The organism is Pseudomonas sp. GGS8, assembly GCF_024168645.1.
GTDB lineage: Bacteria > Pseudomonadota > Gammaproteobacteria > Pseudomonadales > Pseudomonadaceae > Aquipseudomonas.
In genome coordinates, this window is sequence record NZ_JALJWF010000001.1 from 2,451,793 (window position 1) to 2,681,824 (window position 230,032).

The 230,032-nt window shown below is 57.9% G+C and carries 207 protein-coding genes, 5 tRNA genes, 3 rRNA genes and 3 pseudogenes (2 of these 218 running past the window's edge); 132 read left to right on the forward strand and 86 right to left on the reverse strand.

Annotated features, from left to right (window positions below):
• A protein-coding gene (locus J3D54_RS10900) for a ComF family protein (protein ID WP_253417986.1) crosses the window boundary here: on the reverse strand, positions 1-37 show its beginning. Its footprint begins 704 nt before the window's first position; 37 of the gene's 741 nt are visible here — the first part of the coding sequence; the start codon lies at positions 35-37; the stop codon falls past the left edge of the window.
• A gap of 90 nt (positions 38-127) precedes the next feature.
• Here J3D54_RS10900 and bioB point away from each other — a divergent pair, with 90 nt between their 5' ends.
• From bioB to J3D54_RS10930, 6 genes are all read left to right on the forward strand, one after another.
• On the forward strand, positions 128-1,183 hold the full coding sequence (gene bioB / locus J3D54_RS10905; RefSeq protein ID WP_253417988.1) for a biotin synthase BioB: 1,056 nt from the start codon (positions 128-130) through the stop codon (positions 1,181-1,183).
• 175 nt (positions 1,184-1,358) lie between these two features.
• Positions 1,359-2,537 carry an 8-amino-7-oxononanoate synthase gene (gene bioF, locus J3D54_RS10910; RefSeq protein WP_253417990.1) on the forward strand — a complete coding sequence of 393 codons (1,179 nt, stop codon included), beginning with the start codon at positions 1,359-1,361 and terminating at the stop codon, positions 2,535-2,537.
• On the forward strand, positions 2,530-3,261 hold the full coding sequence (locus J3D54_RS10915; RefSeq protein ID WP_253417992.1) for an alpha/beta fold hydrolase: 732 nt from the start codon (positions 2,530-2,532) through the stop codon (positions 3,259-3,261). The genes bioF and J3D54_RS10915 overlap by 8 nt, the downstream gene beginning before the upstream one ends.
• Entirely contained in the window at positions 3,254-4,066 is an 813-nt protein-coding gene (bioC, locus tag J3D54_RS10920) for a malonyl-ACP O-methyltransferase BioC (RefSeq protein ID WP_253417994.1), read from the forward strand. The genes J3D54_RS10915 and bioC overlap by 8 nt, the downstream gene beginning before the upstream one ends.
• A complete protein-coding gene (gene bioD / locus J3D54_RS10925; RefSeq protein WP_253417996.1) occupies positions 4,063-4,743 on the forward strand; it encodes a dethiobiotin synthase in 681 nt (226 codons plus the stop codon). The genes bioC and bioD overlap by 4 nt, the downstream gene beginning before the upstream one ends.
• A 120-nt stretch (positions 4,744-4,863) precedes the next feature.
• Complete coding sequence (locus J3D54_RS10930; protein ID WP_253417998.1) at positions 4,864-5,160, forward strand: pyrroloquinoline quinone biosynthesis protein PqqE; 297 nt, start codon at positions 4,864-4,866, stop codon at positions 5,158-5,160.
• 88 nt (positions 5,161-5,248) lie between these two features.
• Here J3D54_RS10930 and J3D54_RS10935 read toward each other — a convergent pair whose 3' ends face one another.
• Complete coding sequence (locus tag J3D54_RS10935; RefSeq protein WP_253418001.1) at positions 5,249-6,505, reverse strand: hypothetical protein; 1,257 nt, start codon at positions 6,503-6,505, stop codon at positions 5,249-5,251.
• 315 nt (positions 6,506-6,820) lie between these two features.
• Between J3D54_RS10935 and J3D54_RS10940 the strand changes: the two genes are divergently transcribed.
• From J3D54_RS10940 to J3D54_RS10955, 4 genes are all read left to right on the forward strand, one after another.
• A complete protein-coding gene (locus J3D54_RS10940) occupies positions 6,821-8,626 on the forward strand; it encodes a phenylacyl-CoA dehydrogenase (protein WP_105340934.1) in 1,806 nt (601 codons plus the stop codon).
• A 226-nt stretch (positions 8,627-8,852) separates the two neighbouring features.
• Positions 8,853-10,142 (forward strand): GGDEF domain-containing protein, encoded by a 1,290-nt coding sequence (locus J3D54_RS10945; protein WP_253418003.1) that lies wholly within the window; start codon positions 8,853-8,855, stop codon positions 10,140-10,142.
• 90 nt (positions 10,143-10,232) lie between these two features.
• Positions 10,233-12,029, forward strand: a complete 1,797-nt coding sequence (locus J3D54_RS10950; RefSeq protein ID WP_253418005.1) for an acyl-CoA dehydrogenase C-terminal domain-containing protein — start codon at positions 10,233-10,235, stop codon at positions 12,027-12,029.
• Positions 12,030-12,215: 186 nt separating this feature from the next.
• Positions 12,216-13,994: an acyl-CoA dehydrogenase C-terminal domain-containing protein gene (locus J3D54_RS10955; RefSeq protein WP_253418007.1), complete on the forward strand. Its 1,779-nt coding sequence runs from the start codon at positions 12,216-12,218 to the stop codon at positions 13,992-13,994.
• A 227-nt stretch (positions 13,995-14,221) separates the two neighbouring features.
• Here J3D54_RS10955 and J3D54_RS10960 read toward each other — a convergent pair whose 3' ends face one another.
• Positions 14,222-15,151, reverse strand: coding sequence for a LysR family transcriptional regulator (locus J3D54_RS10960; RefSeq protein ID WP_253418009.1), 930 nt, complete (start codon positions 15,149-15,151; stop codon positions 14,222-14,224).
• Between the two features lie 169 nt (positions 15,152-15,320).
• Here J3D54_RS10960 and J3D54_RS10965 point away from each other — a divergent pair, with 169 nt between their 5' ends.
• Together J3D54_RS10965 and J3D54_RS10970 are read left to right on the forward strand one after the other, a co-directional pair.
• Positions 15,321-16,604: an aspartate aminotransferase family protein gene (locus J3D54_RS10965; RefSeq protein ID WP_253418011.1), complete on the forward strand. Its 1,284-nt coding sequence runs from the start codon at positions 15,321-15,323 to the stop codon at positions 16,602-16,604.
• A gap of 191 nt (positions 16,605-16,795) precedes the next feature.
• The gene (locus J3D54_RS10970; RefSeq protein WP_007904205.1) at positions 16,796-16,954 is read left to right on the forward strand and encodes a YqaE/Pmp3 family membrane protein; all 159 of its coding nucleotides are present in this window, start codon (positions 16,796-16,798) and stop codon (positions 16,952-16,954) included.
• Between the two features lie 125 nt (positions 16,955-17,079).
• On the opposite strand, the gene J3D54_RS10975 is transcribed toward J3D54_RS10970, so the two are convergent.
• The 10 genes from J3D54_RS10975 to J3D54_RS11020 form a co-directional block, all read right to left on the reverse strand.
• Positions 17,080-18,912 carry a S9 family peptidase gene (locus J3D54_RS10975; protein WP_253418013.1) on the reverse strand — a complete coding sequence of 611 codons (1,833 nt, stop codon included), beginning with the start codon at positions 18,910-18,912 and terminating at the stop codon, positions 17,080-17,082.
• A complete protein-coding gene (gene pqqE, locus J3D54_RS10980; RefSeq protein ID WP_253426583.1) occupies positions 18,878-20,020 on the reverse strand; it encodes a pyrroloquinoline quinone biosynthesis protein PqqE in 1,143 nt (380 codons plus the stop codon). Before pqqE ends, J3D54_RS10975 begins: the two co-directional genes overlap by 35 nt.
• Before the next feature lie 4 nt (positions 20,021-20,024).
• Positions 20,025-20,300, reverse strand: coding sequence for a pyrroloquinoline quinone biosynthesis peptide chaperone PqqD (gene pqqD / locus J3D54_RS10985; protein ID WP_019580716.1), 276 nt, complete (start codon positions 20,298-20,300; stop codon positions 20,025-20,027).
• Positions 20,297-21,049 carry a pyrroloquinoline-quinone synthase PqqC gene (gene pqqC, locus J3D54_RS10990; protein WP_253418015.1) on the reverse strand — a complete coding sequence of 251 codons (753 nt, stop codon included), beginning with the start codon at positions 21,047-21,049 and terminating at the stop codon, positions 20,297-20,299. Before pqqC ends, pqqD begins: the two co-directional genes overlap by 4 nt.
• A gap of 130 nt (positions 21,050-21,179) precedes the next feature.
• Entirely contained in the window at positions 21,180-22,091 is a 912-nt protein-coding gene (gene pqqB / locus J3D54_RS10995; RefSeq protein ID WP_253418016.1) for a pyrroloquinoline quinone biosynthesis protein PqqB, read from the reverse strand.
• Between the two features lie 84 nt (positions 22,092-22,175).
• Positions 22,176-22,250 (reverse strand): pyrroloquinoline quinone precursor peptide PqqA, encoded by a 75-nt coding sequence (pqqA, locus tag J3D54_RS11000; RefSeq protein ID WP_009045898.1) that lies wholly within the window; start codon positions 22,248-22,250, stop codon positions 22,176-22,178.
• A 156-nt stretch (positions 22,251-22,406) separates the two neighbouring features.
• Positions 22,407-24,845 carry a pyrroloquinoline quinone biosynthesis protein PqqF gene (gene pqqF, locus J3D54_RS11005; RefSeq protein ID WP_253418018.1) on the reverse strand — a complete coding sequence of 813 codons (2,439 nt, stop codon included), beginning with the start codon at positions 24,843-24,845 and terminating at the stop codon, positions 22,407-22,409.
• A gap of 108 nt (positions 24,846-24,953) precedes the next feature.
• The gene (locus tag J3D54_RS11010; RefSeq protein WP_253418020.1) at positions 24,954-25,748 is read right to left on the reverse strand and encodes a carbon-nitrogen hydrolase family protein; all 795 of its coding nucleotides are present in this window, start codon (positions 25,746-25,748) and stop codon (positions 24,954-24,956) included.
• Between the two features lie 12 nt (positions 25,749-25,760).
• Positions 25,761-27,443, reverse strand: a complete 1,683-nt coding sequence (locus J3D54_RS11015; RefSeq protein WP_253418022.1) for an NAD(P)/FAD-dependent oxidoreductase — start codon at positions 27,441-27,443, stop codon at positions 25,761-25,763.
• 236 nt (positions 27,444-27,679) lie between these two features.
• Positions 27,680-28,141 (reverse strand): Lrp/AsnC family transcriptional regulator, encoded by a 462-nt coding sequence (locus J3D54_RS11020; protein ID WP_007936532.1) that lies wholly within the window; start codon positions 28,139-28,141, stop codon positions 27,680-27,682.
• 137 nt (positions 28,142-28,278) lie between these two features.
• Here J3D54_RS11020 and J3D54_RS11025 point away from each other — a divergent pair, with 137 nt between their 5' ends.
• Entirely contained in the window at positions 28,279-28,923 is a 645-nt protein-coding gene (locus J3D54_RS11025) for a peptidase M41 (RefSeq protein ID WP_253418024.1), read from the forward strand.
• A gap of 70 nt (positions 28,924-28,993) precedes the next feature.
• Here the strand turns inward: J3D54_RS11025 and J3D54_RS11030 are convergent, their stop codons facing one another.
• Positions 28,994-29,290, reverse strand: a complete 297-nt coding sequence (locus J3D54_RS11030) for a DUF3077 domain-containing protein (protein ID WP_253418026.1) — start codon at positions 29,288-29,290, stop codon at positions 28,994-28,996.
• A gap of 556 nt (positions 29,291-29,846) precedes the next feature.
• Between J3D54_RS11030 and J3D54_RS11035 the strand changes: the two genes are divergently transcribed.
• On the forward strand, positions 29,847-30,161 hold the full coding sequence (locus tag J3D54_RS11035) for a DUF6516 family protein (protein ID WP_253418028.1): 315 nt from the start codon (positions 29,847-29,849) through the stop codon (positions 30,159-30,161).
• Positions 30,158-30,544, forward strand: coding sequence for a hypothetical protein (locus J3D54_RS11040; RefSeq protein ID WP_253418030.1), 387 nt, complete (start codon positions 30,158-30,160; stop codon positions 30,542-30,544). The genes J3D54_RS11035 and J3D54_RS11040 overlap by 4 nt, the downstream gene beginning before the upstream one ends.
• Before the next feature lie 118 nt (positions 30,545-30,662).
• Here J3D54_RS11040 and J3D54_RS11045 read toward each other — a convergent pair.
• From J3D54_RS11045 to rpsU, 5 genes are all read right to left on the reverse strand, one after another.
• Positions 30,663-30,739: transfer RNA gene (locus J3D54_RS11045), tRNA-Ile, on the reverse strand.
• A gap of 15 nt (positions 30,740-30,754) precedes the next feature.
• Positions 30,755-34,501, reverse strand: a complete 3,747-nt coding sequence (locus J3D54_RS11050; RefSeq protein ID WP_253418032.1) for a bifunctional diguanylate cyclase/phosphodiesterase — start codon at positions 34,499-34,501, stop codon at positions 30,755-30,757.
• A gap of 122 nt (positions 34,502-34,623) precedes the next feature.
• Positions 34,624-36,471: an RNA polymerase sigma factor RpoD gene (gene rpoD / locus J3D54_RS11055; protein WP_253418034.1), complete on the reverse strand. Its 1,848-nt coding sequence runs from the start codon at positions 36,469-36,471 to the stop codon at positions 34,624-34,626.
• 67 nt (positions 36,472-36,538) lie between these two features.
• Positions 36,539-38,506 (reverse strand): DNA primase, encoded by a 1,968-nt coding sequence (gene dnaG, locus J3D54_RS11060; RefSeq protein ID WP_253418036.1) that lies wholly within the window; start codon positions 38,504-38,506, stop codon positions 36,539-36,541.
• 482 nt (positions 38,507-38,988) lie between these two features.
• Positions 38,989-39,204, reverse strand: coding sequence for a 30S ribosomal protein S21 (gene rpsU / locus J3D54_RS11065; protein WP_002551877.1), 216 nt, complete (start codon positions 39,202-39,204; stop codon positions 38,989-38,991).
• 199 nt (positions 39,205-39,403) lie between these two features.
• Between rpsU and tsaD the strand changes: the two genes are divergently transcribed.
• A complete protein-coding gene (gene tsaD / locus J3D54_RS11070) occupies positions 39,404-40,429 on the forward strand; it encodes a tRNA (adenosine(37)-N6)-threonylcarbamoyltransferase complex transferase subunit TsaD (RefSeq protein ID WP_253418038.1) in 1,026 nt (341 codons plus the stop codon).
• Positions 40,430-40,452: 23 nt separating this feature from the next.
• Here tsaD and plsY read toward each other — a convergent pair whose 3' ends face one another.
• Positions 40,453-41,022 (reverse strand): glycerol-3-phosphate 1-O-acyltransferase PlsY, encoded by a 570-nt coding sequence (gene plsY / locus J3D54_RS11075; RefSeq protein WP_253418040.1) that lies wholly within the window; start codon positions 41,020-41,022, stop codon positions 40,453-40,455.
• A 74-nt stretch (positions 41,023-41,096) separates the two neighbouring features.
• On the opposite strand from plsY, the gene folB reads away from it, so the two are divergent.
• Positions 41,097-41,450, forward strand: coding sequence for a dihydroneopterin aldolase (gene folB / locus J3D54_RS11080; RefSeq protein WP_253418042.1), 354 nt, complete (start codon positions 41,097-41,099; stop codon positions 41,448-41,450).
• Positions 41,441-41,959, forward strand: a complete 519-nt coding sequence (gene folK / locus J3D54_RS11085) for a 2-amino-4-hydroxy-6-hydroxymethyldihydropteridine diphosphokinase (protein ID WP_253418044.1) — start codon at positions 41,441-41,443, stop codon at positions 41,957-41,959. The genes folB and folK overlap by 10 nt, the downstream gene beginning before the upstream one ends.
• Before the next feature lie 82 nt (positions 41,960-42,041).
• Here folK and J3D54_RS11090 read toward each other — a convergent pair whose 3' ends face one another.
• The 11 genes from J3D54_RS11090 to J3D54_RS11140 all read right to left on the reverse strand — a co-directional run bounded on the left by J3D54_RS11090 (position 42,042) and on the right by J3D54_RS11140 (position 56,239).
• Positions 42,042-43,271 (reverse strand): multifunctional CCA addition/repair protein, encoded by a 1,230-nt coding sequence (locus tag J3D54_RS11090; protein ID WP_253418046.1) that lies wholly within the window; start codon positions 43,269-43,271, stop codon positions 42,042-42,044.
• A gap of 63 nt (positions 43,272-43,334) precedes the next feature.
• Positions 43,335-44,897: a SpoVR family protein gene (locus J3D54_RS11095; RefSeq protein ID WP_253418047.1), complete on the reverse strand. Its 1,563-nt coding sequence runs from the start codon at positions 44,895-44,897 to the stop codon at positions 43,335-43,337.
• Positions 44,894-46,165 (reverse strand): YeaH/YhbH family protein, encoded by a 1,272-nt coding sequence (locus tag J3D54_RS11100; protein ID WP_253418048.1) that lies wholly within the window; start codon positions 46,163-46,165, stop codon positions 44,894-44,896. Before J3D54_RS11100 ends, J3D54_RS11095 begins: the two co-directional genes overlap by 4 nt.
• Before the next feature lie 204 nt (positions 46,166-46,369).
• On the reverse strand, positions 46,370-48,292 hold the full coding sequence (locus J3D54_RS11105) for a PrkA family serine protein kinase (protein WP_253418049.1): 1,923 nt from the start codon (positions 48,290-48,292) through the stop codon (positions 46,370-46,372).
• A gap of 296 nt (positions 48,293-48,588) precedes the next feature.
• A complete protein-coding gene (glpE, locus tag J3D54_RS11110; RefSeq protein ID WP_253418050.1) occupies positions 48,589-48,918 on the reverse strand; it encodes a thiosulfate sulfurtransferase GlpE in 330 nt (109 codons plus the stop codon).
• 33 nt (positions 48,919-48,951) lie between these two features.
• On the reverse strand, positions 48,952-49,833 hold the full coding sequence (locus J3D54_RS11115; RefSeq protein WP_253418051.1) for a symmetrical bis(5'-nucleosyl)-tetraphosphatase: 882 nt from the start codon (positions 49,831-49,833) through the stop codon (positions 48,952-48,954).
• Complete coding sequence (gene apaG, locus J3D54_RS11120) at positions 49,833-50,213, reverse strand: Co2+/Mg2+ efflux protein ApaG (RefSeq protein WP_253418052.1); 381 nt, start codon at positions 50,211-50,213, stop codon at positions 49,833-49,835. The genes J3D54_RS11115 and apaG overlap by 1 nt, the downstream gene beginning before the upstream one ends.
• 114 nt (positions 50,214-50,327) lie before the next feature.
• Positions 50,328-51,146, reverse strand: coding sequence for a 16S rRNA (adenine(1518)-N(6)/adenine(1519)-N(6))-dimethyltransferase RsmA (rsmA, locus tag J3D54_RS11125; protein WP_019650336.1), 819 nt, complete (start codon positions 51,144-51,146; stop codon positions 50,328-50,330).
• Positions 51,143-52,132: a 4-hydroxythreonine-4-phosphate dehydrogenase PdxA gene (gene pdxA / locus J3D54_RS11130; RefSeq protein WP_253418053.1), complete on the reverse strand. Its 990-nt coding sequence runs from the start codon at positions 52,130-52,132 to the stop codon at positions 51,143-51,145. Before pdxA ends, rsmA begins: the two co-directional genes overlap by 4 nt.
• The gene (surA, locus tag J3D54_RS11135) at positions 52,129-53,445 is read right to left on the reverse strand and encodes a peptidylprolyl isomerase SurA (protein ID WP_253418055.1); all 1,317 of its coding nucleotides are present in this window, start codon (positions 53,443-53,445) and stop codon (positions 52,129-52,131) included. The genes pdxA and surA overlap by 4 nt, the downstream gene beginning before the upstream one ends.
• Entirely contained in the window at positions 53,426-56,239 is a 2,814-nt protein-coding gene (locus J3D54_RS11140; protein ID WP_253418058.1) for an LPS-assembly protein LptD, read from the reverse strand. Before J3D54_RS11140 ends, surA begins: the two co-directional genes overlap by 20 nt.
• Positions 56,240-56,369: 130 nt before the next feature.
• Between J3D54_RS11140 and J3D54_RS11145 the strand changes: the two genes are divergently transcribed.
• From J3D54_RS11145 to J3D54_RS11155, 3 genes are read left to right on the forward strand one after another with little or no spacing between them, the layout of a single operon-like run.
• A complete protein-coding gene (locus tag J3D54_RS11145) occupies positions 56,370-57,389 on the forward strand; it encodes an aminoglycoside phosphotransferase family protein (RefSeq protein WP_253418060.1) in 1,020 nt (339 codons plus the stop codon).
• Positions 57,386-58,057 carry an N-acetylmuramate alpha-1-phosphate uridylyltransferase MurU gene (murU, locus tag J3D54_RS11150; RefSeq protein WP_253418062.1) on the forward strand — a complete coding sequence of 224 codons (672 nt, stop codon included), beginning with the start codon at positions 57,386-57,388 and terminating at the stop codon, positions 58,055-58,057. The genes J3D54_RS11145 and murU overlap by 4 nt, the downstream gene beginning before the upstream one ends.
• A 1-nt stretch (position 58,058) precedes the next feature.
• Positions 58,059-58,823 carry a TerB family tellurite resistance protein gene (locus tag J3D54_RS11155; RefSeq protein WP_253418064.1) on the forward strand — a complete coding sequence of 255 codons (765 nt, stop codon included), beginning with the start codon at positions 58,059-58,061 and terminating at the stop codon, positions 58,821-58,823.
• Between the two features lie 52 nt (positions 58,824-58,875).
• On the opposite strand, the gene J3D54_RS11160 is transcribed toward J3D54_RS11155, so the two are convergent.
• The gene (locus tag J3D54_RS11160; protein ID WP_253418065.1) at positions 58,876-59,868 is read right to left on the reverse strand and encodes an alpha/beta hydrolase family protein; all 993 of its coding nucleotides are present in this window, start codon (positions 59,866-59,868) and stop codon (positions 58,876-58,878) included.
• Between the two features lie 73 nt (positions 59,869-59,941).
• Between J3D54_RS11160 and J3D54_RS11165 the strand changes: the two genes are divergently transcribed.
• The 10 genes from J3D54_RS11165 (at position 59,942) to trpE (ending at position 72,461) form a co-directional block, all read left to right on the forward strand.
• Positions 59,942-62,338, forward strand: a complete 2,397-nt coding sequence (locus J3D54_RS11165) for a transporter substrate-binding domain-containing protein (RefSeq protein WP_253418067.1) — start codon at positions 59,942-59,944, stop codon at positions 62,336-62,338.
• 158 nt (positions 62,339-62,496) lie between these two features.
• Positions 62,497-63,138 (forward strand): response regulator transcription factor, encoded by a 642-nt coding sequence (locus J3D54_RS11170; protein ID WP_177324957.1) that lies wholly within the window; start codon positions 62,497-62,499, stop codon positions 63,136-63,138.
• 305 nt (positions 63,139-63,443) lie between these two features.
• Entirely contained in the window at positions 63,444-64,568 is a 1,125-nt protein-coding gene (locus J3D54_RS11175; protein ID WP_253418069.1) for an ABC transporter ATP-binding protein, read from the forward strand.
• A 49-nt stretch (positions 64,569-64,617) separates the two neighbouring features.
• A complete protein-coding gene (locus tag J3D54_RS11180; protein ID WP_253418071.1) occupies positions 64,618-65,661 on the forward strand; it encodes an ABC transporter substrate-binding protein in 1,044 nt (347 codons plus the stop codon).
• Between the two features lie 213 nt (positions 65,662-65,874).
• Entirely contained in the window at positions 65,875-67,122 is a 1,248-nt protein-coding gene (locus tag J3D54_RS11185; RefSeq protein WP_018928863.1) for an ABC transporter permease, read from the forward strand.
• Between the two features lie 12 nt (positions 67,123-67,134).
• Positions 67,135-67,959, forward strand: coding sequence for an ABC transporter permease (locus J3D54_RS11190; protein ID WP_253418073.1), 825 nt, complete (start codon positions 67,135-67,137; stop codon positions 67,957-67,959).
• Positions 67,960-68,179: 220 nt separating this feature from the next.
• On the forward strand, positions 68,180-69,328 hold the full coding sequence (locus J3D54_RS11195; protein ID WP_253418075.1) for an iron-containing alcohol dehydrogenase: 1,149 nt from the start codon (positions 68,180-68,182) through the stop codon (positions 69,326-69,328).
• 91 nt (positions 69,329-69,419) lie between these two features.
• Positions 69,420-70,094: a ribulose-phosphate 3-epimerase gene (gene rpe / locus J3D54_RS11200; protein ID WP_007941649.1), complete on the forward strand. Its 675-nt coding sequence runs from the start codon at positions 69,420-69,422 to the stop codon at positions 70,092-70,094.
• Positions 70,091-70,909, forward strand: coding sequence for a phosphoglycolate phosphatase (locus J3D54_RS11205; RefSeq protein WP_253418077.1), 819 nt, complete (start codon positions 70,091-70,093; stop codon positions 70,907-70,909). Before rpe ends, J3D54_RS11205 begins: the two co-directional genes overlap by 4 nt.
• A 70-nt stretch (positions 70,910-70,979) precedes the next feature.
• Positions 70,980-72,461: an anthranilate synthase component I gene (gene trpE / locus J3D54_RS11210; protein ID WP_253418079.1), complete on the forward strand. Its 1,482-nt coding sequence runs from the start codon at positions 70,980-70,982 to the stop codon at positions 72,459-72,461.
• Positions 72,462-72,640: 179 nt separating this feature from the next.
• Here trpE and J3D54_RS11215 read toward each other — a convergent pair.
• Positions 72,641-72,923, reverse strand: a pseudogene (locus J3D54_RS11215) (autotransporter domain-containing protein); the annotation flags it as partial.
• A 449-nt stretch (positions 72,924-73,372) separates the two neighbouring features.
• Here J3D54_RS11215 and J3D54_RS11220 point away from each other — a divergent pair.
• The 4 genes from J3D54_RS11220 (at position 73,373) to J3D54_RS11235 (ending at position 76,658) form a co-directional block, all read left to right on the forward strand.
• Complete coding sequence (locus J3D54_RS11220) at positions 73,373-73,966, forward strand: aminodeoxychorismate/anthranilate synthase component II (RefSeq protein ID WP_038981279.1); 594 nt, start codon at positions 73,373-73,375, stop codon at positions 73,964-73,966.
• Positions 73,967-73,975: 9 nt separating this feature from the next.
• Positions 73,976-75,025 (forward strand): anthranilate phosphoribosyltransferase, encoded by a 1,050-nt coding sequence (gene trpD, locus J3D54_RS11225; protein WP_253418081.1) that lies wholly within the window; start codon positions 73,976-73,978, stop codon positions 75,023-75,025.
• Positions 75,022-75,858 carry an indole-3-glycerol phosphate synthase TrpC gene (gene trpC / locus J3D54_RS11230; protein WP_253418083.1) on the forward strand — a complete coding sequence of 279 codons (837 nt, stop codon included), beginning with the start codon at positions 75,022-75,024 and terminating at the stop codon, positions 75,856-75,858. Before trpD ends, trpC begins: the two co-directional genes overlap by 4 nt.
• 98 nt (positions 75,859-75,956) lie before the next feature.
• Positions 75,957-76,658 (forward strand): lipoate--protein ligase family protein, encoded by a 702-nt coding sequence (locus tag J3D54_RS11235; RefSeq protein WP_253418085.1) that lies wholly within the window; start codon positions 75,957-75,959, stop codon positions 76,656-76,658.
• A 41-nt stretch (positions 76,659-76,699) separates the two neighbouring features.
• Here the strand turns inward: J3D54_RS11235 and crp are convergent, their stop codons facing one another.
• Entirely contained in the window at positions 76,700-77,344 is a 645-nt protein-coding gene (gene crp, locus J3D54_RS11240; RefSeq protein WP_007941656.1) for a cAMP-activated global transcriptional regulator CRP, read from the reverse strand.
• Between the two features lie 246 nt (positions 77,345-77,590).
• Here crp and J3D54_RS11245 point away from each other — a divergent pair, with 246 nt between their 5' ends.
• A complete protein-coding gene (locus tag J3D54_RS11245; protein WP_007941657.1) occupies positions 77,591-78,013 on the forward strand; it encodes an OsmC family protein in 423 nt (140 codons plus the stop codon).
• 238 nt (positions 78,014-78,251) lie between these two features.
• On the forward strand, positions 78,252-79,046 hold the full coding sequence (gene speD, locus J3D54_RS11250) for an adenosylmethionine decarboxylase (RefSeq protein ID WP_018928874.1): 795 nt from the start codon (positions 78,252-78,254) through the stop codon (positions 79,044-79,046).
• 124 nt (positions 79,047-79,170) lie between these two features.
• On the opposite strand, the gene coq7 is transcribed toward speD, so the two are convergent.
• The 6 genes from coq7 to hemJ form a co-directional block, all read right to left on the reverse strand.
• Positions 79,171-79,818 (reverse strand): 2-polyprenyl-3-methyl-6-methoxy-1,4-benzoquinone monooxygenase, encoded by a 648-nt coding sequence (coq7, locus tag J3D54_RS11255; RefSeq protein WP_253418087.1) that lies wholly within the window; start codon positions 79,816-79,818, stop codon positions 79,171-79,173.
• A gap of 120 nt (positions 79,819-79,938) precedes the next feature.
• Positions 79,939-80,277, reverse strand: a complete 339-nt coding sequence (locus J3D54_RS11260) for a histidine triad nucleotide-binding protein (protein WP_007906873.1) — start codon at positions 80,275-80,277, stop codon at positions 79,939-79,941.
• An 80-nt stretch (positions 80,278-80,357) separates the two neighbouring features.
• Positions 80,358-81,146 carry an SDR family oxidoreductase gene (locus tag J3D54_RS11265; RefSeq protein WP_086944462.1) on the reverse strand — a complete coding sequence of 263 codons (789 nt, stop codon included), beginning with the start codon at positions 81,144-81,146 and terminating at the stop codon, positions 80,358-80,360.
• A gap of 62 nt (positions 81,147-81,208) precedes the next feature.
• Entirely contained in the window at positions 81,209-82,168 is a 960-nt protein-coding gene (locus J3D54_RS11270; RefSeq protein ID WP_253418089.1) for a DUF805 domain-containing protein, read from the reverse strand.
• 90 nt (positions 82,169-82,258) lie between these two features.
• Entirely contained in the window at positions 82,259-83,227 is a 969-nt protein-coding gene (locus tag J3D54_RS11275; RefSeq protein WP_253418091.1) for a nitronate monooxygenase family protein, read from the reverse strand.
• A 33-nt stretch (positions 83,228-83,260) separates the two neighbouring features.
• Positions 83,261-83,692 (reverse strand): protoporphyrinogen oxidase HemJ, encoded by a 432-nt coding sequence (gene hemJ, locus J3D54_RS11280; protein ID WP_018928879.1) that lies wholly within the window; start codon positions 83,690-83,692, stop codon positions 83,261-83,263.
• 135 nt (positions 83,693-83,827) lie between these two features.
• Here hemJ and argC point away from each other — a divergent pair, with 135 nt between their 5' ends.
• Both argC and erpA read left to right on the forward strand, forming a co-directional pair.
• Complete coding sequence (argC, locus tag J3D54_RS11285) at positions 83,828-84,862, forward strand: N-acetyl-gamma-glutamyl-phosphate reductase (RefSeq protein WP_007941665.1); 1,035 nt, start codon at positions 83,828-83,830, stop codon at positions 84,860-84,862.
• A 168-nt stretch (positions 84,863-85,030) separates the two neighbouring features.
• Positions 85,031-85,381 (forward strand): iron-sulfur cluster insertion protein ErpA, encoded by a 351-nt coding sequence (gene erpA, locus J3D54_RS11290; protein WP_007906865.1) that lies wholly within the window; start codon positions 85,031-85,033, stop codon positions 85,379-85,381.
• Positions 85,382-85,454: 73 nt separating this feature from the next.
• On the opposite strand, the gene J3D54_RS11295 is transcribed toward erpA, so the two are convergent.
• Both J3D54_RS11295 and J3D54_RS11300 read right to left on the reverse strand, forming a co-directional pair.
• Positions 85,455-86,546 (reverse strand): anhydro-N-acetylmuramic acid kinase, encoded by a 1,092-nt coding sequence (locus J3D54_RS11295; RefSeq protein ID WP_253418093.1) that lies wholly within the window; start codon positions 86,544-86,546, stop codon positions 85,455-85,457.
• A gap of 3 nt (positions 86,547-86,549) precedes the next feature.
• A complete protein-coding gene (locus tag J3D54_RS11300; protein WP_253418095.1) occupies positions 86,550-87,968 on the reverse strand; it encodes a peptidoglycan DD-metalloendopeptidase family protein in 1,419 nt (472 codons plus the stop codon).
• Between the two features lie 209 nt (positions 87,969-88,177).
• Here J3D54_RS11300 and tyrS point away from each other — a divergent pair, with 209 nt between their 5' ends.
• From tyrS to bfr, 53 genes are all read left to right on the forward strand, one after another.
• The gene (gene tyrS, locus J3D54_RS11305; RefSeq protein ID WP_253426586.1) at positions 88,178-89,377 is read left to right on the forward strand and encodes a tyrosine--tRNA ligase; all 1,200 of its coding nucleotides are present in this window, start codon (positions 88,178-88,180) and stop codon (positions 89,375-89,377) included.
• A gap of 563 nt (positions 89,378-89,940) precedes the next feature.
• Positions 89,941-91,479: ribosomal RNA gene (locus J3D54_RS11310) — 16S ribosomal RNA — on the forward strand.
• Positions 91,480-91,783: 304 nt separating this feature from the next.
• A 23S ribosomal RNA gene (locus tag J3D54_RS11315) occupies positions 91,784-94,675 on the forward strand.
• A gap of 137 nt (positions 94,676-94,812) precedes the next feature.
• Positions 94,813-94,928, forward strand: a 5S ribosomal RNA gene (rrf, locus tag J3D54_RS11320).
• Together the 16S, 23S and 5S rRNA genes form the textbook arrangement of a ribosomal RNA operon.
• A 136-nt stretch (positions 94,929-95,064) precedes the next feature.
• Positions 95,065-96,024: a bifunctional biotin--[acetyl-CoA-carboxylase] ligase/biotin operon repressor BirA gene (birA, locus tag J3D54_RS11325; RefSeq protein ID WP_253418097.1), complete on the forward strand. Its 960-nt coding sequence runs from the start codon at positions 95,065-95,067 to the stop codon at positions 96,022-96,024.
• Positions 96,014-96,763, forward strand: coding sequence for a pantothenate kinase (locus J3D54_RS11330; protein WP_253418099.1), 750 nt, complete (start codon positions 96,014-96,016; stop codon positions 96,761-96,763). The genes birA and J3D54_RS11330 overlap by 11 nt, the downstream gene beginning before the upstream one ends.
• A gap of 7 nt (positions 96,764-96,770) precedes the next feature.
• Positions 96,771-97,211: a hypothetical protein gene (locus J3D54_RS11335; RefSeq protein WP_253418101.1), complete on the forward strand. Its 441-nt coding sequence runs from the start codon at positions 96,771-96,773 to the stop codon at positions 97,209-97,211.
• A 143-nt stretch (positions 97,212-97,354) separates the two neighbouring features.
• Positions 97,355-97,439, forward strand: a tRNA-Tyr gene (locus tag J3D54_RS11340).
• Positions 97,440-97,463: 24 nt separating this feature from the next.
• Positions 97,464-97,537: transfer RNA gene (locus tag J3D54_RS11345), tRNA-Gly, on the forward strand.
• A gap of 26 nt (positions 97,538-97,563) precedes the next feature.
• Positions 97,564-97,639, forward strand: a tRNA-Thr gene (locus J3D54_RS11350).
• Between the two features lie 174 nt (positions 97,640-97,813).
• A tRNA-Trp gene (locus J3D54_RS11355) sits at positions 97,814-97,889 on the forward strand.
• 45 nt (positions 97,890-97,934) lie between these two features.
• Positions 97,935-98,303 (forward strand): preprotein translocase subunit SecE, encoded by a 369-nt coding sequence (gene secE, locus J3D54_RS11360; RefSeq protein WP_007933728.1) that lies wholly within the window; start codon positions 97,935-97,937, stop codon positions 98,301-98,303.
• 9 nt (positions 98,304-98,312) lie between these two features.
• Entirely contained in the window at positions 98,313-98,846 is a 534-nt protein-coding gene (nusG, locus tag J3D54_RS11365; RefSeq protein WP_007933727.1) for a transcription termination/antitermination protein NusG, read from the forward strand.
• A 117-nt stretch (positions 98,847-98,963) separates the two neighbouring features.
• The gene (gene rplK / locus J3D54_RS11370; RefSeq protein WP_007933726.1) at positions 98,964-99,395 is read left to right on the forward strand and encodes a 50S ribosomal protein L11; all 432 of its coding nucleotides are present in this window, start codon (positions 98,964-98,966) and stop codon (positions 99,393-99,395) included.
• Complete coding sequence (rplA, locus tag J3D54_RS11375) at positions 99,395-100,090, forward strand: 50S ribosomal protein L1 (protein ID WP_007933725.1); 696 nt, start codon at positions 99,395-99,397, stop codon at positions 100,088-100,090. The genes rplK and rplA overlap by 1 nt, the downstream gene beginning before the upstream one ends.
• Positions 100,091-100,288: 198 nt before the next feature.
• A complete protein-coding gene (rplJ, locus tag J3D54_RS11380) occupies positions 100,289-100,789 on the forward strand; it encodes a 50S ribosomal protein L10 (RefSeq protein ID WP_140672288.1) in 501 nt (166 codons plus the stop codon).
• 75 nt (positions 100,790-100,864) lie between these two features.
• Positions 100,865-101,230, forward strand: a complete 366-nt coding sequence (gene rplL / locus J3D54_RS11385) for a 50S ribosomal protein L7/L12 (RefSeq protein ID WP_095147407.1) — start codon at positions 100,865-100,867, stop codon at positions 101,228-101,230.
• Positions 101,231-101,450: 220 nt separating this feature from the next.
• Positions 101,451-105,524: a DNA-directed RNA polymerase subunit beta gene (rpoB, locus tag J3D54_RS11390; protein ID WP_018925655.1), complete on the forward strand. Its 4,074-nt coding sequence runs from the start codon at positions 101,451-101,453 to the stop codon at positions 105,522-105,524.
• A 64-nt stretch (positions 105,525-105,588) separates the two neighbouring features.
• On the forward strand, positions 105,589-109,788 hold the full coding sequence (gene rpoC, locus J3D54_RS11395; protein ID WP_253418103.1) for a DNA-directed RNA polymerase subunit beta': 4,200 nt from the start codon (positions 105,589-105,591) through the stop codon (positions 109,786-109,788).
• Between the two features lie 218 nt (positions 109,789-110,006).
• A complete protein-coding gene (rpsL, locus tag J3D54_RS11400; RefSeq protein WP_003186084.1) occupies positions 110,007-110,378 on the forward strand; it encodes a 30S ribosomal protein S12 in 372 nt (123 codons plus the stop codon).
• Between the two features lie 119 nt (positions 110,379-110,497).
• A complete protein-coding gene (gene rpsG, locus J3D54_RS11405) occupies positions 110,498-110,968 on the forward strand; it encodes a 30S ribosomal protein S7 (protein ID WP_002555493.1) in 471 nt (156 codons plus the stop codon).
• A gap of 30 nt (positions 110,969-110,998) precedes the next feature.
• Positions 110,999-113,104, forward strand: a complete 2,106-nt coding sequence (gene fusA / locus J3D54_RS11410; RefSeq protein ID WP_007933703.1) for an elongation factor G — start codon at positions 110,999-111,001, stop codon at positions 113,102-113,104.
• Positions 113,105-113,134: 30 nt separating this feature from the next.
• Positions 113,135-114,328, forward strand: a complete 1,194-nt coding sequence (tuf, locus tag J3D54_RS11415; RefSeq protein ID WP_007933700.1) for an elongation factor Tu — start codon at positions 113,135-113,137, stop codon at positions 114,326-114,328.
• Positions 114,329-114,486: 158 nt separating this feature from the next.
• On the forward strand, positions 114,487-114,798 hold the full coding sequence (gene rpsJ, locus J3D54_RS11420) for a 30S ribosomal protein S10 (protein ID WP_003186070.1): 312 nt from the start codon (positions 114,487-114,489) through the stop codon (positions 114,796-114,798).
• Between the two features lie 80 nt (positions 114,799-114,878).
• Positions 114,879-115,514: a 50S ribosomal protein L3 gene (rplC, locus tag J3D54_RS11425; protein ID WP_003186059.1), complete on the forward strand. Its 636-nt coding sequence runs from the start codon at positions 114,879-114,881 to the stop codon at positions 115,512-115,514.
• 12 nt (positions 115,515-115,526) lie between these two features.
• Positions 115,527-116,129: a 50S ribosomal protein L4 gene (rplD, locus tag J3D54_RS11430; protein WP_003228735.1), complete on the forward strand. Its 603-nt coding sequence runs from the start codon at positions 115,527-115,529 to the stop codon at positions 116,127-116,129.
• Positions 116,126-116,425 (forward strand): 50S ribosomal protein L23, encoded by a 300-nt coding sequence (gene rplW / locus J3D54_RS11435; RefSeq protein WP_002555488.1) that lies wholly within the window; start codon positions 116,126-116,128, stop codon positions 116,423-116,425. Before rplD ends, rplW begins: the two co-directional genes overlap by 4 nt.
• A 14-nt stretch (positions 116,426-116,439) precedes the next feature.
• Positions 116,440-117,264, forward strand: a complete 825-nt coding sequence (gene rplB / locus J3D54_RS11440; RefSeq protein ID WP_003210080.1) for a 50S ribosomal protein L2 — start codon at positions 116,440-116,442, stop codon at positions 117,262-117,264.
• Between the two features lie 16 nt (positions 117,265-117,280).
• On the forward strand, positions 117,281-117,556 hold the full coding sequence (rpsS, locus tag J3D54_RS11445) for a 30S ribosomal protein S19 (RefSeq protein WP_002555486.1): 276 nt from the start codon (positions 117,281-117,283) through the stop codon (positions 117,554-117,556).
• Positions 117,557-117,567: 11 nt separating this feature from the next.
• A complete protein-coding gene (rplV, locus tag J3D54_RS11450; protein WP_003103908.1) occupies positions 117,568-117,900 on the forward strand; it encodes a 50S ribosomal protein L22 in 333 nt (110 codons plus the stop codon).
• Positions 117,901-117,913: 13 nt separating this feature from the next.
• Positions 117,914-118,600: a 30S ribosomal protein S3 gene (rpsC, locus tag J3D54_RS11455; RefSeq protein ID WP_003176422.1), complete on the forward strand. Its 687-nt coding sequence runs from the start codon at positions 117,914-117,916 to the stop codon at positions 118,598-118,600.
• A gap of 12 nt (positions 118,601-118,612) precedes the next feature.
• On the forward strand, positions 118,613-119,026 hold the full coding sequence (gene rplP, locus J3D54_RS11460; RefSeq protein WP_003228729.1) for a 50S ribosomal protein L16: 414 nt from the start codon (positions 118,613-118,615) through the stop codon (positions 119,024-119,026).
• The gene (rpmC, locus tag J3D54_RS11465) at positions 119,026-119,217 is read left to right on the forward strand and encodes a 50S ribosomal protein L29 (RefSeq protein ID WP_002555481.1); all 192 of its coding nucleotides are present in this window, start codon (positions 119,026-119,028) and stop codon (positions 119,215-119,217) included. The genes rplP and rpmC overlap by 1 nt, the downstream gene beginning before the upstream one ends.
• A 2-nt stretch (positions 119,218-119,219) precedes the next feature.
• Positions 119,220-119,486: a 30S ribosomal protein S17 gene (gene rpsQ / locus J3D54_RS11470; protein WP_003176419.1), complete on the forward strand. Its 267-nt coding sequence runs from the start codon at positions 119,220-119,222 to the stop codon at positions 119,484-119,486.
• A gap of 23 nt (positions 119,487-119,509) precedes the next feature.
• Positions 119,510-119,878, forward strand: coding sequence for a 50S ribosomal protein L14 (gene rplN, locus J3D54_RS11475; RefSeq protein ID WP_002555479.1), 369 nt, complete (start codon positions 119,510-119,512; stop codon positions 119,876-119,878).
• 11 nt (positions 119,879-119,889) lie between these two features.
• The gene (gene rplX / locus J3D54_RS11480) at positions 119,890-120,204 is read left to right on the forward strand and encodes a 50S ribosomal protein L24 (RefSeq protein WP_007896770.1); all 315 of its coding nucleotides are present in this window, start codon (positions 119,890-119,892) and stop codon (positions 120,202-120,204) included.
• 20 nt (positions 120,205-120,224) lie between these two features.
• Positions 120,225-120,764 carry a 50S ribosomal protein L5 gene (rplE, locus tag J3D54_RS11485; protein WP_003210069.1) on the forward strand — a complete coding sequence of 180 codons (540 nt, stop codon included), beginning with the start codon at positions 120,225-120,227 and terminating at the stop codon, positions 120,762-120,764.
• A 13-nt stretch (positions 120,765-120,777) separates the two neighbouring features.
• Positions 120,778-121,083: a 30S ribosomal protein S14 gene (rpsN, locus tag J3D54_RS11490; protein ID WP_003176414.1), complete on the forward strand. Its 306-nt coding sequence runs from the start codon at positions 120,778-120,780 to the stop codon at positions 121,081-121,083.
• Between the two features lie 210 nt (positions 121,084-121,293).
• Entirely contained in the window at positions 121,294-121,686 is a 393-nt protein-coding gene (rpsH, locus tag J3D54_RS11495) for a 30S ribosomal protein S8 (protein ID WP_003186040.1), read from the forward strand.
• 12 nt (positions 121,687-121,698) lie between these two features.
• Positions 121,699-122,232, forward strand: coding sequence for a 50S ribosomal protein L6 (gene rplF / locus J3D54_RS11500; protein WP_003176412.1), 534 nt, complete (start codon positions 121,699-121,701; stop codon positions 122,230-122,232).
• 10 nt (positions 122,233-122,242) lie between these two features.
• On the forward strand, positions 122,243-122,593 hold the full coding sequence (gene rplR, locus J3D54_RS11505) for a 50S ribosomal protein L18 (RefSeq protein ID WP_003186037.1): 351 nt from the start codon (positions 122,243-122,245) through the stop codon (positions 122,591-122,593).
• Between the two features lie 3 nt (positions 122,594-122,596).
• Positions 122,597-123,097, forward strand: a complete 501-nt coding sequence (gene rpsE / locus J3D54_RS11510) for a 30S ribosomal protein S5 (protein ID WP_003186035.1) — start codon at positions 122,597-122,599, stop codon at positions 123,095-123,097.
• A 2-nt stretch (positions 123,098-123,099) separates the two neighbouring features.
• Positions 123,100-123,276, forward strand: a complete 177-nt coding sequence (rpmD, locus tag J3D54_RS11515) for a 50S ribosomal protein L30 (protein ID WP_003176408.1) — start codon at positions 123,100-123,102, stop codon at positions 123,274-123,276.
• A 3-nt stretch (positions 123,277-123,279) separates the two neighbouring features.
• On the forward strand, positions 123,280-123,717 hold the full coding sequence (gene rplO, locus J3D54_RS11520) for a 50S ribosomal protein L15 (RefSeq protein ID WP_003228720.1): 438 nt from the start codon (positions 123,280-123,282) through the stop codon (positions 123,715-123,717).
• On the forward strand, positions 123,718-125,046 hold the full coding sequence (gene secY, locus J3D54_RS11525; RefSeq protein WP_003228718.1) for a preprotein translocase subunit SecY: 1,329 nt from the start codon (positions 123,718-123,720) through the stop codon (positions 125,044-125,046). It begins immediately after the preceding gene.
• A 27-nt stretch (positions 125,047-125,073) separates the two neighbouring features.
• Complete coding sequence (rpmJ, locus tag J3D54_RS11530) at positions 125,074-125,190, forward strand: 50S ribosomal protein L36 (protein WP_002555468.1); 117 nt, start codon at positions 125,074-125,076, stop codon at positions 125,188-125,190.
• A gap of 130 nt (positions 125,191-125,320) precedes the next feature.
• Entirely contained in the window at positions 125,321-125,677 is a 357-nt protein-coding gene (gene rpsM, locus J3D54_RS11535; protein ID WP_003186020.1) for a 30S ribosomal protein S13, read from the forward strand.
• Positions 125,678-125,707: 30 nt separating this feature from the next.
• A complete protein-coding gene (gene rpsK / locus J3D54_RS11540; RefSeq protein WP_002555466.1) occupies positions 125,708-126,097 on the forward strand; it encodes a 30S ribosomal protein S11 in 390 nt (129 codons plus the stop codon).
• A gap of 18 nt (positions 126,098-126,115) precedes the next feature.
• Complete coding sequence (gene rpsD / locus J3D54_RS11545) at positions 126,116-126,736, forward strand: 30S ribosomal protein S4 (RefSeq protein WP_003176404.1); 621 nt, start codon at positions 126,116-126,118, stop codon at positions 126,734-126,736.
• 22 nt (positions 126,737-126,758) lie between these two features.
• Positions 126,759-127,760 carry a DNA-directed RNA polymerase subunit alpha gene (gene rpoA / locus J3D54_RS11550; protein ID WP_003186012.1) on the forward strand — a complete coding sequence of 334 codons (1,002 nt, stop codon included), beginning with the start codon at positions 126,759-126,761 and terminating at the stop codon, positions 127,758-127,760.
• A 42-nt stretch (positions 127,761-127,802) separates the two neighbouring features.
• The gene (gene rplQ / locus J3D54_RS11555; RefSeq protein ID WP_238963869.1) at positions 127,803-128,189 is read left to right on the forward strand and encodes a 50S ribosomal protein L17; all 387 of its coding nucleotides are present in this window, start codon (positions 127,803-127,805) and stop codon (positions 128,187-128,189) included.
• 238 nt (positions 128,190-128,427) lie between these two features.
• The gene (locus J3D54_RS11560) at positions 128,428-129,882 is read left to right on the forward strand and encodes a catalase (protein ID WP_253418105.1); all 1,455 of its coding nucleotides are present in this window, start codon (positions 128,428-128,430) and stop codon (positions 129,880-129,882) included.
• Positions 129,883-130,031: 149 nt separating this feature from the next.
• Complete coding sequence (bfr, locus tag J3D54_RS11565) at positions 130,032-130,496, forward strand: bacterioferritin (protein ID WP_253418107.1); 465 nt, start codon at positions 130,032-130,034, stop codon at positions 130,494-130,496.
• A gap of 73 nt (positions 130,497-130,569) precedes the next feature.
• Here bfr and uvrA read toward each other — a convergent pair whose 3' ends face one another.
• Positions 130,570-133,404, reverse strand: a complete 2,835-nt coding sequence (gene uvrA, locus J3D54_RS11570; RefSeq protein WP_253418109.1) for an excinuclease ABC subunit UvrA — start codon at positions 133,402-133,404, stop codon at positions 130,570-130,572.
• A gap of 191 nt (positions 133,405-133,595) precedes the next feature.
• On the opposite strand from uvrA, the gene J3D54_RS11575 reads away from it, so the two are divergent.
• The 6 genes from J3D54_RS11575 (at position 133,596) to J3D54_RS11600 (ending at position 141,016) form a co-directional block, all read left to right on the forward strand.
• Positions 133,596-134,993: an MFS transporter gene (locus J3D54_RS11575; RefSeq protein ID WP_018925659.1), complete on the forward strand. Its 1,398-nt coding sequence runs from the start codon at positions 133,596-133,598 to the stop codon at positions 134,991-134,993.
• 9 nt (positions 134,994-135,002) lie between these two features.
• The gene (locus J3D54_RS11580) at positions 135,003-135,524 is read left to right on the forward strand and encodes a single-stranded DNA-binding protein (RefSeq protein WP_007933689.1); all 522 of its coding nucleotides are present in this window, start codon (positions 135,003-135,005) and stop codon (positions 135,522-135,524) included.
• A gap of 201 nt (positions 135,525-135,725) precedes the next feature.
• A complete protein-coding gene (locus J3D54_RS11585; RefSeq protein WP_253418111.1) occupies positions 135,726-136,964 on the forward strand; it encodes a site-specific integrase in 1,239 nt (412 codons plus the stop codon).
• Positions 136,948-138,537: a site-specific integrase gene (locus J3D54_RS11590; protein WP_253418113.1), complete on the forward strand. Its 1,590-nt coding sequence runs from the start codon at positions 136,948-136,950 to the stop codon at positions 138,535-138,537. The genes J3D54_RS11585 and J3D54_RS11590 overlap by 17 nt, the downstream gene beginning before the upstream one ends.
• Positions 138,537-140,525, forward strand: a complete 1,989-nt coding sequence (locus J3D54_RS11595) for an integrase (protein ID WP_253418115.1) — start codon at positions 138,537-138,539, stop codon at positions 140,523-140,525. The genes J3D54_RS11590 and J3D54_RS11595 overlap by 1 nt, the downstream gene beginning before the upstream one ends.
• Entirely contained in the window at positions 140,522-141,016 is a 495-nt protein-coding gene (locus J3D54_RS11600; protein WP_253418117.1) for a protein kinase, read from the forward strand. Before J3D54_RS11595 ends, J3D54_RS11600 begins: the two co-directional genes overlap by 4 nt.
• 474 nt (positions 141,017-141,490) lie before the next feature.
• Here the strand turns inward: J3D54_RS11600 and J3D54_RS11605 are convergent, their stop codons facing one another.
• Entirely contained in the window at positions 141,491-141,937 is a 447-nt protein-coding gene (locus J3D54_RS11605) for a hypothetical protein (RefSeq protein WP_253418119.1), read from the reverse strand.
• A gap of 77 nt (positions 141,938-142,014) precedes the next feature.
• Here J3D54_RS11605 and J3D54_RS11610 point away from each other — a divergent pair, with 77 nt between their 5' ends.
• Positions 142,015-142,317 (forward strand): helix-turn-helix domain-containing protein, encoded by a 303-nt coding sequence (locus J3D54_RS11610; RefSeq protein WP_253418121.1) that lies wholly within the window; start codon positions 142,015-142,017, stop codon positions 142,315-142,317.
• A 43-nt stretch (positions 142,318-142,360) separates the two neighbouring features.
• On the opposite strand, the gene J3D54_RS11615 is transcribed toward J3D54_RS11610, so the two are convergent.
• From J3D54_RS11615 to J3D54_RS11640, 6 genes are all read right to left on the reverse strand, one after another.
• On the reverse strand, positions 142,361-142,726 hold the full coding sequence (locus J3D54_RS11615) for an NIPSNAP family protein (RefSeq protein WP_212626431.1): 366 nt from the start codon (positions 142,724-142,726) through the stop codon (positions 142,361-142,363).
• 840 nt (positions 142,727-143,566) lie between these two features.
• Positions 143,567-144,997: a UvrD-helicase domain-containing protein gene (locus J3D54_RS11620; RefSeq protein WP_253418122.1), complete on the reverse strand. Its 1,431-nt coding sequence runs from the start codon at positions 144,995-144,997 to the stop codon at positions 143,567-143,569.
• Entirely contained in the window at positions 144,990-146,693 is a 1,704-nt protein-coding gene (locus J3D54_RS11625) for an ATP-binding protein (RefSeq protein ID WP_253418123.1), read from the reverse strand. The genes J3D54_RS11620 and J3D54_RS11625 overlap by 8 nt, the downstream gene beginning before the upstream one ends.
• 630 nt (positions 146,694-147,323) lie before the next feature.
• The gene (locus J3D54_RS11630; protein ID WP_253418124.1) at positions 147,324-149,381 is read right to left on the reverse strand and encodes a CHAT domain-containing protein; all 2,058 of its coding nucleotides are present in this window, start codon (positions 149,379-149,381) and stop codon (positions 147,324-147,326) included.
• Positions 149,382-149,555: 174 nt separating this feature from the next.
• A complete protein-coding gene (locus tag J3D54_RS11635; protein WP_253418125.1) occupies positions 149,556-151,223 on the reverse strand; it encodes a hypothetical protein in 1,668 nt (555 codons plus the stop codon).
• A gap of 424 nt (positions 151,224-151,647) precedes the next feature.
• On the reverse strand, positions 151,648-152,484 hold the full coding sequence (locus tag J3D54_RS11640; protein ID WP_253418126.1) for a hypothetical protein: 837 nt from the start codon (positions 152,482-152,484) through the stop codon (positions 151,648-151,650).
• 455 nt (positions 152,485-152,939) lie between these two features.
• Here J3D54_RS11640 and J3D54_RS11645 point away from each other — a divergent pair.
• A pseudogene (locus J3D54_RS11645) lies at positions 152,940-153,092 on the forward strand (transposase domain-containing protein); the annotation flags it as partial.
• A 64-nt stretch (positions 153,093-153,156) separates the two neighbouring features.
• On the opposite strand, the gene J3D54_RS11650 reads toward J3D54_RS11645, so the two are convergent.
• The 11 genes from J3D54_RS11650 to J3D54_RS11700 form a co-directional block, all read right to left on the reverse strand.
• Positions 153,157-153,468, reverse strand: coding sequence for a hypothetical protein (locus J3D54_RS11650; protein ID WP_253418127.1), 312 nt, complete (start codon positions 153,466-153,468; stop codon positions 153,157-153,159).
• Between the two features lie 596 nt (positions 153,469-154,064).
• Entirely contained in the window at positions 154,065-156,269 is a 2,205-nt protein-coding gene (locus J3D54_RS11655; RefSeq protein ID WP_253418129.1) for an OsmC domain/YcaO domain-containing protein, read from the reverse strand.
• Between the two features lie 120 nt (positions 156,270-156,389).
• Positions 156,390-157,547 carry a glutathionylspermidine synthase family protein gene (locus tag J3D54_RS11660; protein ID WP_253418131.1) on the reverse strand — a complete coding sequence of 386 codons (1,158 nt, stop codon included), beginning with the start codon at positions 157,545-157,547 and terminating at the stop codon, positions 156,390-156,392.
• 12 nt (positions 157,548-157,559) lie between these two features.
• The gene (locus J3D54_RS11665) at positions 157,560-158,288 is read right to left on the reverse strand and encodes a DUF1190 domain-containing protein (RefSeq protein ID WP_253418133.1); all 729 of its coding nucleotides are present in this window, start codon (positions 158,286-158,288) and stop codon (positions 157,560-157,562) included.
• A 19-nt stretch (positions 158,289-158,307) separates the two neighbouring features.
• Complete coding sequence (locus J3D54_RS11670) at positions 158,308-158,736, reverse strand: DUF350 domain-containing protein (RefSeq protein ID WP_007933682.1); 429 nt, start codon at positions 158,734-158,736, stop codon at positions 158,308-158,310.
• 14 nt (positions 158,737-158,750) lie between these two features.
• Positions 158,751-159,431, reverse strand: coding sequence for a DUF2491 family protein (locus J3D54_RS11675; RefSeq protein ID WP_253418135.1), 681 nt, complete (start codon positions 159,429-159,431; stop codon positions 158,751-158,753).
• A complete protein-coding gene (locus J3D54_RS11680) occupies positions 159,418-160,452 on the reverse strand; it encodes an ion channel (protein WP_253418137.1) in 1,035 nt (344 codons plus the stop codon). Before J3D54_RS11680 ends, J3D54_RS11675 begins: the two co-directional genes overlap by 14 nt.
• Positions 160,453-160,523: 71 nt before the next feature.
• On the reverse strand, positions 160,524-161,087 hold the full coding sequence (locus tag J3D54_RS11685; protein WP_253418139.1) for a rhomboid family intramembrane serine protease: 564 nt from the start codon (positions 161,085-161,087) through the stop codon (positions 160,524-160,526).
• Positions 161,088-161,256: 169 nt separating this feature from the next.
• Positions 161,257-161,955 carry a PspA/IM30 family protein gene (locus J3D54_RS11690; protein WP_253418141.1) on the reverse strand — a complete coding sequence of 233 codons (699 nt, stop codon included), beginning with the start codon at positions 161,953-161,955 and terminating at the stop codon, positions 161,257-161,259.
• Between the two features lie 24 nt (positions 161,956-161,979).
• The gene (locus J3D54_RS11695) at positions 161,980-162,561 is read right to left on the reverse strand and encodes a YjfI family protein (RefSeq protein WP_253418143.1); all 582 of its coding nucleotides are present in this window, start codon (positions 162,559-162,561) and stop codon (positions 161,980-161,982) included.
• 357 nt (positions 162,562-162,918) lie between these two features.
• A complete protein-coding gene (locus J3D54_RS11700; RefSeq protein ID WP_253418145.1) occupies positions 162,919-163,467 on the reverse strand; it encodes a cysteine hydrolase family protein in 549 nt (182 codons plus the stop codon).
• Positions 163,468-163,568: 101 nt separating this feature from the next.
• Between J3D54_RS11700 and J3D54_RS11705 the strand changes: the two genes are divergently transcribed.
• The 3 genes from J3D54_RS11705 to J3D54_RS11715 all read left to right on the forward strand — a co-directional run bounded on the left by J3D54_RS11705 (position 163,569) and on the right by J3D54_RS11715 (position 166,639).
• Positions 163,569-164,564, forward strand: coding sequence for a GlxA family transcriptional regulator (locus J3D54_RS11705; protein WP_253418147.1), 996 nt, complete (start codon positions 163,569-163,571; stop codon positions 164,562-164,564).
• A gap of 217 nt (positions 164,565-164,781) precedes the next feature.
• Positions 164,782-165,891: a DUF3182 family protein gene (locus tag J3D54_RS11710; RefSeq protein ID WP_253418149.1), complete on the forward strand. Its 1,110-nt coding sequence runs from the start codon at positions 164,782-164,784 to the stop codon at positions 165,889-165,891.
• Positions 165,881-166,639, forward strand: a complete 759-nt coding sequence (locus J3D54_RS11715) for a S9 family peptidase (protein WP_253418151.1) — start codon at positions 165,881-165,883, stop codon at positions 166,637-166,639. The genes J3D54_RS11710 and J3D54_RS11715 overlap by 11 nt, the downstream gene beginning before the upstream one ends.
• A gap of 35 nt (positions 166,640-166,674) precedes the next feature.
• On the opposite strand, the gene J3D54_RS11720 is transcribed toward J3D54_RS11715, so the two are convergent.
• The 5 genes from J3D54_RS11720 to J3D54_RS11740 form a co-directional block, all read right to left on the reverse strand.
• Entirely contained in the window at positions 166,675-167,661 is a 987-nt protein-coding gene (locus tag J3D54_RS11720) for a lysylphosphatidylglycerol synthase domain-containing protein (RefSeq protein ID WP_253418153.1), read from the reverse strand.
• Positions 167,658-168,944 carry a cardiolipin synthase ClsB gene (clsB, locus tag J3D54_RS11725; RefSeq protein WP_253418155.1) on the reverse strand — a complete coding sequence of 429 codons (1,287 nt, stop codon included), beginning with the start codon at positions 168,942-168,944 and terminating at the stop codon, positions 167,658-167,660. The genes J3D54_RS11720 and clsB overlap by 4 nt, the downstream gene beginning before the upstream one ends.
• Positions 168,941-169,738: an endonuclease/exonuclease/phosphatase family protein gene (locus J3D54_RS11730; RefSeq protein ID WP_253418157.1), complete on the reverse strand. Its 798-nt coding sequence runs from the start codon at positions 169,736-169,738 to the stop codon at positions 168,941-168,943. Before J3D54_RS11730 ends, clsB begins: the two co-directional genes overlap by 4 nt.
• Entirely contained in the window at positions 169,735-170,661 is a 927-nt protein-coding gene (locus J3D54_RS11735; RefSeq protein WP_253418159.1) for a DUF72 domain-containing protein, read from the reverse strand. The genes J3D54_RS11730 and J3D54_RS11735 overlap by 4 nt, the downstream gene beginning before the upstream one ends.
• 121 nt (positions 170,662-170,782) lie before the next feature.
• Positions 170,783-171,994 (reverse strand): MFS transporter, encoded by a 1,212-nt coding sequence (locus J3D54_RS11740; RefSeq protein WP_253418162.1) that lies wholly within the window; start codon positions 171,992-171,994, stop codon positions 170,783-170,785.
• Between the two features lie 357 nt (positions 171,995-172,351).
• On the opposite strand from J3D54_RS11740, the gene J3D54_RS11745 reads away from it, so the two are divergent.
• Entirely contained in the window at positions 172,352-174,472 is a 2,121-nt protein-coding gene (locus tag J3D54_RS11745; RefSeq protein ID WP_253418164.1) for a mechanosensitive ion channel family protein, read from the forward strand.
• A 133-nt stretch (positions 174,473-174,605) separates the two neighbouring features.
• Here the strand turns inward: J3D54_RS11745 and J3D54_RS11750 are convergent, their stop codons facing one another.
• Positions 174,606-178,937, reverse strand: coding sequence for a DEAD/DEAH box helicase (locus tag J3D54_RS11750; protein WP_253418166.1), 4,332 nt, complete (start codon positions 178,935-178,937; stop codon positions 174,606-174,608).
• A 325-nt stretch (positions 178,938-179,262) separates the two neighbouring features.
• Here J3D54_RS11750 and J3D54_RS11755 point away from each other — a divergent pair, with 325 nt between their 5' ends.
• A complete protein-coding gene (locus tag J3D54_RS11755) occupies positions 179,263-180,147 on the forward strand; it encodes a sugar nucleotide-binding protein (protein ID WP_253418168.1) in 885 nt (294 codons plus the stop codon).
• Positions 180,140-181,069 carry an NAD-dependent epimerase/dehydratase family protein gene (locus J3D54_RS11760; RefSeq protein WP_253418170.1) on the forward strand — a complete coding sequence of 310 codons (930 nt, stop codon included), beginning with the start codon at positions 180,140-180,142 and terminating at the stop codon, positions 181,067-181,069. The genes J3D54_RS11755 and J3D54_RS11760 overlap by 8 nt, the downstream gene beginning before the upstream one ends.
• A 200-nt stretch (positions 181,070-181,269) precedes the next feature.
• Here J3D54_RS11760 and J3D54_RS11765 read toward each other — a convergent pair whose 3' ends face one another.
• The 5 genes from J3D54_RS11765 to J3D54_RS11785 form a co-directional block, all read right to left on the reverse strand.
• The gene (locus tag J3D54_RS11765; RefSeq protein WP_253418172.1) at positions 181,270-181,968 is read right to left on the reverse strand and encodes an OmpW family protein; all 699 of its coding nucleotides are present in this window, start codon (positions 181,966-181,968) and stop codon (positions 181,270-181,272) included.
• A 220-nt stretch (positions 181,969-182,188) separates the two neighbouring features.
• A complete protein-coding gene (locus tag J3D54_RS11770; RefSeq protein WP_018925681.1) occupies positions 182,189-182,707 on the reverse strand; it encodes a DUF3299 domain-containing protein in 519 nt (172 codons plus the stop codon).
• An 11-nt stretch (positions 182,708-182,718) separates the two neighbouring features.
• Positions 182,719-183,984: an ABC transporter permease gene (locus J3D54_RS11775; protein WP_253418174.1), complete on the reverse strand. Its 1,266-nt coding sequence runs from the start codon at positions 183,982-183,984 to the stop codon at positions 182,719-182,721.
• Between the two features lies 1 nt (position 183,985).
• Positions 183,986-184,696 (reverse strand): ABC transporter ATP-binding protein, encoded by a 711-nt coding sequence (locus tag J3D54_RS11780; RefSeq protein WP_253418176.1) that lies wholly within the window; start codon positions 184,694-184,696, stop codon positions 183,986-183,988.
• 136 nt (positions 184,697-184,832) lie between these two features.
• Positions 184,833-185,408 (reverse strand): DUF2796 domain-containing protein, encoded by a 576-nt coding sequence (locus J3D54_RS11785; RefSeq protein WP_253418178.1) that lies wholly within the window; start codon positions 185,406-185,408, stop codon positions 184,833-184,835.
• 135 nt (positions 185,409-185,543) lie between these two features.
• On the opposite strand from J3D54_RS11785, the gene J3D54_RS11790 reads away from it, so the two are divergent.
• A complete protein-coding gene (locus J3D54_RS11790; protein WP_253418180.1) occupies positions 185,544-185,885 on the forward strand; it encodes a hypothetical protein in 342 nt (113 codons plus the stop codon).
• Positions 185,886-185,898: 13 nt separating this feature from the next.
• On the opposite strand, the gene trxA is transcribed toward J3D54_RS11790, so the two are convergent.
• From trxA to J3D54_RS11805, 3 genes are all read right to left on the reverse strand, one after another.
• The gene (gene trxA, locus J3D54_RS11795) at positions 185,899-186,771 is read right to left on the reverse strand and encodes a thioredoxin (RefSeq protein WP_253418182.1); all 873 of its coding nucleotides are present in this window, start codon (positions 186,769-186,771) and stop codon (positions 185,899-185,901) included.
• Positions 186,772-186,868: 97 nt separating this feature from the next.
• On the reverse strand, positions 186,869-187,525 hold the full coding sequence (locus J3D54_RS11800; protein WP_253418184.1) for a methyltransferase: 657 nt from the start codon (positions 187,523-187,525) through the stop codon (positions 186,869-186,871).
• Positions 187,522-187,986, reverse strand: coding sequence for a YbaY family lipoprotein (locus J3D54_RS11805; RefSeq protein WP_253418186.1), 465 nt, complete (start codon positions 187,984-187,986; stop codon positions 187,522-187,524). Before J3D54_RS11805 ends, J3D54_RS11800 begins: the two co-directional genes overlap by 4 nt.
• 116 nt (positions 187,987-188,102) lie before the next feature.
• Between J3D54_RS11805 and nrdR the strand changes: the two genes are divergently transcribed.
• From nrdR to J3D54_RS11865, 12 genes and pseudogenes are all read left to right on the forward strand, one after another.
• The gene (gene nrdR / locus J3D54_RS11810; RefSeq protein WP_007906838.1) at positions 188,103-188,567 is read left to right on the forward strand and encodes a transcriptional regulator NrdR; all 465 of its coding nucleotides are present in this window, start codon (positions 188,103-188,105) and stop codon (positions 188,565-188,567) included.
• Positions 188,564-189,697 carry a bifunctional diaminohydroxyphosphoribosylaminopyrimidine deaminase/5-amino-6-(5-phosphoribosylamino)uracil reductase RibD gene (ribD, locus tag J3D54_RS11815; protein WP_253418189.1) on the forward strand — a complete coding sequence of 378 codons (1,134 nt, stop codon included), beginning with the start codon at positions 188,564-188,566 and terminating at the stop codon, positions 189,695-189,697. The genes nrdR and ribD overlap by 4 nt, the downstream gene beginning before the upstream one ends.
• A gap of 44 nt (positions 189,698-189,741) precedes the next feature.
• On the forward strand, positions 189,742-190,407 hold the full coding sequence (locus tag J3D54_RS11820) for a riboflavin synthase (RefSeq protein ID WP_253418191.1): 666 nt from the start codon (positions 189,742-189,744) through the stop codon (positions 190,405-190,407).
• A 16-nt stretch (positions 190,408-190,423) separates the two neighbouring features.
• Positions 190,424-191,515 (forward strand): bifunctional 3,4-dihydroxy-2-butanone-4-phosphate synthase/GTP cyclohydrolase II, encoded by a 1,092-nt coding sequence (gene ribBA, locus J3D54_RS11825; protein ID WP_253418193.1) that lies wholly within the window; start codon positions 190,424-190,426, stop codon positions 191,513-191,515.
• Between the two features lie 91 nt (positions 191,516-191,606).
• On the forward strand, positions 191,607-192,083 hold the full coding sequence (ribE, locus tag J3D54_RS11830) for a 6,7-dimethyl-8-ribityllumazine synthase (protein WP_003228649.1): 477 nt from the start codon (positions 191,607-191,609) through the stop codon (positions 192,081-192,083).
• A complete protein-coding gene (gene nusB / locus J3D54_RS11835) occupies positions 192,080-192,580 on the forward strand; it encodes a transcription antitermination factor NusB (RefSeq protein ID WP_007970164.1) in 501 nt (166 codons plus the stop codon). The genes ribE and nusB overlap by 4 nt, the downstream gene beginning before the upstream one ends.
• An 18-nt stretch (positions 192,581-192,598) precedes the next feature.
• Complete coding sequence (thiL, locus tag J3D54_RS11840) at positions 192,599-193,564, forward strand: thiamine-phosphate kinase (RefSeq protein WP_253418195.1); 966 nt, start codon at positions 192,599-192,601, stop codon at positions 193,562-193,564.
• Positions 193,561-194,064 carry a phosphatidylglycerophosphatase A gene (locus J3D54_RS11845; RefSeq protein WP_253418197.1) on the forward strand — a complete coding sequence of 168 codons (504 nt, stop codon included), beginning with the start codon at positions 193,561-193,563 and terminating at the stop codon, positions 194,062-194,064. Before thiL ends, J3D54_RS11845 begins: the two co-directional genes overlap by 4 nt.
• Before the next feature lie 22 nt (positions 194,065-194,086).
• Positions 194,087-194,821, forward strand: coding sequence for an ABC transporter substrate-binding protein (locus J3D54_RS11850; RefSeq protein ID WP_253418199.1), 735 nt, complete (start codon positions 194,087-194,089; stop codon positions 194,819-194,821).
• A 149-nt stretch (positions 194,822-194,970) separates the two neighbouring features.
• On the forward strand, positions 194,971-195,588 hold the full coding sequence (ribA, locus tag J3D54_RS11855; RefSeq protein ID WP_018925694.1) for a GTP cyclohydrolase II: 618 nt from the start codon (positions 194,971-194,973) through the stop codon (positions 195,586-195,588).
• On the forward strand, positions 195,585-196,004 hold the full coding sequence (locus J3D54_RS11860) for an MFS transporter (protein WP_253418200.1): 420 nt from the start codon (positions 195,585-195,587) through the stop codon (positions 196,002-196,004). Before ribA ends, J3D54_RS11860 begins: the two co-directional genes overlap by 4 nt.
• Positions 196,004-196,799: pseudogene (locus tag J3D54_RS11865) on the forward strand (cobalamin-binding protein). The gene J3D54_RS11860 and the pseudogene J3D54_RS11865 overlap by 1 nt, the downstream one beginning before the upstream one ends.
• A 178-nt stretch (positions 196,800-196,977) precedes the next feature.
• Here the strand turns inward: J3D54_RS11865 and dxs are convergent.
• The 4 genes from dxs to J3D54_RS11885 form a co-directional block, all read right to left on the reverse strand.
• Positions 196,978-198,876 carry a 1-deoxy-D-xylulose-5-phosphate synthase gene (dxs, locus tag J3D54_RS11870; RefSeq protein ID WP_253418203.1) on the reverse strand — a complete coding sequence of 633 codons (1,899 nt, stop codon included), beginning with the start codon at positions 198,874-198,876 and terminating at the stop codon, positions 196,978-196,980.
• A gap of 91 nt (positions 198,877-198,967) precedes the next feature.
• Positions 198,968-199,855 (reverse strand): (2E,6E)-farnesyl diphosphate synthase, encoded by an 888-nt coding sequence (gene ispA, locus J3D54_RS11875; RefSeq protein ID WP_253418206.1) that lies wholly within the window; start codon positions 199,853-199,855, stop codon positions 198,968-198,970.
• A complete protein-coding gene (locus J3D54_RS11880; protein ID WP_007894317.1) occupies positions 199,852-200,094 on the reverse strand; it encodes an exodeoxyribonuclease VII small subunit in 243 nt (80 codons plus the stop codon). The genes ispA and J3D54_RS11880 overlap by 4 nt, the downstream gene beginning before the upstream one ends.
• A 109-nt stretch (positions 200,095-200,203) precedes the next feature.
• Entirely contained in the window at positions 200,204-201,349 is a 1,146-nt protein-coding gene (locus tag J3D54_RS11885; protein WP_253418209.1) for a Fic family protein, read from the reverse strand.
• A 277-nt stretch (positions 201,350-201,626) separates the two neighbouring features.
• Here J3D54_RS11885 and J3D54_RS11890 point away from each other — a divergent pair, with 277 nt between their 5' ends.
• The 7 genes from J3D54_RS11890 (at position 201,627) to J3D54_RS11920 (ending at position 213,738) form a co-directional block, all read left to right on the forward strand.
• A complete protein-coding gene (locus J3D54_RS11890) occupies positions 201,627-202,418 on the forward strand; it encodes a YfaP family protein (protein ID WP_253418212.1) in 792 nt (263 codons plus the stop codon).
• A gap of 35 nt (positions 202,419-202,453) precedes the next feature.
• Entirely contained in the window at positions 202,454-204,175 is a 1,722-nt protein-coding gene (locus J3D54_RS11895) for a DUF2138 domain-containing protein (RefSeq protein ID WP_253418215.1), read from the forward strand.
• Positions 204,160-204,810: a DUF1175 domain-containing protein gene (locus J3D54_RS11900; RefSeq protein ID WP_253418218.1), complete on the forward strand. Its 651-nt coding sequence runs from the start codon at positions 204,160-204,162 to the stop codon at positions 204,808-204,810. The genes J3D54_RS11895 and J3D54_RS11900 overlap by 16 nt, the downstream gene beginning before the upstream one ends.
• On the forward strand, positions 204,807-209,381 hold the full coding sequence (locus tag J3D54_RS11905) for an alpha-2-macroglobulin (RefSeq protein ID WP_301293590.1): 4,575 nt from the start codon (positions 204,807-204,809) through the stop codon (positions 209,379-209,381). Before J3D54_RS11900 ends, J3D54_RS11905 begins: the two co-directional genes overlap by 4 nt.
• Before the next feature lies 1 nt (position 209,382).
• On the forward strand, positions 209,383-211,002 hold the full coding sequence (locus J3D54_RS11910) for a DUF2300 domain-containing protein (RefSeq protein ID WP_253418222.1): 1,620 nt from the start codon (positions 209,383-209,385) through the stop codon (positions 211,000-211,002).
• 3 nt (positions 211,003-211,005) lie between these two features.
• Positions 211,006-211,812: a YfaP family protein gene (locus tag J3D54_RS11915; protein ID WP_253418225.1), complete on the forward strand. Its 807-nt coding sequence runs from the start codon at positions 211,006-211,008 to the stop codon at positions 211,810-211,812.
• Between the two features lie 495 nt (positions 211,813-212,307).
• A complete protein-coding gene (locus tag J3D54_RS11920; RefSeq protein ID WP_105343546.1) occupies positions 212,308-213,738 on the forward strand; it encodes a PLP-dependent aminotransferase family protein in 1,431 nt (476 codons plus the stop codon).
• 14 nt (positions 213,739-213,752) lie between these two features.
• Here J3D54_RS11920 and J3D54_RS11925 read toward each other — a convergent pair whose 3' ends face one another.
• The 7 genes from J3D54_RS11925 to J3D54_RS11955 all read right to left on the reverse strand — a co-directional run bounded on the left by J3D54_RS11925 (position 213,753) and on the right by J3D54_RS11955 (position 219,784).
• The gene (locus J3D54_RS11925) at positions 213,753-214,061 is read right to left on the reverse strand and encodes a hypothetical protein (RefSeq protein WP_253418228.1); all 309 of its coding nucleotides are present in this window, start codon (positions 214,059-214,061) and stop codon (positions 213,753-213,755) included.
• A gap of 73 nt (positions 214,062-214,134) precedes the next feature.
• Complete coding sequence (locus J3D54_RS11930; RefSeq protein WP_253418232.1) at positions 214,135-214,917, reverse strand: class I SAM-dependent methyltransferase; 783 nt, start codon at positions 214,915-214,917, stop codon at positions 214,135-214,137.
• A gap of 93 nt (positions 214,918-215,010) precedes the next feature.
• A complete protein-coding gene (locus J3D54_RS11935) occupies positions 215,011-215,910 on the reverse strand; it encodes a DMT family transporter (protein WP_105343552.1) in 900 nt (299 codons plus the stop codon).
• Between the two features lie 64 nt (positions 215,911-215,974).
• The gene (locus J3D54_RS11940) at positions 215,975-216,598 is read right to left on the reverse strand and encodes a 2OG-Fe(II) oxygenase (RefSeq protein WP_105343554.1); all 624 of its coding nucleotides are present in this window, start codon (positions 216,596-216,598) and stop codon (positions 215,975-215,977) included.
• Positions 216,599-216,601: 3 nt separating this feature from the next.
• Positions 216,602-217,840 carry a hypothetical protein gene (locus J3D54_RS11945; protein WP_253418235.1) on the reverse strand — a complete coding sequence of 413 codons (1,239 nt, stop codon included), beginning with the start codon at positions 217,838-217,840 and terminating at the stop codon, positions 216,602-216,604.
• Positions 217,840-218,829 carry a hypothetical protein gene (locus J3D54_RS11950; protein ID WP_253418238.1) on the reverse strand — a complete coding sequence of 330 codons (990 nt, stop codon included), beginning with the start codon at positions 218,827-218,829 and terminating at the stop codon, positions 217,840-217,842. Before J3D54_RS11950 ends, J3D54_RS11945 begins: the two co-directional genes overlap by 1 nt.
• A 214-nt stretch (positions 218,830-219,043) precedes the next feature.
• Positions 219,044-219,784 (reverse strand): SDR family NAD(P)-dependent oxidoreductase, encoded by a 741-nt coding sequence (locus J3D54_RS11955; protein ID WP_253418242.1) that lies wholly within the window; start codon positions 219,782-219,784, stop codon positions 219,044-219,046.
• A gap of 295 nt (positions 219,785-220,079) precedes the next feature.
• Between J3D54_RS11955 and J3D54_RS11960 the strand changes: the two genes are divergently transcribed.
• From J3D54_RS11960 to J3D54_RS11975, 6 genes are all read left to right on the forward strand, one after another.
• The gene (locus J3D54_RS11960) at positions 220,080-220,322 is read left to right on the forward strand and encodes a hypothetical protein (protein ID WP_253418245.1); all 243 of its coding nucleotides are present in this window, start codon (positions 220,080-220,082) and stop codon (positions 220,320-220,322) included.
• 355 nt (positions 220,323-220,677) lie between these two features.
• On the forward strand, positions 220,678-220,875 hold the full coding sequence (locus J3D54_RS30405) for a DNA methyltransferase (RefSeq protein WP_367399648.1): 198 nt from the start codon (positions 220,678-220,680) through the stop codon (positions 220,873-220,875).
• 33 nt (positions 220,876-220,908) lie between these two features.
• On the forward strand, positions 220,909-221,124 hold the full coding sequence (locus J3D54_RS30410; protein WP_367399649.1) for a type IIL restriction-modification enzyme MmeI: 216 nt from the start codon (positions 220,909-220,911) through the stop codon (positions 221,122-221,124).
• Positions 221,125-221,249: 125 nt separating this feature from the next.
• Positions 221,250-223,010 carry a ShlB/FhaC/HecB family hemolysin secretion/activation protein gene (locus J3D54_RS11965; protein WP_253418248.1) on the forward strand — a complete coding sequence of 587 codons (1,761 nt, stop codon included), beginning with the start codon at positions 221,250-221,252 and terminating at the stop codon, positions 223,008-223,010.
• Between the two features lie 11 nt (positions 223,011-223,021).
• Complete coding sequence (locus tag J3D54_RS11970) at positions 223,022-223,534, forward strand: toxin-activating lysine-acyltransferase (protein WP_253418251.1); 513 nt, start codon at positions 223,022-223,024, stop codon at positions 223,532-223,534.
• A 60-nt stretch (positions 223,535-223,594) separates the two neighbouring features.
• Positions 223,595-230,032, forward strand: partial view of a hemagglutinin repeat-containing protein gene (locus tag J3D54_RS11975; RefSeq protein ID WP_253418254.1) — the 5' portion only. The gene runs 1,935 nt beyond the window's last position; the window shows 6,438 of its 8,373 coding nt (coding positions 1-6,438); it begins with the start codon at positions 223,595-223,597; its stop codon lies off the right edge, out of view.

The window sequence follows — 230,032 nt, forward strand, 5'->3', positions numbered from 1 at the left end:
TGTAAACCGGTCCTTCGTATCGTGGTTGACAGTGCATGAGTCTTCCTTAAATATGCCGAACATCCGTGTCGCGTCTGTGGGTATTCCATTCCCCAGGCGCTTGCCAAGCATAACCAAGGAATCGCCCATGAGCGCCAGCACCACTGCCACCCTGCGTCACGACTGGTCTTTGGCTGAAGTCAAAGCACTCTTCGTTCAGCCATTCAATGACCTGTTGTTCCAGGCGCAGACGGTGCACCGCGCGCATTTCGACGCCAACCGCGTCCAGGTTTCCACCCTGCTGTCGATCAAAACCGGCGCGTGCCCTGAAGATTGCAAATATTGTCCGCAGTCCGGCCACTACAACACTGGCCTGGAAAAAGAAAAACTGATGGAAGTGCAGAAGGTCCTCGAAGAGGCTGCTCGCGCCAAGGCCATCGGTTCGACCCGTTTCTGCATGGGCGCGGCGTGGAAACACCCGTCGGCCAAAGACATGCCTTACGTGCTGGAGATGGTCAAGGGCGTGAAAGCCATGGGCCTGGAAACCTGCATGACCCTCGGTCGTCTCGATCAGGACCAGACCGTCGCCCTGGCCGAAGCCGGCCTGGACTATTACAACCACAACCTCGATACCTCGCCTGAGTTCTACGGCAGCATCATCACCACCCGCACTTACAGCGAGCGCCTGCAAACCCTGGCCTACGTGCGTGATTCGGGGATGAAGATCTGCTCCGGCGGTATTCTCGGCATGGGCGAGTCCCTCGACGACCGCGCCAACCTGCTGATCCAGTTGGCCAACCTGCCGGAGCATCCAGAGTCGGTGCCGATCAACATGCTGGTGAAAGTCGCCGGTACGCCGCTGGAAAATGCCGACGACGTCGATCCGTTCGACTTCATTCGCATGCTCGCGGTCGCCCGCATCCTGATGCCCAAATCCCACGTGCGCCTGTCGGCCGGCCGCGAAGCGATGAACGAGCAGATGCAGGCCCTGGCATTCTTGGCTGGCGCCAACTCGATTTTCTACGGCGAAAAACTGCTGACCACCGCCAACCCGCAGGCGGACAAGGACATGCAACTGTTCTCGCGTCTGGGCATCCAGCCGGAAGCCCGCGAAGAGCACGCCGACGAAGTGCATCAGGCCGCCATCGAACAGGCACTGGTGGAGCAGAAGAGCAGCGAGCAGTTCTATAACGCTGCTGTCTGAAGCCTTCACCGATTCCTTCAGAAAGAACACAAGACCCTGTGGGAGCGGGCTTGCCCGCGATAGCGATCTGTCTGTCAACATCTATGTTGGAGGTGGTGCCGCCATCGCGGGCAAGCCCGCTCCCACAGGGGATGTGCCTATTTTGAATTATGTGATCTGACCGCCTGAGGCCTGCATGTCTTTCGATCTCGCCGCACGCCTTGCTGCCCGTCGTGCCGAAAACCTTTATCGCCAGCGCCCGCTGCTCGAAAGCCCTCAAGGCCCGGAAGTGGTGGTCGATGGTCAGCCGTTGCTGGCGTTCTGTAATAACGATTACCTGGGCCTGGCCAATCACCCGCAAGTGATCGAAGCCTGGCGCGCCGGCGCGTCGCGTTGGGGCGTGGGCGGTGGCGCTTCGCATCTGGTGATTGGCCACAGCGGCCCGCATCACGCGCTGGAAGAAGCCCTTGCCGAATTCACCGGCCGCCCGCGCGTACTGCTGTTCACCACCGGCTACATGGCCAACCTCGGCGCGGTCACCGCATTGGTCGGGCAGGGCGATACGGTGCTGGAAGACCGGCTCAATCACGCGTCGTTGCTGGATGCCGGGCTGCTGTCCGGTGCGCGTTTCAATCGCTACCTGCATAACGACGCGGCCAGCTTGGCCAAGCGCCTTGAGAAGGCCACCGGCAATACGCTGGTGGTCACCGATGGCGTGTTCAGCATGGACGGCGACATCGCCGATCTGCCGGCGCTGGCGCGGGAAGCCAAGGCCAAAGGTGCCTGGTTGATGGTTGATGACGCGCACGGTTTTGGTCCGCTGGGCGCCAATGGCGGTGGGGTCGTCGAGCATTTCGGCCTGAGTCAGGACGATGTGCCGGTACTGGTCGGCACCCTCGGCAAGGCGTTCGGTACGGCCGGTGCTTTTGTGGCTGGCAGTGAAGAGTTGATCGAGAGCCTGATCCAGTTCGCTCGCCCCTACATCTACACCACCAGCCAGCCGCCGGCGCTGGCCTGCGCGACGCTGAAAAGCCTCGAGCTGTTGCGTAGCGAACACTGGCGACGCGAGCATCTGAATACCCTGATTCGGCAGTTCCGCCAGGGGGCCGAGCAGATTGGCCTGGAGTTGATGGACAGCTTCACGCCGATCCAGCCGATCATGATTGGCGATGCCGGCCGCGCGGTTCGGTTGTCTCAGATGCTGCGTGAGCGTGGCTTGATGGTGACCGCGATCCGTCCACCGACCGTGCCCGCCGGCAGCGCCCGCTTGCGTGTGACCTTGACCGCCGCCCACAGCGAGGCGCAGGTACAGCTATTGTTAAATGGACTGGCCGATTGCTTTCAACAACTGGGACCGGAGCCAAGCCATGCGTGATCGTCTGATTCTGCTGCCGGGCTGGGGTCTCGGGATTTCGCCGCTGGAACCCTTGGCGGCTGCCTTGCAAGGCCTGGATGAGCATCTGCGCGTCGAAATCGAGCCACTGCCGGAGCTGGAGTCGAGTGACCTTGAAGAATGGCTCGATGAGCTGGACTCGACTTTGCCTCAGGATGCCTGGCTCGGCGGCTGGTCGCTGGGCGGCATGCTGGCATCCGAATTGGCGTCGAGGCGTGGTGACCGCTGCTGCGGTCTGGTGACCCTGGCGAGTAACCCTTCTTTTGTCGCCCATGAGCAGTGGTCGAGCGCGATGCCCGGCGAGACCTTCGACGCGTTTCTGGCCGGTTGCAAAGCCGACCCAGGGATGACGTTGAAACGTTTCTCGCTACTGTGCACCCAAGGGGCCGCAGACCCGCGCGGGCTATCGCGGCTGTTGCTCGCTGGCGCACCGCTTTCGTCTCCGTCGGTGCTGATGAGCGGCCTGGAGTTGCTTGCACAGCTGGATACCCGGCAAGCATTACAGGCGTTTCGCGGCCCGCAATTGCACTTGTTCGCCGGCCTCGACGGATTGGTCCCGGCCGAAGCAGCGGGGGATTTGCTGGCGCTGCTGCCGGATGTTGAAATCGGTCTGATTGAACAGGCCAGCCACGCATTTCTTCTGGAAGACCCCCACGGTGTGGCGGGGGCGATTCAGGCCTTTTTGCATGAGTCCGGTGATGACTGATTTGTCCCTTCCCAACCTGCCCGGCGGCTTGCCCGATAAACGCCAGGTAGCGGCGTCCTTTTCCCGAGCGGCGGCGAGCTACGACAGCGTGGCCGAATTGCAGCGCGACGTTGGCAATGAGTTGTTGCGTCGCTTGCCGGAGGATTTTGTCCCGGGTCGATGGCTGGACATGGGCTGTGGCACCGGGTATTTCAGCCGTGCGCTCGGTGAGCGTTTTCCTGACGGTAACGGGCTGGCCCTTGATATTGCAGAGGGGATGCTCAATCACGCCCGTCCCTTGGGCGGCGCCAACCATTTCATCGCTGGTGATGCCGAACGCTTGCCGTTGCAGGATTCGACCTGCGACCTGGTCTTCTCCAGCCTGGCGGTGCAATGGTGCGCGGATTTCGCCTCGGTGCTCAACGAAGCGAATCGAGTGCTGAAACCGGGCGGTATTTTTGCGTTTGCTAGTCTGTGTGCAGGCACGCTGTACGAATTGCGCGACAGCTGGCGTCAGGTGGATGGCATGGTGCACGTCAACCGCTTCCGCGAGTTCGGTGTTTACCAGCAGCTTTGCGCGGGCAGTGGCTTGAAGGTTATCAGCCTTGAAACACATCCACATGTGTTGCATTACCCCGATGTCCGTAGCCTGACCCATGAGCTCAAGGCACTGGGGGCGCATAACCTGAACCCCGGTCGGCCGGGTGGTTTGACCGGCAGGGCGCGAATCCTCGGCTTGATCGAGGCTTACGAGCAGTTTCGTCAGGCACAGGGACTGCCGGCGACTTATCAAGTGGTTTACGCCGTGCTGGAGAAACCCTTATGAGCGCAGCCTATTTCATCACCGGTACTGACACCGATGTCGGCAAGACCACCATCGCCGCAGGTTTACTGCATGCCGCGCGATTGGCGGGCTTAAGCACGGCGGCGGGTAAGCCGGTGGCCTCCGGGTGTGAGCTGACGCCCCAGGGATTACGCAACGCCGACGCACTGGCTCTGCTGGCCGAATGCTCGATACCGTTGACCTATGATCAGGTCAATCCGGTCGCGTTCGAGCCAGCGATCGCACCGCATCTGGCGGCGCGGGAGGCGGGCGTGGCGCTGACCGTGCAATCGTTGCTGGCACCAATGCGGCAGGTTCTCGATCTGCAGGCGGACTTCACCTTGATCGAAGGCGCTGGCGGCTGGCGAGTGCCGTTGGCGGATCAGGATAATTTGTCAGACCTGGCCATGGCGCTGGATCTGCCGGTGATCCTGGTGGTCGGCGTGCGCCTGGGCTGCATCAACCATGCGCTGCTGACGGCTGAGGCAATTGCTCGGGACGGTTTGCAGTTGGCGGGGTGGGTGGCGAACATCATCGATCCGAAGACCTCGCGTCTTGAAGAGAACCTGGCGACGCTGGCCGAGCGGATTCCCGCGCCGTGCCTGGGGCGGGTGCCGAAACTCAAGTCGGTGACAGCCGAAGCGGTGGCCGAGCATCTACAGCTGGATCTCCTGGACTGAGGTTTCTGGTGTGGGTTTTACCTATGATAAGGCACTGTGCCATTAGTGTTTTTGTCGGGCCTTTTGGCGGCGTGTCTGGTTCAATGGCCGCTGTTGATCCTTTGTAGGACGAGTTCTCCCATGGAAATCTCAGGAAACACCGCTTTCTACGCCGGTCTGAGCACTATTCAGACAGGGCAGAACCGTGTGGATCAGGCTTCGGGGCAGATCGCCAACAACACCATCGAGCGTTCGGTCACCAGTCAGTCCTCCGAGGTTCAGGTCGATCGTCTGCGCTCGGTAGACCGCAGCCAGCAATCGGATCTGGCCAGCGATGTGGTCGAGATGGCCCAAGGCAAGTTCCTGGTTGAACTTGGCGTCAAAGTCGCCAAGGCCTCCGATGAAATGCTCGGTACGCTGATCGATACCTACGCTTGATCCTTAGCTGAGCGACAAGCCAATATCCTTTTAAGACCTGCGCTCAGTGGCCTGTGGCCATTGAGCGCACTTGTGTCAAAAAATAGAATCAGGCCCCCAGGCGCCCCCATACCCTTGGATAACGAGGACCGACGTTAGAAGTGCCGTAACTGCCCGAAATAACCACTCGCCCTTTCGGTTGAATCGTCACATCGGTACAGTCACCGACGCTGTGGCCTCCCCAAAAACTCTCTATTTCTCCGGTTTCGCTAACCCGTTCGTAAAGCTCCATGGTCGTGTTTGCCATGATGCCTCGGCCCACAACCACAATTTTGCCGTCCGGTTGGATCGCTAGGGAATGGAGTGACAGATCGTTCGATGGGCGCGAGATCAGCAGAGTATTTCCTTTGTTGAAATCGCCATCAATGTTGCCTTCTCGTGTAAGCCTGGCAAGAAGCCCGATGCTGAGGCCGTCAGGGCCTTTTGCAGATCCGGCGATGATGATTTTGTCGTCTTTCTGGACAGCAATCCGGCCGACAACATTGTTGAGGAAAAGCCCCTCAATCTGAGATGTTTCCCTTTGCTCGCCAGGCACCACAATATCGGCATAACCCGATCGACCAAAGGTAACGTCCAGAATGCCCTGGACGGTGTAACGAGCCACCGTCCGTGTTCTCTGTTGTTCACCGTCATCTCTCCAGCTGCCCGCCACGATAATGCTGCCATCACTTTGGGTCTGGACGTTGCAGGCATAACTGTTGCGGTCATGGAACTCGATATCGATGAACCCGCGGCCGTTGCCAAAACTCCTGTCAGGCTCACCATCAGTTTGCAGGCAAAACAGTCTGCTCAACGGGCGTCCTGAGTGAAGTGTGTAGGACACTGCAATGAGTATTTTTTGGCCTTTCTGCACGCAGCCATCTACGAATTTGTAAGGGAGTTGTGCAGGTGTCGCATCTTCCGGTCCTTCAGTAATGACCCTGCGGCCAAACACCAGGTCCTCACTGCCATGAGGATGAAAGCGCGTGATGGCGGGTCTCAATACTCCGGCTTTTAGCGAGTCACCGATGATCAGGATTTTTCCATCTTCTTGCAGCAGCACGCGCGTTGGCACGGATCGGTCGCCATCTTCGAAGTTCCCGGTCTTTTCCTCGAACGTTTCATCTTTAGTTCCGTCGACAAGGTAACGGGACAGCCGAAAACGGTCGTCGATCTGTGAGATGAGACACAGGTTGCCATCCTTGTCGGAGACGATTGAGTTTGCGGTGCCTCTTTCGCTGATCTCGATGCGGCCATTGATAGCGAAAGTACGGTCAAGATAACCGGGGCTGCGAGGCTGACCATTGTCACTAGACTTCACTTCCATATCGTTTCTCCTGCGGTATTCCTCTCTGACCACCATGGTCTGAAGGTGCGACAGCTATAGTCATTACACAGTATTCGCAGCGAGTCCGAACCTGTGAAAACTGATAGTTCGTCATTCTTTGGAAGCCAATAAATCTGCTTAAAGGGCCAGTGGCGGACAGTTCCTGTAGGTCGAATGCCTTGGGTATGACGAACGGCAAAAGATCGGCGCTTGACAAGATTTGGGCGTAAACGTATGTTTCAAACAACTGTTTGACCGTCACAACAAAACACCACGGTCGTTCATTCCCGGTTACATCAGCAGAGGTTTATCGCTATGCCTGACTACAAGGCCCCCTTGCGTGATATTCGCTTCGTTCGTGACGAACTGCTCGGCTACGAAGCGCACTATCAGAGCCTTCCGGCTTGTGCAGACGCAACTCCGGACATGGTTGACGCCATTCTCGAAGAAGGCGCCAAGTTTTGTGAGCAGGTGCTGGCTCCGCTGAACCGCGTGGGTGACATCGAAGGCTGCACCTGGAGCGAGTCCGGCGTTAAAACCCCGACTGGCTTCAAAGAAGCCTACAAGCAATTCGTCGAAGGCGGCTGGCCAAGCCTGGCTCATGACGTAGAACACGGCGGTCAGGGCTTGCCGGAGTCTCTGGGCCTGGCTGTCAGCGAAATGGTGGGTGAAGCCAACTGGTCCTGGGGTATGTACCCAGGCCTGTCCCATGGCGCGATGAACACTATTTCCGAGCACGGCACGCCTGAGCAGCAAGAGGCTTACCTGACCAAACTGGTTTCCGGCGAATGGACCGGCACCATGTGCCTGACCGAACCGCACTGCGGCACCGACCTGGGCATGTTGCGCACCAAGGCCGAGCCTCAGGCCGACGGCTCCTACAAAGTGTCCGGCACCAAGATTTTCATCTCGGCCGGCGAGCACGACATGGCCGACAACATCGTCCACATCGTTCTGGCTCGTCTGCCGGATGCACCGGCCGGCACTAAAGGCATTTCCCTGTTCATCGTGCCGAAATTCCTGCCGAACGCAGACGGCTCGATCGGCGCACGCAACGCGGTGAGCTGCGGTTCCCTGGAACACAAGATGGGCATCCATGGTAACGCCACCTGCGTAATGAACTTCGACGCGGCCACTGGTTACCTGATCGGTCCGGCGAACAAAGGCCTGAACTGCATGTTCACCTTTATGAACACCGCACGTCTGGGTACCGCGCTGCAAGGTCTGGCGCACGCCGAAATCGGCTTCCAGGGCGGCTTGAAATACGCTCGCGATCGTCTGCAAATGCGCTCCCTGACTGGCCCGAAAGCGCCGGACAAAGCTGCAGACCCGATCATCGTTCACCCTGACGTGCGTCGCATGCTGTTGACCATGAAGGCGTTCGCCGAGGGCAACCGCGCGATGGTTTACTTCACCGCCAAGCAAGTCGATATCGTCAAGTACGGCGTCGATGAAGAAGAGAAGAAGAAAGCCGACGCACTGCTGGCCTTCATGACGCCAATCGCCAAAGCCTTCATGACTGAAGTCGGTTTCGAATCCGCCAACCACGGCGTGCAGATCTACGGCGGCCACGGCTTCATCGCCGAGTGGGGCATGGAGCAGAACGTTCGTGACAGCCGCATTTCGATGCTGTACGAAGGCACCACCGGCATCCAGGCACTCGACCTGCTGGGCCGTAAAGTGCTGATGACTCAAGGCGAAGCGCTCAAAGGCTTCACCAAGATCGTCCACAAGTTCTGCCAGAGCAACGAAGGCAATGACGCGGTCAAAGAGTTCGTCGAGCCATTGGCTGCGCTGAACAAAGAGTGGGGCGAGCTGACCATGAAGGTCGGTATGGCGGCCATGAAAGACCGCGAAGAAGTCGGCGCGGCGTCGGTGGACTACCTGATGTACTCCGGTTACGCCTGCCTGGCCTACTTCTGGGCTGACATGGCGCGTCTGGCGGCTGAGAAACTGGCTGCCGGCACCACCGAAGAGGCGTTCTACACCGCCAAGCTGCAGACTGCGCGCTTCTACTTCCAGCGTATCCTGCCGCGTACCCGCACTCACGTTGCAACCATGCTGTCGGGTGCCAACAACCTGATGGATATGAAAGAAGAAGACTTCGCACTGGGTTACTAAGCCCTACACAGTCTCTTCACAAAGCCGCTGCTTCCTCGGGAGCAGCGGCTTTTTTATGCCTGACGCAAACGATCACGTCTGTAAATATTCCTGACTAAAACGCTAAGAAGAACGACTTTGCTGCCGTTACAGAGGCTGCGATGTGAGGCGTGTCACATTGCACGTGCTTAGCTGCTCCAAATGCAGGCACAATGCCATCTATGTTTGCCGGGTCGGAGCTTTACCCTTGCCGCGTTCTTCCGCTGTACGTTTCAGCCATTTTTTGCCATCGCTGCTGTTGTTGCTCGCGGGGCTTGCGGCTGCCTACGTCAAGGATCTCAACGTCTTCTTCACTTCGCTGTTCAACGTGCTGCCCACTCTGGTGCTGTTGCTCGGCGGTGCGTATTGCGCGGTTTACCGACGTCAGCGTGAACTGTTTCTGATGGTCACGGTGTACATCGCCTACTTCCTGCTCGACACTCAGACCGATTATTACCGCGACAACGGCAAGGTTCGTGAAGACGCCGCGGTGGTGTTCCATCTGTGCTGTTTGCTGCTGCCATTGCTGTTTGGCTTGTTCGCCGCCTGGCAAGAGCGCACGCACCTGTTCCAGGACATGGTGGCGCGCTTCGCTGTGTTGCTGGCGTTCGGCAGTGTGGCGCTGGGGCTGGAGCAAAGTTACCCACAGGCGCTGCTGATGTGGCTGTCGGAGATCCGCTGGCCAGCCCTGCATGGCGCCTGGATGAGCCTGATCCAATTGTCTTATCCCGTGTTCATCGCCTCGTTCCTGTTACTGACCTGGCAATACTGGCGCAACCCAAGACCCTTGCACGCTGCGCAATTGGTGGGGCTGTTGGGATTGTTCTGGATGTTGCCGAAAACCTTCATCCTGCCCTTCACCCTGAACATCATGTGCAGCCAGGTGATGTTGATGATTGCCGCGGCGGTTGCCCATGAGGCCTATCAGATGGCCTTCCGCGACGAACTCACTGGCCTGCCGGGGCGCCGCGCATTGAACGAACGCATGCAACGGTTGGGGCGCAATTACGTGCTGGCCATGAGCGACGTCGATCACTTCAAGAAATTCAACGACACCCACGGTCACGATGTTGGCGACCAAGTGTTGCGACTGGTCGCCAGCAAGCTGTCGAAAATCAGCGGTGGCGGTAGGGCATATCGCTACGGCGGTGAGGAATTTGCCTTGGTGTTCGCAGGCAAGACTCTCGAAGAGTGCATGCCGCACCTGGAAGTCATCCGCGAATCCATCGCCACCTACAACATCCAGCTGCGCAATCAGGACAGCCGTCCCCAGGATGACCAGCAGGGACGCCAGCGCCGCGCGGGTTCGGGCGCCTCAAGTGTTTCGGTCACGGTCAGCATCGGCGTCGCCGAACGACTGGAACAGCGCACCCCCGAAGAAGTGCTCAAATCCGCTGACCAGGCGCTCTACAGCGCCAAGGGCGCGGGGCGAAACTGTGTGATGGCCTTCGGTCAGAACCGCCGTGGCGCGGTGCGCATGGACACCGCTGCGGGTTGAGTGATGATGGCGCATTCAGCGTCTGGACTGTGATTGTGAGGCGTGGTGCACGGCAGTAGGTTTGAGCCATCTGCTGCCGGAGAAATGACTATGCCCGAGTACAAAGCTCCCCTGCGCGACATGCGCTTTCTGATCGATCACGTGTTCGATTTTCACCGCAACTACGCCGCGCTGGGGGCCACTGATGCCAGCCCGGACATGGTCAATGCGATCCTCGAAGAAGGCGCGAAATTCTGTGAGAACGTTCTCGCACCGCTGAACCGCAGCGGCGACGAAGAAGGCTGCCATTTCGACAACGGCGTGGTCACAACGCCTACAGGCTTCAAGCAAGCATTCGCGCAATACGTGGAAGGTGGCTGGCATGGTCTGGCGGCGGATCCGGCTTACGGTGGCCAGGGCTTGCCAAGCTCCTTGGGGTTGGTCATCAGCGAAATGGTCGGCTCCAGCAACACGTCCTGGGGCATGTACCCCGGCCTGACCCACGGTGCGATGTCGGCCATCCATGCCCATGGCACTGAAGAACAGAAACAGACCTACCTGAGCAAGCTCACTGCTGGCCAATGGACCGGCACCATGTGCCTGACCGAAGCCCATTGCGGCACTGATCTGGGCCTCATCAAGACCCGCGCCGTGCCTCAGGCCGACGGCAGTTACGCGATCTCCGGCAGCAAGATATTCATCTCCGCCGGCGAACATGACATGAGTGACAACATCATTCATCTGGTGCTGGCCAAACTGCCGGATGCGCCAGCGGGGACCAAAGGCATTTCGCTGTTTATCGTGCCCAAATTCCTAGCCAATGCCGAGGGCGAGGCGGGCGAGCGCAACGGCGTTTCCTGCGGCTCGATCGAACACAAAATGGGCATCAAGGCCTCGGCCACCTGTGTGCTGAATTTCGACGACGCCAAGGGTTTCCTGATTGGTGAGCCGAATAAAGGCTTGAACTGCATGTTCACCATGATGAATCACGCGCGGCTCGGCACCGGGATGCAAGGTCTGTGTCTGGGGGAGGCGAGCTTCCAGGGCGCGATCAAATACGCCAACGACCGTCTGCAAATGCGCTCGCTGACCGGCCCGAAAGCCCCGGAAAAACCTGCCGACCCGATCATCGTGCATCCCGATGTGCGCAGGATGTTGTTGACCATGAAGGCCTTCAACGAAGGCAACCGGGCGCTGACTTACTTCACCGCACAGTTGCTGGACGCTGCGCATACGAGCCCGGATGAAACGGCGCGTCAGGATGCCGAAGACCTGTTGGCGTTCCTGACACCGATCTGCAAAGCCTTCATGACCGACACCGGGCTGGAGGTGACCAACCTTGGCATGCAGGTGTTTGGCGGCCACGGTTTCATTCGTGAGTGGGGCATGGAGCAGTTGGTCCGCGACTGCCGGATCGCGCCGATCTACGAAGGCACCAACGGCATTCAGGCGCTGGATCTGCTTGGGCGCAAAGTCCTTGGCAGTCAGGGAAAACTGCTGCGCGGCTTCACCAGGATCGTCCACAAGTTCTGTGCGGCAAACGCTGAGCATCCGCAACTCGGTAGTTATGTTGCGCAACTCAACGGTCTGAATCAGCAGTGGGGCGAGTTGACCACCAGGATCGGCATGGCCGCGATGAAAAATCCGGATGAAGTCGGTGCTGCCTCGGTGGATTACCTGATGTACAGCGGCTACATCATCCTCGGCTACCTGTGGCTACGCATGGCGCTGGTGGCTCAGGCGCAGTTGGAGACGGGCACTGGGGATGCCAATTACTGCCAGGGCAAACTGGCAACCAGCGAGTTTTACTTCAAGCGTTTACTGCCGCGTACGGCTGCTCATCGGGCGGCCATCGAGGCAGGTAGCGATTGCCTGATGACGCTGCCGGCGGAGTTGTTTGCGCTTTAATCATTCAAGTCAGCCACAAAGAAGCCCGCCTTGCTGCGGGTTTTTTGTGAGGAATAAGCTGATGACTAAAAATAACAAAATGGTCACGGGTTGACCCTATGTGTCGCAAAAGTTGTTGAGGTACACTCGAACACAACGAAATCACTATTCCTACGAACCACCTGTTTAGATCTTGCGAGGTTTGCCATGGCTGACTACAAAGCGCCCCTGCGCGATATGCGCTTCGTCCTCAATGAAGTTTTCGAGGTCGCCAAACTCTGGGCCGAACTGCCTGCGCTTGCCGAAACCGTCGATGCTGAAACCGTCGAAGCCATTCTGGAAGAAGCCGGCAAGGTCACCAGCAAAAGCATCGCGCCCCTGAGCCGTGCGGCTGACGAAGAAGGTTGCCATTGGGCCGACGGTGCCGTCACCACGCCGGCCGGTTTCCCACAGGCGTATCAGACCTACGCCGAAGGCGGTTGGGTCGGTGTCGGTGGCGATCCGACCTACGGCGGCATGGGCATGCCCAAGGCTGTTTCGGCGCAGGTCGAAGAAATGGTCAACTCCGCGAGTCTGTCGTTCGGTCTGTACCCGATGCTGACCGCCGGTGCCTGCCTGTCGATCAACGCTCACGCCAGCGAAGAGCTGAAAGCCGCGTACTTGCCGAACATGTACGCCGGGGTCTGGGCCGGTTCCATGTGCCTGACCGAACCGCACGCCGGTACTGATCTTGGGATTATCCGCACCAAGGCTGAACCTCAGGCCGACGGTTCCTACAAGGTCAGCGGCACCAAGATCTTCATCACCGGCGGTGAACACAACCTGACCGAAAACATCATCCATTTGGTACTGGCCAAACTGCCGGACGCGCCAGCAGGACCGAAAGGTATTTCGCTGTTCCTGGTGCCGAAGTTCATGGTCAATGCCGATGGCAGCCTCGGTGCGCGTAACCCGGCGACCTGTGGTTCGATCGAGCACAAGATGGGTATCCAGGCGTCCGCAACTTGCGTGATGAACTTCGACGAAGCCGTGGGTTACCTGGTCGGCGAGCCGAACAAAGGCCTGGCAGCGATGTTCACCATGATGAACTACGAGCGTCTGGGTGTCGGCATCCAGGGCCTGGCCTCGGGTGAGCGTTCCTACCAGAACGCTATCGAATACGCTCGCGACCGTCTGCAGAGCCGCTCGCCAACCGGCGCGCAGAACAAAGACAAAGTGGCTGACCCGATCATCGTCCACCCGGACGTGCGTCGCATGCTGCTGACCATGAAAGCTTCGAACGAAGGCGGTCGCGCATTTTCCACTTACGTGGCGATGCAACTGGACACCGCCAAGTTCAGCGAAGACGCCACCACCCGCAAGCGCGCAGAAGACCTGGTCGCACTGTTGACGCCTGTGGCCAAGGCGTTCCTGACCGACCTGGGGCTGGAAACCACGGTTCATGGCCAGCAGATTTTTGGCGGCCACGGCTACATCCGTGAGTGGGGCCAGGAGCAACTGGTTCGTGACGTGCGCATCACGCAGATCTACGAAGGCACCAACGGTATTCAGGCGCTGGACCTTGTAGGACGCAAGATCGTCGGCAGCGGTGGGGCGTTCTACAAACTGTTCGCTGACGAGATTCGTCATTTCACCGCGACGGCCAGTGCTGATCTGGCGGAGTTCACCAAACCGCTGAACGATGCAGTGGACACCCTCGACGAGCTGACCGCATGGCTGCTGGACCGGGCGAAAAACAACCCGAATGAAATCGGCGCTGCTTCGGTCGAGTATCTGCAAGCATTCGGTTACACATCCTACGCCTACATGTGGGCACTGATGGCCAAGGCAGCCTTCGGCAAAGAAGCGCAAGACGATTTCTACGCGAGCAAGCTCGGTACGGCGCGGTTCTATTTCGCCCGTCTGCTGCCGCGTATTCCCTCGCTGAGCGCGTCGGTAAAGGCGGGGAGCGAGTCGCTGTTCCTGTTGGACGCAGGACAATTCTGACCCTGTAACGTCATGTAAGCATTCTCTTACATGACGTGCTGCTGTTTTCCCATATGCGCAGATTGGATCCAGAGCTAATCTACTTCACATGGACGTCGCGCAGGAAGCGCAAAGCAACAACACGGACACGTAGGATTCTGCCAGGACGGCGGAGTGAAATGGATGTCAGGGAAACAGTCTGCAAAGCCCCGCTTCGGCGGGGTTTTCTTTTGCCCGCGAAAAAGTGCTCAGTTCAACCCATCCAAGGCCGCCAGGTTACCCAAGTGGTCATCCGGTCTATTCATCACTTCTTCCAGCAGTGTTCGTAGTAATGTCAGCGAAGCCTGTTGTCGTTGTACATCCCGACACACCAACCCGACTATCAGCGGCACCCGTGGCTCGCTCAGTGGCTTCCACAGTAGCGCCTGGTCACCATGGGTGTTTTGCGAGCGCCCGGGTAGAACGGTCGCCAGTCGCGTGTGCGGCAGGCTGTCGAGAATCCCCGCCATGTTGTTCAGCTCGGCTTGTACCTGTGGGCGGCGCCCCAGACTGGCCAATTGTGCCTGCCAGATCTGCCGCACCTGGAACTCTTCACCTAGCAGCAACATGGGCAATTCGGCGGCCTGGCTCATGGAGACCTTCTTGAACTCGCGCAACGGATGGTCCGCCGGGATGACAAGGGTCAACTCATCTTCGTACAACTGCACGCCGTGCAAACCTGGCTGGCGGGGCGGCAGGTAACTGATGCCGATGTCCAGCGAACCGTTGAGTAGCCGCCGTTCGATTTCCAGACCGGTCAATTCATAGATTTGCACCACCAGATGTGGCTGGGCCTTGCGCACGCGTTCGAGCATTTGTGGCACCAGGCTGGAGTGGACGGTCTGCAGCACGCCAATGGCCAAGGTTCGCAGCGCCTTGCCCTTGAAATTGCCCAAGGCTTCGCGCGCGCGTTGCAGGCCATCGAGCAAGGGCAGGGCATGGTTGTACAACGTATGGGCCGCCAGGGTTGGCAACAGACGTTTACTGCTGCGTTCGAACAGGCTTACATCGAGGTGCTGTTCGAGCTGGCGGATTTGCTGGGACAACGCTGGCTGGGAGATTGAAAGTCGCTCGGCGGCCCGACCGACGTGGCCCTCTTCGTAGACCGCGACGAAATAACGCAGTTGTTTGAAATCCATAAGTAATACTTATCGAAAATGCTGAGAAATCGAAATGGCTCAGTGCCTTGCCTACGCCTAGTCTAACCGCATTCACAAGGCTTACAGGGCCATAAAGCACGATGAATACCGTTTATAGCGATGGTGTTTACATAGGCAAGGCAAAAAACCTCGGACGAGGTTTTATCCGATGAATCTGTTCAACCTGCGACGCAAGCCACCGAGTCTTGATGACCTGGCGATGGACACTTCCCTGCCTGCCAGAAGCGACAACTTTTCCAGCGAGTGCCTGATGCCCAGTGTCGAACGACCGAAACAGATTTTCGTGCGTGGCCAAGGTTCCTGGTTGTGGGGCAGCGATGACCGCGCTTATCTGGATTTCTCACAGGGTGGCGGCGCCACTAGCCTCGGACACAGCCCTTCAGCACTGGTCAAAGCGATTTCGGAACAGGCTCAGTCGCTGATCAATCCGGGTTTTGGACTGCACAACCGCGGCATGCTCAACCTTGCCGAACGGCTCTGCGCCGTTACCGGCAGTGACCAGGCGTACCTGCTCAACAGTGGCAGCGAAGCCTGTGAAGCGGCGATCAAACTGGCGCGCAAATGGGGCCAGCAATATCGTGGCGGCGCTTCGCGGATCATCGTTGCCAGTAAAGGCTGTCATGGCCGTAGCCTGGGGACGATTTCAGCGTCGGACAGTTCGAATCTGATCAACCGATTCGAGCCACAGCTGCCGGGCTTCAGTCATGTGCCGTTCAATGACCTGCCGGCATTGCACGCAGCCGTGGACGCCCGGACGGTCGCGATCATGCTCGAACCGATCCAGAGCGAGGCCGGGGTGATTCCGGCTACCGAGTACTACCTCAAGGGCGTCGAGCGCTTGTGTCGTGAGCTTGGCATCCTGCTGATATTTGACGAAGTGCAAACCGGCGTCGGTCGTTGCGGCACCTTGCTTGCGGAACAGTCCTACGGCGTGCGAGCAGATATCGTGGTGCTCGGCAAAGGGCTCGGCGGTGGCGTGCCATTGGCGGCATTGTTGGCGCGAGGCAAGGCCTGTTGTTTCGAAATCGGCGAAATGAGCGGCACTCATCATGGCAATGCGTTGATGAGTGCCGCCGGGCTTGTCGTGCTCGACAGCGTGCAGGACAAGGGCTTTCTCGATCATATGCGGGAAACTGCTCAGCACTTGGGCGAAGGCCTGAGTCGTCTGGCCCATCGCTATGGTCACGGCGAATTGCGCGGGCAAGGGCTGCTCTGGGGGCTTGATCTGTCAGACGATTCGGCCGACGCCGTAGTCAAGGCTGCGTTGTACGAAGGCTTGCTGCTCAATGCGCCGCAACCCGATTGCCTGCGCTTTACCCCGGCCCTTACGGTCAGCAAGGCCAATATCGACGAAATGCTCCTGCGCCTGGCCCGCGCCTTCTCCCGCGTCCGCACCGCGCAACTGCAGTGCCGCAAAGGTATTGCGGTCTGATCGGACCCGCCCCACACAAATTTCCGAACCGTCTCGCGGTATAACGCAGCGCCCCACGTTTGATTTTTTCGCGTGGGGCGTTTTTTTGTCTTTATTGAGGTACTTGCGAACCACAACTGAACCCTGATGAACGGCGCAGGTCGACTATTTGTATGGCTCGCACGAAGCCCACTTCAATCAGGAGCTGCCCCATGGACTTTATTCGCATCATCATCGCCATTCTGTTGCCGCCGTTGGGTGTATTTCTGCAAGTCGGTTTCGCTGGGGCGTTCTGGCTGAATATTCTGCTGACGTTGTGCGGTTACATTCCTGGGATCGTGCATGCGGTGTATATCATCGCCAAGCGCTGAGTTTTTCGGAGTCAGGTAGATCGCCATCGCGAGCAGGCTCGCTCCAACATTGGAATGCGTTTCCCTTGTGGGAGCGAGCCTGCTCGCGAATGGGGCGGCACAAATATCTGTATTGGGCGCAGACTTCAGTCCGCCAACGCCATCACCCGCCGATAAAACAACCACTCCTGCTCCAGCGCATGGGCCTGATTGCCGGCCTTGCGAAAGCCATGGCGTTCGTCGGCGTAGTAATGCGCTTCGACCAGAATGCCGTTGTCCTGTAGTGCCTTGACCATGTCGCGGGTCTGTTGCGGCACCACCACGGCGTCGAGTTCACCTTGAAAGAAAATCACCGGAACGCTGATGTTGTTCGCGTGCAGCAGCGGCGTGCGCGCGACGTAGCGTTCAGCGTCCTGCACCGGGTCGCCGATCAACCAGTCCAGATAATCGCCTTCGAACTTGTGGGTGACACGGCCCAGCGCTACGGGGTCGCTGACGCCATACAGGCTGGCGCCCGCACGAAACACCTTGTGAAAGGCCAGTGCGCACAACGCGGTGTAGCCACCGGCGCTGCCTCCGCGGATGAATGCGTTGTGGCCATCGATCAGTCCACGTTCGGCCAGGTAGCCGACCACTGCACAGGCATCTTCCACGTCCACAACGCCCCAGCTCAAATGCAGCGCCTGGCGATAAGCGCGGCCGTAACCGCTGCTGCCTCGGTAGTTGAGGTCGGCCACGGCGAAGCCGCGTTGTGCCCAATACTGGATTCGCGGGTCGAACATCGGGTAGCAGGCCGACGTCGGCCCGCCGTGAATGAACACCACCAAGGGCGGTTTCGTGTTGCCGTTCATCGCCGGGTAGAAGAAGCCGTGGGCCTCGCCCGAACCACTCGGATAGCGCAGGGTTTGCGGGCGGCTGATCTGTTCGGCGGGCAGGGGGACAACGCCACCGGCGAGGGTTTTCACCTGCCGGGTTTTGCGGTCAATGGCAATCACCGCCGCCGAACTGACCGGAGAAGCGGCGATGCAGTAGATGAACTGCTCATCCTGTGCGAGATGGCGCAAGCGACTGTAGTCGCCGGTGAAATCGTCACAGGAGCCATCGCCATGACAAAGCCCCAGTCGCCCAAAACCCTCTTCGGTCCAACTCGCCAGATAAGTGTCTTCGCTCAACGGTAACCAGGTGCAGCCACCGAGTTGCCAAGGCGCCGGTGCATGGTCGGCAGCAGCGCTCGGGAGTGGGCTCAGACCGTTGGCCGACTCCACCCACGGTTGCCAGAAACCGCCGCGATCGGTCAGACAATACAGACGACCGCTGTCATCGAATCTCGGTTGTTGCAGTGACTCCTGAGCACCGTCACCGGCCACACAACGCGACTGCGCAAAGGTGTGATCGCGCTGGCGCTCGGCAATCATCAGGCGTGTTGCGGTCCAGGGCTGATCTGGGCGATTCCACTCGATCCAGGCCAGACGTCGACCGTCAGGACTCAAGGTCGGTGCCGCGTAGAAATCAGCGCCTTCGGCCAGCAGATGGCGTTGGCCGTCAGCCAGATCGATCGCCACCAGGCGATGCCGATCGCGGTTCTCTTCCACCGCCAGCACTTGCCCGTTGGCGAACTGCAGATCGCCGTAACGGCATTCACTTGAAGTCAGTACCTCAGGCGTCTCATCGGTCAGTGATTGCCGATACAGCTGCTGATCGGCCTCGTTGACGAATACCAGCCCGTCATCGGTCAGGCAAAACGATCCGCCGCCATATTCGTACACCCGGCTGCGCACACTGAAGGTGGGTGGTGTCAGGCAATGCGCCTGACCATCGCGCCACTGCCAGATTCGGCAGGCGGCATCCTCGGGGCGGTACTCGTTCCAGAACAGGCCATGTGGCCCAACCTGCAACTCGGCGAAGTCGATGCCTGCCGCGACGGCCCTGACGGCGCTCAAGGGTTCAGTTTTTGGCGATGAGGCGTGAGTTTCGTTCATTGCGAAAGGCCAGTTGTTCGATGGTCTGGGTCGCGTGCTCGGCTTCTTCGCGGGCCTTGAGGATCACGCCATGATGTTGCGACTTGCTGCACACCGGGTCGGCATTGCTCGCGTCACCCGTGAGCATGAACGCCTGGCAGCGGCAGCCGCCAAAGTCCTTTTCTTTCTCGTCGCAGGAGCGGCACGGCTCGGGCATCCAGTCGTAACCGCGAAAGCGGTTGAAGCCGAATGAGTCGTACCAGATGTGCTGCATGCTGTGGTCGCGCACGTTGGGAAACTGCACCGGCATCTGTCGGGCGCCGTGACAGGGCAGGGCGGTGCCGTCCGGTGTGACCGTCAGAAAAATACTGCCCCAGCCGTTCATGCAGGCTTTCGGACGTTCTTCGTAATAGTCCGGCGTGACGAAAATCAGTTTGCAGGGATGCCCTTCGGCTTCCAGTTTCGCGCGGTATTCGTTAGTGATACGTTCGGCGCGAACCAGTTGTTCCTTGGTCGGCAGCAGGCCGACCCGATTGAGCTGGGCCCAACCGTAGAACTGGCACGTCGCGAGTTCTACGAAGTCTGCCTCAAGGGCAATGCACAGCTCGATGATCCGGTCGATCTTGTCGATGTTGTGCCGATGGGTGACGAAGTTCAGCACCATCGGGTAGCCGTGCGCCTTCACCGCTCGGGCCATTTCGAGTTTTTGTGCGAAGGCTTTTTTCGAGCCGGCCAGCAGGTTGTTCACCTGCTCGTCGCTGGCCTGAAAACTGATCTGGATGTGGTCCAGGCCGGCCTTTTTGAAGTCACTGATTTTCTGCTCGGTGAGGCCGATGCCGGAGGTGATCAGGTTGGTGTAGAAACCCAACTGGCGCGCTTCAGCGATCAACTCGGCGAGGTCCTGGCGCACCAGTGGCTCCCCGCCGGAAAACCCCAACTGCGCCGCGCCCATTTCCCGGGCTTCGCGGAAGACCTTGATCCACTGTTCGGTGGTCAATTCTTTACCTTGCTCGGCGAAATCCAATGGGTTGGAGCAGTACGGGCATTGCAGCGGGCAGCGGTAGGTCAGTTCGGCCAGCAGCCACAGCGGCAGGCCGATTTCGGGCTTGGGCGGTAACTTGTCTGACACGGAATCAGGCAAGTTCGATCCAGTGCTGAGCACGGGCGACCTCCATGAATTGCTCGATGTCGTCACCGAGCTCGGGCACGCCGGGGAACTGTTTGTCGAGCTCGGCGATGATTGCCGCGACATCTCGCTGGCCATCGATCAAGCCGCCGATCAGCGCGGCGCTATCGTTGAGTTTGATCATGCCTTCGGGGTAGAGCAATACATGGCCTTTTTGCGCCGGTTCGTACTGGAAACGGTAGCCGGGACGCCAGGTTGGGGTTTTGCTGCGATCGAAACTCATAAGGTGATTCCTTTATGCCAGACCCGCTGCTCGGTCACGCTGTGGTAGGGCGGGCGGTTCAGTTCGTAGGCCATGCTCATGGCATCGAGCATGCTCCAAAGAATGTCCAGTTTGAACTGGAGAATTTCCAGCATGCGCTCCTGGCCTTCCCGCGTAGTGTAATGCTGCAACGTGATCGCCAGACCGTGTTCCACATCCCGGCGCGCCTGGCCCAGGCGTGTGCGGAAATATTCGTAGCCGGCCGGGTCGATCCACGGGTAATGCTGCGGCCAACTGTCGAGACGCGATTGATGGATTTGCGGAGCGAACAGCTCGGTCAACGAGCTGCTGGCGGCTTCCTGCCAACGGGCCCGGCGGGCGAAGTTGACGTAGGCATCCACCGCGAAACGCACGCCGGGCAACACCAGCTCCTGAGAGCGCAGCTGATCCGGGTCGAGACCGACCGCTTGCCCAAGACGCAACCAGGCTTCGATACCGCCGTCTTCGCCGGGGGCGCCGTCATGGTCCAGCAGGCGCTGAATCCACTCACGACGAATCTCGCGGTCCGGGCAGTTGGCCAGGATCGCGGCGTCCTTGAGCGGGATGTTCACCTGATAGTAAAAGCGGTTGGCGACCCAACCCTGGATCTGCTCGCGGGTCGCCCGGCCTTCATACATCGCCACGTGATACGGATGATAGATGTGGTAGTAGGCGCCCTTGGCGCGCAGGGCCGCTTCGAATTCGGTGGGGGACATTGGGGTGTCAGTCATTGCGGTTCTCCGGGGGAACAACCGGGTGGATTCTGGGGTGTCTGGTCGGACGCTTTCGCGGGCAAGCCTGCTCCCGCAGAGATAGCGCTATCTCTGCGGGAGCGTGGCTTGCCCGCGAAGGGGCCATCCGCTACAGCACAATACTCATGCCGTCATACGCCACTTCAACCTCACGCCGGGCCAGTTCCGCACGCTCCGGCGAATCCTCATCGAGAATCGGGTTGGTGTTGTTGATGTGGATAAGCACTTTGCGCTGTTTGGGCAGTTGCTCCAGCACTTCGAGCATACCGCCGGGGCCGTTCTGCGCCAGGTGGCCCATTTCCCGACCCGTGCGCGTGCCAACGCCACGGCGCTGCATTTCGTCGTCATCCCACATCGTACCGTCCACCAGCAGGCAATCGCTGCTGGCCATGATCTTCAGCAGCGGTGCATCGACCTTGCCCAGCCCCGGTGCGTAGAACAGTTTGCCGCCGGTGCTCAGGTCTTCGACGATCAGGCCGATATTGTCGCCTGGATGCGGGTCGAAGCGGTGCGGCGAGTACGGAGGGGCGGCGCTACGCAGGGGCAGCGGGGTGAAGCGCAGGTTCGGGCAGGCCGGTACGGTGAAGCTCTGATCGAGTTCGATACGGTTCCAGTTCAACCCGCCATTCCAGTGAGTCAGCATGGTGAACAACGGGAAACCGGTGCTCAGGTCTTCGTGGACCATGTCGGTGCACCAGACCTGATGCGGGCAACCTTCACGCAGGCTGAGCAGGCCGGTGGTGTGGTCGATCTGGCTGTCCATCAGGATGATTGCGCTGATGCCGGTATCACGCAGCGCGCGCCCCGGTTGCATCGGCGCGAAACTCTGGAGCTGGGCGCGGATGTCCGGCGAAGCATTGCACAGCACCCAGTTCACGCCGTCATCGGAAATTGCGATGGACGACTGGGTACGCGCCTCGGCCCGCAGGCTGCCGTCGCGAAAACCCGCGCAGTTCACGCAGTTGCAGTTCCACTGGGGGAAACCGCCGCCGGCGGCGGAACCTAGAATCTGGACAAACATGGCCGCTCCATCATTGAAAACTGAAAATAAAAACGCCCCGGCGAGCCGAGGCGTAGCACTGCATTCTCTACCAGACGGCAGAGCTTAGCGGCTTGCGAAGTACATGGTGACTTCGAAGCCGATACGCAGGTCGGTGTAAGCAGGTTTGGACCAGGACATAGAAGCGCTCCTTCAGGTGGATGGGACAGTTGAGACCTATACATATAGTCCACCTCCAGCCGGAGATGTTCAGATAGTTAGGTGGCTATGTTACTCAAAATTACAGAGCGATTGGCCACGAATCTTTGAGAAAGCTAATTGCAGCACCGGTAATGATCATTTTGCCACTTGCCAAGGCGCCCCGGAACAAGGCCCGCTGGCCAGGCAGCGCCATCCGCCGTCGGCCCGATTCAGTCGTTGTGCCGCCGCCAGCAAGGCTTCACGGTCGATCATCAGAACTGCCTGGGGCAGACGCTTCAGGTAATCAGACGAATGGCCGGCCAGTTTGCCTTGCCAGAGTAGCTCGGCGGCCTGGGCGTTGGGCAGGGCGGTGCTGTCGAATTGATTGGCCAGGGCCTGGCGTTGGGTAATGAAGGTCCGCTCATCGAGGCCTTCGATCAGCCTTTCGAATTCGCCGAGGAACTGTTCGATGTGCTGCAACAGGTCCAGAGGCGCGACGCTTGGCGATTGCACGCCGAACAACAGCCCGGTCTGCCCGTTTATCTGACGCAGTCCGCTGAATACGGCGTAACCCAGTTGCAGTTCCACCCGCAGGCGCTGGTAGAACGGTGTCTGGCACACGTGTGCGAGCAAGCACCAGGCGGCCTCATCGGCGATGTCATGGGTTGCCGCCGGACAAAAGAGTAACAGCGCGTGTTCGCTGGAGCCGGTATCGACGGCGTTCCAGAGATGCAGTGAGCCGATCAATAACGGCGGCGTCGATTGATGGTCTGGCGTTCCCGGCACACGACTCAAGGCAAGCCCCATCGCCGCTTGAGTCTGGGCCGACAGGCCGGTCGCCAGACCATCCCAGCGTGCACTCGACCAGAGTTGCTGCAAGTCATCTGAGGTCGTGGTGTGCTCAAGGCATGACTCGGGCAGTGCCTTGAGCAGCTGTCGAATCGGCATCAATGGGATGGTCGTCGGTTCTTCCTGTGAGAAACGCGCATCAGGTTTTGTCAGCGCTTTCAGCACATGTTCGAGGACTGTTGGCATCGGCTCCTGCAGGCCCGTCAGTTTCAGCAGCCATTCATTGCCTGATGCGCTGAAGGAAACGTCGACACCCGCCTGACGTGCATCTTCGCGCAACGGCTCCAGGCTGTTTTCCAGATACGTCTGAAGACGGCTGTGAGGCGCGGACTCCAGGCGCCAGCGCAGATAAACCGCACCTTCTTCCGTGTTGTCTGGCAATGCCTGACTGAACTGCATCGGCGATCGTTCGCGGCGACTGCGCGAGCGATCCTGGGCAAAGGTCCGCAGGCCGCGGTGGGCGCTGGTCTGGCCGCGAATCAAGCCGGCATTCGCGGCTGGAGCCTCGGTACGCAAAAACGGGTTGGGGGTTGGCAGTTGCCACTGGCCGATAAAGTTATCCACAGTGCCGATTTGTTTCAGAATTGCCTTGAGGGCGACAACGCTCTGTTCGGACAACCCCGGTTCAAGTTGCTCGCTGTCCCGTTGGGCCAATTGCAAGGCGCTGCTGACTTGCTGTTGGCGCTGCTGCAGGGTTGCGTACTCTTCGCGCAACTCGACCCAATCCTGATGAGAGGCAAAAAAGCCCAGCCAATCCAGAAGCCGTTCGCGGATCATGTTGTCCGGTTGCGTGGTGTGGGCGGGCCGTGTGAATTCGATGTGCAGCAAGGCTTGCCCGGCGTAGCGGTAGAGCGGCGCGGCTTTCAGGTTGTCCGCCAGCCCATGCTCTCGCAGTTGCGCCAACAGGCCGCCGGGTTTTGCGGTATTCAACCAATGACACAGGAACGCCAGTGCTTCGGGCGATGAGTCGGGCAGCGCTTCGAAGGCGAACAGCAGATCCAGTCGATGCTCACCAGCCTGTTGATAACTATTGTCCGAAGAATCCATCAACAGGGTGGGCTTTGCCTGAGGGACTTTCTTACCGGCGGGAATGGCAATGGCAAACGCCTGCGCCATCCCTTTCAACGCCTCGAGACTCTGTGGGCCGGCCAAGCTCAACGTCATCTGTCCGGTCTGATAAAACTGCTGATAAAAGTCCTTCAACGCATGCTGAAACTCAGGCTGCGGCACCGGCAGGCTGTAACGGTTTCCGGCATGAAACGCCCGTAACGGGTGGGCCGCCGAGAGCCCATCGAACAGCGCAAATTGCTGCTGGGCTGTGGCATCCCGCGACCAGGCGACAAATTCAGCGTGCAGCACTTCCCGTTCCCGCCGCTGATCGTCCGGATTCATACGCGGATGGGCGAGCATGTCTGACAGACGCTCCAGCCCACCGCTGAATGCCTGAGGCGGCAGTTCGAAAAAGAAGTCTGTCGTCCGTTCGCTGGTGCGCGCATTCACCTGCCCGCCATGACCTTGTACGTAGGCCATCAGCCCTTGCTCGGCGGGAAAGCGCTCTGTACCCAGGAACAGCAAATGCTCGAGAAAGTGCGCCAGCCCTGGCCAGGCCAATGGCACGTCGTGACTGCCGGCAGCAACCCGCAACGCGGCGGCGCAGCGCTTCAGACCGGGAGCATGACGCAGCGTCACCCGCAGGCCGTTGGCCAGGGTTTCAGTGTGAAGGTGGGGGTGATTCAGCGCAGGCATGAGCACTTCCAGAACAGAGAAGCGCTAATGCTAGCGGATTAGAGGGCGTTCTCAATGAGTTTCCACACTACGCCGGGGAAACTCATTGAGAACGCCCCCCTGAGTGGATCAGCGCTTGTTCAGCGCGTCGTAAAGCTCGGGACGACGATCGATGAAGTAGCGATTGGCGGCGCGGGAATCGATCATCAGTTGGCGATCCAGCACACCGACAATCAGTGCTTCATCAAGACCGGCCTGGGCGATACGGCTGCCATCCGGCGCGGCAATGCTGCTCTGGCCGCAATACTGGATCTCGCCTTCGTGCCCGCAGTAGTTGGCGTAAGCCACATAACACTGGTTTTCGAAGGCCCGGGCGCGGACGGTGACGTCGGCGATGAAATCGTAGGGAATCATGTTCGCCGTCGGCACCAGGATCAACTCGGCACCGGCCAACGCCAGACGCCGGGCGTTCTCCGGGAATTCCAGGTCGTAGCAGATCAAAAAGCCAAGCTTCCAGCCGTTGAGTTCAACCAACGGAAACTCATCCGGCCCGGGGCTGAACATCGAGTGATCGAGGTCACCGAACAGATGAGTCTTGCGGTAGTTGCAGAGCCGCTCGCCATTGGCGTCGATCAACTGCACGGCGTTGTAGATCTGCCCGTCCTCGGTACGCTCCGGGTAGCCATACAGAATGGCAATCCCCGCCGTCTTGGCGATGCGCGCGATGTGCTGCGCCGATTCACCGTTGTACACCTCCGCCAGCACGCTGATGGCGTCTATGCCGATGTTGTAGCCGGTCAGGAACATCTCCGGCACCACCAGCAAGTCCGCGCCCTTGGCCTCCAGCGCCAATTGATGCAGGCGTTGCAGGTTGCCTGCGACATCCAGGGGCAGCGGTGGGCATTGGTAAAGGGCTACGCGCATTTCGGATTCCTCTTACTCGGGCAGGGCGATCGGACCGATCTCGTTGAATACATCTCCTGGACCCGGGTTTTCGGCGTGAGTTTCACCGCCGAAGTGTTTCATGATGCCCCACACCGCGTTGAGCGAGGTCTGCACCGCGCCTTCAACCCACGCCGGTGTCCATGAAACGTCATCGCCGGCGATGAAAATCCCGCGCTGCTCGGGTGGCATGTCGTCCTGCATGAAGTGCGCATACATGCGCTGGTTGTAGCGATAGTGGCCGGGCAGGGCGCCTTTGAAAGCCCCGAGGAAATGCGGGTCGGCTTCCCACGACACGGTGATCGGATCGCCGATGATGCGTGCGGCGATGTCGACTTTCGGGTAGATCTTCTTCAGCGCATCCAGCGCCAGTTTCACGCGTTTTTCCACGGGGTGCGGAAGCATTTTCAGCGCGTCGCTCATCCACGAGTACGACAGGCAAATCACCCCGGGCTTGTCGTCGCCGTTGTCGAACAAATACGTGCCGCGGGTAAGGCGATCGGTGAGGGTCATGCTCATCAGGTCGCGACCGGTTTCCGGGTCCTTGTCCTTCCAGAACGGGCGATCGACCATCACGAAAGTCTTCGACGACTGCATGTAACGGGTGCGGTCCAGGGCCATCCACATCTTTTGCGAGAACAGGGTCTCGTCGCATTCGATCTGGGTGGTCAGCAGCCAGCTCTGGCAAGTGGTCAGCACCGCGGCGTATTCGCGGGTGTCGCCCCAGTTGTCGGTGACCGCAAAACGGCCGCCTGCCGCGTGAGCAATTTTCTTCACGCCGGTACGTGGTGCGCCGTTGTGCAGCGAGCTCAGACTGGTGCCTTCCGGCCAGTGCACGCAACGCTCCGGCACATGGCGCCAGATGCCCTGCGGTACTTGTTCCACGCCGCCGACCACCAAGTGCTGGTGATCGTCGCAGTTGGTCATCACCACGCGGAAGATTTCCAGCATCGAGTTGGGGAAGTCCGAGTCCCAGCCACCGGTGCCGAAACCGACCTGGCCGAACACTTCGCGGTGATGGAACGACAGTTTGGCGAAGGCTTTGGAGGTGGCGACGAAGTCGTAGAACGTGCGGTCGTCCCACAGCGGCACCAAGGTGTTCCACAATTCCTTGAGGCGCGGCACGTCGCGGTCGCGGATCGCTTGCTGGATCTCGCCAAAGCGCGAACCGTCTTCCAGGGCATCGGCCCAGGCGTCAGCAACTTCCTGGAACAGCGCAGGAAGATCCGCCAGTTTCTGTGCGTAATGGGTTTTGCCTTCCAGATCGATCACCGTGCTGCCGGACGCGGGGGTCAGCGGGTTTGGGAAAGGTTTGGTCTGGAGGCCGAGCTTGTCGACGTAGTGATAAAACGCGGTGGACGACACCGGGAAACGCATGCCGCCGAGCTCGGCGATGATGCCTTCGGCACCGTTGAACGCCTGGGAGCGCAGGCGACCGCCCATTTTCGAGGCTTCGTAGACGACGGGTTTCAGGCCCAGTTTCATCAATTCATAGGCGGCCACCAGACCGGCGATGCCAGCCCCGACAATCGCCACCTCGGCGCCGTGATTGTGCGCCGGAATGCTGCCCAGACCGGCCGGGTGTTCGATCCAGTCGTCAAAGGCGAAAGGAAAGTCCGGGCCGAAAATAGTGACTGGTTTTTTACCGTCTGCAGGATGGCGATTGTTCTTGTTCATGGCTGACCTTGCTGGCGACCCGACGCAGGATGCGCGTCTGAGTATAGGAAAAGATGGCAGCCATTCTAGAGAGCGTAGAACACGTTAATAAGACGCAATGTGTCGTCGTTTTGATAATTGCTTGATCAATATGACGATGTATCGCTACACATAGTCAATGTAGGAGCGAGCGGTGCGGCGATCCGACTTGCCCGCGAAGAGCCCCGACCAGACACCGAAGACTTACCGGCAGAAACTCAAACCGGCTGCCCCCGATCAATCTTGCTGCTCAAGATGATCGAAGTCGTCGTCTTCTCCACCCCATCCACACTGCCGATCTGATCCAGCAACTGATCCAACTGCTCCGGCGAATCGGTGCGCAACCACGCCACATAATCAAATTCGCCACTCACCGCACACAGCTGCTGCACCTGAGCCATGGCACTAAGACGACGCAGCACTTCCTTGCCGGACCTCGGTTGTACCGTAATCCCGACGTAGGCCTGCAACCCGCCATCGATCACACGCTGACCCAGGCGCACACCGTAACCGGTGATCACTTTGGCCTTTTCCAACCGTGCCAGGCGCGACGTGACGGTGGTGCGGGCGATACCCAACTGCCGGGCAAGCATGGCCACACTTTCACGGGCATTGATCTGCAAGGCGGCGATCAATTGGCGGTCGATTTCGTCGAGAACGGGCGGGCGAGTGTCAGGCAAAGGGGCATCTCCAGCGGTACAGAGCAATGGGCAGGCATATTACAGGCACTCCATACTCTCGACGGGTTAATTGGATAGACACAAATTGTCACTCGTAGTCGAATGCCCAACCGGGGCTGTGAAGCGAGGTGATCGAAATGAAGAACATGTCTGCGACTCTGCGAGACTACGCACTGCAGATTGCCAATCACGAAATGGGGCATTACGTCGTGGCCCGAGCCCTGGGTTTTGAAACGGGTGATGTGACCCTGAAAGTGACCATGGGCTTGACGCACCATGGCGGGGCTTCCATTACCTTGACGCGGTCCATTTCGTCGCTCGACGCCATGAAGGAACATCTGGAAGCCCGGATGATGGTCCTCTACGCCGGCGCCATGGCGCAGACATTGCCCACAAAGCACTCGCCCGAGAAACTCGTCGATAAGTCGAAAGCGGCAGCCATCCTGAAAGGAGAGTTTGGAGCGGAACAGGATCACGCAAAAATAAGGGAGTTGCGGTACTTGCTTCGAAACATCGCCTATCCCGATACGGACCCTGCGGCGTCCGACCGCATCATTTCTGAGCTGACAGACATTAATGATCGTTTGTGGTTGCGGACTCAACAAATCGTCGAGGCATTGGCCGATACGATTACTGGACTGGCAGGGCTTCTGGTGGAGCGCATGGTCATTGTGGAGCAGTGGGGGCGGCCGGCGGATACGTATGAGGTTGTGTTGACGGGGGAAGTGCTTGAGCGGCTGGGGCCAGTGCAGGCGATTCCAACGTTAAGTGTTTGGGTTTAAGCATCCGAACGCCCGACCACGATCAGGAAGCCCCGAAAAATCGGGGCGTGTTTGAAGGAATGAGCAGGCGCTATTCTTCGGACTCCGTCGCTGTCCGGGCAGGTCGCGGTGTCAGCACTTTCACCACATCATCAGTCACCGCTTTGCTCATCGACGTCAGGTAATGTGCGGCCCAGGCGTGGCGGTCGGTGTCTTTTGCGTAGGCTGCGTCCTCGGCAAATGATTTGGCGAGGGATAGCAGGTCGGAGGCTTGAGTCAATGCGTCGACGATGGGGACGCCCGCGCTGACGTGGAACAGTGGCTGATCCGAGTGGTATATGAACGGCGTGAAGCCGATGGTTTTCAGTTCTGCAGTTGTTTTACTCATTGTTGCGCTCCTTAACTTGAGGAGCTACCGCATTCGTTACCACACGAATGGGTGGCAGCTGTACGCAGGGAGGTAAACCGGGAGCCAAGGAACCGGCAGACCCGAAGGTCTCCCACGCACAGCCGCCATAACACAGGATTGCAGGCGAAAAAAACGCCTGAAGTCGTGATGGGGGCGCTGATGCGCTTAGCCTCGCCGGGTTACCACACCCGATCGCTACATTGGCAGCGACGTCCGGAGAGTATCCCGTCGAAGAAAAGCCCAACAAGGCGGCAAAGTGCCCAAATGCGCCCATTACGCAATTCTCGGAGTTTGCCTACAAGGTAAGGGGGCGTCATCCGATATTGCTAACTCGCGAAAGAAAATTTAAATGGTGGACACAAAAAGTTCACACAAACGTAAACCAGCAGGGCTTCTCGGTCAGTCTGAGCATCTCATTGGCCCCTGTCTCCATTGCGATCATCGGGAACACCGCCGTGCAATGGGCTGATAGTCCATTACTACGGGCATGGTAGGATCCTCGACCAAAATTTTTTTGTCTGGATGGCTATAGAAAATGGCAAAGCCGCCAAAAACCACAAAAATATCGGAAAGATCGGTCATTCCAGAAAAGAAAGGAAATGGACAAATCAGATTTGAAGTGGTCCAAGATGAAACGGGTAAGGTTCTGACCTACAGCATGGCTTACATCAATCCGCGAGTGTACTCAGGCGACAATGGCCGAGTGGTGGGCTACGATAACGCCCATGGGTACGACCATAGACACTACATGGGTACCATCGAAGCTGTTGACTTCATTTCAATTGAAGACACGTTTAGCCGATTCGAAGCCGAATGGCAGCAATACCTCGAAAAGAGGAAGGCAAAATGAGCAAAACCGTACAAGTTGAGACTGAAGAGGACTTCTTCACACGTATGCGCAAGCTTTCCGGGCAAATCGACCGGAACGAAATTTTTGGCGATTACGAGAACGTTAGCTTCCAGGATGCCGGTGAAATGCGGGCCTATCTGAGCGAAGAGAAAGCCAGAGAAGAGAAGGCGAAGAAGCTAGTCGCTAGGCCAAATAGTTTTGCCCAGTACGCAGCTGGCATCTTTCTCGATAGGAAGTCCGGAAGATTTGTCGCTATGGCCAAGCACGCGCTGAAAACAGAAGGTGCTTTTGTCGCCGCGTCTGACAAGGGAGAGGCGCGAGTTGTTGTCTGCAAGAAGGGCTTGCTTAAACGTAAGACTGGCCCTAGAGCTAAGCGCGCCTAGAAAATTCATACGTCGAAGGTCCAGCTACTGGTGTGGACACTTTCGGAAGTTTTGAGGTGAGGGTGCGGTATGCACTCTCAGATACACGAAAGCCGCGCATTAGCGCGGCTTTCTTGTTTGGTGGGCCCACACGGACTTGAACCGTGGACCAAAGGATTATGAGTCCTCTGCTCTAACCAACTGAGCTATAGGCCCTCAGTAGGCCGCGGATTATAGCGATGGTTTCTCGGCTGTGCTATCCGAAAAATCCGATACGGCTATACGAAGAAACGTCGCGGCGAATTCGTCGGGGGAAAGCGGCAGGCTGACGATGTAGCCCTGGATCTGTTCGCAGCCTTCGGCGGTGAGGAATTGCTGCTGGGCGTGGGTCTCGACGCCTTCGGCGATGACGGTGAATTGCATGCTGCGGCCCAGGGCGATGATTGCGCGGACAATCGCCGCGTCGTGCGGGTCGTCCGGCAGGCCGCGGACGAAGGATTGGTCGATTTTGAGGATGTCCAGCGGCAGGCGTTTGAGGTAGCTCAGGGACGAATAGCCGGTGCCGAAGTCATCGATCGCCAGTTGCACGCCTAGGCGTTTGAGTTGGTGCAGGACCGCCAGCGCTTCTTCGGCCTGGCTCATGATGAAGTTTTCGGTAATCTCCAGTTGCAGAAAATCGGGTTTGAGGCAGTTGTCCTTGAGCAATTGCTCGATTCGGCCGAGCAGATTCGGCTGGCGTAATTGAGCGCCTGCCAGGTTGACCGAGAGTGGGCCGAGACACTCATAGGCCTGATTCCACTCGTACATCTGCTGGCAGGCGGTCTCCAGTACCCAATCACCGATTTGCAGGATCATGCCGTTTTCTTCGGCCAGGGGAATGAAGTGCTCGGGGGGCACATCGCCGAAGGTCGGGTGATGCCAGCGAATCAGCGCTTCGGCGCCGACCAGCCGATGATCCTTGAGGTTGATTTTGGGCTGGTAGTACAAAAACAGCTCATTGCGCTCGATGGCGCGTCGTAGTTCATGCTCCAGCGCCACGCGCTCGCTGGCCTGGGCGGTGAGGTCGCGGGTGTAGCTTTCAACCCGGTTACGGCCCTTGGCCTTGGAGCGATACATCGCGGCATCGGCGTTCTTGACCAGCGTGGCGACGTCGCAACCATCCCTGGGATACAGGCTGGTGCCGATGCTGGCACTGATGAAAAACTCATGCTCACCGGCCTGGAATGGGGCCGCGAAGCAATTGAGCAGCTTGGTGGCAATGTTGTCGGCATCGCTGGCCTGTTGCAGGCCGGGGAGCAGGATGATGAATTCGTCGCCACCCAGTCGCGCCACGGTATCGATATCGCGCAACTGCTCTTTGAGGCGCACGGCGATGCCTTTGAGCAGCAGGTCGCCGACCGGGTGGCCGAGGCTGTCGTTGATGTGTTTGAAGCGGTCCAGGTCCAGGAACAACACTGCGCCCTGGCCACCGTTTTCCTGCTGGTTGTTCAGCGCGGTCAGCAGGCGGCTTTCGAACAATGTGCGGTTTGGCAGGCCGGTCAACGGATCGTGGTGCGCCTGGTAGTCGAGTTTGGCTTGCGCGTGCTTGAGGCTGGAAATGTCCGCGAATACCGCGACAAAATGGGTAATGAGTTTGTCCCGGTTGCGCACTGCGCTGATGGTCAGCCAGCTTGGGTAGAGCTCACCGTTCTTGCGTCGGTTGGAAATCTCGCCCTGCCAATGACCTTCGGCGGTCAGTTGATGCCACATCGCCGCATAAAATGCGCTGTCGTGCAGGCCCGAGGCGAGCAGGCGAGGGGTATGGCCCAGTGCCTCGGTCTCGCTGTAGCCGGTGATTTCGGTGAAGGCACGATTGACTGCGCTGATGTGCTGTTGGGTGTCGGTGATCAAGACACCCTCAGCGGTGCTTTCGAATACCGTGGCCGCCTGTTGCAGTTTTTCCTGCATCAGGTGCCGCTCGGTAATGTCCCGAGCGATGGTCAACATGCAGTCTTCATCGCCGATGGGCAGCGGTCGGCTTGAAACCTCGCAGAGCCGGATCTGCCCGTCTTTGCGGCGGATGTGGCAACTGAAGTCGCGGACGAACCCATCCCGGTGCAGCAACTCGAGCATTTGTTTGCGTTCGTTGAGATTGACCCAGATCCCCAGGTCCAGCGCCGACCGATCCACAGACATAGCGCTATTGAACCCGGTAATGCGGCTGAAACCTTCGTTGACTTCCAATAACAGCCCGTCGCTCTGCCGGGACAGCAGCAAACCGTCGGGGGAGGCATGAAAGGCCTTGGCGAATTTCTCTTCGGAGGTTTGCAGCTGTTGCTGGGTTTCCTTGAGCTGACTGATATCCCGGACGACGACCACCAATGCGGGGGTGGTGTCGAGATCGAAAGGCTCGGCGGAGATCAGGCCGGTAAACACCTGGCCATTGTTGCGGCGAAAGGGCATCTCCAGATTGCGGATGCTGCCAGCCTGCAATCGCTGCAACAAGCCGGGCCCCACGCCGGGTACGCCCCAGATGTTCAGGTCGGTGGCCGTCTGGCCTATGACGTCTTCGGCCTTGAGGCCGATCTGTTCCTCGAACGCCTCATTGACTTCGAGCAGGCAGCCGTCAGAAAGCCGTGCAATCACCAGAATATCGGGGCATTGCTGGAATACCGAGGCGAACTTCTGTTCTGACAGGCGCAGCGCCTCTTCGGTGCGTTTGGCTTCGCTGATATCGATCATCAACCCGCGCAGGACCGGTTCACGGCCATGTTCGATCAGGCTGACGATATCTCGGACCCACAGGCAGCGGCCGTCAGCGGTGATGACCCGGTAATCGACGCTGTGATCGCGCCCGGCCGCCACTTCACGGTCGCAGAAGGCCTGGGCCCGGGTAAGGTCCGCGGGGTGGATGATGTTGCGCCAGAAGCCCGGAATCAGCCATTGGGACAGGGGGTATCCGAGGAGGTTCTGAGCGTGGGGCGATACGTAACTGTAGGTGTAATCGCTGATCTGCGCTTCCCAGGCGATGGCTGAAAGACTCTCCACCAGCCCGCGGTAATGGTATTCGCTGCTGCGCAGCTCCTGTTCCAGATCGACCCTGCGGGCAATTTCCGAGCTCAGTCGGCGGTTGATCCGGATCACCACTGCCAGCACGATCATTAGAAACAGCAGCCCTGGCAGGCCGTAAATCAGCACGTCGGACCAGAAGGTCCGATGATCCAGGACGTTACCGACCCAATGTTCCTGGATGGCACTGATTTCACTCGGGCTCATGTCTGCCAGGACTTTGTCCAAGATACTGACCAGCAGCTTGTTGTTCGGGGGGACGGCCATCGCCAATTGGTAGCGGTAGGGCGTCTCGCCGCTGACGTAGAGCCCATCGAGCTTGAGCTGGCGCAGGCTCCAGACGCTGGAGGCGAGATCGCCCACGACCGCGTCTACTTCGTCGGTAGCCAGCGCTTGCAATGCCGAGCTGACATTGGGCATCGCCACCAGATTCAAGTCGGGATGCTGGGTGCGCAACAGTTCATGGGGAGCGTAGTTCTCCACCACGGCGATCTTCAGCCCGTACAGGTCTTCGAGTTTGCGCGGTTGGGGCCCACCGACGTGGGCCAGGATGACAATCGGGAAGTCGAGGTAGGGGCGGGTGAACGACAGGTAGGTCTGGCGTTCGGGGGTCGACATGATGCCCGGCAAGATGTCTAGCTTGCCTTGTTTGGCCTGTTGCAGCACTTCAGTCCAACTGACCGGTTCGATGGGCGTGAGTTTGATGGCCAGCCGTTGCCGGATGACGTTGATATAGTCTGCTGCCAGGCCCTGATAACGCCCATGATCGTCGCGAAATTCAAACGGCGGCCAGGACGCATCGACGCCCAGGCGCAATTCCGGGTGAGCCGCCAGCCAGCTACGTTCTTCGTCGGTCAGAGTCAGCGCGCCAGCCGTTGCGGTCCAAGTCATCAGCGACAGCAAAAAAAGCACGGTCGACCATCTGGGCATAACGGTCTCGTTATGGCTTAGGGGAATGTTTCGAGTGTAGACGGGCTATTCGGCGGGGGGGGCGTACGGGGCATTTAATCTGCATAAAGCAAAACCCCCGGCCTGGGCCGGGGGTTTTTTGATCACTCGTCGAGGAAGGAGCGCAAATGCTCGCTTCTCGTCGGGTGGCGCAGCTTGCGCAGCGCCTTGGCTTCGATCTGACGAATCCGTTCACGGGTCACGTCGAACTGCTTACCAACCTCCTCGAGGGTATGGTCGGTATTCATGTCGATACCGAAACGCATGCGCAGAACCTTGGCTTCACGGGCAGTGAGGCCGGACAGGACTTCGCGAGTCGCTTCTTTAAGGCTCTCAACAGTGGCGACATCGATTGGCGACTGCATGGTCGAGTCTTCGATGAAGTCACCCAGATGGGAGTCTTCGTCATCACCGATCGGGGTTTCCATGGAGATCGGCTCTTTAGCGATCTTCAATACCTTGCGGATCTTGTCCTCAGGCATTTCCATGCGTTCGCCCAGCTCTTCCGGGGTCGGTTCGCGACCCATTTCCTGCAACATCTGCCGGGAAATACGGTTGAGCTTGTTGATCGTCTCGATCATGTGCACCGGAATACGGATGGTGCGGGCCTGGTCGGCGATCGAGCGAGTGATCGCCTGACGGATCCACCAGGTGGCATAAGTCGAGAATTTGTAGCCACGGCGGTATTCGAACTTGTCTACCGCTTTCATCAAGCCAATGTTGCCTTCCTGGATCAGATCGAGGAACTGCAGGCCACGGTTGGTGTACTTCTTGGCGATGGAGATCACCAGACGCAAGTTCGCTTCGACCATCTCTTTCTTCGCGCGGCGGGCCTTGGCCTCACCGATCGACATGCGACGGTTGATGTCCTTGATCTCGGCGATCGTCAAACCGGTTTCGGTTTCCAGCGCGGTCAGCTTCTGCTGGCAACGAATGATGTCCGGTTGCAGGCGACCAATGGCTTCAGCGTATTTGCTTTTGCCTTTGGCCAGCGCATCGCTCCAGCTTTCGTCGACTTCGTTGCCCGGGAACTGGCGCAGGAAGTCGGCACGCGGCATGCGGGCATCACGAACGCACAATTGCATGATCGCGCGCTCTTGCTGACGCAGACGATCCAGGGCACTGCGAACACGCTCGACCAGGCCTTCGAATTGCTTCGGCACCAGTTTGATCGGCATGAACAGCTCAGCCAGGGCCAACAGTTCGGCAATCGCTGCCTTGTTGTGGCGACCGTGCTTTTTCAGCGCCTTGCGGGTGATTTCCATCTGATCGGCGACAGCGCCAAAACGCTGTGCGGCGATGACCGGATCCGGACCGCTTTCGGCTTCTTCTTCGTCATCGCTTGCTTCTGCGTCATCATCGTCGGTGTCGTCGTCCGCTTTCACGGCTTTCGAATCGACAGGCGGTGGCACTTCGGCTGCAGGCGGCGCAATGCCGTCGTCCGGGTCGATATAACCGCTCAGGACGTCGGACAGGCGGCCACCTTCGGTGGTGACGCGAGTGTATTCGGAGAGAATATGGTCAACCGTGCCAGGGAAGTGCGCGATTGCGCCCATCACTTCGCGGATGCCCTCTTCAATACGCTTGGCGATTTCGATTTCGCCTTCACGTGTGAGGAGCTCTACCGTACCCATTTCACGCATGTACATGCGCACTGGGTCGGTGGTGCGACCAATGTCGGTCTCGACCGCTGCCAACGCTGCTGCTGCCTCTTCGGCCGCGGCTTCGTCGGTATCGGCGTCGGCCAGCATAAGGGAATCCTTATCTGGCGCAACCTCGAATACGTTGATCCCCATGTCATTGATCATGCGGATGATGTCTTCCACCTGTTCCGGATCTGAAATATCCTCCGGCAGGTGGTCGTTGACCTCCGCGTAAGTCAGGTAACCCTGCTCACGACCAAGTGTGATCAACTCTTTGATACGAGACTGCTGTTGCGCTTTTCCGGACATAACACCCTATCCACTGAAGGTCTTGGCGGGCAAAAAACAAGCCGAGGATTATACCTGAGCTATGACCTCACGCGCCAGTTGAGGTCGGGTTTGATGCGCAAACATTGCGGCTTAAAAGGTCGCGCAGTTGATTTTTCTCTTCGGCACTCAACTCACTTTGACGCGCTTTTCGAAGAAGTTGTTCCAGATTTCGCTCGCGTTGGCGGGCTGACAAGCTAGTAATGGTGTCGAAAAACTGTTGTTCAAGGTTATCTCCATCAATCAGCCATTCCTTTTCTGCCAGCGCTTTTAGCAGTCGGCCCTGTTCAGTGCCGTGCCAACGCGCAATCAGTTGAAATGAGTTTAGCTTGGGATTCTTCTGTACGGCTTCGAGCAGGGCGACCAGCAGTTGCGTGTTAGTGTGGTCTTCGGCCGCAAAGTGCCCGGCATCCTCGACTTTTTCAGCCAGTTGCGGGTGATGCAGCAGCGTGCGCAAGGCGGCCAGGGTGGGTGGCTCTACAGCGGCCGGTACCCGTGGCGCGCGCGGTTGATCGCGATCGCCGCCGCGTTTGCCGTTCTTGTCCCACGGTTTCTTGTCCCATTTCTTCCCGCCAGCGCCAGGTTTCTTCGGCGTCCATTCCTGTTGCGGCACATACATCTCTTGCGCCTGCGGCTGATGGTAGTCGCTGTAATCCGGCATGGCGTCATAATCAATGCCCGGGTCATACGCCGGTGGTGCTTCCTGAGGTGCGCTCTGCACCAGTTGACTCACGGCTTCACCGCTGAGTCCGGTAATTTCGGTCAAGCGCTGGCGCATCAGAGTACGCAGGTTGGCACCCGGGATTTTGTCGATCAGTGGCGCGGCGAGGGTGGCCATGTGGGCCTTGCCTTCAAGCGAGCGCGGGTCCGATTCTTCGGTCAGTTGTTGGAAAAAATAATCGGCCAATGGCTGCGCATGCTGGTTGATTCGCGCACGGAAGGCGTCAGTGCCTTCGGAGCGGACCAGTGTGTCCGGGTCTTCGCCTTCGGGCAGGAATAAAAAGCGTGCCCGCCGTCCGTCCTGCAAGCTCGGCAACGTCGCTTCCAGCGCGCGCCATGCAGCGTTGCGGCCGGCCTGGTCGCCGTCGAAGCAGAACAGTACGTTGGGTACGACGCGAAACAGTCGCTTCAAGTGCTCTTCGCTAGTGGCGGTGCCCAGGGTTGCCACGGCATTGCGCAGGCCTTGCTGGGCGAGGGCGATGACGTCCATGTAGCCTTCGACGACGATGATTTCGTCGAGGTTGCGGTTGTTCTTGCGTGCTTCATAAAGGCCGTAGAGTTCCTGACCTTTATGGAAAACCGGGGTTTCCGGTGAGTTCAGGTATTTCGGCTTGTCGTCGCCCAGCACCCGACCGCCGAAGGCGATAATGCGCCCGCGGCTGTCGCGGATCGGGAACATCACGCGATCGCGGAAGCGGTCGTAGCGCTTGCCGGTTTCAGCGTTCTCCACCAGCAGGCCGGCATCGATCATGGCCTTTTGCTGCAGGGTGTCGCTGCTCAGGTGCTTGAACAGATTGTCCCAGCCGGGCGGGGCGAAGCCGAGGCCAAAGTCCCGGGCGATCTCGCCGGTCAATCCACGACCTTTCAAGTAATCCACAGCTGCTTTGCGCGCCGGATGGCTTTTCAGGGCCTGGCGGTAAAAATCGGCGGCAGCGGTGAGCAGCGGATACAGCGGCGAATCGGTGGGCTGCCGTGGTTTGTGCGGTCGGCCGCCTTCTTCGCGGGGGATCTCCATGCCGGCGGCTTTGGCCAGTTCTTCGACAGCCTGGGGGAAGTCCAGGTTGTCGTGGTCCATGATGAAGCCGAGGGCGTTGCCGCCAGCGCCGCAGCCGAAGCAGTAATAGAACTGTTTGTCGGGGCTGACGCTGAAGGAGGGGGTTTTTTCTTTGTGAAACGGGCAGCAGGCGGTGTAGTTCTTGCCGGCTTTTTTCATTTGCAGGCGCGAGCTGACCACATCGACGATGTCGGTGCGGTTCAGAAGGTCGTCAATGAAGCTCTGGGGAATTAGCCCGGCCATGGCGTTCTCGTCATCTGCGCTGAAATGGACCCGAAACGAAGTGCGGCCGAACGCTGGTCATTGTTTGAGGCGCGCAGGGTGTGCGGCTCGACCGGTGTCGTCTGCGTAATCGCTGTCGGGAAGTGTATCTGCCGAAAATCCACTGACGTTAGTACCAATCAGCATTCGACTATATGAAAGTGTTTCGCTGAATCCGGCGACGGCCAATTAATGGCTTCGGATAGCTCATAAGCGGACACACAAGAAGGTGTCTTGGGCTGATCGTCGTGAGAGGAATCAGTGGGTGTGCTCGTCAGTAGCCTTGAAAGGCTCGTCAGAAAAGACGTGCACCGCTGGCAAAAGAGCCAGGTCTGACGCTGTGAAGCAGGTTTGTCTCGGTCGCGTCTGCGGCTTTGACGGTGAAGCATCAAGCGTTGTCCGCAAATGCCATTAGCCCGGCTGAGGGCCGGGCTTGGCAGAAGCTTGCTACGATCGTCTGTGTATTAGTACAGACGAACGGCGCGGCGCTGTTCGCGCTGTACTTTCTTGGCGTGACGCTTAACAGCGGCTGCTGCTTTACGCTTACGCTCAGAAGTAGGCTTCTCGTAAAATTCGCGGCTACGAACTTCAGCCAGTACACCGGCTTTTTCGCAGGAGCGCTTGAAACGACGCAGAGCTACGTCGAAGGGTTCGTTCTCTTTAACTTTGACGGCTGGCATCCAGAGCTACCTTCATTCATTACCGGGGTCAACATCCTCGCGGCAAAAGAGCACTTGAAGACGTCGGTTTTTAAGGGTTGCGGATGTTAACCCCTCATCGCTCGGAATGCAAAGCCTCTGATCGAAAACCGCTGGTCGGGGCATCACGCGACGACTATTATGCGCGCCTTCGAATTCAGCCTCTACAAGGCGCAAACCCATGCTAGTACTGGGATTAGAAACCTCTTGCGACGAAACCGGTGTCGCACTTTACGACAGTGAACGCGGGTTGTTGGCCGATGCGCTGTTCAGTCAGATCGACCTGCATCGCGCCTATGGCGGCGTTGTGCCGGAGCTGGCATCGCGCGATCACGTCAAGCGCATGCTGCCCTTGATCCGTCAGGTGCTGGCAGAGGCCGACTGCGTGCCGACCGAGATCGACGCCATCGCTTATACCGCCGGTCCCGGCCTGGTCGGAGCCCTGCTCGTAGGGGCTTCCTGCGCTCAGGCGCTGGCTTTTGCCTGGGGTATCCCGGCGCTGGGTGTGCACCACATGGAAGGTCACTTGCTGGCGCCGATGCTGGAGCCGCAACCACCGCAGTTTCCGTTCGTCGCTTTGTTGGTCTCGGGCGGTCATACGCAGCTGGTTCAGGTCGACGGGATCGGTCAGTACACGCTCTTGGGCGAGACCCTCGACGATGCCGCCGGTGAAGCGTTCGACAAAACTGCAAAAATGATGGGCCTCAATTATCCGGGCGGCCCGGAGATTGCTCGTCTGGCGGCGCAAGGCGTTGACGGACGTTTCGTCTTCCCGCGTCCGATGTGTGATCGTCCAGGCCTGGCGTTTAGCTTCAGCGGTTTGAAAACCTTCGCCTTGAACACCTGGCAGCAATGCGTCAGCGCCGGGGACGACGGCGATCAAGCCCGTTGCGACATCTCGCTGGCGTTCCAGCAGGCTGTGGTGGAGACTTTGACCATCAAGTGCAAGCGAGCCCTTAAGCAGGCCGGCATGAAGCGTCTGGTGATCGCTGGTGGCGTCAGCGCCAACAAGGCGTTGCGTACGTCACTGGAAAAAATGCTCGGTGACATGAAGGGTGATGTGTTTTATGCCCGTCCAGAGTTCTGCACCGATAACGGTGCGATGATTGCATTTGCCGGCTGCCAGCGCTTGCAGGCTGGTCAGCACGAAAGCCTGGCAATCAGCGTGCAGGCGCGTTGGCCGATGGAGCAGTTGTCGGCGTTGTGATGAGTGGCGCTCACGTGCGGTATTTAAAAATGCCGTTCGCGCCCGGCAAACAGGTCGCGTAGATTGCCGCGATGACGCCAGACGATCAGCCCCGTGAGCGCGCTTATGGGCAGCAGTGCCGCCGGTTCTTGCCAGGCGAGCAGCGGCAGGGTCAGGGGAGTGGCAATCAGGGCGGCGAGTGAGCTGGTGCGGGTCAGGTAGAACGTCAGCAGCCAGGCACAGACCGCCAGCAGCGCAGCGGGTGGATAGAGCCCCAGCAGCATGCCGGCCGCGGTGGCGACACCCTTGCCGCCGCGAAAGCGGAAGTACAGTGGGAACAGGTGACCGATGACGGCACAGACGCCGATCCAGGCTTGCTCCTGCAGTGAAAGGCCCATTGCACCTGCGACCAGCACTGGTAGCAGGCCTTTGCAGAGGTCGCCGAGCAAGGTCAGGATGGCGAGTTTCTTGCCGGCCAGGCGCAACATATTGGTGGCACCGGCATTGCCCGAGCCACCCATTCGCGGATCGGGGTTACCGGTCAGGCGGCTGAGCAAAATGGCGAAGGACAGAGAGCCGAGCAGGTAGGCGAAAATCGCCAGTGACCAAAACATGCTAACTATTCCGGGCGAGGACGCCCTGATTCTAACGGCGCATTGCGCCCTTGTCGTGCAGCGGAGAGAAGTGCTTGGACAGAGTGTTTATCGAGGGCCTGGAAGTCGACACCGTGATTGGTGCCTACGACTGGGAGCGAGGCATCCGACAGTGTCTGCGACTTGATCTGAGCTTCGCCTGGGACAATCGTCCGGCCGCTGCGGGTGATGACCTGACCCTGGCGCTCGACTATGCGAGCGTTTCGTCACGCATCCAGGCTTTTGCCGAGCAGGCACAGTTCCAGCTGGTCGAGACCTTTGCCGAGCGTCTGGTTGAAGTCCTGATGAGTGAATTCAAAATCACCTGGATGCACCTCAAACTGACCAAGCCAGGTGCCGTTCCGGCGGCCAAGGGCGTGGGTGTGGAGATCGAGCGCGGATGTCGCTGACTCAGGTGTATCTTGGGCTCGGTAGCAACATCGAGCGCGAATCCCATTTGCAGGCTGGCCTGGACGCCCTGGCGGGGTTCCTGGTGAATGTGCGCTGCTCGGCGGTGTTCGAAAGCCAGCCGGTGGGGATAAAGAGCGGGCCGTTTTTCAACTTTGTGGTCTCGGCTTATACCGATCTACCGCTGATGGAGCTGGATCGACGGCTGAAATTCATCGAAGCGGATAACGGCCGTTACGCGCCGGACCGCAAGGGCTTGCCGCTGGATATCGACGTGCTGCTGTTCGGCGATCTGGTAGGTAACTTCGATGGTTTGATCTTGCCCAGGGCAGAGATTCTGAAGAATGCCTTCGTGCTGTGGCCGTTGTCGCTGATTGCGCCGGACAGAGTGCATCCGGGCGTAGGAAAAAGCTTTGCGACCTTGTGGAGCGAGGCGCGGATCGACCAGGTGTTGGCGCCGGTGGCTTTTGAGTGGCGTGGCCAGCAGTTGACCCCTTCGAATTTGCTGTGAGGCGGATGACGCCATCGCGGGCAAGCCCGCTCCCACAGGTTCTATGCAAAACCCTGTGGGATCGGGCTTGCCCGCGATGCTTTCAAACTGACGCTGCGTCTTTGTAAGCCTTCAACGCCTTGAGCCGCTCGCGCTTGATCGCCTCGCCCAATTCCGGCCCCTTGAAGCCCTTCTCCAGCAATGGCTGAACCGCCACGTTTCGCGCCGCAGTCGCCGCGCCACGCAAATAATCCGCCTGTGGATAATTTCGCTGTTCCAGGCCTTTGCGCCCTCGAGCGTCCATTTCACACGCCGCGATAAACTCTTCAAAGCGCTGAGGTCGACGATAGACATCGAAACTCTGCAGCAACTCCAGCAAGGTTGACGGTTTCAGCTCCAGAGCCCGGTGGCCATGGGTGTGATACTCGCCCACCAGCAGGGCCAATTCCTGACAATCCCTCGGTGCCTTGAAGCGCTCGTTAACCGCTTTAATCAGATTCAGGCCTTTGTGTTCGTGGGCGATGTGGCGGGGCCACTCCTCCTCGGGCGTTAATCCTTTGCCCAAATCATGCAGCAGGCAGGCCCAGCGCACGGTCAGCGGTTGTTTGTGCAGCGCCGCTTGCTCAAGCACGCTCAGGGTATGCACGCCTGTGTCGATTTCCGGGTGATGGGCTTCGGGTTGCGGTACGCCGAACAGCGCATCGACTTCCGGCATCAGCACTTTGAGCGCACCGCACGCGCGCAGCACCTGGATGAACACCTGGGGCTGATCTTCCATTAGCGCACGGGAGATTTCTTTCCAGCTGCGTTCCGCGGTCAGCGCCTCCAGTTCACCCGACTCGCTGAGTTGCCGCATCAGCTCCAGTGTTTCGGGGGCGACGGTGAAACCCAGTCCCGCATAACGCGCGGCGAAGCGGGCAACGCGCAGAACACGGAGAGGATCTTCGGCGAACGCGGGGGAAACGTGACGAAGCAGGCGAGCCTCGAGATCCCGCTGGCCATGGTAGGGGTCCGTCAGGTTCTGCTCATCGTCTTCGGCCATGGCGTTGATCGTCAGGTCGCGACGAATCAGGTCTTCTTCGAGCGTGACTTCGGGGCTGGCGTGAAAGGTGAAGCCGCCGTAACCGCGCCCGCTTTTGCGCTCAGTGCGGGCGAGGGCGTATTCCTCGCCGCTTTTGGGGTGAAGAAACACCGGAAAATCCGCACCCACCGGGCGAAAGCCTTTGGCGAGCATTTCTTCGGTGGTGGCGCCTACCACGACCCAGTCGATATCGGTGACAGGCTTGCCCAGCAGGCGATCGCGTACCGCGCCACCGACTTTATAAATCTGCATAAAAAACCTCCGTTAGCCCGACAGAATAACCTTTGCGTCGAACTTCCGGAGGTCGAAACAGGATCAAAGATGAATGACAGCCAAGTCTAACCGGCCGTAGTCCCCTTCGCCGTGTTCGCTTCTGGGTGGAACATGGTGGGTTTTCACCACCTGATCCCCTTGCAGGGTTTCCAGGTGAATGTCGAAGCCCCAGAGTCGGTGCAGGTGCTTGAGCACTTCCTCGGTGGAATCGCCGAGCGGCTTGCGGTCGTGCTGCTGGTGACGCAAGGTCAGCGAGCGGTCGCCACGCCGGTCGATGCTGTAGATCTGGATGTTGGGTTCGCGATTGCCCAGGTTGTATTGCGCCGCCAGGGTTTCGCGAATGGTTCGATAGCCCTCTTCGTCGTGGATCGCCGGAACCAGCAGATCATCCTTCTGATCGTCATCGAGGATGCTGAACAGCTTCAGGTCGCGGATCACCTTGGGTGACAGGTACTGAAGAATGAAGCTCTCGTCCTTGAAGCTGCTCATGGCGAATTTGATGCTGGGCAGCCAGTCGGTGCCGGCGATTTCCGGGAACCAGCGGTAGTCCTCTTCGGTAGGTTGTTCGCATATCCGCCGGATATCGCGATACATGGCAAAGCCGAGGGTGTAGGGGTTGATTCCGCTGTAGTAGGGGCTGTCGAAGCCCGGCTGAAAGACCACGCTGGTATGGGACGTCAGGAACTCCATCATGAAGCCATCGGTGACCAGGCCTTCGTCATACAAGTCGTTCATCAAGGTGTAGTGCCAGAAGGTGGCCCAGCCTTCGTTCATCACCTGGGTTTGGCGCTGTGGATAAAAATACTGGGCGATCTTGCGCACGATCCGCACGATTTCACGTTGCCAGGGCTCCAGCAGCGGGGCGTGTTTCTCAATGAAATACAGGATGTTTTCCTGAGGCTCGGCGGGGAAGCGCGCGTTGTCCTTGTCGCTGAACTTGTCCGCGCCTTTTGGAATGGTCCGCCACAAATCGTTGATCTGCTTCTGCAGATGCTCTTCCCGATCCTTCTGCCGACGGCGTTCTTCTTCGGCGGAAATCGGATAAGGGCGTTTGTAACGGTCGACCCCGTAATTCATCAGCGCATGGCAGGAATCGAGCAAGTCCTCTACCGCGTCGATACCGTGGCGTTCTTCGCACTGCATGATGTACTGCTTGGCGAACACCAGGTAATCGATGATCGAGCTGGCGTCGGTCCAGGTGCGGAACAGGTAATTACCCTTGAAGAAGCTGTTGTGGCCATAGCAGGCGTGAGCCACCACCAGGGCCTGCATGCAGATGGTGTTTTCTTCCATCAGATAGGCGATGCAAGGGTCTGAGTTGATCACAATCTCGTAGGCCAGCCCCATCTGGCCGCGGCTGTAGGATTTTTCGGTACTTAGGAAGTGTTTGCCATAGGACCAATGGTGATAACCCAAGGGCATGCCCACAGAGGCGTAGGCGTCCATCATCTGTTCGGCGGTGATTACTTCGATCTGGTTGGGGTAGGTATCGAGCGCGTAGCGGGCCGCGAGACGACTGATTTCGCGGTCGTAGGCCTGGATCAGCTCGAAGGTCCATTCTGAGCCGGTGGAAATGGGTTGGCGCTTTTGCTCTTTGGCGGTCATGTCACTAACCTGCGCTGGAAGAGTTCACGGAAGACCGGATAGATATCCCCGGCCGAGACCAGTTGCTGCTGGGCAAAAGTGTCAGAGAAGGCTTCGGCGATGCGTTCGTATTCGAACCACAGGGCCTGGTGTTCGCGCGGGGTTATCTCAACATAAGTGTAGTACTGCACGAACGGCATGATCTGGTTGATCAGGATGTCGCGGCAGATCGGCGAGTCGTCGTTCCAGTTGTCACCGTCGGACGCCTGGGCCGCATAGATATTCCACTCATTGCTCGGATAACGCTCGGCCATGATCTCCTGCATCAGTTTCAGGGCGCTGGAAACGATGGTGCCGCCGGTTTCCCGGGAGTAGAAAAACTCCTCCTCATCCACTTCGCGGGCACTGGTGTGGTGGCGGATGAATACGACGTCGATTTTGTCGTAGTTCCGTTTGAGGAACAGGTACAGCAGGATGAAGAAGCGTTTGGCGATGTCCTTGGTCGCCTGGGTCATGGAGCCGGACACGTCCATCAGGCAGAACATCACTGCTTTGGAGCTGGGGTTTGGCTGCTTGATCAGCAGGTTGTACTTGAGGTCGAAGGTGTCGAGAAACGGTACTCGATGAATGCGCGCGCTGAGTTTCTCGATTTCTGCTTCGAGCTCCTGAATGTCGCCAAAGTTGTCCGGCTCCTCTCGTCTAAGTCGCTCCAGCTCTTCTTTGACTTCGCGCAGTTTGGCGCGGCTGCTGCCGGACAGGGCAATACGCCGGGCATGGGCCGAACGAAGCGTGCGGATAATGTTGATCCGTGACGGGTTGCCTTCATTGCTGATGCCCGCGCGTACGGTCTTGAAGGTGTCGGTGCCGGTCAGGTGACGTTTGACCAGATTAGGCAGCTCAAGGTCTTCGAACATGAACTCGAGGAATTCTTCCTGGGTGATCTGGAAGACGAACTCGTCCATCCCTTCACCCGAGTTGCCGGCTTTGCCGGGGCCTCTGCCGCCGCCACCTCCGGGTGGACGGGCAATGTGCTCGCCGCTGATGAACTCCTTGTTGCCCGGGTGCACGATGGTCTGCTTGCCGCCCCGGCCATGGTGAAGTACCGGCTCGTCGATGTCGCGGCCGGGAATGCTGATTTGCTCGCCGTGTTCCATATCGGTAATGGAACGCCGGCTGACCGCCTCTTCGACGGCCTTTTTGATGTGATCACGGTAGCGCCGCAGAAACCGCTGACGGTTTACCGTGCTCTTGTTCTTGCCATTGAGACGTCGGTCGATCACATAGCTCATGACTGCTCCTTAGAAGCTGTCCTGAAAGGGGCGAGCGGTTATGCAGCATCGACTCTGTGCCAAGGGATGTTCACGCTCCCCCAAGCGCTTCTGGATGCCGCCTGAACCTCGTTACCGACTTTCGAACACCTCCCAGAGGTCTGTGTAACAGAAAAAGCGTACACAGGCCTCTGGCTAACGACAACCGGTCTGACCGGCAGCGGGTTACTGTGATTTTCTGACTCGCAGGTACCACTCGGACAGCAGTCGTACCTGTTTGTCGGTGTAGCCCCGCTCGACCATCCGTGTGACGAAGTCGTTGTGCTTCTGCTGGTCCTCTTTGCTGGCCTTGGCATTGAAGCTGATGACCGGCAGCAAGTCCTCGGTGTTGGAGAACATTTTCTTCTCGATGACCACCCGCAGTTTTTCGTAGCTGAGCCAGGTTGGGTTCTTGCCGTTGTTGTTGGCACGGGCGCGCAGTACGAAGTTGACGATTTCGTTGCGGAAATCCTTCGGATTGCTGATGCCGGCCGGCTTCTCGATTTTCTCCAGTTCCTCGTTCAGGGCTACGCGGTTGAGAATCTCGCCGGTTTCCGGATCGCGGTATTCCTGATCCTGAATCCAGAAGTCGGCGTACAGCACGTAGCGATCGAAGATGTTCTGGCCGTACTCGCTGTAAGACTCGAGGTAGGCTGTCTGGATCTCCTTGCCGATGAATTCGATATAACGCGGCGCCAGGTACTCTTTCAGGAAACGCAGATAGCGTTCGCGGGTCTCGGCCTGGAATTGTTCCTGTTCGATCTGCTGTTCCAGCACGTAGAGCAGATGCACTGGGTTGGCGGCGATTTCGTGGGGGTCGAAGTTGAAGACCTTCGACAGAATCTTGAACGCGAAACGGGTCGACAGACCGTTCATGCCTTCGTCGACACCTGCTGCGTCGCGGTACTCCTGGATCGACTTGGCTTTCGGATCGGTGTCCTTGAGGTTCTCGCCGTCATACACACGCATCTTGGAGTAGATGTTGGAGTTTTCCGGCTCCTTGAGGCGCGAGAGCACGGTGAACTGAGCGAGCATCTTCAGGGTGTCTGGCGCGCAATGGGCCTTGGCCAGCGAGCTGTTGAACAGCAGCTTGTCGTAGATCTTCACCTCGTCGCTGACACGTAGGCAGTACGGCACTTTGACGATATAGATCCGGTCGATGAACGCTTCGTTGTTCTTGTTGTTCCTGAAGGTGTGCCACTCCGATTCGTTGGAGTGGGCCAGCAGGATCCCGGTGAACGGAATCGCCCCCAGGCCTTCGGTACTGTTGTAGTTGCCTTCCTGAGTGGCCGTCAGCAATGGGTGCAGCACCTTGATCGGTGCCTTGAACATTTCGACGAATTCCATCAGGCCCTGGTTGGCCCGGCACAGTGCCCCCGAATAGCTGTAGGCATCGGCGTCGTTCTGCGGGAACTCTTCCAGTTTGCGAATATCAACCTTGCCCACCAGTGCCGAGATGTCCTGGTTGTTTTCGTCGCCCGGCTCGGTTTTCGCAACTGCAATCTGGTTGAGGATCGACGGATAGAGTTTCACCACCCGGAACTGGCTGATGTCGCCGCCGAATTCGGCCAGGCGCTTGGTAGCCCATGGCGACATGATGGTGTTGAGGTAGCGCCGGGGAATGCCGAAGTCTTCCTCGAGTATCGCGCCATCTTCAGTGGCGTTGAACAGACCCAGTGGCGACTCGAAAACCGGTGAGCCCTTGATGGCGTAAAAGGGCACTTTCTCGATCAGCTGTTTAAGCTTTTCGGCCAAAGATGATTTGCCGCCACCGACCGGGCCAAGCAGGTAGAGGATCTGTTTCTTTTCCTCCAGGCCCTGAGCGGCATGACGGAAATACGACACGATCTGGTCGATGCATTCTTCCATCCCATGGAAGTCTTCAAAGGCCGGATAGCGACGGATCACCTTGTTGGAAAAAATTCGCGACAGCCTCGAGTTGGTCGAGGTGTCGAGCAGCTCCGGCTCCCCGATGGCCAGCAGTAGACGCTCGGCGGCGGAGGCGTAGGCGCTGCGGTCCTTTTTGCACAGTTCCAGGTACTCCTGCAGGGAGAGTTCTTCCTGGCGTGTGGACTCGAAGCGTTGTTGGAAGTGGCTAAAGATACTCATGACGTCACCTCGCTCGATACGTGGAGTCGACGCCGGATCACTCAGTCGATACTGGCAGCAACCGGACAGGCAGTCGCTGTTTACCCCCCAGAACTCTTCCGGAGCTTACTACTCCGAAAGCTACTCCCGATGACCCGTGCGCCGGTGTACCGGCTCTCCCCTGTTTTGGATGGCCTGCGCTTAAGGATAGTTGGGAATTCGGGAGGTAAAGGCAAGATACGTAATTAGTTGTGGCAGACCGTTCGTCTGTGATCGCGCTAGCCCACGGGGGCCGGGGCTTGCGCATTACAAAATAATTATTCGGAAGCGCCTTGCGCCGTTTCCGAAGGATAGATCGTACGCCACAGCTCAAAACCGCCGTCCATGCTGTAGACGTCGGAGAAGCCCTGGCTAATCAGGTAAGCAGCCGCGCCCTGACTGGAATTTCCGTGATAACAGACCACTACCGTGGGCGCGTCCAGATCGGCGCCCTGAATGAAAGCATGCAGAGAATGGTTATCCAGATGCTTTGAACCTGCGATGTGCAGCGCGGCAAACGTTGCCGGGTCGCGGACATCGACCACCACCGCGCCTTGTTCGCGCAGGGCTTGGGCCTGTTCTGGGGGGATACGTTTGAATTCGCTCATGGCGGGCTCCTGTGGCTCGGCTGAAAGCGCAGTCTAGCGCGGGGCGCTGGCTGACGTTTGTTCGGGAATAGAGGTGGCGACTGCCGGTCGTACGTGGCCATGGGCGTCGCATTTGCATTGCAGGCGCTCGAAGGTGTCGACGTTCATCAGAGTCATGGTGCCACCCCAGACGCAACCGGTGTCGAGTGCAAACAGACCCGGTTCGTTGCACTGGCCTTCGAGCGCCGCCCAATGGCCGAAGATGATCTTCAGGCCTTTGGTCTTACGTTCCTTGTGGACGAACCACGGCGCATAACCCGGCGGTGCGGTGTCGATGCCTTCCTTGCCCTTGAGGTCGAGTTTGCCGTCGCTGGTGCAGAAACGCATCCGGGTGAAGTAGTTGGTGATGACTCGCAGGCGGGCCGCGCCTTTGAGGTCGCTGTCCCACTTCACGGGTTCGTTGCCGTACATGCCGTCAAGGTAAGGTGCGAAGCGGTTGTCATCGCGCAGGGCTTCTTCGACTTCGGCGGCGCATTTCAAGGCTTTGCGCAGCGACCATTGTGGCGGGATGCCGGCATGGACCAGGGCGATATCGCGCTGTTCGTCGTAGTGCATGAGCTTTTGTTGGCGAACCCACTCCAGCAGGTCCGCACGATCGGGTGCTTCAAGAATTTCGCGCAGGGTGTCGGCTTTCTTCAGGCGCTCGATGTTTTGCCCGACGGCCAGCAAGTGCAGGTCATGGTTGCCAAGTACGCAGACCAGCGACTCGCGGATGCTATAGAGGAAGCGCAAGGTTTCCAGTGACTGTGGGCCACGGTTGATGAGGTCGCCCACCAGCCACAAGCGATCCCGCGTTGGGTCGAAGGCCACTTGCTTGAGCAGGCATTTGAGCGGTTCAAGGCAACCCTGTACATCACCGACGGCATACGTCGCCATCAGTGCAACGCCCCGGGTACCGCCAGACGGAACGGCGCGATGATGGCGTCGAAGTGCTTACCGTCTTCGGCGAGCATCTCGTAGGTGCCCTGCATCGTCCCGACCTTGGACGTCATGACGGTGCCGCTGCTGTAGGTGTGGCTCTTGCCAGCGTCGATCAACGGCTGCTGGCCGACAACGCCTGCACCGCGAACCTCCTCGACATGGCCGTCTCCGTCGGTGATGACCCAATGCCGCGAAAGCAGTTTGGCGGGTAGCAGGCCATTGTTCTGCACAGTGATGGTGTAGGCGAAGGCAAAGCGGTTGTGCTCGGGTTGCGATTGTTCTGCCAGATAGCGGGTGACGACGCTGACGTCGACCTGATAACGAGGATCGGACATGCAAGAGGCCTTAAATCAAAGCGGGACGCGGGGCGTAGCTGATACAAATCAGTCTAGGCCAAGTATCGGGTAGTAAACCAGAGTGGCGTCCTACCCGATAGCGCTCATCGCCTGTCAGTCGGTGGCAGGCTTTTGCAGGACTTGTTCGCTGAGCTTGTCGGCCAGGCGCACGAAGGCGGCCAGGTCGAGCTGCTCGGGGCGCAGGCTGCCATCGACGCCGGCGGCTTCGATTTCGGCATTGCTCAGCAATAGTTTCAGCGTGTTGCGCAGGGTTTTGCGGCGCTGGTTGAAGGCTTCACGCACAACGCGCTCCAACAGGCGATGGTCCTTGGCCGGGTGCGGCAGTACCGCGTGGGGTACCAGGCGCACGATCGCGGAGTCGACTTTGGGCGGAGGATTGAACGCACCCGGGCCGACGTTGAACAGATGCTCGACCCGGCAATGGTACTGAACCATGATCGACAGACGACCCCAGTCACCACCACCCGGACCCGCCGCCAGACGTTCGACCACTTCCTTTTGCAGCATGAAGTGCATGTCGCGAATCAGGTTGGCGTTGTGCAGCAGATGAAAGATCAGCGGCGTAGAGATGTTGTACGGCAGGTTACCGACCACACGCAGGCTGTTTGGTGCGGCGTTCAGACTGTTGAAGTCAAACTTCAGCGCATCGCCCTGATGCAGGTTGAAGTTGCTCTTGCCGGCGAACTGCTGGTTGAGGATCGGGATCAGGTCCTTGTCCAGTTCCACGACGTCCAGTTGGGCGCCGCTGTTGAGCAGGCCAGCGGTCAGTGCACCCTGGCCCGGACCGATTTCCAGCAGGCGGTCTTCAGGTTTAGCGTGAATGGAGCGCAGGATGCGGTCGATAACGCCGGCATCGTGCAGGAAGTTCTGGCCGAAGCGCTTGCGCGCCCGGTGTTGGTAATGCTCGGTCATAAACGGGTCTCGGCCATCTGGTAGGCGGTTTCCAGGGCGACTTGCAGGCTGCCGGTGTCGATGTTGCCGCTGCCGGCCAGGTCCAGGGCGGTGCCATGGTCGACCGAGGTGCGGATAATCGGCAAGCCGAGGGTTACGTTGACTGCCGCGCCGAAGCCTTTGTATTTCAGCACAGGCAAGCCCTGGTCGTGGTACATCGCCAGCACCGCGTCGCAGTGCTCCAGATATTTGGGGGTAAACAGAGTGTCGGCGGGCAGGGGGCCGCGAAGGTCCATGCCCTCGCCGCGCAGGCGCTCTAATGTAGGTTCGATGATGTCGATTTCTTCATGGCCCAGATGACCGCCTTCACCGGCGTGCGGGTTAAGCCCGCAAACCAGGATGCGTGGCTGGGCGATGCCGAACTTTTCTTTCAGGTCGGCGTGCAGAATCCGTGTGACCCGCTCCAGGCGCTCTGGCGTGATTGCGTCGGCAATCTCGCGAAGAGGCAGGTGAGTGGTGACTAGCGCCACGCGCAAGCCGCGGGTGGCGAGCATCATTACCACTTGTGCGGTGTGTGTCAGGTCAGCGAGAAACTCCGTGTGCCCGGAAAAAGCGATCCCGGATTCATTGATCACGCCCTTGTGCACCGGAGCGGTGATCATGCCGGCGAAATGCCCGTCAAGGCAGCCTTGCCCAGCGCGGGTCAGGGTTTCCAGAACGAAAGCCGCATTGGCCTTGTCCAGTTGCCCGGCGGTGACCTTGGCGTTGAGAGGCGTATCCCACACATACAGGCTGTTGGTGGGAGCAGGAGCATCCGGCCAGCTGTCCGGCGTTACCGGCAGCAGATCGACCACCACGCCCAGCTGCGCGGCCCGCTCAATGAGCAGGTCGCGGCTGGTGATGGCAATCAGGGGATGTGGCTGGGCTTGCGAGGCGAGCAGCAGGCACAGGTCGGGACCTATGCCGGCTGGTTCGCCGGGGGTCAGCGCGAAACGCTTGGGTTTCACTGCGTTGCCTGGTCTGCACCAGGGAGTTTGATTTCTACGTACGCTTCGTCACGGATCTGACGCAGCCAGGTTTGCAGCTCTTCGTCGTACTTGCGGTTACGCAGTACGGTCATCGCTTGCTGCTCACGGGCCTGAGCGGTGCTGTCGGTGGCGCGGCGGCCAAGGACTTCCAGTACGTGCCAGCCATATTGGGTCTTGAACGGCTTGGACAGCTGACCTTGCGGGGTCTTGGCCATCACTTCGCGGAATTCAGGCACCAGCGCGTTCGGGTCGATCCAGTTCAGGTCGCCGCCGTTGAGGGCGGAACCCGGATCCTCCGAGAAGCTTTTCGCCAGCTCGCCGAAATCTTCGCCCGCTTCGATACGGGTATAGAGCGACTGAGCCAGGGCCTTGGTTTTTTCTTCGTCGCGGATCGGGCTCGGTTTGACCAGGATGTGCCGCACGTGTACTTCGTCACGCACCTGGGCTTCACCGCCACGCTTGTCGAGGATCTTCAGGATAATAAAGCCGCCCGGTGTGCGCATTGGCTGGGTTACGTCGCCAACGGCCATGGTGCCCAGCAGGCGATCGAACGGAGGTGGCAGTTGAGCAGCTTTACGCCAGCCCATGTCGCCGCCTTCCAGTGCAGTTTCGCTGGCGGATTTGGCGATTGCCAACTGACCGAAGTCAGCGCCTTGCTTGAGCTGCTGGTAAACCGCGTCGGCTTGTTTGGCGGCATTCTGAATCGCGTCGGAGTTGGCGCTTTCCGGCGTAGGAATCAGGATGTTGGCCAGACGAAACTCTTCGGACAACTGCATTTTGCCCAGGTCGGATGCCAGGAAGTTCTTCACTTCCTGCTCGGACACCTGGATGCGTTCCGCCACACGGCGCTGACGCACACGGCTGATGATCATTTCGCGGCGGATTTGGTCGCGGGCGGCGTCATAAGACAGGCCGTCGCGAGCCAGAGCGGCGCGGAATTGTTCGATCGACATGTTGTTGCGCTGGGCAATGGTGCCGACGGCCTGATTCAGCTCTTCATCGGTAATGCGGATGCCGGAACGCTCGCCGATCTGCAATTGCAGGTTTTCGACGATCAGACGCTCGAGCACCTGCTGATCCAGTACGCCGGCTGGCGGTACGGCAGCACCGCGTTTGGCGATGGTTTGCTGAACTTCGTGGACACGCTGATCCAGCTGGCTCTGCATGACCACGTCGTTGTCGACGATGGCCACCACTTTGTCGATGGGCTGTACCGCGGCGTTGGCCGCGGTACCCAGGAACAACGCGCCCAGCATCAGCGGGCGCAGACAATCAGAAAGCTTGGTCTTCACGTTCACGATAACCTTGGATGCCTTTGTCGAGGAAACTCTCTACTTTGGCGCCGGTGAGGCCGCCGAGTCCCTTCAGAACAATTTGGAGGAAGACGCCGTGGTCGCCTTTTTCGTTTTGTGGAGCTTCCTGACTGAATTCGTCATAGGAAACCCAGTAACGGTTGATCAGGCGTAGTTTCCAGCAGCAGTTGTCGTACTCGAAACCACCAAAGGCTTCCAGGGTACGGTTGCGGTTGTAGTCATACTGCCAGCGGCTGATGGCGTTCCATTGCGGCACGATCGGCCAGATCACCGAGAAGTCGTGCTGTTTGATCTTGTAGTAATCCTTCACGTAGCCAGGTTGGCCAGGAGTGCCGTAGTCACCGCCGCCCACCGACCATTTACCGCTGTTCTGGTCATAACGAACCTGGTCATTGCGATAGCGATAACCGGCGTTGATGACCTTGTTCGGGTTGTCTTCTGGTTGGTAGTGGAACATCGCGCTGCCCGAGCGAGGGCTGCGGCTGTCCGGGTCCCAGTTGTAATCGGCGGTGGTGCGCCAGTCACGGTTCCAGCGATATTCGTACTCCAGCGCATAAGGCGAAACGTTGGCTTGAGCATCGGCGCGGGTTTTTGCATCGATACCTGGCAACTGAACTTCGCGGTCCTTGAAGTACAAGGCCTGGCCGACGCTGATACGTTGACGTTCGAAGCCACTGTCTTCGATCCAGCGGCTGGTCACGCCCAAGGACAGTTTGTTCTCGTCGCCGACACGGTCGGAGCCGGAGAAGCGATTGTCACGGAACAGCGAGGCGTAGTTGAAGGTGTATTCGCTGGTGTCGAATACCGGAATATCCTTCTGGTCTTCCTCGGGTACATAGAGGTAGAACAGGCGCGGTTCGAGGGTCTGGCGATAATTCTTGCCAAACCATTGGGTATTGCGATCGAAATACAGGCCGCTGTCGATACTGGCAATCGGCACGCCACGGTTCTGGTTGCTGCCGAAATGACCATTGAAGTTTTCAGTCCCGGCTGCCGCTGCGGCTTGATCCTGGGCCACGATTTGGCTTTTGCCAGTACCATCCAGATCCAGTTGGTACTGGGTGTATTGGTACTTGAGCGATGGCTTGAGGAAGCCATAGGTCCAGTTCAGTGGCAGGCTGACAGCCGGTTTGAGATTCAAGCGGTCGCCGTTGGCACGTGCCAGGCCTTGAACGTTGTTGTCAAGACGCGATGCGACGGTGCCGTCTTCGTTTACGAAGTCGCCGTTCTTCAAATCACGCTCAAACCGCACAACCTCAGTCTCGTAATCAAAATTCAGCCCTTCCGGATGATACGGCAGCTGACCATTGAAGGTGATCTGCGGCAAACGGTCGTACGGCGTGATGTTCGAAACAGTCGCCAGCTGATAAGCCTGGGCGTTCAAGCGAGCGATGTAGCTGTCGCCACGATAGGTGACAGAGCCCTGCTGGTTCACGTAGTCAGCGCTTTTCACGCCAATCTGGTCAGTCTGCAGATCCTGGAAGTAATACGGATCGCTGATCTTGGTGTAGTCGACTTGCGTAAAGACGCGCGAGTCGAGGCCACCCTTGTGCTGCCAGTTGTACATGTAGCGGTTTTTTTCGTAGTCGGTCTGCTTGCTGCGATCGGTATCTTCGTCGTTGAGGTACGCGGCGCCGAACTGGCCTTCGCTGGACTTGGTCAGGTAGCGGAATTCGCCTTCCATCAACAGGCCGTGCTTGGCCATGTAACGCGGGTACAACGTGGCGTCGTAGTTTGGCGCCAGGTTGAAGTAGTACGGAGTGACCAGCATGAAGCCGGTATCGCTGCCGGTGCCGATGGTCGGCGGCAGGAAGCCGGACTGGCGACGGTCATCGATCGGGAAATAGATGTACGGCGTGTACAGAATCGGAATGTCCTTGACCCGCAGCGTCACGTTGGTCGCGGTACCGAAACCGGTGGCCGGGTTCAAGGTGATGTTGTTGCCCTTGAGCTGCCAGGCATTGCTATTCGGTTCGCACGTGGTGTACGTACCGTCCTTGAGGCGGATGATCGCGTTCTCGGCACGTTTGGCGTACAGCGCGTTACCGCGGATGCGCGACTTGTGCATTACGTATTCGGCGTTGTCGACCTTGGCTTCACCGGTGTCGAGCTGCACGTCGGCGTGATCGCCCACGATCAGCGCACCATTGTCGCGAATGCGCACGTTGCCGGCCAGTTCGCCACGGCTCTCGGCCTGGTACAGGTTCGCTTCGTCGGCTTCGACCTGCATGCTGCCCTGACGCATGACAACGTCACCGGCCAGGGTCGCGACCTGCTCTTCCTGCTTGTAGCGGGAGGCCTTGGCGCCGATAAAGGTTGGAGCGTCACTTTTATTCGTCTTGTCGTTCATGCCAGGACGAATCGGTTCGATATAGGAACCAGAGCAGTAAGGACCGGTTTCGGCCAATTGCGCTGCGGTGAGCTTCTCGCGCGGAACCCAGTCGAGGTGGCTGTAGTCTTCACTACGCGACTTCAGGCCGCGGCCCTTGGACTCGGTAACCAGCACAGGCTTGGCGCCGGTGTCTTCGCTGGAGGTGGTGCCTGCCGGGGTTTCGCCAGTGGCGGAAACTGCGCTGCCATCATGGACGGGCCGCGGCGGCAATGCAGCGGCCGGCGCCTTTGGCGCACAGTCCCAGGCACCCGAAGCAGAGACTGAGCAGTCATACTGTTCCGCGGCGACCACGAACGACGTGGCCAGGGGTTGCAGGGCCAGCAGACTGCCGGTAACCAACAACGGAAATTTTTTACGAAACGCGGGGGATTTCAATGCCATCTTATTAGTCCGGGCTTCCTGCGTGCCATCTGCCCGCGGTGTGGGCCGCACGCCTCTCGATGGTCTGAAAAAGATGCTGGATAATAAAGCATGACCCGCTTGACGGCTAGCGCCGTCGGAGACCCTTGCAATGCCTGACCAAGATGTACGCTTGCAACACCTGAAAGTTTGGCTTGATGAACAGTCGGCTATCCTCTTTGCAGAACAAGGTTGGGGCACTGTGCCCCCGGCCACGTTGACCGCGGCCAGTAGCGACGCGAGTTTTCGGCGCTATTTCCGCTGGGAAGGCGCAGGCCGAAGTTTCGTCGTGATGGACGCGCCGCCACCCCAGGAAAACTGCAAACCCTTTGTGGATATCGCTTTTCTGCTGGCGAAATCCGGCATAAACGTGCCGAAAATTTATGCCGAAGACCTCGAACGCGGTTTTCTTTTGCTCAATGACCTGGGCAACAAGACTTATCTGGACGTGATCGACAGCGAAAATGCCGACGATTTGTTCAAGGATGCCCTGCAGGCGTTGTTGGCTTTCCAGCAGTTGCCGATGGTGGCGCCGCTGCCGAGTTATGACGTGGCGCTGCTGCGTCGCGAGCTCGAACTGTTCCCCGAGTGGTACGTGAAACGCGAACTGGGCATCGAACTCGACCCGGCGCAGCAAGTGCTCTGGCAGCAGGTCAGCGACCTGCTGATTGACAGCGCTCTGGCTCAGCCCAAAGTCCTGGTGCATCGCGACTACATGCCGCGCAACCTGATGATCAGCGAGCCGAACCCAGGCGTGCTGGATTTCCAGGACGCGGTCTACGGGCCGGTGACCTATGACGTGACCTGCCTGTTCAAGGACGCGTTCATCAGTTGGCCAGAAGAGCGCGTGCGCGGCTGGCTGCAAGATTACTGGCAGCAAGCTGCTGCGCTCGAGATCCCGGTTCAGCCTGACTTTGAAGAATTCCTGCGCGCCAGCGATCTGATGGGCGTACAGCGTCACTTGAAAGTCATCGGCATCTTCGCCCGCATCTGCCATCGCGACGGCAAGCCACGTTACCTCGGTGATGTGCCGCGCTTCTTTGCTTATATAGACGCGGTCATCGCCCGTCGCCCTGAACTGGCGGAGCTGGATGTATTGCTGGCCAGTCTGCGTGTTGGAGCGAAGGCATGAAGGCGATGATTCTGGCAGCGGGTAAAGGCGAGCGCATGCGCCCGCTGACCCTGACCACGCCAAAACCGCTGGTTCGCGCCGGCGGAGCACCCTTGATCGAGTATCACCTGCACGCCCTGGCGGCAGCCGGGTTTACCGAGATCGTGATCAACCATGCCTGGCTCGGTCAGCAGATCGAAGATTATCTGGGTGATGGCTCGCGGTATGGTGTGAGTATTCAATACTCGCCGGAAGGTGAACCGCTGGAAACCGGTGGAGGTATTTTCCGAGCGTTGCCGTTGCTGGGTGATGAGGCTTTTGTGGTGGTCAACGGCGACATCTGGACTGACTACGACTTCAGCGTGTTGCACCAGCCCATCGTCGGACTCGCCCATTTGATCCTGGCGGACAACCCGGCGCACCACCCGAGCGGGGATTTCACCCTGGTCGACGGCCATGTGCAGGACGGTCGGCCGGATACATCAACCCTGACCTACAGCGGCATCGCCGTGTTGCACCCGCAGCTGTTTGACGGTTGCTCGGCCGGGGCCTTCAAGCTTGCGCCGCTGCTGCGCAAAGCCATGGCCGATGGGCAAGTAACGGGCGAACGCCTGAATGGGCATTGGGTGGACGTCGGCACCCACGAGCGTCTGGCTGAAGTAGAAACCTTGATAGAAGCGAGACACTGACATGTTGTGGCCAGGGACTCTGATTGGAGCCGGAGCGGGCTTTGCCATAGCCAGCATTCCGGGGGCCATGCTCGGTGCTTTATTGGGACAGGCGCTGGATCGGCGTTTGCACCTGCAGAGCTGGGCGCATTTATGGGAAAAATTCGGTGGCCGCTCGGTGCTGCGCAACGATGAACTTTTGTTCGTGTTGCTGGGTCGATTGGCCAAGAGCGATGGGCGGGTGGTGGATGGCCACATCCAGCAGGCGCGGCAGGAAATGCGTGCGCTGGAGATGACCGAGTCGGCGCAACGTCGGGCGATAGCCGCATTCAACCGCGGCAAGTCGGGACACGACCGGTTGCGCAGTTATCTGCGACGCTTGAGTGCTCAACCCCATGCGGCAGAAGGCGTATTGCGTGCCTGTTGGCGGATGGTCTGGGCCGATGGCCGCGCCGGCAGCAGTGAACGCGAGCTGATTGCCCAGTGGGGCAAATGGTTGGGTTGGACGCCGCAACAGGTGCAGGCGCTGGCGAGCGACTACGAGCCGAAGCGCCCATTGGTCAGCAGTACGATCACGTATCAGGAGGCCTTGCGGCTATTGGGCGTGTCGGCGACCAGCGAGCCGGCACAGATCAAACGCGCCTATCGGCGTCTGCTCAGTCGCCATCATCCGGACAAGATTGCCGGCAGCGGTGCGACGGCGTTGCAGGTTCGTGAGGCAACAGACAAAACACGTGAACTGCACAGCGCCTACACGTTGATTCGTGAGCGGCGGGATTTTCGTTAGCAAGTAGGATTTGTGTCGTCAGTGATGCCGCGATGAGGGCGACTCGGTCTGATCAGTCCGCCACAGGCTGCGGATTCAACCATCCCCGCACCCGACGAACCAACTGCTCTTGCTCAGCCTTGGCATTGCCCGGCAGTGCCTTGAGCGATACCTGACTGAACGCCGACGTCTTCAGGCGTTTGTTGGCCTGCAAGCGTTCCAGTGCCGCGCTGCGATCCAGCGGTTTGTCCGTATAGAAAATGTCGGCGGTCGGCAGCTTGATCGTCGGCGTCAACTCGGCAAGCTCGGGCTTCGCCGTAACAGGCGTCTGAGCGGCGACCATCACGAACTTCTCGACTTGCGATGGCTGCTTCTCGCTCAGATAACGCGCAGCCCAGTACGCGCCGGTGCCATGCCCCAGCACGACGACCCTGCGAGCGCTTTGCTGTTCGGAATAAGCGATGGCCGCGTCGATGCGGGCGAAGATTCGCTCGGCGTCGGCTTTGGCCTGTTCTTCGGTGGTTTCGGCGATGGCCTTGTCGGCCACTTCCGCTTCGCCGCCGGCCGCCTGTTCGATGGGCGCCGCGGTGGTCGAGTCTTTGCTGGCGGTATCAGGCGCTTTGGGCGCGGGTGCCACTTCGACGATACGTGGCGCAATGGCTTCGCTTTGCAGGTCCGGCAAGGTGATACTCAGGCTGCTCCACTCGGCGTCCGGCAATTGACGGCGCAATGGGCTGATTGCTTGCGGCCAGTCAACGGTTTCACCGGCACCCGGGATGATAATCACCGCACCCTTGGGCTCGGCGGTATTGGCCGGTTTCCACAAGGCGAGAAAGCTGTCGGCGCCGGCTTGCAGTTGTTGCTGTTCCTGTGCAGGGATTTGTCGCTCAAGTGCCGTCGCTTCTTCCTGACTACGCTCAAGCAGCGGCTGGCGTGCGACCGGTTTTTCTTCGGCGGGTTTTTCCGCAGTGGCAGGTGCCGGGTCGGCCGCTTCGACGGAAAAGGCGCACGGCAGGATCAGCGACAGGCACAATGCTGGCAGTGCCAGGCGGTAGACAGGGGGCATCGGATATTCCAGGCCAGAAGTTATTCCGGCAGCCTAATGGGTTGGTCAGTATTTGTCAGTGTGTGAGACTTCGATGATGCATTTTCGCTGCCTGTGGGTTATCGGCTGTTTATGGTTTCCCTTGATGGGCTGGGCGGCTCCCGCGCCATCGGCGCACGTCGTGTCATTGTCTTCGGCGCAACAGCAATGGCTGGCGCAGCATGAAGAGTTGCGGGTCGGGGTGGTGTTGCAAGCGCCCTATGCCCAATACGATCGCCGCTTGCAGCGCCTGTCCGGGGTGAACATCGAGTTGATGAAGTGGCTGGCCAAATCGCTCAAGGTCGAGCTGAGCTGGCGTAATTATCCTGATCTTGCGCAACTGGAAGCCGCCGCGCGTGAAGGCGATATCGATATCGCGCCGGGGCTGACCCAAACTCCCGTCGGTTTACGGCTCTGGCAATTTTCCGATCCGTACATGCGGGTGTCGCAACTGGTGGTCAGCGACCAGAAGAGCACCGGTGTGGTGGAGCTGGAAAAGCTCGACAGTCAGACCCGCGTCGCTGTGCGGATGCCTAGCGTCACCGCCGATTTCTTGCGTAGCACCTATCCGCATCTGAACCTGCAGGGTGTGCCTCTGGAGCGCCAGGCGCTACAACTGTTGTTGAGTCAGCAGGCCGGTTACGCGGTGGTCGATGAAGCGCAATTCGGGCGTCTGTCGGCCGAGCCTGAGTTCGCCGGGCTGGCCGTGGTGGGTGACATCGGTTTCCCGCAATTGCTGCGAGTGGCCACGCGCCGGGACTGGCCGGAACTGGCCGGCATCGTCGAAAACGCGCTGCGCGCGATTCCGGCCAAGGATCTGGAGCAACTGCACAATCAATGGCTGCAACCCAAGTACCCGCGGCTGTCCGATTCACCGGCTTTCTGGAAAAACCTCTGCCTGCTCTTGCTGGTGTTGCTGCTGAGCAGCATGGCCATTGTGTTCTGGCAGCGTCGTCAGCAACACAGTCTGGAGCAACGTTTGCTGGCGGCGCGCGAAGACATTGCCCTGCGCGAGGCCAGCGAAGAGGCCTTGCGCCTCACGCAGTTCTCCATCGATCAAAGCACCGTCGGCATCCTTTGGGTCAACTGGGACAGCCATGTGCGCTACGCCAATCGTGCCGCCGAAACCATGCTCGGCTACCCGGCGGGCGGGATCATTGATCGGCCCTTGATCGATTTCGAGCCCGGTTTGCACATGGACCGCTGGCTGAACCTGTGGAAGCGCGCCCGGGCCAGCGAGGAAGGGCCGCTAAGTTTCGAAACCAACTGTGTGCGGGCCGACGGCAGTGTTCTGCCGGCGGATGTTTCGTTGAGCTTTTTGCGGTTTCGCGAGGGCGAATACCTGGTGGTTTACCTCAATGACGTCACCGAGCGTCGGCGTGCCCTGGCCGCCTTGCAGGAAAGCGAAGCGCGACTGCAGGGGATCGCCGCCAACGTCCCCGGGCTGGTCTTTCGTCTGGAGCGCGCGCCAGTGACCGGGCAGATCGACTTTGCCTACATCAGTGAAGGCAGCGAGAGCCTGGTGGGGTACTCGCCCGCTACCCTGGCCCATCGTGACAAAGGCCTGCGCAGCCTGGTGCATCCGGATGACAAGGCCAGTTATCACCAGACCCAGGACCATGCACTGGACACCGACAGCGACTGGTCATGGCAGGGACGGATTCTGACCCGTCAGGGCGAACAGCGCTGGGCCGAGATCAAGGCCATTACCCGCCGTCTCGAAGACGGTACCTATGTCTGGGACGGGATCGTCTGGGACATCACCGAGAGCAAGCGCATCGAACTGGAGCTGGCGAGCTCCCGTGAGCAACTGCGCGAGCTGTCTGCGCACCTGGAGAGTGTGCGGGAAGAGGAGAAGGCGCGGATTGCCCGGGAAGTTCATGACGAGCTGGGGCAGATGTTGACTGTGTTGAAGCTGGAAACGTCCATGTGCGAGTTGGCGTATGCGCAGCTCGATCCGGGCCTGCACGAGCGTTTGAATAGCATGAAGCGTTTGATTGCTCAGCTGTTTCAACTGGTGCGTGATGTGGCCACGGCGCTGCGGCCACCGATTCTCGATGCCGGGATCGCCTCGGCCATCGAGTGGCAGGCCCGACGGTTCGAGGCGCGCACGCAGATTCCGTGTCTGGTACAAGTGCCGGATAACTTGCCGGTACTCAGCGATGCCAAGGCCATCGGGCTGTTTCGGATTCTTCAGGAAGCGCTGACCAATGTCATGCGCCACGCCCAGGCGCATACTGTCGAACTGACGTTGGCGCTTGAGGGCGATGAACTTTGTCTGACTGTCAGCGATGATGGCGCAGGATTTGTCGCCGTACCTGGCAGGTCGACATCCTTTGGCGTGGTTGGCATGCGTGAGCGGGTGTTGATCATGGGCGGGCAATTGTCGCTTGAGAGTGAGCCGGGGGAGGGCACGACCCTGACGGTGCGAGTACCGCTGGATGAAGCCTGATGGTTGTATGTTTTTGAGCTGGCGCCTTCGTCGGATCGCCGCCCGGAGCAAGCCCGCTCCCACAGGGGTTTGTGTAGGTGCACAGATCTTTGACGCCCCTCAAATCACTGTGGGAGCGGGGCTTGCCCGCGATAGATCTTGGCTCTGACATAAGAAGAATGGAGAAGAACGTGATCCGTGTACTGGTAGCCGAAGACCACACCATCGTTCGCGAAGGCATCAAGCAATTGATCGGCCTGGCCAAGGACTTGCTGGTGGTCGGGGAGGCGAGCAATGGCGAACAGTTGCTCGATACCTTGCGCCATGTTCCCTGCGAAGTGGTGTTGCTGGACATCTCCATGCCTGGGGTCAACGGCCTGGAAGCGATTCCACGGATTCGCGCCTTGAATAATCCGCCGGCGATTCTGGTGCTGTCGATGCACGACGAAGCGCAGATGGCCGCTCGGGCGTTGAAGGTTGGTGCTGCGGGTTACGCGACCAAGGACAGCGATCCGGCATTGCTGCTGACGGCGATTCGCAAGGTCGCGGCGGGCGGGCGCTACATTGACCCGGACCTGGCCGACCGCATGGTGTTCGAAGTCGGCCTGACCGATGCGCGGCCGCTGCACTCGCTGCTGTCGGAACGTGAATTCTCGGTATTCGAACGCCTGGCCCAGGGCGCCAACGTCAACGATATCGCTCAGCAACTGGCCTTGAGCAGCAAAACCATCAGTACCCACAAGGCGCGGCTGATGCAGAAACTCAACATCACCTCCCTGGCCGAACTGGTGAAGTACGCGATGGAACACAAACTGCTCTGACACACCCAATCCATGGGTTCACTGCAAATCCCTGTGGGAGCGGGCTTGCCCGCTCCCACAGGACCGTGTCGGCATGTCCATTTGCGACATGCACGCAAAGCCGCTTTTACCGGTTCCTGCGGCCTGCAGCTCACCGCCTGTCGCCATCGCGAATTGGCATATCCATCCCCGCCACCCTTGTAGGGCAATCCCTACCCTCAACCTTCCATCCGGCTGAGGCGATTCTCTCCTGCGCCCCGATTTGCGCGGCTCCCAGCGTCCACTAGGCTTAATCCACAGCAGTCATCAATAACAAAGGTGTGGGTATGAGCCAGGTTGATTCAAGCGCAGGGGCCAGCGATGTTCTGGTCAGCTTTCGTGGTGTGCAAAAGAGCTACGACGGCGAGAACCTGATCGTCAAAGACCTCAACCTGGAAATTCGTAAAGGCGAATTCCTGACCTTGCTCGGGCCGTCCGGCTCCGGCAAGACCACCAGTCTGATGATGCTCGCCGGTTTCGAAACGCCGACCGCCGGGGAGATTCAACTGGCCGGGCGTTCCATCAACAACGTGCCACCGCATAAGCGCGACATCGGCATGGTGTTCCAGAACTATGCGTTGTTTCCGCACATGACCGTCTCCGAGAACCTGGCGTTCCCGCTGACCGTGCGCGGCTTGAACAAAAGCGATGTCAGCGACAAGGTCAAAAAAGTCCTGAGCATGGTGCAGCTCGACACATTCGCCCAGCGCTATCCGGCGCAACTGTCCGGCGGTCAGCAACAACGTGTGGCCTTGGCCCGCGCCCTGGTGTTCGAACCGCAACTGGTGCTGATGGACGAACCCCTCGGCGCACTGGACAAACAACTGCGCGAACACATGCAGATGGAAATCAAACACCTGCACCAGCGCCTCGGCGTGACCGTGGTCTACGTGACCCACGACCAGGGCGAAGCCCTGACCATGTCCGACCGCGTCGCCGTGTTCCACCAGGGCGAGATCCAGCAGATCGCGCCACCGCGCACGCTCTACGAAGAGCCGAAAAATACCTTCGTCGCCAACTTCATTGGCGAGAACAACCGCCTCAACGGTCGCTTGCACAGCCATACCGGCGACCGCTGCGTGGTCGAGCTCGGTCGTGGTGAAAAGGTTGAAGCCCTGGCGGTCAACGTTGGCAAGACCGGCGAACCCGTCACGCTGTCGATTCGTCCGGAGCGCGTGAGCCTCAATGGCTCGAGCGAGTCCTGTGTCAACCGCTTCTCGGGAAGGGTGGCGGAATTCATCTATCTGGGCGACCACGTCCGGGTTCGCCTGGAAGTCTGCGGCAAGACCGACTTCTTCGTGAAACAACCGATTGCCGAGCTCGATCCCGCTCTGGCTGTCGGCGACGTGGTACCGCTTGGCTGGCAGGTCGAACACGTTCGCGCGCTCGACCCACTTCTAGAGGCGCATTGATCGCCCCCTGCTTCACCAACACCAACCCTGCACGTGGAGAGAACAATAAATGTTGAGATCCCTGAAATTCACCGCCCTGGTCGTCGGCATGATGGGCGCGGCGCATGCAATGGCGGCTGGCCCGGACCTGACCGTGGTGTCCTTTGGCGGGGCGAACAAGGCGGCGCAGGTCAAAGCCTTCTACGCACCATGGGAAGCGGCGGGCCACGGCAAAATCGTGGCTGGCGAATACAACGGCGAGATGGCCAAGGTCAAAGCCATGGTCGACACCAAGAGCGTGTCCTGGGACTTGGTGGAAGTTGAATCGCCGGAACTGTCCCGTGGTTGCGACGAAGACATGTTCGAGCAGCTTGATCCGAAGCTGTTCGGCAAGTCTGAAGACTATGTCAAAGGCGCTATCCAGCCGTGCGGCGTAGGTTTTTTTGTGTGGTCGACCGTGCTGGCCTACAACGCCGACAAGCTGAAAACCGCTCCGACCAGTTGGGCTGATTTCTGGGACACCAAGAAATTCCCGGGCAAACGTGGCTTGCGCAAAGGCGCCAAGTACACCCTGGAATTCGCCTTGATGGCCGATGGCGTTGCGCCGAAAGACGTCTACAAAGTACTGGCCGGCAAAGACGGTCAGGACCGCGCGTTCAAGAAACTCGATGAACTCAAGCCAAACATCCAGTGGTGGGAAGCCGGCGCACAACCGCCGCAATACCTCGCCTCCGGTGACGTGGTCATGAGCTCGGCCTACAACGGCCGGATCGCCGCGGTACAGAAAGAAAGCAACCTGAAAGTGGTGTGGAACGGCGGCATCTACGACTTCGATGCATGGGCGATTCCAAAAGGCCTGGACAAGACCCGTGCCGAAGCGGCGAAGAAGTTCATCGCTTTCTCGGTACAGCCGCAACAGCAGAAGACCTACTCGGAAAACATCGCCTACGGCCCGGCCAACACTCAGGCCGTGCCATTGCTGTCCAAGGATGTCCTGAAAGACATGCCGACCACCCCGGAAAACATCGCCAACCAGGTGCAGATCGACGTCAGCTTCTGGGCTGACAACGGCGAGCAACTGGAGCAGCGCTTCAATTCCTGGGCTGCGAAGTAACCAGAGGGCTAGCCCTCTTGTGAGGGCGAGCCTTTGTGGTGAGGGGGCTTGCCCCCGTTGGGTCGCGAAGCGGCCCTAAAACCTGCAACCGCGATGTATCAGGTACACCGGATGCAATGGTTTCACGGCTGCTTCGCAGCCGAACGGGGGCAAGCCCCCTCGCCACAATTTCGCTCCCCCTTATCGATTGATCAAAGATTTCCGGAGTACGCCATGGCTATCGCCGTTCCCGTGAACGCGGGCACCGACCCCACCTTGAAGCAGCGGCTTAAGCACGCCGAGCGAATCAACCGCTGGAAAGCACAAGCCTTGATCGCGCCGTTGGTGCTGTTTCTGTTGCTGGTGTTCCTGGTGCCGATCGTGGCGCTGCTCTACAAAAGCGTCGGTAACCCGGAAGTGGTCGGCGTCATGCCGCGCACCGTGGCAGCCATCGCCAGTTGGGATGGCCGAGGCCTGCCGGCAGAGCCTGTGTACAAGGCCGCCAGCGAAGACCTCGCCGAAGCCCGCAAGAATCAGACCTTGGGCGACTTGTCCAAGCGCTTGAACATGGAGTTGGCCGGCTACCGCAGCCTGCTGACGAAAACCGCGCGCGCCTTGCCGTTCGCCACGGAGCCTGCCTCCTATAAAGAAGCACTGGAAGGGCTCGACGAGCGTTGGGGTGATCCGGCTTATTGGCAAGTCGTGCGTCGCAACACCAGTGGCGTGACGCCGTATTACCTGCTGGCCGCCGTCGATCACCGTATCGACGACCTCGGCGAACTGGCTCGGGCCACTCCCGATCAGGCGATCTACCTCGACATCTTTGCCCGGACCTTCTGGATGGGCTTGATCATTACCATGATCTGCCTGGTGCTTGCCTATCCGCTGGCCTACCTGCTGGCGAACCTGCCCTCGCGGCAAAGCAACCTGCTGATGATTCTGGTGCTGTTGCCGTTCTGGACCTCGATTCTGGTGCGGGTCGCGGCGTGGATCGTGTTGCTGCAATCGGGCGGCTTGATCAACAGCGGCCTGATGGCCATGGGCGTCATTGATAAGCCGCTGGAATTGGTGTTCAACCGCACCGGGGTCTACATCTCGATGGTGCACATCCTGCTGCCGTTCATGATTCTGCCGATCTACAGCGTGATGAAAGGTATCTCGCCGACTTACATGCGTGCGGCGATTTCCCTCGGCTGCCACCCGTTCGCCAGTTTCTGGCGGGTGTACTTCCCGCAGACCTATGCCGGTGTGGGCGCCGGTTGTCTGTTGGTGTTCATCCTTGCCATCGGCTACTACATCACCCCGGCGTTGCTGGGCAGCCCCAACGATCAGATGGTCAGTTACTTCGTCGCCTTCTACACCAACACCAGCATCAACTGGGGCATGGCGACCGCGCTCGGTGGGCTGTTGCTGCTGGCGACCGTGGTGCTTTATCTGATTTACAGCTGGCTGGTGGGCGCCAGTCGCCTGCGCCTGAGCTAAGGGGAGAATGAAATGCTGAGTCCTTATATGTCGCCCATCGAACGGGTGTGGTTCTACAGCTTGCGGATACTCTGCGGCTTGATTTTGTTGTTCCTGATTCTGCCGGTGCTGGTGATCATCCCGCTGTCGTTCAACTCCGGGAGTTTTCTGGTCTATCCGCTGCAAGGCTTCTCGCTGCACTGGTATCAGGACTTCTTCGCTTCGGCGGAATGGATGCGTTCGTTGAAGAACAGCATGATCGTGGCTCCGGCAGCGACCGTGCTGGCGATGATCTTCGGTACGCTGGCGGCGATCGGCCTGACCCGGGGCGACTTCCCGGGCAAGCCTCTGGTGATGGCGCTGGTGATTTCGCCGATGGTGGTGCCGGTGGTGATCATTGGTGTGGCCAGTTACCTGACCTTCGCGCCACTGGGGTTCGGCAACAGCTATACCTCGTTGATCGTGGTGCACGCCGTGCTGGGCGTGCCGTTCGTGATCATCACGGTGTCGGCGACCTTGCAGGGGTTCAACCAGAACCTGGTGCGGGCCGCGGCCAGCCTGGGCGCTTCGCCGCTGACGACGTTCCGCCGGGTGACCTTGCCGTTGATTGCGCCGGGGGTGATTTCCGGTGCGCTGTTTGCCTTCGCCACCTCGTTCGATGAAGTGGTGGTGACGCTGTTCCTCGCGGGTCCCGAGCAAGCGACGTTGCCTCGGCAGATGTTCAGCGGCATCCGCGAAAACCTCAGCCCGACCATTGCCGCTGCCGCGACGCTGCTGATTGCGTTCTCGGTGATCCTGTTGCTGACCCTGGAATGGCTGCGTGGGCGCAGCGAAAAACTGCGGACCGCCCAGGCCTGAAGCCACGGGCGGTAATAATGTGGGAGCGGGCTTGCCCGCGATGACGGTGTATCGGCCAACACTGATGTTGGATGTCATGACGCCATCGCGGGCAAGCCCGCTCCCACAGGGATTCAGGGTAATTTCGGAATCTGCGGTGATTCATGATCTGAATAGCAGACAAACCCCAATCCCCAGCTACTATTGTGCCCAGCTCCCCTATCTATAAGAGGCTGCGCACATGAGTCTTTCCTCTTTCAAAATCGCTCACAAACTAATCACCGGCGCAGGTGCCATTGAGCAACTGGCGGCTGAGCTCAGACGTCTGGACATCGACAACCCGCTGATCGTCACCGACGCCGCGCTGGTCAACTCCGGCACGGTAGAGCTGGCGCTGGCGCAGCTGGGCGAGCGCAGCTATGAGATTTTCGATCGAGTGCTGCCGGACCCGGAAATCGCCATCGTCGAAGATTGCATGCGGGTTTACCGTGAGGGCGGGCATGACGGGTTGATCGGCCTCGGTGGAGGCAGCGCCATCGACATTGCCAAGAGTGTCGCGGCCTATGCCGGCTACCACGGCGCGCTGGAGGATTTGTTCGGCGTCGATCAGGTGCCGCGCAAAGGCCCGCCGCTGATCGCGATCCCGACCACCGCCGGCACCGGCTCGGAAGTGACCAACGTGGCCATCCTCTCCGACAAGGTCGCGCAGATGAAGAAGGGCATTATCAGCGATTACCTGTTGCCGGACGTGGCGCTGGTCAGCCCGCAAATGACCCTGACCTGCCCGCGCAGTGTCACCGCCGCCAGTGGCGTCGACGCGCTGGTGCACGCCATCGAGTCCTACCTGTCGCTCAACGCCTCGCCCATCACCGATGCCTTGGCCATTGGCGCGATCAAGTTGATTGCCAAGGCGCTGCCCAAGGCTTACGCCAATCCCGGCCACCTGCAAGCCCGCGAAGACATGGCCACTGCCAGCCTGATGGCCGGCATGGCGTTTGGCAATGCCGGGGTCGGCGCGGTGCATGCATTGGCGTATCCGCTGGGCGGGCGTTTCAATATTGCCCACGGTGTCAGCAATGCCTTACTGCTGCCGTATGTCATGACCTGGAACAAGATGGCTTGCGTGGAGCGCATGCAGGATATTGCCGAGGCCATGGGGGTAAAGACCGCTCACCTGAGCGCCAGCGAAGCAGCGGACAAAGCCGTGGAGGCGATGACCGAGCTGTGCGCAGCAGTCGAAATTCCGCTGGGCCTGCACAGTTTCGGGGTGCCCGAGGAGGCGATTCCGGCCATGGCCGTGGAAGCCGCTGGCATCGAACGGTTGATGCGCAACAATCCGCGCAAGTTGAGCGCCGCCGATATCGAGAAGATCTACCGAACGGCCTATTAGGACTTGCCCCAATCATCGCAGCACAGTGCGCGTGTCAAAGCATGAGGTATACAATGCGCGCCATCGTGATTCTGCTCAAAAAAGGTGCGTCATGCAGCCCTTCGTTATTGCTCCGTCGATTCTCTCCGCCGATTTCGCCCGCCTGGGCGAGGAAGTGGACAACGTCCTGGCCGCCGGCGCCGACTTCGTGCACTTCGATGTCATGGACAACCACTACGTGCCGAACCTGACAATCGGCCCGATGGTGTGCTCCGCGCTGCGCAAATACGGCGTGACTGCGCCGATTGATGCGCACCTGATGGTCAGCCCGGTGGACCGTATCGTCGGTGACTTCATCGAAGCCGGTGCGACCTACATCACCTTCCACCCGGAAGCCACGCTGCACGTCGATCGTTCCCTGCAACTGATCCGCGAAGGCGGCTGCAAGGCGGGTCTGGTGTTCAACCCGGCGACCCCGCTGGACGTGCTCAAGTACGTGATGGACAAGGTCGACATGATCCTGCTGATGAGCGTCAACCCAGGCTTCGGCGGGCAGAAGTTCATTCCCGCCACCCTCGACAAGCTGCGTGAGGCGCGGGCGCTGATCGATGCCTCCGGTCGTGACATTCGCCTGGAAATCGACGGCGGGGTGAACGTGAACAATATTCGTGAAATCGCCGCTGCGGGCGCCGACACTTTCGTGGCCGGTTCGGCGATCTTCAATGCGCCGAACTACCAGGAAGTGATTGAAAAAATGCGCTCCGAACTGGCGCTGGCTCGCCCATGAGCGGTTTTGAGCAGCTGTTCCCCGGGCGTCTGCCGCGGCTGGTGATGTTCGATCTGGATGGCACGCTGGTCGATTCGGTCCCTGACCTCGCGGCGGCTGTGGATAACATGCTGCTCAAGCTCGGGCGTGACCCGGTCGGCATTGAACCGGTGCGTGAGTGGGTCGGCAACGGCGCGCCGGTGCTGGTGCGCCGTGCATTGGCCGGCGGCATCGATCATTCGTCGGTCGATGACGGCGAAGCCGAAGGTGCACTGCAGATTTTCATGGAGGCCTACGGTGAGGGGCATGAGCTGACCGTGGTCTATCCCGGTGTGCGCGACACCCTGAAATGGCTGAACAAGCAGGGCGTGGCGATGGCGCTGATCACCAACAAGCCGGAGCGCTTCGTCGCGCCGCTGCTGGATCAGATGAAAATCGGCCGTTACTTCAAATGGATCATCGGCGGCGACACCCTGCCACAACAGAAACCCGACCCGGCCGCGCTGTTTTTCGTGATGAAAATGGCCAACATTCCGGCGTCGCAATCGTTGTTCGTCGGCGACTCGCGCAGCGATGTACTGGCGGCGAAAGCGGCGGGGGTCAAATGTGTGGCCCTCAGTTACGGTTATAACCACGGCCGGCCGATTGCCGAAGAGTCGCCGACGCTGGTGATCGATGATCTGCGCAAACTAATTCCCGGTTGCCTGGATCCGGCCGCTGAGATAACGTTGCCCGACGCTGTTCAACCCCCTGCTGGAAACGCCATCGTGGTGGTCACTCGCAAACTCTGGATGAAAGTCATCAAGGCCCTGGCCCGCTGGCGTTGGCGCGCCTGACTTGTTCCTGGCCGGCGTACCGGCGCGTTTGCATACCTGACCGTTAGACCCTCAAGCCACGAGGCACCTCATGATCCGCGAAGAATTCCTGCGTTTGGCCGCTGCCGGCTACAACCGCATCCCGCTTGCCTGCGAAACCCTGGCCGACTTCGACACGCCGCTGTCGATCTACCTGAAACTGGCCGACGAGCCGAACTCCTATTTGCTGGAGTCGGTGCAGGGCGGCGAGAAATGGGGCCGCTATTCGATCATCGGCCTGCCGTGCCGCACCGTATTACGGGTTCACGATCACCACGTCAGCGTGACCCACGACGGCGTCGAGATCGAAAGCCACGACGTTGAAGACCCGCTGGCCTTCGTCGAAACCTTCAAGGCACGCTACAACGTGCCGACCATTGCCGGTCTGCCGCGCTTCAACGGCGGTCTGGTGGGTTACTTCGGTTACGACTGCGTCCGTTATGTGGAGAAGCGTCTGGGCAAATGCCCGAACCCGGACCCGCTTGGCGTGCCGGACATTCTGCTGATGGTGTCCGATGCGGTGGTGGTGTTCGACAACCTCGCCGGCAAGATGCACGCGATTGTCCTGGCCGATCCGTCGCAGGAAGATGCCTTCGAGCAAGGTCAGGCGCGTCTGCAAGCGCTGCTGGAACAACTCCGTCAGCCGATCACTCCGCGCCGTGGCCTGGACTTCAGCAAGCAGCAATCAGCCGATCCGGTGTTCCGTTCGAGTTTCACCCAGGACGATTACGAAAAAGCCGTCGACACCATCAAGGAGTACATCCTGGCCGGTGACTGCATGCAGGTCGTGCCCTCCCAGCGCATGTCGATCGACTTCAAGGCTGCGCCTATCGACCTGTACCGGGCGCTGCGTTGCTTCAATCCGACGCCGTATATGTACTTTTTCAATTTCGGCGACTTCCACGTCGTCGGCAGTTCACCAGAAGTGCTGGTGCGGGTCGAAGACAACCTGATCACCGTGCGCCCGATTGCCGGCACTCGCCCACGCGGGGCCAACGAAGAGGCCGACCTGGCACTGGAAAAGGACCTGCTGTCGGACGACAAGGAAATCGCCGAGCACTTGATGCTGATCGATCTGGGCCGCAACGATACTGGTCGTGTCTCGGAAATCGGTTCGGTGAAGCTCACCGAGAAAATGGTCATCGAGCGTTATTCCAACGTGATGCACATCGTGTCCAACGTCACCGGCCAATTGAAGGCCGGGCTGACGGCGATGGACGCACTGCGGGCGATCCTGCCGGCCGGCACCTTGTCTGGCGCACCGAAGATTCGTGCGATGGAAATCATTGACGAACTGGAACCGGTCAAGCGTGGCGTCTATGGCGGCGCGGTCGGTTACTTCGCCTGGAACGGCAATATGGACACCGCAATTGCGATCCGCACCGCCGTGATCAAGGACGGCGAACTGCACGTACAGGCCGGTGGTGGCATCGTCGCCGACTCGGTGCCGGCGCTGGAGTGGGAAGAAACCCTGAATAAACGTCGCGCCATGTTCCGCGCCGTGGCCCTGGCCGAACAGACCCCGGACGCCTGAGCCGCAGACCTGCACTGTACCTGTGGGAGCGAGCCTGCTCGCGATGAAGGGGCTATCACATCAAACAGCGATGTCGCCTGATACACCGCATTCGCGAGCAGGCTCGCTCCCACGGGGATCTCATCAGCATAAAAAAAGCGGCGCCTGTAAGGGCGCCGCGTTTTTTTGTTGCCTGCGATCTAGAAGTCCAACGCAACCCCAACATTAATGCCTTGCTGGGTGAAGTCATCATCCTTGCGAATGTCATAACTGGCCCGCAATGCCAGGTCCTTGGTGAGGTTGTGACTCACGCCCGTCGGCACTGTTTTCCGAGTAACCGTCGACTTCTACCTTGGCGAAATCAGTGCTCACGAATGGCGACAAGTGCCACGGGCTGCTCGCTTCTGGCGCGATGTCATAACCCAGGCGGCCGCTGATGGCGACCTGGTAACCGTCGGTGTCGCCTTTCTCCCCGCGTTCATTGACTTCCGGCGAGCGGTACAAACAACGTCTGTTTGATCATGAGCAAGGCCGTTTATTTATTGTTGTAGTGATAACGAAACGACAGTACCAAAAGCTTTTGGCCTTTTGCCATCCGTCGCTAACCCTTCAATTGTTTCGCGAGCTGTCGCTCCGGCCATATTGCACGCTCTGCCCAGCTAAGTTACTGTGCCGAGACGTATGAATGAGACCTTCCCCGTGTTGATCGTCAGCAAACTCCTGGATCAAGTCATCAAGGCACACGCCCGTTGGCGTTGGCGCGCCTGAATCTTTTCTGCCGGCCTGGCCGGACCTGTACCGCTTTGCCTTCTTTACCTGTATGAAATGCCGCTTTGCTGGCGCCACTCCAGCACCTGTCAAAGCGCAGCGCACTGCGGGTAAATCATTAAGGCCGTATTAAAAGTCAGTGAATTCAAGAGGTTCTTAACGCCATGTTGCTGATGATCGATAACTACGACTCTTTTACTTACAACGTTGTGCAATACCTCGGCGAGCTGGGCTCCGAGGTCAAAGTCGTGCGCAACGATGAACTTACCATTGCCGAAATCGAAGCCCTCAAGCCTGAGCGCATCGTCGTGTCTCCCGGTCCTTGCACCCCGACCGAAGCCGGTATTTCCATCGAAGCGATCAAACACTTCGCCGGCAAGCTACCAATTCTCGGCGTTTGTCTGGGGCACCAATCCATCGGTCAGGCGTTTGGTGGCGATGTGGTCCGTGCCCGACAGGTCATGCACGGTAAAACTAGCCCGGTATTTCACGAGGATAAGGGTGTATTCGAAGGTCTGAATCGCCCGTTGACGGTCACCCGCTACCATTCGCTGATCGTCAAGCGCGAAACCCTGCCCGATTGCCTGGAGCTGACTGCCTGGACCCAGCTCGAAGACGGTTCGGTGGACGAGATCATGGGCCTGCGTCACAAGACGCTGAACATCGAAGGTGTGCAATTCCACCCTGAGTCTATCCTCACCGAACAGGGACATGAGCTGTTCGCCAACTTCCTCAAACAAACCGGCGGCATGCGCTAAGGACTTTCCATGGATATCAAGACAGCCCTGAGCCGTATCGTCGGCCACCTCGACCTCAGCACCGATGAGATGCGCGATGTCATGCGCGAAATCATGACGGGGCAATGCACGGACGCGCAGATTGGCGCGTTCATGATGGCCATGCGCATGAAGAGCGAAAGCATCGACGAGATCGTCGGCGCCGTGACGGCGATGCGCGAGTTGGCGGACAAGGTCGAACTCAACACTCTGGACGGCGTGGTCGATGTGGTCGGTACCGGCGGTGACGGCGCGAACATTTTCAACGTTTCGACCGCTTCTTCGTTCGTGGTTGCGGCAGCCGGTTGCACCGTGGCCAAGCACGGTAACCGTGCGGTGTCGGGTAAAAGCGGCAGTGCCGACCTGCTGGAAGCAGCGGGTATCTACCTGAACCTGACCCCGGTTCAGGTGGCACGCTGCATCGACAACGTCGGTATCGGTTTCATGTTCGCCCAGACCCATCACAGCGCCATGAAGCACGCCGCCGGCCCGCGCCGCGAGCTGGGCCTGCGCACCTTGTTCAACATGCTCGGCCCGCTTACGAATCCGGCCGGTGTGAAACACCAGGTGGTGGGAGTGTTCAGTCAGGCGTTGTGCCGGCCATTGGCCGAAGTCTTGCAGCGCCTGGGCAGCAAACACGTGCTGGTGGTGCACTCGAAGGATGGTCTGGACGAATTCAGCCTGGCGGCCCCGACCTTTGTCGCGGAGTTGAAGAATGACCAGATCACTGAGTATTGGGTCGAGCCCGAGGATCTCGGGATGAAGAGCCAGAGCCTGCACGGTCTGTCGGTGGAAAGCCCGGTGGCTTCCCTGGAACTGATTCGCGATGCCTTGGGCAAGCGCAAGACCGAAAACGGTCAGAAAGCTGCCGAGATGATCGTGCTTAATGCCGGTGCCGCGCTGTACGCCGCCGACCATGCCTGCAGTTTGAAAGAAGGCGTTGCCCTGGCGCACGATGCGCTGCACACAGGCCTCGCTCGGGAAAAACTTGAGGAATTGGGTGCATTTACCGCGGTATTCAAAGTGGAGAATGAGGGATGAGTGTACCGACGGTTCTGGAAAAGATTCTGGCCCGCAAAGTCCAGGAAGTCGCCGAGCGTAGCGCTCGTGTGAGCCTGGCGGAGCTGGAAAACCTGGCCAAGGCGGCCGATGCACCCCGTGGTTTCGCCAAGGCATTGATTGATCAGGCCAAGAAGAAACAGCCGGCGGTGATTGCTGAAATCAAGAAAGCTTCGCCAAGCAAGGGCGTGATTCGCGAGAACTTCGTGCCTGCGGATATTGCCAGGAGTTACGAGAAGGGCGGGGCTACTTGCCTGTCGGTGCTCACCGACATCGACTATTTCCAGGGGGCGGATGCGTATCTGCAACAAGCCCGGGCGACGTGCAAGCTGCCGGTGATCCGCAAAGATTTCATGATCGATCCGTACCAGATCATCGAGTCCCGCGCCCTGGGCGCTGATTGCGTGCTGTTGATCGTCTCCGCACTGGATGACGTGAAAATGGCCGAGCTGGCGGCCGTGGCCAAAAGTGTCGGCCTCGATGTGCTGGTGGAAGTCCACGATGGCGACGAGCTGGAGCGGGCCTTGAAAACCCTGGACACGCCGTTGGTGGGCGTGAATAACCGCAACCTGCACACCTTTGAGGTCAGCCTGGAAACCACCCTCGACCTGTTGCCACGTATTCCGCGTGATCGTCTGGTGGTTACCGAAAGCGGCATTCTTAATCGGGCCGATGTCGAGCTGATGGAAATCAGCGACGTGTATGCCTTCCTGGTCGGCGAAGCGTTCATGCGCGCCGAAAGCCCGGGTACCGAACTGCAGCGTCTGTTCTTTCCCGAGCGCGGTGTTCCAGTGAGCGGTTCTACGCTCGACTGAACACATTTTCGCAGGCACCCGATCCCCTGTGGGAGCGGGCTTGCCCGCGAAGAGGCCATCAAGCACCCCCAAAGACTTCATGTCTTACGGAGTCATCCATGCCCCAGCCAACCTCTCTGACCATCGAAGCCGGCCTGCTCGCCGAACAGGACCTGTTGGCCCATGTGTGCACCGGTGATTCGGAGTACGGCTTGCTGTTCTGGCAACCCACAGACCGCGCATTGGTCATGCCTCGTCGATTGAATCGTCTGCCACAGTTCGACAAAGCATGCGAAATATCTGCCGCCGCCGGCTGGCCGGTACTGCTGCGCGAAACCGGTGGAGAGCCGGTGCCGCAATCGGCATCGACCCTCAATATCGCGCTGGTCTACGCGCCACCGCGCAGCGAGGGTGACCAGAATCGGATCGAAACCGGCTATCGCCGGCTCTGTGACCCGATTTGCCAGCTGCTTGACGAGTTGGGCGGCATGTCGTCCCTGGGCGAAATTGAGGGCGCGTTCTGCGACGGCCGTTTCAACGTCAACCTCGATGGTCGCAAGATGGTCGGTACCGCTCAGCGCTGGCGGCAGAGCAAGGGCGGTCAGCGTCCGGTCGGGCTGGTGCACGGGGCGATGATGATCGATAACGAACGAGAGTCAATGGTCGAGGCGGTCAATCGTTTCAACGAAGCCTGCGGTCTGGAACAGCGGGTTCGCGCAGAAAGCCATATTGCCCTGCATGAAAAATTTGCCGCTCCTGATGCGCTGGAGCGGCTCGATGCGATGTATCGCCACGTGCTGGCAGACGTGTTCGGGGCTTAAGTGTTCGAAGCTTAAGTTCACCAAGCTTCAGTTTTCAGAGGTTAGCGCGTACCGAAGACCACCATGGTCTTGCCTTTGACATCGACCAGGTTGCGCTCTTCCAGATCCTTGAGCACGCGGCCGACCATCTCACGGGAGCAACCGACAATCCGGCCGATCTCCTGACGGGTCACCTTGATCTGCATGCCATCCGGGTGGGTCATGGCGTCTGGCTGCTTGCACAGTTCCAGCAGGCAGCGGGCAACGCGGCCGGTCACGTCGAAGAACGCTAGGTCGCCGACCTTGCGCGTGGTATTGCGCAGGCGTTGTGCGATTTGTCCGCTGAGCACGTAAAGAATGTCTGGATCCTGTTGAGATAACTCGCGGAATTTCGCGTAGCTGATTTCCGCGACTTCGCATTCGACTTTGGCGCGAACCCAAGCGCTGCGCTCCTGTTCGAGTCCGGCTTGTTCAAATAGACCCAGTTCGCCGAAGAAGTCGCCGGAGTTGAGGTAGGCAATGATCATTTCACGGCCGTCATCATCCTCGATCAGGATGGTCACCGAACCTTTGATGATGAAGAACAGCGTGTCCGAGCGGTCGCCGGCACAAATGATGTTGCTCTTGGCGGCATAGCGACGGCGCTGGCAGTGCATCAGCAGCTTGTCGAGGTTCTTGATTTTGGGTGTGGGGGTAATAGCAACCATGGTTGTATCCCGAAAAGACTGCACGGTGTGTTTGTTTTTTTAGACGCTGGCGAGGCCGGCGATCCTTTATTCGCTAAAAATCTGGCTGCGCGCCAGTGAATTGACGCCAGCTTAACAGACGTATTCCTTCAAGATTCGAGAATTTGCCTACGATGCATATGGTTATGTCCTAGAAAGGCGAGGCGCTGCCAATCAAGGGCCCTGTGCTAAGCTGGCGACCCTTTTTTATACAGTGGAGTCTTGGCGATGAAGGCACGCATCCAATGGGCAGGCGAAGCCATGTTCCTCGGTGAATCCGGCAGCGGTCACGTCGTGGTCATGGACGGTCCGCCCGATGCCGGCGGTCGTAACCTGGGTGTCCGGCCGATGGAAATGCTCCTGCTGGGTGTTGGCGGTTGCAGCAATTTCGACGTGGTCAGCATCCTCAAGAAGTCTCGTCAGGCCGTTGAAAGCTGCGAAGCCTTCCTTGAAGCCGAGCGTGCGACCGAAGATCCAAAGGTGTTTACCAAGATCCACATGCACTTCGTAGTCAAGGGCCGCGGGCTGAAAGAAGCCCAGGTCAAGCGCGCGATCGAGCTGTCGGCCGAGAAGTATTGCTCGGCCTCGATCATGCTCGGCGCGGCTGGCGTGGCGATTACTCACGACTACGAGATTATCGAGCTCGGTTGAATCGACATTCAACTATCATAAAAGCGGTGCAGACTCTGGTGATCCATAGCCGACGTCTGCATAATGCGCCACTTTTTTCAGGGCAGTGATCGGTCAGCCGACAGGTCACTTGCCTGAACAGACAACCAAAATCGCCATCGCGAAGAGGTGTTAACCGTCCTACGCAGGTGCGTCGTTCGCATCTGACGGGCATGCTTGATCACGCGGCCAGCCCGCAATACATAGAGAGTTTTTAACGGTGAAAAGCAAACTCAAGCTCCACGGGTTCAATAACCTGACAAAGACCTTGAGCTTCAACATCTATGACATCTGCTACGCGGAAACCCCGCAAGACCAACAGGCTTACGTCGAGTACATCAATAAAGAGTACAACGCCAAGCGCCTGACGCAGATCCTCACAGAAGTTGTCGATATCATTGGTGCCAACATCCTGAACATCGCCAGTCAGGACTATGAACCCCAGGGCGCCAGCGTCACGATTCTGATCTCTGAAGAGCCGGTGACCCCCACCGACAGTCAGATTGAAGAGTCTCCGGGCCCATTGCCCGAAATCATTCTGGCCCACCTCGACAAGAGCCACATCACGGTGCACACCTACCCGGAAATCCATCCGGTGGACGGTATCGCGACGTTCCGTGTGGACATCGACGTGTCGACCTGTGGCGTCATTTCACCGCTCAAGGCGCTCAACTTTCTGATTCACCAGTTCGATTCGGATATCGTGACTGTGGATTACCGCGTGCGCGGCTTCACCCGTGACGTTGAAGGCAAGAAGCACTTCATCGACCACGAGATCAACTCGATCCAGAACTACCTCTCCGAAGACACCCGCGACGCGTACCAGATGACCGACGTGAACGTGTATCAGGAAAACCTGTTCCACACCAAAATGCTGCTGAAGAACTTCGAACTGGATAACTACCTGTTCGGCGACGCCACCAGCAACCTGTCTTCTGAGCAGCGTGCCCAGGTGACTGAGCGTGTGAAACACGAAATGCTTGAAATCTTTTACGCGCGCAACATGCCGAGCTGAGATTTTCGAGTACAAAAAAAGGCGACTACTTTGCGGTAGTCGCCTTTTTTATTGCTTGCTTGGCACGGCCCCCGGTAGGAGCGAGGCTTGCCCGCGATATAGGCGCTGCCAAACGATGCGACCGTTAGATCCGATAAGTACTCTTGGTCATCACCTTGGCCAAAAGGCTCATCCCGAACTTCACCGGTGCAGGAAAGCGCAAACCCCCAGCATCCAGTGCGCTTTCGGCATGGTGCTCTTCATCGATGCGCATCTGCTCAAGGATCGCCCGGGATTTTTCGTCCTCGGGAGGCAGTTGCTCAAGGTGTTCGTTCAGGTGTTTGCAAACCTGATGCTCGGTGGCGGCAACGAAACCCAGGCTGACTTTGTCGCTGATCAACCCGGCCACCGCGCCAATCCCGAACGACATTCCGTAGAACAGCGGATTGAGAATGCTGGTATGGCTGCCCAACTGGTGAATGCGCTGTTCGCACCAGACCAGATGGTCGATTTCCTCTTCGGCGGCATGTTCCATGGCGGCGCGCACTTGCGGCAGCCTGGCGGTCAGGGCCTGACCTTGATACAGCGCCTGGGCACAGACTTCGCCGGTATGGTTGATGCGCATCAAGCCGGCGACGTGCCGGGTGTCCTCGTCGCTCATTTGCGCATCCGGCTGCACGATGGCAGGCGACGGACGGTAGGGCTGGCCACTGAAGGGCAGCAAAGTACGCATCGCGGCATCGGCTTGCAGCAGAAGACGGTCAATTGGCGAGTAGTGACGTTGGGTAGTCATGCTGACCTCCGGGAAGAATCTCGGCGGCCAGTTTAACCCAATCGGCCGGGAAGGGTTTGCGCTGGGTCATTTCCGGTGGGAGCGACACCAAGCCTTGCTCCTACAGAGACGGTTGGCGAATCAACCCGGCGGCCAGTGCATCTGGCGCTGACCCAGCACATGCATATGAATGTGATAAACGGTCTGCCCGCCCAATTCATTGCAGTTCATGACCACCCGGAAACCTTCTTCACAGCCCAGTTCCAGAGCCAGACGCTGCGCGGTGAACAGAATATGCCCGGCCAGCGCCTTATCGTCCTCGGTGAGGTCGTTAAGGGTGCGTACCGGTTTCTTCGGGACCACCAGGAAATGCACGGGGGCCTGTGGCGCGATGTCGTGGAAGGCCAGTACCTGGTCGTCCTCGTAAATGATCTTCGCCGGGATTTCCCGGTTGATGATCTTGGTGAACAGAGTATCCACAGCTGTTTTCTCCGTTGTTTGGCTGGCTTGAGTGTACGCATGGGCCCTGCCTGAGCCCAGTTTTTTACGTTGAAGGCTGGTCAGCGCGGGCAGTACGCCTTATTGACCATGCCCGCGATTGTCCGGGTCAGCCAGCGCGAGCCGAGCCGTGGCAAGAAGGCGAACCAGCGATTCAGGCGACCGGGGATGATAATGGCGCGATTTTTCTCCAGGGCGCGCACGGTATAGAGTGCGACTTCCTCTGGGCTCATCAGCAGTTTGCTCTCGCCCAGCTTGTCGGTGTTCAGTTGCGCGGTGCGGAAAAACGCCGTGCGGGTTGGGCCGGGGCAGAGCACTGACACCTTGACCGCGCATTTTTTCAGTTCGACGCGCAAGCCTTCGGAAAAACTCAGCACATAAGCCTTGCTGGCGTAATAAGTGCTCATCCAGGGGCCGGGATGGAACGCCGCAACCGAGGCGACGTTCAGAATCTGCCCGCCGCCCTGCAAGGCCATGCTGTTACCGATGGCATGACACAAGCGAGTGAGGGCCAGGATGTTCACTTCGATCAGATCCTGCTCGGTCATCCAGTCCTGGGCCAGAAATGGGCCACAGGTACCGATGCCGGCGCAGTTGACCAGCAGATCGATTTGCCGCTCACCTTCCTCCAGCTCCAGCAGAAATCCGGACAGGCGCAACGGTTCACCCAGGTCACAGGCACGAAACAATACTTCCACGCCAAAACGTTGAGTCAGTTCAATCGCAATACTTTCCAGCTGATCACGCTGTCGGGCCACCAGTAACAGGCTGCGGCCGCGCCGGGCCAGCGCTTCGGCCATTGCCAGGCCGATGCCGCTGGAAGCGCCAGTGATCAGAGCGTAACGGGTCATGCAGTTCTCCATCGCAACAGCTCCGCGCCAGCGACGCAGGTGTCACGGGCGGGGAGCGCTGTTCATTCTTTTGCAGAGTCTACAGGGGGCTGGGCCGCTTCGGCTGCATCGTCGGTTGAATCTGCTGCCGAGTCGACTTCGACGGGCGCAGCTTCGACTTCATCGGTGGTCACAGAGCTACTTTGATAGGCGCTATCAGTGGCGCTTTCATACTCATCCTGAATCGCCGTGAGACCTCCGGTCAGCCCGCCAACGAACATGATCGCAATAAACACCAGCCACAATGAAGCCAGTACCCTGACTGCGTTGCTGTTGGGCGGCGGCGGTGCACCATAGCGATTGGCAGTGTTGTTACCCGGCACGATCATGATCACGAACGGGAAAGCGCCCCCCACGAACGGCACAAGGTTCAACAGCCAGAGCCAGCCAGACCAGCCGATATCGTGCAGGCGCTGCACACTGAACTGAATGCTGATGAACGCGAGTATCACGATCAGAATAACGGCCAGCAGACCTGCGACAATCAGGCCGGCAGTCGAGTTGGTGCTGATGAGGCCGAAGCCGAAAATGGCCAGCACCGAGCCAATGCCCAACGTCACCAGCGTCAGAGCCATTGTCCAGGCCAGAAAGCGCAGTCGGCCGATGCGGCCACTGAAACTGAATGCCTTGAGTGTGGCGAACTCCGGCAGCGCTTCGCCGACCGTGGCGCGTGGCGGAGCGTAGGGGGAATCGGGCTCTGCCGATGGCGGTGGGCTGACGTGAACGTCGGACAGGTTCAGCTCGATCGAGGGTTCGGCTTGGATTCGGGCATCAATGCCGGTTTTCGTCAGCGCCTGAAGATAAGTTTGCGCGTCGGCGTGTGACAGGTCGCGTTTGAGCGCAACCGTCCGGCCACTGAACAGGCGTTCGATGGCAGTGACATCGCTTTTGAACAGCTCGGCGAGATTGAGCTTGGCGGTGGTGGCGTCAACACCTGGCAGCAGAGCACCATCGAAGACGATCTTGAAACGGTTTTCGCTCATGGCCGAGGCATCCTTGTCGCGAGAGTTGTAATAGAAAGTGTAACAAGGGGAGTGTAAGGCCGGCCGGGTTGGGCTGGCCAAACTTTCCTGTCAGCGCGGCCAGCGCTTGGGCAGCGCTGCCGCCAGTTCCAGCGCCTTGCGGTATTCGGCGCCGAGACGTTCGACCAGTTGATCGACACTCGGCAGATCCTCGATTTCCCCGACGCCCTGGCCAGCAGACCACACGGTTTTCCAGGCTTTGGCTTCATCGTTCAACGGCTTGAGCTTGGAGCCGAAGTCCACCTCGCCCTTGTTTTGCAGCGCCGCCATGTCGAAACCGGCGGTCTCCAGGCTCTGACGCATGAAGCTTGCTGGAACTCCCGACACCGCTGGAGTATGGACGATGTCCGCGGCTCTGGCAGTCAGGAGCATCTCCTTGTAGGCGTCAGGCGCATGACTTTCCGTGGTGCCGATAAACCGCGTACCGAAGTAGGCCAGATCCGCACCGAGCAATTGCGCAGCAAGAATCTCGTGGCCATGGTTCAGGCAGCCAGCCAGCAGCAGGGTCTTGTCGAAAAACTGGCGAATCTCGGCGATCAACGAGAACGGGCTCCAGGTCCCGGCGTGACCACCGGCCCCCGCGGCAACGGCAATCAAACCGTCGACACCGGCTTCGGCGGCTTTTTCTGCGTGTCGACGGGTTGTCACGTCGTGAAACACCAGGCCGCCATAGCTGTGTACCGAGTCGACCAGTTCCTTCACGGCGCCGAGGCTGGTGATCACGATCGGCACTTTATGTTCGATGCAGATCTCCAGATCCGCCTGCAATCGTGGATTGCTGTGGTGGACGATCAGGTTCACCGCGTAAGGCGCGGGGTTTTCCAGTGTCGCCAGCCCTGCTTCGATTTCTTCCAGCCAGGCTTTGAAACCGCTGCTCTCACGCTGGTTCAACGCAGGGAAACTGCCCACCACGCCATTACGGCAGCAGGCGAGCACCAGCTCAGGGTTGGAGATCAGGAACATCGGCGCCGCCACCACGGGCAGACGCAAGCGTTGTTCGAGCAGAGCGTGCAGCGGCATTGGAAGTACCCCGGGTGAGTGTGCCTGTTGGATTTAAAACGGCCGGACGACGACCAGAATGACGATAGCCAGCAATATCAGAACCGGCACTTCATTGAACCAGCGATAAAAGACATGGCTGCGGGTGTTTTCGCCACGGGCAAAACGTTTTACCTGTGCGCCGCACATGTGGTGGTAACCAATCAGGATCACCACCAGGGTCAGCTTGGCGTGCATCCACGCGCCCTGGCCGAAATAGGCGCTCGGGTTGAGGCTGATCAGCCAGATACCAAACACTAGGGTGGCGATCATCGCTGGCCCCATGATGCCCCGGTACAGCTTGCGCTCCATGATGCTGAAGCGTTCCTTGCTGACGGTGTCTTCGCTTTGTGCGTGATAGACGAACAGGCGCGGCAGGTAAAACAGGCCGGCAAACCAGCAGACCATGCTGATGATGTGAAGCGCTTTGAGCCACAGATAAAGCATTTTTAGTTATTCCCAGGTTCACAGTAGTGAAGATAGTAGGGGGTAGAGCGCCCGCACGTCACCTTGACGGTTGTCGCAGGGCCGCGCGGCCCCTATTATCGACGGCTTTCCAGTGGGTTCGTTGAGGGCAGGTTTATGGTCAAGGTCGGTATCGTCGGCGGCACGGGTTACACCGGTGTCGAACTGCTGCGTCTGTTGGCACAGCATCCGCAGGCAGAAGTGGTGGTGATCACTTCCCGATCCGAGGCCGGCCTGGCCGTGGCCGACATGTACCCGAACCTGCGAGGCCATTACGACGGTCTGGCGTTCAGCGTTCCGGACATCAAGACCCTCGGGGCTTGCGACGTGGTGTTCTTCGCCACGCCACACGGTGTCGCCCATGCCCTGGCGGGTGAATTGCTGGCTGCCGGGACCAAGGTCATCGACCTGTCGGCAGATTTCCGTCTGCAAGACGCCGATGAGTGGGCCAAGTGGTACGGCCAGCCGCACGGCGCGCCGGAACTGCTGGAGGAGGCGGTCTACGGCTTGCCGGAAGTCAATCGCGAGCAGATCAAGCAGGCGCGTCTGATCGCCGTGCCGGGTTGCTACCCGACCGCGACGCAATTGGGTTTCTTGCCGTTGCTTGAAGCCGGTCTGGCCGATACCACGCGTTTGATCGCTGACTGCAAATCCGGTGTCAGCGGTGCCGGTCGTGGCGCTTCGGTAGGTTCGCTGTACTCCGAGACGTCGGAAAGCATGAAGGCCTACGCCGTAAAAGGTCACCGTCACTTACCGGAAATCCGTCAGGGGCTGCGTCGTGCCGCGGGCAAGGACGTTGGCCTGACGTTCGTTCCGCACCTGACGCCGATGATTCGCGGTATTCACTCGACGCTCTACGCGACTGTCGTGGACCGCTCGGTGGATCTGCAGGCTCTGTTCGAAAAGCGTTATGCCAACGAACCGTTCGTCGACGTCATGCCGGCCGGCAGCCACCCGGAAACCCGCAGCGTACGCGGTGCCAACGTTTGCCGTATCGCCGTGCATCGTCCGCAGGATGGTGATCTGGTGGTGGTGTTGTCGGTTATCGACAACCTGGTCAAAGGCGCGTCGGGTCAGGCGGTGCAGAACCTGAATATCCTTTTCGGTCTGGATGAGCGCCTGGGTCTTTCCCATGCGGGCATGCTGCCGTAAGGCTTTGTCCCGCACAGCAAAAAGGCCCGTTGAACGGGCCTTTTTGCATTTTGGTCTGACAATTGGGTTGATTGATATACCGTAACAATAGTTGACCGATTTTCTGGGGGAAGCGGATAATGCGCGTCATCACGCATTATGGCGGCGTAACGCCGGGAGAAAGTCAGCATGAGCGTCGAATCCTTCACCCCCACGGCTTTGCAATTCACCCACGGTGCTGCGCACAAGGTGAAGAGCCTGGTCGATGAAGAGGGGAATGATCGCTTGAAGCTGCGCGTATTCGTTACGGGCGGCGGTTGTTCAGGGTTTCAGTACGGTTTCACCTTCGATGAAGAAGTGGCCGATGACGACACTATTGTCGAGCGCGAAGGCGTCAGCCTGGTGGTCGATCCAATGAGCTTCCAGTACCTGGCAGGTGCCGAGGTGGATTACCAGGAAGGTCTGGAAGGTTCGCGTTTCGTGATCAAAAACCCGAACGCTACCACCACGTGTGGCTGCGGCTCTTCGTTCTCGATCTGATCGCACCTCACCGCATCAACAAGCGCCGCAGGGTCTCAGGACCCTGCGGCGTTTTGCTGTCAGGAGTTCAGGCTCAGGCGGGGTAGATGGCGCCGAGTACGCGCAGCCCACGGGCGCCGGTGACGCTTGGGCGGTTGGCCGCGATGCCTTCCAGGCAACAATGCGCCAGCCAGGCGAAGGCCATGGCTTCAACCCAGTCCGGGTCTACACCATAAGCGGCGGTGCTGCTGACTATCGCATTCGGCAATAGGCTGGCCAACCGCTTCATCAACGTGGCGTTGTGCGCGCCGCCGCCGCAGACCAGCAGTTCCCGGGTATCCGATTGAGCGCTTTGCAATGACTCGACGATGGTCAGGGCGGTCAGCTCAAGCAGCGTGGCCTGTACGTTTTCGGCTGCGAAGGTTGGCAGCTGTGACAAATGCTGCATCAGCCATGGCAGATTGAACACTTCGCGGCCAGTGCTCTTCGGACCTTGAGTCACAAAGAATGGATCACTGAGCAGCTCATTCAACAGAGCCGGTTCAACCTTGCCGCTGGCGGCCCATTGGCCATCGCGATCGAAGTTGTCGCCGCGTTGCCGGTGAATCCAGGCATCCAACAGGACGTTCCCCGGGCCGCAGTCAAAGCCTGCGACAGGCTTGCCGGGTTCGATCAGGCTGAGGTTGCTGAACCCGCCGACGTTCAGCACCGCTCGGTTACCAGGCTGATCTTCGAACAAGGCTTCGTGAAAGGCTGGAACCAATGGAGCACCTTGTCCGCCAGCGGCTACATCGCGGCTGCGGAAGTCGCTGATCACGGTGATGCCGGTCAGCTCGGTGAGCAAGGCAGGGTTGCCGATCTGCACCGTGAACCCGCGCGCCGGCTCATGGCGAATGGTCTGGCCGTGGCTGCCGATCGCGCGAATGTCACCAGGCTTGAGGTTTTGTTGGTCGAGGAGGGTATGAATGCCCTGTGCGGCCAGTTTCACCCAGTTCTGCTGGGCAATGGCGGAGCGGGCAATCTCGTCCGGACCGCTGGCGCACAAGCCAAGAAGCTCGGCGCGCAGGGGGGCGGGCATGGGAATGTAATGGGTGGCGATCAGCTTGATCGCCGGGGCTTGCTCGATCAGCGCAATGTCCAGGCCATCAAGGCTGGTCCCGGACATTACACCTATATAGAGCGCCATGGCTTAGCGTTTGCTCGAAGCCAGCAGGGTGGCCTTTTCTTGGTCCATGCGTGCCATCAGCGGTTGGCTTTGCGCAAGGAAGCGTGAGCGTTCAGCTTTGGAGATCGGATCGGCCATCGCTACCTTCTGACCCAGCGGGTCGACGTGCACGCCATTGACCTGAAACTCGTAGTGCAAGTGCGGGCCGGTGGATAGGCCGGTGGTGCCGATGTAGCCGATCACCTGGCCTTGCTTGACGCTGCCGCCAGTCTTGATGCCTTTGGCGAAGCCCTGCATGTGGCCGTACAGCGTACGGTAGGTGCTGCCGTGCTGGATAATCACGGTATTGCCGTAACCGCCGCGACGACCGGCCAACAATACCTGGCCGTCGCCGGCAGCCTTGATCGGTGTGCCGCGCGGAGCTGCGTAATCGACACCCTTGTGGGCGCGGATCTTGTTCAGGATTGGATGCTTGCGGCCCATGGAGAATTTCGAGCTGATGCGGGCGAAGTCTACCGGAGTACGGATGAATGCCTTGCGCATGCTGTTGCCGTCAGCCGTGTAGTAGCTGCTGTTGCCTTGTTTGTTGGTGTAGCGCACGGCGGTGTAAGTCTTGCCGCGGTTGGTGAAGCGTGCGGAAAGAATCGGACCGTTGCTGACCGCCTTACCGTTGACGACCTTCTGTTCATAGATCACATCGAACTCGTCACCCTGGCGAATATCCTGGGCGAAGTCGACGTCATAGCCAAACACGCTGGCCATATCCATGGTCAGGCTGTGGGACAAGCCGGCTTTGGCGGCGGATTGCGACAGTGAACTGTTGATCACGCCATGTACGTAGGCGGAGCGAACAGTGGGCTTGGCGGTAATGCGGTTGAACGTATATCCCTTGTCGTTCTTGGTCAGGCTGATGCTTTCCATGTCGCTGAGTTTGCTGTGCAAATTGGTCAGCTGACCATTCGGGCCGAGTTCAAATTCGAGCTTCTGGCCATGTTTGAGCTGGCTGAACTGCTTGGCCTGCTTGTCGCTGGCCAGCACTTCATGCATCGAAGTGGCGGGAAGGCCGACTTTCTCAAACAATGTCGAGAGAGTGTCGCCTTTGGCAACGATCACTTCCCTGTGGCCTGGCGTCTTCTTTTCTTCGACGACTGGTGCGGGCGCGGCCTTGGCGGTTTCCTGAGTGTCTTCGGCGCTGTTTTCTATCTGCGCGAAAGGGGAGGCTGCCGGCTCATTTGTGGCTTGGACGGCGTCGGCGGCGTCTTGATTTTGTGTCAGTTGTTCTGCAGGGCTTTCCAGTTCAAGACTCAGGGTCGTCTTTTTGGCTTCAACATCACTGGAAGGAAATACCAGAAGCGCCAGGCTCAGAAGGGCGGCGATACCACTCGCGGCGAGCAGGTGAGTCTTCGGGTAAAGCGGTGGCGCTTTAGACGGTTCTTTGGTCATAGGTAATTTGACTTTGAAAAAATGAATTGGAAAAGATGAATGACATGATGAAGACGAAATAACTGTATAAAATATAACCAAATCATCTCTGAAGCAAGCCTACGGACGCTCTGTCCGTGGATTGGCGTCCGCGCGCCGGGCAAAACTTGTATTTGACGCCCGATCTTGTATGGTTGGTCCCCTTTGAATTCGAGTCTTGCAGGTCTGTTATGAAGTCGGTTGAAGAGCAGCTAGCGCTGATTAAACGTGGTGCAGAAGAACTGTTGGTCGAGTCAGAGCTGATCGAAAAGCTCAAGCGTGGCCAGCCGCTACGTATTAAGGCAGGCTTCGATCCGACCGCGCCGGATTTGCACCTGGGTCACACCGTGCTTATTAATAAGCTGCGTCAATTCCAGGATCTGGGTCACCAGGTGATCTTCCTTATTGGTGACTTCACCGGGATGATCGGTGATCCGAGTGGCAAGAGCGCGACGCGTCCACCGCTCACTCGTGAGCAGGTTCTCGAGAATGCCGAGACCTACAAGACTCAGGTCTTCAAGATTCTTGATCCGGCCAAAACCGAAGTGGCGTTCAACTCCACCTGGATGGATCAGATGGGGCCGGCTGACTTCATTCGCCTGACTTCGCAATACACCGTGGCGCGCATGCTCGAGCGCGACGACTTCGACAAGCGCTACACGACCAACCAGCCAATCGCCATTCACGAATTCCTCTATCCGCTGGTTCAGGGCTACGACTCGGTCGCTTTGCGTGCGGATGTCGAGCTGGGTGGTACCGATCAGAAGTTCAATCTGCTGATGGGGCGTGAGCTGCAGCGTGGTTATGGTCAGGAGGCTCAATGCATTCTGACCATGCCGTTGCTTGAAGGGTTGGATGGCGTGAAGAAGATGTCCAAGTCGTTGGGCAACTATGTCGGTATCCAGGAGGCGCCGGGTGTTATGTACGGCAAGCTGGTCTCTATTCCTGATGTGCTGATGTGGCGCTATTTCGAATTGCTCAGCTTTCGCTCCATGGAAGAGATCAACGCTTTGCGGGCTGACGTCGAGGCGGGTGCGAATCCGCGTGACATCAAGATCAAGTTGGCCGAAGAGATCGTTGCGCGTTTCCATGGTGAAGAGGCAGCGGCCAATGCTCACCGTGCGGCGGGCAATCGTATGAAGGACGGCGAGCTGCCGGATGACCTGCCAGAGATCGAATTGACCGCTGCCGAAGATATGCCGATCGCCGCTGTCCTTAATAAGGCAGGCCTGGTGAAGAACTCCGCCGTGGCGCGTGACCTTCTGGGTTCTGGTGGTGTGCGTATAGATGGTGAAGTTGTCGATCGCACCTTTATGTACATGCTGGGTGCGACCCACGTTTGCCAGGCCGGGAAGAAGGCTTTTGCGCGGATTACGCTCAAATCTGAATAAAGCTGACATCAGGGGTTGACGGCAGATTCTGGACGTCTATAATTCGCCCCACTTCCGGCGCAGTCGAAACGGAAAACTCCTTGGTAAACAACGAGTTACGCAGTTTTCGGCAGCGGCTACGCTTCAGTTCATCGAGGCCAGAAGGAGTTGATAAGGCAGAGTGTTGTCGCCTTATTGACGGTTCGATCCTCTCGGTCGAAAGCGGAGAAAAAGAGGTGTTGACAGCAGCGACTAACGCTGTAGAATTCGCCTCCCGCTAACGAGAGATCGGAAGCGCAAGTGGTTGAAGTTGCTGATGTTTCTTACGGGAAACTTTGAAAACTTCTGAAAATAACCGCTTGACAGTAACAGAGGCTGCTGTAGAATGCGCGCCTCGGTTGAGACGAAAGATCTTAACCAACCGCTCTTTAACAACTGAATCAAGCAATTCGTGTGGGTGCTTGTGGAGTCAGACTGATAGTCAACAAGATTATCAGCATCACAAGTTACTCCGCGAGAAATCAAAGATGTAACCAACGATTGCTGAGCCAAGTTTAGGGTTTCTTAAAAACCCAAAGATGTTTGAACTGAAGAGTTTGATCATGGCTCAGATTGAACGCTGGCGGCAGGCCTAACACATGCAAGTCGAGCGGCAGCACGGGTACTTGTACCTGGTGGCGAGCGGCGGACGGGTGAGTAATGCCTAGGAATCTGCCTGGTAGTGGGGGATAACGTTCGGAAACGAACGCTAATACCGCATACGTCCTACGGGAGAAAGCAGGGGACCTTCGGGCCTTGCGCTATCAGATGAGCCTAGGTCGGATTAGCTAGTTGGTGAGGTAATGGCTCACCAAGGCGACGATCCGTAACTGGTCTGAGAGGATGATCAGTCACACTGGAACTGAGACACGGTCCAGACTCCTACGGGAGGCAGCAGTGGGGAATATTGGACAATGGGCGAAAGCCTGATCCAGCCATGCCGCGTGTGTGAAGAAGGTCTTCGGATTGTAAAGCACTTTAAGTTGGGAGGAAGGGCAGTTACCTAATACGTAATTGTTTTGACGTTACCGACAGAATAAGCACCGGCTAACTCTGTGCCAGCAGCCGCGGTAATACAGAGGGTGCAAGCGTTAATCGGAATTACTGGGCGTAAAGCGCGCGTAGGTGGTTCGTTAAGTTGGATGTGAAATCCCCGGGCTCAACCTGGGAACTGCATTCAAAACTGTCGAGCTAGAGTATGGTAGAGGGTGGTGGAATTTCCTGTGTAGCGGTGAAATGCGTAGATATAGGAAGGAACACCAGTGGCGAAGGCGACCACCTGGACTGATACTGACACTGAGGTGCGAAAGCGTGGGGAGCAAACAGGATTAGATACCCTGGTAGTCCACGCCGTAAACGATGTCAACTAGCCGTTGGGAGCCTTGAGCTCTTAGTGGCGCAGCTAACGCATTAAGTTGACCGCCTGGGGAGTACGGCCGCAAGGTTAAAACTCAAATGAATTGACGGGGGCCCGCACAAGCGGTGGAGCATGTGGTTTAATTCGAAGCAACGCGAAGAACCTTACCAGGCCTTGACATCCAATGAACTTTCCAGAGATGGATTGGTGCCTTCGGGAACATTGAGACAGGTGCTGCATGGCTGTCGTCAGCTCGTGTCGTGAGATGTTGGGTTAAGTCCCGTAACGAGCGCAACCCTTGTCCTTAGTTACCAGCACGTAATGGTGGGCACTCTAAGGAGACTGCCGGTGACAAACCGGAGGAAGGTGGGGATGACGTCAAGTCATCATGGCCCTTACGGCCTGGGCTACACACGTGCTACAATGGTCGGTACAGAGGGTTGCCAAGCCGCGAGGTGGAGCTAATCCCATAAAACCGATCGTAGTCCGGATCGCAGTCTGCAACTCGACTGCGTGAAGTCGGAATCGCTAGTAATCGCGAATCAGAATGTCGCGGTGAATACGTTCCCGGGCCTTGTACACACCGCCCGTCACACCATGGGAGTGGGTTGCACCAGAAGTAGCTAGTCTAACCTTCGGGGGGACGGTTACCACGGTGTGATTCATGACTGGGGTGAAGTCGTAACAAGGTAGCCGTAGGGGAACCTGCGGCTGGATCACCTCCTTAATCGACGACATCAGCTGCTCCATAAGTTCCCACACGAATTGCTTGATTCATTGAAGAAGACGATAGGCTAGCCGCATAAGGTGGCCTGCATCGTTAAAGCTTAGAAATGAATATTCCGTTGTGAATATTGATTTCTAGTCTTTTGATTAGATCGTTCTTTAAAAATTTGGGTATGTGATAGAAAGATAGACTGGATAGCACTTTCACTGGTGTTTATTCAGGCTAAGGTAAAATTTGTGAGTTTAATCGCGAATTTTCGGCGAATGTCGTCTTCACAGTATAACCAGATTGCTTGGGGTTATATGGTCAAGTGAAGAAGCGCATACGGTGGATGCCTTGGCAGTCAGAGGCGATGAAAGACGTGGTAGCCTGCGAAAAGCTTCGGGGAGTCGGCAAACAGACTTTGATCCGGAGATGTCTGAATGGGGGAACCCAGCCATCATAAGATGGTTATCTTGTACTGAATACATAGGTGCAAGAGGCGAACCAGGGGAACTGAAACATCTAAGTACCCTGAGGAAAAGAAATCAACCGAGATTCCCTTAGTAGTGGCGAGCGAACGGGGACTAGCCCTTAAGTGGCTTTGAGATTAGCGGAACGCTCTGGAAAGTGCGGCCATAGTGGGTGATAGCCCTGTACGCGAAAATCTCTTGGCCATGAAATCGAGTAGGACGGAGCACGAGAAACTTTGTCTGAATATGGGGGGACCATCCTCCAAGGCTAAATACTACTGACTGACCGATAGTGAACTAGTACCGTGAGGGAAAGGCGAAAAGAACCCCGGAGAGGGGAGTGAAATAGATCCTGAAACCGTATGCGTACAAGCAGTGGGAGCCCACTTTGTTGGGTGACTGCGTACCTTTTGTATAATGGGTCAGCGACTTATTTTCAGTGGCGAGCTTAACCGAATAGGGGAGGCGTAGCGAAAGCGAGTCTTAATAGGGCGTCTAGTCGCTGGGAATAGACCCGAAACCGGGCGATCTATCCATGGGCAGGTTGAAGGTTAGGTAACACTGACTGGAGGACCGAACCGACTACCGTTGAAAAGTTAGCGGATGACCTGTGGATCGGAGTGAAAGGCTAATCAAGCTCGGAGATAGCTGGTTCTCCTCGAAAGCTATTTAGGTAGCGCCTCATGTATCACTGTAGGGGGTAGAGCACTGTTTCGGCTAGGGGGTCATCCCGACTTACCAAACCGATGCAAACTCCGAATACCTACAAGTGCCGAGCATGGGAGACACACGGCGGGTGCTAACGTCCGTCGTGAAAAGGGAAACAACCCAGACCGTCAGCTAAGGTCCCAAAGTTATGGTTAAGTGGGAAACGATGTGGGAAGGCTTAGACAGCTAGGAGGTTGGCTTAGAAGCAGCCACCCTTTAAAGAAAGCGTAATAGCTCACTAGTCGAGTCGGCCTGCGCGGAAGATGTAACGGGGCTCAAACCATACACCGAAGCTACGGGTATCACTTAGGTGATGCGGTAGAGGAGCGTTCTGTAAGCCTGTGAAGGTGAGTTGAGAAGCTTGCTGGAGGTATCAGAAGTGCGAATGCTGACATGAGTAACGACAATGGGTGTGAAAAACACCCACGCCGAAAGACCAAGGTTTCCTGCGCAACGTTAATCGACGCAGGGTTAGTCGGTCCCTAAGGCGAGGCTGAAAAGCGTAGTCGATGGAAAACAGGTTAATATTCCTGTACTTCTGGTTATTGCGATGGAGGGACGGAGAAGGCTAGGCCAGCTTGGCGTTGGTTGTCCAAGTTTAAGGTGGTAGGCTGGAATCTTAGGTAAATCCGGGATTCTAAGGCCGAGAGCTGATGACGAGTGTTCTTTTAGAACACGAAGTGGTTGATGCCATGCTTCCAAGAAAAGCTTCTAAGCTTCAGGTAACCAGGAACCGTACCCCAAACCGACACAGGTGGTTGGGTAGAGAATACCAAGGCGCTTGAGAGAACTCGGGTGAAGGAACTAGGCAAAATGGCACCGTAACTTCGGGAGAAGGTGCGCCGGTGAGGGTGAAGCATTTACTGCGTAAGCCCACGCCGGTCGAAGATACCAGGCCGCTGCGACTGTTTATTAAAAACACAGCACTCTGCAAACACGAAAGTGGACGTATAGGGTGTGACGCCTGCCCGGTGCCGGAAGGTTAATTGATGGGGTTAGCTAACGCGAAGCTCTTGATCGAAGCCCCGGTAAACGGCGGCCGTAACTATAACGGTCCTAAGGTAGCGAAATTCCTTGTCGGGTAAGTTCCGACCTGCACGAATGGCGTAACGATGGCGGCGCTGTCTCCACCCGAGACTCAGTGAAATTGAAATCGCTGTGAAGATGCAGTGTATCCGCGGCTAGACGGAAAGACCCCGTGAACCTTTACTATAGCTTTGCACTGGACTTTGAATTTGCTTGTGTAGGATAGGTGGGAGGCTTTGAAGCGTGGACGCCAGTTCGCGTGGAGCCATCCTTGAAATACCACCCTGGCAACTTTGAGGTTCTAACTCAGGTCCGTTATCCGGATCGAGGACAGTGTATGGTGGGTAGTTTGACTGGGGCGGTCTCCTCCTAAAGAGTAACGGAGGAGTACGAAGGTGCGCTCAGACCGGTCGGAAATCGGTCGTAGAGTATAAAGGCAAAAGCGCGCTTGACTGCGAGACAGACACGTCGAGCAGGTACGAAAGTAGGTCTTAGTGATCCGGTGGTTCTGTATGGAAGGGCCATCGCTCAACGGATAAAAGGTACTCCGGGGATAACAGGCTGATACCGCCCAAGAGTTCATATCGACGGCGGTGTTTGGCACCTCGATGTCGGCTCATCACATCCTGGGGCTGAAGCCGGTCCCAAGGGTATGGCTGTTCGCCATTTAAAGTGGTACGCGAGCTGGGTTTAGAACGTCGTGAGACAGTTCGGTCCCTATCTGCCGTGGACGTTTGAGATTTGAGAGGGGCTGCTCCTAGTACGAGAGGACCGGAGTGGACGAACCTCTGGTGTTCCGGTTGTCACGCCAGTGGCATTGCCGGGTAGCTATGTTCGGAATAGATAACCGCTGAAAGCATCTAAGCGGGAAACTAGCCTCAAGATGAGATCTCACTGGGACCTTGAGTCCCCTGAAGGGCCGTCGAAGACTACGACGTTGATAGGTTGGGTGTGTAAGCGCTGTGAGGCGTTGAGCTAACCAATACTAATTGCCCGTGAGGCTTGACCATATAACACCCAAGCAATTTGAGTCGAAAGGCCAGATTGCGGTGTGTGAAGACGCAATGAACCGAAAGTTCGCACAACACACAAACTATCGCATACCCAATTTGCTGAAGCGTCGAAAGACGGTTCGGTACCCGAATTTCTTGACGACCATAGAGCATTGGAACCACCTGATCCCATCCCGAACTCAGAAGTGAAACGATGCATCGCCGATGGTAGTGTGGGGTTTCCCCATGTGAGAGTAGGTCATCGTCAAGATTAAATTCCGAAACCCCTATCTGCGTACGCAGGTAGGGGTTTTGTTTTGTCCGCAGGAAAATCTGACCTTTAGGGTTTCTATGCAACTGCTCGGGGCATGGCTATCATGCGGGCCTCATTGTGAGGCGAGACTTGCATGCTGACGTTGTTAAAGCTTCTTAAAGATGGCCGATTCCATTCGGGCCAAGCCCTGGGCGTCGCCTTGGGCGTCAGTCGTAGCGCTGTATGGAAGCAGCTTCAGCATTTGGAGGCTGAGCTCGGTTTGTCCATTCATAAAGTGCGCGGTCGCGGCTATCAGCTGGCTGCGCCATTGACGCTGCTTGATCCTGTCGAGATATGCGCGCGCGCGCCTTCTTGTGAGTGGCCCATTCTAGTATTCGACTCAATTGACTCTACCAACGCTGAAGCCTTGCGCGCTATCGAGCGTGGCCAGGCCGCGCCATTTCTGGTACTCGCGGAGCGGCAGACGGCCGGTCGCGGACGGCGTGGGCGCAAGTGGGTTAGTCCGTTCGCAGAAAACATCTATTACAGCCTGGTGTTGCGCATTGAGGGTGGGATGCGGCAGCTGGAAGGCTTGAGTCTTGTTGTCGGGCTCGCCGTAATGCAGGCCTTGCGAGAGCTTGGTATTTCAGGGGCGGGATTGAAGTGGCCCAATGATGTGCTGGTTGGCCAGAAAAAAATTGCTGGAATATTGCTCGAATTAGTGGGCGATCCTGCAGATGTGTGTCACGTAGTGATTGGTGTTGGGGTCAATGTGAACATGCAGATGGCCGATGAGGTTGACCAGCAGTGGACATCCATGCGGCTCGAGTCGGGTAAGGCGGTTGATCGCAATCATCTGGTCGCGAAGTTGGGGTTGATGCTCCAGGCCTACTTGAGTCGCCATCAGGTCGACGGATTTCCGGCTATCCGGGCGGAGTGGGAGCAAAATCATCTATGGCAGGGACGCGCTGTGTCGTTGATTGCTGGAGCTAGTCAGATAGATGGAGAGGTGCTGGGTATCGATAGTCAGGGTGCCTTGCGCTTGAAGGTGGGTGGCGTGGAAAAAGTTTTTAATGGTGGTGAGCTCAGTCTGAGGTTGCGTGATGATTCTTGAGCTCGATTGTGGAAACAGTTTCATCAAGTGGCGTGTGCTCGGCGCAGATGTCGAGCGGGTGATTGGTGAGGGTGTTGTTGATTCGGATCTTGCACTGTTGGAGAGCTTGAGTGCGCTCAAGGGGCTCGCGCTGAAGCATTGTCGGTTGGTCAGCGTCAGAACCGCCGAAGAAACCGGAGCCCTGATCGCTTTGTTGACAGAGACTTTCGGTATTTCCGTGGTGTGCGCGACACCGGCTCGCGAAATGTCCGGGGTTCGTAATGGCTATGAGGAGTTCGAGCGGTTAGGGCTCGATCGCTGGCTTGCAATGCTCGGAGGGTTTCATCTGGCTTCAGGTGCTTGTCTGGTGCTCGACTTTGGTACTGCAGTCACTGCTGATTTTGTCGCTAGGGATGGTGAGCATCTCGGGGGGTTCATCTGTCCGGGAATGCCCTTGATGCGTAACCAGTTGCGTACTCATACCCGTAGAATCCGCTATGGCGACCTTGCTGCCGAGCGCGCTTTGGAGAGTCTTGCTCCTGGGCGTACTACCGTCGAGGCGGTCGAGCGAGGTTGCTTGCTGATGTTGAGGGGCTTTGTTCAGGCTCAGCTAGAGTTGGCGCGCAGCTATTGGGGGGAGGATTTCGCTGTATTCCTCACAGGAGGAGATGCTGATCTGGTCTCCGAGACTGTGCCTGAGGCCAAGGTGGTTCCAGATCTGGTGTTTGTAGGGTTGGCTATGGCGTGTCCCTTGTCTTGAGGTTTTTATGCGTTGGTTGTTCCTGCTACTGCTTGTTCTCAATGTGTTCTATTACGTCTGGCACCAACAGGAGGCTCCGCTTCGCGCGAAGGATGTGACCCCCTTGAGTTTGTATAGGGGCTCTCAGCAGGACATTCGTTTGTTGAGCGAGGCGACTGATACGACTCGAGACAAAGGAAAATCTGCGCAGACGGAAAGCAGTTGTCTCTATCTGGGTGGTTCTGCCCGGCAGGAAGTCGCTCAGGCAATCGAGCATCGATTGAGTGGCATGGACATCAAGTTTCAGTCCTTACCGAAGGATCTCCCTGAATACGCGGGTTACTGGGTGCGTGTGGCGCCGGAAAGCCGGCGTTTGCTGGATGACTTGCAGTTGCAAAGCCTTTCTAAAGAATTCAATGAGTTAAAACATAAAATAATGCCGTGTGAGGGGGTTGCGCCTGCCGAATAGTTTGCATAGAATGGCGCCCGCTTCGCAGTGAAGACCTTTTAAAGGTTGACGGTGCAAGGCGAGGTCAACGCAGCTAACCTCAGGTTTTTAATGAGAAAATGCTTGACAGAAGGCTGGCATAGTATAGAATGCCGGCTCGCTTAGGAGGGGTTCCCGAGCGGCCAAAGGGATCAGACTGTAAATCTGACGTCTACGACTTCGAAGGTTCGAATCCTTCCCCCTCCACCATTTTTAGCGAGAGCTGCAAGCTCCGCGGGTATAGTTTAGTGGTAGAACCTCAGCCTTCCAAGCTGATGATGCGGGTTCGATTCCCGCTACCCGCTCCAGGTTTGCAGATCCTGCAAAGTGTTACGCTCTTGTAGCTCAGTTGGTAGAGCACACCCTTGGTAAGGGTGAGGTCAGCGGTTCAAATCCGCTCAAGAGCTCCATATAACAAGGCAGATATGAAAATATCTGCCTTTGTTTTAATGGCTTGTAGATGCGCGCTGTTGTTCGAGAGGGTGGTCGTGCATGATGGTGTTGGCGCCTGTAGCCAGGATCATTGAGTAAATTGTTGTAAAGTCTTTTTCGGGCCGGCATAATGGTCGGCCTGATTTTGTTTTAGGTCAGTAGCTCAATTGGCAGAGCGACGGTCTCCAAAACCGTAGGTTGGGGGTTCGATTCCCTCCTGACCTGCCAGATTCACCTGGTGTGTCTGGCTTTCTTTTCACAGGATCTTCATAGATGACTCCTAAAGCTGAAGCTCAAGGTTCTCGCTTCGATCTGCTCAAGTGGCTGGTAGTAGTTGCTTTGGTGATTGTTGGTGTTGTTGGCAATCAGTATTACTCTGCTTCGCCGATCCTGTACCGCGTGCTCGCTTTGCTGGTCATTGCTGCTGTAGCTGCCTTTGTAGGCCTGCAGACGGTTAAGGGCAAGTCTTTCTTTGTACTGGTTAAGGAAGCGCGCACCGAGATTCGTAAAGTCGTTTGGCCAACTCGCCAAGAAACCACGCAGACCACGTTGATCGTTGTGGCTGTTGTTCTGGTTATGGCGTTGCTGTTGTGGGGGCTTGATTCCCTGCTCGGTTGGCTTGTTTCCTTGATCGTCGGCTAAGGGTGTCCCGTGGCTAAGCGTTGGTACGTTGTGCATGCTTACTCCGGTTACGAGAAGCATGTCATGCGTTCGTTGATCGAGCGCGTAAAGCTGGCTGGCATGGAAGATGGCTTCGGCGAAATTCTGGTTCCCACTGAAGAAGTGGTTGAAATGCGTAATGGCCAGAAGCGCAAAAGCGAACGCAAATTCTTCCCTGGTTATGTGCTGGTTCAGATGGACATGAACGAGGGTACTTGGCACTTGGTCAAGGATACTCCTCGGGTGATGGGTTTCATCGGTGGTACTGCCGACAAGCCTGCACCAATCACAGATAAAGAAGCAGAAGCGATTCTGCGTCGTGTTGCTGATGGTAGCGACAAGCCGAAGCCGAAGACGTTGTTCGAGCCGGGTGAGTCGGTACGCGTCAACGACGGGCCGTTTGCTGATTTTACCGGCACGGTTGAAGAGGTTAACTACGAAAAGAGCCGGATCCAAGTGGCGGTGCTCATTTTCGGTCGCTCTACTCCGGTAGAGTTGGAGTTCAGTCAGGTCGAAAAGGTCTAGCTGAGCAAGCATCCCAACCCCGCAGCCCTAGGCTGTGGGGTTTTGTCGTCACTGGGATAAACGCGCAAGTAACCGGGGAGCCTTTCGAGGCGTTTGAACCCGTAATTGGAGTGCCTCATGGCCAAGAAGATTACCGCTTACATCAAGCTGCAAGTGAAGGCCGCTCAGGCTAACCCAAGCCCACCTGTTGGTCCTGCTCTGGGTCAGCACGGCGTGAACATCATGGAATTCTGCAAGGCTTTCAACGCCCGTACTCAGGGTCTTGAGCCAGGTCTGCCGACTCCAGTGATCATCACTGTCTACAGCGACCGTAGCTTCACGTTCGAAACCAAATCCACCCCTGCTTCGGTTCTGCTGAAGAAGGCTGCTGGTCTGACTAGCGGTTCCGCTCGTCCGAACACCGTTAAGGTTGGCACTGTGACTCGTGCTCAGCTGGAAGAAATCGCGAAAACCAAAAACGCGGATCTGACTGCAGCTGATATGGAAGCAGCCGTGCGTACTATCGCCGGTTCTGCTCGTAGCATGGGCCTTAACGTGGAGGGTGTGTAATGGCTAAGCTGACCAAGCGTCAAAAGGCTATCGCCGGCAAAATCGAAGCAGGCAAGGCCTACAACTTTGTAGATGCTGCTGCTCTGCTGTCCGAGCTGTCGACTGTCAAGTTCAGCGAGTCGTTCGACGTTGCTGTGAACCTGGGTGTTGACCCGCGTAAATCCGACCAGGTCGTTCGTAGCGCTACCGTGCTGCCGCACGGTACTGGCAAGACCGTTCGCGTTGCTGTGTTCACTCAGGGTCCAGCTGCCGAGGCCGCTCTGGCTGCCGGCGCTGACCGTGTAGGTATGGACGACTTGGCTGCCGAAATGAAAGGCGGCGACCTGAACTATGACGTAGTGATCGCATCCCCGGATGCAATGCGCGTTGTAGGTCAGTTGGGTCAGATCCTCGGTCCACGTGGTCTGATGCCTAACCCTAAAGTCGGCACTGTAACTCCAGACGTAGCTACCGCGGTTAAAAACGCCAAGGCTGGTCAGGTTCGTTATCGCACCGACAAAAACGGCATCATCCATACTTCCGTTGGCAAAGTCGGCTTTGACGCCGTCAAGCTGAAGGAAAACGTTGAAGCTCTGATCGCTGATCTGAAGCGTATCAAGCCAGCTTCTTCGAAAGGTATTTACGTCAAGCGCGTTACCCTGAGCACCACCATGGGTCCAGGTCTGGTCATCGACCAAGGCTCGCTCGACGCATAAGACACAGGTTGGCGCAAGCGATTGCGCCAATTGAAAGATTGGGGTCCCTGCCTGGCGGGGGCTATCCAAGACCGTAGGCGACGCAAGTCTTAAACCTCAAGCCTACGCAGATGGTGCTCCCGGTTCCTTACCGAATCAGACACCAAAACGACATCCGGCTTAGGCCAGATGAAACGGTAACAAGCAGGAGTTAAACCCGTGGCAATTAAACTCGAAGACAAGAAGGCCATCGTCGCTGAAGTCAACGAGGCTGCCAAAGTCGCTCTGTCCGCTGTCGTGGTTGATGCCCGTGGCGTAACAGTAAGCGCGATGACCGGACTCCGTAAAGAGGCTCGTGAAGCTGGCGTTTTCGTACGTGTTGTGCGTAACACCCTGCTCAAGCGCGCTGTTGCTGACACTGAATTCAGTGTTCTCAACGACGTGTTCACCGGCCCGACCTTGATTGCATTCTCCAACGAACATCCGGGCGCTGCTGCTCGTATCTTCAAGGAATTCGCAAAAGGTCAGGACAAGTTCGAGATCAAGGCAGCTGCGTTCGAGGGCAAGTTCCTCGCAGCTAACCAAATCGACGTGCTGGCAACTCTGCCGACCCGTGACGAAGCAATTTCCCAGCTGATGAGCGTGATTCAAGGCGCTACCAGCAAATTGGCTCGTACTCTGGCGGCAATTCGCGACCAAAAAGAAGCAGTTGCAGCCTAAGGCTCGTCTCCTTCTCGCGTTTTTTGTTTATTTCGATGGTCGCGTAGGCCGTCCCCAATATCAGGAATTAGATTCATGTCTATCTCTCAAGACGATATCCTCAACGCCGTAGCTGAAATGTCGGTTATCCAGGTTGTTGAGCTGATCAAAGCTTTCGAAGAAAAATTCGGCGTTACCGCTGCTGCTGCATCGGCTGGTCCAGCTGCTGCTGCCGCTGTTGTTGAAGAACAAACTGAATTCAACGTCATGCTGACCGAAGCTGGCGAGAAGAAAGTTAACGTGATCAAGGCTGTACGTGAACTGACCGGTCTGGGCCTGAAAGAAGCCAAGGCTGTAGTTGACGGCGCTCCTGCCATGGTTCTGGAAGCTGTTGCCAAAGACGCAGCTGACAAAGCCAAAGCAGCTCTGGAAGAAGCAGGCGCTAAAGTCGAGCTGAAGTAAGCATCGACTTTGCTCCTCCAGCCCGAGCGTTAAGCGAAAGGCTGATGGCTGGTGGCTCTTGCCACCGGCCTTTTTCCGTTATTGGCGGCCGACTGGGTTGGTGCTGATAACGAGCTGTATCCACCCGATGCGGTGGCGCAAACCATGGGGTTTGCACGATTTTCTGGCTGCTCCCGTCGGGAGGGGCCAAACAAGCAGGTGACCAAGCTGGGGAACGCTGATGGCTTACTCATATACTGAGAAAAAACGTATCCGCAAGGACTTTAGCAAGTTGCCGGACGTCATGGATGTGCCGTACCTCCTGGCCATCCAGCTGGATTCGTATCGTGAATTCTTGCAAGCGGGAGCGACTAAAGATCAGTTCCGCGACGTGGGCCTGCATGCGGCCTTCAAATCCGTTTTCCCGATCATCAGCTACTCCGGCAATGCTGCGCTGGAGTACGTCGGTTATCGCCTGGGCGAACCGGCATTTGATGTCAAAGAATGCGTATTGCGCGGTGTAACTTACGCCGTACCTTTGCGGGTAAAAGTGCGCCTGATCATTTTCGACAAAGAGTCGTCGAATAAAGCGATCAAGGACATCAAAGAGCAAGAAGTCTACATGGGTGAAATCCCCCTGATGACTGAGAACGGTACCTTCGTAATCAACGGTACCGAGCGTGTAATCGTTTCCCAGCTGCACCGTTCCCCGGGCGTGTTCTTCGACCACGACCGTGGCAAGACGCACAGCTCCGGCAAACTGCTGTACTCTGCGCGCATCATTCCTTACCGCGGTTCGTGGCTGGACTTCGAGTTCGACCCGAAAGATTGCGTATTTGTGCGTATCGACCGTCGTCGCAAGCTGCCTGCATCGGTACTGCTGCGCGCGCTGGGCTATACCACTGAAGAAGTGCTGGACGCGTTCTACACCACCAACGTCTTCCACGTGCAGGGTGAAAACCTCAGCCTGGAACTGGTGCCTCAGCGCCTGCGTGGTGAAATCGCTGTCCTCGATATTCAGGATGACAAAGGCAAGGTTATTGTCGAGCAGGGTCGTCGTATCACCGCTCGCCACATCAACCAGCTGGAAAAAGCCGGGATCAAAGAGCTGCAAGTGCCTCTGGACTACGTCCTGGGTCGCACTACCGCCAAGGTCATCGTGCATCCGGCTACCGGCGAAATCCTGGCAGAGTGCAACACCGAGCTGAACACCGAAATCCTGGCAAAAATTGCCAAGGCGGGCGTTGTTCGCATCGAAACTCTGTACACCAACGATATCGACTGCGGTCCGTTCGTCTCCGACACCCTGAAGATCGACTCCACCAGCAACCAATTGGAAGCGCTGGTCGAGATCTATCGCATGATGCGTCCAGGCGAGCCGCCAACCAAGGACGCTGCCGAGACACTGTTCAACAACCTGTTCTTCAGTCCTGAGCGCTATGACCTGTCTGCGGTCGGCCGGATGAAGTTCAACCGTCGTATCGGTCGTACCGAGATCGAAGGTTCGGGTGTGTTGTGCAAAGAAGACATCGTCGCGGTTCTGAAGACTCTGGTCGACATCCGTAACGGTAAAGGCATCGTCGATGACATCGACCACCTGGGTAACCGTCGTGTTCGCTGCGTAGGCGAAATGGCCGAGAACCAGTTCCGCGTTGGCTTGGTACGTGTTGAGCGTGCGGTCAAAGAGCGTCTGTCGATGGCGGAAAGCGAAGGCCTGATGCCGCAAGACCTGATCAACGCCAAGCCAGTGGCTGCGGCGGTGAAAGAGTTCTTCGGTTCCAGCCAGCTGTCCCAGTTCATGGACCAGAACAACCCGCTGTCCGAGATCACCCACAAACGTCGTGTCTCTGCACTCGGCCCTGGCGGTTTGACTCGTGAGCGTGCTGGCTTCGAAGTTCGTGACGTACACCCGACTCACTACGGTCGTGTATGCCCGATTGAAACGCCGGAAGGTCCGAACATCGGTCTGATCAACTCCCTGGCCGCCTATGCGCGCACCAACCAGTACGGCTTCCTCGAGAGCCCGTACCGTGTGGTGAAAGACGCTCTGGTAACCGACGAGATCGTGTTCCTGTCCGCCATCGAAGAAGCCGATCATGTGATCGCTCAGGCTTCGGCCACGATGAACGACAAGAAAGTCCTGATCGACGAGCTCGTAGCTGTTCGTCACTTGAACGAGTTCACGGTCAAGGCGCCGGAAGACGTCACCTTGATGGACGTATCGCCGAAGCAGGTAGTTTCGGTTGCTGCGTCGCTGATCCCGTTCCTCGAGCACGACGACGCCAACCGTGCGTTGATGGGTTCGAACATGCAGCGTCAAGCTGTACCAACCCTGCGTGCTGACAAGCCGCTGGTCGGTACCGGCATGGAACGTAACGTGGCTCGCGACTCCGGCGTTTGCGTCGTGGCTCGTCGTGGCGGCGTGATCGATTCTGTCGACGCCAGCCGTATCGTGGTTCGTGTTGCTGATGATGAAGTTGAAACCGGCGAAGCTGGTGTCGACATCTACAACCTGACCAAGTACACCCGCTCCAACCAGAACACCTGCATCAACCAGCGTCCGCTGGTGAGCAAAGGCGATCGGGTTCAGCGCAGCGACATCATGGCTGACGGTCCGTCCACCGATATGGGTGAGCTGGCTCTGGGTCAGAACATGCGCATCGCGTTCATGGCATGGAACGGCTTCAACTTCGAAGACTCCATCTGCCTGTCCGAGCGTGTTGTTCAGGAAGACCGTTTCACCACGATCCACATTCAGGAACTGACCTGTGTGGCGCGTGACACCAAGCTTGGGCCAGAGGAAATCACTGCAGACATCCCGAACGTGGGTGAAGCTGCACTGAACAAACTGGACGAAGCCGGTATCGTTTACGTAGGTGCTGAAGTAGGCGCAGGCGACATTCTGGTAGGTAAGGTCACTCCGAAAGGCGAGACCCAACTGACGCCAGAAGAAAAACTGCTGCGTGCGATCTTCGGTGAAAAAGCCAGCGACGTTAAAGACACTTCCCTGCGCGTGCCTACCGGCACCAAGGGTACTGTCATCGATGTACAAGTCTTCACCCGCGACGGCGTTGAGCGTGATGCTCGTGCACTGTCGATCGAGAAGACTCAACTCGACGAGATCCGCAAGGACCTGAACGAAGAGTTCCGTATCGTTGAAGGCGCCACTTTCGAACGTCTGCGTTCCGCTTTGGTCGGCCACAAAGCCGAAGGCGGCGCCGGTCTGAAGAAAGGCCAGGAAATCACCGACGAAGTTCTCGACGGTCTCGAGCACGGCCAGTGGTTCAAACTGCGCATGGCTGAAGATGCTCTGAACGAGCAGCTCGAGAAGGCTCAGGCCTACATCGTTGATCGCCGCCGTCTGCTGGACGACAAGTTCGAAGACAAGAAGCGCAAGCTGCAGCAGGGCGATGACCTGGCTCCAGGCGTGCTGAAAATCGTCAAGGTTTACCTGGCAATCCGTCGCCGCATCCAGCCGGGCGACAAGATGGCCGGTCGTCACGGTAACAAAGGTGTGGTCTCGGTGATCATGCCGGTTGAAGACATGCCGCACGATGCCAATGGCACCCCGGTCGACGTCGTCCTCAACCCGTTGGGCGTACCTTCGCGTATGAACGTTGGTCAGATCCTTGAAACCCACCTCGGCCTCGCGGCCAAGGGTCTGGGTGAGAAGATCAACCGGATGGTCGAAGAGCAACGTAAGGTTGCTGAACTTCGCACCTTCCTGGACGAGATCTACAACCAGATCGGCGGTCGTAACGAAGATCTGGATAGCTTCTCCGACCAGGAAATCCTGGATCTGGCGAAGAACCTGCGTGGCGGCGTTCCAATGGCCACTCCAGTGTTCGACGGCGCCAAGGAAAGCGAAATCAAGGCCATGCTGAAACTGGCAGACCTGCCAGAAAGCGGCCAGATGCAGCTGACCGACGGCCGTACCGGCAACAAGTTCGAGCGCCCGGTTACTGTTGGCTACATGTACATGCTGAAGCTGAACCACTTGGTAGACGACAAGATGCACGCTCGTTCTACCGGTTCGTACAGCCTGGTTACCCAGCAGCCGCTGGGTGGTAAGGCGCAGTTCGGTGGTCAGCGTTTCGGGGAGATGGAGGTCTGGGCACTGGAAGCATACGGTGCTGCTTACACTCTGCAAGAAATGCTCACAGTGAAGTCGGACGATGTGAACGGCCGGACCAAGATGTACAAAAACATCGTGGACGGCGATCACCGTATGGAGCCGGGCATGCCCGAGTCCTTCAACGTGTTGATCAAGGAAATTCGTTCCCTCGGCATCGATATCGATCTGGAAACCGAATAACACGTGACGCGAATCGAGAGCGGGGCAGGATTGCCCGCTCTCTGCTCCGCCAGGAGGAAAGGCCTTGAAAGACCTACTGAATTTGCTGAAAAACCAGGGTCAAGTCGAAGAGTTCGACGCCATCCGTATTGGACTGGCATCGCCTGAGATGATCCGTTCGTGGTCGTTCGGTGAAGTTAAAAAGCCGGAAACCATCAACTACCGTACGTTCAAACCTGAGCGTGACGGCCTGTTCTGCGCCAAGATCTTTGGCCCGGTAAAGGATTACGAGTGCCTGTGCGGTAAGTACAAGCGCTTGAAGCACCGTGGTGTGATCTGCGAGAAGTGCGGTGTTGAAGTCGCGTTGGCAAAAGTTCGTCGCGAGCGCATGGCGCACATCGAACTGGCCTCTCCAGTAGCCCACATCTGGTTCCTGAAATCGCTGCCGTCCCGTATCGGTTTGCTGATGGACATGACCCTGCGTGATATCGAACGCGTTCTCTACTTCGAGAGCTATGTCGTTATCGATCCAGGCATGACCACCCTTGAAAAAGGTCAGCTGCTCAACGACGAGCAGTACTTCGAAGCGCTGGAAGAGTTCGGTGACGATTTCGATGCCCGCATGGGTGCCGAAGCTGTCCGTGAACTGCTGCACGCTATCGACCTGGAACACGAGATTGGCCGCCTGCGTGAAGAAATTCCGCAAACCAACTCCGAAACCAAAATCAAGAAGCTGTCCAAGCGTCTGAAGTTGATGGAAGCCTTCCAGGGTTCCGGCAACCTGCCTGAGTGGATGGTGCTGACCGTTCTGCCGGTTCTGCCGCCAGATCTGCGTCCACTGGTCCCATTGGATGGCGGTCGTTTCGCGACTTCCGACCTCAACGATCTGTATCGTCGAGTAATCAACCGTAACAACCGCTTGAAGCGCCTGCTTGATCTGTCCGCTCCGGACATCATCGTGCGCAACGAAAAGCGTATGTTGCAGGAAGCCGTCGATGCGCTGCTCGACAACGGTCGTCGTGGCCGCGCTATCACTGGTTCCAACAAGCGTCCTCTGAAATCCCTGGCTGACATGATCAAGGGTAAGCAAGGTCGTTTCCGTCAGAACTTGCTCGGTAAGCGCGTTGACTACTCCGGTCGTTCGGTAATTACCGTAGGTCCGACCCTGCGTCTGCACCAGTGCGGTCTGCCGAAGAAGATGGCTCTCGAGCTGTTCAAGCCGTTCATTTTCGGCAAGCTGGAAATGCGTGGTCTTGCTACCACCATCAAAGCGGCCAAGAAGATGGTCGAGCGCGAGCTGCCAGAGGTTTGGGACGTTCTCGCTGAAGTGATTCGCGAACACCCGGTTCTCCTCAACCGTGCACCGACCCTTCACCGTCTGGGTATCCAGGCGTTTGAACCGGTACTGATCGAAGGTAAGGCTATCCAGCTGCACCCTCTGGTCTGTGCTGCGTACAACGCCGACTTCGACGGCGACCAAATGGCCGTGCACGTACCGCTGACACTGGAAGCCCAGTTGGAAGCGCGTGCGTTGATGATGTCGACCAACAACATTCTGTCGCCAGCCAACGGTGAGCCAATCATCGTTCCGTCGCAGGACGTTGTATTGGGTCTTTACTACATGACTCGTGAAGCGATCAACGCCAAGGGCGAAGGTCGTGTGTTCGCGGATCTGCAGGAAGTTGACCGTGTGTTCCGTGCCGGCGAAGCCGCACTGCACGCCAAGGTCAAGGTGCGGATCAACGAAACCGTGAACGATCGTGATGGCGGCAGCGTGACCAACACTCGTATCGTCGACACTACTGTCGGCCGTGCGCTGTTGTTCCAGGTTGTGCCAAAAGGTCTGTCCTTCGACGTCGTCAACCTGCCGATGAAGAAGAAGGCGATCTCCAAGCTGATCAACCAGTGCTACCGCGTGGTTGGTTTGAAAGAGACCGTGATCTTCGCTGACCAGTTGATGTATACCGGTTTTGCCTATTCGACCATCTCCGGCGTTTCCATCGGTGTTAACGACTTCGTTATCCCGGATGAAAAAGCCCGCATCATCGGTGCAGCCACCGACGAAGTGAAAGAGATCGAAAGTCAGTACGCCTCCGGCCTGGTAACCCAGGGCGAGAAGTACAACAAAGTGATCGACCTTTGGTCCAAGGCGAACGACGAAGTTTCCAAGGCGATGATGGCCAACCTCTCGAAAGAGAAGGTCATCGACCGTCATGGCGTCGAAGTCGACCAGGAATCCTTCAACTCGATGTACATGATGGCCGACTCGGGCGCACGGGGTTCTGCTGCGCAGATCCGTCAGCTCGCCGGTATGCGTGGTCTGATGGCCAAGCCCGACGGCTCCATCATTGAAACGCCGATTACTGCGAACTTCCGTGAAGGTTTGAGCGTACTCCAGTACTTCATCTCTACTCACGGTGCTCGTAAAGGTCTGGCGGATACCGCGTTGAAAACTGCGAACTCCGGTTACCTGACTCGTCGTCTGGTAGACGTGGCGCAGGATCTGGTTGTGACCGAGATCGATTGCGGCACCGAACATGGCCTGGTAATGACTCCGCACATTGAAGGCGGTGACGTTGTTGAGCCGTTGGGTGAGCGCGTATTGGGTCGTGTCATTGCCCGTGACGTATTCAAGCCGGGTACCGAGGAAGTTATTGTTCCTGCCGGCACTCTGGTAGACGAGAAGTGGGTCGAGTTCATCGAGCTGAACAGCATCGACGAAGTGATCGTGCGTTCGCCGATCAGCTGCGAAACCCGCTACGGCATTTGCGCCAAGTGCTACGGCCGTGACTTGGCTCGTGGTCACCAGGTGAACATCGGTGAAGCGGTCGGCGTTATCGCTGCCCAGTCCATCGGTGAGCCGGGTACCCAGCTGACCATGCGTACGTTCCACATTGGTGGTGCGGCAAGCCGGACCTCCGCAGCCGACAGCGTTCAGGTGAAGAATGGCGGTACCGTCCGTCTGCATAACCTGAAGCACGTTGAGCGAGTGGATGGTTGCCTGGTTGCTGTGTCCCGTTCCGGTGAGCTGGCAATCGCTGATGACTTCGGTCGTGAGCGTGAGCGCTACAAGCTGCCGTACGGTGCTGTGATTTCGGTTAAAGAAGGTGACAAGGTCGACGCTGGCGCAATCGTGGCCAAGTGGGATCCGCACACTCACCCAATCGTTACCGAAATGAAAGGTACCGTGACCTACGTGGGCATGGAAGAAGGCATCACGATCAAGCGTCAGACTGACGAATTGACCGGTATGACCAACATTGAAGTACTCGACGCCAAAGACCGTCCAGCTGCCGGTAAAGATATCCGTCCTGCTGTGAAGATGGTTGATGACAACGGCAAGGATCTCTTGCTGCCGGGTACCGACGTAATTGCTCAGTACTTCCTGCCTGCTAACGCTCTGGTCGGTGTAGCGGACGGTGCGAAAATCGCGATCGGTGATGTTATCGCTCGTATTCCGCAAGAGACTTCGAAGACTCGTGACATCACCGGTGGTCTGCCGCGTGTTGCCGACTTGTTCGAAGCCCGTCGTCCGAAAGAAGCCTCGATTCTGGCTGAAGTCAGCGGCACCATCGCGTTCGGTAAAGAGACCAAGGGCAAGCGCCGTCTGGTCATCACCCCGAACGACGGTAGCGATCCGTACGAAGAGCTGATTCCGAAGTGGCGTCACCTGAACGTCTTCGAAGGCGAACAGGTAAACCGCGGCGAAGTTATCTCCGACGGTCCGAGCGATCCACATGACATCCTGCGTCTGTTGGGTGTGAGTGCGCTGGCCAAGTACATCGTGAACGAGATCCAGGACGTTTACCGTCTGCAGGGCGTGAAGATCAACGACAAGCACATCGAGACCATCCTGCGTCAGATGCTGCGTAAAGTTGAGATCGCTGAATCCGGCGATTCCAGTTTCATCAAGGGCGACCAGATGGAATTGACTCACGTGCTGGTAGAGAACGAGCGTCTGAGCGCTGAAGACAAATTTGTCTCCAAGTTCACTCGCGTTCTGCTGGGTATCACCAAGGCGTCGTTGTCCACCGAATCGTTCATCTCGGCGGCTTCCTTCCAGGAAACCACTCGCGTACTGACCGAGGCGGCGGTAACCGGCAAGCGCGATTACCTGCGCGGCCTGAAAGAAAACGTGGTCGTGGGTCGTCTGATCCCGGCCGGTACCGGTCTGGCTTATCACAGCGAGCGCAAGCGCCGTCGTGATGCTGACAAACCGTTGCGCGTGAGCGCCAGTGAAGTAGAAGCTGCACTGACCGAAGCGCTGAACTCGAGTGGTAACTGAGTTCTGCGGTAGTAAATGAGTGCAGGCCCTGATCGCTCCGTTCATCCAGTCGAGACAATTTGTCGAGGTTGGATGGGGGGAGAGGTCGGGGCCTTGCCTTGACTGGGGGCAAGATCCTCTTTAGACTCTTGTACCCCTAAATTTGGCGGGGATTCGTTCCTGCCATTTTGCTTTTCTTGCAAGACAATAGCGTCGCAAGACAACAGTGGAGCTAGTAGATGGCAACTATCAACCAGCTGGTACGTCAGCCGCGTAAGCGTATCGTCGAGAAATCCGACGTGCCTGCGCTGCAGAACTGCCCGCAACGTCGTGGCGTATGCACCCGTGTGTATACCACTACGCCGAAAAAACCTAACTCGGCACTGCGTAAAGTATGCCGTGTGCGTCTGACCAACGGTTTCGAGGTTTCCTCGTACATCGGCGGTGAAGGCCACAACCTGCAAGAGCACAGCGTGGTACTGATCCGCGGCGGTCGTGTAAAAGACTTGCCAGGTGTTCGTTATCACACCGTTCGCGGCTCTTTGGATACTTCCGGCGTTAAAGGTCGTAACCAAGGTCGTTCGAAGTACGGTACCAAGCGTCCGAAGTAATAGTCGCTTGCAGCAAAAAAACCGATTTCTATTTTTCTGAGTCGATAAGAGTAAGGTCGGAGGCGTCCCGAAAGGGCACCGATTCCGAGCGAACCTGAAGACCGTTTGAGGGCTTATCCATGCCAAGAAGACGCGTAGCAGCCAAGCGCGAAGTGCTTGACGATCCAAAATACGGAAGCCAAATCCTGGCCAAGTTCATGAACCACGTGATGGAGAGCGGCAAAAAAGCCGTTGCCGAGCGTATCGTTTATGGCGCGCTGGAAAAGGTTAAAGAGCGCAAGAACAGCGACCCCCTGGAAATCTTCGAGAAAGCTCTCGACGCCATCGCTCCGCTGGTCGAAGTAAAGTCGCGCCGTGTAGGCGGTGCTACTTACCAGGTTCCGGTCGAAGTTCGTCCGTCCCGTCGTAACGCGCTGGCAATGCGCTGGTTGGTAGACTTCGCCCGTAAGCGCGGCGAGAAGTCTATGGCTCTGCGTTTGGCTGGCGAACTGTTGGACGCTGCTGAAGGTAAAGGTGCTGCTGTTAAGAAGCGTGAAGACGTGCACCGTATGGCTGAAGCCAACAAGGCTTTCTCGCACTACCGCTTCTAATTTTAGCTTCACTAATTTTGCGAGGGCTTTATGGCTCGTACTACTCCGATTAGCCGCTACCGTAACATCGGTATCGTTGCTCACGTGGATGCTGGTAAAACCACCACCACCGAGCGCGTCCTTTTTTACACTGGCAAAAGTCACAAAATGGGCGAGGTGCATGATGGCGCCGCGACCACAGACTGGATGGTGCAGGAGCAGGAGCGTGGTATTACCATTACTTCTGCTGCTATCACCGCCTTCTGGAAAGGTTCCGAGAAGCAGTACTCGCACGAACACCGTTTCAACGTTATCGATACCCCGGGCCACGTAGACTTCACTATTGAAGTTGAGCGCTCCCTGCGCGTACTCGACGGCGCTGTCGTTGTGTTCTGCGGTACTTCGGGTGTTGAGCCTCAGTCGGAAACCGTATGGCGTCAGGCCAACAAATACGGCGTTCCACGTCTTGTTTACGTAAACAAGATGGACCGTGCGGGTGCTAACTTCCTGCGCGTGATCGGTCAGATCAAGCAGCGTCTGGGTCACACTCCGGTGCCGATTCAATTGGCTATCGGTTCCGAAGACAACTTCCAGGGTCAGATCGATCTGATCAACATGCAAGCTGTCTACTGGAATGACTCTGACAAAGGTATGGTCCCTGTTCGCAAGGACATTCCTGCCGAGCTGCAAGAGCTGGCTGAAGAGTGGCGCAGCAACATGGTTGAGGCTGCGGCCGAAGCCAACGAAGAGCTGATGAACAAGTATCTCGAAGGGGAAGAACTCTCCATCGAGGAAATCAAGGCCGCTCTGCGTCAGCGTACTATCGCTGGTGAGATCGTTCTGGCTGTTTGCGGTTCTTCCTTCAAGAACAAGGGTGTTCCCCTGGTTCTCGACGCCGTTATCGACTTCCTGCCTGCTCCAACCGACATTCCTGCTATCAAGGGTTCCAACCCGGATAACGAGGAAGAGGAAATGGAGCGTCATGCAAGCGACGACGAGCCTTTTGCGGCTCTGGCGTTCAAGATCGCTACCGACCCATTCGTGGGTACCTTGACCTTTGTTCGGGTTTACTCGGGCGTGTTGGCCTCCGGTGACGGCGTGATCAACTCGGTAAAAGGCAAGAAAGAGCGCGTGGGTCGTATGGTGCAAATGCACGCAAACGCCCGTGAAGAAATCAAGGAAGTACGCGCTGGTGACATCGCGGCCTTGATCGGCATGAAGGACGTCACCACTGGTGAAACTTTGTGCAACGCTGACAAGCCAATCATCCTGGTTCGCATGGACTTCCCGGAACCGGTTATTTCGGTTGCCGTAGAGCCTAAGACCAAGGATGACCAGGAAAAAATGGGTATCGCTCTGGGCAAACTTGCTCAGGAAGACCCGTCTTTCCGCGTCAAAACTGATGAAGAGACTGGTCAAACGATCATCTCCGGCATGGGCGAGCTGCACCTGGACATCCTGGTTGACCGGATGCGCCGTGAGTTCAACGTCGAAGCCAACATCGGTAAGCCTCAAGTTTCGTACCGTGAGCGCATCACGAAGAGCTGCGAAATCGAAGGCAAGTTCGTTCGTCAGTCCGGCGGTCGTGGCCAGTTTGGTCATTGCTGGATCCGTTTTGCACCTGCTGACGAAGGTCAGGAAGGTCTGCAATTCCTGAACGAAGTAGTGGGTGGTGTGGTTCCTAAGGAATACATCCCGGCTATCCAGAAGGGTATCGAAGAGCAGATGAAGAACGGTGTTGTTGCCGGCTATCCGCTGATCGGCCTGAAGGCTACCGTGTTTGATGGTTCTTACCACGACGTCGACTCGAACGAGATGGCGTTTAAGGTGGCTGCTTCCATGGCGACCAAGCAACTGGCCCAGAAGGGTGGTGGTGAGTTGCTTGAGCCGATCATGGCGGTAGAGGTTGTTACGCCTGAAGACTATATGGGTGACGTGATGGGCGACCTTAACCGTCGTCGCGGCATGATTCTGGGTATGGAAGATACGGTTTCCGGTAAAGTAATTCGTGCCGAGGTTCCGTTGGGCGAGATGTTCGGTTATGCGACCGACGTTCGTTCCATGTCTCAGGGTCGCGCAAGCTACTCTATGGAATTCAAAAAATACAATACGGCTCCGTCGCACATCGTCGAAACCGTTACCAAAAAACAAGGCTGATTCAGTCCTTTAGGCAAGGAGTTAATTGTCGTGGCTAAAGAAAAATTTGATCGTTCCCTACCGCACGTCAACGTTGGCACTATCGGTCACGTTGACCACGGTAAAACCACTCTGACCGCTGCTCTGACTCGCGTCTGCTCCGAAGTTTTCGGTTCGGCTCGTGTTGACTTCGACAAGATCGACAGCGCACCAGAAGAGAAAGCTCGCGGTATCACCATCAACACCGCTCACGTTGAGTACAACTCGAAGATCCGTCACTACGCTCACGTTGACTGCCCAGGTCACGCTGACTATGTGAAGAACATGATCACCGGTGCTGCTCAAATGGACGGCGCTATCCTGGTTTGTTCGGCCGCTGATGGTCCGATGCCGCAAACCCGTGAGCACATCCTGCTGTCCCGTCAGGTAGGCGTTCCGTACATCGTGGTTTTCCTGAACAAGGCTGACCTGGTAGACGACGCTGAGCTGCTGGAGCTGGTTGAGATGGAAGTGCGCGATCTGCTGAGCACTTACGACTTCCCAGGCGACGACACTCCAATCATCATCGGTTCCGCTCGTATGGCGCTGGATGGTCTGGACGATAACGAGATGGGCACCACTGCCGTCAAGAAACTGGTTGAAACTCTGGACAGCTACATCCCAGAACCAGTTCGTCTGACCGACAAGCCGTTCCTGATGCCAATCGAAGACGTATTCTCGATCTCGGGTCGCGGTACTGTTGTGACTGGTCGTATCGAGCGCGGTATCGTTCGCGTTCAGGATCCACTGGAAATCGTTGGTCTGCGTGACACTACCGTCACCACCTGCACCGGTGTTGAAATGTTCCGCAAGCTGCTCGACGAAGGTCGTGCTGGCGAGAACTGCGGCGTGCTGCTGCGCGGCACCAAGCGTGATGACGTGGAGCGTGGTCAGGTTCTGGTTAAGCCAGGTACCGTTAAGCCGCACACCAAGTTCACCGCAGAAGTTTACGTTCTGAGCAAAGAAGAAGGCGGTCGTCACACTCCGTTCTTCAAAGGCTACCGTCCACAGTTCTACTTCCGTACTACTGACGTGACTGGTAACTGCGAGCTGCCAGAAGGCGTTGAAATGGTAATGCCAGGCGATAACATTCAAATGACTGTTACCCTGATCAAAACCATCGCAATGGAAGACGGTCTGCGTTTCGCTATTCGCGAAGGCGGCCGTACCGTTGGTGCTGGCGTTGTAGCTAAAATCATCGAGTAAGCTTCTCTTCTGAGATAGCTTCGATGCTTTGAAAAAGCCCCCGCTCAGCGGGGGCTTTTTTATTGGGTTGACACCTATCGGGGGCGTCTATAGAATTGCGCCTCCTTTTAACGGGCGTATTGCGCCCGGTGGGAATAGCAGCCGGAGTCTGAAATCCAATGCAAAATCAGCAAATCCGTATCAGGTTGAAGGCTTTTGACCATCGCCTGATCGACCAATCCACCCAGGAAATCGTGGAAACCGCGAAACGTACTGGTGCTCAAGTGCGTGGTCCAATTCCACTGCCTACCCGTAAAGAGCGGTTCACCGTTCTGGTCTCCCCGCACGTCAACAAAGACGCGCGTGACCAGTACGAGATCCGTACTCATAAGCGCGTTCTGGATATCGTCCAGCCAACGGATAAAACCGTTGATGCTCTTATGAAGCTTGATCTTGCGGCCGGTGTGGAAGTGCAGATCAGCCTCGGCTAAGACTCGGTCTTAGTCGTGTAACGCTCTGAAATGGGCGGCCATAGCGGGTGAAAGCCCCGTACACTCATGAGGTTTACAACATGACTATTGGTGTAGTCGGTCGTAAATGCGGTATGACCCGTATTTTCACCGAAGAAGGTGTCTCCATTCCGGTCACGGTCATTGAGATCGAGCCGAATCGCGTCACCCAGTTCAAAACTGAAGAGACCGATGGCTATCGTGCAGTGCAAGTCACTGTAGGCGAGCGTCGTGCTTCGCGTGTTACAGCTGCGCAAGCTGGCCACTTCGCTAAGGCGAACGTTGCCGCTGGTCGTACCGTAATGGAATTCCGCCTTGAAGAAGGCGAGTACCAGGCCGGCGATCTGATCAACGCTGAAATCTTCGCCGCTGGTCAACTGGTTGATGTGACCGGTCAGTCCAAGGGTAAAGGCTTCCAGGGTACGATCAAGCGTTGGAATTTCCGCGGGCAAGATAACACCCACGGTAACTCCGTATCCCACCGCGTTCCAGGCTCTATCGGCCAGTGCCAGACTCCTGGTCGTGTATTCAAGGGCAAGAAAATGTCCGGTCATATGGGCGCTGAGCGCGTGACCGTGCAGTCCCTCGAAGTAGTGCGCGTGGACGCTGAACGCAATCTGTTGTTGGTCAAGGGTGCTGTTCCTGGCGCTACTGGCGGCAACTTGGTTGTACGTCCAGCAGCCAAGGCTCGCGGTTAAGGGGAAGCTGACATGCAATTAAATGTAAATGACGCTCAAGCGATCGAAGTTTCCGAACTGACATTTGGCGGCGAATTCAACGAGACGCTGGTTCACCAAGCAGTCGTGGCCTACATGGCCGGCGGCCGTCAAGGTAGCAAGCAGCAAAAGACCCGTTCCGACGTTCGTGGTGGCGGTAAGCGCCCATGGCGTCAGAAAGGTACTGGCCGTGCTCGTGCCGGTACTATCCGTAGCCCAATCTGGCGTGGCGGCGGTACCACTTTCGCAGCTCGTCCTCAGGATCACTCCCAGAAGCTGAACAAGAAGATGTATCGCGCAGCAATGCGTTCCATCCTTGCTGAGCTGGTGCGTACTGATCGTCTGGTTGTGGTTCAGGATTTCGCTGTTGAAACGCCGAAAACCAAAGACCTGCTGGGCAAACTGAACAACATGAGCCTGACCGACGTTCTGATCGTGTCGGATGCTGTTGATCAGAACCTGTACCTGGCTGCTCGTAACCTGCCGCACGTTGATGTACGTGATGTGCAAGGTTCCGATCCAGTTAGTCTGATCGCATACGACAAGGTGTTGATCACCGTGTCGGCCGTGAAGAAATTCGAGGAGCTGCTGGGATGAACCAGGAACGCGTATTTAAAGTTCTGCTTGGCCCGCACGTTTCCGAGAAGGCTACGGTTCTGGCAGACAAGAAAGGCCAGTTCGTTTTCAAGGTTGCCACTGACGCAACCAAGCTGGAAATCAAGAAGGCCGTCGAAAGCCTGTTCAGCGTGAAAGTAGAGCGTGTTACTACCCTGAATGTTCTGGGTAAGAGCAAGCGCACTGCTCGCGGTCTGGGCAAGCGTAATGACTGGAAGAAGGCGGTTATCTCCCTTCAGCCAGGCCAAGATCTCGATTTCAGCAGCAGTGCTGAGTAAGGAAGGGGTGCATCATGGCAATCGTTAAATGCAAACCGACTTCCCCTGGCCGCCGTTTTGTGGTCAAGGTGGTCAACCAGGAGCTGCATAAAGGCGCTCCTCACGCACCGCTGCTCGAGAAAAAATCGAAGACTGGTGGTCGTAACAACAATGGTCGTATTACCACTCGTCACATCGGTGGTGGCCATAAGCAGCATTATCGTCTGGTCGATTTCCGTCGCAACGACAAAGATGGCATCGCTGCCACTGTCGAGCGTATCGAATACGATCCAAACCGTACTGCTCACATCGCTCTGCTGTTGTACGCAGATGGCGAGCGTCGCTACATCATCGCGCCTAAAGGCGTGAGTGCTGGCGACCAGCTGATCGCAGGTGCTCTGGCACCGATCAAGCCGGGCAACGCTCTGCAACTGCGTAACATTCCAGTTGGTAGCACCGTACACGGCATCGAATTGAAGCCAGGTAAAGGCGCGCAAATCGCTCGTTCCGCTGGTGCTTCGGCTCAGCTGATCGCTCGTGAAGGTGTCTACGTGACCCTGCGTCTGCGTTCTGGTGAGATGCGTAAAGTGCTGGCTGAGTGCCGCGCGACCCTGGGTGAAGTCTCGAACTCCGAGCACAGCCTGCGTTCGCTGGGTAAAGCTGGTGCCAAACGCTGGCGTGGCGTTCGCCCAACCGTTCGTGGTGTTGCCATGAACCCGGTTGACCACCCACATGGTGGTGGTGAAGGTCGTACCTCTGGTGGTCGTCATCCGGTATCGCCATGGGGCTTCCCGACTAAGGGCGCGAAGACTCGTGGTAATAAGCGTACCGACAAAATGATCGTCCGTCGTCGCAAGTAAATAGAGGGATACGACAGTGCCACGTTCTCTGAAAAAAGGTCCTTTTATCGATCTTCACCTACTGAAGAAGATCGAAGTGGCGGCGGAAAAGAACGATCGCAAACCAGTTAAAACCTGGTCGCGTCGCTCGATGATCCTGCCACAAATGGTCGGTCTGACCATCGCAGTACACAACGGTCGTCAACACGTCCCAGTTCTCGTTAACGAAGACATGGTCGGCCACAAACTGGGCGAGTTCGCCGGTACCCGCACATATCGTGGGCACGTGGCAGACAAGAAAGCCAAGCGTTAAGGGGTTAGGAAATGGAAGTAGCCGCTAAGTTGTCGGGCGCTCGAATCTCCGCCCAGAAAGCCCGCTTGGTCGCCGACCAGATCCGCGGGAAGAAGGTGGGCGAAGCGCTCAACCTGTTGGCTTTCAGCAGTAAGAAAGCCGCCGAGATCATGAAGAAAGTGCTGGAGTCGGCCGTAGCCAACGCCGAGCATAACGAAGGCGCAGACGTTGATGACCTTAAGGTCAGCACCGTTTTCGTCAACGAAGGGCGTTCGCTGAAGCGCATCATGCCACGTGCCAAAGGCCGTGCTGATCGCATCGTCAAGCGGTCTTGCCATATCACTGTCAAGGTTGCTGACAAGTAACGGAGTCGAAGAGATGGGTCAGAAAGTACATCCCATTGGCATTCGCCTGGGAATCGTCAAGGAGCACACCTCCGTCTGGTACGCAGACGGTCGGACTTATGCGGACTATTTGTTCGCTGATCTGAAGGTGCGTGAGTATCTCCAAGACAAACTAAAAAGCGCGTCCGTAAGCCGTATCGATATCCATCGTCCGGCTCAGACTGCACGTATCACCATCCACACTGCTCGTCCAGGTATCGTTATCGGGAAGAAAGGTGAAGATGTTGAGAAACTGCGTCAGGACCTGACCAAGCAAATGGGTGTGCCTGTGCACATCAATATCGAAGAGATCCGCAAGCCGGAGCTCGACGGTATGCTGGTTGCGCAGAGCGTAGCTCAGCAGCTGGAGCGTCGCGTAATGTTCCGTCGCGCTATGAAGCGCGCTGTTCAGAACGCCATGCGCATTGGTGCCAAAGGCATCAAAATCCAAGTGAGCGGTCGTCTCGGCGGTGCTGAAATCGCACGTACTGAATGGTATCGCGAAGGTCGTGTGCCTCTGCACACCCTGCGTGCCGACATCGACTATGCCAACTACGAAGCTCACACCACTTATGGTGTGATCGGTGTAAAGGTTTGGATCTTCAAAGGCGAAGTAATTGGTGGTCGCCAAGAAGAACTGAAACCACAAGCACCAGCGCCTCGTAAAAAAGCTGCTAAGTAAGGGGTACGCCAAATGTTGCAACCAAAGCGTACGAAGTTCCGCAAGCAAATGACTGGTCACAACCGTGGCCTGGCATTGCGCGGTAGCAAAGTCAGCTTCGGCGAGTTCGCGCTGAAGTCTGTTGCTCGTGGTCGTCTCACCGCTCGTCAGATTGAGTCAGCGCGTCGTGCACTGACCCGTCACGTTAAGCGTGGCGGTAAGATCTGGATCCGTGTATTCCCGGACAAGCCTATTTCCAAAAAGCCACTCGAAGTTCGGATGGGTAAAGGTAAGGGTAACGTGGAGTACTGGGTTGCCCAGATTCAGCCAGGCAAAGTCCTGTATGAAATCGAGGGTGTTTCTGAAGAGCTGGCGCGTGAGGCTTTCGCCCTGGCTGCTGCAAAGCTGCCGCTCGCCACCTCCTTTGTTAAACGGACGGTGATGTGATGAAAGCGAATGAACTTCGTGAAAAATCCGCACAGCAGCTGAACGAGCAACTGCTCGGCCTGCTGCGCGACCAGTTCAATCTGCGTATGCAGAAAGCAACTGGCCAGTTGGGGCAGTCTCATCTGCTCTCGCAAGTTAAGCGTGACATTGCTCGCGTGAAGACTGTGCTCAACCAGCAGGCAGGTAAGTAATCATGGCTGAAGCCGAAAAAACTGTCCGTACGCTGACTGGCCGTGTTGTCAGCGACAAGATGGACAAAACCATCACCGTTCTGATCGAGCGTCGCGTTAAGCACCCGATCTACGGTAAATACGTTAAGCGTTCGACTAAGCTGCACGCGCACGACGAAACCAATCAGTGCCACATTGGCGACAAAGTCACTATTCGTGAAACTCGTCCTTTGGCCAAGACCAAGTCTTGGGCGCTGGTTGATGTTCTCGAACGCGCTGTGGAAGTCTAAGGACTAGGGGTCGGAGAAATTATATGATTCAGACTCAATCCATGCTCGATGTGGCCGATAACAGCGGCGCTCGCCGTGTTATGTGCATCAAGGTGCTGGGTGGCTCCCATCGTCGTTACGCTGGTATCGGTGACATCATCAAAGTTACCGTGAAGGAAGCAATTCCTCGCGGTAAGGTGAAAAAAGGCCAAGTGATGACTGCTGTTGTAGTCCGCACTCGTCACGGCGTTCGCCGTGCAGATGGCTCTATTATCCGCTTTGATGGCAACGCTGCTGTTCTTCTGAACAACAAGCAAGAGCCGATCGGCACCCGTATCTTTGGGCCAGTGACCCGTGAACTTCGTACTGAGAAGTTCATGAAGATCGTCTCGCTCGCCCCAGAAGTGCTGTAAGGAGATCCGACATGCAAAAGATTCGTCGTGACGACGAGATCATCGTGATCGCCGGCAAAGACAAAGGTAAGCGCGGTAAGGTGCTGAAGGTTCTCGCTGATGACCGTCTGGTCGTTGGTGGTCTGAACCTGGTCAAGCGTCATACCAAGCCTAACCCGATGTCGGGCGTACAGGGCGGTATCGTCGAGAAAGAAGCGCCACTGCACGCTTCCAACGTCGCCATCTTCAACGGCGAAACCAACAAGGCTGACCGCGTTGGTTTCAAAGTAGAAGACGGTAAGAAAATTCGTGTCTTCAAGTCGACCCAAAAAGCGGTTGATGCTTGAACACTGCTAGGTAGAAGACCATGGCACGACTAAAAGAGATTTACCGGAAGGAAATCGCACCGAAACTTAAGGAAGAACTTAAGCTTTCGAACGTGATGGAAGTTCCGCGCGTTACCAAAATCACCCTGAACATGGGTCTGGGCGAAGCGATCGGCGACAAAAAAGTCATCGAGCACGCTGTTGCTGACCTGGAAAAGATCACCGGCCAGAAAGTCGTTGTGACCTACGCTCGGAAATCCATCGCTGGCTTTAAAGTCCGTGAAGGTTGGCCGATCGGCGTCAAAGTGACCCTGCGCCGTGAGCGTATGTACGAGTTCCTGGATCGTCTGCTGTCGATCTCCCTGCCTCGGGTTCGCGACTTCCGCGGCCTGAATGCCAAGTCCTTCGATGGTCGTGGTAACTACAGCATGGGTGTTAAAGAGCAGATCATCTTCCCGGAAATCGACTACGACAAGATCGATGCTCTCCGCGGTCTGGACATTACCCTGACCACCACTGCCAAGAACGATGATGAAGGTCGCGCCCTGTTGCGTGCTTTCAAATTCCCGTTCCGCAACTGATTGGAGTAGGAAAATGGCCAAGATGAGCATGAAAAACCGCGAGCTGAAGCGTCAGCTCACGGTTGCCAAGTACGCCAAAAAGCGTGCAGCACTGAAAGCTATCATCGTTGATCTGAACGCAAGTCCAGAAGCGCGTTGGGAAGCTACAGTAGCTCTGCAGAAGCAGCCACGTGACGCAAGCGCTTCGCGCATGCGTAACCGCTGCCGCCTGACCGGTCGTCCACACGGCGTTTACCGCAAGTTCGGCCTGGGCCGTAACAAGCTGCGTGAAGCTGCAATGCGTGGTGACGTACCTGGTCTGGTTAAAGCCAGCTGGTAAGCACTGTCAAAGTCTCGGTGTTCGGGGTCGCAAGATCCTGACCATCGGTGACCTTGAACTTGAATCAAGCCCCTATTGGGGCTTGATTCATTTGTGGGGTGTGTCTAGAATACCCGGCTCGCCTGAGCCCGTGCTTTTTTTGCGCGGATGTACTCGGCGACACGTAGTAGCCGCAAGGCTAATTTTTTGTGTATTAGGAGCGTCTAGCCCATGAGTATGCAGGACCCGTTAGCGGACATGCTAACTCGAATCCGTAATGCCCAGATGGCTGAAAAGTCCGTCGTAAGCATGCCATCTTCTACTTTGAAGGTAGCTGTTGCCAAAGTCCTGAAGGATGAAGGTTACATTGCGGGTTATCAGATCAGCAGCGAAATCAAGCCACTGCTGTCCATCGAGCTGAAGTACTTCGAAGGCCGTCCGGTCATCGAGGAAGTGAAGCGCGTTAGCCGTCCAGGCCTGCGTCAGTACAAGTCCGTCGATGATCTGCCAAAAGTTCGTGGCGGTCTCGGTGTGTCTATCGTCTCCACCAACAAAGGTGTGATGACGGATCGTGCTGCGCGCGCTGCCGGTGTCGGCGGCGAAGTTCTTTGCACTGTGTTCTAAGGGGGGATAAGCATGTCACGCGTCGCTAAGAACCCCGTTAAGCTGCCAGCCGGTGTCGAAGTCAAATTCGCAGGCCAACAGCTTTCGGTGAAGGGTGCCAAGGGTACTCTCGAACTGAACATCCATTCGTCCGTTGAGATCGTTGAAGAAGCTGGTGAGTTGCGTTTCGCTGCTCGCAATGGCGATCAACAAACTCGCGCAATGGCTGGTACCACTCGTGCGTTGGTAAACAACATGGTCCAAGGCGTTAGCCAAGGCTTCGAGCGTAAGCTCCAGCTGGTCGGTGTTGGTTACAAAGCGCAAGCAAAAGGCACAGTGCTGAACCTGGCTCTTGGCTTCTCGCACCCAGTGGATTATGAACTGCCGGAAGGCATCACCGCTGAGACTCCTAGCCAGACCGATATCCTGATCAAGGGCATCGACAAGCAGCTGGTAGGTCAAGTGGCCGCCGAGATCCGCGACTTCCGTCCACCAGAGCCGTACAAAGGCAAAGGTGTGCGCTACGCGGACGAAGTCGTCCGTCGTAAAGAAGCCAAGAAGAAGTAGGGCATAGCAAATGACCGACAAAAAAGTTACTCGACTGCGTCGCGCTCGCAAAGCACGCCTGAAAATGCACGAACTCGAAGTCGTGCGTCTCTGCGTGTTCCGCTCGTCGCAGCACATCTACGCCCAGGTCATTTCGGCCGACGGCAACAAAGTCCTGGCAAGTGCCTCGACTTTGGATAAAGAACTGCGTGATGGTGCCACTGGCAACATTGACGCGGCCACTAAGGTTGGCCAGCTGGTCGCTACGCGTGCTAAAGCCGCTGGCGTCTCGCAGGTGGCTTTCGACCGCTCTGGCTTCAAGTACCACGGCCGCGTCAAGGCGCTGGCTGATGCTGCTCGTGAAGCTGGGCTGGAGTTCTAAGTTATGTCAAATAACGACCAAAAGCGCGACGAAGGCTACATCGAGAAGCTGGTTCAAGTTAACCGCGTAGCCAAAACCGTTAAAGGCGGCCGTATCTTCACTTTCACCGCGTTGACCGTGGTTGGTGATGGTAAAGGGCGCGTTGGCTTCGGCCGTGGCAAGTCGCGTGAAGTGCCTGCTGCGATCCAGAAGGCAATGGAAGCTGCTCGCCGCAACATGATCCAAGTTGATCTGAACGGCACCACTCTGCAGTACGCAATGAAGTCCGCTCACGGCGCTTCGAAGGTGTACATGCAGCCTGCTTCTGAAGGTACCGGTATCATCGCTGGCGGCGCTATGCGTGCTGTCCTCGAAGTTGCTGGCGTTCAGAACGTTCTGGCCAAGTGCTACGGCTCGACTAATCCGGTAAACGTGGTTCACGCCACTTTCAAGGGTTTGAAAGCAATGCAGTCTCCTGAATCCATTGCCGCCAAGCGTGGCAAAAGCGTCAAGGAGATCTTCTGATCATGGCTACCGTTAAAGTTACGCTGATCAAAAGCATGACCGGCCGCATCCCTAACCACAAACTGTGCGTTAAGGGTCTGGGTCTGCGTCGCATCGGTCACACTGTAGAAGTCCAGGATACTCCCGAGAATCGCGGGATGATCAACAAGGCTTACTACATGCTGCGTGTCGAGGGTTAATCGATGAAGCTCAATGATCTGAGTCCAGCGCCGGGTTCCCGTCGCGAAAAGCATCGTCCGGGCCGTGGTATCGGTAGCGGTTTGGGTAAGACTGGTGGCCGTGGCCACAAAGGTCAAACCTCCCGCTCCGGTGGCACCATTGCTCCAGGCTTTGAAGGCGGTCAACAGCCGCTGCATCGTCGCCTGCCGAAGTTTGGTTTCGTTTCCCTGAAGGCCATGGACCGCGCAGAAGTGCGTCTGTCCGAGCTGGCTAAGGTGGAAGGCGACATCGTCACCGTGCAGTCCCTGAAAGATGCCAACGTGATCAACGTCAACGTTCAGCGTGTGAAAATCATGCTGTCCGGCGAAGTTACTCGCGCTGTCACCATCGGAAAGGGAATCGGCGCCACCAAAGGTGCGCGTGCGGCTATCGAAGCAGCTGGCGGCAAGTTCGAGGAATAAATGGCTAAGCAAGGTGCTCTCTCTGCGCTCGGCAAAGGCGGTATGTCTGAACTCTGGGCTCGTCTGCGTTTTCTGTTCCTGGCGATTATCGTCTACCGAATAGGCGCACACATCCCGGTTCCAGGTATCAACCCGGACCGACTCGCGGACCTGTTTCGACAGAATGAGGGGACCATTCTTAGCTTGTTCAACATGTTTTCCGGCGGCGCGCTGGAACGGATGAGCATCTTTGCACTGGGGATCATGCCGTACATTTCGGCATCGATCATCATGCAGCTGATGACCGCCGTCAGCCCGCAGCTGGAGCAGTTGAAGAAGGAAGGTGAAGCTGGCCGTCGCAAGATCAGCCAGTACACCCGCTACGGCACTGTCGTCCTCGCTCTTGTTCAGGCTATTGGCATGTCCATTGGTCTGGCGGGGCAGGGCGTTGCGTTCACTGGTGACTTTGGCTTCCATTTCGTCGCGGTATCCACTTTTGTGGCTGGCGCGATGTTCATGATGTGGCTAGGTGAGCAGATTACTGAGCGTGGTGTTGGCAACGGTATCTCGATGTTGATTTTTTCGGGTATCGTCGCCGGTCTTCCGAGAGCGATCGGGCAGTCTTTCGAGTCTGCACGTCAGGGTGATATCAACATCTTCGCCCTGGTTGCCATCGGTTTGCTGGCAGTAGCGATTATCGGTTTCGTGGTGTTCATTGAGCGTGGCCAGCGTCGTATTGCTGTTCACTACGCCAAGCGTCAGCAGGGCCGCAAGGTCTTCGCTGCGCAGACCAGCCACTTGCCGCTGAAGGTGAACATGGCCGGTGTTATTCCGGCTATTTTCGCGAGCAGCATTTTGCTGTTCCCGGCTTCGTTGGGTGCCTGGTTCGGTCAGTCTGAAGGTATGGGCTGGTTGCAGGACATCTCGCAGTCGATCGCTCCTGGTCAGCCGTTGAATATTCTGCTGTTTAGTGCAGGGATTATTTTCTTCTGCTTCTTCTATACGGCGTTGATGTTCAATCCGAAAGACGTAGCGGAAAACCTGAAGAAGTCCGGTGCCTTTATTCCGGGCATCCGTCCAGGTGAGCAGTCTGCGCGCTACATTGATGGCGTTCTGACTCGCTTGACCATGTTCGGTGCTCTTTACATGACGGCCGTCTGCCTGTTGCCCCAGTTCCTGGTGGTTGCAGCAAACGTACCGTTCTACCTTGGCGGGACCTCGTTGCTGATCGTGGTCGTGGTTGTGATGGACTTCATGTCCCAAGTACAATCGCACCTCGTTTCGCACCAGTACGAATCCCTGATGAAGAAAGCCAACCTGAAGGGTTACGGCAGCGGCATGTTGCGCTGAGTACCCATAAGGTTCGAGGAGTTGGTGATGAAAGTTCGTGCATCGGTGAAAAAGCTGTGCCGTAACTGCAAGATTATTCGCCGCGAAGGTGTTGTTCGAGTAATTTGCAGCGCGGAACCGCGTCACAAACAGCGCCAAGGCTGAGTGTGATTGTGCTTCAAGCCCGGCAGCTAGTGCGCTGCCGGGTTGATTATTTGTTATTACAGCGATATTATCTCGCGCCCTATTTCTTGGCTTCCGGGGCGTAGGTAGCTGTCAATTGGAGTCCCACTGAATGGCCCGTATTGCAGGCGTTAACATTCCAGATAACAAGCATACTGTTATCTCGCTGACCTACATCTATGGTGTTGGTCGCACTACTGCACAGAAAATTTGTGCAGTGACTGGGGTAAACCCAGCGGCAAAGATCAAAGATCTGAGCGACGAGCAGATTGAACAGCTGCGTGGCGAAGTGGCGAAGTTCACCACTGAAGGTGACCTGCGTCGCGAAATCAACATGAAAATCAAGCGTTTGATGGACCTCGGTTGCTATCGCGGTCTGCGTCATCGTCGTGGTCTGCCAGTACGCGGTCAGCGTACCAAGACCAACGCGCGTACCCGTAAAGGTCCGCGTAAGCCGATCCGCAAGTAATCGCCCCAGCGAATCGACAGGAAATTAATCATGGCAAAACCTGCTGCTCGTCCTCGTAAAAAAGTTAAAAAGACAGTGGTTGATGGCATCGCCCACATCCATGCTTCTTTTAACAACACCATCGTGACCATCACCGACCGTCAAGGTAACGCTCTTTCTTGGGCTACCTCCGGTGGTTCGGGTTTCCGCGGTTCCCGCAAGTCCACCCCGTTCGCTGCTCAAGTAGCTGCTGAGCGTGCTGGTCAAGCTGCGCTGGAATACGGCCTGAAAAACCTCGACGTTAACGTCAAAGGTCCAGGTCCAGGTCGTGAATCTGCAGTCCGCGCTTTGAACGGCTGTGGCTACAAGATCGCCAGCATCACCGACGTGACGCCAATCCCGCACAACGGGTGCCGTCCGCCGAAGAAGCGCCGCGTGTAATCCAGGAGATTGTAAAGAATGGCTCGTTACATTGGTCCAAAATGCAAACTCGCTCGTCGCGAAGGCACCGATCTCTTTCTGAAGAGCGGCGTGCGCGCGATCGAATCGAAGTGCAACATCGAAGCAGCACCTGGTATCCACGGCCAACGCCGCGGTCGCCAGTCCGATTACGGCACCCAACTGCGTGAAAAGCAGAAGGTCCGTCGTATCTACGGCGTTCTCGAGCGTCAATTCAGCGGCTACTACAAAGAAGCTGCTGGCAAGAAAGGCGCAACTGGCGAAAACCTGTTGCAACTGCTCGAATGCCGTCTGGACAACGTTGTATACCGTATGGGTTTTGGCTCTACTCGTGCCGAATCCCGTCAGCTGGTATCGCACAAGTCGATCAGCGTTAACGGTCAGACCGTAAACGTTCCGTCCTACCAGGTTCGTGCTGGTGACGTGGTCGCAGTTCGCGAGAAAGCAAAGAACCAACTTCGCATTGTCCAAGCTCTCGATCTGTGTGCCCAACGTGGCCGCGTAGAATGGGTAGAAGTAGACACTGAGAAGAAGTCGGGCGTTTTCAAGAACGTTCCTGCTCGCAGTGATCTGTCCGCCGACATCAACGAAAGCCTGATTGTCGAGCTCTACTCCAAGTAAGGGCTAGAAAATAGGTGCATCCATGCAGATTTCGGTAAATGAGTTCCTGACACCCCGCCATATTGATGTGCAGGTTGTCAGTCCAACCCGCGCCAAGATCACACTCGAGCCTCTCGAGCGTGGTTTCGGCCACACCCTGGGCAACGCGCTGCGCCGCATCCTGTTGTCCTCAATGCCCGGCTGTGCAGTAGTCGAGGCCGAGATTGACGGTGTGCTCCACGAGTACAGCGCCATCGAAGGTGTACAGGAAGATGTAATTGAAATCCTGTTGAACCTTAAAGGTCTGGCTATCAAGCTGCACGGTCGAGACGAAGTTACGCTGACCTTGTCGAAGAAGGGTTCGGGGGTGGTTACCGCTGCCGATATTCAGCTGGATCATGATGTCGAGATCGTTAACCCCGATCACGTAATCGCTAACCTGGCGTCTAACGGCGCCCTGAACATGAAGCTCACCGTAGCTCGTGGTCGTGGTTATGAACCGGCAGACTCGCGTCAGAGCGATGAAGACGAAAGCCGCAGCATCGGTCGCTTGCAGCTTGACTCTTCGTTCAGCCCGGTTCGCCGTATCGCATACGTGGTGGAAAACGCCCGTGTCGAACAGCGTACTAACCTGGACAAGCTGGTTATTGATCTGGAAACCAACGGTACCCTGGATCCTGAAGAGGCTATTCGCCGTGCTGCAACCATTCTGCAACAGCAGTTGGCTGCGTTCGTCGACCTCAAAGGTGACAGTGAGCCAGTGGTTGTCGAGCAGGAAGACGAGATCGATCCGATCTTGCTTCGCCCGGTTGACGATCTGGAACTGACTGTACGTTCGGCTAACTGCCTTAAGGCGGAAAACATCTACTACATCGGCGACCTGATTCAGCGTACCGAAGTAGAGCTGTTGAAGACTCCGAACCTTGGCAAGAAATCCTTGACTGAAATCAAGGACGTTCTGGCCTCCCGCGGTCTGTCCCTCGGCATGCGCCTCGACAACTGGCCGCCTGCAAGTCTTAAGAAGGACGACAAGGCGACTGCCTGATCGTCGTAATCACCGAACGTTGTGTTTGGTAAGGAATGAACCATGCGTCATCGTAAAAGTGGTCGTCACCTGAGCCGCACCAGCTCGCACCGCAAGGCCATGTTTCAAAACATGGCGGTGTCGCTGTTCGAGCACGAGCTGATCAAAACTACACTGCCAAAAGCCAAAGAACTGCGCCGCGTTGCTGAGCCGCTGATCACTTTGGCCAAGACAGACAGCCTGGCTAACCGCCGTCTGGCTTTCGACCGTACTCGTTCGAAAGCTATCGTTGGTAAGCTCTTCAACGACCTGGGCAAGCGTTACGCTACCCGTGAGGGTGGCTACCTGCGCATCCTCAAGTGCGGTTTCCGCGCTGGCGACAACGCGCCTATGGCGTACGTCGAGTTGGTTGATCGTGCTATCGGCGGTGAAGCTGTATCCGCTGAGTAAGACGTCAGTCTGAAACAAAGAACCGGGTCTAGTGCCCGGTTTTTTGTGCCCGTAAGAAATGCGCTCTACGTACAAGCTTCAAATCTTCCCCTGTCGGCACTATATGCGTGGGTTGATCATTAGTAATTTTCTATTGATGTTTGCAAATTAATGAATTTGTGGCTGTCATGATGATGATCAATACTTCGCACCAAGCCGATTAGCCGGCAGTTCCAAGACTGACAAAGGAAGAGATCGCATGAGCCAGAACAAAACGCTTACGACCGCCAGTGGCGCTCCTGTCGCCGACAACCAGAACTCCCGCTCCGCCGGCCCTCGCGGTCCTTTGCTGCTCGACGATTTTCACCTGATCGAGAAGCTTGCTCACTTCAACCGTGAAAACATCCCGGAGCGTCGCGTGCACGCAAAAGGTTCGGGTGCTTACGGCACGTTCACTGTGACTCGCGATATCACTCAGTACACCAGTGCCAAGCTGTTTGAGGCCGTGGGGAAGCAAACCCCGACTTTCCTGCGGTTCTCCACCGTGGGTGGCGAACGCGGTTCGGCTGACACCGAGCGTGACCCGCGCGGTTTTGCCCTGAAGTTCTATACCGAGGAAGGCAACTGGGACATCGTCGGTAACAATACGCCGGTGTTCTTCATCCGTGATCCGCTGAAATTCCCTGACTTTATCCACACCCAGAAGCGTCTGCCGCAAAGCAACCTGAAAAGCGCGCAGATGATGTGGGATTTCTGGTCGCATTCGCCTGAGGCGCTGCACCAGGTCACTATCCTGTTTTCGGATCGAGGTATCCCTGACGGTTACCGTCACATGCACGGCTTCGGCAGCCACACCTACAGCTTGATCAGCGCCAACGGTGAGCGTCACTGGGTGAAGTGGCACTACAAAACCAAACAAGGGATCAAGAACCTCGCTCCGGCAGAAGCGGCACGCCTGGCCGGTACCGATCCGGATTACGCACAACGTGACCTGTTCGGCGCCATTGAGCGCGGTGACTTCCCGAAATGGAGTGTCAACATTCAGATCATGACCGAGGCCCAGGCCGCGGCTCACTACGAGAACCCGTTCGACGTAACCAAGACCTGGTCGCAGAAAGAGTTCCCATTGATCGAAGTGGGCGAGCTTGAGCTCAACCGCAATCCGCTGAACTACTTCGCTGAAGTCGAGCAGGCCGCGTTCGGTCCAAGCAACATGGTGCCAGGTGTCGGCCTGTCACCTGACCGCATGCTGCAGGGGCGTGTGTTCGCTTACGCGGATGCTCACCGCTACCGTGTGGGCACCAATCACCAGCAACTGCCGGTGAATGCTCCTCGTAGTCCGGTTAACACTTACCAGCGCGATGGTTCGATGGCGTTTGGTAGCAATGGCGGTGCGGCGCCGAACTACGAGCCGAACAGCTACATAGAATCACCGAAACAGGCGCCGCGTTACGCGGAACCTGCCCTGGCCTTGAGCGGCGCGGCTGACCGTTACGATCATCGCGAAGATACCGACTACTACAGTCACGCGGGTGCGCTGTTCCGTCTGATGAACGATGAGCAGAAAACGCTGCTGATCAACAACATTGCCGGCGCAATGGCCGGGGTTTCCGGCGACGTGATTGATCGTCAACTGCAGCATTTCTTCAAGGCCGATCCGGCTTATGGAGAAGGCATTGCAAAGGCGTTGGGTTTACAGCTTAACGAAGTCTAAACGATAAGCAGAACCGCCCTCATCTGGGCGGTTTTTGCGTTATTTGAACCCATTTTCTCAGAATATCTTCGCTTTTATTGCGACAGACGAGTGACCTTCGGGGCAGGTTGGTTCAAACTACAGACTTTCAAGCAGGGAGATGTAGGGCGATGCAAGGTCACCCAGACGTAATCGATTACCTCAACACGTTGCTGACAGGCGAGCTGGCAGCGCGTGATCAATATTTCATCCATTCGCGGATGTACGAGGACTGGGGGTTCACCGAGCTCTACGAGCGTATCAACCATGAGATGGAAGAAGAGGCGCAGCATGCTGACGCGCTGATGCGTCGGATCCTGATGCTCGAAGGTACGCCGCGCATGCGTCCGGACGATCTCGATGTCGGCACCACCGTGCCGGATATGCTCGCCGCTGACCTGCGTCTGGAATATAAAGTTCGTGCCGCTCTATGCAAAGGCATTGAGCTTTGTGAGCTGCACAAGGATTACGTCAGCCGCGAGATCCTGCGCATTCAGCTGAACGACACTGAGGAAGATCACACCTATTGGCTGGAGAAACAGCTGGGTCTGATCAAGCTGGTCGGTCTGGAGAATTACCTGCAATCGCAGTTCTGATCTTTTAGGCTTGCGACGCACAAAAAAGCCCCTGTCACCGACAAAGTGACAGGGGCTTTTTCATGGCCCTGATTCAGGCCTTGTCGCGAGCGAGCAGTGGTTTGAGATAGTAGCCGGTATGAGATTGCTTCATCTCGGACACGTCTTCCGGTGTGCCGACGGCAATGATCTGGCCGCCTTTGGAGCCGCCTTCCGGTCCCAGGTCCACCAGCCAGTCGGCGGTCTTGATCACATCCAGATTGTGCTCGATCACCACGACGGTATTACCGTGATCGCGCAAGCGATGCAGAACGTCGAGCAGTTGCTGGATATCAGCGAAGTGCAAGCCGGTAGTCGGCTCATCGAGGATATACAGAGTCTTGCCGGTATCGCGCTTGGACAGCTCGCGGGACAGTTTCACCCGCTGGGCCTCACCGCCCGACAGCGTCGTCGCCGATTGCCCCAGCTTGATGTACGAAAGGCCTACGTCCATCAACGTCTGAAGCTTGCGCGCCAGGGCTGGAACCGCGTCGAAGAACACCCGGGCTTCCTCGATGGTCATCTCGAGGGTTTCGTGGATGCTCTTGCCCTTGTACTTGATCTCCAGGGTTTCGCGGTTATAGCGCTTGCTCTTGCAGACATCGCACGGGACATAGATGTCCGGCAGGAAGTGCATTTCCACCTTGATCAGGCCATCGCCCTGACAAGCTTCACAGCGTCCGCCCTTCACGTTGAAGGAGAAACGCCCCGGCCCGTAACCGCGGGAGCGGGATTCCGGTACACCAGCGAACAACTCGCGAATCGGCGTGAACAGCCCGGTGTAGGTCGCCGGGTTGGAGCGCGGCGTGCGACCGATCGGGCTCTGATCGATGTCGACGACTTTATCCAGATGCTCAAGGCCCTTGATACTGTCGTGAGCCGCCGCTTCCAGGGTCGTTGCACCGTTGAGTGCGGTAGCGCTTAAAGGAAACAGTGTGTTGTTGATCAGCGTCGATTTGCCCGAGCCGGACACGCCGGTCACACAGGTCAGCAGGCCGATCGGAATCTCCAGATCGACATTGCGCAAATTGTTGCCGCGAGCGCCCTTGAGGGATAACGACAATTTCTTGTTACGGGGTGTGCGTTTGGCCGGAACGGCAATCTTCACTCGGCCCGACAAATATTTACCGGTCAGCGAATCAGGGTGAGCCATGACTTCATCCGGCGTACCTTCGGCGACGATGTGCCCACCATGCACGCCCGCACCCGGGCCGATATCCACCACATAGTCGGCCAGACGAATCGCGTCTTCGTCGTGCTCGACCACGATCACCGTATTACCGATGTCCCGCAGATGCTTGAGGGTGCCGAGCAATCGGTCGTTGTCCCGTTGGTGCAGGCCGATCGACGGTTCATCGAGGATGTACAGAACCCCCACCAGGCCGGCGCCAATCTGACTGGCCAGACGGATACGCTGGGCCTCACCACCGGACAGCGTATCGGCACTGCGATCCAAAGAAAGGTAGTCCAGGCCAACGTTGACCAGAAACTGCAGCCGTTCACGGATTTCCTTGAGAATCTTGTCGGCAATTTCGCCACGGCGGCCGGTCAGTTTCAGCACGCCGAAATATTCACAGGCATCGCCGATTGGCAGATTGGTCACCGCCGGCAAGGTCTTCTCGCCAACCCACACATGCCGCGCCTCGCGACGCAGACGGGTGCCGCGGCAATCCGGGCAAGGCTGGGTACTGAGGAACTTGGCCAGCTCTTCACGGACCGAAGCCGATTCGGTTTCGCGGTAGCGACGTTCCAGGTTCGGCACGATGCCTTCGAATGGGTGCGAACGTTTGACGATATCGCCCCGGTCGTTCAGGTACTTGAAGTCGACATTCTGCGAGCCGCTGCCGTGCAGGATGAATTTCTGCTGATCGGCTGGTAGTTCGTTGAACGGCACTTCGAGGCTGAACTTGTAGTGGGCGGCCAGCGAGCCGAGCATCTGGAAGTAATAGACGTTGCGCCGGTCCCAGCCGCGGATCGCGCCTTCGGCCAGGGTCAGTTCACCGTTCACCAATCGTTTGGTGTCGAAGAACTGCTTAACCCCCAGGCCATCGCAGGTCGGGCAGGCGCCGGCCGGGTTGTTGAAGGAAAACAGCTTGGGTTCCAGCTCGCTGATGGCGTGGCCGCAGATCGGGCAGGCAAAGCGTGCGGAGAAGATGATTTCTTCGCCGGGCTCATCGTCCATTGGCGCCACCAGCGCGATACCGTCCGCCAGTTTCAGCGCGGTTTCGAACGATTCGGCCAGGCGCTGTTGCAGATCGGCGCGGACCTTGAAGCGGTCGACCACGACATCGATCGAGTGCTTCTTCTGTTTATCCAGCTTCGGCAGTTCGTCCAGTTCGCAGAGTTTGCCGTTGACCCGGGCCCGCACAAAACCCTGGGCGCGCAGTTCTTCGAAGACCGAGAGGTGTTCGCCCTTGCGCTCGCGGATCACCGGGGCCAGCAGCATCAGTTTGCTGCCCTCCGGTTGCGTCAGTACCAGGTCGACCATCTGACTGACGGTCTGGGCTTCCAGCGGAATGTCGTGGTCCGGGCAGCGCGGAATACCGACGCGAGCGTAGAGCAGGCGCAGGTAGTCGTAGATTTCGGTAATGGTGCCAACCGTCGAGCGCGGGTTGTGCGAGGTCGACTTCTGTTCGATGGAGATGGCTGGCGACAGACCTTCGATGGTGTCGACATCAGGTTTTTCCATCATCGACAGGAACTGCCGGGCGTAGGCCGACAGCGATTCGACATAGCGGCGCTGGCCTTCGGCGTACAGCGTGTCGAAGGCCAGGGACGACTTGCCGGATCCGGACAGGCCGGTGATGACGATCAGTTTGTCCCGTGGCAGGGTCAGGTCGATGTTCTTCAGGTTGTGGGTTCGGGCCCCACGAATCAGGATCTTGTCCAAAGTGGCCTCGCTCGGCGGGCGTCGAAAACGTAGGAGTATACGGCCAAATACTGGATGGATGCACACTATCAAATGAGAGGCACGCAGCCTTGCATGAAGATTGCGTCATCTGCGCGCGTCATAGCGTCGCGATATACCCCGTCAATCGATGGGACTGGTAGAATCGCCGCCGGTTCAGATGAGGTTTTTCCATGCACGATCCCCACAGCGAACGCATGAGTGGCAGTGAGACCCGCGCAGCAAGCGGTCTGGCCCTGGTGTTCGCCTTCCGTATGCTTGGCATGTTCATGGTGTTGCCGGTGCTGGCGACCTATGGGATGGACCTGGCAGGCGCGACCCCGGCCCTCATCGGGTTGGCGATTGGCGCTTACGGCCTGACCCAGGCGATTTTTCAGATTCCCTTTGGCTTCATTTCCGACCGCATCGGTCGACGTCCGGTGATTTACCTGGGGCTGATCGTCTTCGCCCTGGGGAGTGTGCTGGCGGCCAATGCCGATTCGATCTGGGGCGTCATCGCCGGGCGCATTCTGCAAGGCGCCGGGGCGATTTCCGCGGCGGTCATGGCGTTGCTGTCTGACCTGACCCGGGAACAGCATCGGACCAAAGCCATGGCCATGATCGGCATGACGATCGGTCTGTCGTTCGCGATCGCCATGGTGGTAGGGCCGTTGCTGACCCGTGCCTTCGGCCTCTCCGGGCTGTTCTTCGCCACCGGCGGGATGGCGCTGCTCGGTATCGTCATCGTGATGTTCATGGTGCCGCGCGCCACCGGGCCATTGCAGCACCGCGAGTCCGGCGTCGCCCGTCAGGCACTGATCCCGACGCTCAAGCACCCGGACCTGCTGCGCCTGGACCTAGGCATTTTTGTGTTGCACGCGATGTTGATGTCGAGCTTCGTTGCATTGCCCCTGGCGCTGGTCGAAAAAGCCGGTTTGCCCAAGGAGCAGCACTGGTGGGTGTACCTGGCCGCGCTGCTGATTTCCTTCTTCGCCATGATCCCGTTCATTATTTACGGCGAGAAGAAACGCAAAATGAAACGAGTTTTATTGGGCGCGGTGCTGACGCTGATGCTCACTGAGCTATTCTTCTGGCAGTTCGGCGACAGCTTGCGGGCTCTGGTAATCGGCACGGTGGTGTTTTTCACCGCGTTCAATCTGCTGGAAGCGTCCTTGCCGTCGCTGATCAGCAAGGTTTCACCGGCAGGCGGTAAAGGCACGGCGATGGGGGTTTATTCCACCAGCCAGTTCCTAGGTTCGGCGCTGGGTGGGATCCTCGGCGGCTGGATGTTCCAGCACGGCGGTTTGTCGGTTGTATTCCTCGGATGCGCCGGCCTGGCTGCCCTCTGGCTGGCCTTTGCTGTTACCATGCGCGAACCACCTTACGTCACGAGCCTGCGCTTGCCGTTGTCGCCCGAGGCGATCCGCGAAGCGGGTCTGGTTGAGCGCCTGAAGGCCGTCGTAGGGGTAACAGATGCGGTGATCGTTGCTGATGAAGCGGCGATTTACATCAAATTGGACACAGAACTATTGGATCGCACGACCCTTGAGCGCTTGGTGAACAACCCGGCCGAGGCAGCGTGCGTAGCCTAGGAGAACGTTATGGCCCGTGGGGTTAACAAAGTCATATTGGTCGGCACTTGCGGCCAGGATCCCGAAGTTCGCTACTTGCCTAACGGTAACGCCGTGACCAACCTGAGTCTGGCAACCAGCGAACAGTGGACCGACAAGCAAACCGGTCAGAAGGTCGAGAAGACCGAATGGCACCGTGTTTCGATGTTCGGCAAAGTGGCCGAAATCGCCGGCGAATACCTGCGTAAAGGTTCGCAAGTCTACATCGAAGGCAAGCTGCAGACCCGCGAGTGGGAAAAAGACGGTATCAAGCGTTACACCACTGAAATCGTGGTCGACATGCAAGGCACCATGCAACTGCTGGGCGGCCGTCCACAGCAGGGCGACCAACAAGGCGGGGGCAATAACTACCAGCAATCCGCTCCAGCCCCACGCCAGCAGGCTCCGCGTCCGCAGCAGTCGGCGCCGCAACAGTCGCGCCCGGCTCCACCGCAGGCCGCTCCTCAACCGGCTCCGGATTTCGACAGCTTTGATGACGATATTCCGTTCTAACCTACATAAGATCAAAACGTAAAGGTGATTGATTAGCTAAGCGGTTAAATCATTGCCTTGCGTGAGTAAACCAAGCCCTCTTTGCTGTAAAGCTAAGAGGGCTTTTTTTTGCCCTGTGTAAAGCTACCAATAATTTAACTACACAAGAAAGGAGTGTAGAGATAAAAGTCTACATAACTAAACGTAAAGGAGGAGTGTGCTATGGATGTGAAAATGGTACGACATCCTTCCGGGTGGAAGCTGCCAATCCTCCTTGACGATGATGGCCTGCCGGTTCCGCTTGCAAATGAGTGGGTCTTGCAACGGCGAGGCCTAAGCCCTAACACGCTCATGAGAAACCTCAGAGAGTTGGCGATTCTGTTTGCTTGGCTGGATTCCCTTCGCATTGATTTTGGTGCCTGCATGGCTGGTGACCGCATGTTTACCGAGGCTGAATTAGCGGGAAGTCTCTGTGAGCACCTACGCATAGCGGTGAAGGTCCCCGCCTTGCTGGCGGGGGGGATCTCTATAAATCAGGGTAAGAAGGTAGCTGTGTCTCCTCTGACATATAAGTTGCGCCTGATCACTGTGCGGCAATTCATGGGTTGGTGTTTTCGATTCAAGATGGGGTCGATGGCGTCCGGAGACCCCGCGCTCCTCAGAATTCAAGCACACAAAGAGCATGTCGATAAAATTCTCAGCGATCAAGAAATCAGTAATCCTCCCCAGAATAAATCTATTACTAAAGGCCTGCGGGATCATCAAGTAACGGCTCTCATTTGGTGTGTGGATTTTAGGAATCCAAAAGCGTATGGCTTAGACGAGCATGTAAGATTTAGGAACTTCATCATTGTAATGATTATGCTGACCTTTGGTTTAAGGCCGGCAGAAGTTTTGACTCTTAGAGTAGAGGATGTCGAGTTCGGGGGCGTCACTGCTCTGCGTGTGTTAAGGCGTGTTTCGGATCCTAATGATATGCGGAGCCCTCAGCCTAGAGTCAAGCGGAACGGTCGAGACATGATAATGCAAACGCCTACGCTCATACGCCTGATTGAAGAGTACATTGAAGTTCATCGCGAAAACGTTATGGAATGCTTTGGCAAAGATCACAACTATTTGATCGTTTCAGATGAGGGCGACCCGTTGCATGGAAATAGCGTGTCTAATTATTTTCAGATAATTCGTGAGAAGTTCAAGCAAACGTTACCTTCAAATCTAACTCCTAAGACCCTTCGGCATACATACTCCAGTAGAACTGAGCGTGAAATGGCTGGCCGTGGCGTTCCTGAAGATGAGCGTAAACAGGTTTTGGCGTACCTAAGGGGGGATAGTAGTGTGCGTTCTCAAGAGGTATATATCAGTGGTGAAATTATTCGCCAGGCCACCGCTGTTCAATCTAAATACCATGATACATTGATGGAAACTTTCTTGGAGTACTCCAGTAATGAGTCAAGCGTTTAGGTATCAGCCTGATGAAGCTGAACTGTGGGAGTCCATTCCTAAATCTGTTATAAGCAGAGAAGGGCATGTAGTTGACACGAGTGGTTTGCAGTGGCACATGCCAACGACCAGTGGCAGATACGCTACTCTTAAGTTTCAGCGCATACATAATTTGAGATTTCGGTATGCGCTGATGCGTTACTGTGTGTATGTGATGAGAACCTCGTCGGCGGGCTATGCTTACACCACTTGGGTAGATTGTCATAGGTTTCTTCTTTTGCCCTATCCTGAGTTTAATCGGGAAGAAATTGCCGATTTTGAGGTGGAGCTGGTTAGTTATTTCGAGCGAATGATAGCAACGACGAGACAAGACCATAAGCTATATCAAGTCTCGCGTGCTAAGTCGTGGTATCTCTGGGGGTGTCAGTACCTAAGTGAGGTAGGCTTCAATGCCGAATATGGCAGCGTGTTGGAAGCTCTCAAAATACCCGGAGGTCCCAAGGGTGAGGCGGTTAAAAACGAAGACGTAGATGCCGGTCCACTGCATCGTATCTATGAGTTACAGCCACTCTACAATGCTCTTCACACTACGACTTGTGCCGATGTCGCAGAGTGCGAGCAGCGAGCTGCGCTGGCATTGTTCATTGCTCACGGTAGAAACCCGGCGAACCTGTCGTGGCTGCGAGAAAGCGATCTGATCAACGTAGGCCCAGGACTCGACGAGCCGTGCTGGGTAATAAGATATCCACGAATCAAAAAACGACTGCTGAGCCCTCGGGATGACTTCGTTGAAGTACAACTTCCTACTGAATTTGCGCCTTACATCCAAGACCTAATCGCCGCCAATCGTGATATTGAACCGTTCGATTGGATGGGAGTTGATTCTGAAGGTTTTGACAGGCCGTTATTTTTCAATCACAACGTCAATACGGCGGCTGCCGCGTCAGGCCAGCGCGATGCATATTTCAATTACGAGTCTGGTTACTTTGCAACGCTGCTTCAAAATTTTGTACTAAGACATCGTATAGTCTCGCCTTTGACCAAGGTGTTGATACATCTTAGTCCTAGGCGCCTTCGTTACACGTTGGCAACAAGCTTAGTTAAAGATGGGGCAACGCAGCGGCAGCTTGCCCAGATTCTTGACCATACCGATCTTCAACACGTACAGGTTTATTTTGACCTGGCTGGTAATATCGTAGAGTTACTAGACAAGGCGCTAATTGGTCCTTATTCACAAATTCTCCGTTTCTTCAAGGGTGATTTCATCGCGCCCGGGCAGAAGGCCGTAAATGAAGGAGACATAGGTAAGCATATTCCGTTTGTTTATATTGAGACTGCTCCATACATCGATTTGGGCGTGTGTGGGAAGCACTCCCTTTGCTCCTTACACCCCCCGTATTCGTGCTACAAATGTCCAAAGTTTCAGGCTTACCTTGAAGCCGATCATCAAGCCGTGTTGGAGTATTTGATAAATGAGCGCGAAGAGAAATTTCAGTCCGCTGACAAGCGAATAGCCAGCCAGCTCGACGAAATAATCTTCGCTGTGGCTCAAGTTGTTGAGAAATGCAAAGAAGTTAAAGCGGGAGCGACATAATGGCAAAGGTAGCAGCGTTCTTAAGTAGGCTTGAGCTAGATCGTGTCGCTAACTTATCGCTTTTGGTGGAAAAGGCGCAGATGCTCGGCATGCTGGGTTTTGAAAGTATTGTCTGGGATGAACCGAAGTGGAAGTTTACAGCCGGCCCCATGACAATACTATCGGCTAAGCGTTCTGGCTCTCCTAGCATCTACTTTCGGCATGCGCCTAATATCGGCGAACAGCCCATGGAAGGCGACTGGGCTGCTGTGGCGAAATCTCTTTTCTGTCTGCGGGCGCATCGGTCAAATCAGAAAATTAGCAACCAGCAAATGTTTGTAACTGCTATAAGTTATATAAGCCACTGCGTAGGCGGAACGAGTCGTCCGTTATCAAGGCTGATGCCAGAAGACTTAGATTCTGCATGTAGGCTAATTTCGGGTGATTACCAAGAGTCAACCGCTTATAACTTACATAAGGCTATAAATGAATTCGCAGCGCATTGCGATGCTAATCAGCTTTGTAATGTTAGGTTTGAATATAAGTACTCAGGACTGAAGCGCCCTGCAAACGCCGGGGGAGTAGCTCAAAAACGATTGGACGCACCTGAAAACCTGGAACAGACCTCCGGGGACCGACTCATCAATCTGGAGGTGTTTGAGCTTATTGGCTTGCTGTACCAACATGTACCGAGCAACCATAAGTACCGGATGTACATCCTGATGCTCGTTTTGTTGGCGTGCATTGGAAGGCGTTTTAGCGAAATCGCTACACTGCCATTGCAAGAGGTCGGCTCTGACTCGGAAGGAAGGAAATATCTACGCTTTTTTTTGATGAAAACAAGCAAAGGCGATAACTCTCATCCCATTGATAGGACATGGCTTCCTACTGATGCCGTTTCGATTGTTGAGGACGTAATCGCTGAGCTAACAGATATTACCCGAGCGGCCAGGTCGACAGCGCAGGAGATGCGGATCACTGGTGGCCCTGATCTACGTTGGATCGCACCTTTTGCTGAAGATCATCGATTCTACATTGCCGACCTTGATGCCTTGGGTTTTACCTTCAATGTCTTACGCCCAGCGGGTTGGCTTACGAAAAATGGCCTCACGTTTCCAGATCCGGATAAGCTGACAGTTCAGGGGATTCGTCCAGCTAAGCCATCTCGCTTCACCACCAAGCAGGCCTTAATGTCCTATTGCAAGAGTATGTTTGACCCACGATTGAATGATCCTGTCCGTATCGCTGCCAGCGGTCAGGTGTATTACCAAGAAGATCTTTTCTTCGTGCGATACGCGGGTATGTCTTCCGGAGGCGTCTCTGTGTGTGTGGTCGCACCAGTCACCCACTCAATGTTCACGACCTTCATACGGGATCATCTTGAGCCGCTTGCGTCCGAGTACGGTGGCAGCAACGTCAAACCCGACTTTTCAAGCCACGATTTTAGACACACCATTAATACTCTCTTGAATGACGGTGGAATGAGCGATTACGTACAAACTAAGTGGTTTGGGCGGAAGTATGCAAATGACACCAAGGCTTATCAGCACACATCCCGTGAAAAGAGAGCATTGATTTATCAAGAAAAAATTCGGGAGGGCAAGATTGGTGGAGCGGTAGCCGATAACTACATCCAACTTCCTGTTGAGTACAAAGAGGCTTATCTCAAGGCTAAGATTACCGGAGTCCATGAGCTTGGGACCGGCATGTGTACGCGTAACCTGTCGCAATCGCCTTGCCCAAATCATCTCGAGTGCCATGCCAAATGTTCGGATTTTTCCTGGGAGAAGGATGACGACGGGAAGAAAGCAGGCGTAGTGCGCGCTTTCGAGATCGAGGTCGTTCAATACGAGAATGCGATAACCAAGTCTCAATCGAATAGGCCGGGCGAGAGCCACCAATGGTTGGCCCATTCGCAGAAGAAAATCGAAACCCTCACCGCCATGCTGGTTGATTTGCAGATGGACGCTGAAGCCATCAAAGCGAAAGCACTTGGAGCACAGCCATGAGCAAATTTGGTAAGAGGATGGACTCGGGGGATGTCAAAGCTATCGTAAGGGAATTGGATCGCTGGGCTTTAGGTGAGCTGGGTTCCGGCCTGCGGTGGAAGACGCTTGAAGACCAGTTTGGGTTTACGCGCCAGGCTTTGAATGCTCGTCTTGAAATCAAGGTTGCGTTCGACGCTGCCAAGGCGTCTCTTGCAGGTGGCCTGGCTGCTAAACAGAAAAAAGCAGCGCAGAGCGCTGACGAGCTGGTGCTTCGGGTTGAGCAGCTTGAGAGGGAGCTACAGACCTACAAGGATCGTGAAGCCAAATGGCTGCTGAGATGGCAGCAAATTGCCTACAACATCAGGGTAAGGTTTGGCGCTCAGATGAGCAGCATTGATATGTCTGGCGGCTCGCGAGAGGGGCTTCCAAGTCTGCGTACCACGGAGAGCATCCTTAAGCACCTTGATAGCCCCATTCCTCCAGTGGGGAGCTTGGATGCTAATACCGATTAGTGTTTTAGCGGCGTGAAAATGACTTTTCTCTAAACTATGTGGGGCGACTGAGTGTGGATGGGTAGTCCAGTTCGGTTCTATTTGCGTTGTCATAGAACGATCAAGATCAGATTTCAATGGGGATTCTACAAGGCTGAAATCTCACGGTTGAATTTGCAGTGGTAGACGGAGGGTGTAAGCTTGGCAAGCATGCATTGGGTGGGGATAAAATATGATGTTTTTTAAATATATTTCTAGTTGCCGCGAAGGAAACGTTTTTTGCACGACGGAAACAGTTAGACGTCTATGCTCTTCTAGTGAAAAGGTTGAAGCCATTTGCGTTTCACCGCAATCACAGACACTAACCCCCGTTGAGTTGGAATCATTGCGTAAGGAAATGCGGTTGGCAGGCGCCTGGATGCAGTCAGTATTGAGACTTAGAAATCGGTCCAAAGACAAATAGTAGATATGGTACCTTGCGCATTCAAATGGGGCTCAACTGGTGTTGTTTTTTTTATAGATGATCTGCTTTTCTGTCGCCTTGGATATTAAGTCGGTAGCCGATATATGATTGTCTGGCTGATAGTAAACTTTATCGCCTTCAACTGAATATGCCTCAATGGTGCCGTAGGCGCTGCTGTGATAAATAGTTAGCTCCACTAATGTTTCCATTTTCCAGTCTCCTGACTCATTTAAATAATTTGGGCTAACAAGTTTTATTGTTTCAATCACTGTGTGTTGTGGTCTTGTCTGTATCAGTCTGCATAGGAGAGTCGGATCCATTATCTGAATCATCGATTTTCTAGTACCGGTCGGTGTAACGCGTAGCAGGCTTAGGTAAAACCATGGAAGATTGAGGGTGTGCTCGACTGCGGTCCAATGGAGCGCGTCGCTTTCTGAGCCAGGCTCGCTAAGAAGCGCCCAATGTGGGGTGATGAACATAAGAAGCGTTCCTTGGCAAAATGAGTCCTATAGATTGTAGGTTCTCGGAGGCTTCATGTTTCATTTTAGGATGGATCATGGAACTGAAGCCTGCGTTCGGAACGGCTCTCAAACTCATACGCAACAGAAGGGGAATGAGCCAGGAAGACTTTAGTGTAATCAGCAGCAGGACCTACCTCAGCTCCCTCGAAAGGGGGCTGAAGTGCCCGACCATTGAAAAAGTCGAAGATCTTGCTGCATTTTTGAATGTTCACCCTCTGACCGTTTTGGCGGTTGCATACACAATCAAAGACTCTGCAGCTTTGGAAACCCTGATGCATCAGGTGAAAGGGGAGTGTGAATGGATTTTTTGTAACCGTCCGGCCAACACATCTTCCTGATCCCCGCGTTTAAGGCTACGGGGTCTGCCTTTGTCGATGTCAGTTACGCGGATCGAGCTTCGGCTCTAGATAGATCTACGGAAGCTCTGATGGCATCAATTACGTCTTGAGCGAGCGCCATAACTGTCGTTGTACTGATTTCAATTCGACTGATAATGTCTTCTCTCGGGCCCTGTTTCCAGGCAGCGCTTGCGTAAAAAGCATCTTGAGATACTTGGCGATGGCTCTCGCTTTCATAGGAGCGAATTAGGTGATAGCTGTCACAATCATGTAATGAGCTGCCATAAGAAACGACATCTATGCCTGCTTCTAGGTGAAGCGGAACACTTACATTCTGCATTATTTGATGAAAGTCCAATCCCGATCCTGGCTTTAAGGTGTACATCAGGATTTCAATAATTCGAGTCATTCCAAGTCTTCCATGTGGAGTTTCAACGTGAGCATCCGTACATCCCAGCTTACGTTATTAGGCGGGAGTCCAGCTATGCGGATCTGCGCGTGAACGCTATCGTTCAGGCATGAGCTAGGGGTGGCTCAAATAGGTGAGCTACCAAGATCTGCGAGCAGGTCTCACCGAAGCGCACGGGCGGTTTTGACCCAGCGCAAGGCGCCAATGCCCGACGTCATGCCACGCGCTATACGTACCGGGGTGAATAGAGAAAACGGACAAAACCGTAAGCTAAGAATGGCCTGTCGCCATGCTCGCAGGCAACCGATCTAGGCTCGAAATCTCTTGTGAACGCTTGTAGAGCCTTGTTGACGCTTGTGGAATCGTTATTTATGATTGTCCTCAGTGACTGTATCTAGTGGAACCCGCAGGTTAGGTCTCTCAACCAGACTCGCAAAAGAAAACCGCCCCTCAGGCGGTTTTTTTTTGCCTCGATTTGGAGTGACTAGGCGAGCACAAGTACATTCTCATTCGCACAAGCGATTTTTTCGGAAACTGGCCAGAATTTGGGCGAGTCCGCGCGTCGTTGAGCCTGCGCAAGCCTCACAAAAGATGATGACTGAGAGTGAGCCATCCTTGGCTCAAATTTGGGAGGGTGAGCCACCCCTAGCTCAAATTTGAGCGATAGCGTTCACCGTTGAGCTACCCCTGACTCAAATTTGAGTGATTTCTTCCGTGTAAGCTTTACCCTGCCCCAATTCGGTGTAGTGCCAAACGTGTCATGTTCACAGGTGCCCCAAGCACTCGATCTGAACGGTATCAAACAAGTCGTAAGGCGTTCGCTATGTAGCCTGAGCAAATTCAGCTTGGGAGCACTGTTCTCAAACTGACGATTGTGAGCGTCTTTGCTCCGCGTGTGAGTGCAACATAAAGATCTTTTGGGGTCATGGTGTCCGCCTCTAAAATGATTGCATGTTGATACTCCAAGCCTTTCACAAGTAGAGTTGTGCCTATGAGCTTGTTATATCGGACAGGTCTGCCAGTATGGCGAAAATCACGCTGGAAATTATTGGCACTTTCCATAAGTGATTTGTCCGGAGTGTCGACATTGTTCTGTAGAACTTTAATCAATCTGTTAAGAAGGTCTCGGCGGTACGTCGACGTTTCTTTGGCTTGTTGGATAGCTTGCAGGAAGGCTAGAAGGTGAGCGCTTGTCGCTGAGGAGAGAAATTTATTCGCAATTCCGAGAATTTGGGGATACTTGGTGGCTTGAGTAGCCTTTGCAACTTCACCTCGTTTAGTTCCAGTAGTCAATATTCCTTCTACCCCTGTCATGCATTTTTTAGTGAACTCAATGACCAGGATCATTTTTTCGCTTAGTGTTTTTGCGGCTTCGATCTTTTTGATGAATCTAAACAAGTCTTTTCCTTCCACCTCCTCGATGCTGGAGAATTTTCCGCCTAAAGCCTGCGCAAGCTTGTGTGCTTTATTCTTGGATTTTTGATCTCCGGAGTATATTGCAATCACAGAGTCTTCATCGTTCAGAAACTTATACAGGAAATTAAGCCTCTTACGGTCTGCGAAGTCATTTAGGTCCACTGAAATGCGAGTTATACCCCTTGGCAACGGCGCCTGAATTGAAAACTGTTCGTTCGCGCGAAGCCTAGTCCCGATGTTGTCTAGCCATTGACCTAGCTCCGGTGCTTTCGCCAGCTGCCAGCGCCAAGGTATCCTCAGCTCCCCCAGCTTTTGATAATGGGGATATATGTGTTTTTCCCATTCAACAGGCTGATTGGCAAAATCAAAAATCGCTTGTAGTGGGTCGCCCAATATCCTGCAAGGTAAAACTGTAGCGATCCCTTCGACGAGCATATGCTGCTGTATCGAACAGTCTTGGTACTCATCGACATATAACCCTGAATAAGAGCTTTCCAGTAGTTTTTTAATGAATGGCCTGTCCAATAAAGATGCACATGCTGAGTAAAGCTTGTCCCACTCTTTACCGTCAGGGCACTCAACGGACCACTTGGACGTAGCGGGGAAACTAAGGCACACACGCAGAGCCCAGCTTGCGATGGTATCTACTTGGTAGAGCGATGACGGAACCGCCAACCGCTGCATCTTCTTTTTGAGGGAGCTTACTCCAGCGTAGGTATGGGTTAGGACCAACTGCCGGTGGGTGGCGGCACCCACTGCCATGGCTATTAGGTGGGTCTTACCATAACCCGCAGGTGCTATGACATACCCTTTCTTTTGAGTCTCGGCCAGTATCGTGTGCAGGTGTTCAGTCATGATCAGCCCACGCGCGAACCTGCAACAGTTTTTTGCCAAGATCGCTGAGCACGAATTTAGCGTCGGAAAAAGCGTCAGCAATCACTTCTACCCAGGCCTCGCCACCAGTGATGGACTTGAACCATGCGGAGCTTTTCGCCGCGTCACCTATAGCTTGACGCAACTCCGGTGAGTCTTGCCATTCCATAAGATCCTGGGGCTGGGCTATAGCAAGCTTAGATCGCACGTTATCACGAACAGGATTACCTGATTCTTCGGCGAGTTTTAAGCTTGCCTTAACGTAGCTCCATGGCAAGTCGAACATTGCTCTTTGCTCCAAGGCTAGCTGCTCTGACCACATCATTACTGATACGCCATTTGCTTCTAAGTCATGGCTGTCTTTGTCCGAAAAGTCCTTTGGCGCATCGCCATCAGCGATAACGCAGACCTGATATCCCAATTTTTTAAACGCCATAGCGAGGCCTTTGACCTTGCTAGCTCCCTTGGCGTCAAGAACCGCCGTGCCCAAGTATGAGAAAGCGTCCAAGTCTTGGCCGAGCCAATAGTCGTCCAGCCCTCGTAGGAATCCGACCTCAGTGGCCCCCTCGCAAACTACAATCTTCTTAGACAGAAATGCTTCAGCACTCGATCTGATATGTCCTTGGACATTTAGCTCGGATAGTTCTGGGGAGTTGGTGTTCACGACCGTCACCATATCTATCAGGCGATGAACGATGTGCAGATTTGAGGTGTTAAGTTCTCTTAACACGGATGGTGAGTGCGTGGTTATAAAGTACTGTCCGGTTTTGTCATCTTTGATGTATTTAACTAATCGAGCAATCCGGTGTGGCTCAAGACCTATTTCAAGCTCGTCAAAAAGGGTAACGTGATTCTTCTGAAGATTTTCTTTCTGAATGCCGCACATTAGCATCCGTCTAGAGCCTAACCCTAGTTGCCTCAATGGCATCTCACCGTCATGTAGGCTTAGGCCACCTACTCGAATGTTGATAGAGGCCGTGTCCAGATGCGCTTGGTAGTTTTGATGGATAGGTACGCCCAGCCCTCTAGCCACGGCTTCAGATTTGGTAGCCGCGGCGTCAAACTTGACCAGGGCGTTTGCTCGTTCACCATCTAATGACCCGCGTGCAGCACGGCTGGCGTCGACTAGGGATTCCGCAAGGTTGTCTGACTCGGTAATTCTGGCCAGAGCGCTACCTGCCCCCCAGGTGAGCTGTTTCTCGCTGTATGAGCCTATGATCCCTACGTTGAGCTTCGCCCGGTCTGTCGCCCGGAAATCGACTCCGTCAATGTTACGGTCAGCTTTGATTTTCCACTTTGGCTCCAAATCCCGTCCTACGGTTAGATTAGCGCTCAGTACAATCTCGTCGTTGTCTTCAGGCTCATCATTCAGCTTGGATTTAGCCGCGTCCCAGCCTTGCAAAAGCCCTCCATATTTTTGTATGGACAAAAACTCATTCGGCATCTCTCCGAAAACTACGGTGATGTCTATTGGTTCGTTAACGTTGCACAGGTGAAAGTCTGAGTCGTTAAAGGAAAGGTTCCATTGTGGATGAAAAATGCAACGTATGCCTTCAAGTACCGTTGTCTTTGCAGAGTCTCCTTTCCCGATCAAACAAACTATTCGTTCATCAGGTACATTCCAATCGAGGAGCTTGATGCCTCGAAAATTTCGAATGACAATTTTCCTAATCTTCACGTCGCCTCCGCTGCGCTTTAATTTCTGTTTAGAGCAGCTTAGCTGAGGCACGGGCCGTTGTAATATCAAAGTGATACCGAGCAGCGACCCTAACGGCTGTGCGGTGACGTGGTCACTGGCCCCTGCGTCCACCCTGCGCGTCGTGACTTAGTGATATCGAGCCATGTAGCGTGAGATCCAAGCTGCATGACGGTTGCCAGGGGCCTTCCCAAGAGCAGTGATGGTCACCGTAGCGAAGGTTCGCGACGAAGCTATCCCTCTTGGGCACCGCGAACCACGTATCCATACGATGTTCCGCGTCACGGGAAGTGACGGCGAAGGGCATTACGTTAAGACAGATTCGGAGGCTGCCTGGATGGCTATGAAGCTAAATAAGCGATCTCTAGGCCATGAGGAGCGTAAGGGCCGGTGAACACTCTTTTCGAGCCGGCCCATAAGGACGATTGTGTCCGTATATTTTGAGCGGGCGAATTACCCTGAACGTCAGGATCATCATGCGCCAACGTATAGTTTGTGTCTGTCATCGATGAAATTCTAATATTTCCAGAAATCCATTCTGAGACAACGGGTTGATGCCCTTCTTTTACTCACCCAGTTCGTTAGCAGATGCCAGGGATGAGCCTCTGGAACTTATTGATAAAAAGCGGCCGATCCGTAGAACTCGATCGATGAGTAGTCTTCCTCTTTACGCCTAAGCTGTTGGATGAGTTCGAATCCGTCACCTATCTTGGATGTTAGGTCCTCAGCTATCGCGTATGTTGTTTTTCGGACCGAGAGCATCGCAAGCTTATACGCGTCAAAAAATGACGTGCCTTCTGCTATGTAGTATGCGAGGTATGCTCCGAATGCGGCAGCTGGGTAGCCTAGTACAGGCCATAGATGAGAGATTGTCGCTTGGTCGGCGCATGCTAAACCTGGCGCCAGACCGATTTTAGGGAGGTATCCTCTTTCTTCAAAACGCGCTCCGTCGCATATGTTTAAAAACAGCAGGCGGCGTTCTTCACGAATGGGTGTCTTGTTCCAAAGATCTGCCAAAGAAACGGACCTGCCTTCTGCAACGTGCATAGTCACCTTTTTAGGAGACCAGTGATCGTAGGTACCGTGGGATGCGACCCATATCACGTCATAACGATCGTCTTCATAGGCAGTGGTAAAATCTCGTTGTGCTGACTCTTCAAAGCAAACTACTTCAACTATGGCTCCAGCCCTTTCAAAGATTTGTTTGATAGCCTCAGCTTCAAGTCCTTCTGTAAGGCTTCCGCCGCCGCACCATATCAATACATTCCTCGGTTTTCTATCGGGTTTTGGGATAGAAAAGGATGAGGCAATCGGCCAAGTTTTCCCCCATTCTTTAAGCTGGATCGCCTGCACCGGATTGCACTCATTGTCTAAAATTAACTGATACAAGGGCTCCGAATTGAACAAGTAAAGACTTGGGCAATAACCTTTTTTCATTGCGGATTCGTAATCTGTGGAGTCGCCATACATGGGTATCCCAATACGATCCGGAATTCTCAGCCCGGAATTGTCAGCGTAAGCGATTGACTTTGCCACACCCAGAAATTTGTTGCTCGCATGTACTAGATCTTCGAGAAATGCCTGAGAATCCCGATCAATGAATATTTTTTCAGAACCCACCACTGACGAGTAGCCGTGCTCTCCGAATGGTATGGAAAGATATAGGTGTTTTGCAGTGATACTGAATTCATCTGACGGTAATTGATACCAAAGCCGTAGGCCCTGAAGTGTTAGTTCAGTATTGGGGGCGTTAATAGTTTTGACGATGAAAGGCTGAATTGCACCGCTTCGTATGGCTGCATCTCGGAAAAATGCGATCTCTTCCAGCTGCGATTTCAAGTGCCGTTGGACCAAGTCTATCTGACTGAGCAGCGTGGAAGGATCTTCATCTTCAGTGCCTGCGTAGACTGTAGATAGCAGTTGCACCTTATGTGCGTCAGCTAGGGAGTCGTCACATTCGGCAAGCGCCTTTTGCGCCCATTCAGATGAAATTTTGCTTGAATAAAAGCCAGCGGATGTAGACAAGCCAGAATAAAGCAGAGCGCGAAATTGGTTGGGAAGTGAATCATTTTCAGAGATGGACTCAAGCTGAGGTACGAAAACTTTAGCCAATTCGGGGGCCTCTTTTGCGGCCCAGCACGCTAGATTTAATCCAAGAAAAACCTCAGGAAGATCAATATGCTTAGTGGGCATCTTCATTGTTTTCTTAAAACTTAAAGTTGCGCTGATCCAAAGATCTCGCGCAATATTATTCATCGCTGTCCGCTCTCGGGCGTAAAAGTAAAATGCCCCAAAAAACTTTACCATTGTGGGCATGAACCCTGGCCAGCTCATAAGTGTTGGGGATGAATAAAAATCGACTATTCTGCCAATGTGTAGTTCTTTGGTATGACTTTCCACCAAGTCTTCAGAAAATGCCCAACCAATCCAGTCTCCCATTTCAGTCAATTCATAACTTTCATAAGCGTTGTAAAGCGCCTCGGTTGCGAAAATGAATTGGGCAAAGCATGGCATTAGGCGGAGATCAGCTGGCATGTTCTGTTGACGTTCTATCAAATGAAAAACAAGTCGCTGGGCCTCGTTATAGGAAATCGACACGGCCAGACGCGCATCACGAAAAGCGCTGTCCAGAAACTGATGCGATATTTTTAAGGCTTGTTCAACTTCCATAATGTCAGCTTCCTTTAAAATTGATAATAAAGATCTGGGCCGGCGGTTATGAACACCTGCTCTTAACACGCGTACCCCATGGGTAACCGTGTTACTGAAAGGCGCCTCCTTCGGAGGCTAGCATTTGCTATTTCGTATCGGCCGGAAGTCGGACGGCAAAGTGCTGAGTCTTCCTTAGAGTTCGGGATTCACAGAAACGCACATTGCGGCCTCGGCCAGTGTAGGCAATGCAAGAAGTGGTGGCGGCGTGGCAGGGGTTGCCAAGCGGCGCTTAGCTGCTCGATCCTCCCTGCGCTGTTGTCGTCTCTTCTCGGCCTCGAATTCCTGCATAGGATGTCTAACGAAATGTTGTTCGTATGTCTTCAGCAGACCGGCCTCTTTACTAGCCTTTGCTTCGGCGAGAACGTATTCAGCGTCGCGGATCTGAATCACCAGCTTGCTGCTTTCTTCCTGTCTAGCGCTCACGAGGGCTATTGCTTCCTCTGAAAACCTGCCACTAGTCCACAGCTCATAGCGCTGGGTCAGAGTTGCCCAGTCCGAATGAATTTTCGCAGCTCCCCTTAGGACAGGGATTCGCTTATCCAGCCATTTGATCACCTCTTTGTCGTCAAGGGTGCTCGCCGGATGGATACCCTTGCACTCGATGAAGATGACCTCATGATTTTTGCGTACCGCAAGAACGTCGATTTCGGCCTGTTTCCCCATAACGTCCTTCACGATGCGATTCATCTCTTGATCGTATCCGGCGAACGTAGACCTAGCGATCTGTGCCACTGCAAATTCGAAAAGGCTCCCACGTAAGGAATAGGACGCACCCTCTATGCGGGATAGGTCGTTGAAGACTTTATCTAGTGCAGCTGGGCTTTCTATGAGCTTGGCTGTGTCGTTTAGAACGTTGCATAAGTTTTTCAACGCAAGAGCTACGTCGTGGCCAAATAGGCTTTCAGTGGTTGCCGGGATGACGCCTTCACTTTTTAGCTGCGCAAATGCCTCGGTTTGATAGGCCTCAGCCACGAACACCTGAAGGCATTTGCCGATTTTCGGTAAGCTGCGGAGGGTGACGCATTTGTGCAGGAACGCGCCGATATCGTCCGGTGAGATCCATCCGTTTAGCGCTATATCGCAAACGAAAAAGCCAGGTTTCAAGGCTGTGCTGGTGTAAGTCCGCATTGGATGCAGGTAGGAGGGACCTGCTAGGTCCCAGTTGAAAGTGCCTACCTTAGGCAACGATTCGCGATCCTCATCCTCCCTAGTCTCAACTGACTCATAGCTCACCATCCCAAGGTTTCTCGCCCAGTCTTTGACAGCCAGGAGCGTGACCTTCTCTGCGATTAGGCGGCCTTTCATTTTCCCCCACATGGATGGAATGTCCGACAGCTGCTCCCTATCGCATCGCATAATGGAAATCTGTCCAACTGGAAGATCAACTTCCTTCACCAGCCCAGCTTTAATCAGTCGTTCGAGCAGGCTTTCGGCTGAGATGTGTCTTTTCTGCGCGATGGGAGCGCCGCACGAGATGAGGAAATGCGCCCGAGGCATCACGTTGTCGCGCAGCTCTAGCGCCCTCAAAGCTAGGTAATACGCACTCCGCGTTTTCTTCAGAGCTTCCATCAGGTTGTGGAAAAAGTAAGGGGAGCCGTAACTTTGTTCTAGATACACAAAGCGAGCCCGGTGAGGAAAAACGATTTGGCTCAGTTTGTTAATCCCATCACCACCGCGTTCAACGCGTTTTCTGGCGGCTGTTGGATTCAAGCCATACCGCTGCTCCAGCAGTTTCGATAGGTCACTGCTCAGCATCGGTCCTTCATGTTTGAGGATATCCACGATAGAGTTGTCGGTCATGATGGGCACCTTGAATGTCACACAGCGCTATTTATACTACTTGTAAACAAGTGAGGGTCGAGTTTTCGCGATTCCGTACGGAGGCCCCGTAAAATAAGGCGCACAGGGCGGCCAAAATGAATTTTCCGTTAAAATGTCACAATAGGTGATTACTGTGAGGTTTCAGCAGCTGAGTATTTGCTTCTCGCAGGCTCCATCACGTGCTGGTCTTTGCATTTCAGGGAAAGAGCCTAAGCGGAAGTGACCCGCAGACCGCTATCGAGCCGAAGCAGACCTTGATGAAGGTCCGCTATTGGAGGATGAAGGCTGCCAGGAAAGCGTGAAATAGATCTCAAGTCATGCTCACAAAAGCAGTGACGGCTTATGCTTCAAGCAGAGGCAAGGGCTCTCTGGTTAATTGTCGAGAAATCACCATTTGTTAAAATCAGGAGCATTCAACAAGCGGCAATATATCTTGGTCGAAAATAGTAAGGGCTGTACGTCCGCAGGGTTTGTAGCCCACGACTCCTTCCAGGGGTTCGATGGTTCCGCCTACGGCTACAATGACGTACCTGAGGGTTGTCTCGCCGTGTGAAACCTGTCTAGCCGGTAGTGCATTCATTACAGACAACATCTGAGGGTTGGTTCGTTTAAGAAAGTTATTAAAGTTCCCAAACTGTAACGGTATAGAACGCAACATTTGATGATTCATCAGATCTTCAGGTTTCCAACTGGTCGAAGTGAAAGTTTCGGAAACAACGAAATTCGGAAGAAAATTGAGGACTGGTCGCTCATACGCCTGGAGCGCAGCGGTAACATCCACCACGTAGAACGGTGGAGCCACAACGATCGCATGAGCCGCAGTGAAAGAACGTACATCAAAGGTCCAGAAATGTTGAGGGGGGCGGTCAGCGCTGGCCGGGAAGTCAATGGTCAACGTTGTCGTCGCAACATAGTTCCAGATACCGAGACGATCAAGCATCCGTCCGAGCATTCCAGAAACATCAACACATGCGCCTAGACGCCCATCCTTTTTTACCGCTGAAAATAGTACTTGGACGGCAATTTCAATTTTCCGCTTAGCCTCTGTCAAATAATTTGTATCGTAGGCGCGAGCTTCGACATAACGTGCGTAATTTTCTAGATATCTTGGATCTCGTTCCTCATTTTTTAGAAAATTGGGCTCGTCGTAAAATCCAGGCTTCCCGAAATCAATTTCATCTTTATGAAAGAGCTTCTCTAGCTGTTGCTCTAGCGCATTGTTGGATAGCTTCCATGACATGGTTTAAGTCCTTCTAATATTATTTATCATGTTTATCACGGTGCAGAGCGACACCAGTAATTTTGCTAGTGATTCTTGGATCGATTATTGTCACGTCTAACTCAAAGAGATAGTCAAATAGAGTGCAGTCTCGTAGCGGATCAACGCCTACAGTACCCACTGCTACGAGGCAGTAGGCCACGGTGGTGAGATTGCTCTCCGCATTGCGATGTTAATATCGCATACATTCTCTTCCTGTCCCTATTACCGCGATGGCTACTCCAATGCGGTTTTCTACCGTATCACGCTACGACGTCGATTTGACCTGCTCCAACCTGCTCAGGCACGTGGACGGCCAGAGGTTGAAAGCTCTGTGATTCCGTCTCTGATGAACTCCAAGTTTTCATCCAGCATGGCAAGCGCGCAGCGCACGTTGTCGGCGATGTCGGCGCGATCCGCGCTGTTCTACCAAATTGAAACGCTCATCCACTGCGGCGACTTTGATCCAGTCGGCGCGAATCAATGGGCATGATCCATACGAGTATTTGAAGGGCATCCTCACACGTCTGCCGACGCAGCGGGCGAGTGAGATTACCGAGCTACTGCCGCATAAGTGGGCGCCCGTCTAACCATGCAAGAGGTTCTGGGCAAACGCTACTTCGTATCCGACCGCTTGCGATTTGCGAAGACTATCTATCGGCTCCCAGCGTCACCAAAATAATCATCCTTCGCGACCAGACCGAGATTATCGGTGAGATCCTGGCCATCCTCGCTGAGCAGATGTTGAGTTCGCCGCTCCTGCTTGAGGTAAGCCAGCGTTCGGAAGAAGCACTCCTCACACAGGTGCAGTTCATAGCGCTCCCCATCATGGGCAGTGCCATACCCCCAGTGTGCTTGTAGGGTGCCGAACTGATGCCCGCCAGTATCCAAGCGGGTGGAGCAACGGCACACATCGCACACGACGTCCGTAACGGTCTCGACTTCGACTCTTCCGGTTATTTTCATCGCTGACTCCTACAAACGGCTCTGACTTTTGCTTTCAGCATACAGGCTCCAGGACGGAGCGTAGGCTGGCTATTGTTACATCCACCGTTTGAATCCACAGTCGTTCTCTGCCGGTCAAGGTCATGAAATGTGGTGGTCAATTCCATGCAAATGGCTGGTCAGGTCGAATTGGATGAGCGAGTCTGCGCAATACCCCAACCACGCAAGGTGAGTTGGCGGAACGCTTATGGCTAATTTGCTAACGGGGCCGTTTCTGACTCCTAGCGGACAGTTATGTTAGGTCAACTCTGGTAGAGGCGGAAAGGGTGATGAACACCAGTCGTCAGCGGGAAAAAACGTAAAGCGTGATCTTTACAGCGACTTGTCAGATAAGCGTGAGTGGCATCGTTCGACCGTGGATGTCGCGTCGTTCTTTACGTTTTACAAAATTCTGCGCTTACCAATTTAGCTGTGTCCCTCGTAGTATAAGGGCTATAGAGCGATTGTATTTTTTCTTAAGCGGTTCTTATGTGAACTACCCTTCTAAAAAGCAGTTATCCAGTCAGTAACAACAAAAGCGAAGCCATTGATCTGGCTTCGCTTTTTTGTGGGCGCCGTTAACTGGACAAAGCCGTCACGTTGGCCCGCGCGGTATGCAGTTTTTTGTAACTCTCGATCAGGCGCAAGTGCCTATCGAGCCCTTCCAATTTCATGCTGGTCGGCGTCAAGCCATGGAAGCGCACGCTGCCGTCCACCGATCCGATCGCTGCATCCATCCGCTCGTTGCCAAACATCCGGCGGAAATTGGCCTCGTAGTCTTCCAGTTCCAGGTCTTCGTCCAGTTTCATCTCCAGCACCACGTTCACGGCCTGATAGAACAAGCCGCGCTCAACCGTGTTGTCGTTGTACTGCAGGAACATTTCCACCGCCTCTTTCGCCTCTTCAAATTGTTGCAAGGCGAGATAGATCAGCAGCTTCAACTCCAGGATCGTCAGCTGACCCCAGGCCGTATTGTCATCAAATTCGATGCCGATCAAGGTGGTGATGTCGGTGTAGTCGTCCAGCTCACTTTCCACCAGACGTTCAACCAGCGCTTGCAGTTCGTCTTCGTCCAGGCGATGCAGGTTCAGGATGTCGGCGCGGAAGAACAGCGCTTTGTTGGTGTTATCCCAGATCAGATCGTCTACTGGATAAATTTCCGAATAGTCTGGCACCAGGATGCGGCAGGCCGTTGCACCGATATGCTCGTAGACCGCCATGTACACTTCCTTGCCCATGCCTTCGAGAATGCCGAACAAGGTCGCGGCTTCCTCGGCATTCGAGTTTTCACCCTGGCCGGAGAAGTCCCACTCCACGAATTCGTAATCCGATTTCGAGCTGAAGAAGCGCCACGACACCACGCCGCTGGAGTCGATAAAGTGCTCGACGAAGTTATTAGGCTCGGTCACCGCGTGACCTTCAAAAGTCGGCTGGGGCAAGTCGTTGAGGCCTTCGAAGCTGCGGCCCTGGAGCAATTCGGTCAGGCTGCGTTCCAGCGCCACTTCCAGGCTCGGGTGCGCGCCGAACGAAGCGAACACACCGCCGGTACGCGGGTTCATCAACGTGACGCACATCACCGGGAATTCCCCCCCCAGGGACGCATCCTTCACCAGCACCGGGAACCCTTGCTCTTCCAGCGCCTGAATACCGGCCAGTATCCCTGGGTACTTCGCCAGCACGTGAGCCGGCACATCCGGCAGGGCAAATTCACCTTCGATGATTTCGCGTTTTACCGCGCGCTCGAAGATCTCCGACAGGCACTGCACTTGGGCTTCGGCCAGCGTGTTACCGGCACTCATGCCGTTGCTCAGGAACAGGTTTTCAATCAGGTTGGACGGGAAATACACCACCTCGCCGTCCGACTGGCGCACGTATGGCAGCGAGCAGATGCCGCGCTCTTCATTGCCCGAGTTGGTGTCGATCAGATGGGAGCCACGCAGCTCGCCGTCGCGGTTGTAAATCTTCAGGCAGTACTCGTCGAGGATTTCGGCCGGCAGTGCATCTTTACGGCCAGGCTTGAACCAGCGTTCGTCCGGGTAGTGCACAAACGCTGCATCGGCGATGTCTTCGCCCCAGAACTGGTCGTTGTAGAAGAAGTTGCAGTTGAGTCGCTCGATAAACTCGCCCAGCGCCGACGCCAACGCGCCTTCCTTGGTCGCACCCTTGCCGTTGGTAAAGCACATCGGCGAGTGTGCATCGCGGATATGCAGCGACCACACATGGGGCACGATATTGCGCCAGGAGGCGATTTCAATCTTCATGCCCAGGTCCGCCAGAATGGCCGACATATTGGCGATGGTTTGCTCCAGCGGCAGATCCTTGCCCGCAATATAAGTGCTCGCCTCTGAGCTGGAAGCAGGCATCAGCAGCGCCTGGGCATCGGCGTCGAGGTTGTCCACCTCTTCGATCACAAACTCAGGCCCGGCTTGCACCACTTTTTTCACGGTGCAACGGTCGATGGAACGCAGGATGCCCTGGCGGTCCTTGTCGGAGATGTCCGCCGGCAACTCGACCTGGATCTTGAAAATCTGGTTGTAGCGGTTTTCCGGGTCAACAATATTGTTCTGCGACAGGCGGATGTTATCCGTGGGGATATTGCGCGTGCTGCAGTACAACTTCACAAAATACGCCGCACACAACGCCGACGAAGCCAGGAAGTAGTCGAACGGACCCGGTGCCGAGCCATCGCCCTTGTAGCGGATAGGTTGATCGGCCACCACCGTGAAGTCATCGAACTTGGCTTCAAGTCGAAGGTTGTCGAGAAAGTTGACCTTGATTTCCATGGGGGATTACCAGAATAGCGGCTAAACGAATGGCCGCCATTATCCGGCATTTGCGCAGTAAGTCTTGTGGGTGTCTGACGATATGTCGATACCCGGTCTTTTTAGTGGGCGATGGAGGGCTCAGTCGAGTATCAGATGTGGCAAGAACCGGCTCGAATCCTTGGTAATCAAACTGTTGTCCTCACGCACGCCGATGCCGGCCGCCTGATCCCCGATCACCCAAGAGCCGATCAGCGTGTAGCTGTCGCCAAATTTTGGCAGCGGGGCGAACTCCTGAAGGATAAAGGGTGCATCAGTGTAGGGGCCGTCCTCTTTTACGATCAGGCCATCGGCAGTTTGCAGCTCAATGTTCGCGCCTTCTCGTGAGAAGAATGGCTTGCGCACCCAGCCTTTGGGCACCGCTTTACTCGGATCGGTGTCCAGGTGCGCCGCCAGCAGGTTCGGGTGACCTTGGTTGAACTCCCACAGCAGCGGCAGGATGCCCTTGTTGGAGATGATGGATTTCCAGGGCGGTTCGAAAAACTGCGTATCGCTCTGCGCAATCGCTGCGCCGAAGGGTTCGTGGAAGATGAACTCCCAGGCATGCAGTTTGAACAGGTGAGGGATCCAGCGATCTTCGAGGTCGACGAAACGTCCGTCACTGGTGAGGCCAATGTCTTCGATATCGATGTGCCGCGATTCGATGCCGACCTTTTCCGCGACCAGGCGCAGGTAATCAGTGGTGCCCTTGTCTTCGACCGAGTCTTTCATCGAGGCGAAATAGAAGGGCTGTTTGAGCTGCAGTTGGGCAAAAGCCTGATGCAGCTTGGTGTCGATGCTATTGAACTGGTCAGCATGCTTGGGCAGCAAGCCGCGTTCGATACATTGCTCCAGCCAGCCCCACTGAAATGCTGCGGCCTCATACAGACTGGTCGGCGTGTCGTAGTTGAGTTCCAGCAACTTGGCCGGCCCGGTACCGTCGTAGGAGAAGTCCATGCGCCCATACAGGTGCGGGTGGCCTTCGAGCCATGAAGTGCGAACCATGTCGAAGAACGGCGCGGGAATGCTCAGGCGCTCTAATAACTCTTCGCTTTGCACCACTCGCGCCACCAGGTCCATGCACATCTCATGAACCTCGGTGGTCGGGTCTTCGAGGTCGTTTTCGATCTGCTTGAGCGTGAACTGGTAGTACGCGCTCTCGTCCCAATAGGGTTCGTCGTCGATGGTATGGAACAGAAAGCCAAGGCTTTCGGCAGTCTGTTTCCAGTCATGACGCTCCGTGCAGAGGATTTTCTTCATGGCCCTGCTCCCTTAACTGCTCGAACCGCCAAAGCTCTTGCTTGATCCACCCCAGCCACTGCGTGCGCTGGCCTGGCTGCCGAAGCCGCCGCGGGAGGTGGACGAGGCAACGGACACCGGCTTGCTGCGGGTGATGGTGTCGGTGTAACTGCTACTGCTGCCGTAGCGCGCCTGATTGGACCTGTTGAAGGTTGAACCTGACGATACTCGCTGACTGAGTGTCGAGGACGAGTAGTCACCGCGATCATCGCGATAGCGGTAGACCGGTTCGGAGTAGTAACTGTTGCGGTTGTTACTGAGCATGTTGCCGATCAGCAGTCCCGTCAGCAGGTTACTGCCGGAGAAGCCCGACCCTGCGGCGTTCGCTTCAGACGCGGGCAATTTAGCCTTGGCCGCGTCCACTTCGGACTGCGTCACCTCGCCATCGGCACTCAGCTCGAAACCGCCGAGCTTGGGGATGAATTTGCCGGCGGAATCCTGCTGGCACCAGTCGGCGACAAAGTCGGCGTCGCAATCAGCCTGGTTGTCGTACACCGGCGCAATGCTTCGATGCTGGGCCATGGCCTTCATATAGGCGTCAGAACAGATGTCGACCGGGAGCTTTTCATCGGCGCACTGCTGGACGGACTGGAAATTGTACTTTTTGTGTATCTCGTAGGTTTTTTCCGTCGGCCCGCAGCCTGATATGGCCATGGCGACCGATGCCGCCAGCGAGAGCTGAACGTACTTGCTTCGTTTCATCGCAATCTCCGTGGCGCAATCAGTTCTGGGAAGGGGTCATGCACGCGGCGTTCAACATGCCGACGCTGATGGCCACTGCCGCGACATAGATACCCGCAGCGATTTCGCCTTTCTTGATGCGTTCAGAGGCGCCTTTCAGCACCAGGCTGGTCACCAGGAACGCCAGCAGTTGTACGAAAGCGGCGATCACCGCCCAGACGACGAAGTCCAGAATGCTGATCGAGTAGGCGATCACATTACTGGCCGGAATGGCGAAACCGATGATGGCGCCACCCAGGGCGATGGCGGCTGCAACGTTGCCCGCACGGATCAGTTCGAATTCCCTGTGCGGTGTGATTCGGGTGTAGATGAACTGGAAGAGGGCAAACAGCACGGCGGCGCCGAGGATGTACAAAACAAACCCGAGCACGGCGGCTTTGTTCAGGGAAATGGAGAGCGCTTCAAGCATGGACTTCTTCCTTTTTAAAAAGTGTTCAGGTCGGTGGTGTACAGCGAAATGCCCAGCGAAGTGCTCAAGCTGATGGTGCCTTCGGCGTCTTCTTCGACGGAAAACAGCAGGAATTCCCGGCGATCGGTCAGGCCGGTTTCACGGGCGTACAGCATCGAACGGTGCCCGATGCTGTAGGTCTCATCCGGATTCTTCAGGTGTTCGCTCAACGGCACCAGTTCGGTCTGGCCGTTCTCGGTGCCCCATTCGCGGGTGTATTCGACACCGTTGAGCGTGTAGGTCGGCAGCCCGATCAGGCTTTGAGGGCCGGCCAGCCGCCGCAGCTCCGCTTCACTGTTGATGGTGACGTAACTGAGGTAGTTGAACAGGATCACCGACTCGACCTGCCCGGCGATGTCGCCGGTGGTGTGCACTTGCAGCCAGTAGTCTTCGTCGTTCATGTAATAGCGCGACAGCCAGTTCGACTGCCCGAGATCGACGGTACCGGCGCTCCAGATCTGCTGGGAGCCTGGGATGGTCACGCTGGTGTTGCCGTCGAGCAACAGCTTCAGGGTGGTGTCGAACATTACCCCTTTGCCCAATGCCAGGCCCAGCGGGCCGCTGATTGGCAGGTTGTCGTTGGCTGTCCATTTCGAATCGGTATTGGTGCCCGCGTTCGGGGCCTCAAGCCCCAGCAACTGTTTAAACCATCCCATTGGAGATTTCCTTGAGGCGAGTAGAGGCGATGTAGAAGAGTTCGCCGCCCTTGACGCGAGTGCCGCCGGGCGGGTTGATCGAAGGCTGTCGGGCGCCTTTGGCGCGATAGCCGATGAGGGTCGCGTTGTGGCGTTCTTTCATCTGTGCGTACAGATCGCTAAACGTTGCTTCAAAGGTCTCGGGCAGTCTCATCAGGTATTGGGTGGCGCCTTGGCCCACGCACAGCAATTCATTGATGACCACTGACGAGCCCGGATCCTGAGAGGCGCGCACCAGCATCTCGATGGCCATGCTTGAGGTGCATTCCAGGCTGGGTGCGTAGGCGCTGGCGAGTGCGGCGATTTCACTTTCATTGAAGTGGGCGACCACATGCCCGACCGGGCTCAGTTGATTGACCGCCAGCACGGTGGCCAGGGTCAGATCGTCTGAATGGGTACGCACCAGTACGCGTTCGGCGCCAGGCACGCCGGCCCGCAGCAAAAGTGCTGCAGAGGACAGGCTTTCGCCTTTGATAAAGGCAGCCTTACCCGGCATGGGGTTTTCTTCGAGGTCGCAATCGCGAATGACGATCAGGTTGTCATTGGACGTTTCGTCTTGCAGCAACAATTCAATGACCCGCTCGCTTGACGCGCCTTCCCAGCCGATGAGAACGGTATGACCGACCTTGCCGGTGAAATCGCCTTTGCCCTTCATGCCTTTTCTCCATACATCGATGACACTGCTGGTGGTTTTGCCGATGGCTGCCGTCAGCAGCGCAATGCCCCCGAGCATGACCCAGGTAGCCACGAAAATCCGTCCCGCGGCTGTTTGTGGCGCAAGATCGCCGTAGCCGACGGTGAGTGTGGTGGTGAGATAGAAGTAGGTGAACGTGGCGGGAGCGATGAGGTGTTGTTCGCCCAGAAACGCCAGGCCGAGCCAGGCCGTGCTCAGGTGTACGCTCAACGCAATGGCCAGGCCGGCCCAGCCGAAGCGATGGAAGAAGGACGCCGCGTACGCGCGCAATAAAAGGAAAATCGACATTACATCCCTGACTCCTTGGGGGCTCATTCCTGGCGACGTAATCGCTCTGGCATCTGAGAGCTCGAGTGCGATTACCGGGCGGCATTAAACCTGCTGCGCGGCGTAGATAACAGTACCTTGGCTGCAATAAATCCGGCGATTGCACCAAAAATATGCCCTTCGAAGGAAATGCCCCGGCGAGGAAGGAAGCCAACAATCAGCCCTCCATAGAGCAGGGCCACGACACTGGCCGTTATCAGGTTGCTCCAGCTTCTCTGGAACCAGGCGCGTGACAGGAGGTACGCCCACAGCCCGAACACCCAGCCGCTGGCACCGATATGCACGCCGGCAAAACCGAACAGCCAGATCAGCGAACCGCCCAGCAAAATGATGATGGCGCTGACGGCCATGAACCGGTTGAGCCCTTCGACAATGACCAGGGTACCGAGGATCAAAAAGGCAATCAGGTTGGCGCTCAGGTGCGCAAAGGATGTGTGCAAGAAAGGCGAGGTGATGATGCCGACCAGGCCGTGCAAGGTTCTCGGAACCAGACCGAAGGCATTAAGGCTGTAGCCGGTCGCCACATTGAGCAGTTGCAGCGCAACCATGAAGATGGCCAGGCCAGCGATTGTCTTGAAACCCTTCAGGGCATCCATCCTTGACCTCGACTCAACTCGACTCGACTCGACGAAAATTGAAACGCAATCCATTGTGGGAGCGAGCCTGCTCGCGAAGCGTTTTGTCAGGCAACATTGATGTCGACTGACACTCCCTCTTCGCGAGCAGGCTCGCTCCCACAGGTTATGCATCCGGCACTTGAGTCGATTACTCAGCCGATTTTTGCTTCAGACGTTCCAGAATCGCATTGGCACTGCCCGAGTCCGGCGTGATGCCGGCTTCGCGAAGCTTGCGTTCCAGGTCGGTGCCGGTCGATGCATCGGCCAGTTCGTCTTGGGCTTGCAGTTCAGCCGCGCGTTGCTGCTGCTTGGCTTGCAGGCGGTTCAGTGTACCAACGGCGGTTTCCAGCTTGCCGTTGGCGCCGCCACTGGCGATCGAAGCGCTGACCTGGGCTTTCTGTACGCTTTCGCGCGCCTTGGCCATGTCCACTTGCTGGCGCAGGCTTTTGATGCGGTTTTCGGCCTTGGTGATGTCTTTGCGCATGTTGTCCGCGTAACCACCGAATTCGGTGGCCTGCTTCTGCTCGACATCCAGTTCATTGGTCAGGGTCGAAATGGCTTCGGCCACTTCCAGTGCCAGGTCTTCGCGGTTGGCCTGGATCGCGGCCAGGGCCTTGGATTCCAGGTCCTTGATCTTGGCGTTGTACTCGCTGACGCGGTCAGCCGACAGTTTGTGCTTGGCCATGATGGTGACCAGCTCACGCTTGGCATTGGCCAGCGCGCTGTCAGCATCGCGAATTTCCTGGTCGAGAATGCGCAGGGCCTGTTGGTCGACGATCGATTCGCCGACTTCAGTGGCACCGCCACGCAACGCGGTGAACAATTTGCTCCAGATGGACTGAGTCATTGGATATTTCCTGTTCCCGAATAATTAATTGAAGAAGCGTTCGAAGGCTTCGCTGGCGCGCTGGACGTTGTCGACGAGGGTTTTGACCTCGGTCACGACGTTGGTCAGGCTGGAGTCGGAGCTCAGTGCGCCGAACATGTTGTAAACGATCTGACCGTTAGGCATGGACTCGATTCCGATCGAGGACAGCGGGAACATTTCCCGGCTGCGCAGCACGGCATCGTTGAAGGCCGGCACGTCGTTGATCGACTCGACATCGACCAGAACCGTATCCACGATGATCTGATCGCCCACCACTGCGATGTAAATCGGTAAGCCACCGAAATCGTTCATTTCCAGCTTGATGCTGGACTCGGAGCCTTGAACGAGGGAAAGGGTGATGTCGTTCGCAACCACTTCGTCGAGGGCCTGAAGGGCGCTGTAGAGGCGATCGATGTTCCAGTTGTTACCTGCGCTCATGTAATTCTCCGACATGAATGAGCCAGCCAGAATCGGTTGGCGTAGCTGTTTCTCCATCTGCTTGAGCAGGCTTCGGTTTTCGGGAAGCACCCAAGTCTCGTGTTTCACATAGCCGGCGGCACCCAGGCCCGCGCGCATCTGCTTCATGTAAAAGCTCGATGGTTTTTTCGCGGATGGTTTCGAGCGCTCTCCCTTGCGGCTCGCTGAATCGGTAATAGAACCGGTAGGCGGATCTGATGGAGAGCTGCTTTTCATAGTGCTGATCCCGTTGTGAAAAACTCACGCGTGATAACACTACAGGCAATTTTTGCAGCCCTCAATAGCTCACGCGTGAGATTTTTTCGACGGTTGCGCAGGTGTATGGAGAAGGGCAGCAGCCAATGCCAGTCAGTTGAGCGCAATCCTGTGGGAGCGGGCTTGCCCGCGAATGCGTCGTGTCAGTCACCATAAGTGTCGACTGATACATCGCTTTCGCGGGCAAGCCCGCTCCCACAGGTTCCTCATCTAACCAGCCAGAAAGTCATCAGTGGACACCACGCTTGCATAAGCAAACCCCAGGGCTGACATGAACGCGGCATGCACGTGGGCGGCCGGGACGGTGACGCCGTTGAACTCCAGGTCACGGGTGGCGCAGGCGTCGTGGATCACCGTGACCGAGTAGCCGAAGTCGGCTGCGGCACGAGTGACGCCGTCGATGCACATGTGGCTCATGCTGCCGACGACCACCAGGTGCTCGATGCCTTGCTGGTCGAGGATGGCCTTGAGCTCGGTTTCGCGGAACGCGTTGACGAAGTGCTTGAGTACCACCGGTTCATCGGCGCGGTTCAGGGCTTTGGGGTGCAGCTTCGCGCCGTCGGAGCCTGGGGTGAAAAACGGTGCGGCGTCGGAGGTGAATTCGTGACGGATGTGCACCACCGGATCACCGGCCTCGCGGAACGCCTGAATCAGCCGCGCGGCGTTGTCCGCAGCGGCGTCGGCGCCCACCAGCGGCCACTTGCCTTGGGGGAAGTAGTCGTTCTGGATATCGACTACGATGAGTGCTTGCTTGGCCATGAGTGTTTCCTCGAAGTGCTTGTTGGGTGTGATTCAAGTATTAGGTTTTGCAGGCCGTCCGAGGATTGGCCGCACCGACAATAGAAGGGGGAAAACTGACAATGGGCGTAGAAAGGGCAGTCGTCGAATTGGGCGTGCTGATCTATCCCGGCGCGCAGATGGCGGCGGTGCATGGGCTGACGGATCTGTTCGGAGTGGCCAACCGGATTGCCGCCGAGCATCAGACGGCGCAATTGCCGTTGTTGCGGGTCAGTCATTGGCGGGTCGAGGGCGATCAGGTGCCAGAGCGGGTCTATGACAGTCAACCCGGCCCGGCCGAAGCGTTGGTCGCGGTGTTGATCCCGCCGTCGATTGGCGGCTTTGCCGAGGGCCAGGCATCGCAAGGGCTGATCCGCTGGATTCGTCGGCAACACGCCAACGGCGCTACGTTGGGCGGGGTTTGCGTGGGCTCGATCCTGTTGGCTGAAAGCGGTCTGCTCGACGGCCGTAGCGCCACCACTCATTGGACCTCGGCCAAAGCCTTCGCCGAGCGTTACCCGGCGATCAAACTCAAGGCTGACACGCCCATCGTCGATGACGGTGACCTGATTACCACGGCCGGGCTGATGGCCTGGTCAGAGCTGGGGTTAAGGCTGGTGAACCGTTTGTTGGGGCCGAGCATCGCCACCAGCACGGCACGGTTTCTGGTGGTGGAGCACAGCGACAGCGCGAGCGAGTGCGGCAGTAATTTTTCACCGATTCTCAGCCATGGCGATGCCTCGATTCTCAAGGTCCAGCATTGGCTGCAAAGCACCGGGGCGATCGATGTCTCGCTGGGGGCAATGGCCGAACGGGCGGGGTTGGAAGAGCGCACTTTTCTGCGGCGATTCCGTGCGGCAACCGGGTTGAAACCCACCGAGTACTGCCAGCATCTGCGTGTCGGCAAGGCGCGCGAGATGCTCGAGTTCACCAACAGCACCATTGATCACATTGCCTGGACCGTGGGTTATCAGGACCCGAGTGCGTTTCGTGCAACGTTCAAAAAGATTACCGGGCTGGCGCCGAGTGATTACCGGACGCGGTTTGGCGTGACGCCGACAGCAGTTGTAGCTCGGTAGTCAGAGCGCACCCGATCAAAACGTGTGGGAGCGGTGGCAGGTTCGAGTCGTGCAAAATGCCAGAGTCCTGAAGGGCGTCGTGCAGAATCAAACAGGCGTAATGCTATTACTGTCTGGGCAACCGACTGATTTAAAAGTCGTTCTTCATCAGCCGTCATTGGCCTGATCCCTGCACCCCTCCAGCTACATTTATCCAACGCAGATTGAAGGGGACCCCATGACCCCAACAAGTCGCAATAAACTGGTACTCGCCCATTCGGTGAGGCCCGATGCCCCGCAGCACGAAGTCGAAACCAATCGCGCGCTGGCCCGCTGGCTGGCGCGGATCGTCGGTCTTGAGTACGGCGGCAGTTACGACCCGGGGCTGCACGGCGGCCGTGACCTCTATCTGCTGCCGACCCAGACGCTGGTGGGTGTCGCTGCGGCCCGGCAGCTGGGCGTCAAAGGGCCGGAGGATTTGTGGGGCGGTTACGTTGATCACGATTTCATCTGTACCAAAGCCATCAGTCATGGGCTGTTGAGCCGCCATGCGTTCGCGCCCGAAGGCTGGGCGCCGTTGTTTTGCGAACGGGTGCGCAGCGTCGTGCTCGATGGCCTCAGCGTGTTCTCCCTGGACGATGCGCGCCCGGCAGCGGAGCACCTGCTCTACAGCGGCCCGATCCGCATCAAGCCTATTCACGCCTGCGCCGGACGCGGTCAGGAAGTGATCAAGAGCCTCGACCAGTTCGACGCCATCCTCGCTCGCCCCGATGCCAAGGCACTGTTCAGCGAAGGGGTGGTGCTGGAACAGGACTTGACTGAGGTGATCACCCACAGCGTCGGCCAGAGCTTCATCGGCGACAAAGTGCTGAGTTATTGCGGTGATCAATACTTGACCGAAGACGCTCAGGGCGAGCAGGTTTATGGAGGGTCCAACCTGTTGGTGGTGCAGGGTTATTACGAGGACCTGCTGGCGCTGGAACTGCCGGATGACGTGAGGCTGGCGATCCAGCAGGCACAGGTATTCGACAGCGCGGCGGATGAAGCCTACCCCGGTTTCTATGCTTCGCGGCGCAACTACGACATCGCCCAGGGGCTGGACTGCAACGGCCAACAACGCAGCGGCGTGCTCGAACAATCCTGGCGCTTGGGCGGTGCCAGCAGTGCCGAAGTCGCGGCGTTGCAAAGCTTCGTCAACGACCCCGGCCTGCGTGCGATTCGCGTGTCCTCGGTCGAAACCTATAGCGATCAAACGCTGCCAGCGAACGCCATCGAGGTCTACCGCGGGCCGGCGGAACACAGTGACTTTCTTCTCAAGTACGTGACGGTCAATTCCTATGACGGCTAGAAGCGAAATCATTCAGATCGACATCGACGATGAACAGATGAGCGGGACTTTCCTCAGCCCCAAATCGAAAGTTCCGGGTGTGCTTTTCGTCCACGGTTGGGGCGGTAGTCAGGAGCGCGACCTGGAGCGCGCCAAAGGCATCGCCGGGTTGGGTTGTGTGTGCCTGACGTTCGACTTGCGCGGCCATACCGGCGGGACCGGCATTCCGTTGACCCGGGTCACCCGCGAAGACAACCTGCGCGACCTGTTGGCGGCCTACGACCGCTTGCTCGCCCACCCGGCGCTCGACACGTCCGCGATTGCGGTGGTCGGCACCAGTTATGGCGGTTATCTGGCGGCGATCCTGACGACGTTGCGTCCGGTGCGCTGGTTGGCGCTGCGGGTGCCAGCGCTGTATCGCGACGACTTGTGGCACACGCCCAAGCGTGAGTTGGACAAAGCCGACTTGCGCGACTATCGCGGCACGCTGGTGCGCGCCGACAGTAATCGCGCGTTGCACGCCTGCTCGCAATTTACCGGGGATGTGTTGTTGGTGGAGTCCGAGACTGACGCCTATGTGCCCCATGCGACGATCATGAGTTACCGCGCGGCGTGTCAGCGGACTCACTCGCTGACTCACCGAATCATCGACGGTGCCGATCACGCCTTGAGCGATCCGGTTTCACAGCAGGCGTACACCTCAATCCTGGTGGGCTGGATCACTGAGATGGTGGTGGGTGAGCGGTTGAGCATTATTCAATCGGCATGAGGTGTGTGGTGTTCTTACCGCCTCACCATCATTTCTCAAGAAGGTTTTTTCGAGATCCGCAACGACTTGGCCCTGGCTTCCACCACCAGGTACATCACCACCGTTATCAACAACGGCAGAATGAAATAGATCGCCCGATAAGCGATCAATCCGGCCACCAGGCTGCCCCGTGACACCTCATGCTGCAGCAGCGCCACGAACACCGCCTCCAACACGCCGAGCCCGGCCGGGATGTGGGTGATGACTCCGGCAATGGCGCTGATCAGCAACACACCAAGCACCAGCGGATAGTCCAGTTTGCTCGGCAGCAACGTGAAGATCACCGCCGCCATCAGCGCCCAGTTCAGTGCGCCGAGGGCTAGTTGCAGGATTGCCATGCGTAGCGACGGCAGAATGATATCCACGCCGCGAATCGACCATTTCCGGCGCTTGGAATACCGGCAGGCCGCCAGATATCCCATGCTCAACAGCAGCAACAAAATCCCCACGTCTTGCAGTGCATTGCTGCTCACTTTCCAGCCCGGCGGCATTCGCATCAGGCCGCTGCTGAACACCGCGCCGGCAATCACCATGTAGCCGAACCAGTTGGTCGCCAGGCTCAGCCCGAGGATTTTTGCGATGTTGCCTTTGCTCACACCGAGCCGCGAATACAGCCGATAACGCATGGCGACGCCGCCGACCCAGGCGGTCAGGTTGAGGTTGAAGGCATAGCTGATGATCCCCACCGGCAAGATCTGTCGCCAGGTCAGGTTCTGCCGGATGTAGGTGCGCCCGATCAGGTCGAAACAGGCATAGACCAGAAAACTTGCCAGGGTCACACCTGACGCAATGATCAACGTACGCACTTTGAAATCAGCCAGGGTATCGAACACCTCGTTCCATTCGATGCGCTGGGCGAGCATCGTGAACAAAACGATCAGCGCCAGGAAAAACAGCATCGTCAGCGGCCTTTTCCAGCGTTGCCAGCGGTGTTTACCCGGCGTCTCGGCGTGCGGCGCAGGCTGCGCTTCGGAATGGCTCATGCCTTGGCGCTCCCGGGCGGATGGACAAAGGGCTTCAGGCGCGGATTATGCGCCGGCAACCAACCGGCCCACGCCGGGAAATGCCGCAGGAAGTGGAACACCAGAAAGCCGATGGTCATGTGCCAGATCCGCCCGCGAGGCGCCGTGTCCACCGACATGACCTTGCAATGGTTGCTGCTTAACTCATCGAGACGCTCGTACAGATCGCGGTTGAAGACACGGTCGCGGATCAGCACATTGGCTTCCAGGTTCAGGGACAGGCTCAGCGGGTCGAGATTGCTTGAGCCGACGGTGCTCCAGTCCTCGTCGACCAGGGCGACTTTGCCATGCAGGGGGCGGTCGCAATATTCATAGATCACCACCCCGGCGCGCAGCAGGTAGTCGTAGGTCAGGCGCGCGGCAAGCCTGGCCACCCGCAAGTCCGGTTGCCCCTGAAGAATCAGGCGCACCTCGACCCCGCGGCGCGCCGCATTGCGGATCTCGCGCAGCAGCCGATAGCCTGGAAAGAAGTAGGCGTTGGCGATCACCACGCGACGCCGGGCACTGCGCACCACCTGCAGGTACACCTCTTCGATATCGCTGGGGTGTTCTGCGTTGTCGCGATACACCAGCCGCACCTGACCATCATGATCACTGACCGCCAGTTCGGCATGCCTCTGCCGGCGGCGCTGCCACCAGTATTTGGCCCGGGCCGGACGACCGCTTTGCAGGAGGGCGAAGTGATGAATGTCGGCTACCGCCGGGCCTTGTACTTCAACGGAATAATCCTGTTTGGCCTCAGGGCCGAAGTCGGCCAAATGGTCGGCCGAAAAGTTGATTCCGCCGAGGAACGCAATCGTACCGTCGACCACCACAATCTTGCGGTGCAGGCGGCGGAACCAGTTAGTGCGGATGCCCAGGTATCGCGGGGCGGGGTCGAATATTTGCAGGTGCACACCCGCATTACTCAGGGCGGCGAGGAACGTCGTACTCAGTTCGCCACAACCGAATCCATCGAGACTGACAGTAATACGCACGCCGCGTTGCGCCGCTTCAATCAGGATCTGTTTAAGCTCATTGCCGACCTTGTCCTCGAACACAATGAAGGTCTCCAGCAGGATTTCACTCTGGGCCTGACGCAGCACTTCAAACACCCGTGGAAAGTACACCTCACCGTTTTCCAGCAATTGGACCCGGTTGTTGCCGTGCCAACCGTATTCGATGTCAGCCACCGCAGGCTCGCGCACGGGGGGAGGCGGGGGAACGTGTTCGACTGTGGTCTTTTCCATCGATGGGCTGCTCATAGCTCGATCTCCACCGACAGTGGCGCATGGTCGGAAAGGTGGGACCAGGGCCGCGCCGCCAGCACTTGCGGATGACTGGCCTTGAGGTTGCGCACGTAAATACGGTCCAGGCGTAACGTCGGTAAACGCGCCGGGAAACTGCGCGCCGGTTTGCCGTGCAACTCGGCGAACACCTCACGCAATCCGCAAGGCTTGAGCAGTGCGTCGGCGCGCTGGCGCCAGTCGTTGAAGTCGCCGGCGACGACCACCGGGGCATCTTGCGGCAACGCTTCCAGACGCTGGGTCAACAGTTTGAGTTGTGCCGTGCGGTGACTTTCGCGTAGCCCCAGATGGACACAAATGGCATGCACTTCCCGGCCATCGCCGGGCATGCGCAGCACGCAATGCAGGACCCCACGGTTCTCATGGCCGCTGATGGACACATCGAGATTGTCGTGACGCACGATCTGGAACTTCGACAACAGTGCATTGCCGTGATCACCCGCCGGGTAGACCGCGTTGCGTCCGTAGGCGAATTGCGGCCACAGGGTATCGGCAAGGAATTCGTATTGAGGCATTGCCGGCCAATTGGTGTAGCGCTGAGGATGATGCTCGTGGGTGCCGTGGACTTCCTGCAAAAACACCACATCGGCGGACACACTGCGCACCGCTTCGCGCAACTCGGGCAGGATGAAGCGCCGATTGAGCGCGGTGAACCCCTTGTGGGTGTTGACCGTCAGCACGGTGAAGCGGCTCACGGCATTGATGATGGATTGCTGTTCATCCGTTCCGCCGACCGGTTCGGGGATGCTCATGGCAGCGCTCCTTCGGCAACCGGCTCGCCGGGGGCAGTGACAAGGCCTTTGTCGAGATGCAAACGCTCAAGCAGGCGGCGGGCATCGAAAGGCGCGCGGACTTTGATGTCGTTATCGAAATAGCAAAACACTTCCCGGGATCTGCGAGTCTTGGGTTTTTGCCGGGGCGCGATCAGTTGCGGATCTGTCGGTTGCTGGCCGTGATGCCAGGCCTCGATCCGGTCGCCCCAGCGTTGCAGCGCTTGAGGGGTGTAACCGCTGGCGTAGAGTTCTTCGGCGCCGTGCAGGCGCAGGTAGACGAAATCGCTGGTGAGGTCTTCGCGGTACGGCCATTTACCGGCGGTGTCGGCAATCACCAGTGCAGTGTTGTAGCGTTTGAGCAGGCGCACGAAGGCCGGGTCGACGAAGCTTTCGTGACGAATTTCCACGGCATGGCGCACGGTTTTTTTTCCGTAGGCCTTCATGCTGGCGTGACCGTTCAGACGTGGTTCGTGCTGGCGGGCGAGGGCGGCGGCCTGTTCGGTGTCGTGGGGAAGTTGTTCAAGAAAGTGTTCGAACAGCTCGGGATCGAATTTGAAGCTGGGCGGAAACTGCCAGAGGATCGGTCCGAGTTTTTCCTTGAGCTCCAGCACCCCGGAGGCGAAAAAATTAGCCAGGGGTTTATGGATCTCCCGCAAGCGCTTGATGTGGGTGATGAAACGCGGCGCCTTGACGCTGAACACGAAGCCTGGCGGGGTTTCTGCGTACCACTGGGCGTAACGTTCGGGCCGTTGCAGGGCGTAAAACGATCCATTGATTTCGATGCTGTTCACCGCTCGCGACGCGAATTGCAATTCGCGTTTGTGGGTCAGCCCCTGCGGGTAGAAAACTCCCCGCCAGGGCGTGTAGCGCCAGCCTGAAATGCCGATATGTATCGCCGCCATGTCGCCTCCTATCCCCGGATGGCTCTGTTTTTTGATGACTGCCAGGCGTGCGTGAAAGTTTCGGCGGGGCTACGAACGGTAAAACTCAAAAACACCACAAACCAAATGTGGGAGCGGGCCGTCAGTGACCGGTGGCCATACGGGCCGAACCTTCACCCGACTCGGCATACACCGGCCCCAACCGATCCAGACGACCACTCCAGGCGGTCAGTGCCAGCGCCACCAACACCACCAGGCTACCGATCCACGCGGTATGGATCAGGCCCATGTGTGCCACGATCAAACCACCACCCCACGCACCACCGGCAATGCCGAGGTTGAACGCCGCAATGTTCAGGCCCGACGCCACGTCCACCGCATGCGGGGTGTGATGTTCGGCCTGGCGCACCACATACACCTGCAGCCCCGGCACGTTGCCGAACGCCACCGCACCCCAGACCAGCACAGTGGCCAGGGCCAGCCATGGATTGGCGGCGGTGAAGGTCAGTACGAACAGCACGGCGGCGAGCAGGGCGAAGATGATTTTCAGGGCGCCGATCGGACCGCGTTTGTCCGCCAGTTTGCCGCCCCAGATGTTGCCGACGGCCACCGAGATGCCATACACCAGCAGCACCAGGCTGACGGTGCTGGCGCTGAAGCCTGCAATGTCCTGAAGAATCGGCGCCAGAAAGGTGAAGGCGATGAACGAGCCGCCATAGCCGATCGCCGTCATGGCATACACCAACAGCAGGCGCGGTTGTTTCAGTACCTGCAACTGCTGCAACAGCGAAGCTGGTTTGCTGTGGGCGATGTTTTTCGGCACATAAAGCAGGCTGCCGATGAAGGCGATCACACCCAATGCAGACACGGCGAGGAAGGTTTCACGCCAGCCGAAATGCTGACCGATAAATGTCCCCAACGGCACGCCGGTGACCAGCGCGACGGTCAGGCCGGTGAACATGATGGCAATCGCGCTGGCGGCTTTTTCCTTCGGCACCAGGCTGGTGGCGATGATTGAGCCAATCGAGAAAAACACCCCGTGGGCCAGTCCGGTGACGATCCGCGCAATGATCAGCGACTCGTAGCTCGGCGCTTTCCAGGCCAACAAGTTGCCAAGGGTGAACAGCACCATCAGCGACAACAGCAGCAATTTGCGCGGGACTTTACCGGTAAGGGCGGTCAGCACCGGCGCGCCGACGGCCACCCCGAGTGCATACAGGCTGACCAGCAGACCGGCGGACGGCAGGCTGACGCCGAGGTCGGCGCCGATGGTGGGTAACAGGCCAACGATGACGAACTCCGTCGTCCCGATGGCGAAAGCGCTGAGGGTCAGCGCCAGCAAGGCAATGGGCATGGCTGCAACTCCGGTGGATTGATTGATGGAGCGCAGTGTCGGGGTTTGGGGCGTGCGGAAAAATACAGGGGTGGGCATTTGATATTTGCGTGTTGGTCAAATATCGAGCGGCTGTCCATCAAACCCTGTGGTGAGGGGGCTTGCCCCCGTTGGGCTGCGAAGCGGCCCCAAAAACTGCCGACTGGTTCCTCCTGACCCACCGCATTTGCTGGATTTACGACTGCTTCGCAGCCGAACGGGGGCAAGCCCCCTCGCCACAACGTATTTGTAGTGTTCGATATCTGATGGTCCAAAACCGAACTCAGCCGCCATTTGCCAATCAGTTCCTTACAGACCCTTGTGAAGGAGCTCCGCGTTTTGCTCAAGTTCAAGACCGCGATACTACTGGGGGCGTTGCTGTTTCTGGGCAGCAACGAACTGGAAGCCGCCACGTTGCCGGGCGTTCCCGCAGCAGCCGAAGAGCCCGCCAAGACAGAGCCGCTGGTCCAGGGTGGCTTGCTCGGGGCCATCAGCTCCAGCATCGACGACGTTCAGGACAAGCTCGACCTCAACGAAAACCTGGTGGATGCCTGGCGCCTGCGCGCCGGTCGGGCGGCGGATGAAGTGGATAAACTGGTGAATCAGCCATCGTCCCGCTCCTCCTGGGGCGTGGCCGGTGATTTCACGTTGTTGTCCGGTGTCTGGCTCGGCGCGTTTGCCTTGCTCACAGTGCTCGGTGGTATTGTGGCCAGGCATTTGAACCAGGGCCGTTGTTTGCGAACGCGCCAGCGCAGCCAGGACCTGCTCAAATATGTGATGCCGTTTACCTTGCCAGCCGTGATCTGTCTGCCGCTGACCCTCTACGTCAGCCATTTCCTGCAAGCTTCGATCGGTCGCGCCCTGGCGCTGTGTTTTGCCTACGCCACCAGCAGCGGCATTTTTTCGACCTCGATGCTGCTCTGTGTGATCGTCATGTTCAACACCGGCCACAAGCGCCCGGCGGTGCAGATCATTCGCGACTACTGCCCCAGACCGCTGTTCATGATCGGTTTTCTGGCGGCGCTGAGCGATGCCTTGACCAGCCCGCAGATCGCCCGGCAGCTGGGCGGCAATATCACCAGCAGTGTCGCGGTTTTTACCGGGTTGTTCGCATCGATCATTTTCGGGTTACTGGTGATTCGCCTGCGTCGTCCGGTGGCGCATCTGATCCGCAACCGGCCGTTGGCCCAGCGTCTGAAGCCGCCGTCGTTGCAGGAGTCCCTGCGAATCTTTTCCGGGCTCTGGTACTGGCCGATTCTGCTGATGGTGCTGGTCTCGGCAATCAACCTGATTGGCGTCGGCGAAGACAATCAAAAGGCCCTTCGCTGTGCGTTGTTCACCACCCTGCTGTTGATCGCCACGGTGTTTCTCAGCACGATTTTTCAGCACCTGTTTAAGTCGCGAAAAGCCCAGGCGATCCAGCGCAGCAGCGCTTACAAAGAGCGTTTGCTCAGTTTGCTCCACGCCTTGTTGCGGATCGTCATGGCGGTGACCTTCATCGAAATCCTCGGACGAATCTGGGGCGTATCATTGTTCGAGTTTGCCGAACGCAACTCTGTGGGGCGGGCGATCAGTAGCTCATTAAGCAGCATCGGGATGATCTTGCTGGTGACGTGGTTGCTCTGGGTGGTGCTCGACACCGCGATTCAGGAAGCCTTGAAACCACCGGTCAGCAAGCGCTCGGCGCGTCAGCCGAGTACGCGGGTGAAAACTATCCTGCCGCTGCTGCGCAACGCGATCAAAATCATCCTGGTGGTGATTTGCGCGATCACCACCATGGCCAATCTGGGAATCAATGTCGCGCCGCTACTGGCGGGTGCCGGGGTGGTCGGTCTGGCCATCGGTTTCGGCTCCCAGCAATTGGTGCAGGACGTGATCACCGGGTTGTTCATCATCATCGAAGACACCTTGTCGATCGGCGATTGGGTGGTGCTCGACTCCGGTCATGCCGGCACCGTCGAAGGCCTGACCATCCGCACCTTGCGCCTGCGCGATGGCAAGGGTTTTGTGCACTCGGTGCCATTCGGCCAGATCAAGGCCGTGACCAATCAATCGCGGCAGTTTGCCTTTGCGTTTTTCTCGGTGCAGTTCACCTACGACACCGATGTCGACAAGGCCATCGAACTGATCCGCGAGGCCGGGGATTCAATCCGTGAAGATGCGTTCCTCAAGTACAACTTGCAGGGGCCGCTGGACGTGTTCGGCGTCGACAAAATGGACCTCAATGGCGTGGTGGTGACGGCGCAGTTCCGTACCGTGTCGGGTGGGCAATATGCAGTGAGCCGGGCGTTCAATCAGCGTCTGAAAAAGCTTGTGGATAACAGCCCATGGGTGCATTTCGCGCAGACTTATCCACAACAGGTTTTGCTGCCCAAAAGGCATGTGGATGAGCGGGAGGATCATGGGCCGAAGCGGGAGGATTCGCCGGTGGTGTTGCCGGATCAGCCGCGTACCCAATGACTTGTGTTGACGCGGATGGCCCTATCGCGGGCAAGCCCGCTCCCACAGGGATCTTCTGTGAATGCAATATTTGTGAACAACAGAAAACACTGTGGGAGCGGGATTGCCCGCGATAGGGCCGGACCAACCAACATCAATGCCGGATCAATTTACTAAGCACCTCGGCACTGGCCTGCTGATCCAGCTCCAGCCAGAGCTGCTGCTTGCCGGCGATCTCGGCGGCAGCCGGTAAGCCATCGCGATACACCAGCCGATTGCTCACCAGCGCCGGTACTTTCGCGCCCGGCAACAGGGTGCCGGCGAGGTTCAGCGGATCCACCCCGCACACCGCAATCAGACTGCCGTCATGGGGGCGTCGCCTGACTTCGCGCAGCAACGGGATCGCCTCGGGCAGGGCAAACTGTTCACCGGCCAAACCACTGATAAACCGCCCACCACGGATCTCGCCCCGGGCTTCCAGCCGATGAAGTGTGCGCAACAATTCCCGCCAACTCGGCAACCAATCCGCCTCACGCTCCAGCAAGCGCCAGAACACCACCCCGTACCGGCGCAGCAAGGTCATGGCGATGTGTTCCAGGGTTTCTGTGGGCGTGGACGTCGGGCGTGGTTTATCCACAACCGGCTTATCCACAGCCGACGCGGCAGCACCGCGGCGCAACAACGCCCAGCGCCCGGCGTCGTCCATCCCGCCGACAAACGCGCCACGCCCGCGTCGACTGCTGCGATTCTGGCGTCTGCTGGCCGGGGTGATCAGTGCCCGCAACCCGGCGAAACTGTCGGCGTTTACCAGTCCGGCACCGACCAGTTCCTGCAGGGCGATTTCCAGTTCCGAGCGCAGCAGATGGGCCTCGTGAATCAGCTCATCGAAAAACAGTGCGCCGTGCTGGCTGAGCGCTTCGTGGACTTTTTGTGTTTTGGGCGACAGTTCGCTGACCGGCGTCTGCTCGGTCAAGCTGCTCCACAACCCGACCTGGCTACGCGGCAGCAGCAGAATCGGGGTGCTGCGCAATGCCGTGCCGGCGCTCTTGTTGCGTGCGGTCAGGCGGGTCCAGACCAGTTTGCCGCTGCGGCACAACTCATCCAGCCAGCTCGCCGAATAGTCTTTGAGCCGCGCCGGCAGAATGTCGCTGTCCCATGCCGAAGCGGCGGCGGGGTAGCCTTCGAACTGGCTGATGATCGCCGACAACACTGCGCTGCCCTGGCCTCGGCTCGCGGCGGACAGGTGCTGCCAGTCGAACAGGAAACGCATGAAATCCTGCAGCGCCACCGGCTCGATTTCCCGGCGCAGCCGTTTGACCGTGTAGCGATGAATCCGCGCCAGCAAATGCCGTTCGCACCATTCTTCCTCACTTGCGCGTGGGGTGAATTGCCCGCGCAGCACGTAGCCTTCGCGTTCCAGTTGGGCCAGGGCCTGAGTGACTTGAAGCGCCGGTAATCCAAGCGGTTCGGCAATCATCTTCAGCGGCAACGGGCCAAACGCGCTGAGCCGCGCACGGATCACTTCCAGCACCGCTTCGTCCGGCTCCCAGATTTCATCAAAACCGGGCAACGGCTCCAGCGGTGGAAGCAATGTGGCCTGTGGATAAATCGCCCGCAGGCAGGTCAGTCGCTCCAGTGGCAGCCACAGCGATTGCTTGGCGTTGATCTGCAAACGGCTGGCGCGGCCACTGTTGGCCAGGGTGTTCAGCCACTCGAGCCAATTCGGGTTGGCCTGGGCCTCGGCCTCGGTGATGCACGCCAGGCTCATCAAGGCTTCATGCATTTCATCGAGGCCGGTTGGCGTTGGCCAGGCTTCGTCGCGCACCGCGGTAATCGCGTCGGCGTCCAGCGCGCCGAGGTCATCGGTGGACTGCGGATCGCTCCAGCGGCGGTTGAGCACCGCCTGAGTGCGCCGTTCTTCCAGCGGTGCGTCGTCGAGGAAGGTGTAGGGGCGGGCACTGAGGATTTCTGCCGCCAGTGGCGAAGGCGCCGGCAGGTCGCGGCTGATCAGGTGGATATCGCCCTGTTCCATGCGCCGCAACAACGCCAGCCAGCCTTCGCTGTCCATGGCTTCATGCAGGCAGTCGTCGAGGGTTTGTTCCACCAGCGGATGGTCGGGAATCTCGCGCTCGCCGGCGAGGTTTTCCACGCAGGCGATCTGATCGGGAAACACGCTGGCGATCAGGTCTTCGCTTTTCATCCGCTGGATCTGCGGCGGTACTTTGCGCCCGCCGCTGTAGCGTGGCAGCGCCAAGGCGACCCCGGCGTTCCAGCGCCAGCGCACGCCGAACAACGGCGCCTCGAGTACCGCTTGAATCAAGGTGTGTTCGGCACTGTTGCTGTGCAAGTAGCGCCAGACGTCATCCAGTTCGAAGCTGTGGCTGGTGGACAGCGACAGCACGATGGCGTCCTCGCTGGCGGCGGCCTGCAATTCGAAATTGAAGGTGCGGCAGAAACGCTTGCGCAGGGCCAGGCCCCAGGCTCGATTGATACGGCTGCCGAACGGCGAATGGATGATCAGTTGCGTACCGCCGGACTCGTCGAAAAACCGCTCCATCACCAGTGTGTCCTGGGACGGCAAGGCGCCGAGGGTCAGGCGGGCTCGGGCCAGATAGTCGACCAGTTGCTCGGCGCTGGCGAGGTTCAGGCCGAGAGTGTCGGTCAGCCAGTCGAGGGCCGGTTGCAGATTGCCGGGTGTGGCGGCGAGCAGTTCATCGAGTTGTGCTTGCAGGCGGGCCACGGCGAACGACAGTTCATTGCTGCGACCGGGTGCTTCACCGAGCCAGAACGGAATGGTCGGCGGCTGGCCCTGAGCATCTTCGACTCGGACCTTGCCGGTTTCGACCCGCAGGATTCGATACGAGGTATTGCCCAGCTGAAAGATATCCCCGGCGATGCTTTCCACCGCGAAGTCTTCGTTGACGCTACCGATGTTCAGCCCTTGAGGCTCCAGCAACACGCTGTAGTCGGCGTTGTCGGGAATCGTCCCGCCGCTGGTCACGGCGGTCAGCTTGGCGCCCCGACGACCGCGTAGGGTGCGGCTTACGGCGTCCCGGTGCAGGTACGCGCTACGTATGCCCTGGCGACCGTTGTAGCCCTCGGCGAGCATTTGCAGCAGAGCCTGATAGTGTTTTTCGTCGAGGTTAGCGTAAGGCGAGGCCTTACGCAGCATCTCCAGCAGCGCTTGTTCCTGCCATTCCTGACAGCTGACCTCGGCGATGATCTGCTGGGCCAGCACGTCCAGTGGCGCTTCGGGGATCAGCAAGGTGTCGAGTTCGCCACGGCGCACGCAGTCGAGCAGGGCGGCGCATTCGATCAGATCGTCACGGGTGGTGGCGAACAACCGGCCCTTGGGCGTGCCGCCGACCTGGTGCCCGGAGCGGCCGACCCGTTGCAGAAACCCGGCAATCGAGCGCGGTGAAGCGATCTGGCACACCAGGTCGACGTCGCCGATATCGATCCCCAATTCCAGCGAGGCGGTGGCGATCAGCACTTGCAGCTCGCCGCGCTTGAGCCGTTGCTCGGCGTCCAGGCGAAATTCCTTGGCCAGGCTGCCATGGTGGGCGGCCACCGCGTCTTTGCCGAGGCGTTCGCTCAAGTGTCGGCTCAGGCGTTCGGCCAGACGCCGGGTGTTGACGAAAATTAGCGTGGTCCGGTGTTCACGGGCGAGGGCGGCGAGGCGGTCATAGACCAGCTCCCACGCGTCGTTGGCCATCACCGCTGACAACGGCACGGGAGGCACTTCTATATCGAGATCCCGTGGGCGGGCGTGGCCGATGTCGATGATTTCGCAGGTGCGATCACGACCAACCAAAAAACGCGACACCGCTTCGATGGGTTTTTGCGTGGCGGACAGGCCGATTCGCACCAGCGGTTGCGGGCAAAGCGCTTGCAGACGTTCCAGGCTCAAGGCCAGGTGGCTGCCGCGTTTGCTGGCGGCGATGGCGTGGATTTCGTCGACGATCACCGTTTGCGTGGTGCCGAGCATTTTCCGGCCGGAGTCGGAGCCGAGTAGCACGTAAAGGGATTCCGGAGTGGTCACCAGAATGTGCGGCGCGGTTTTGCGCATGGCCGAACGGTCTTTTTGCGGCGTATCGCCGGTGCGCACGGCAGTGCTGATCGGCACGTCGGGCAGGCCCATCACGCGTAACTGCTCGGTGATGCCGACCAGCGGGTTTTGCAGGTTGATCTGGATGTCGTTGGACAGCGCCTTGAGCGGCGAAACGTAGACCACTAGGGTTTCGTCCGGCAGGCCATCGGGGTTTTCCAGGCCGCGATGGACCAGATCGTCGAGCACGGCCAGAAACGCGGTGAGGGTTTTACCCGAGCCGGTGGGCGCGGCAATCAGCGTTGAGCGACGCTGGCGGATCAACGGCCACGCACGGGCTTGGGCGGCGGTGGCCGTCGCGAAGGTGTTGCTGAACCAGGCGCTGACGGCAGGGTGAAAACCGTTCAGAGCGCTGTCTGCGGGGATGGGCAGGTTCATGAGCCAATTTATGCGGGTGGGGACGGGAAGTTGCAAGTACCGCTCAGGAGCTGTGCTGATCCTGAGAGCCTCATCGCGGGCAAGCCCGCTCCCACAGGGATCTTCTGTGAATGCAATATTTGTGAACAACAAAGAACACTGTGGGAGCGGGCTTGCCCGCGATGGGGTCAGTGGCAGCACTACAAATCCCCGGGAACTACACTTTACGGATGACGGTTGCGCACTAAACCCGCAAAATGCAACGATTCCGGCAATTATTGAGGACATCGCCTGCGGGCGCTGTCGATAAAGCCATCGTTCCAATCAGACTGGGCTTGCTGACTCTATGCGAATGCGCCTTATGTTACTGGGCGGCGGAAATGCCCTTGGGCAGGCGCTGATTCGCCTCGGTGCGGAGGAAGACATCGGTTTCCTCGCCCCCCGCCCACCACAAGACGGCTGGGACGCCGCGAGCTTGACGCAACTGCTCGACGATACCCGTCCGGATGCGTTGATCAATCTCGCCTACTATTTCGACTGGTTCCAGGCGGAAACCGTCAGCGAGCAGCGTCTGGCTGGGCAGGAGCGCGCCATCGAGCGTCTGGCCGAGCTGTGCCAGCATCACAACATCGTGCTGCTGCAACCGTCGAGTTATCGCGTGTTCGATGGCTCCCGGGCGACCGCCTACAGCGAAAAAGACGAACCGGTGCCGCTGGGCCTGCGTGGTCAGGCCCTGTGGCGCATCGAGCAAAGTGTGCGCGCCACTTGTCCACAGCACGTGTTGTTGCGTTTCGGCTGGTTGCTCGATGACAGCCCCGACGGCACTCTCGGGCGATTCCTGGCTCGGGCCGAGAAAGCGCAAGAGCTGCTGTTGGCGGATGATCGTCGCGGTAATCCGACGCCGGTGGACGACGCTGCCCGAGTGATCATTTCGGTGCTCAAGCAACTCGATTGCGCAGCGCCGCTGTGGGGCACTTACCACTACGCCGGGCATGAGGCGACGACGCCGCTGGCATTGGGGCAGGCAATCCTTACCGAAGCACGCGCCCTGCACCCGCTGGCCATCGAATCGCCGACCGCCCAGGCTCACGCCGCACGGCCCGACGCTGCCGAAGAACCGCAACACGCGGTGCTGGCCTGCAAGAAAATTCTGCACACTTTCGGGATCAAACCCCGCGCCTGGCGCGCGGCACTCCCGGGCTTACTGGATAGGTTTTATCGCCATGGCTGACGGCCCTGTTTTAATCACCGGCGGCGCCGGTTTCATCGGTTCGCACCTGACCGACGCTTTGCTCGCCAAAGGGCATTCGGTGCGGATCCTCGATGACTTGTCCACCGGTAAGCGCAGTAACCTGCCGATGGACAATCCCCTGGTCGAACTGATCGAAGGCGACGTTGCCGATGCCGCGCTGGTAGCGCAGGCGATGGTCGGTTGCAGCGCTGTGGCGCATCTGGCCGCAGTGGCTTCGGTGCAGGCCTCGGTGGATGACCCGGTGAAAACTCACCAGAGCAACTTCATAGGCTCGCTGAACGTCTGCGAAGCCATGCGTCAGGCCGGTGTCAAACGCGTGTTGTACGCGTCCAGCGCAGCGGTCTATGGCAACAATGGCGAAGGTGAATCGATCGACGAAGACACGCCCAAGGCACCGTTGACGCCGTACGCGGCGGACAAGTTGGCGAGCGAGCATTACTTCGACTTCTATCGCCGCCAGCATGGTCTGGAACCGGTGATTTTCCGCTTCTTCAACATCTTCGGCCCGCGTCAGGATCCGTCCTCGCCGTACTCTGGCGTGATCAGCATTTTCAGCGAGCGCGCGCAGAAAGGCCTGCCGATTACCGTATTCGGCGATGGCGAGCAGACTCGGGATTTTGTCTACGTCGAGGACTTGGTGGACGTACTGGTGCAAGCCATCGAGAAACCGCAGGTCGAGGTCGGGGCGGTGAATGTCGGCTGGAATCAGGCGACGACTCTCAAGCAGATGCTTGAAGCCCTTGAAGCAGTGGTCGGCACGCTGCCGCCCGTTAGCTATGGCCCGGCGCGTTCCGGTGACATCCGCCATTCACGAGCGAATAACCGGCGTTTGCTGGAGCGGTTCACCTACCCGGAGCAGACGCCGATGAGCGTTGGCCTGGCGCGGTTGTTGGGGCTCTGAGGTTTTACACAGCCGTGAAAAAGGCGCCTTGAAGGCGCCTTTTTTGTGTGTCGAATATGACCGGTGCAGTTCCTTGTGGTGAGGGGGCTTGCCCCCGTTGGGTTGCGAAGCAGCCCCACTGCATTTCGCCTGACGTCCTCATCGGATGGATGGCGCCTGCTGCGCAGGCGAACGGGGGCAAGCCTCCTCGCCACGGTTCTTTAGAACTTGTAACCCAGACCGACCATGTAGATGAACGGATCGACGTCCACGTTCACCCGTGCGCGGGTGCCCGGGGCCACGGCATTGTTCTCGACGGTCGCACGGGTGTCGATGTCGATGTAGCGCACTTGGGCGTTGATCATCACCTTGTCGGTGAGCATGTAGTCGGCACCGACTTCCCAGGCCAGGCCCCAGGAGTTTTCCGCCTTGAAGTTGCTGAAGCCGTTGGCGCGAGCTTCGCTGCTGAGGCTTTCGTCGTAGATCCAGGTGTAGTTGATACCGCCGCCAACATACGGCTGGAACGCGGACTTGGCGTCCAGCGGGTAGTAGACCAGGCTCAGGGTCGGCGGCAGGTGTTTCAGGGTGCCGAGTTTGCCGTTGGCGGCGCCGAGCGCGGTGCCTTTGAGCTTCACGTCATGTTCGAACGGCGAAGCCGCCAGCAGTTCGATCGCCAGGTTGTTGGTGATCATGTAGGCGAAGTTCAGGCCCAGTTGCGTGTCGCTGCTCATGGTGGCCTTGCCACCCAGGTCGGCGCCCTTCAGCGGGCCTTGATCGACCTTGACGCTGGAGCTGTCGGCTGTCGGATTGACGGTGATCGCACCGGCCCGAACGATGAAGTCGCCGGAGGTATGGGCATGGGCGAGCGGGGCTGCGAGCGCGAGGGCAAGCAGCGAAGCGCTGAGCAGGGGCTTGTGCATGAGGGCTCCAAAGGACGTTAAAAATGGTTGATGTCCAATGGTAGGGATCCAACTGATACGGTCTTTTGACTCAGCTCAATGAAACAGTGATGGGCTGATTTTTGCGGAGTTTTTGAGGGCCTCATCGCGGGCAAGCCCGCTCCCACAAAGGCAATGCAAAGCCTGTGGGAGCGGGCTTGCCCGCGATGGCAATCTTGTAGGCGACAGATAACTGCCGGATTCACTCCGGCAGTTCATACACATAAATCTTCTGCGCCTCCATCTGATACCCGGCATCTGCCAGTTCGCTGGTGGACGCCTTGACCTGCAACGCACCTTCGACCCAGTACGGCTGATACAGCTCATCGAGCTTCACGCCGACTTCGCTTTTGACATGCACGATCTGGTTCGACGGCGGCGGTGGTACGTGGATGCAGGCGCCGAAATACGGCACCAGCAGAAACTCCGTGGTGCGGCCTTCTTCACTGACTTCCAGCGGCACGATGTACCCCGGCAAGCGAATGTTCTGGCCATCGAGACTTTTCACCACTGGCGCGTTCGGCATGTCTTGTTTGGCGGCCGGGGCCGACTCTGCGGACAATGCATCACTCATCTTCGACAGGTCGTGCAGCGGCGTCATGTTCGGCACTTCCGGCGGGGCATCCGGCGGGATCATTTCCGACCAGGTCAGGTCTTTCGGCTCGGCCGCCCACAGCGGCAGGGCGACCAGCATCAACAGCGCAAGCAGGGCGCGGGGCATGTGCAACGTCCTCATAGTCGGATCGACAGGCCATCGGCCAAGGATTGGCGATAAGCGCGCCAGGCTGGCACGCTGCCCATCAGCAGCGCGGCGATCAGGATGCCACCGAGCAGCGTCCATTCATATTCGCTCGGCCAGGCCAGTGGCAGGTACAAACCGTAATTCGACTGCACGTAACCCTGGGCCACGGCGATGCCCACATACAGCAGCGCCACGCCGGCAATCACTCCCGACAGCGCCAGGGCAAATGCTTCCAGCACCAGTAAAGTTGCAATATGCCATGGCCGCGCGCCCACCGAACGCAGAATCGCCATTTCGCGGCGCCGCTCGTTGAGGCTGGTGAGAATCGCTGTGAGCATGCCGATCAACCCGGTCAGCACCACGAACAGCGAGACGACGAACAAGGCTTTTTCTGCCGTGCTCATCAAACTCCACAACTCTTGCAACGCCACGCCCGGCAGGGTCGCCAGCATCGGTTCGCCACGGAATTCGTTGATTTCACGTTGCAGCGCGAAGGTCGAAATCTTGTTGTTGAGGCCGAGCATGAACGCGGTGATCGCTTGCGGCGTCAGGTCCATGTTGCGCGCCTGATCGGCACTGACCCGACCGTTACCCCGCGCCGGAACACCGTTGTGCCAGTCGATGTGGATCGCTTCCATACCGCCGAGGCTGATGTGCAGCGTGCGGTCCACCGGGGTGCCGGTGCGCTTGAGGATACCGACCACAGTGAACGGCTTGTCGTCGTGCTTGACCAGGCTGATCGCCGCCACGCCATGGGCCAGCACCAGTTTGTCACCGAGTTTGTAGTGCAGCGCATCGGCCACTTCGGCGCCGAGCACCACTTCGAAGGGATCGCTGGCGAAGGCGCGGCCATCGGCCAGTTCCAGATGTTGTTGATGGCCGTACTGGTAATGCTCGAAGTACGCCTCAGTGGTGCCCATCACCCGATAACCGCGATGGGAATCGCCGAGGGACATCGGGATCGCCCACTTCACTTTCGGGTTGTTGGCGAACTGCTCGAAGCTGTCCCAACGGATGTTGTTGGTGGCGTTGCCGATGCGGAATACCGAATACAGCAGCAGGTTCACCGAGCCGGAACGCGCGCCGACGATCAGGTCGGTGCCGCTGATGGTGCTGGCGAAACTGGCCTTGGCCTCGGTACGCACCCGCTCCACCGCCAGCAGCAGGCAGACCGACAGGGCGATGGCGAACGCAGTGAGGATCGCGGTGAAGCGACGGTTAGCCAGGCTGGCCATGGCTAGACGAAACAAATACATCTCAAACCTCGGACGGGGTGGCGGCGCGATTGAGATCGGCCAGCGACAGGTGGCGATCGAACAGCGGCGCGAGGCTCTGATCGTGACTGACGAACAACAGGCTCGAGCCGGCTTCGCGGCATTCGGCGAACAGCAGGCGAATGAAGTTTTCGCGAGCGTCGTAGTCCAGCGCTGAGGTCGGTTCGTCGGCGATCACCAGCTCCGGCTGACCAATCAACGCACGCGCGGCAGCGACCCGTTGCTGCTGGCCGATGGACAGCGAATCGGCGCGACGGCCCAGAATGTTTTCGTCTTTCAGGCCCAGATGGGCGAGCAGGGTGACGGCGGCCTGATCGACACTGCCGTGGCGCTGTTTTGCCCGTTCGGCGCGCAGTTTCGAGAAGTGGCAGGGCAGTTCGACGTTCTCCCGCACCGACAGAAACGGCAGCAAGTTGAACTGCTGGAAGATGTAGCCGGTGTGGTCGACCCGGAAGTGGTCGCGGGCACCGGCAGAGAGTTCGGTCAACTCCTGGCCGAGCAGCCGGATGCTGCCGCGATCAGGCTTTTGCACACCGCCGAGCAGGCCGAGCAGGGTGGTCTTGCCGCTGCCGCTGGGGCCCTTGAGGAACAGGGTTTCACCAGGCTCCAGGCGAAACGCCGGGATGTCCAGCAGCGGCGGGTGACCGGGCCAGCTGAAGCCCAGGTCGGACAGTTCGATGAGTGCTTGGGTCATATGAAACCGGTCAAGGTGAGAGGTGGACTTTGTGGGAGCGAGCCTGCTCGCGATAAGGCCGTCACCTTCAACATAGATGTCGACTGTTCGACCGCAATCGCGAGCAGGCTCGCTCCCACAGGGCGCCTCGGTGAATTTAGAATTTCAGGGCGGCGGCCTTGGCCGTCACTTCAACCCCTTGCTGTCCGCTCGGGCTGATTAGTTGTACCTGAATTTTCTGGGTAGCCGGGAACGTGTTGAAGAAAGTCGCCAGGTCCAGGGTCTTCAGCGCGCCCGGGGCCGAGCAGCTGAATTGGTAACGGGCGTGGATTTCGCTGTGGTCATGGTGATGTTCGTGACCGTCCTTGGCTTCTTCATGATCATCGTCGGCATCCGGTTTGTCCCCGAACAGCGGGCTTTCCAGTTCTTGAGTCGCGACCACGCAACCGGCGGCTTTCGGCAGGTTGAACAGCGCCAGTGGTTTTTCCAGCTGGGCGCGGACCGCGGCGACTTTGGCCTTGTCGGCGTCGGTGGTGGCGGCGTGTTCGAAACCCACCAGGTTCATCGCCGGGCTTTCCAGTTCCAGCTCCAGGGTCTGACCGTCCAGCGCTGCGTTGAGGCGGCCGACGCCGTGTTCGTGGGCGCCGAGGCTGCCGTGCTCATGGTCGACAGCCGCGTGGGCGACAGCCAGCGGCAACAAGGCAAACGGCAAAGCGAGCAGCAGACGGCGCATGGCGGGTCTCCGAAAAGTAAAGTGAAGAGTTTGTTATGTAATCTTATAACGAAAGTACTGAGAGTTTGACCGTCTGCTTGGCGTTGCGCAAGACCCATGGGAGCATGCGAGTCAGGTATGTGCAGGAGCAGACTTATGTTGCGAATACGCGGAAGCATCGGCGACTGGCCGGTGGATTTGACCCTGGAACTGGATGAGGGCGATTGGGCGCAGCTCGGTGCGCAGTTGCAGGCTGTCAAACCCGAGGCGAGTGCAACACCGGTCAAACCGGTGAGTCAGGACGAGGCGCTGTGGCAGATCGCTAGAGATTTGCTGCGCAAGGCCGGGCAATTGAGCGGGCCGGATTTGCTGGAGCAACTGGAAGGGCTGACCGGCAGCGCAGCGACGGGCAAGCGCTTGTTGGTGCGCTTGCGCCACTGCGCAGACGTCAAAGTGGTGAGCGGCGGGGATACGCCGCTCTACAGCTGGATCGAGTAAGTCGCAAAAAATCTCAATAGAGCGCGGCAAACAGCTTGCGACGGTACGTGGTCACCAACGGGTGATCATTGCCCAGCAGTTCGAACACTTGCAGCAAAGTCTTGTGCGGCAAGCCTTCGTTGTAGCTGCGATTACGCATGAACAGTTTCAGCAAGGCTTCCAGCGCTGCATCGTATTGCTGACGGGCCAGTTGCTGGATCGCCAGTTGGTAGACCGCCTCATCGTCCTGCGGGTTTTTCGCCAGACGAGCTTTCAGGTCTGCCGCATCCGGCAAGTCCCTGGCCTGACCGAGAAACTGGATCTGCGCCTTGGCGCCGGCCAACGCGGCCTTGTGTTCATCGGTCTTGACCGCGTCGAGTACGGTTTGCGCTTCACTCAGTTCGCCACGCTCGGTAAGGCAGCGGGCGTAGAGGATTAGGGCCTTGGCATTTGTGTTGTCTTCAGTCAGCAAGACTTTGAGCGTGGCTTCGGCGTCGGCGAAACGGCCGTCATCGAACAGCGCTTGAGCCTGTTCGAACGGATCGGCGGCGGCTGGAGGCGGCATTTGCACATGAGGTTCGAGCATCGTGCGCACTGCGGATTCCGGTTGGGCACCGGCAAAACCGTCCACCGGCTGACCATCCTTGAACAGCACCACGGTCGGCAGGCTGCGAATGCCGAAACGCGCAACAATGTCCTGCTCGATGTCGCAGTTGACCTTGGCCAGCAGAAATTCGCCCTGATAGCTCTCGGCGATGGTTTGCAGCATCGGCATCAAGGCCTTGCACGGCGCACACCATTCGGCCCAGAAATCCACCAGTACCGGTTTGTGAAAAGAGTTCTCGATCACCGACTGGTCGAAATCGGCAGTCGTGGCGTCGAAAATGTACGGCGTTTCCTGACTCATGGGGGATCTCGTAAAAGCGTGGATGAGGCCACTATAAGGCTTGGTGGGGGGCGGCTGAAAGCGGGGGTGATCCAACTCTTGCCCGCGAAGCTTTTTGCTAACCGCGCCGCGCGTGGTAAAGGCTCACATGCCGAAACTCTTCGGGTTCGGCCAGGTCCGGCAAGGTCATCGCTTCCAGCATCTCGATGCGCCGATACAGCGGATGGCGAAAATCCCGCACCCGCGAATCCGCCACCAACGCTTCCCGGCCACGGTTGAGAAACTCGTCGAGTAACGGCAGATTTTCCCGGTCGTACAACACGTCGGCCACCAGAATCAGATCAAATCGATCCGCTTCGGCGAAAAAATCCGTCGAGTAGCGCAGTTGCACATCATTGAGTTCGGCATTCGCCCGACACGCGGCAATCGCCAGCGGGTCCAGGTCACAGGCGACCACTTCCAGCGCCCCGGCCTTCACTGCCGCAATCGCGGCCACCCCGGAACCGGCACCGAAATCCAGCACCCGTTTGCCTTCGACCCAGTGCGGGTGTTCGGCGAGATAGCGGGCCACGGCCAGCCCACTGGCCCAACAGAAACTCCAGTACGGCGGCTCGTGGAGAATCCGCCGGGTTTCTTCGGGGCTGAAGGCGCGGTCCATGTTGTCGCCGTCGATCAGCCAGAGTTTCAGCTCGGTACCCGGCAATTCACAGGCTACAAGCTGTGCGTCACCGAGCAGTTCACCCAACGCCTGTTGCAGGTCGAGCGGTGCAATCATGGTGTTTTGACGAATTGCAGCTGACCCAGGGCCTGGGTCGTCGGCTGTGTGATGATTTGCGCCGGCAGATGCAGAATCAACTGCCCGGACTGGCTGGCGCGGCCGCGCAGTTCAACGCGAGCACCGACCGGGAAGGATTCGGGGTTGAAACGCAGGCGAAATGGCAACACCTGATTGGTACCGATCAGGTTGGCACTGGCGAGCAATTGTTGCGGGCGATCCTTGTCGTCGATCACCAGCAGTGCCAGTTCGACTTCGGCATCGGCCGGCACGCCCAGCAGGGTGCCGCTGATTTCACGTTGGTAAGCCGGCAGCGGCCCGAGCTCGGCGGACGACTTGGCTTTCTTCTGTGCCTGTTGCGGCGCCGGGCCGGGCGTCGGTGGCTGGGGCTTGGGTGCATCGCTGCCACAGGCCACCAGCAGGCTGAAAAGACTGAGCAAAACGAGCGGTCGTAACGACATTGGCGGCTCCGGCAAGGTGAAAACATTATAGCTCGTCTGTATACCGCAAACCCTATGGCTTGTCTTGCCACGGGGATGCGCTACCATGGCCCTCCCATTTTTTGTTGCCTGCCACCATGCACTGTCCCTTCTGCGGTGCCAACGACACCAAGGTCATCGACTCGCGTCTGGTCGCCGAGGGCGAACAGGTGCGCCGCCGGCGTGAATGCCTGGCCTGCGGCGAACGTTTCACGACGTTCGAAACCGCTGAACTGGTGTTGCCGCGCCTGATCAAAACCGACGGCAGTCGCCAGCCGTTCGACGAAGAAAAACTGCGCGCCGGCATGCAGCGGGCGCTGGAGAAGCGCCCGGTGAGTGTCGAGCGCCTGGAATCGTCGCTGGTGCACATCAAACACAAGCTGCGCGCCACCGGCGAACGCGAGGTCAAATCCCTCGTGGTCGGCGAACTGGTGATGGCCGAGCTGAAAAAGCTTGATGAAGTCGCCTATATCCGCTTCGCTTCGGTGTACCGACGCTTCCAGGACCTCAACGAGTTCCGCGAAGAGATCGATCGCCTCGCCCGTGAGCCGGTGAAAGAATGACCACGCCCCCGGAACAAGCCATCCTCGATGCCCATTACATGGCCCGCGCCCTGGAACTGGCGCGCAAAGGTCACTACACAACGCACCCCAACCCGCGGGTCGGCTGTGTGGTGGTGCGCGACGGGCAGATTGTCGGCGAAGGCTGGCACGTGCGCGCCGGCGAGCCCCATGCCGAAGTCCACGCCTTGCGTGCCGCCGGCGACAAGGCGCGAGGCGCCACGGCTTACGTGACCCTGGAACCGTGCAGCCACCACGGCCGTACGCCGCCCTGCGCCGATGCGCTGGTCAATGCCGGTGTGGCGCGTGTCGTTGCGGCGATGCAGGACCCGAACCCGGAAGTCGCCGGTCGCGGCCTGAAACGTCTGGCCCAGGCCGGCATCGCCACCGAAAGCGGTGTGCTGGAAGGCGAGGCGCGCAAGCTCAATGAAGGCTTCCTCAAGCGCATGGAACATGGCTTGCCGTTCGTGCGGGTCAAGTTGGCCATGAGCCTCGACGGTCGCACGGCGATGGAAAGCGGCGAGAGCCAGTGGATCACCGGCACAGCGGCACGTTCGGCAGTCCAGCGGCTGCGTGCGCAGGCCAGCGTGGTGCTGACCGGCGCCGACACGGTACTGGCAGACAATGCCCGTTTGACCGTGCGTGCCGATGAATTGGGCCTCGATCCCGAACAAACCGCCTTGGTCATGAGCCGTCCGCCATTGCGCGTGCTGATCGATGGTCGCCTGCGGGTGCCGCTGGACGCGCCGTTTTTCAAGGCTGGCCCGGCGTTGGTCGCGACGTGCATGGCGATTGAAGAGCAATACGCCAACGGTCCGGAATGCCTGATTGTGGCTGGCGACGATGGTCAGGTCGACTTGCGCAAGTTGCTGGTTGAACTGGCTGCCCGTGATGTCAACGAGGTACTGGTCGAGGCCGGTCCGCGCCTGGCCGGGGCGTTTGCTCAGCAAGGGTTGGTGGACGAGTTCCAGATCTTCATTGCCGGCAAGTTTCTCGGCTCCACGGCGCGACCGTTGCTGGACTGGCCGCTGGCGCAGATGAAAGATGCGCCCGAGCTCAAAATTACCGAAATCCGCGCGGTTGGCGATGACTGGCGAGTCATTGCCATACCTGCCCCAACGGTCAGCGTATAATTCCCGGCTGCAGCCCAGAAGGCCCTGTTCTCGAGGAGGACTCCATGTTTACCGGCATCATCGAATCCATCGGCAGTATTCGTGCATTGACCCCAAAAGGCGGAGATGTGCGGGTTTACGTAGAAACCGGCAAGCTCGACCTGAGCGACGTCAAACTGGGCGACAGCATTGCCGTCAACGGCGTGTGCCTGACCGCGGTTGAACTGCCGGGCAATGGCTTTGCGGCGGACGTCAGTCGCGAAACCCTCGACTGCACCGCCATGAATGACCTCAAAAGCGGCAGTCCGGTCAACCTGGAAAAAGCCCTGACCCCGACCACCCGTCTCGGCGGGCACCTGGTCAGCGGTCACGTCGACGGTGTCGGCGAAGTGGTATCGCGCAGCGACAATGCCCGTGCTGTGGAATTTCGCATTCGCGCGCCGAAAGAGCTGGCCAAGTACATCGCCCATAAAGGCTCGATCACCGTCGACGGCACCAGCCTGACCGTGAACGCGGTCGATGGCGCCGAATTCATGCTGACGATCATTCCGCACACTCTGAGCGAAACTATCATGGCTTCATATAAGCCGGGCCGCCGGGTGAACCTGGAAGTTGACTTGCTGGCGCGTTATCTGGAGCGCCTGTTGTTGGGTGACAAGGCCGCAGAGCCTGCATCCGGTGGCACGATCACTGAAAGCTTTCTGGCCGCCAACGGCTACCTCAAATCCTGACTGAAGGGGGTGCCTTGTGGCGCTCAATAGCATCGAAGAACTGGTTGAAGACATCCGCCAAGGCAAGATGGTCATCCTCATGGATGACGAAGACCGCGAGAACGAAGGCGACCTGATCATGGCCGCCGAGTGCTGCAAGGCTGAACACATCAACTTCATGGCCAAGCACGCCCGTGGCCTGATCTGCATGCCGATGAGCCGCGAGCGCTGCGAACTGCTCAAGCTGCCGTTGATGGCGCCACGCAACGGTTCCGGTTTCGGCACCAAGTTCACCGTGTCCATCGAAGCCGCCGAAGGCGTGACCACCGGTATCTCCGCGGCCGACCGCGCGCGCACCGTGCAAGCGGCGGCGGCCAAAGACGCCAAGGCTGAAGACATCGTCAGCCCCGGTCACATCTTCCCGCTGATGGCCCAGGCCGGCGGCACCCTGGCCCGCGCCGGCCACACTGAAGCGGCCTGCGACCTGGCGCGCATGGCCGGTTTCGAGCCGAGTGGTGTGATCTGCGAAGTGATGAACGACGACGGCACCATGTCCCGTCGCACCGAACTCGAAGCGTTTGCCGCCGAGCACAACATCAAGATCGGCACTATTGCCGACCTGATTCACTACCGGATGATCCACGAACGTACCGTTCAGCGGATTGCCGAGCAGCCGCTGGACAGCGAACTGGGCCAGTTCAACCTGGTGACCTATCGTGATTCGGTGGAAGGCGACGTGCACATGGCGTTGACCCTGGGCACCGTGTGCGCCGAGGAACCGACCCTGGTTCGGGTGCACAACATGGACCCGCTGCGTGACCTGCTGATGGTCAAACAACCGGGCCGCTGGAGCCTGCGCGCCGCCATGGCCGCGGTTGCCGAGGCTGGCAGCGGCGTGGTGCTGTTGCTCGGCCACCCGCTCGATGGCGACGTGTTGCTGGCGCACATCCGCGAAACCGCCGACCACCTGGCGGTGAAAAAACCGACCACCTACAGCACTGTGGGTGCCGGTTCGCAGATCCTTCGGGACCTGGGCGTGCGTAAAATGCGCCTGATGTCTGCGCCGATGAAATTTAATGCGATATCCGGTTTCGATCTGGAAGTTGTAGAATACGTGCCCTCCGAATAATGACCGGCAGTTTGCGGGCCTGAGTTCGCGGCAAACACATCACTGAGGGACGCGTAGAAAACGCGTCCCGGCTCTTTAAGAGATCTAACGAATGACCCTGAAGACCATCGAAGGTACCTTCATCGCCCCTAAAGGCCGCTACGCTCTGGTAGTGGGCCGTTTCAACAGCTTCGTGGTTGAAAGCCTGGTCAGCGGTGCAGTTGATGCCCTGGTTCGCCATGGCGTGAGCGAAAGCGACATCACCATCATCCGTGCGCCTGGCGCCTTCGAAATCCCGCTGGTTGCGCAGAAAGTCGCTCAGAAGGGCGAGTTCGCGGCAATCATCGCCCTGGGCGCGGTCATTCGTGGCGGTACTCCGCACTTCGAATACGTGGCTGGCGAATGCACCAAGGGCCTGGCCCAGGTGTCCATGGAGTTCGGCGTGCCGGTCGCTTTCGGCGTACTGACCGTTGATTCCATCGAACAAGCCATCGAACGTTCCGGCACCAAGGCCGGTAACAAAGGTGCTGAAGCTGCCCTGTCCGCTCTGGAAATGGTCAGCCTGCTGGCGCAGTTGGAGGCCAAGTGATTAGCGACGATAGCGATCGTTTCAACCCGCGCGATCCAAAGCCTGCGGATGCCGGCAAGCCATCGAAAAGCGCCAAGCGTCGTGAAGCCCGTCAGCTCGCGACCCAGGCGCTGTACCAATGGCACATGGCCAAGCAGTCGCTGAACGAGATCGAAGCGCAGTTCCGGGTCGATAACGATTTTTCCGATGTCGATGGCGCGTACTTCCGCGAAATCCTGCACGGGGTTCCGCAGTTCAAGACCGAGATCGACACCGCGCTCAAGCCTTGCCTGGACTTGACCATCGAAGAGCTGGACCCGGTTGAACTGGCCGTTCTGCGCCTGTCCACCTGGGAACTGCTCAAGCGCGTCGACGTGCCGTACCGCGTTGTGATCAACGAAGGTATCGAACTGGCCAAGGTCTTCGGTTCCACCGACGGCCACAAGTTCGTTAACGGTGTGCTCGACAAGCTGGCTCCGCGTCTGCGTGAAGCTGAAGTGAAGGCGTTCAAGCGCTGATTGGCGCTTGCAATCGCTATGGGTGAGTTTGAGCTGATCCGTAACTTCTTCGCCGCCGCGCCTTGTGCGCAGGGCGGCGAAGGTGTTGCCCTCGGGATCGGCGACGACTGCGCCTTGCTGGCTGTTCCTCCCGGGGAGCAGTTGGCGATTTCCACCGATACGCTGGTGGCCGGTGTGCATTTCGCCGACCCCTGCGATCCGTTTCTGCTCGGCCAGCGCGCGCTGGCCGTGGCCGTCAGTGACCTGGCCGCCATGGGCGCCATCCCCGTTGCCTTTACCCTTGCCCTGACTTTGCCAACCGGGACTTCCGATTGGCTGGAAGCTTTCGCCCGTGGTTTGAACCTCATGGCGCAGAATTGCCGTGTGGCACTGGTGGGCGGCGATACCACTCGCGGGCCGTTGAGCCTGACCATGACGGTATTCGGTCGGGTGCCGACCGGTCTGGCGTTGACCCGCAGCGGCGCACGGGCAGGCGACTTATTATGCGTGGGGGGTGAGCTGGGTAACGGTGCGGGCGCATTACCGCTGGTGCTCGGTCAGCGGACTGCCGAAGCGGCCATCGCCGATCCATTGCTGGCCCATTACTGGTCGCCGCAACCGCAACTGGCGTTGGGCCAGGCGTTGCGTGGCAAGGCCACCGCCGCGCTGGACATCTCCGACGGCCTGCTCGCCGACTGCGGGCATATTGCCTTGGCGTCGAAAGTCGGGATTCGGGTAGAGCGCAGCAGGCTGCCGTTGTCGAAGGCGTTGCTGGCTTTCCTCGGTCAATCCGGCGCTGAGCAAGCTGCCCTGAGCGGTGGTGACGATTACGTGCTGGCCTTCACCTTGCCACCCGCCGAGTTGCCATCGTTGCTGGCGGACGGTTGGCCGATCCATGTGCTCGGGCAGGTTGTTGCAGGGCAGGGCGTGATTCTGCTGGACGCCGACGGACACGACATCACCCCGTCAATCCGGGGTTATCAACATTTTCGGGAGACACCGTGACAGATCATCCCAAGCAGGTTCCGGCGGAGTTCGTACCGCCGTCGGTCTGGCGCAATCCGTGGCATTTCCTGGCGTTCGGCTTCGGCTCGGGCACCCTGCCAAAAGCGCCGGGCACCTGGGGTTCGTTGGTGGCGTTACCCTTTATTCCGTTGTGGCAGATGCTGCCCGACTGGGGCTACTGGCTGATGCTCGGCATCACCATGCTGTTCGGTTTCTGGCTGTGCGGCAAGGTTGCCGACGATTTGCGCGTGCATGATCACGAAGGCATCGTCTGGGACGAAATGGTCGGGATGTGGATCACCCTGTGGCTGGTGCCGCAAGGTTGGTATTGGTTGTTGGCTGGGTTCCTGATGTTCCGCTTCTTCGACATCCTCAAGCCGTGGCCGATTCGCTGGATCGACCGGCATGTGCACGGTGGCGTCGGGATCATGCTTGATGATGTACTGGCCGGGGTGTTTGCGTGGTTGGCGATGCAAGGGCTGGTTTGGCTTTTCGCCTGAAGGCTGCAGTCGAGGACGAAAAATGGCTCGCTGGTTGATGGTGATGGTTTTTGCGACGTTTTGCGCACTTGCCCGGGCGGGTGAAGCGCCGACGACGCCGTCCGTGATTCACCTGGCCAGCGAAGCCTGGGAAGACTTTACCGCCGCCGATGGCCAGGGTTTGGGCTGGGACGTGTTGCGCGAAGTATTCGAGCCGGCGGGCGTCAAACTGGATATTCGAATCGAACCGTATACCCGCGCCACGGGCCTGGCACAGCGTGGCGAAGTGGACGCCTGCGTCGGTGCCTATCGGGATGAAGTCAGTGACCTGCTCTATCCGCACTGGAGTTTCGATACCGATCCGATCTATGCGCTGGGCTTGTCCACCAATCCGGCGCCGACCGCGGAAAACCTGGGCAATTATCGATTGGCCTGGGTACGCGGTTACAAGTATCAGGCTTACTTGCCTAACGTTCAGCGCTATAACGAAGTCGCGCGGCGTGACGGGATTCTGTCGATGCTGATCCACAACCGCGTCGACTATTACATCGACGCGCAAGACGAGGTCAACTCCATCGTCAGCCGAGCCAAGGACCCGTCGCAGTTCCGTCGCACGCACATCGCGGATTTGCCGCTGTACCTGTGCTTCGCCGATACCCCTCGGGCCCGTCAGTTGATGGCATTGTTCGATCAGCGTATGGACGTACTGGTAAAAAACGGCCGGTTGAAACCGATTTTCAAACGCTGGAAGCAGCCTTATCCGTTTAAGGCGCCCTGAACGCACGATCCATTGTGGGAGGGCGAGAGGGCTCGATATCAAACTTTTTGATCGTTATGGCCGATAATTCAGCCTAAGCGTCTGCAGGAACGTGCTGTTACAATGCCGCCTCTGCGAATCTTCAGTACTTATAGATCAGGAGCACACCGGTGCCTGTCGTTTTTGTCGCCGCTTCCAAGCTGCCAACGCCTTTTGCGCAATTCACCATGCACGGTTTTCTCGATGAAGAAAACGGGCGCGAGCACGTGGTGCTGAGCCTGGGTGAGATCGCCGACGGTGCTCCGGTACTCGGCCGGTTGCACTCCGAATGCCTGACCGGCGATGCCTTGTTCAGCCAGCGTTGCGACTGCGGTTCGCAGCTCGAGGCGGCGTTGCAGGCGATCGCCCGTGAAGGCCGTGGCGTGTTGCTCTACCTGCGCCAGGAAGGTCGCGGCATTGGCCTGCTGAACAAGATCCGCGCCTATGAATTGCAGGACGGCGGTGCCGACACCGTTGAAGCCAACGAACGTCTGGGCTTCGCCGCCGACCAGCGCGATTACGCCATGTGCCTGCCGATGCTGGAGCATCTGGGCGTGAAGTCCCTGCGTCTGATGACCAACAACCCACGCAAGGTCAAAGCCTTGACCGACATGGGCATTGTGGTTGCCGAGCGCGTGCCGTTGCACACCGGGCACAACCCGCACAACAAACTCTACCTGGCCACCAAGGCCAGCAAGCTCGACCACATGATGGGCAACGAGCACCAGGGCGAGGCTGACCGGGCGTGACCCGCGGTCAGGTACGGCGGCGACTGGCCGTCAACTGGTGGCAATACCTGGCGTTGGCCTTGGTGCCGCTGTTTGTGATCAACGGCGTATTCGGTCAAAGCGAGGCGATTCTACCGGCGCTGGCCATGCCGTTATTCATTGCCGGTGTGGCGTCGATGTTTGTCAGCCTGAAGTTCTTCGGCGGCTACAAACATGCGCTGATCGCGACCCAGAAAGCCCTCGACACCCCTGAAGAGCCTGCCGCCTGGATCGCCCTGGCCGTGAAACGCCGCACCGCGTTTCTGGTCGCCGGCCTGCCCGCCTGGATCGGCGCACTGGCAGTCTTCGTTGGTCTGGAAGCCGTGCCGCTGATGTTGCTGGCGTTGTCGACGGCGGTGCTGTTCTACCTCTACCGTATCCCGCGTCAACTCGGCTGATGCGCAGCGCCTGGCTGGCAGTCCTGTTGCTGGCCATCAGTGGTCCGGCGGCTGCGGCCGAGCGGGTTGTCAGTCTGGCACCGTCGCTATCTGAAATCGTCATTGAGCTGGGTTCTGCCGACCTGCTGGTCGGTGTGCTGGATGCCGGTGAGCGTCCTGCCGAGCTCAAAGACATTCCATCGGTGGGCCGCTACGGTCAGTTGGACATCGAACGGTTGCTCAGCCTCAAGCCCGATTTACTGCTGCTCTGGCCGGGCAGTGTGGGGGCGGCTCAGCGTGAACAGCTCAAACGGCTGAACATTCCCACCTATGTCGCCGAACCGCATAACCTCGAACAACTCACTGCGCAGGTTGAGGTGATCGCCACGCAACTCGGTCGACCGGAGCGAGGCGTTGCATTGGCCGAAAACCTGCGTCAGCGACTCGACTCCCTGCGCCAGCGCTATCGAAGGGACGAGCCGCTGCGGGTGTTTTATCAAGTCTGGGATCGGCCGCTGTACACCGTGGGCGGTGGGCAGATCATCAGTGATGCGCTGCAGGTGTGCGGGGCGCGCAATGTGTTTGCCGACTTGCCACAGCCAGCGCCGCAGATCAGTGTGGAGGCGGTGTTGCAGAGCAATCCCGAGGCTGGCCAGCGACCAGGCACAGCTCGAGGCGTGGAAGGCCTGACCCCAGGTGACGGCGGTGGCGCAGGGGCAATTGCTGCTGGTAGCGGATAAAGGCTTGGAGCGGCCGAGTGGGCAGATGATCGAAGCGACGGCCAAGCTCTGTCAATTGATTGCCCCCGACCTCTGAGATCGAGGCGCGGCCATCGCGAGCAGGCTCGCTCCCATACTGAACCACGTTCAGACATAGATCCAATGTGGGAGCGAGCCTGCTCGCGATGACGGAGTGTCAGTCAATGAATAAGTCGACTGTCATTCCGCTATCGCGGGCAAGCCCGCTCCCACAGGGTATTGCATATGTCTGATGTTTAGATGTTCAGCAATTGCAGGCGCTGACGCACCGCCTCTTCGATCCCTGCTTCATCCAGCCCGCATTCGGCGAGCATTTGTGCGGGTTTGGCGTGCTCCACATAAGCGTCCGGCAAGCCCAGGTGCAGCACCGACTTGAGGATGTTTTCGCGGGCGAGGAACTCACTGACCGCGCCACCGGCGCCGCCCATGATCGCGTTCTCTTCGACGGTCACCAGCAATTGGTGACTGCCGGCGATTTCGCGAACCAGTGCTTCGTCGAGGGGTTTGACGAAACGCATGTCGACGACCGTTGCATCCAGCTTCTCGGCGACTTTCAGTGCCTCGGCCAGTTGCACGCCGAACACCAGCAGGGCGACTTTGCTGCCCTGACGGCGAACCACGCCCTTGCCGATTTCAATCGGTTCGAGGTCTTTCGCGATCGGCGCATTCGGGCCGGTGCCGCGCGGGTAACGCACTGCCGCCGGGCCGTTGTACAGATGGCCGGTGCTGAGCATTTTGCGCAGTTCGTTTTCGTCGCTCGGGGTCATCACCAGCATGCCGGGGATGCAACGCAGGAACGACAGGTCAAAGCTGCCTGCGTGCGTCGGGCCGTCTTCGCCCACCAGACCTGCGCGGTCGATAGCGAACAGTACGTCGAGGTTTTGCACCGCAACGTCATGAATCAGTTGGTCGTAACCGCGTTGCAGGAAGGTCGAATAGATCGCCACTACCGGTTTGGCGCCTTCACAGGCCATGCCGGCTGCCAGAGTCACGGCGTGTTGCTCGGCAATCGCCACGTCGAAATAGCGCGTCGGGAAGCGTTCACTGAAGGCCACCAGGTCGGAGCCTTCCTTCATCGCCGGGGTGATCCCGACCAGGCGCGGATCGACCGCCGCCATGTCGCACAGCCACTCACCGAACACACCGGAATACTTCGGCCCGCTGGCTTTTTTCGGCGCGGCGGCCGGAGCGTCCAGCGGTTCGAGTTTGGTGATGGCGTGGTAACCGATCGGGTCGACTTCCGCCGGGGCGAAGCCTTTGCCTTTTTTGGTGACCACGTGCAGGAATTGCGGGCCTTTCAGATCGCGCATGTTGCGCAGGGTGGCGATCAGGGTCGGCAGGTCGTGGCCATCGATCGGGCCGATGTAGTTCCAGCCCAGCTCTTCGAACAGCGTGCCAGGGACCAGCATGCCTTTGGCGTATTCTTCGGTGCGACGGGCGATTTCCCAGGCGCCGGGCAGGCGCGACAGGACCTTTTTGCTGCCTTCGCGCATGCTCGCGTAAGTGCGGCTGGAAAGGATTTTCGCCAGATAGTTCGACAACCCGCCGACGTTGCGCGAGATCGACATGTCGTTGTCGTTGAGGATCACCAGCATGTTGGCGTCGACTTCCGGCGCGTGGTTCAGCGCCTCGAAGGCCATGCCGGCGGTCAGTGCGCCGTCGCCGATCACGGCGATCGCCTTGCGATCACTGTGTTGCAGGCGGGCGGCAATGGCCATGCCCAGCGCTGCGCTGATCGAGGTGCTGGAGTGGCCGACGCCAAAGGTGTCGTACTCGCTCTCGGAGCGGCGCGGGAAGGCCGCGATGCCGTCCTTCTGGCGCAGGGTGCTCATGCGCGCGCGACGGCCGGTGAGGATTTTGTGCGGATAAGCCTGATGACCCACGTCCCACACCAGCCGGTCGTCCGGGGTGTCGAAAACGTAGTGCAACGCGATGGTCAGCTCGATCACGCCCAGGCCGGCACCGAAATGCCCACCGGTCTGGCCGACCGTGTAGAGCAATTCCAGGCGCAACTCATCAGCCAGGGTTTCCAGCTCGGCTTCGCCTAACCGGCGCAGGCCGTCCGGCGTGTTGGCACGGTCGAGCAGGGGCGTGGTCGGGCGCTTGCGGGGAATCTCATGAAACGTCGTGGGCATCAGGCGAATCGTTATAGGTATAAAAGATGCGGCAGTTTACCTGATGCATCGCCCCCTGCCCACGCGTTGGTCTTTTTTGGCGGATACGCCGTCAGTTGCGGCGGTCAACGATGTAGCGGGCCAGATCGCGCAAGGGCTCGGCTGCCGCGTCAAACGGTCGCAGCGCGTGCAGGGCCTGGTCGCGCAGTTCCAGGGCGTAAGCCTTGGCCGCATCGAGACCGAGCAGCGCCGGGTAGGTCGGTTTGTCCCGGGCGATGTCGGCGCCTTGGCGTTTGCCCAGGGTGGCGGTGTCACTTTCGACGTCGAGAATGTCGTCCTGGACCTGAAAGGCCAGACCGATGGCCTGTGCATAACTTTGCAGCGACTTCAGTTCGTCTTTCTCGGCACGGCCACTGGCCAGGGCACCGAGTTTGACGCTGACTTCGATCAACGCGCCGGTCTTGTGCCGATGCATGTATTCAAGGGCATTTTGATCGAGCTTCAGACCCACCGAGCCCAGATCGATGGCTTGCCCGCCGACCATGCCCGCCGGGCCTGCCGCCAACGCCAAGGCGCTGACCATCTGCAGCCGGGTTTCGGCGTCTAACGAGCTCAGGCGCGGGTCGAGCAGGGCGCTGAAGGCCAGGCTCTGCAAACCGTCGCCGGCGAGAATCGCACAGGCTTCGTCGAATTTCTTGTGAGTGGTTGGCTGGCCGCGACGCAGATCGTCATCGTCCATGGCTGGCAAATCGTCATGCACCAGCGAATAGGCATGGATCAGCTCAACCGCACAGGCTGCGCCGTTGGCTTGCTCGGCCTTGCCGCCCAGCGCTTCACACGCGGCGTAGGCCAGCAGCGGACGCACGCGCTTGCCGCCGTTCATCACGCTGTAGCGCATGGCTTCATAGAGGCGGGCGAGCTCGGAGCTCGGCGGGTTGAACAGGGTTTCCAGTGCTGCATTGACGCGGGCCTGGCTGGCCGCCGAATACGCTGCAATCATTCTGGCTGATCCGCGTCGAAGGGTTCCTCGGCCAACTCGCCGTCACGCTCGAGCAGCACTTGAACCTTCTGTTCGGCCTGGGCCAGCGCCGCCTGGCAATCGCGGGTCAGCCCGATGCCCTGCTCGAAAGCGGTCAGCGAGTCTTCCAGCGACAATTCACCGTTCTCCAGACGCTCCACCAGCGTTTGCAGGTCAGCGAGGGATTGTTCGAAATCCAGTGCAGCTTTTTTGCGGGCCATGGCGGCTATTTCCGGTTGACGTTAAACCGGCGCGACACTAGCAGACATGGGGGGTATGGGCAAATGAGCGGGCCTGAAAACCCGTGCCGCAGCGTCGAAAAAACCGGACTCAGAATGCCTCTGCCTCAGGGGGAAGGATCTGGTACCGAGTACTGCGCCCGCCACCGGGCAGGCGTTTCAGGAAGCCCTTCTCCAGCAGTTCAGTCAGATGACGGGTCGCGGTGGCTTTGGAAACCTTTGCCTCTGCCTGGTATTGAGCGGCGCTGATTCCCTCCTCGAAACCGCGTTCTCCGCCATCGAGTAAACGATTCAACACTTTGATCTGTTCAGCTGACAGCTCGGACTCCCGATGTGCCTGCCAGAAGCGCGCTTTGGCCAGCACCGATTCGATCCGGTTCATGGCTTGCTGCAAACTACGCAGGAGCGTTCGTAGAAACCACTCCAGCCAATCGGTGATATCCAGCGTGGCTTTCTGGCTGGTTTCCAGCACTCGGTAATAGCCTGAACGATCCTCCAGGATGCTCGCCGACATGGCATAGAAGCGGATAGCCTGAGCCTCACCCTGGGCCAGAGCCAAGTCGGTGATGGTTCGCGTGAGACGGCCATTGCCATCGTCGAAGGGGTGCAAAGTGACGAACCAGAAGTGCGCGATACCGGCCCGCAACAATGGATCGAGCCCATCTTGGCTTTGGCTGGCTTCAAACCATCTGAGGAATGTGTCCAGTTGCTGCTCAAGGCCTTGGCGAGGCGACGCTTCAAAGTGAACGGTCGGCCTGTCGAGTCGGCCCGAAACCACTTGCATGGGCTCATCGCCGCGTAACGCGCCAACGTGGATTGGCCGGGCGGCGAAGTCGGTGTCTTGATCAGGAAATAGCCACTCATGCCAATACAGCAGTCGCTCCAGCGTCAGTGGTTCAGCAAAATGCTGCGTGGCGTCGAGCATTAATTGCGCAAGCCCCTCGCTGCGTTGGCTTACCTTATCGCCGTCAGCCAGATTAAAACCTAGCCGTCGCGCCAGTGAAGAGCGCACGGAGCCGACATTAAGTTGTTCACCCTCGATAGCCGAAGACGTCACGATATTCTGCAACAACGCATCCAGTTCGTTCTGCGCGCTTAGTGAGCTACCCACGGAACTGGCCATGCCCATCAACTGACCTTGTGCCTGCACACACTCGCGCAATAACGGTGTCAGGCGCTCGGTGTGCCAGTTGAAATTTGGCCAATCAGACCGTTGCCAGATCCAGTGAGGTGCCATGAACTCGGGTGCTCCAAGGTGAATGAGCCGAATAATAGTCTTATTCGGCTCACTTTATGAGCCGAATAAGATCGTTATTCGGCTCACGCCCAACAATCACCGTGATTCTCACCGCAAATATAAATGTATCCGATTGTTAAAAAACTTCCGAATGGCTAATCTTCGCGCCTTCTACGACCCTATATTCAGGGTCATTCTGACGAAACGCAGTTTTTTCGATCTGTAACGCGCCGAGGATTGGGCGCAGGGTTTCGTTATGCATGGCAGGAGGCGTCACATGCGTTGGGTTCTTTCACTGCTGATCACGCTGGTTTGCGCTCAAGTTGCGCGGGCCGAGCCCTCGGCCGAGTTGTCGGAACCGGTGGGCGGCTGGCGCTATCACGGCTTGCTGGACCGCAGTGAGAATCCTCGCGTCGCCTACCCCACGCCGCCCATCGACCGGGGTGTGCAGCGCAATCGCACGATGATCGAAGGCCAGCTCAAGGCCCTCGGCACGCTCCGCCCGCCCCACAGCCTGGCGGTGAACGGCAATCCCCTGAATCTGTACACCGATGACCAAGGGCGTTTTGCCCGGCCCTATGCGTTCGGCGCCGGCTCCAACAGCGTCGAAGTGCGCAGTTCCGAGGGCAAGTCGCTCAAGCGTGTTCAATTCTATGAAGCCAACGACCTGCGCACCCCGGCGCGAATTCGCGTGGTGCTGGGTTGGGACGATCCCAAGGCCGAACTCGACCTGCACATCATTACCCCCGACGGCCAGCACGCGTTCTGGGCTAGCCCGGCGCTGAGCAATGGCGGTGGGCTGGACCCGGACGGTGTCGATGGCCCCGGCCCGGAAATGTTCACCATGACTGCGCCGATGCACGGCACTTATCTGGTTTACGTGAACTATTGGGGCAACTACGGCAGCGGTGGCTATAACTTCGATGAGAACAGCAACCAGAACGAGGTGATCACCTCGCAAATCAATCTGGTGCTCAACGAAAACACCGTCGACGAAAAACGCGAGACGTTCATCGTGCCCTTGCGGGCAATCGGCGACCTGCTGCTGGTCAAGACTTTCAACTATTAAACATCCCGCACTATGGATGAATTGGGTTTGTGAACATGAGTGATAACACGATTCCACCAGCCGCTTCCCCGGCCGACGCACCCGCCGCCAAAACTCCTCGCCGTTGGCCGGCGCTGGTGATCGGGCTATGCCTGGTAGCCGGCGTGGCGGGCGGGTTGGGTTGGTTCCTGCACAAACCCAAGGCCCCGCCTGCGCAGTTGGCCAGCGACAAACTGGGCATGAGCCGGCCGGACGGTTTGCTCGAAACCCATTCCTTGAGTCAGCTGCCCAAGGATTTGCTGGCCGTGCCGTTCCTCAAGCAAACCCTGACTGAAGATTTCGTCTTCTATTACGAAGCCCACGCCGATCGTCTCGGTTTGATCGGCAGTCTGCGGCGGATCATTTACGAGCATGACCTGAAGTTGCAGGACAGCCTGATCGAGCAGCTCTTCGATCAACCGGCGGATGTGGCGCTGTGGCGCGGGGCAGACGGGCGTCTCAAGGATTTCCTGTTGGTGATGGATCGCGGCGGGCTGGCCAAGGTGCTCGAGCCGTTGGCGAAAGTGGCGCTGGATGATTCGCAGCTGAGCAAACTCAGCGAGGTAAAAGTTGGCACCGACGCCGTCACGCTCTATCAGCTCAACTACAACGCCAGCAAGGCGTTGGTGTTCGCCTCCCATGGCGACAAACTGGTGGTGCTGTCCAATCCGGCCAAACTCTACGATCCGGAAAACAGTGCTTTGGAGGAAAACGGCGGCGTTTCGACCAAGGCGATCGCCGCCTTGCTCAATGGCGACAAACTGTTCCCCGAAGCCTTCGGCCTGCCGCCGCGTGCGCCCGAGGTAAAACAACGCCTCTCGGTCAACTCCAGCGTGTTGGCCATGGGTTACCAGCGCTTCATCCCGAACTTCGCCGGCCTGCGTTTCGACATGGACGATAAGGGCTGGCACAGCTTCCTGGCCATGGACGAACTGGACAACCAGCCGGACTTCGACTTCAAACCGATCTGGCAAGCCATGCCGATGGGCGCCAGCGCTTGCGTGGCCTTGCCGTTGGCCGCCGAACAACAGAAACCGCTGCTGGTGAAACTTGGCGCCGAAGAGTCTGTGGCCCAAGCCCTGACCGAACACATGGCCGGTGCCGCCGGCCTGTGCTGGTATGCCGACTCGCGGCTGTACACACCGCTGTTGGTGGCCAGCCTGAGTGACGATGGCGGCGCCAAACTCGACGGCGATCTGGGTAACCTGTTCAGCTCGATGGTCGGCGCCTACGAAGGCAATGTTGCCGAGCACGCATTCCCGGTGGTTGAGAAACAGGACGGTAAAACCCATCAGTGGCAGCGCCAGGTCAGCTCCAACTTCGGTCCCTATCAGGCTAAGGATGCCGAGCAGCCAGACGCGATCACCGGCAAAGCCTTCATGCGCGTAAGCCTGGCGCGTCACGGTTCGACGCTGCTGTTCTCCCTCGATGACAAGCTCGTCGACAAAGCGCTGGGCACCCTCGACAAACGCTTCCCGCCGCTGGCAGACGTGCTGCCAAAAGACCTGCTGATGCCGATCTATTTCGGCCCGGATTCCATGGCGCAACTGATGCAACAGGAAACCCTCGACAGTCTGCCGCAGGACATGGAGCCGGTGTTCTACAACGCCGCGCAAACCTACTTGATCCCGAAACTGCGCACCCTCGGCGGCTACGGCAAATACGCCCTGACCTTACCCAAAGGCAGCGAGCCCGACGGCCACTGGCAGTGGCTGCCGCTGGAATGGAAAGCCCTGTGACCGCACTTATCCGAGGCCTCGGCCTGCTGGCGTTGTTGCTGGGGTCGCGCACATTCGCCAGCGAAGCCGCAGCGCTCGACCCGCAACAGTCCCAGGTATTTCGCGCCTGGTTCGTGCGCATCGCCCAGGAACAACTGACCCAAGGCCCGAGCCCGCGCTGGTATCAGCAGGACTGTGCCGGGCTGGTGCGGTTTGCCGCTAACGAAGCGCTGAAAGTCCACGACGACAAATGGCTGCGCAGCAATGGCCTGTCCAACCGCTACCTGCCGCCGGAGCTGCAACTGAGCGACGCCCAACGCGGCCTCGCCCAGCAATGGCAGCAGGGCGGCGGCAAGGTCGGGCCCTATGTCAACGCAATCAAACTGATTCAATTCAACAGTCATTTGGTCGGCCGCGATCTGGCCCAGGCCCGGCCCGGCGACCTGATGTTTTTCGATCAGGGCGACGACCAGCACCTGATGATCTGGATGGGCCGCTTCATTGCCTATCACACCGGCACTACTACTCCCACCGACAACGGCATGCGCTCCGCAAGCCTGCAGCAACTCATGACATGGAAGGACACCCGATGGATACCCGACGCAGCCAACCCCAACTTCATCGGCGTCTATCGACTGAACTTTCTCTCCCAATGATCGGTGCCCGCATGCTGCGCATTTGCTCAAAACTGCCTTTGTTGTTGGCCCTGTTCATGCCGCTGGCCACGGTCAACGCCGAAGACACCGTCGAGCCGAGCGGCTATACGCCGGTGGCCGGTGAAAGCTTTTTCCTGTTGGCCGACAGCAGTTTCGCCAGCGATGAACAGGCGGTGGTACGCCTCGAAGCGCCGGGTCGCGACTATCGCCGGTTCCGCATGGAGCCTTACGGTGGCGCCGACATTCGGGTGTATCGCATCGACAAGCCGCTGGATTTCCTCAAGCGCCAGAAGAACCTTCATCGCGTAGTCAGCGACGGCCAGTTCAAGGGCGAAGGCCTGTCGAACACCCTCGCGTACCTGTGGGACAACTGGTACCGCAAATCCCGCCGGGTGATGCAGCGGGCGTTTTCCTACGAGTCACGCAAGCAAGTCACCGAGGAAGTGCCGGAACTGAAGATGGGCACCGCCATCGCCGCGCCAACGCCCTACGACGCTCAGCCACAATTTGCGTTGATTCCGGGCCTGCCGGTGGTCAGCCAATTCCGTTATCCGCTGTGGCAAGCCAAACCGATCCAGCCGCCGGAAGGCGTGAAGCTGGTCGGTTCTTCCAGCGAGTTCGTCAGTGTCTCGCCGGGCAACGTTTACATCCCGTTGGGCAACCTGAAGCCGGGCCTGTACCTGGTGGAAGCGCTGATCGGCAAGTACCGCGCGACCACCATGGTGTTCGTCTCCAACACCGTGGCCGTGAGCAAGATTGCCGGTGATGAGCTGCTGGTGTGGGCCGCGCGCAAACACGAAGGCAGCTCGGTGCCGAAGGTCAATGTGCTGTGGACCGATGGCCTGGGCGTGATGAGCAGTGGCGCGACCGATGCCGATGGTTTGCTGCGCCTGAAACACGTCAGCCCCGAGCGTTCGTTCGTGATCGGCGAGGACGAAGAGGGCGGGGTGTTCGTTTCCGAGAACTTCTATTACGACAGCGAAATCTACGACACCAAACTCTATGCCTTCACCGACCGGCCGTTGTATCGGCCGGGCGATTGGGTGTCGCTGAAAATCGTGGGCCGCGAGTTCAAGAATGCCCGGGATTCCGTGGCGCCGACCGCTGCCGACGTCAACGTCACCGTACTCGATGCCACCGGCACGGCGCTGCAATCGTTGGCGCTGAAGCTCGACTCCAAGGCCGGCACTCAGGGCCGTTTCCAGTTGCCGGACAACGCGGTGGCGGGCGGTTATGAACTGCGTTTCAGCTACAAGGATCAGGCGTACAGCAGCGCCTTCCGCGTCGCCGAATACATCAAGCCGCACTTCGAGATTTCCCTGAATCTGGCCAAGCAGGATTACCGCACCGGCGAGCCGGTCAAAGGCAGTCTGGTGTTGTTGTACCCGGACGGTAAGCCGGTGGCCAACGCCAAGTTGAGCCTGAGCTTGCGCGCCCAACAATTGTCGATGGTCGACAACGAGCTGCAATACCTCGGGCAATTCCCGGTGGAACTGACCAGCACCGAACTGACCACCGACGCCAAGGGCAACGCGAGCCTCGATTTGCCCGCCGCCGAGAAACCGAGCCGCTACATGCTCACCGTGTTCGCCAGCGATGGTGCGGCGTATCGGGTCAAGACCACCAAGGAAATCCTCATCGACCGGGGTGCCGCCAGTTTCCGCCTGAGCGCGCCGCAACGGTTCAGCGCGGTGGGCGCCAAGGTTGCCTTCAGCTATGCCAATGAAGGTGGCAGCGAGCAGAGCAAAGCGGTCAACCCGAGCAGCTATAGCTGGGTGCGACTCGAAGACCAGACCACTGGTGAAGGCAAGCTCACCGCCAAAGACAAAGGCTTCAGCCTGGCCTTCGACCGTCCGGGTACTTACAATCTGACGCTGAAAGATGATCATGGCCGCGTGCTTGGCGCGACCGGTCATTCGGTCACCGGTGATGGCGTCAAAGCGGTGCCCGGCACGGTGGAAATCGTCCTCGACAAACCCGAGTACAAGGCCGGCGACGAGGCCCTCGCGTTGATCACTTTCCCTGAGCCGGTCAGCGATGCGTTGTTGTCGCTCGAGCGCGACAAGGTCGAAGCCACGGCGTTGCTGTCCAAGGGCGGCGACTGGCTGAAGATGGAAAAGCTCAGCGACACCCAATACCGCGCGCGCATCACGGTGAAGGACAACTTCGCACCGAACATGACCTTCTCCGTGCTTTACACCAAGGGCGGTCAGTACAGCTTCCAGAACGCTGGCATCAAGGTGATCACACCGCAGATCGATGTGGCCATCGCCACCGATAAAGAGGCGTATCAGCCCGGCGATACTGTGTCCGTGGACCTCACCACTCAATTCGCCGGCAAGCCGATTCCAGCGCACCTGACGGTCAGCGTGGTCGACGAAATGATCTATGCGTTGCAGCCGGAAGTCGCGCCAACCATCGACCAGTTCTTCTATCACCCGCGCCGCAACAACGTGCGCACCAGCGCCAGTCTGTCGTTCATCAGCTACGACGTGGCACTGCCGGGCAGCCCGGGCGCACCGGGCAAAGCCAACCGCAGCGAGCGTGGGGTGAAAGTGCTGGAGCGGCCGCGTCGTGAAGACGTCGACACTGCCGCGTGGCAACCGGAATTGATCACCGACGCCAACGGCAAAACCCGTTTCACCTTCAAGATGCCGGACTCCTTGACCCGCTGGCGTATCACCGCCCGCGCCATCGCCGATGACGGCCAGGTCGGGCAAAAGAAACAATTCGTGCGTTCGGAAAAACCGCTGTACCTGAAATGGAGCGGCCCGACCAAATTCCGCAACGGCGACAAGCCGGATCTCGGTGTGTTCGCTTTCAGTCAGGCCGAGAAACCGGTCAAGGCTGAGCTGGTGATTCATTACGCGGGTGCCGAGCAACGTGTGCCGGTCACTTTGAACAATGGCGTCAACTACATCGCATTGCCGGCATTCACATTGGCCAATGGCGAGTGGACCGCCGAGCTGGTGCAGGACGGTAAAACCGCTGACGCCTTGGCCGTGCGGTTGACCGCGACCGGCGAAGGCTGGCAGGTGACCCAGAGCCAAAGCCTGGACGCGGTCAGCGGCGACACGCCTTTGACCCTGCCGACAGACGCCACGGATATTCGCCTGCGTCTGGATGACAGCCCGCAAGCGGTGTTCCGCTCGGCCCTCGATGATCTGCTGAGCTATCCGTACGGCGGTGTCGAACAAACCGCCAGTCGTTTGCTGCCGCTGAGCATTGCCTATCCAACCCTGTCGTCGAACCCGCAGACCCGCGATCGCTTGCGTTTGATCATGCAGAACAGCCGTCTGCGGCTGGTGCAAATGGCCGGGCCGTCGGCGAGCTTCACCTGGTGGGGCTTTGACGGCGAGCCGGATGCGTTCCTCACCGCTTACGCCTATTACGCCGACTGGCACGCCAGCAAGGCGCTGGAGCTGAGCCTGCCACCGGAGCACTGGCAGCGGGTGCTGGAGGTGTACGCGAAACAGGCACAGAACACGCCGCTGTTGCAGCGTGCGTTGATTCTGTCGTTTGCCAAACAGATGCAATTGCCGGTGAACACGTTGCTCAGCGGTTTGATGGATGATCTGGCGAAAGCCGGCGAAGGCAATGCGGCGAGCGTCATGGACGATGGCGCAGAGAGCCTGGTCATGAACGATCCGGATTCGGCCTTGGGGCTGGCCAGTGCTCGGGTGCTGACCGCGTCTTTGGCGCGTCAGGCCAAGGTCAATCTGCCGCCGGCGTTCAGTCGCCAAGTGGACGCGGCGCAACAACAAGTGGCCGCTAGCGCTCAACCGTTTGTCGAAGCCCTGAACCTGTCGCTGCAAGCCTTCGATCAGGCCCACGCGCAAGCGTTGTTGCAACGCCTGTTGCCACAGCAATCGACCCTGGAACGCGCCTTGGCGCTGACCTGGCTGCAACGCAGCATCGAGCAGGCCTCTCCGACCATCGCACTGGCACCGGGTGAAGGCTGGAAGAAACGCTACGGTGATACCGGTGAGATATATTGGACGTGGCAGGGCGCTACGCCGGTGCCAGCGGTGTTGTCGCTGACCGGGACGCAAGAGCGCCCGCTACGTGCCGCGCTGAGTTACCAGACCAAACAACCGGCAATCGATCCGATGCCTGTGACGATCACCCGTCGCCTGTCGCGTCTGGTGCCAGGTGATGAAGCGTTCGAATTCAAACTCGAAGCGGTCGGCACCAAGCCATTGTCCAGCGACAGCCTGTACCTGGACGAAGTGATCATCACCAGCAAATCCGCGAAACCATTGCGCTACGGCATGCTCGAAGTGCCGCTGCCACCGGGTGCCGACGTCGAGCGCACCACGTGGGGTATCACGCTCATGGGCAAGGCCGGCACCGAGCCGACCGCGTTGGAGAAGGCCCGTTTCGAGCCGGGGCAAATGGCGTATGCGGTGCCAGTGGATGCGCTGAGCGGCGAGTTGCGCCTGCGTCATCTGGTGCGCTTCTCGCAAAAAGGCCAGTTCAACCTGCCGCCAGTGCGTTTCACGCAGGTCTACGCGCCGCAGCATCAGGCTCAGGAACAGAAACCGGCACTCGGTCAGGTCACGGTCAACTGACATGACCCGGTGTCTGGTCTGGTGGTTGCTGTGTTTGATCCCTGCGCTGGCGACAGCGCAGGACGAGCCGCTGCGCCTGGGCTTCAAGGGTGAATTGCTTGCGTTGAGCCAGACTCAGGTGATGTCGCGTGAGCCATTGCCCGCTGATTTGCAGACGCCGCTGGGCAGCGTGTGGAAGCTGTTTGTCTACGGCTGGCTGGTGGACACCGGCGCACGTGAGCCGGCTTATGAGTGTCGCGGGCAATCGAAGGAAGAGGTTTATTGCTGCACGGCGGGCGGCACGATCGGGCGCGATCAGGCGTTGGTGAAGTCTTGCGGCTTGTACTTTGAGCCTGCGCGCCTTGGCATTGCCAGCGCACAGTGGCGCGAGTATTGGCAGGTCAGACAAGCGCCGAAATGGTTGCTGGATTTACCGTCGCTGCAACCGCAAACCCGGGTTCCGGTGGCTGAGTTGCTGAAGGTGTTGGCCGTGATGCCGGCGCAGGATCAAGCCCGAAAGGTGTTGCTCGATGTGGTGCTCAACGCCGCTGACGGTAACGTCGTGGGTGAACTCGGTGGCCAGTTGCGGGTGAAAACCTGGAGCTGGCTGGCGGATCAGGACCCTTCGTCGCGCCAAGGCGGATTCGCGGGTTGGACGGTAGACGGCACACCGATCTGGGCCGGTGGGCGCGGCACCAGCCAAATGGTTTTGCGCCATTATGGTCAGGCGCTGGCGACGGTGCTGCCCTCGTCGTGGCCTGCCGAGGCGGGCAAGTGCGTTGAGGTCGGCCTGTTCGCGCGTTATCCACTAAAACGCGTGCTGTCGGGGGATCGCGTTTTAGCGCCCGGTCCTTTGCAAGGCGACTACCGCGTCGAGTTCGCCAATGGCAATCAACTCGATATCCACAGCGATGGCGAGTTGTTCTTGCTCAAAGACAAACTTGTCGCCCGCCTCGATCGTGAAGAGTACGTCGCCCGCGTTTTGCAGCGCGAAGCCAGACCTGAACCCGTCGAAGCGGCCAAAGCCCTGGCCGTCGCGATCCGCACCTATCTGCTGCAAAACGCCACCCGCAACGGCGACTGCCTGAGCATCGACGACAGCAGCAGTCGACAGCGCGTCGCCCCGCGCCCGGCCGCCAGCGAATCGCGCAACATCGCGGCGTGGACCAGCGACCTGGTCTTGGCCGGCACCGCCGTCACCTATCACTCCGACCAACCGGGGCCGGACAAACTCTCCTGGCAGCAAGCCGTCGAACAAGCCAATGCCGGCCAACGCTACGACGCCATCCTGCTACACGCCTACCCGCGCGCCAGCCTCAGCCGCTGGGACAACCCGGTCGCCTCCTGCGAAGCACTGCCCGCCGCGCAAGACTGGCTGCAAAACCAGCGTCGCGGCTGGCGCCAACGGCTCGAAAGCGAAGTTGGCTACAACGAAGTCAGCACCTTTGCCGTCTGCCGCCTGGCCTTTGGTCGTCCGTTTGTCGACCGCGAACGCCAGCGCATTTACGTGCGCGGCGTGCTGTCGTTGCAAGACCGCCTCGACCTGACCCACGAATACCTGCACCTGGCCTTCGAAGCACACCCCAACGGCCAGGATGAAACCTACATCGAAGGGCTCGCCCGCCACCTCTTGCTGGAATAGGCCATGAAACTCCGTTATCCACAGGTCTTGCTGTTCCTTTGCGCTTTTTGCGTACTGCCGGCGACATTTGCCGCCGTCAAACTTGATACGCCCATTGGCGGCTGGCGTACTGGCGCGCCCGAAGGTGAAGGCGAAAACTTTCGTCAGACCGTCAATTACCCGGCTTCATCGGTTAACACCCCAGTGGGCCAGGCCAACACGGCGCGCATTACCGGCCAGATCCAATCCACCCCCAAGGGCAATGAACCCGGCAAGCTGATCGTCAACGGCGTCAGCATGCCGTTGAAAATTGACCCCGCCGGCCGCTTCGATCGCCCGTTCTCATTCCCCAAAGGCAGCAACAGTGTTGAAGTCCGCAGCCCCGATGGCCAGCAACGCCACCGCACGCAGTTCCTCAATGCCAACGGCGGCGCCACCCCGGCCAAGTTGCGTGTGCTGCTGTCCTGGGACAGCGACGGCACGGATCTGGACTTGCACCTCATCACCCCCGATGGCGCACACATCTGGTACGGCGATCGCGTCGCGCCCAATGGTGCGGTGCTGGATGTGGACGTGACCACCGGCTACGGCCCGGAAATTTTCGCCATGCCGGCGCCGATCAAGGGGCAATACCTGGTGTACGTGAACTACTACGGCGGCGGGTATCGCAGTGATGACGAAGGGCAGGAGGATGCGGTTCAGCCGCTGACCACCGCGCAAGTGACGGTGATTACGGAGGAGGGGACGCCTGATGAAAAAATGGAGACGTTCCTGGTGCCGATGCGGGCGGTGGGGGAGTTGACGTTGGTTAAGGGGTTTAGTTATCCGTGAATGAAATAGTCTCGGCAGTGCTGAGACTATTAGCTTGGTGTTTTCCCGTTGGGGCGAGACAAATCAACATTCGCCAGCAGACTTTATCCAATCCGTAGCAGCTGCCGAGCCCGCGAGGCTGCGTTCGAGGACGAAGTCCTCGCATATACGGTGTACACGGTCCTTCTGAAAGAACCGGTCGCCTGATTTTACGACTGCTTCGCAGCCGGACGCAGGCTTTGCCAGCTGCTACAAGGTGTTCATCGCTGGCGGTCATACTGAGTTGATTGAACTGCAGCAATGTCCATAACCCCCATGAATACCCATTCTCATCCCCGAGCGTTTATTCGACGGAATAGACAAGGTATTTTTCGAGCACTGGCGTAAACTTTGCTTACAAAAATTCCAGGTTGCTGCCTCGCACGCGAGTGTTTGCACGATGGCCTGTCGATCACCGGCCTGCTCTTGCCAGGCATCAGGAAGACCATGGTGGCGGTTGTTCATTAAGGGAATGAGATGTTTGAGATAGATCGCAGCAGCAAGACGCTGTTAGTGGACCAGATTCGAAATGCAATTATTGCCCGTATTGAATCTTTCCAATGGGTTCAAGGCAGTCGGTTGCCTTCGGTCAGGGCGCTCTCCAAACAACTGGGCGTCAGTAACTTTACGGTGAGCAGCGCGTACGAGGACCTCGTGGCGCAGCACATTATCGAGTCTCGACCCGGGGCCGGTTACTTCATTCTCGCGACCAGTCCTGCGGGAAGCCTCAAGGACCTGGACGAGTTGATCCCGCCGTCCAGCCTGCATGCGGGGTTCCTGTACCGCGCGCTGGACCCTTCCCAATACGATATCCCGGTCAGTTCAGGTTACTTTCCTCCGTCCTGGCTGGCTGACGCTGTACCCGTTTCTGTTACCGGACGGCTGATACGTAACACGCTGTCTTGCAGCGTTCCGGCACCCGCTGCGGGGAGTCAGCAATTGCGCTCGGTGATTGCGCGCAAGTTGCGAGAGGTTCAAATCGATGCCTCCAGCAACCAGATTGTGGTGACGGTGGGGGCTACGCACGCGTTCTCGCTGATTCGCAATGTCATGCTCAAGCCCGGTGATTACCTGTTGGTCGAAGACCCGAGCTACTTGTTGCTGCAGTTGAAGCTGATCAAGGGACGGGATTTCAACATCATCACGGTGCCACGAATGGGGGATGGTCCGGACCTGGAGGCCATGGAGGCCATGCTGATCAAGTACCGGCCGAAACTGTTTCTGACCCAGACCCTGATCCACAACCCTACGGGCGGCAATACCTCTCCGGCCAAGGGGTTCAAGATTCTTTCGCTGGCCGAGAAGTATGATTTTCATATCGTTGAAGATGATATTTTCGGCTCGTTGTCCGCCAAGCAAACACTTCGACTGGCCAGCCTGGACGGTTTGAATCGCACGTTTTACATCAGCGGTTTCAGCAAAGTGCTCAGTCCTGCCTTGCGTCTTGGGTATGTGGCGGCACCACCAGCCTTTGTCGAGCGTCTGGTGGAGCAGAAGATGTACAACCTGTTGTGCGGCTCATCCATGGACGAAACCATCGTGACTTACACCCTGGAATCCGGGCGCTATCAACATCATTTGGATGTTCTGCGCCAGCGGGTGATGCAGGAGCGTGTCAGGGCGCGGGAGTGGTTGGGCAAGGTGGGCGTGGTGTTTGATGAACCCAGCGTGGATGGTTTGTTTCTCTGGGGGCGTTTCCCCGCGCAGGTGGATATTCGCCGTCTGATCGAACGGGCCCATGACGCCCGCATCTTTCTGGCTCCAGGGTCGTTGTTCAGTAACACCCGGGATTACGATCAATATATTCGCCTGAACGTCAGCCACTGCAATGACATCCAGTTCAAGCGTTTCATCGATGCCCAGACCGGCAGCGAAATAGCCCGTGGAGTCACCGAACACAGCGTTTGAGACTTGGCCCCGGGTCAGCCTGATGCTTGCTTGTCGATCTTGCTGCCCGGCGGCGCGTCACGGGTGTCTTGCCAGCTTCTGAAGTACTCCGCCAGGGTGGCCACTTCCCCCAAGTCTTCATAAGAGTAGATGACGCCGTTGAGGATCTGGACTTCATCATTGTCGCGCAGTGATTGTATGAGAGAGTCCTCAACGATTTCCGAGCCGTTAACGGCCAGGCTGATGTCATCGATCCAGAACAGCGGCTTGCCGTCCTGGTTCGACCACACCCGGGCGTCGGTGTAAAAAGTCTTCAACGCTAATCCATTGGTTTTTATAGACATATCGTTAATTCCAGTTCGACGGCATGGCTGATTGATCCAACGTGCCGCTCTTTTTCAGGCAGGTTCTGTGGGGCTATGCCTTTTTTTCAGCTCTGAAACGCAGACGCGTGTAATCCACCGTCCATCGGCCATCGGAGTCCAGCAGGTCATTGGCCAATTCCTCCGTCATCTCCTCCAGAAAATCCGCGCGGGCTTCAACCGGCAGCATTGTCAGGTAGGGGCTGCCAAAGGTTTGTATCCATTGGGCAATGGGGTAATCCAGCACCACGGGTCGTTCGAACCAACTGATGAAGCTGACGTGAAACCCCGTGTTCTCCAGCACCTGTTGGTATTCACCGGCGGTGGGCAGGTAGCAGGGCTCAATGTCTTGCGCATCGACGGATCGGCGCTCCAGGGCGCCGTGGATCGCCCGTCGGATCAGCAGGGCATTTTCGGCACCGGCGAACTCACCGACGAAACGTCCACCGGGTTTGAGTGCCATAAAGGCCCCATGGGCGACTTGATCGGCACGTCGCATCCAGTGCATGGCGGCGTTGCTGAACACTGCGTCGAACTCATGGTGAAAGATCAGCTCTTCGGCATTACCCAACCTCACATCCAGGCCGCGCAAACGTGCAGCTTTCACCCGCTCCGGGTTGTAGTCGAAACCCACCACCTCAGCGCCTTGCCTAGCCAGTTGCTCGCTCAGGTAGCCATCGCCACAACCGATGTCCAAGACCCGCTCGCCAGCCTTGAGGGCCAACAGTTCCACCGCGCCGTTGGCGAGCTGAGCGACGAGACGGGCATTGTTTGCATACTGCGAGGCGTCCCATTGTTGAAGTTCAGCGGTGGGACGAAAAAAGCTCGAAGAAGTCATGAACGGGTTTCCGTCTGGGGTGGAGAGGGTGTAACAGCCTGGTTGAAAGCCCTTGGAGGTGCCGCGCGCTGGTTAGCCAGCGCGCGGCCCTGTTCAGATGCGCTTGGACAACCAGACCAGCACGATGACGATGGCGCAGACGGCCGGGGTCAGCCAGTTCCACAACTCGCCCATCAGGAAGATCGAAAAGGCAAACGTGAAGAACGGTTGCAGCAACTGCAGTTGGCTGATGCGCTGGATGCCACCCAGGGCCAGGGCGCGGTTCCATGAGAAGAAGCCCAGCAGCGAGTTGATCAGGGCCAGAAACAGCAGGGCAGCGACCCCTTGTGCAGGCAGATTGGCGATGGTCTGGCTGTCATAGAGCCAGAGGCTGACCGGAAGCAGCACAGGCAGGCTGATGACCAGGGTCCAGCACATGACCTGCCAGCCCGGCAGTTCCTTGGAAAGTGCACCGCCCTGAGCGTAGCCAAAACCGGCCAGCAGCACGGCGCCCAGCAGCGCCAGATCGCCGATATAGATGTCCGAGACATTCGATTTGATGACGGTGTAGGCCATCACCACCAGGAAGCCCAGGCTTGAGACCGCCCAGAACATTTTGGATGGGCGAGTGCCTGTGATGAGGGTACCGAAGATCGCAGTGGACAGCGGCAGTGCAGCGAGTACCACGCCGCCATGGCTGACCGGAACGTATTGCATGCCGAGCGCGGTGAGGATCGGAAAGCCATAAACGATCCCGGTGGACGTCAGCAACATCCGCTTGATTTGCGAGCGGTTGGGAATCTTTGCTCGGCCGATAAGCAAAAAGGGAATCGCCGCAAACGCAGCCAACACCGACCGGAAGAACCCGACTTGCAGGGCACTGAGGTCGCCAGCGAGCATTTTCGCCGCCGGTAAGGTCATGGCGAAGGCCGCGACCGAAATGAGCCCCAGGAAATAGGCTTGCAGGTCTTGATTCTTTGTTTCTTGAAAGCTGGCTACGTTGGTTTGCGTCATGGGACGTTTCCTTCTGGTTTCGCCGGTCGAACGTCCGCCCTGCAAGGGCGGACGCACCTACCGATCAGATTTGTTTGTTGTTGAGGTTGGGTTTGTCCAATGGGCTGGTGCTCAGGAAAAACACCAGGGACGAACGCGTGCCGCTCTCTACCTTGCGCACGCCGTGTGGGATCTCGCAGCGATTGATCAGCACATCGGCGTAACCGGTTTTAAATTGCGATTCGCGTCCTTCATGCTCGATGAAAAACTCGCCACCTTCGTATTGCTTGCCGAACTGAATCACCACGGAGTAGCGGTATTCCAGGTTGCTGTAGGTATCGATGTGCTTGCCGATGAAGTTGCCGGCTTCCAGCAGGTTGGACTGGCAGCGACGGATAAAGCACTCGCCTTCCATGATGCCGTTGAAGAACTCACGGCTTTTTCCCGAAGAGAGGATCTCCACCACACGTTTGCCGTAGGGATCGTTGCGATACACGGGCAACTGGCCTTTTTGGTCCTCCATGAAGCGTCCCACCGCGAGAAAGTTTTCTTCGCCCACATCGCCGATTTCGATGATGGTTTTGGGGATGACCTGGCACGCCGCTTCCATGTACTCCAGGTCTTCTTGAGAAAACAGCTGTGAGGCTTTGAGGGAGGCGTAGGCGTTGTTCTGCAGTTCGTGGTTCGCAGCTTGAATCGTCTCTTGCATTGCTCAGACTCCTTGAGAGGTGGACGTTGGGTACAGGCTGTTTTGGGTGTTGAGAGAAGCAGATTCCCGAGGGGTAAAAGGCTCGACCACCCCTCGGCACAAATGGTCGCGAATCAGGTACAGCCCCGCCATGAACCCCCAGACTTCGAGGAACGGGCCATAAGGCGAGGGCTGTTGCTCGACACTGGCGCGATAATTGGCGATATGCCGGTAATGGATGTTGGGGCGACGGTGGTGCGCGTCGTGGTTGGGCAAGTCTTGCGGGTACACATACAAGCGCACCGGCAGGTCGTAGAGCACGCACTTCAGTGCCCAGGCGGCATGGGCGACGACCCCGCTTTCTGGTGGTGTACGGCCCTGGAAACGACCCCAGGTCAGTCGGCCATAATGGCTTTTCTCGGTGCTGTGAGCGTCCCGGTGGTAGAACCACAGGTGCTCGGTAAACAATTGCAGCCACATGGAGTGCTCGAAGAGCACTGCGCGCGGGATCACATACATCAAGCCAAAGGCTTGCAACCCGCCTGTCGCCCACAGCAGCGTCAGCAATACACCCCAGAAGGCCCAGCGAAACAGCGCTTCACGACGGTCAAGACGAACAAAGCTGTCGAGCAACGTCCCACGCCATTGGCGCATCAGGTAAACGGGGCGAAAGGGCGTGCAGCAAACCCGCCACCAGTAGACCGCTTCAGGCATCCCCGGGTAGAACCCTTGCTCGCGGATAAAACGCTGGTCGGGATCCGTGTCAGAACACAACACGTGGATATTGTGGTGTTCGCGCACATGGCTCTGGTTATAGGTGTCCCAGTCCTGGTACAGCAGCGGCGTGGTCAGAAACAGTCTGGCATAGCGCTGTGCACGAGCCTTGTCCTTGAGCACCGCGCCATGGGTCAAGTAGTGGAAGGTCGCTTGCATACTGCGCAAGCGGTTAACCATCAGGACCCAGCCCACCAGCACCAGCAGCACCGCCGTACCCGTGGAGAAGGCACCCTCCAGAACGGCCTGGCCGAGCATCACCAGAGCGATCATCACCGACCAGGTGAACAGCAAATGAACCACCAGAAAGCGCTCACTGTTCTCATTCATTGCGCGCTTTAACGCCTCGGGCGTGAGCGCCTGACCCTTGCCGGTCAGCCAGGTCCAGAAACCCTGGAAGGGCAGGTGGGCATAGCTGGCGCGGACATCGCCCTGTGGCCCGTACTGACAGTAGTGAGTGCATTGACCTGCACTTTCACGAGGGCTCATCAGTAAACCCTGGTCAGATAGAGGACGGGAATGGTGCTGTACAGCCAATAGAAGGGTTGCATGCGATTGTGATCCGCCCCGATGACAATCGGGTTGGTCCACTGCTGGGCAAACACCTTGCCGATGGCTGCATACTCCGCACCCTGGGCATACAGGATCTGCATCAGTTCTTCGTTGCTGCGCTGTTGATGCCAGGCCTGATAGAGCGGCAGTCGTGCACTGAAAATGGAGGCATAGTCGAGATCGTCCTCAACGATGCAGCCGTTGTCCTGATGTGCCAGGCGCTGCTGAGCTTCAGTCGTCAGTGCGTGCCAGCAGTCCTCGCCACCGGCAGCTTCGGCGATCATGATCGACTCGGCGTCAGGGCCGAGAACGTCGAGGATCTTCTGCTGGCTGATTCGCAGTTTGCGAGCGAAGCCTTCGCGTGTTTCCTTGAGACGGTTCAGGGTACTGGCGTCAAACCCTTCAAAATCCCCGGCCGCCACGGCGATCCGGGCATCGATGCCATGCTTTTTCAGCACGGCTTGCAGGTCAGGCAGGGTCTTGACCACGCGTCCGGCGACCAGCCCGATACCTTCGCCCAGATGTTCGAAGGTGTAACGCAGGCGACCATTCTTGTTTTCGTAGCCGTAATCAGGGCACACCGGGGAGACCAGGGTAATGGTTTCACCGGCCAGTCCCTTGGCCAGGGCCTGGGCAAAACGCGCGACAAAGTGCGGGGCTGATTGGGCAAATGACAAGCGCTCAAAGGCCTGCTCAAGATCCACCACCAATTCGTCCGGCAGTTCTCGCATGGCGGGGTATCGCACTTTCAAGGCCGGCGTCGTGGCGGTGTTGTCGTTGATGGCGCACAACAATAAGTTCAGCAGCGAAGGCCGGCTCTGGTTAATGTACGGCTTGTCCAGAATCAAGGTTTTCTTGCCTTGAGTGGAACGGACCTGCCATTGAAAACCAGGGAATTTGGACTGAATGAAACGATAAAACGGCATGTAACGAGGAAGTCCCGTCTGGCCATCGTCCGAGTGTTGGAACTGGGCATAAACAGCTGACAATTTTGACACTTCGCTTTCAATACAAAGTGCCTGCACCAAGTCAGCCGGTGGCTGCTGGGAAAGTGAAATAGGTGACAGCACACGCTTGCTGATCAACTTGTGTGTGAGTTTGTTTCTGACATAGTAATGGGCAAGAGATTGGCTCATGGGATCACCGGTACGAAAGTTCCTGATCAGCAGGCATTAGTTCAATAAGATTAATATTGACGTGGGTGGGCTGATGCAGGGCCCAGAGGATCGAGTTGGCAACATCCATCGGCTCAAGCGGCGTCAGGGTGCTGTACACCCGGTCGGCTCTGGCTTGATCGCCGGCAAATTGAACCAAGGCAAATTCTGAGCGGGTTTTCCCGGGGGCAATGTTGGTCAGCCGGACCCGAGACCCCACCAGTTCGGTGCGCAGGCATTGTCCGAAGTGGTCGACAAAGGCCTTGGACGCGGCATAGACATGGCCGCCGACATAGTGATAGTGAGCGCCAATCGAAGTCAGGTTAATAATGTGCCCGCAACCGCTTTCTATCAGTTTTGGCAATACCGCCCGAGTGACATTGATCAAACCGTGAACATTGGTCTCCAGCATGGTGGATATTTGAACATCCGAGACTTCCAGTAACGTCCCTTGTCCCTGAAGTAAGCCGGCGCTATTGATGAGTTTGCTGATGGCGGCAAATGCATCGGGGAGTTGTTTCAGCTGTGTGTTGAGTGAGTCGATGTCACGCACATCACAGCTGAGGGGATAAAAACGTTCACCCAATTCGTCGGCCAATGCATTGAGGCGCTCGGTTCTGCGCCCGATTCCAACTACCTTGCTTCCCTGTTCGATCAACTTCCTGGCACAGGCCAGACCAATACCTGATGTCACTCCGGTGACAACCACTGTTTCATCAGTGTTCAATTGAAACTCCTTTTCTATTGTATTTTTTTTGGGGTCATTGGCGGGCTGAAGCGTGGGTGCCTGATGAACACCCGCAGATTAGGGAGCTTGGCGAAGGAAGTACCGGTACGGCGATAGGCGTGGGCAACGAACTGTATGGTTGCGCGACCATGACAGTTGAGGAGGCGGTTTCTCGAGAGGGTGCTGGCGTGCGGATCGACGCTTGGTGACAGGCTTTGCCAAGGGGGGTGGGACAGGGAGGAGTTTATTTCAGGCATTAAAAAGCCGGCTTGTGGGCGGCGACCTGTGCGTGGAGGTGGCTGAGAGCGTGGAGTACGCGGTGGTGCCGGCCACGCAATGCAAGGTCGTGAACACGCCGACCGTCGACCCCGCCGCCTGGTTGGGGCACGGTTGGACCGCTTACGCAGCACTGACGCAATGCGTGCAGGTGCGTCCGGGCGACACGGTGTTCGTCACCAGCGGCGCTGGCGCCATTGGTTCGATGGCCGGGCAGATCGCACGGTTACTCGGGGCCTCGCGCGTTCGGTTTCAGTGCTGACGAGTACGCCACGACCCTGTTCGACGCATGGTTGCGGCTGCGCTCGTGTCCCAACAATGGCTGCTGTGAGCCGGCTTCATTCTGGTGTCGCTGAATCTGCGCCTGATCTTCGCCACCGTTGAGCCGCTGCTGGCGATGGCCGCCAATGCGCCCTCATACCAGGCAGACGTGCTGACTTTGCAATCACTCATAAGGATTTGATGATGCGACACTCGCTATGAGCTGTTATTTCGACGCTTATTCTTTGTGCTGCCGCATCCAGCCACGCTGCTACATCAGTGGAAGGTGCGACGGGTGTAATCCGCTCAGCTGAAAGGACTACATTGCGGGTTGGCTCTGGAAGGCGTCCGAATATATTGCGAGTGAAGGGTCGCCAAATTTTTCGAGAGAGCAAGAGATTTTCTTTGCTTACCAGAATTTTTACTGGTCGAACAATGCAGGCCATAACGCCAATGTGATTTGTATAGTTGTTGGCGTATCAACGCGGAGCAACAAGCCGAAGCGCATTTACACGCTGGTAACATCCCTTGGGGCAAAGGAAACTTTATGTTGACTGTCGATGAAAGAGATTACCTTCTAAAGAGTCATCCCCGAAGCATCGGTACTTGTCAGGAAGATTATGGGTTCAATGGAGTTCATCAACGGAGTTGAGAGATCTTGTCTCTGGATTGAGGATGTCCACGCTGAACTTGCCCAATCAATTTCCTCTGTTAAAAGCCGCCTTGACGCAATCGTTGAGTATCGCAAGTCTGGCAGCGAGCGAGGAAAACTGAGTGTTGAGACGCCTCCTTTGTTTCCCTGAGGTGGGGGCTTCTCTGATTGAGTGTTGCTAATTGTTTCGCTCCTATCACCTTTCGATTACAATTATTCGACAACGCACCTGACTAAACGGGTGCGTGCAGGAAGTTTCATTCTCAGGGAAGTGTCGTGTTTTTCAAGCCTCATTCGTGTACCCGGCTGCGTGCTTTTGTGCGGGGCCGCTTCGTCGTGCAACGCTCGTTGTATCCCCTCGCAATCGTCAGCCTGTTTGCCAGTCTTGCCGCCACGGCGGCAGAGCCGAGCGCACAGGAACAGTCGTTGCTGCGCCAACAAGAGCGCGAACGGGTCTTGCGCGAGCAGCTCGAACCCTCTCCTGACGTACGCCTCAAGGCCTCCCCGGATGATGGCCAGGGCCTGCTGCCGGCCAATGAAACTCCATGCTTCACGATTCGCCATATCGTGCTCGAAGGCGAGGATTCAGCCGCTTTCCAGTGGGCGCTGCGTGCCGCCAACCCGGCGTCCGATCCGGCGCTGAACCGTTGCCTGGGTGCCGCGGGCATCAACTTGACCATGAAGCGCATACAGAACCTGATCATCGCGCGGGGTTTCGTCACCACGCGGGTGCTGGCCGCCCCTCAGGATCTGAGCCAGGGGACGCTTGCTCTGGTACTGGTTCCGGGACGCATCAAACACATTCGGTTTGCCGACGGCACCTCGTCGCGGGCGACGCTGTGGAACGCCATGCCCGCCCAACCCGGTGATCTGTTGAACCTGCGGGACATCGAGCAAGCCCTGGAGAACTTCAAGCGGGTGCCCACGGCCGAAGCTGACGTGCAGATTACGCCGGCAAACGACGCTGATGCCAAGCCGGGAGAAAGCGATGTGGTGATCCTCTGGAAGCAAGCTTCCGTGGCGCGCCTGAGTCTGTCGACGGACGACTCGGGCACCCACGACACCGGTAAGTATCAGGGCAATGTTGCGCTGTCGCTGGACAATCCGCTGGGCCTCAATGACCTGTTCTATGCCAGTTTCAGCCACAACCTGGGCGGCGGCAAAAGTGGTGATCGTGGTTCTGAAGGGCACACCCTGCACTATTCGCTGCCGTACGACTACTGGCAACTGGGCCTGACGTCCAGCGAGTACGACTATCACCAGACCGTGGCCGGGAACAATCAGACTTATGATTATCAGGGCCACAGTAGCAACAACGAACTGAGACTTTCACGACTGCTCCACCGTGATGCCGTACGCAAGACGTCGGCATGGGCCAGTGGCTGGTCGCGCACCTCCAGCAACTCTATCGACGACACCGAAATTGAAGTGCAGCGCCGGCGCATGGCGGGCTGGGAGCTGGGGCTCGATCACCGCGAGTTCATGGGCAGCAATACCCTGGATCTGGGCCTTAGCTATCGACGTGGAACCGGGGCGGACCATGCCTTGCGAGCACCGGAAGAAGACCTCGGCGAGGGGACGTCACGGCCGAAGATCATCAGCGCCAACGCCCAGTTGCAAACCCCGTTCCGTCTGGGGACGCAGCAATTTCGCTACATCGGCGCCTGGCGCGGCCAATGGAATCGCTCGCCGTTGATCGCACAGGATCGTTTCTCCATTGGTGGGCGCTATAGCGTCCGCGGGTTCGATGGCGAACAGATCCTCTCCGCCGAACGCGGCTGGACCTTGCGCAATGACCTGGGCTGGTTCGTCTTTCAGAGCGGCCAGGAACTCTATCTCGGCGTCGACTATGGCGAGGTCGGCGGACATTCCAGTCAGTCCTTGTCCGGGCGCCGTCTGGCGGGCTCGGTGGTCGGTGTGCGGGGCGGCTACAAGCAGTTCTCCTATGACCTGTTCGTCGGTCAACCGCTCATCAAACCCAGCCATTTCGAAACGGCCGCCGTAACCACGGGCTTCAACCTCAACTGGTCGTTTTGACGGAGACCGGCATGCACTTCGACAGTCTTGAAATCCTTGCCCCCCAGCTGTCCGACGAACCCTGGAACGAGGCGACCGTGTTCGGTTCCGCCGTCTGGTTGTGGATGCAGTCGGCGGCGCATCGTGATGCGCCGCTGCATACCTTGTCGGCACTGCTGCTGCCGGCGATCAAGCAGCGCCAGTTCATGCTCGCCAGCGAGCAAGGCATGCCGGTGTTTTTCATGTCCTGGATGAACCTCAGTGCCGAGGCCGAGCGGCGCTATCTGAACAATGCTCCGGTGTGCATGTCTGAGGCTGACTGGAACAGTGGCGAGCGTCTTTGGATCAGCGACTGGGTCGCGCCTTTCGGGCATACCCGACAACTGTCGAGACTGCTGCTGCGTCGGCTCTGGCCGCAACGCTTTGGCCGCTTCCTGGAGCATCGGGGCGATGAGCGCGGCTTTCGTATCAAGAAGTGGCAGGGCATCGGCATCCTGCCCGCCGAGGCGCGCGCCTGGTTCGCCGCTCACCCGCTGCTTCAGTAGCTTTCGGCCCCATTATTTTGGCGTCTGGCGCATCTGTGGCCTGGCGCAGTTCAAAAGGAATTGATCATCAACAAGCATCTGTATCGGATCATTTTCAACAAGGCGCGTGGCCTGTTGATGGTGGTTGCCGAAAATGTGAGCAGCGGCTCGAAATCAGCCGGTGGTAGTGCAGCCGGTACAACGTCTGGCGGCGGCTGCGTGGTCCGCTTGACACCCCTGCGTTTTGCCCTGATGGCGGCGCTCGGCCTGATCATGCTGGACGCCTCGTCGGCCCAGGCGGCCGTGGTCGCCGACCCCGGAGCGCCGGCCGCGCAGCAGCCGGGCATCGGGGTGGCCGGGAACGGGGTAACCCAGGTCAACATCACCGCGCCCAGCGCGGGCGGCGTGTCGCGCAATACCTATCAACAGTTCGACGTCGATCGGCGTGGCGTGATCCTCAATAACTCGGCGACCAACACTCAGACCCAGCTGGGCGGCTGGGTGGACGCCAATCCGGCGTTGGGTCGCGGCACGGCGCGGGTGATCCTCAACGAAGTCAATTCGAGCAACCCGAGCCAGCTCAACGGCTATGTCGAAGTGGCCGGGTCCAGGGCGCAGGTGGTGATCGCCAACCCGTCCGGGATCAGCTGTGATGGCTGCGGTTTCATCAACGCCAATCGCGCGACCCTCACTACTGGCAAGGCGCAGTTCGAGAACGGAGTACTGCAGGGTTATCAAGTCGACGGCGGCAAGATAACCATCAACGGTGCCGGGATGGATACGCGTGACAGCGATTACACCGAAGTCATCGCGCGCACCGTCGAGGTCAACGCGGGCATCTGGGCCAAGGACTTGAACATCCAGGCCGGCAAGACCAGCGCCGACAACGGCGCAGCGGGCACGCCGGTGGTCGGCATTGATGTCGCGCAACTGGGCGGTATGTATGCCGGCAAGATCGTCCTGGTGGGCAATGGCGCGGGTGTCGGGGTACGCAATGCCGGGCAGATCGGCGCCAGTGTCGGCGATGTGGTCATCCGGGCAGACGGGCGTCTGGAAAACAGCGGGCAGATCAGCAGTGCCGGTTCGACCACGGTCGAGGCCGGCACCGGAGTCCAGAACAGCGGCACGCTGTACGCCAAGGGCGACCTGACGATCAGTACCTCGGCCGACCTCGACAACAGCGGTATGGTGGCCGCCCAGGGCAATACCCGGGTGACGGTTGCGAACCTGCGCAGCACCAGCGGCTCGACCCTGGCTGGCGGGGTCGACAGCAGTGGCAAGCTGGGTCAGACCGGCGGATTGACCCTGGACGCTTCGGGCCAGCTCAGCGCCCACGGGCAGAATATCGCCGCCGAGAGTTTGCAGGCCCAGGCAGGGGCTCTCGACTTGAGCGACAGTCAGACCTCCGCCGCCCAAGTGACGCTCACCAGCCGCCAGGGTGATGTCGATGTCAGCCGGGCGCGCGTGGCCGCTAAGGGCACGCTGACCGCCACCGCCGCGAAGGTATTGCGCACCGATGGCGCCAAAGTCAGTGCGGCTCAAGTGGGGATCAAGGCCGGTCAGTTATCCAACGTGAAAGGCGAAGTCCTGCAGAGCGGCCTTTCACTCACGAGCATTGATCTGCAGGGAGCACTGGATAACAGTCAAGGTGTGATCGCCAGTCAGGGCACACTGAAAGTCACCGCCGCCTCGCTGAACAACTACCAAGGCAGCCTCGGTTCGGTGAAGTCGAGCCTGACACTGACGGCCACGAACGGCTTGCTGGACAACAGTAACGGTCACCTTGAGGCGCTGCAATCGATCGCGCTGGTCTCGGGCCAGTTGCTCAACACCGCAGGCTTCGTCGGTGCCGGGCAGGCCCTGGACATCAAAGCGGGGACCATCGGCAATGGCGGCGCTGGGCAACTACAGAGCGGTACCGGTACGACAATCGTGGGTGCCAGCCTCGACAATCACGGTGGACGCATCGAAGCGCTGGGCGACCTCAAGTTCACTATCGACGGCAAGCTCGATAACAGCGGCGGCCTGATTCGCACCGGTGCTGATCTGCTGATGACAGCGGCGCAGATCGACAACGCGGGCACCCAAGGCCTGGATCAAGGTATTGGAGGGCGCACCCTCACCCTTACCGCCGATCAGTTGGGCAACCAGGGCGGCTCGATCATTGCCGATCAGGCACTGACCTTGACCGGAAGCGGTGTGGTGAACAACCAGTCCGGGAAGATCTCGGCCGGTACACAGCTTTTGCTGACCGACCGTAACCTGGCGGCTAAAACCCAAGCCGTGAGCAACCAGGGCGGCACCTTGGTCGCCGGACGCTCGTTGACGCTCAACAGCGCCAGCTATAGCGGTAGCGGTCAGGCCTTGAGCCTGGGTGATCTGTCCTTCACGCTCAATGGCGATTACGTCAATACCGGCCTGCTGCAGGCCAATGGCAACCTGACACTGGCAACCACGGGGCTACTGAGCAACCAGACCAGCTTGCAGGCGGGCAACCTGCTGACGCTGTCGGCCCGGCAAATCGATAACGCCGCCCTCGGTGTGATCAGTGCCCCGCAGGTACAACTGAGAGCCAGCCAGTCGCTGGTCAACCGCGGCCTGATCGACGGCCAGTCCACCCGGCTGAGCGCGCCCACCCTGAGCAACCTGGGTACCGGGCGAATCTACGGTGACCAGCTGTCGCTGGCAGCGGGCACGCTGACCAATACCGTCGAAAACGGCACGGCGGCGGTGATTGCCGCCCGCGTACGGCTGGATATCGGTGCGCAATACCTGAACAACAGCGAACACGGGTTGATCTTCAGCGCCGGGGACATGGCCATCGGTGGGGCGCTGGACAGCGCCTACCAGGCCACCGGTCAAGCCCGCGAACTCAATAACGCCAGCGCGACCATCGAGGCCCTCGGCGGCCTGACGTTGAACGCAGCTTCTGTGCGCAACACCAACGAACACTTCTCGACACACGAGGTCGAGGTCTCACGCCAGGCGCTGCAACAGTATCAACTGACCGGCTCGGTCAATCGCTACGATCCGAATCAGATTTCGACCTATAACAACGAAGTCGACATTCTGGTGACACCCGAAGGCAGTAATGACGACTGGAACCGCTACGACCTGACCCGTGTCGTGACCCAAACCCAGATTGCCAGTTCCGATCCCGGGCAAATACTCGCCGGCGGCAATCTGCGCATCAACGCCGACCAGATCCTCAACGACAAGAGTCGGATCATCGCCGGTGGCGCGTTGCAAGCCAGCGCCAACAGCCTGACCAACACCGAAGTCGCCGGACAGCAGGTCACCACGGACAGCGGCGCACTCGAACACTTTTATCGCCACCAGCGCAAAGGCCGCGACCGTCAGGGGATGGACTCTGCCGCCTACAACCCGGCGCCCAGTGTGCAGGCCATTTCCTTGCAACCGACGGTCTATAAACAGAACACCGCCCCGCAAGGCAGTGGCACCCAGCTCGCCAGCCTGAGTCTTGGGAAGGTGGGCGCTAGCGAGGTGTCCAGTCGCACGATCACTGCACCCAGCCTCACGCCGATCAGCGAGGTACTGGCCAATGCCACCAACAACGTCGGTGGCGTGGCAGAGCGCATTCTCACCGGCGGGGTGAACAGCGCCTTGCCGGACAACGCACTGTTTCGGTCGATGCCCAGCAGCACCTCCGGCTATCTGATCGAGACCGATCCGCGCTTCACCAACTATGGCAAATGGCTCTCTTCGGATTACATGCTCGGCAGGCTGAACCTGGACCCGGCGGCGACCCAGCAACGCATGGGTGATGGTTTCTATGAGCAGAAGTTGATTCGCGAGCAGGTGGCGCAACTGACCGGTCGCCGTTTCGTCGACGGCTATGCCAACGACGAAGCGCAGTACCGAGGCCTGATCGACAACGCCGTCACCTACGCCAATAGCTGGAAGCTGATTCCCGGTGTGGCCCTGACCGCGCAACAAATGGCCCAACTGACCAGCGATATCGTCTGGTTGGTGGCCAAGAATGTCACCTTGGCCAGTGGCGAAGTCCGCAGCGTGCTGGTGCCGCAGGTGTATGTGCGGGTCCGTGATGGTGACATCAACGGTGCGGGCGGGTTGATGGCCGGGCAGCAACTGAACCTGAACGTGACGGGCAATCTGGTCAACAGCGCGAGCTTGTCGGGACGTCAAGTGGTTGCGATCAAGGCGGACACGCTCAGTAACCTGGAAGGGCGCATTCAAGGCAGCGCCGTCAGCCTTGATGCGACGCAGGACCTGAACAACCTCGGTGGCCAGATCGCCGCCGACAAGAGCCTGATGGTCAGCGCCGGGCGTGATCTGAATGTGCGGTCCAGCACGATCACCACGCATAGTGCGCAGGGCAGCCAGACCAACCTGTCGCGGGTCGCGGGTTTGTTCGTTTCCGATCCGGCGGCCAGCCTGATGGCCACTGCCGGACGTGACATCAACCTGCAGGGCGCGCAGGTGGTCAATAGCGGCAGCGCGGGCGTCACCAGCCTGTCCGCCGGTCGTGACCTGAACCTGACGACGGTCATCGAGAGTCGCGACCAGAGCAACCACTGGGACAAAGACAACTGGCGTACCGAAACCAGCCGTAGCGAGAGTGGCAGCAGCCTTAAGACCCAGGGCGACCTGGGCCTTCGCGCCGGCAACGACCTCAACGCGCGTGCCGCCAGCCTCAGCAGCACCGCTGGTGCGGTGATTGCCCAGGCGGCGCGGGATGTCAACCTGACGGCCGGCGAGAACGCGCGCAGCGCCGACGAAGCGCACAAGGTCAAAGGCAGCAATGGCTTCCTTTCCAGCAAAACCACGACCACCCGCGACTCCACCAGTGAAACCACAGCCCAGGGCTCGCACCTCGATGCGCAGCAACTGGCGGTCCAGGCTGGTCGCAACCTGGTGGTTCAAGGTAGCCAAGTGGTCGCGGAAAAAGGCGCGGCGCAGCTCCAGGCCGGCAACGATATTTCGATTATCGCCGCGGTCGACAGCATGCAGACGCGCCACGACAAAGACAGCAACAGCCGCAGCCTGGGTGGATTCAAGGCCAGCAAAGTGACCGACAAGGTCAGCGAAAGCCGGACCACGGCGGTCGGCAGCCTGGTCTCCGGCAACAGCGTCGATGTCCACGCAGGGCAAGACGGACTGGTCCGCGGCTCGTCGCTGGTGAGCACCGCGGACCTCTCGGTGAGCGTGGGGCGCGATCTGCAGATCGACGCGGCGCAAAACACCTTCAGCCGCGACGAACTGCACAAGGAAAAGAACCGCGACTTCACCGGCGTGCTGACGGGGAACAAGCTGGGCCTCGATGACATGACCGGCAACCAGCACCTGTCCATCAGCAGCCAGAACCATACCGGTAACTCCTCGGAAACCACCTTGACCGGCAGCACCCTCGGTTCCAGTGCCGGCAATGTGTCGCTCAACGCCGGTCGCACGCTTGGCGTGACCGCCAGTGACCTGGTCAGCACCCAGAGCATGAGCCTGACCGGTGCCAACGTGACCCTCGCTGCCGGTATGGAAAGCGCGAGTCAGAGCAGTACCGACGAGAGCCGCAGCCTGGCGGTGGGGCGAGTGGTGGGCGGCATGGTGATCGATAGCATCAACACCATGCGTAGCGCGATCAAAGCCGCGAACAGCGCGGATGATCCTCGACTCAAGGCGGTGAAGTGGGCGCAGGCGGCGTTGGCGGGTTACAACCTGGGGGGCGCGTCGTCGGATGCCTACGATGGTCGGTCGGGCTATGCGGATAAGAAAGGCGGTTCCGGCAGCAATGGTTCGTTGATCAAGATCGGCACCGAAGTGGCGAGCACCCACAACACCAGCACCAGCGAGTACAACAGCCAGACCGCCAAGCAAAGCTCGCTCACGGCCGGTAAAACCCTGACGATCATCGCCGATGGCAGCGCGCCGGGAACGGCGGGCGATATTCATGTCATCGGCAGTAGCCTGAAAGCGGCCGATACGCTGTTGCAGGCGAAGAACAACATCACCCTGGAAAGCGCGCAGAGCACCGCGAAGTGGGCCAACGACAGCAATAACGACCGAACCGCCATTGGTGTCAGTTTCAATATCGGCCAACAGAATGGCTTCACCCTCGATTTGGGCGCGTCTATCGCCAAGAGCATGGGCACAGGCGATTCGGTAACCCAGGTCAACAGCACGCTGGATACCGGCTCGCTGGTCCTGCGCAGTGGACAGGACACCACCCTGGCTGGCGCGCAGGTCCGGGCGCAGAGCATCAAGGCGGATATCGGCGGCAACCTCACTATCACGTCGCGTCAGGACAGCGAGACGCAGAAGAGCAAGCAGGGCAGTGCCGGTTTCGGCGGGAGCATCTGTATTCCGCCGTTCTGCTACGGCGCGCCCGTGGCGGCTTCCGCCAGCCTGGCGGCCGGCAACATGAACAGCAACTACAAGGCGGTAACGGATCAGAGCGGTCTGTTCGCCGGGGCGGGTGGTTACAACATTCATGTCGGCGACAAGACCACGCTGCAAGGTGCGGTGATTGCCAGTGAGGCGTCT

What these genes read in the sequence shown, in the direction of transcription:
- rplE (WP_003210069.1), top strand. Translation starts at nt 120,225, where the DNA reads ATGGCACGACTAAAAGAGATTTACCGGAAGGAAATCGCACCGAAACTT.
- J3D54_RS11690 (WP_253418141.1), bottom strand. Translation starts at nt 161,955, where the DNA reads ATGACTCAGTCCATCTGGAGCAAATTGTTCACCGCGTTGCGTGGCGGT.
- J3D54_RS11330 (WP_253418099.1), top strand. Translation starts at nt 96,014, where the DNA reads ATGATTCTTGAGCTCGATTGTGGAAACAGTTTCATCAAGTGGCGTGTG.
- J3D54_RS11040 (WP_253418030.1), top strand. Translation starts at nt 30,158, where the DNA reads ATGAGCAAAACCGTACAAGTTGAGACTGAAGAGGACTTCTTCACACGT.
- J3D54_RS11680 (WP_253418137.1), bottom strand. Translation starts at nt 160,452, where the DNA reads ATGTCGATTTTCCTTTTATTGCGCGCGTACGCGGCGTCCTTCTTCCAT.
- J3D54_RS11665 (WP_253418133.1), bottom strand. Translation starts at nt 158,288, where the DNA reads ATGAAACGAAGCAAGTACGTTCAGCTCTCGCTGGCGGCATCGGTCGCC.
- clsB (WP_253418155.1), bottom strand. Translation starts at nt 168,944, where the DNA reads ATGAGCAGCCCATCGATGGAAAAGACCACAGTCGAACACGTTCCCCCG.
- J3D54_RS11235 (WP_253418085.1), top strand. Translation starts at nt 75,957, where the DNA reads ATGCCCCAGCCAACCTCTCTGACCATCGAAGCCGGCCTGCTCGCCGAA.
- J3D54_RS10965 (WP_253418011.1), top strand. Translation starts at nt 15,321, where the DNA reads ATGAATCTGTTCAACCTGCGACGCAAGCCACCGAGTCTTGATGACCTG.
- J3D54_RS11610 (WP_253418121.1), top strand. Translation starts at nt 142,015, where the DNA reads ATGGAACTGAAGCCTGCGTTCGGAACGGCTCTCAAACTCATACGCAAC.
- ribD (WP_253418189.1), top strand. Translation starts at nt 188,564, where the DNA reads ATGACCACGCCCCCGGAACAAGCCATCCTCGATGCCCATTACATGGCC.
- J3D54_RS11580 (WP_007933689.1), top strand. Translation starts at nt 135,003, where the DNA reads ATGGCCCGTGGGGTTAACAAAGTCATATTGGTCGGCACTTGCGGCCAG.
- pqqF (WP_253418018.1), bottom strand. Translation starts at nt 24,845, where the DNA reads ATGCCTGCGCTGAATCACCCCCACCTTCACACTGAAACCCTGGCCAAC.
- bioC (WP_253417994.1), top strand. Translation starts at nt 3,254, where the DNA reads ATGACTGATTTGTCCCTTCCCAACCTGCCCGGCGGCTTGCCCGATAAA.
- rpmD (WP_003176408.1), top strand. Translation starts at nt 123,100, where the DNA reads ATGGCTACCGTTAAAGTTACGCTGATCAAAAGCATGACCGGCCGCATC.
- bioB (WP_253417988.1), top strand. Translation starts at nt 128, where the DNA reads ATGAGCGCCAGCACCACTGCCACCCTGCGTCACGACTGGTCTTTGGCT.
- J3D54_RS11015 (WP_253418022.1), bottom strand. Translation starts at nt 27,443, where the DNA reads ATGAACAAGAACAATCGCCATCCTGCAGACGGTAAAAAACCAGTCACT.
- pqqD (WP_019580716.1), bottom strand. Translation starts at nt 20,300, where the DNA reads ATGAGTTTCGATCGCAGCAAAACCCCAACCTGGCGTCCCGGCTACCGT.
- pqqB (WP_253418016.1), bottom strand. Translation starts at nt 22,091, where the DNA reads ATGTTTGTCCAGATTCTAGGTTCCGCCGCCGGCGGCGGTTTCCCCCAG.
- trpE (WP_253418079.1), top strand. Translation starts at nt 70,980, where the DNA reads ATGATCCGCGAAGAATTCCTGCGTTTGGCCGCTGCCGGCTACAACCGC.
- argC (WP_007941665.1), top strand. Translation starts at nt 83,828, where the DNA reads ATGGTCAAGGTCGGTATCGTCGGCGGCACGGGTTACACCGGTGTCGAA.
- rpsH (WP_003186040.1), top strand. Translation starts at nt 121,294, where the DNA reads ATGAGTATGCAGGACCCGTTAGCGGACATGCTAACTCGAATCCGTAAT.
- J3D54_RS11575 (WP_018925659.1), top strand. Translation starts at nt 133,596, where the DNA reads ATGCACGATCCCCACAGCGAACGCATGAGTGGCAGTGAGACCCGCGCA.
- J3D54_RS11335 (WP_253418101.1), top strand. Translation starts at nt 96,771, where the DNA reads ATGCGTTGGTTGTTCCTGCTACTGCTTGTTCTCAATGTGTTCTATTAC.
- apaG (WP_253418052.1), bottom strand. Translation starts at nt 50,213, where the DNA reads ATGTCCGATCCTCGTTATCAGGTCGACGTCAGCGTCGTCACCCGCTAT.
- J3D54_RS11905 (WP_301293590.1), top strand. Translation starts at nt 204,807, where the DNA reads ATGATCGGTGCCCGCATGCTGCGCATTTGCTCAAAACTGCCTTTGTTG.
- J3D54_RS11050 (WP_253418032.1), bottom strand. Translation starts at nt 34,501, where the DNA reads ATGCCCAGATGGTCGACCGTGCTTTTTTTGCTGTCGCTGATGACTTGG.
- rplB (WP_003210080.1), top strand. Translation starts at nt 116,440, where the DNA reads ATGGCAATCGTTAAATGCAAACCGACTTCCCCTGGCCGCCGTTTTGTG.
- J3D54_RS11945 (WP_253418235.1), bottom strand. Translation starts at nt 217,840, where the DNA reads ATGAGCCCTCGTGAAAGTGCAGGTCAATGCACTCACTACTGTCAGTAC.
- rplP (WP_003228729.1), top strand. Translation starts at nt 118,613, where the DNA reads ATGTTGCAACCAAAGCGTACGAAGTTCCGCAAGCAAATGACTGGTCAC.
- rpsJ (WP_003186070.1), top strand. Translation starts at nt 114,487, where the DNA reads ATGCAAAATCAGCAAATCCGTATCAGGTTGAAGGCTTTTGACCATCGC.
- J3D54_RS11735 (WP_253418159.1), bottom strand. Translation starts at nt 170,661, where the DNA reads ATGGCGGCGATACATATCGGCATTTCAGGCTGGCGCTACACGCCCTGG.
- J3D54_RS11175 (WP_253418069.1), top strand. Translation starts at nt 63,444, where the DNA reads ATGAGCCAGGTTGATTCAAGCGCAGGGGCCAGCGATGTTCTGGTCAGC.
- J3D54_RS11660 (WP_253418131.1), bottom strand. Translation starts at nt 157,547, where the DNA reads ATGAAGAAAATCCTCTGCACGGAGCGTCATGACTGGAAACAGACTGCC.
- J3D54_RS11910 (WP_253418222.1), top strand. Translation starts at nt 209,383, where the DNA reads ATGACCCGGTGTCTGGTCTGGTGGTTGCTGTGTTTGATCCCTGCGCTG.
- J3D54_RS11615 (WP_212626431.1), bottom strand. Translation starts at nt 142,726, where the DNA reads ATGACTCGAATTATTGAAATCCTGATGTACACCTTAAAGCCAGGATCG.
- J3D54_RS11030 (WP_253418026.1), bottom strand. Translation starts at nt 29,290, where the DNA reads ATGAGTAAAACAACTGCAGAACTGAAAACCATCGGCTTCACGCCGTTC.
- bioF (WP_253417990.1), top strand. Translation starts at nt 1,359, where the DNA reads ATGTCTTTCGATCTCGCCGCACGCCTTGCTGCCCGTCGTGCCGAAAAC.
- rpsL (WP_003186084.1), top strand. Translation starts at nt 110,007, where the DNA reads ATGGCAACTATCAACCAGCTGGTACGTCAGCCGCGTAAGCGTATCGTC.
- J3D54_RS11895 (WP_253418215.1), top strand. Translation starts at nt 202,454, where the DNA reads ATGAGTGATAACACGATTCCACCAGCCGCTTCCCCGGCCGACGCACCC.
- J3D54_RS11095 (WP_253418047.1), bottom strand. Translation starts at nt 44,897, where the DNA reads ATGACCGCCAAAGAGCAAAAGCGCCAACCCATTTCCACCGGCTCAGAA.
- fusA (WP_007933703.1), top strand. Translation starts at nt 110,999, where the DNA reads ATGGCTCGTACTACTCCGATTAGCCGCTACCGTAACATCGGTATCGTT.
- J3D54_RS11590 (WP_253418113.1), top strand. Translation starts at nt 136,948, where the DNA reads ATGAGTCAAGCGTTTAGGTATCAGCCTGATGAAGCTGAACTGTGGGAG.
- J3D54_RS11185 (WP_018928863.1), top strand. Translation starts at nt 65,875, where the DNA reads ATGGCTATCGCCGTTCCCGTGAACGCGGGCACCGACCCCACCTTGAAG.
- J3D54_RS11760 (WP_253418170.1), top strand. Translation starts at nt 180,140, where the DNA reads ATGGCTGACGGCCCTGTTTTAATCACCGGCGGCGCCGGTTTCATCGGT.
- folK (WP_253418044.1), top strand. Translation starts at nt 41,441, where the DNA reads ATGTCGCTGACTCAGGTGTATCTTGGGCTCGGTAGCAACATCGAGCGC.
- J3D54_RS11090 (WP_253418046.1), bottom strand. Translation starts at nt 43,271, where the DNA reads ATGCAGATTTATAAAGTCGGTGGCGCGGTACGCGATCGCCTGCTGGGC.
- J3D54_RS11600 (WP_253418117.1), top strand. Translation starts at nt 140,522, where the DNA reads ATGAGCAAATTTGGTAAGAGGATGGACTCGGGGGATGTCAAAGCTATC.
- J3D54_RS11245 (WP_007941657.1), top strand. Translation starts at nt 77,591, where the DNA reads ATGAAGGCACGCATCCAATGGGCAGGCGAAGCCATGTTCCTCGGTGAA.
- J3D54_RS11730 (WP_253418157.1), bottom strand. Translation starts at nt 169,738, where the DNA reads ATGAGCATCCCCGAACCGGTCGGCGGAACGGATGAACAGCAATCCATC.
- J3D54_RS11920 (WP_105343546.1), top strand. Translation starts at nt 212,308, where the DNA reads ATGTTTGAGATAGATCGCAGCAGCAAGACGCTGTTAGTGGACCAGATT.
- J3D54_RS11170 (WP_177324957.1), top strand. Translation starts at nt 62,497, where the DNA reads ATGGAGAAGAACGTGATCCGTGTACTGGTAGCCGAAGACCACACCATC.
- J3D54_RS11655 (WP_253418129.1), bottom strand. Translation starts at nt 156,269, where the DNA reads ATGGAAATCAAGGTCAACTTTCTCGACAACCTTCGACTTGAAGCCAAG.
- J3D54_RS11140 (WP_253418058.1), bottom strand. Translation starts at nt 56,239, where the DNA reads ATGGCATTGAAATCCCCCGCGTTTCGTAAAAAATTTCCGTTGTTGGTT.
- J3D54_RS11890 (WP_253418212.1), top strand. Translation starts at nt 201,627, where the DNA reads ATGCGTTGGGTTCTTTCACTGCTGATCACGCTGGTTTGCGCTCAAGTT.
- hemJ (WP_018928879.1), bottom strand. Translation starts at nt 83,692, where the DNA reads ATGCTTTATCTGTGGCTCAAAGCGCTTCACATCATCAGCATGGTCTGC.
- J3D54_RS10970 (WP_007904205.1), top strand. Translation starts at nt 16,796, where the DNA reads ATGGACTTTATTCGCATCATCATCGCCATTCTGTTGCCGCCGTTGGGT.
- rpmJ (WP_002555468.1), top strand. Translation starts at nt 125,074, where the DNA reads ATGAAAGTTCGTGCATCGGTGAAAAAGCTGTGCCGTAACTGCAAGATT.
- J3D54_RS11705 (WP_253418147.1), top strand. Translation starts at nt 163,569, where the DNA reads ATGGGCGTAGAAAGGGCAGTCGTCGAATTGGGCGTGCTGATCTATCCC.
- J3D54_RS11155 (WP_253418064.1), top strand. Translation starts at nt 58,059, where the DNA reads ATGTTGTGGCCAGGGACTCTGATTGGAGCCGGAGCGGGCTTTGCCATA.
- rpsN (WP_003176414.1), top strand. Translation starts at nt 120,778, where the DNA reads ATGGCCAAGATGAGCATGAAAAACCGCGAGCTGAAGCGTCAGCTCACG.
- J3D54_RS11620 (WP_253418122.1), bottom strand. Translation starts at nt 144,997, where the DNA reads ATGACTGAACACCTGCACACGATACTGGCCGAGACTCAAAAGAAAGGG.
- J3D54_RS11720 (WP_253418153.1), bottom strand. Translation starts at nt 167,661, where the DNA reads ATGAGCCATTCCGAAGCGCAGCCTGCGCCGCACGCCGAGACGCCGGGT.
- trpC (WP_253418083.1), top strand. Translation starts at nt 75,022, where the DNA reads ATGAGTGTACCGACGGTTCTGGAAAAGATTCTGGCCCGCAAAGTCCAG.
- J3D54_RS11295 (WP_253418093.1), bottom strand. Translation starts at nt 86,546, where the DNA reads ATGGCGCTCTATATAGGTGTAATGTCCGGGACCAGCCTTGATGGCCTG.
- J3D54_RS11595 (WP_253418115.1), top strand. Translation starts at nt 138,537, where the DNA reads ATGGCAAAGGTAGCAGCGTTCTTAAGTAGGCTTGAGCTAGATCGTGTC.
- glpE (WP_253418050.1), bottom strand. Translation starts at nt 48,918, where the DNA reads ATGAGCGAATTCAAACGTATCCCCCCAGAACAGGCCCAAGCCCTGCGC.
- rpoD (WP_253418034.1), bottom strand. Translation starts at nt 36,471, where the DNA reads ATGTCCGGAAAAGCGCAACAGCAGTCTCGTATCAAAGAGTTGATCACA.
- J3D54_RS10955 (WP_253418007.1), top strand. Translation starts at nt 12,216, where the DNA reads ATGGCTGACTACAAAGCGCCCCTGCGCGATATGCGCTTCGTCCTCAAT.
- J3D54_RS11220 (WP_038981279.1), top strand. Translation starts at nt 73,373, where the DNA reads ATGTTGCTGATGATCGATAACTACGACTCTTTTACTTACAACGTTGTG.
- pqqC (WP_253418015.1), bottom strand. Translation starts at nt 21,049, where the DNA reads ATGACTGACACCCCAATGTCCCCCACCGAATTCGAAGCGGCCCTGCGC.
- J3D54_RS11270 (WP_253418089.1), bottom strand. Translation starts at nt 82,168, where the DNA reads ATGAGCGAAAACCGTTTCAAGATCGTCTTCGATGGTGCTCTGCTGCCA.
- rplD (WP_003228735.1), top strand. Translation starts at nt 115,527, where the DNA reads ATGCAATTAAATGTAAATGACGCTCAAGCGATCGAAGTTTCCGAACTG.
- J3D54_RS11695 (WP_253418143.1), bottom strand. Translation starts at nt 162,561, where the DNA reads ATGAAGCAGATGCGCGCGGGCCTGGGTGCCGCCGGCTATGTGAAACAC.
- rpsU (WP_002551877.1), bottom strand. Translation starts at nt 39,204, where the DNA reads ATGCCAGCCGTCAAAGTTAAAGAGAACGAACCCTTCGACGTAGCTCTG.
- J3D54_RS11190 (WP_253418073.1), top strand. Translation starts at nt 67,135, where the DNA reads ATGCTGAGTCCTTATATGTCGCCCATCGAACGGGTGTGGTTCTACAGC.
- J3D54_RS11950 (WP_253418238.1), bottom strand. Translation starts at nt 218,829, where the DNA reads ATGCCGTTTTATCGTTTCATTCAGTCCAAATTCCCTGGTTTTCAATGG.
- J3D54_RS10935 (WP_253418001.1), bottom strand. Translation starts at nt 6,505, where the DNA reads ATGGAAGTGAAGTCTAGTGACAATGGTCAGCCTCGCAGCCCCGGTTAT.
- J3D54_RS10975 (WP_253418013.1), bottom strand. Translation starts at nt 18,912, where the DNA reads ATGAACGAAACTCACGCCTCATCGCCAAAAACTGAACCCTTGAGCGCC.
- J3D54_RS11035 (WP_253418028.1), top strand. Translation starts at nt 29,847, where the DNA reads ATGGCAAAGCCGCCAAAAACCACAAAAATATCGGAAAGATCGGTCATT.
- J3D54_RS11900 (WP_253418218.1), top strand. Translation starts at nt 204,160, where the DNA reads ATGGAAAGCCCTGTGACCGCACTTATCCGAGGCCTCGGCCTGCTGGCG.
- J3D54_RS11850 (WP_253418199.1), top strand. Translation starts at nt 194,087, where the DNA reads ATGGCTCGCTGGTTGATGGTGATGGTTTTTGCGACGTTTTGCGCACTT.
- J3D54_RS11670 (WP_007933682.1), bottom strand. Translation starts at nt 158,736, where the DNA reads ATGCTTGAAGCGCTCTCCATTTCCCTGAACAAAGCCGCCGTGCTCGGG.
- rpoB (WP_018925655.1), top strand. Translation starts at nt 101,451, where the DNA reads ATGGCTTACTCATATACTGAGAAAAAACGTATCCGCAAGGACTTTAGC.
- J3D54_RS11710 (WP_253418149.1), top strand. Translation starts at nt 164,782, where the DNA reads ATGACCCCAACAAGTCGCAATAAACTGGTACTCGCCCATTCGGTGAGG.
- rplC (WP_003186059.1), top strand. Translation starts at nt 114,879, where the DNA reads ATGACTATTGGTGTAGTCGGTCGTAAATGCGGTATGACCCGTATTTTC.
- rplV (WP_003103908.1), top strand. Translation starts at nt 117,568, where the DNA reads ATGGAAGTAGCCGCTAAGTTGTCGGGCGCTCGAATCTCCGCCCAGAAA.
- J3D54_RS11205 (WP_253418077.1), top strand. Translation starts at nt 70,091, where the DNA reads ATGAGCGGTTTTGAGCAGCTGTTCCCCGGGCGTCTGCCGCGGCTGGTG.
- dnaG (WP_253418036.1), bottom strand. Translation starts at nt 38,506, where the DNA reads ATGGCCGGGCTAATTCCCCAGAGCTTCATTGACGACCTTCTGAACCGC.
- coq7 (WP_253418087.1), bottom strand. Translation starts at nt 79,818, where the DNA reads ATGACTACCCAACGTCACTACTCGCCAATTGACCGTCTTCTGCTGCAA.
- rplF (WP_003176412.1), top strand. Translation starts at nt 121,699, where the DNA reads ATGTCACGCGTCGCTAAGAACCCCGTTAAGCTGCCAGCCGGTGTCGAA.
- J3D54_RS11300 (WP_253418095.1), bottom strand. Translation starts at nt 87,968, where the DNA reads ATGACCAAAGAACCGTCTAAAGCGCCACCGCTTTACCCGAAGACTCAC.
- J3D54_RS11100 (WP_253418048.1), bottom strand. Translation starts at nt 46,165, where the DNA reads ATGAGCTATGTGATCGACCGACGTCTCAATGGCAAGAACAAGAGCACG.
- dxs (WP_253418203.1), bottom strand. Translation starts at nt 198,876, where the DNA reads ATGCCCACGACGTTTCATGAGATTCCCCGCAAGCGCCCGACCACGCCC.
- rplR (WP_003186037.1), top strand. Translation starts at nt 122,243, where the DNA reads ATGACCGACAAAAAAGTTACTCGACTGCGTCGCGCTCGCAAAGCACGC.
- J3D54_RS11640 (WP_253418126.1), bottom strand. Translation starts at nt 152,484, where the DNA reads ATGTCATGGAAGCTATCCAACAATGCGCTAGAGCAACAGCTAGAGAAG.
- J3D54_RS11165 (WP_253418067.1), top strand. Translation starts at nt 59,942, where the DNA reads ATGATGCATTTTCGCTGCCTGTGGGTTATCGGCTGTTTATGGTTTCCC.
- J3D54_RS11180 (WP_253418071.1), top strand. Translation starts at nt 64,618, where the DNA reads ATGTTGAGATCCCTGAAATTCACCGCCCTGGTCGTCGGCATGATGGGC.
- rpe (WP_007941649.1), top strand. Translation starts at nt 69,420, where the DNA reads ATGCAGCCCTTCGTTATTGCTCCGTCGATTCTCTCCGCCGATTTCGCC.
- J3D54_RS11775 (WP_253418174.1), bottom strand. Translation starts at nt 183,984, where the DNA reads ATGTATTTGTTTCGTCTAGCCATGGCCAGCCTGGCTAACCGTCGCTTC.
- J3D54_RS11740 (WP_253418162.1), bottom strand. Translation starts at nt 171,994, where the DNA reads ATGCCCATTGCCTTGCTGGCGCTGACCCTCAGCGCTTTCGCCATCGGG.
- J3D54_RS11160 (WP_253418065.1), bottom strand. Translation starts at nt 59,868, where the DNA reads ATGCCCCCTGTCTACCGCCTGGCACTGCCAGCATTGTGCCTGTCGCTG.
- J3D54_RS11970 (WP_253418251.1), top strand. Translation starts at nt 223,022, where the DNA reads ATGCACTTCGACAGTCTTGAAATCCTTGCCCCCCAGCTGTCCGACGAA.
- J3D54_RS11790 (WP_253418180.1), top strand. Translation starts at nt 185,544, where the DNA reads ATGTTGCGAATACGCGGAAGCATCGGCGACTGGCCGGTGGATTTGACC.
- rpsD (WP_003176404.1), top strand. Translation starts at nt 126,116, where the DNA reads ATGGCTCGTTACATTGGTCCAAAATGCAAACTCGCTCGTCGCGAAGGC.
- J3D54_RS11715 (WP_253418151.1), top strand. Translation starts at nt 165,881, where the DNA reads ATGACGGCTAGAAGCGAAATCATTCAGATCGACATCGACGATGAACAG.
- J3D54_RS11750 (WP_253418166.1), bottom strand. Translation starts at nt 178,937, where the DNA reads ATGAACCTGCCCATCCCCGCAGACAGCGCTCTGAACGGTTTTCACCCT.
- J3D54_RS11010 (WP_253418020.1), bottom strand. Translation starts at nt 25,748, where the DNA reads ATGCGCGTAGCCCTTTACCAATGCCCACCGCTGCCCCTGGATGTCGCA.
- rplK (WP_007933726.1), top strand. Translation starts at nt 98,964, where the DNA reads ATGGCCAAGAAGATTACCGCTTACATCAAGCTGCAAGTGAAGGCCGCT.
- J3D54_RS11195 (WP_253418075.1), top strand. Translation starts at nt 68,180, where the DNA reads ATGAGTCTTTCCTCTTTCAAAATCGCTCACAAACTAATCACCGGCGCA.
- J3D54_RS10960 (WP_253418009.1), bottom strand. Translation starts at nt 15,151, where the DNA reads ATGGATTTCAAACAACTGCGTTATTTCGTCGCGGTCTACGAAGAGGGC.
- rplX (WP_007896770.1), top strand. Translation starts at nt 119,890, where the DNA reads ATGCAAAAGATTCGTCGTGACGACGAGATCATCGTGATCGCCGGCAAA.
- J3D54_RS11765 (WP_253418172.1), bottom strand. Translation starts at nt 181,968, where the DNA reads ATGCACAAGCCCCTGCTCAGCGCTTCGCTGCTTGCCCTCGCGCTCGCA.
- rplL (WP_095147407.1), top strand. Translation starts at nt 100,865, where the DNA reads ATGTCTATCTCTCAAGACGATATCCTCAACGCCGTAGCTGAAATGTCG.
- J3D54_RS11915 (WP_253418225.1), top strand. Translation starts at nt 211,006, where the DNA reads ATGAAACTCCGTTATCCACAGGTCTTGCTGTTCCTTTGCGCTTTTTGC.
- thiL (WP_253418195.1), top strand. Translation starts at nt 192,599, where the DNA reads ATGGGTGAGTTTGAGCTGATCCGTAACTTCTTCGCCGCCGCGCCTTGT.
- J3D54_RS11755 (WP_253418168.1), top strand. Translation starts at nt 179,263, where the DNA reads ATGCGAATGCGCCTTATGTTACTGGGCGGCGGAAATGCCCTTGGGCAG.
- J3D54_RS11930 (WP_253418232.1), bottom strand. Translation starts at nt 214,917, where the DNA reads ATGACTTCTTCGAGCTTTTTTCGTCCCACCGCTGAACTTCAACAATGG.
- J3D54_RS10940 (WP_105340934.1), top strand. Translation starts at nt 6,821, where the DNA reads ATGCCTGACTACAAGGCCCCCTTGCGTGATATTCGCTTCGTTCGTGAC.
- J3D54_RS11265 (WP_086944462.1), bottom strand. Translation starts at nt 81,146, where the DNA reads ATGACCCGTTACGCTCTGATCACTGGCGCTTCCAGCGGCATCGGCCTG.
- nrdR (WP_007906838.1), top strand. Translation starts at nt 188,103, where the DNA reads ATGCACTGTCCCTTCTGCGGTGCCAACGACACCAAGGTCATCGACTCG.
- J3D54_RS11880 (WP_007894317.1), bottom strand. Translation starts at nt 200,094, where the DNA reads ATGGCCCGCAAAAAAGCTGCACTGGATTTCGAACAATCCCTCGCTGAC.
- trxA (WP_253418182.1), bottom strand. Translation starts at nt 186,771, where the DNA reads ATGAGTCAGGAAACGCCGTACATTTTCGACGCCACGACTGCCGATTTC.
- rplA (WP_007933725.1), top strand. Translation starts at nt 99,395, where the DNA reads ATGGCTAAGCTGACCAAGCGTCAAAAGGCTATCGCCGGCAAAATCGAA.
- J3D54_RS11935 (WP_105343552.1), bottom strand. Translation starts at nt 215,910, where the DNA reads ATGACGCAAACCAACGTAGCCAGCTTTCAAGAAACAAAGAATCAAGAC.
- J3D54_RS11560 (WP_253418105.1), top strand. Translation starts at nt 128,428, where the DNA reads ATGAGCCAGAACAAAACGCTTACGACCGCCAGTGGCGCTCCTGTCGCC.
- J3D54_RS11700 (WP_253418145.1), bottom strand. Translation starts at nt 163,467, where the DNA reads ATGGCCAAGCAAGCACTCATCGTAGTCGATATCCAGAACGACTACTTC.
- J3D54_RS11805 (WP_253418186.1), bottom strand. Translation starts at nt 187,986, where the DNA reads ATGTCGTTACGACCGCTCGTTTTGCTCAGTCTTTTCAGCCTGCTGGTG.
- rpmC (WP_002555481.1), top strand. Translation starts at nt 119,026, where the DNA reads ATGAAAGCGAATGAACTTCGTGAAAAATCCGCACAGCAGCTGAACGAG.
- rplW (WP_002555488.1), top strand. Translation starts at nt 116,126, where the DNA reads ATGAACCAGGAACGCGTATTTAAAGTTCTGCTTGGCCCGCACGTTTCC.
- ribE (WP_003228649.1), top strand. Translation starts at nt 191,607, where the DNA reads ATGACCCTGAAGACCATCGAAGGTACCTTCATCGCCCCTAAAGGCCGC.
- rpsE (WP_003186035.1), top strand. Translation starts at nt 122,597, where the DNA reads ATGTCAAATAACGACCAAAAGCGCGACGAAGGCTACATCGAGAAGCTG.
- J3D54_RS11275 (WP_253418091.1), bottom strand. Translation starts at nt 83,227, where the DNA reads ATGCCGCTGCACGCTCTGCTCGAACAACGCTTGCGTCTGCCCGTGGTG.
- secE (WP_007933728.1), top strand. Translation starts at nt 97,935, where the DNA reads ATGACTCCTAAAGCTGAAGCTCAAGGTTCTCGCTTCGATCTGCTCAAG.
- rplO (WP_003228720.1), top strand. Translation starts at nt 123,280, where the DNA reads ATGAAGCTCAATGATCTGAGTCCAGCGCCGGGTTCCCGTCGCGAAAAG.
- erpA (WP_007906865.1), top strand. Translation starts at nt 85,031, where the DNA reads ATGAGCGTCGAATCCTTCACCCCCACGGCTTTGCAATTCACCCACGGT.
- J3D54_RS11925 (WP_253418228.1), bottom strand. Translation starts at nt 214,061, where the DNA reads ATGTCTATAAAAACCAATGGATTAGCGTTGAAGACTTTTTACACCGAC.
- J3D54_RS11685 (WP_253418139.1), bottom strand. Translation starts at nt 161,087, where the DNA reads ATGGATGCCCTGAAGGGTTTCAAGACAATCGCTGGCCTGGCCATCTTC.
- J3D54_RS11780 (WP_253418176.1), bottom strand. Translation starts at nt 184,696, where the DNA reads ATGACCCAAGCACTCATCGAACTGTCCGACCTGGGCTTCAGCTGGCCC.
- J3D54_RS11770 (WP_018925681.1), bottom strand. Translation starts at nt 182,707, where the DNA reads ATGCCCCGCGCCCTGCTTGCGCTGTTGATGCTGGTCGCCCTGCCGCTG.
- J3D54_RS11585 (WP_253418111.1), top strand. Translation starts at nt 135,726, where the DNA reads ATGGATGTGAAAATGGTACGACATCCTTCCGGGTGGAAGCTGCCAATC.
- J3D54_RS11800 (WP_253418184.1), bottom strand. Translation starts at nt 187,525, where the DNA reads ATGATTGCACCGCTCGACCTGCAACAGGCGTTGGGTGAACTGCTCGGT.
- tyrS (WP_253426586.1), top strand. Translation starts at nt 88,178, where the DNA reads ATGAAGTCGGTTGAAGAGCAGCTAGCGCTGATTAAACGTGGTGCAGAA.
- rpsK (WP_002555466.1), top strand. Translation starts at nt 125,708, where the DNA reads ATGGCAAAACCTGCTGCTCGTCCTCGTAAAAAAGTTAAAAAGACAGTG.
- rpsQ (WP_003176419.1), top strand. Translation starts at nt 119,220, where the DNA reads ATGGCTGAAGCCGAAAAAACTGTCCGTACGCTGACTGGCCGTGTTGTC.
- rpsC (WP_003176422.1), top strand. Translation starts at nt 117,914, where the DNA reads ATGGGTCAGAAAGTACATCCCATTGGCATTCGCCTGGGAATCGTCAAG.
- J3D54_RS11675 (WP_253418135.1), bottom strand. Translation starts at nt 159,431, where the DNA reads ATGGGATGGTTTAAACAGTTGCTGGGGCTTGAGGCCCCGAACGCGGGC.
- murU (WP_253418062.1), top strand. Translation starts at nt 57,386, where the DNA reads ATGAAGGCGATGATTCTGGCAGCGGGTAAAGGCGAGCGCATGCGCCCG.
- tsaD (WP_253418038.1), top strand. Translation starts at nt 39,404, where the DNA reads ATGCTAGTACTGGGATTAGAAACCTCTTGCGACGAAACCGGTGTCGCA.
- J3D54_RS11940 (WP_105343554.1), bottom strand. Translation starts at nt 216,598, where the DNA reads ATGCAAGAGACGATTCAAGCTGCGAACCACGAACTGCAGAACAACGCC.
- bfr (WP_253418107.1), top strand. Translation starts at nt 130,032, where the DNA reads ATGCAAGGTCACCCAGACGTAATCGATTACCTCAACACGTTGCTGACA.
- J3D54_RS10930 (WP_253417998.1), top strand. Translation starts at nt 4,864, where the DNA reads ATGGAAATCTCAGGAAACACCGCTTTCTACGCCGGTCTGAGCACTATT.
- plsY (WP_253418040.1), bottom strand. Translation starts at nt 41,022, where the DNA reads ATGTTTTGGTCACTGGCGATTTTCGCCTACCTGCTCGGCTCTCTGTCC.
- J3D54_RS10915 (WP_253417992.1), top strand. Translation starts at nt 2,530, where the DNA reads ATGCGTGATCGTCTGATTCTGCTGCCGGGCTGGGGTCTCGGGATTTCG.
- secY (WP_003228718.1), top strand. Translation starts at nt 123,718, where the DNA reads ATGGCTAAGCAAGGTGCTCTCTCTGCGCTCGGCAAAGGCGGTATGTCT.
- bioD (WP_253417996.1), top strand. Translation starts at nt 4,063, where the DNA reads ATGAGCGCAGCCTATTTCATCACCGGTACTGACACCGATGTCGGCAAG.
- rplN (WP_002555479.1), top strand. Translation starts at nt 119,510, where the DNA reads ATGATTCAGACTCAATCCATGCTCGATGTGGCCGATAACAGCGGCGCT.
- J3D54_RS10950 (WP_253418005.1), top strand. Translation starts at nt 10,233, where the DNA reads ATGCCCGAGTACAAAGCTCCCCTGCGCGACATGCGCTTTCTGATCGAT.
- J3D54_RS11115 (WP_253418051.1), bottom strand. Translation starts at nt 49,833, where the DNA reads ATGGCGACGTATGCCGTCGGTGATGTACAGGGTTGCCTTGAACCGCTC.
- rpoA (WP_003186012.1), top strand. Translation starts at nt 126,759, where the DNA reads ATGCAGATTTCGGTAAATGAGTTCCTGACACCCCGCCATATTGATGTG.
- J3D54_RS11820 (WP_253418191.1), top strand. Translation starts at nt 189,742, where the DNA reads ATGTTTACCGGCATCATCGAATCCATCGGCAGTATTCGTGCATTGACC.
- rsmA (WP_019650336.1), bottom strand. Translation starts at nt 51,146, where the DNA reads ATGACCGAGCATTACCAACACCGGGCGCGCAAGCGCTTCGGCCAGAAC.
- J3D54_RS11605 (WP_253418119.1), bottom strand. Translation starts at nt 141,937, where the DNA reads ATGTTCATCACCCCACATTGGGCGCTTCTTAGCGAGCCTGGCTCAGAA.
- J3D54_RS11885 (WP_253418209.1), bottom strand. Translation starts at nt 201,349, where the DNA reads ATGGCACCTCACTGGATCTGGCAACGGTCTGATTGGCCAAATTTCAAC.
- J3D54_RS11635 (WP_253418125.1), bottom strand. Translation starts at nt 151,223, where the DNA reads ATGACCGACAACTCTATCGTGGATATCCTCAAACATGAAGGACCGATG.
- J3D54_RS11145 (WP_253418060.1), top strand. Translation starts at nt 56,370, where the DNA reads ATGCCTGACCAAGATGTACGCTTGCAACACCTGAAAGTTTGGCTTGAT.
- J3D54_RS11650 (WP_253418127.1), bottom strand. Translation starts at nt 153,468, where the DNA reads ATGAAAATAACCGGAAGAGTCGAAGTCGAGACCGTTACGGACGTCGTG.
- rpsM (WP_003186020.1), top strand. Translation starts at nt 125,321, where the DNA reads ATGGCCCGTATTGCAGGCGTTAACATTCCAGATAACAAGCATACTGTT.
- birA (WP_253418097.1), top strand. Translation starts at nt 95,065, where the DNA reads ATGCTGACGTTGTTAAAGCTTCTTAAAGATGGCCGATTCCATTCGGGC.
- J3D54_RS11630 (WP_253418124.1), bottom strand. Translation starts at nt 149,381, where the DNA reads ATGGAAGTTGAACAAGCCTTAAAAATATCGCATCAGTTTCTGGACAGC.
- J3D54_RS11785 (WP_253418178.1), bottom strand. Translation starts at nt 185,408, where the DNA reads ATGCGCCGTCTGCTGCTCGCTTTGCCGTTTGCCTTGTTGCCGCTGGCT.
- J3D54_RS11025 (WP_253418024.1), top strand. Translation starts at nt 28,279, where the DNA reads ATGAAGAACATGTCTGCGACTCTGCGAGACTACGCACTGCAGATTGCC.
- rplQ (WP_238963869.1), top strand. Translation starts at nt 127,803, where the DNA reads ATGCGTCATCGTAAAAGTGGTCGTCACCTGAGCCGCACCAGCTCGCAC.
- J3D54_RS11105 (WP_253418049.1), bottom strand. Translation starts at nt 48,292, where the DNA reads ATGAGTATCTTTAGCCACTTCCAACAACGCTTCGAGTCCACACGCCAG.
- crp (WP_007941656.1), bottom strand. Translation starts at nt 77,344, where the DNA reads ATGGTTGCTATTACCCCCACACCCAAAATCAAGAACCTCGACAAGCTG.
- ispA (WP_253418206.1), bottom strand. Translation starts at nt 199,855, where the DNA reads ATGATTGCAGCGTATTCGGCGGCCAGCCAGGCCCGCGTCAATGCAGCA.
- rpsG (WP_002555493.1), top strand. Translation starts at nt 110,498, where the DNA reads ATGCCAAGAAGACGCGTAGCAGCCAAGCGCGAAGTGCTTGACGATCCA.
- trpD (WP_253418081.1), top strand. Translation starts at nt 73,976, where the DNA reads ATGGATATCAAGACAGCCCTGAGCCGTATCGTCGGCCACCTCGACCTC.